We start from the raw sequence: 230,686 nt of genomic DNA on the forward strand, positions 1-230,686 counted from the left end.
GATGCTGATGGATGTTTTGTTGCCTACTGCTCTGCAGAGCCAGTTAATGCAAATCAAAAGCCATTATTGTTTGATTGGACAGTTTTACGAGCTATCAATCGCCTTATTCCAGATGAAAGTACAAAGGTACGTTTAAAAATTATTGCATCACGTGAACGGGTGCAAAATAGAATGAGCAAAGAGCAACGCCAGATTTTTAATGGATTGATAGCTCGCGGTATTGCAGAGCATATAACGCTAGAGGAAGATATTCTGACAGGGAGCAATGTTGGAACTGAGCAAATTGAGCATGCAACTGCAATGATAACTTTGGGTGGAGGTAAGGGTGTACTAGATCGTGCACACAAGATGACTAAGCAATCGTTACCCGTATTACCACTTGACTTACAGCTGGGAGCAAATAAAGAGGATGGGGATGGTGCGCTAAAAGTTCTTGAAAAGTTTCATAGTGATCCTTTGAAGTATATGCCGAATACTGGTGGTGAAGTAGTCAAGATACTCCCTTCACTTTCTTTAGAAGATTCGGTATTAGATTTTACAAAAATTGCTAAGCGAATAGTAAATACTTTTTACGAAGAGGAGTTAGCTAGGGTCGCTGCCTTACCTCCAGACATCCTCATTCTAACAGCTTTACCAGTTGAACTGGCAGCAGCGAAACAGGCTTTTGGGATTGCTGAAGATATACAACATACAACTACAGATATAGGTGTACATTTTTGGAAGGCACCAGTGATTCGCTCTAACGGTGAAACAGCGCATTGTGCAATCGCATGTTTTGGAGGCCCAGGAAATGTTGATGCCTCGTCAATTACATCAGCTTTACTTAGTGAGTTGAAACCTAGTAATGTAATTATGTTAGGTATCGGGGCAGGGATGCGGGATAAATGTGCATTAGGAGAGGTCATTATAGCTGAACGAGTTGTTGCATACGAAGGTGCAGCTTTTATTGAAGGGGGAAAAGTTGAGGCTCGTCCTGAAAGTACTAGATTAGGCTTAAGGTCTAGGCAGGATATTAGTTCATATTTATCCAATGAAGAGCTATTGAGAAATAGACTTTCTGACATCTATAAGATTTTAAATATTACTTTCCCAGAGCAGGTAGGAACTAATCCAGTAGCTAAAGATTTCTTACCAAAAACATCTACTGTCGGAAGCGGTGAGAAGCTTATGCGTGATCCTGAGAAGTTTAAGAGCTTACGAGAGCTCAATGGAAAAACAGAAGTAGTAGATATGGAAGGTGCTGGTGTATTTGCAGCATGCGCTAATCATGAGAAACCTATAATGATGTTTCGCGGTATTAGTGACTTCGGTGACTCTACTAAGAATAACAAATTTCATATGCTAGCAGCAAAAGCAGCAGCAGCGGTTACTGTTGATTACATTGCAAATGGTCTAACTTTATACAGCTGAAAACAACAAATCGTTCCATTCATAAAAAGAGGAAGAGTAATGCCGTTGACAAATGCAAGTTTACAATATTACGACAGTAACGTTCTGCGTCTGTCCACTGCTAAGAGAACCGAATATCATTCCCAAGTTGACAACCTAATATCTGAATTGCGTAAGCATATTATAGATCAATCTGATTTAAAAATTACTAAAGTAGTAAAAGCAGGCTCGTTTGCGAAATATACGATTTTGAATAAGACTAGTGAGGATTCAATCGACGTCGACGTGGTGTTCTATATTAGTAACCAGAATATAGATAGTGAAACGCTTGAAAGTTTGAATGATCTTATTTATGAACTTTTAACAAAAATTTATCCATCTAAAGCGATTGATGACTTCAAAATCCAGAGGCGTGCAGCAACAGTAAGTTTTATCAAAAGTGGTCTTGATGTTGATGTAGTGCCAGTTATTCAAGATAAAGACAATTTAGATTATGGTTGGCAACATGATATCAGGACAGGAGAGAGAAATCTTACCTGTGCTCCCTGCCATATTAACTTTGTACAAGACCAAAAAAATAAAGATAAACATTATCGTACTCTTGTGAGAATGGCTAAGCGTTGGAAAAATCGTGCGCAACCTAAAGGTTTAAAATCTTTCCATATTGAGCTTATTCTAGCATTTTTGCAGAATCGTGATGGTCCGACACAGAGTATTGAAAAGCGTTTCTGTGATTTCCTACTGTATATTGCTCAAACCAAATTAAATGATCGTATCGATTTCCCAGAAAACGACTCTAAAATTCAGAAGTACTTTTCAGGCCCAGTGGTGATTGTTGACCCAGCTAATCACGAAAATAATGTTGCATCACGTATAACTGAGGATGAAAAAGAAAAAATTGCAGAATTAGCTTTAAAAGCTTGGGAAACTGCCACTTACGCATCTGTTGAGAATGATGAAGACGTTTGGAAAGAAATTTTTGGTAATAAATTTAAGATCAAGGATCAATAAATGAGTTCATCTTATTCGAGTACAACTACCAGCACATATACTGTCGCCGATGTCGAAAAAGTTGTGCGAAGTATCAAAGCTGATTTGATAATGATTGCAGGAAGCACGAGAGCCCTGACCGTAGACAAGGCTGAAGAATATGCTCATGATATCGAATTATTAGCAAAAAATAACTATCTAGCTAAGGTTGATGTAACACTCGTATCCGCTTTAGGGTCAGAGATAAACGCTGCAATATATGAGTTCCAGAATGAAGATGCATTTGGTACAGGAAGACCTGGTGGTGTAATGTGGCCATCTACGCCTGGTGGTAGTATCCGAGTTATCTTATCTTACACAGACAAATATCGAATGGAAAAAGAGAAGGCCAGTAAACTTTTCTTAAAAATGAATTGGCAACCATCGTATGTGGATACTAGCCATAGTCATCTAACTTCATCGGGAAGTCGTGGTTATAGCAGTAATGGGTTTGGAGCAGATAGGAGTGATTTTTCATGAGTAGTTCAACAGTTTTTGAAGTTAAGACAGATTTACCTACTAAAAACTTGGATTTGCAAGCTGAAAAGCTCCTAGGGTTCGAGGGTAGATATCAGCGTATTAAAAAGCAATTACAGATGCTACTTCAACCAGAAAATTTAGAGTCATGGAGTAATGTTCATCATAAGAAAAAACTAGCTATTCTCGGATTATTATCTGATCAATATCCTTTAGCCATTTTTCATGGTGACGTAGGTACTGGTAAAACAGCGAATGCTGAGGCCATAGCAAATCGTCTTGCTCGTGACGCTAGAATCGAAGACGCTATACTCTTTAAATTGAGTAATAAAGTGCGAGGAACAGGTAGAGTAGGAGAAATGGGTACACTTATTTCGCAAGCATTTGATGAAATTACTAGGTCAATTGGTACTGGTAATGGACGAGCTTTTCTGATAATAGATGAAGGCGACTCTCTAGGTGCATCAAGAAGTCAGGATCAAAGCCATCATGAAGATAAAGTTGGTGTAAATACAATGATTCAAGCTATCGATGAGCTGCGTAAACACGGTGGAAGAATATTAGTGATTTTATGTACAAATCGCTTAAACGCATTAGATGCTGCTTTACGTCGCCGTGCTTTAATAGTTGAAGAGTTTACTCGTCCTTCTGAACAGGAGCTTTATGAGTTATTCTCCAAAGACTTATCCGATTTAAATATCTCAGAGAGTGAGATAACTAAACTAGTTGAAGCAACTATGGCAAAAGACAACAAGCTAGGATGGACATATTCTGATGTTCGCACTCGTCTCTACCCAGCTGCCATTGCTTTAGCTTTTCCTGATTCGCCGCTAACAGTAGAACATTTATATGAGTCAGCTATTAATATGCAGCCCTCACCAGTGATGCATGGATGACACTTAAGTTGCTAACCGGAGTACCGCCATGAGTAAAAAAAAGGAAGTCTTCATTTCTGTCGATATAGAAACAGCAGGTCCTATTGTTAGTGAGCATAGTATGATGACGATAGGAGCTTGCTTAGTATATAACCCTGAAATTGAGTTCTCAGTAATGCTTAAGCCAATTAGTAATAAATCAGTTGCAGAGGCATTGGAAGTTACTGGCTTAACCTTGGAACAGACATCTAAAGATGGCATAACACCCGCTAAAGCAATGTTGCAATTTAATGAGTGGATTTCGAAAAATGTGCAAGAAGACTATAGGCCTGTCTTTATAGGTCTTAATGCAGCATTTGACTGGTCTTTCGTAAACTATTATTTTTTAAAGTATCTCAATAAGAATCCATTCGGTATCAGCGCATTGGATATTAAGGCTCTTTTTATGGGTGCAACTGGGAGTAGCTGGTACGATACGAAATCAAGCTCAATGGACAAGTATTTATATCCTACACTACAAGGAGATCATGATGCTTTGCATGATGCCAAATACCAAGCTGAATTGTTTCGACTGATTTATGACTTAAGTTTAAATAAGTAGTTTTTTTCTTGAATTTTGAAATACTTAAGGCAGAATAGTTTACATGGCTAACAATTTTAATTCTGAACAACTAGTTGAGCATGCTTGGAAATACTTTATATTGCATTCGACTCAAAGAATGACTTTGTTCAATTATTTCCTTTTTATTATGGCTGCATTAGGAGCTGGATTAGGGGCAATATTACAGGCCTCAAACAAACTTGAATATATGGGAGTTTATTTGAGCTTTTTTGTGGTGATTGTATCGATTATTTTTTGGAAGCTAGATCAAAGAACATCATTTTTAATTAAACAATCAGAAAATGTTCTTGTAGACCTAGAGGTACGTTTAGGAAATGGTATAGGAATTTTCTGTAATGAAGAAAACAATCTATCAGAGCAAAATTCAAATAGGTTTTCACTCAATAAGATAATCACATACGGAAAAATATTTCGTTTTACATTTTTCATTACAGGAACGGTTGGTGTAATGGGAATAATTATGTTTGTATTAAAAATACTTGAGTGTACGCCTGCATCTTGATGTTGGCTCTGGTAATACGAGAGTATTCTAGATTCTTATACTAAAGTTAGACTGTGTTCAATAGATGCTTCACATGAAAAAGCCAGACAACTTAAGCTGTCTGGCTTTTTTGACGATTAATACTCATTTATTTTCTTTATCTATCCGCCATAAAGCATGCTCACATATTGCGCATAACCAACCGTCTTTTGCGCGCATATAAGGAATATCAGCAGGTACTTCAATTGGACAAGCATAACCGCAGTACTCACATACCACATCGTCCAAGTATGCATAACACTGAGCGACTGTCTCAAAGAATACTTGAGGGCTGACCTCATACTTCTCACAAAGCATCTTCACATGTTTAATAAAGCCGCTTTTATTATCGTATGCCCAGTAATCCTCACATATTTCGATATCATATGGACTCTGCATCATATTCGGCTGAAGTTTTACGCTCATTATACTCTCCTCAGTAGCTGCCATAGTCAGAGTGCGGTAGTAGCTCATAAAGCTCGCTTTGAAGCTGACTGCGCATATCTTCTATAAAGTACCCATCCTGAGCATCCAAGCGCTTCTGCACCCACACACGCATCGCCATATCGTTATTAAAACACTGCTTCACTCCTAAGAAGCGTGCTAAATTATGACCAAAGGAGATAGACAGATCACGTATCAATGCATTAGCGATAAGGTTTGCATCTGCGCTGATCGTACCGTCAGGTCTAAACTCACCAAATAGCTGCTCATAATTGATGATTTTCATTGTGACTTCTCCTTGTCAGTTTGTGCATTTGTGATTAGTCCTTTAGTGTCAGAGCTATTCGATGCGCTGGTTAGCTTCTCCTTGCTCGCCAGTAGCAAATTATCCATTGCTGAACCATCTTGACGGGTAATATCAGGTACATAACGGCTGTATACCCGAAACAGCATCTCCGTACTGCTATGACCCATCTGACGAGCTATCCACTCGGGATTCTCACCAGCAGCGAGCCAAAGCGTCGCTGCGGTATGCCGAGTCTGATAAGCACGCCTGTGCTTAAGTCCGAGTAGGGCAAGTGTGGGTTTCCATACCCGTCTATTCACATTACGATACTCCATTGGATTGCCTTGTGAATTGCAAAACACAAACTCTGACTTGCCAAAGGTGCGAGCCTTCTGGTCTTGCAGTGCGTCATACACTAACTGTGACATCGCAATATCACGTTGTGAGCCTAATGTCTTAGTCGGACCCATCTCCCCGTTTACCAATGCCCCTCTGATACTGATTTCACGCCGATCAAAGTTAATACAGTCCCACTTAAGCCCATCAATCTCACTGGTACGCATCCCTGTAAAAAAGCGGATAGTGTAGTAGGGTCTATAATCAGCACGTACATGCTTTAAAATCAGCCATACCTCACTCAATGTAAACGGGTTTACATCCGGACGAGCTTGTTTGAGATTCTTAATATTTTTATAAGGCATCTCAAACTCATGGCGATCTGATGCTTCTTCTAGTATCATACGAAGAAGTATCATGATCTGGTTGATCCGTGCTACTGACAGACTTGACTGACCATCTTTACCGTAACAAACTTTGGCGAGGGAGCTACGGAAGGTCAGCAAGTCTGATTTTTTTATGGCATGTACCGCTTTACCACCAAACTCAGGTAATAAATACTTATTCAAAATAATCTTTATTTTTTGCCGATAGCTCGGTCGCCATTCAATCTTCCTCTCCTCAAAAAATGTTTCCGAAAACTCCTTAAAGGTCGGATTACGACTGATACAAGCTTCGGCTCTATCAGCCAATGCCGTCATCTCCTGGGCTCGTTCACTCTTTGGGAAGTAAGCAGCATAGTCAAAGATGCCTAAAGTTATTTCTGCTTCCATTTTTTTCATGACTTGCGCTAATTTTTTACGATTAGCTGGGTTGTCTTCTAAACTGGTCTTTTCTCGACAGCGCTTACCTAAGTAGCGGAAGTCAACGACCAGCTTACCAAACCGTCCTCGCATAGTAGCCATAGTAAATCTCCTTATTTTTTTATTGAAGTGCCATACCGTTGATAGCGCTCATAACCGGCTTGCACATGTCTTCCTCGATACGCTCCCATACGTACAAAATCTTACGACCACCAAAAGGGCGTATGTAGTGAATGTTTTCAATCAAAACGGTATCTTTCATTTGATTGCGGATAGTACGTGCGTCGTACTTGATACGTTCGGCTAACTCATCGGTTGTTAAATAAGTATTACTCATGGTGTTTACCTCTTTTCAGTTATTAAGTCATTGCATTAAGTGATAGAATAAAAATTATTTTATCAACCTGTAAAAATGCATCTTGAAGGAATCAGTTATAATTTACCCGCTTAAAGGTAATTAGTAACCGATTTGTGTAATATATTACCTTTTTACTGCAATGTAAAGCATTTTTACCCGAAAAGAGGTAATTTTATGATCGTGTCTAAACTTCCTGTTATTTTGGCAGAGAAAAAATTGCGTGTAGCAGATGTTGTAAGAGCAACAGGCATGAGTAAATCAACACTTCATAAACTATATAATGAAGAGTCATCAAGAATTGATTTCAATACTATTGATCAGCTATGTGAGTTCTTAGACGTGCAGGTGGGTGACTTGTTTATCTATAAGCCAAATACTAAAAATGTTAGTGACGAGTTTTGAAGACCTACAAAAATGGAGGTAGATGCATAGAGAAGCAGCAATACAGCCTTATATACAAGGCGCTTCAAAGTATAAAATTAAGGTTGGGGTTATTTTTTATATTTACTTTTTCATGATTTGGTCACGTTTTGGTCACGCTATGAGCTAATTGTAAAAAAGCAGTGGAAAAGGAAAAGCGATACTAAGAAAATATTCTTTAGCATCGCTTCTTATAAAGGTAGGAATAGTAAGTTGGGGTCAATTACAAAATCAGTATCTATAGCGTGGGCACGAAATGGTCACGTTTTGGTCACGGTGCTGATTTTTGAGCTTTTAATATGTTAGATGAACTTAGCAATTAGACTGAATAGCTAATACTGAAAAACGCTACAGACCTTGAAAAATGGACAAAAAAAAGCCTCACTGTTAAGTGAGGCTTTTTAAGTATTTGGAGCGGGAAAAGAGATTCGAACTCTCGACCCCAACCTTGGCAAGGTTATGCTCTACCACTGAGCTATTCCCGCTAATTATCAATTAACTATCGTCAGTTGATGAAGGCGTATTATACGCAGTTTTTTTTAGGTGTCAACACCTATGACGAAAAAAATTAAAGTTATTAAAATAGGCGTGTCTTCTGGCCATAGATATATGTTATAACGGTTTATTATAATATGTATTCCAAAAGCTTTGTAGTACATAAATAAGCTGGGACGCACTTTATAATTTAATCGTAATCACATTCACAATTATCAATACTTACAAAGATAAGTCATAAGGATAAAAAATGAGTCAACAATATACCATCGCTGATTATTTGTTTGATCGTGTCGCAGAAGCGGGTGCATCTGAGATATTTGGCGTACCTGGTGATTTTAACTTAACTTTTTTGGATAACGTTCTCGCCTCTGATAAATTGCGCTGGGTAGGTAATACTAATGAGCTAAATGCTGGCTATGCGGCCGATGGCTATGCACGTGAGCGTGGGTTCGCCGCTATGGTGACGACTTTTGGCGTAGGTGAGCTGTCAGCGATCAACGCGACCGCAGGTTCTTTTGCTGAGTACGCACCGGTATTGCATATCGTCGGTGCACCAAGCACAGCGCTACAAGACTCAAAGCGCCGTATTCATCATTCGCTTGGTGATGGTGTATTCAATCATTTTATTAAGATGGTCGAGCCTGTAACGGTAGCCCGTGCGCAGCTCACCCCTGAGAACGCTGCCTCAGAAATTGATAGAGTGATTCGCTTAATACTTAAAAAGCATCGCCCAGGTTACTTACTATTATCACCAGACGTCGCGCGTCAGCCTATCTACCCACCAACGACCAAGTTGATCGATAGCCAAGAAGACATTACTAGCCAAGCGGCATTATCAGATTTTAAGCAAGCACTAACCGAGTTTTTGCCAAACAAGACCACGACACTAATGGCAGATTTGATGGTGCATCGTTTGGGGTTACAGCCACAGCTCAAAGCATTGATCGCTGATACAGATATTCCTTATACCACGCTATCTTGGGGCAAGACGCTGCTTGATGAAAATAGTGATCGTTGGGCAGGCACTTATGCGGGTGTTGCTTCGCGTCCAATTGTCAAAGATGCGGTAGAAAACTGCGAATGCCTTATCAAAGTAGGGGTGCAATATACTGACACTACTACCGCAGGGTTTAGCCAAGATATCAATGAAGATGTGGTCGTAGACTTGCACTATGAGCGTGCCTCTATCAGTGGTAAGAACTTTGCACCGATTGCGTTAAAAGATGCGTTGCAAGCCCTGCATGAAGTGATGACCTCTGGCATTAACATCGTGCCAAAACCTTTCTGTGAAGAAGTTAAGCCGCACGAACAAAAAGGTAAAGACAGTGAGGCTATCCGCCAAGATGACCTATGGCATATTATCGCTGACCGCTTAGACCACAATAACTTGGTGTTTTCTGAACAAGGGACGGCCTATTTTGGTATCAGTGATGTGCGCCTGCCAGAAGGGGTAACGTCATATGGGCAGCCGATGTGGGGGTCAATTGGCTACACGTTGCCTGCCAGCTTGGGCGCGGCAATCGCATCGCCAGATAAGCGCAGTGTGTTATTGATTGGGGATGGTTCAGCATTGCTAACGATCCAAGAGCTAGCGGTCATGATTCAAGAGCGCATCAATCCTGTAATTGTCTTAATCAATAACGACGGCTATACGGTAGAGCGCGCGATTCATGGCGAAAACCAATACTATAATGATATTCCTAAATGCAATTGGCAAATCATGCCGCGAGCGTTTGGCGCGACAGAAGAAAATAGCGTATTACTCAAAGCAGAGACAGCAGGCGAGCTAAAATCTGCTTTCGAAAAAGCTGCTGCGACTACCGATAAGCTTATAATGATTGAGGTGATCGCAGACAAGCATGATATTCCGCCATTGCTGGCAGACATCAGCGCGGCACTAAAGCCAAAAAAGGATTAAGCAATTCGTAGAAACTTACTGAATAAAAGTAACAGCCCCATTTAGCAACTTAGCTGAGTGGGGTTTTTTGCATTTTTTATCATACGGATTAATTAATCAGCGATTGCTCTTATGTCAGTTTGCAGACTTTAGTATCATGGCGGATTGGGCTACGTTCAGCCTTTATAGTCAACAGGAGACAGACCCGTCGTGATTTGGTTAAAAATGCTCATCGGCACCTTGATGGTACTGGCGATTCAAATGTTCGCCCAAACCCGATTTTTCTATTTGGCGGCACTTGCGCCGCTATTCCCCACTTTTACGTTAATCAGTCACTTTATCGTTGGTACTGAGCGCAGTCCCGCTGATTTAAAGGTCGCGTTGATATTCAGTATGCTTGGCGTCATACCGCATTTGATTTATACCTTCGTGGTGTTTTTTAGCATCAGTTATATGAGCTTATACAAAGCACTAATGCTAGGTGTGGTCGCTTGGACGATTGCGGCTGCGATTCTGGTACTGACATGGCAATACATTCAAGGTTAATTAATATTAAGACGTAAACTCTTTTAGCACAGCAATGGCATTTTATAGGCTTCACCTTAATATCTGAGCGTTTTTTATTGAAGTCTTTTTATTGATTTAGTGTTGGCTGCTAGTTCTGATGGTGATGCTAATATCATCATAAATAATTGTCATTCATATTTTGAATAATGGCCGCTTATGATAGGCTCACTGGTGTAATATCTACTAACAGCAAGATAACGAAAACCCAATCGCAATCAATTACTATTCTTAATAATAAAAAATAGGGCTCAAAAAAAATGGATACCTTAAATATCCTGTATCTCGTAGGCGCAGTATTAATTTTCGCCAGTATCATGGCGAGTACATTATCGGCGCGCTTAGGCGTACCATTGTTGTTGCTGTTTTTGATAGTGGGTATGTTGGCAGGCGAGCAGGGTATCTTGGGTATTGAGTTCTCTCAGTATGCGCTAGCCAATTTCGTAGGGCAGGCAGCCTTAGCCTGTATCTTGCTAGATGGTGGTTTACGTACGTCTTTTAAATCGTTTCGAGTAGGGCTAAAACCTGCGATTACGTTGGCCACGTGGGGCGTGTTGGTCACGGTCATGGTACTAGGTGTATTTGTCACTTGGCTACTTGATGTCGATTGGCGCTTTGGCTTACTGATGGCAGCGATTGTCGGCTCGACCGATGCAGCAGCGGTATTTTCTCTATTACGTAATGGCGGCGTCAAGCTTAACGACCGTGTACAAGCCACGCTTGAACTTGAGTCTGGTGCCAACGATCCCTTGGCTATTTTATTAGTTACTGGTTTGATTGCCTTAAATGTAGATCCTGATGGTCAGACAGTATTTGGCTTTTTAGTTTTATTACTACAGCAGCTGAGCTTTGGGCTAGGCATGGGCTTACTGTTCGGTTATTTTCTATCCCGATTATTGCCCAAGGTGCATTTGGCAGAAGGCATGTACGCCATTTTGATTCTCTCTGCTGGCTTGGCTGTGTTCGCCGCGACCAATCTCATTGGTGGCAGTGGATTTTTGGCGGTATACCTCACTGGTGTGCTAATCGGCAACCACAAGGTGCGCTCGACAGAGCATGTCATGCGAGTGATGGACAGCTTTGCTTGGCTGTCTCAGGCCGTGCTATTTGTGGTATTAGGGCTATTGGTCACTCCATCAAACGTCCTCAATGTCTGGCATTATTCGGTGGCGATCGCGCTCTTTATGATCTTTGTGGCGCGTCCTATAGCCGTCTATACCAGCGTCAAACCATTCAAATTTAAAGACAGAGAGATTGGGTTTATCTCTTGGGTTGGCTTGCGCGGTGCAGTGCCTATTACCTTGGCAATTTTACCCGTCATGGCTGGTATAGATAACGCCTTTATGCTGTTTGATATTGCCTTTGGTGTCGTGGTTCTATCGTTGATTCTGCAAGGCACAACCATCCCTACAATGGCAAATCTATTTAAGGTACGTATTCCAACCAATAAAGATCCGAAAGAAGAGCATGAGGTTTGGGTATCCGATAAGGCCAGTATCACGCTGTATGAGTTTGAGGCAAAATCAGGTGCATTTGCCATTGGGCGTCATCCTATGGGTATCTCCAAAGGCATCAACCCAGATGAAATCAGTGTCTTTGCGCTAGTTCGTAACCAACAGATCGTAGTAGTCGATGACAACACGAAGCTAAAATTCGGCGACAGTGTCTGGTATGCCATGAGAGGCAATCACGCGAGTAAAATTGCCAAGATTTTTAATGACACGACATTAGATCGCAAAGCTATCGATGATTTCTATGGCGATTGGTTGCTATCACCGAGTGTTAAACTTGGAGACTTGCCATTTTTTACAGGAATTATGGCGTCTGAGACATTGGTAAAAACACTCAAAACGTCTGATGAAGACAGCGCAAAAAACATGTGGGAGCAGACGGTGGCCGAGTACGTGAAATCACATTTAGGTACTGCGCCAGTGTCGGGTGATACCGTCGTGATAAGTGATGAATGGTCATTGGTCATTAAGGAAGTCGATGACAAGGGAAAGCTAAGAACCATTGGTCTAAAGTATCAAGACCAAGTAGCAACCGCCTAAAATTTTGTCAAAATTTTTTAATAGCTAATAATCAGAATAGTAAGATAAGGCATTGTCTTTAAAGGCATTGCTTTCAAGACAATGCACCAGCTACTAGGACACTGTGATTAAGAAACACTGAGAGTCCGAGTAGCAAAATCTGCTGATAAATTAGGCTTTAGAATAATTCTCTGACAACAAATTTATCATTTTATTTAAAAAATCTGCCACATGTTTGTGTAGGTTTTCTCGGTATGCCCAGTGATGCTTCACTTCATAGCTTGCCTCATCAGGCAGTAGTATTTTCATCAGCCCCATCTCTTCATAGCGCACTGCTAGATCACGTGGCAAATAACCCACATGATGACCTGCTAGGATAAGCTGTGCGGTGGCTTCCATCTGATAAGTAGTCGCGCTCAGTATCTTTGGGCGAATATGATTGATACTGACATCAGTAATATAGCCTCGTTTCACCCAATGATGGTCTTGCTCTAATTCCTCAAATGTTAGCTTGTCAGGCTCATGAAACGAACGATGCTCACGCCCGCAGCAGACGACTTGTGTTTCAATAAAAGCAGGTTGAAAGGTCAATAGCGGCGGAAAACTACCAAAGTATCCCACACCAATATCACTTTCGTTGCCGAGGAGCTTTTCTATCATGCTCTCAGGACTTTGCACGTCAATAGAAAAGTGTATCAATGGATTGTCACGGTAGCTAGCAGCCAAGCACTGACGCAGCGCATCATAAAAAAGCGTCGGCATCTGATCGATTAAACACAGTCTGATATGACCACCACGCACAGAGTCTAACTGACGGATATAGTGCAACTGATGTTGAAAGCTGGCAACGGCTTCTGTAAAGCTCAAACAAGCCTCATACACTGCCGCACCGTCCTCTGTCAGCTTAAACCCTGCTCGACCACGATGACACAGCGTCATTCCTAATCGGTCTTCTAAATGGGTCAAATGTCCACTGATCACAGAAGTAGTGACATTTAAGCGTGACTGAGCAGCTGTCACGCCTTGGCACTCTACGATGGCCATAAAACTACGCAGCGTTTTTATATCTATTTTTATCAGCTCATCTAGCATCGATCGCCACCCTATATCAAATTAATTAAATAGTAATGGATAAGAATTGAGTAATTTTCATCAACCTTACTTTTCTATATGTATTCGTACTATCCACTAAGGAATAAAAAGTAAAAGCTAATTTTATCAAGGTTTTAAGATTACCTAACAAAATATTCTGCTTGTCAAAACTTCTGATAATAATATGTAAATTTCGTTTACTACGAAAAAATAGAAGTTTGCTTCTGAATTTTACCATGGTTCCTTCTCTTATATTTATGTATTGTCAATGGCATGTAGCAAATTGTGTACTTAAACCAAATAGAACAAGGAAGTAACTTATGACATTCAATCAACCATTAAGCGGCAACGATATGCCAAGATTTGGCGGTTTCGCTTCTATGATGCGTCTGCCAACTCAGGCTGATGCTGAAGGGTTAGATGTGGCGTTTGTTGGCGTACCTTTAGATATTGGTGCATCCAACCGTAGCGGTGCAAGATTGGGTCCTAGACAGATTCGTGATGAGTCAAGAATGATTCGTCCCTACAATGTGGCCACTCGTGCTGCGCCTTTTGAGTCATTACAAGTCGCTGACATCGGCGATGTGCCTATCAATACATTCAACCTGCTAAAAAGCGTTGATATCATCGAAAAATTCTATACCGATAAAATCGTCAAACACGGCGCGATTCCTCTAACACTAGGCGGCGATCATACTATCGCGTTACCTATCCTGCGCGCACTTGCCAAAAAACATGGCCCTGTCGGTATGGTGCATATCGATGCTCATGCGGATATCAATGATGATATGTTTGGCGAAAAAATCGCGCATGGCACGCCGTTCCGCCGCGCTGTCGAAGAAAACCTAATTGATGGCAATCGTGTGGTACAGATTGGTCTACGTGGTACAGGCTATAGCGCTGAAGAGTTTGACTGGTCAACTGAGCAAGGATTCCGCGTGGTACCTGCTGAGGAGTGCTGGTATAAGTCGCTAACACCGCTCATGGCTGAAGTACGTGAAAAGCTAGGTGATGGTCCTGTCTATTTGAGCTTTGATATCGACGGTATTGATCCTGCATTTGCCCCAGGTACGGGTACTGCTGAAATCGGCGGCTTGACCTCTACTCAAGGTATCGAAATCATTCGCGGTATGCGTGGTCTAGATGTGGTGGGTGGAGATTTAGTCGAAGTATCACCACCTTATGATCCATTCGGTAACACCTCGGTATTGGCGGCGAATTTATTGTTTGAGATGCTATGTATCCTGCCAGGCGTACGCTATGACGACAAGGTTAAGGCGGTTTACTAGTCGTTATGTATCAACATGATAACCATAAAAGGAATGGGTTATTAACAGTCTCTTATTGGTTAGATGTGGAGCATAGAGTAGCTTTATCGGCACCAGTGCAATAACTGGTATTAATATAACTCGGTTAAGGAAGACACTAATGAGTAAACCTTCTTCATTTTTTGGTCAAGATACCCTTTCTCCAAATGAAGCTGGACACAGTTTGGGTTCAATTGGTACGTTTGCGCTGTGGTTTGGTGCCAATATCGTAGTCACGACCATCTTAACCGGGATGTTGTTGGTACCAGATCTACGTTTTACCACTGCTATCACGACCGTACTCATTGGTTCTTTAATCGGTGCAATTCCACTGCTTTTGGTTGGTCTGATGGGTCAGCGTACTGGCCTACCATCGATGGCGCTAACACGTAGAGCTTATGGACCACTTGGTAGCCAGTTGATTTCGCTGGTAAACATGGGTGTGCTCATTGCATGGAGCTGTATTCAGGCGCTGCTCGCTGGCATGAGTCTGAACTACGCGATTGAGGCGACCACAGGTTATAGCAACCTACCACTATTTGTGATCTTGTGTGAGACAGTCGTGGTGCTAATTGTGCTCCGTGGTCACCTCGGTATTGAGCTGGTCGAACGTTGGGCAGCGCTAGCTATGGCAGGTCTTACGGTTGTCGTACTCTATCAACTAAACCAACATTATGATGTATCGACCCTGTTTGAGATGCCAGTTGAATCACGTAATGGTATTACGTTAGGTATTGCATTTGATATCGTCATTGCTACTGCATTCTCTTGGATGTCTTCAGCAGCTGATTACAACCGTAACTGTAAGACTTCAAAGATTGCCGTATGGGGTACTTACTTTGGCTACATTATGGCGGCTATCGTTGCTATGGGTTTGGGTGCGACGATATCAGGGCTTTCTATCCTAAACGGTATGGAACAGACTTACGACCCGACTCGTCTGCTTGCTGACTTTGGTTTTGGTCTGCCAGCTGCGCTAGTTATTTTCTTTTCAGTCATGACAACCAATGTAATGGCAGTCTATAGCGCAACGCTATCCTGCATGAACGTTGCTCCTAACATGAGCTTTTGGAAACCTGCACTTATCATTGGTTTGGTCACTATCTTTGGTGCGCTGATACCAGGTATTTTAGATCAATTCCAAAACTTCTTATTGATCGTAGGTGCACTATTTATCCCAGCATTTTCAGTCATGATTGTTGATTATTACCTTGTTGGTCAAGAAGGCTATACCGCAAAGCTGCTTGATTCTACCAAACAGTTAGGTCGTCCTACTGCAAAGATTGCTATCGCAGCATATCTAATCGGTGCAGCGCTTGCCGCATACTGGACTTTGATAGCGCCTCCATCTTTCGGTGCTTCATTACCTGTCTTTATTATTACTGGTGGACTGTACTGGTTAGGTGCGACTCTGTTTACTCGTCCTAATAGCGCTGTTACTTCAGCTCAGAAGGAGCCGTCATTGTGAAATTGATGATTGCTCAAACCAGTCCTTTACTGGCTGAAGCGACGGCCAATCTAGAAGCTTTAGAGTCTCTTTGCCGCCTAGCAGTAGAGGCAAAAGTAGATCTGCTCGCGTTGCCAGAGCTTGCATTCACAGGCTACAACATATTTGAGCGTCTTGATCGCTTAGCGCAAACTATCGATGGTCCAATTGTCACTGAGGCAGCGAGACTTGCTGATAAATACAACTTGCATCTACTATTTGGTCTCGCTGAGCGCCAGTCTAATGGTGAGTTAAGCAACTCTGCCATACTGCTAGATGATAATGGGCAACACCTTGCGACTTATACTAAGCGTCATTTATGGGATCGTGAAAACGAGTTCTTTATAGCAGGTAAAAAGTCCTGCGTGGTTGACACTCGATTCGGCAAATTGGGTTTAATGATTTGCTACGATAATGAATTCCCAGAGGTGGCAAGAGAGCTAGCTCAAGCAGGGGCGGAGGTCATCCTGTCACCTACAGCAAATATGTTGCCAAATGCAGAACGTCAGGTACTGCAAATTCGCGCTCGTGCCATGGACAATCAATGCTTTGTTGCTTGTATCAACCGCTCAGGCGTAGAAGACACCCTTCATTACTGTGGCAATAGCATCGTCGCTGGTCCCGATGGTGAGGTAATCGGAAGGCTTGGTTTGACCGCTGGCACGATGATAGTAGATATCGATCTCGCCCTTATTGATGAGAGTCGCACGCACCAAAATTATCTTAAGGATCTGCGTGCTCTTAAAGATACTCATGTCGTTAATGGAGCTGACTTATGAGTGAGCAGTCATTACCTCGAATCAAGTCAGAAAACTGGTATCGAACCACCACGCTCAGTGACGGAATCACACTTATCGATGAGCCATGGATTAAGCCGTTTTTTCGCTGTAATTTGTGGCACGTACGGGGTAGCGAACGTGATTTATTAGTAGATTTTGGGTTAGGTGCTGTACCATTGCGCCGCCATGTCGCTTTGCTCGCTGATCGCGATATCGTTGGTGTAGCCAGTCACACCCATTTTGACCACATTGGCGCAGCAAATGAGTTTGACTGCTGTCATGTCCATTCTGCTGAAGCACACATCCTAGCTGAACCAGACAATGCTCGTACTTTGGCAGATATGTTTGTCAACGATGAGATGTTTGACGCGCTACCGCCTGAACCTTATGCCCATTGCGGCTATAAAATTGCGGCACCAGCGAAAATTATGCAGCTTGAAGATGGTGACGTGATTGATTTGGGCAATCGTCAGTTTGAAGTAATTCATACGCCTGGCCATTCTCCAGGTGGTATCGCCTTGTGGGAAGCTGCTAGCGAAACGCTGATTTCTGGTGACCTTATCTATGATGGCCCATTAATTGAAGATACGTGGCACAGCAATATATCTGACTACGCTAAGAGCATGCGCCGCTTAAATGCACTACCAGTGCGAGTCGTTCATGGTGGGCATTTCCCTAGCTTTTCAGGTAAACGCTTAAACATCATGATTGATGATTGGTTACGGCACCATGACTTGTAATGAATAGCATTTAATAACGATTAAAAATAAACCATTAGCCAATATAAAAATTTTAACTTAATACTAATTATATTTTGTAGGATGACTGACCCATGACCCAATTGACGCAAACGCCTTCTCCTGTGACTGATACATCATCATTGACCTGCGGTGAGCTGTTGGTGCAGTGGCTAGAGTATTATGGTGTAGAGACCGTTTTTGGTATCCCTGGTGTACACACAGTAGAGCTGTATCGCGGTCTACCTAATACCAATATTCGTCATGTGACGCCACGTCATGAACAAGGCGCTGGGTTTATGGCGGATGGCTACTACCGTGCCTCTGGGAAGATTGGCGTGTGTTTTATCATCACTGGCCCTGGCATGACCAACATTATGACGGCGATGGCGCAGGCATTGGCTGATTCGATACCGATGTTGGTCATCTCTAGTGTCAATAAAGTCAAAGACACGGGTAGTGGCGAAGGGCATTTGCATGAGCTGCATGATCAGCAAGGCATGATTAGCAAAGTAGCATTGACGAGTAAGACCATTTGGCAACCTGAATCGCTACCGAAAGTCATTGCAGAAGCTTTTGCCTTATTTAACGGTGCACGTCCTGGCCCTGTACATATTCAGCTGCCTATCGATGTCATCACTGCTGATGCCAGCCACGTTGCTAAGCCGCCTAAGTTAAATGCTGTAGCAAATAGCGAAGCTAGTACAAATAATTTGAGCCTACCACAGGTCACAAGACCATTGCCGAATCCTACGCAATTAGACCTAATCGTGCAGTCATTACAAACCGCGAAAAACCCTGTAATACTTTATGGAGGCGGCTGTGTTGATATCGATCAAGATGCACAACGATTGGCAGAGCTGATAGATGCGCCAACGTTTTTGACGATTAATGCAAAAGGCTTGCTGCCACCTGGTCATCCATTAAGTTTAGGTAGCAACCAGTCATTAGAAGCAGGCCGAGCCGTGATTACCGAGGCGGATTGGGTGTTAGCGATTGGTACTGAGCTTGGCGAGACTGACTATGATGTGTTCTTTAATGGTGAGTTCAAAATCAACGGCACGCTGGTACGTATCGACTGTGATGCCCAGCAATTGCAGCGTCCGTTTAGAGCAGATATTGCGGTACTGTCTGACGCGCAAATGGCGATTAGTGGTTTATGTAGTCGCTTAGAAGGTCAGACATTTGACCATCAAGCACTGTCACGTGTCAATGAGGCAAAACAAGCTATCTTGAAGGATGTAACGACAGACTTTGCGGGTCAAAATGCATTACTAAAGCTGATTAGAGATGAAGTAGAAGACGTCATTTTCGTTGGTGATTCAACGCAGCCTGTCTACAGTGGCAACCTTGGCCTAGAAGCCTTGGCGACGCGTAAATGGTTTAATTCATCGACGGGTTTTGGCACATTAGGCTATGGTTTGCCTGCTGCTATTGGCGCCATGGTTGGCTCAAACCTACCTGTCGTCAGTCTAATGGGTGATGGTGGTATTCAATTTACAATTGCTGAGCTTATCTGCGCAGCCGAGCTTGAGCTACCATTGATCGTTTTGCTATGGAACAACCAAGGCTACGGTGAGATTCGTCGTTACATGGAAGAGGGCGGCCTACCATTGATTGGCGTCAATATCAAAACGCCAAATTTTGAGCCATTAGCAGCAGGGTTTGGCGCTGGCTATCGTAGAATCACCGATAAGCAGCAATTGCTAGACGCATTAAAAGTAGACACGAAGGGTAAACAACCAATTATTTATGAGATTGATGAGGCGGACGATTTTCTAAAAGAAATGGCTAAGACAGCGACTTATTTTAGTTAATATTAATATTGGCGCTAATACTACGGATAATCACGAGACTGATAGTCACAGTTCTAAAAAACGACAAAAGAATGACAAACGCTGGTTACGCAAGGAAGCACGTTCATGACGCTCAATGCTAGAGAAATGTCAAAAAGTAGACATGAGCAAATACCGCGTTTGTTGACGGCGCTTGCTGCTGTCATTGGTACGACCAATATATTGACAAAACCTAGCCAACAGCAGCCTTATGTGCAAGGTGCGATTGAGGCTGTCACGGACGCGACCGTAGCAGTTGTGATACCGCACTCTCTTGTGGCACTATGGCGCGTCATTAATATCTGTGCCGCTGCCGATGTGATTATCATTGCTCAAGCGGCCAATACAGGCCTAACAGGTGGCTCAATACCGAATGGAGATTATGATAGGCCACTAGTCGTAATCTCTATGCAGTTATTGGGCGGCGTGCATTTACTCAACGATGCAGCAGAACTGGTTGCTTTGCCAGCAGCTACTTTGCAGCAATTAGAGTCTACCCTTGGGCCATTAGGGCGTGAGCCGCATTCAGTACTGGGCTCTAGTTGTGTGGGCGCATCGGTGATAGGCGGTATCTGCAATAGCTCAGGTGGAATGTTGGTACAGCGTGGACCTGCCTATACTGAGATGTCTCTATTTGCCAGACGCAATGCATCAGGAACGTTTGAGTTAATCAATCATCTGGGACTAGATCTGGGTACGCATCCAGAGGAAATGCTAGAGAACCTGCAAGCTGGCACGTTTAGTAAGGTCTCGAATAGGACGAGCAACAGTAAAGTCTGTACCAACCATCATTATCAATACAAAGTCCGTGATTGTGAGGCAGAGACACCTGCTAGATTTAACAATGATCCTGACGGCCTGTATGAAGCGTCTGGCTCAGCTGGCAAGGTCATTGTATTTGCGGTGAGGGTAGCGACCTTTGCTAAGCCCAAACACGAGCAAACATTTTATATCTCGACCAACGACGCTGATACCTTGACCACACTCAGAAAACAATGGTTAAAAAGCGAGTTGAAATTGCCTATCTTGGCTGAGTATATGCACAAAGATTATAACGACATCACGATGCACTATGGTCGAGACACTTGCTTGAGCATGCGTAAGCTTCCTGCTAGTCAGATAGGGACGTTATATCAAATGCAAGCAAAGATTGGCTACTATTTGGATAAGTGGCATCTTCCAAAAACGCTGCCAGATCGGATATTGCAGATGACATCTAGGTTTATGCCGCCGTCATTACCAGCTACTTTGACTACACAAGCACTCTTATATAAATACCATTTGATTATAAAAGTCGCAAATAATTTTGATAACGACTTTGATAATGGCATTAATAAAAATTCAGATAAAGATACTAATAAAAATGATGGCAACAATATCGCCGCTGCGCAGAATTTTTTGCAGAATCATATGCAGCAGTATCAAGGTGCACTGCATGTATGCACAGAGCTTGAATCGCAATCGTTATTAATATTTCGCAGTGCCGCCACCGCCGCTATGTTTCGCTACCATAATCTCAACCACACCCAATTTGGTGAGCTGTTAGCGACTGATATTGCCTTACCAAGAAACGCGACAGATTGGGACGAGATTCTACCTGCATACTTAAAAGAACAAGTCAGTAAAACCTTTTATTTGGGGCATTTTTTTTGCCATGTCATGCACCAAGACTATTTATTGAAACCGATGACCAATGCCAAGCAATTCAAGGATGAGCTGCTGGCATTTTATGATAAGCGTCATATTGAGTATCCTGCCGAACACAATGTGGGGCATGTGTATCCTGCTAAAACTGAGCTACATTATTTTTATAAAAAACTGGATCCAACCAATTCTCTCAACCCAGGTATTGGTCAGACAGAGAAATGGAAAAACTGGCAATCATCGCCCATCAAGGAGAAGTTAAATGACGAGTTATATGGATAAGTCGCAGCAGCCGATTTTAGGAAACAATACTGTCGATCCAGAGACCCCAAAAGCCGCTCAATGGCGTGCAGCTATGTGGAAGTTTTTGTTGTTTTCAGCACTGGGTATCGCGCTGTTTATCATACCGTTCGAGTGGGATGGTAAAGTCACGATTTTATTGGGTGTGTTGACCGATACGCTACAAACCGCCCTAGGTGGTTTGGTGACCTATATCACGATGGCACTCGTGACGATATCCTTTTTTGGTGCGCTAGCCGTCAAAGTATTGAAGCCAAATCTAAATGAAGGTTCGCTTGCCAAAAAACTCTTTGATATTGAGTGGTTTTGGCTTGCTATCCGGTTTTTAGGAATGGTATTTGTTTGGATGATTTTTCTACAAGTCGGCCCTGAGTTTATTATCAATCGGAATACGGGCGGTGTCATTTTTGAAGATTTGATTCCTGTATTGATTCCATTATTCTTCTTTGCCATTTTATCGCTGCCATTTTTGACTGATTTCGGTTTGATGGAGTTTTTGGGCACGTTAGCCAGTAAAGTATTTATCAAGCTCTTTAAACTACCTGGTCGTTCTGCTGTCGACGCAATGTCTTCTTGGTTTGGTGCAGCGTCTATCGGCTTGCTGGTCACTATGCAAGAATATGATAAGAGTTTCTATAGCCAACGTGAAGCCGCCATTATCGCGACCACATTTTCAGTCACTTCTATCGCCTTTACCTATGTGGTTGCCAAAACCATCGGCGTGGACAATAACTTCGTCTTCTTTTATCTGACCATTGCGCTAACTGGTTTTATCGCTGCGATTATCATGCCGCGTATACCGCCATTGTCTCTCAAGCCTGATACGTATCACTCGGGAAAAAGCATGCTTGATGAAGGCATTCCTGCTGAATATACAACGTACCAATGGGCTGTCAATCGTGCCGTCACTCGTGCGCACTCTATGCCTAGCTTAGGTAAAGTGTTCAAACGCAGCGTACACAATCTGTTTGATATCTATTTGGGACTAATTCCAGTTACGTTCGCTATCGGTACGATTGGCCTTGGTTTAGCAGAGTACACGCCTGTCTTTAATTGGATTGCGACACCGCTTGTACCAGTACTTGAATGGTTACAGATTCCAGAAGCGGCAAAAGCGGCACCTGCCATGATTATGGGCTTTGCAGATATGTACTTGCCAGCATTGGTGGGTAAAAGTATCGAGAGTGAGATGACACGATTCATCGTTGGTGCTGCTTCAATCACTCAGATTATCTATATGTCTGAAGTAGGTGCACTGATTTTGAAGTCAAATATCAAGCTAAATGTGTTAGAGCTATTTTTGATCTTTATCCTTCGCACGCTTATCAGCTTAGTAGTCATCACATCAGTGGCGCATCTACTGTATTAGTGGCGTGTCTAGTATTCACAAGGCATATAGCCTAACGATAATATACAAATGGTCGGTTTTTCTGTAGTCAGTTAAACCGACCATTTAGCCAATGACATTATGTACCTAAAGATTATTTCAAAAAATATAAGGCGATTGACCATTATGGAAATGCTGAATTCTACAGACTTAACCAAAGAAACTGCTATACAAGCGGCTCAAAATGAAGTTGTATTAAATGCCGCTTATATCAATGGTGACTGGGTTACGATTGAAGCGCTCGCGACCGATTCTGGTGATGCAAGCTTTGATAATACGAATAACCATGCGTTGTATGATCCAAATTCAGGCGAGGTGATCGCAACGACGCATCTATGTACCAGTGCCCATGTAGAGCAGGCAGTTGAAGCGGCTGATGAAGCGTTTGCTGGATGGTCACAGACTAGTGTAAGTGAGCGCGCCCGCTATCTAAATGCGATTGCAGAGTCTATGGAGCAGCAATTCGATAAGTTGGTTGGGCTGTCTGTATTAAACAACGGTAAGCCAATTGAAGAAGCAAAGATAGACGTAGGGGACGCCATTGCTTGCTATCGCTACTATGCCAACCTCATCACAGATCAGGCAACGTGGTCTAAGGTCTCAACGCTTGAGTCGGGTATTCGTTTGTTAAAGACATACTCGCCAGTGGGTATTTGTGCGCTGATTACCCCTTGGAATTTCCCAATGGTAACGACCTCTTGGAAGCTGGCACCTGCGCTAGCGGCAGGTTGTACTGTGCTATTAAAACCGTCTGAGGTGACATTATTACCAGAGCTTATGCTAGGTAATATCTTATCTGAGATTGGCTTGCCAAAAGGGGTGGTTAATATTTTACCGGGTGCTGCCGAAGTGGGCACTGCTATGACCAGTCATCCGCTGATTGACAAAGTATCGTTTACTGGCAGCAATGTAGTCGGCGAAAAGGTGATGGTTCAAGCAGCAAAAGGCATCAAAGACATTAGTCTAGAGTTGGGTGGCAAGTCTGCTATTGTGGTCTGCGCAGATGCTGATATTAATTACGCTTGTGATTTAATCATTGGCGGCATATTTACCAATGCAGGTCAGATATGCTCGGCCACTTCGCGATTGGTTGTCCATCAAGACATCGCTGAACAGCTTTTTGAGACGTTAAAAGTAAAAACGGAAAGTCTGCAAATTGGTGATGGTTTTGCGACAGATACGCAAATGGGCCCATTGGTGAGCAAACAGCAATTGAACCAAGTTCAGAAATTCTTTGATGTTGCGACAGCTGAAAATCTGGACTGCTTAACCGGCGGTGAGTTATTAGAAGCATCTGGCTATTTTGTAAAGCCAACTGTCTATACGAATGTGCCAACGACCAGTCAGTTATGGATGGAGGAAGTGTTTGGGCCTGTATTAGTCTGTGCAACCTTTACTGACGGCGCAGAGGCTATCCGTCTAGCTAATGATAGTAAGTTTGCTCTAGCAGCAACCATCGTGAGCCCCGATGAGACTGCCGCACTCGAGATGGCGCTACAAATCAAAGCCGGGCATATCTGGATTAACGAGCAACAAATCGTATTGCCAGAAGCAGGGTGGGGCGGGTTCAAACACAGTGGTATCGGCCGTGAGTTGGGCGGTGATGGTTTGTCCGCTTATCAGAAGAGCAAACATGTATTGTTGACCGATTAATTGGATTTTTAACTAGATTGTCACTAGCCACTATAGAGTGGCTATTTCCTAGCTATCAGCATGGCTATTGAATTATTGTTGATAGCTAGGTCGCGTTCTAACATTACGTTTGTTTACCAGACCGTTTCTTATATTAACTTTACTGTCGCACCCATTCAGGATAAAATTGAGCAATCATTCAAGTTTTATAGCCGTGCCCATTTTTATATGAGGTCACGGCTTTTTAAATGGGGCACATTATGTCACGCACCGCACTTTACAACCGTCATGACGCCTTGGAGCGTGCGCTACAGCTTTTTTGGCAAAAGGGCTTTCATGCCACGTCTCTAAAAGACATAGAGCAAGCGCTCGATATGCGCCCAGGCAGTATCTATGCCGCTTTCAGTAATAAAGAAGGCCTGTTTCAAGAAGCACTAGAATATTATGCGCGTCTAGGACTGACCGAGCTTGAGCGAGTGTTGAGCCATCATGAAACGCCTTTATTAGGATTGGCCGCTTATATACGTCAGCTTGGCGGGATTCGTGATAAGGCGTTACCGAGCCGAGCCTGTATGTTGGTCAAAAGCTTACTAGAGCTAGGTGCGCGTGAGCAGACAGCGTTAACCAAGGTGGAGATGCTGCTGGCAGGTATGGAGACGCGTTTTATAGAATGCTTTAGAGAAGCGCAGAATGTCGGTGAGATGGATAGTGAGCTTGATCCGGTTAGACTCGGTCGCCGCTTACAGGCAGAAGTCATGGGACTGCGTGCCTTTGCACAGCGTGACATAGAGAGCTCGACGGTACACGCCCTTGCTGAAGATATGGCCTTATCTATAGAAGCACTGCGACTAGATGATTCAGTAAATGCTTAGAGGTTCATTGCTAGGTTTCAATATGACGTATATCTCAGGCGCTTACTTGGTAGATTCGAGCTGCTTGAGGGTATGATACCCACCATGTATACGAGTGAAAATAGTAATAGCGCAGGCGGTAGCAAAGATACCAGCAAGTAGCACAAAATGCTGAGGCCAAATACAGAGAGCGATAAAAAGAGCAATGGTCTCGGTACCTTCAGTAAGACCATTAAGATAATAAAAGCTTTTATACTTAAACTGAGGCTTGTCTAATTGAAACTTTTCTGCAGAAATCGCAAAGGCCAAAAAGCTCGAACCTGTACCGATAAATGCCGCCAGTAGTAATGCACCTGCAATAGCGTTTTGCGCAGGATTGGCCAAGATAAACCCGAGTGGTACAGCTGCATAAAACAGAAAGTCGAGGGTAATATCGAGATAACCGCCTGCACTTGAGCTTTGCTGTGCATAGCGTGCCATCGCACCATCTAGCCCATCAAAAATACGATTCAATATAATCACTGCCAGTGCGCCATACCATAGCTCAAACGCGAGTAGTGGTAATGCCAACATACCAACCAAGAATCCAGCTACCGTAAGCTGATCAGCCGTAATGCCGAGCTTATGCAATGTCGCTACTATTGGAGTTAGCAGTGGCTTGATCACGGGCGTAATAAACTTGTCTAACATGCGAGCTGCCTTCTATATTTTGCTTTCTTTGTCATTTTGGTTGAGTGTTTGACTCTGATGTCCAAAATTATCGTCCTACATAAATAACTTTACCATTGGCTGCTTCGGCATCGCTTTGGTCGTGCGTGACCATAATAGCAGGCAACTTATGAGTACGAATCTGATCGAATACCAATTGCCGTGTATCCATTCTTAATTGAGTATCAAGTTTGCTAAATGGCTCATCAAGTAGTATCGCTTTGGGCTCACTCAGCAGCGTGCGTAGTAGGGCAACACGTGCTTGTTGACCACCTGATAGGTTATCAGGATGACGATCTCCCATTCCTTCTAAGCCCACTTGCGCTAAAGACTGGGTTATTTTTTCAACTCGCTGTTTTTTGTTTCCTTTTGGCATGGCAAAAGCAATATTACCCGCGACTGATAGGTGCGAAAACAGCAGTGCATCTTGATACAGCACACCAATACGGCGTAAATGCGCAGGCAGGTGAGTCACATTTTTATCGTTTAACCAGACAGTACCCGTCGCGGTAAAATCGCTCGCCAAAGTGCCTGTTAGCCAGTTCAGTAAGCTGGACTTGCCACTACCAGAAGGGCCCATCACGGTTAGGATATCGCCACCAGCGATGTGCTCATTGATACTCAATAACTGCTCGTTTTGACGAAACAGTTGTAAGTCTTTTATCTGTAGAGATGATGGCATCAGGAACCCTTTATTTACGTTTTTCATGACTAATGATTTTAGTGTTTTTAGTGGATAGTTTTTTCATAAGGGCTGTTTTCGATAGCTGATGCCTTTCACAACTGTTCTTATTCATGTCATGGTAAACCTGCTACCGTGCGCCACTTCTAAAAAAGTATTTGGGTAACATCCAAGCCAATATAAAACCGATGAGCGGTAGCGCCATTTGCATGATGGCATAGACGGCACTGGTACGCCTACTGGCACCATTTGCCAATGTCACCGCTTCTGTCGTAATAGTAGCAATACGTCCACCGCCCGCCAATAGAGTTGGCAAATACTGACCAAAGCTAATCGCTAGACCAAGAGCAATGGCAATCAAAATAGGGGCAAATAGCTGCGGCAGTTTTATCTGAAAAAACACTTTAATTGGGGCAGCACCAAGGCTTGCGGCCACATGAGCAAAACGTGAGTCTAAGCGTCGATAGCTACTGGCCAATGATAAAAATACATACGGTAGCACGAATAAAAGATGGGCGAATGCCACGTTAAAAAATTCTGATTGATGATTGGCCAACTGCTGTAACCATACTAAGCCGAATAGAAACGCAATACTTGGCACCAGTAGCGGTAAGTAAATAATAAAACTGGTGAAGTGTGACAATGGCTTAGCACTCAGTTGCTCAGCTTCCAAGCATAGCAAAGTCAGAAAAACAGCAAAGGCAGTACTGACGGCCCCAATGCTAAGCGTATTGACCAATGGTGTGCTCATTTGGGTAAAGGCACTTTGAAAGTGTAGTAGCACGAATTGCTCTGGTAGCATCGCTGGAAACCGCCAAAATCCTGCAAATGCCCATAAAACGAGGCCAGATAGTGACAGTAGCATAAAACCAATCACGCCTACAGTAAGAATGGCAGTGACTTTTTGCCAAATAGCATCTGCATAATGACGTTTGCCATTGATTGACGAAACATTGAATATTGCTTTGATCGTTTTTTCGCCACCCAGCCAAAAGACGACTAAACCTGCTGTCAGTACGAGCTGTAATAATGCGCCTGCTGATGCCTTAATACGTAGAGTAAGATCAACATCATTGAACCACTGTATGATAGAGACAGCAAGTGTTGGCGGTGTGTTAGGACCCAATATCAATGGCATCTCGACACTCGCACTGGCATAGGCCAACACGGCCAAAATCGGTAAACGTAGAAAAGGGTATAGCAGAGGCAAGACCGCCTTAAAAAAGGCAGTAATTGGGTAGTAACCCAAATTGAGAGCAACGGTATACTGTTGACGCAGTTTTTTACCAAGCTCAGGCTGAGCCAGCGCGCCCAAAGCCATTAATAGCAAAAACGGCAGCTCTTTTAGAGTTAAACCCAAGATAATGCTGATACCGTATGGATCATGCGGAAACATACCATCGGGTGCCATCTCCCAACCAGTTGGCCACGGGGAGATGAGCCGTGCAAACATACCTGATGGTGCAATCAAAAACCCAACGGCAATGGCTGCAGCTGCATGAGGAATGACCAAGATAGGACTTAATAAATGCTCAATACGCTGCAACCAAACACTGTTAAAAAATGCGGCCAATATCATCAGGGCAATAACAAAAGCAAGTAGGGTGCTGATAAGTCCTGTAGCCAGACTTAATGCAGCCATTTGCGTGATGCCAGGTGTTTGCCATAGGTCTATAAACCCTTGCAGATTCAGAGTCGTTTTTTCTAGAGCAGGAAGCCAGCTCAGGGCAGGCAACAGTACACAGATAAGGCCACAGAGTACCGGTAATATTAATATGAGAATTAAGAGTTTGGGACTAAAAGACACGATACGCGTAAACAGGTCTTTTTTCTCAAGCGTAATAGGTCTAGGGCTATCACCTTTTTCCGTTATTTTATCAAAACCTTGGCTCATGGACTCACCCCATAACGTGCTTGCCAGCCTTGCTGGATAGCCTCTACCCAACTTGGATGCGGCTCGCTTACCGTGCGTTTGACACTATCAAAGGGCAGGGCGCTTGGATGGGGCTGCTTGGTTTTGAATAATGCTTGTTGTGCAGGGCTAAGTGTAGATTGAACCAGTACGCTTTTGTCACCCCATACCGAAGGGGTTTGTTTTTTTGCTTGGGCTTCTGGACTCATCAAAAAGTTGGCTACTAATTGTGCCGCCTGAGGATGGCTAGCGTTATAAGGGATAGCAACAAAATGAGTATTGCTTAAGCTGCCGTCACTCATGGCATAGCTGCGAATGCTTTTGGGTAAGTCATAACGCTGTACAGCCGCAGGAACTTCTGGTGCTGAAAAGGTAAACGCGAGACTCAGCTCCGTATCATCGACCAAGCGCCGCATCTGCGCACCTGTCTGTACAAACTGCTCGCCATTACGCCATAAGGTTGGATGAAAGTCATCTAAAAACGCCCATAGCGGATTTAATACGAGCGCGGTGTTTTCTTTGGTGGCAGGCAAGTTGAGCTGTGCGCTAATGTCTTTACCCGTTTGAGCGTCTTGTTGTTCATGCAGCATGACTAAGACGTATTTTAAGAAACTCATACCCAAAAAATCAGGCGGCTTTGGGTAGCTAAATCGGCCAGGGTTTTGTGCTGTCCAAGTAGTCAGTTCAGTTAGCGTTGTTGGCGGTTTACTGGTCGACAGGCTGTCGTAATAGAACGTCAGAGAGGCTTGTCCCCAAGGTGCTTCCATACCGTTAGTCGGCACACCAAAGTCGAAATTTACGGTTGGATTATTGTCCGGATCAGTCAACGCAAAATTGGGCAGTTTGTTTGCCCATTGTTTAAGTAATAACGAGTTTTCACTCATGGTGGCAAAGTTAGCACCATTAATCCAGACCAAATCAACACTGCCTTGATCGACATTGTGAGCGGATTTTTCTGCGAGTACCCGACTGACTGCTTCACTGGTGTCGCTCAATTTGACATGGACTAAGTTGATATTATATTTGTCATCGACTTGATCGGCGACCCATTGTAGATAGGCGTTAATCTGTGGGTCACCGCCCCATGCATAGAAGTAAACGTCTTGATTGCTGCCTTGGGCTTCTATCTGCTGCCAAGGTGATAGGTCTTGATTAATATTGGCAGTAGTTGGCGATGCTGTGCTTGCTGATATACCAATACAAATGCTCATCACCATAGCGTAGGTGCTATGTCGCGTAAGACGTTTGAGCATCGGTAAAGTGGTAATAACGCGCATTCAAGTTTCCGTTATGATTTAAATGTTAGTAAAGCTGGTAAAGATTTCCTAGTCTGCCATGTCAAACCAAACAGATATCACAAAATCTAAACCAGCTTTATTGGAGTCTTTTAACACTTTGCTACCAATCGCGTCATTTAATGACGTTGACCAGCAAACTGTCCTTAATTAACTGATATTAACTAACCGCGACGCCAAGTATGGTATTTTTCTAACCAACTTAATACGGTCTCAGGCGCATGAGCACGTTTCCACTCACCAGCGGCGTATTTGTTGCCTTCAGCCCAAGTAGGGTAGCTATGAATGGTGCCCAATATTTTATTAAGACCCAGACCATGTTTCATGGCCAGTACAAACTCAGCGATTAGGTCGCCTGCATGTTCAGACACTACTGTAACACCCAGTATTTTGTCTTTACCTTTTGACGTGATGACTTTGATAAAACCTTTAGCAGCGCCATCTGTAATAGCACGATCCAGCTCTTCAAACTCAAAACGAGTAATCTCGTAATCGATACCTTTATCAATGGCTTCTTGCTCGTTGATACCGACTCGAGCGACTTCTGGGTCGATAAACGTAACCCAAGGAATGACACGATAATCTACTTTAAACTTCTTCAGATTGCCAAACAGCCCATTCACTGCGGCATACCAACCCTGATGGGCGGCGACATGAGTAAACTGATAAGGACCGACGATATCACCCGCGGCAAAAATATTGGGATATAACGTCTCTAAGTATTCGTTGGTCACGATGGTACGATTGGTTTCGATACCTAGCGCCTCTAAACCATAACCTTCAAGGCGTGCGCTACGACCAACGGCACAAAGTAGCTCATCATACTCGATATCAATTTCTGTTTCATTGTGTTTGACGATAATGTATTTTTTGCCATCACGTATCTCGCAGCGCATCGCTTGATGTGAGGTCAAAATATTAACACCGCTATCAGTGAGCGACTGGTGAGCAAAGGTAGACACTTCGAGGTCTTCTTTACCCATAATGCGATCGCTCATCTCAATTTGCGTCACATTAGAACCCAGTCGAGCAAAGCTTTGCGCAAGCTCGCTACCGATTGGACCACCGCCCAGTACTACTAGCTTCTTAGGGGCTTCTTCTAGCTCAGCAAACTTCGTCCATAGCGTGTCACTGGTTACGTAGCCAGTTTCTTCTATACCTGGCAGAGGCGGTACAAATGGGCGAGCGCCAGTGGCGATAACGATGGTACGTGCTGTTAGGGTTTGCATACCGCCGTCATTTAGTTGAATCTCTACTGTCCACGGGTCAACTAATTTAGCATAGCCTTTGACCACATCGACGCCCAAATTAGTATAACGTTCAACGCTATCGTGCGGAGCGATATCAGCCACTACTTGCTGTACACGTGCCATCACTTTTTTGAATGAAAACTGCGGTACAGTGTTCTCTAGACCGTAGTTTTCCCCATGACGAATTTGATCAGCGATTTTTGCGCTCTTAATGATAGCCTTACTAGGTACACAACCATAATTAAGACAATCCCCGCCCATCTCACCTACTTCAATCAGTGTAACTTTTGCTTTGACGGCAGCAGCGATGTAGCTTGTAACCAATCCACCAGCGCCTGCGCCAATCACAATCATATTGCGATCGAACTTTTTAGGTTTGGTATGGTTTTTATAAACACGGCGTTTTTTAAACATGTTCAACACTCCTTTTGCTATTAATGGGAAGAAACCTAATAAAGCAAACGAGACAATTAAGTTGAAAGATAAAATACCCGATAAGCTGTCTATCTGTGCCAGCTGTGTCCCTGCATTGACAAAGACAAAGGTCCCAGCCAGCATACCGATTTGACTGACCCAGTAATAAGTCCATGTTTTAATAGACGTCACACCCATCAATAGGTTAATCAAAAAGAATGGAAATATGGGTACCAGACGTAAGGTAAATAAATAAAACCCACCTTCTTTTTCGACGCCTGCATCAATAGCTGCCAACCGCTCAGGAAAGCGCTGTTTGATGGTGTCACGCAGTAGATATCGCGATGCCAAGAAGGCAATGGTAGCACCAATACTCGATGCAAATGAGGCAACGAGTAAGCCCTGAACCAAACCAAATAGCGCACCAGCGGCTAGCGTCAAAATCGCAGCGCCTGGTAAGGAGAGGGCAGTAACGATGACATATAGTAAGAAAAACCCACCGATAATCAATAGCGGTGACTGCGCTTTGTATTCATTAAATTGCGCCATCGACCCTTTTAAGCCATCAAGCGTCAATAATTGATTTAGGTCAAAATAAAAAAAGCTTGCCGCTAATATCAATATTAATAGTATTAAAAATATTCTTTTAATCATGGAAAATCCGGCCAAATAAGGGAGCGAAGGCTAAAATCGTAGTTATTACTCAAACAGTAGAATACTCATCATCTGAATAACTAAACTTAAGTAACAATACCTAAGTAATTATAGTTGAGTAACGTGGCGATCAAATCGAATCATCTAAATCGCCTAACTACGATAAAAAATTTAAGTCGGCAGTCTTAATAGTATATAAATTATGTCTTGCTGTCTGATATTTATACTACTTAAGCAATAAGCACTGCCACCGACATTTATACTGGAGACGTATTTTTACCCAATGTTAGGGTGTCATAGTCTCTCATTAAGAACAGCGCCAAACAGGCTGCCAGCATTGGCCATGCAGCAAAGAACAATAAGTTATCAAAAGGCGTTAGATAAAGACCAAAGGAGGCAAAAGTAGACGCGGCGTGTAGTAATAAGATAATGCCGTATGTCCATTTTTTGAATAGACCCATGACAAACGAGAAGATCAGTATGATTTGTAAGCTACCAATCAGATAAACAATAGTGATACCCAAGTTTTCTAGTGCATAGAATTTAGCAAATACATTGGCGGCATGCTCAGGATTTACGAATTTATCGAGTGTCCAGAAGAAGAATACGATGAAAACACCAAGGCGAAGAAACAATAGTGAGAGTGGTAAATGTTTTGGCATGAATTATCTCTTTTTGAGAAAAAGTAAAAGTGAATTAGAACAAATTAAGCAAATAAAACGGGCACGAGAGCACCGAACTATCAGGTAACAAACACAGGTAAAATATGAACAATGTTGAGTGATTACTCAAAAATAAACAAAGTATTATCACAAAATGTACTAAAAACGCATTGTAGTAGTTATTGAATAACTGTTCAAGTTGATTATATCCATATTCTAGCAATTATAGGGTTGGGTTACTTTCTTTAACCAAACCAGCAATGTTAGGTTAAAGAAGCCCGATTTGTGTACGTTTGATTGAGTCTATCGACACATTTAACGTTTATCTTGCGCTATAAAGATTTGCATAACCCGTATAAACGCAAAAAGCCCTTTATAGAACGTAAATCCTATAAAGGGCTTTTGAGGGGATGCTTATAACACTATAGTAAATTTGACAGCATTAGAATAATGCCTTACCACATCAAGTCATCTGGAATCACATAAGCGGCATACGGATCGTCTTCTGCCAATGTTTCCTCAGCAGTGTCGTTGGACACAACCATAAAGCCTTCCATTTTTGAATCGATACGGTCAGCTAATGGACGAGGCAGTAGCGCGTAGCTCTCTTCCAAACGTGCGATAACCACGTGACCGGCCACGATTTGATCGTAGAGTTTCTGAGTGATAGCGATTTTCTTTACTTTGGACTCATCGACAAACTGATAGCTGACCTCACCTTCTGTCTCAGTAATCTGATGCTGCTTAATCATTTGGACGATATTGGCCTTTAATGCTTTCTCTTCCAATACGCGTTGTTTTTCTTGATTAAGCTTTTGATCCTTTTCTAGCTTTTGGGCTTGCGCCTCTGCCAACGCTTTTTTTGCTTCGACGCTTTCTGAGTCACCAGTACGCTTGGCATGTTGCGTTTGCTTGCTGATTTTTTTGGCCTTTTTGCTATCAACCAATCCAGCCTTTAATAATTGAGCCTGTAGGGCATTTTTTGCCATAATCCAATCACCTAAATAACGATACCGAAATCATAAATGCTAAAAAATACATTGTAGCAAACTTTACTAGCGCATGTGGTCAGACGATGATAAGACTTTCTATATAGCTAGATATCAGCCTGCGGTAAGCCCTATACAAGGCTGACGGTAAAAAATTGCAATTATTGCAAAAGGGTCGCACACATCGCTGGATGAAGCCGTATAAATTGGTTATTATCAAATGAAGAGGTAAATTTACTTGATAAGATAATTTTTGAAAGGGTAACTATTATAAGGTAAATGAAACATACCTTAGTCGAAGAGCATAAGCCAGAGAGCATAAGCTAGAGACTATAAGTTAAAGGACATAAGCCAAAGAGCATAGCTTGTTCAGAACTAACAAGCTGTATAGGATTAAATAATTAAATTTAAGGACAGATTATGACAACATCACAGCACATTTTGGCCTGTATTGACGGCTCAGCAGTGACTGAATCAGTTTGTGACTATGCAGCGTGGTATGCCAATAAATTAAACGTACCTGTTGGATTGTTGCACGTCAGTGACATACCTGCATCGACCAGACGAGACTTATCAGGTGCTATAGGCATAAATAGCCGTCAGTTTTTATTAGAAGAGTTGTCCCAGTTGGATGAGCAAAGAGCAAAAGTCGTCAACAGCTATAGCAATGCGTTGGTACAAGATGCAAAAAGCCACCTTCAAAGCAGTTTCACTGATGTCAATGTTCGCGTTTATCAACGCCACGGCAAGTTGCTTCCTAGTATTGAGCATTTTAAAGAAGAAAATCGTGCGATTGTGATGGGACGACGCGGAGAAGATCATAAGAACAGTCGGATCAATATTGGTAGTCAGATCGAGACGGTCGCTCGTGGCTCAGATATTCCCATATTGATTTGCTCAGAGAAATTTGAAGAGCCAAGCTCTTATATGATTGCCTTTGATGGTAGTAAGACCTCTATTAAAGCGGCACGAATGGTGTCAAAAAGTCCACTATTAAAAGGTCTAAAAGGCCATATCGTGATGGTAGGCAATCATAACGACGCCGCCAAGCAAAGTATGAGCGCCGCCGCTGCACAGTTAGAAGATGCTGGGTTTGTCGTTGAAGCACATCACTTATCTGCTTCTGATGCGGTGGACGGATTGTTAAAGTTTCAGGTAGAGAACAATGTCGATATTATGGTCGTGGGTGCGTACGGACATTCGAAATGGCAACAACTGTTTCTCGGTAGTACAACGACAGAAATTATCGCTAGCACGTTATCGCCGGTCATTCTAGTGCGGTAATAACGTCATATATTTATGTTTATCGTCTAGGGCGTGTCCTCAGTTTTATATTGTGGGTACGCCCTAATCATTTAATACCTTTGGAATACTCTATGCTAATTAATGCAGATTTTTCACAACGCGCTTCATTAATCCCTGAAGCACATCAATGGATTAAGTCACCACAAAATGGTGTGGAGCGTGTCATGCTTGATCGTGTGGGTGCGGAGAAAGCTCGTGCTACCAGTCTTGTGCGTTACGCGCCAAACTCTTACTTCCCGCATCATATGCATCCAGGCGGCGAAGAGATTTTAGTATTGTCAGGCACTTTTTCTGCAGATGACACTCATTATCCAGCAGGTTGGTATCTACGTAACCCGCCGTCTTCAGGTCATCGGCCTTATAGTGAAGAAGGTGCTGTTATTTTCGTCAAGTTACGGCAAATGTCGTCTGACGAAACGCAGCACGTGGCTATCGACACTTATAATGATGCTAATTGGCAGCAACAAGGTAATCGTACTGTCTGCCCGCTTTTTTCTGATGGGGTAGAGCACGTTAGTCTACAGCGTATCGATGCAGGCGAGTTGCTATTCACCGAGACAGTCCATGGCGGTGCAGAAATATTAGTTGTAGCAGGTGAGCTAATAGAGGGTGGACAGGTATATCAGCAGGATAGTTGGATACGCCTACCGATAGATGCAAATGTACAAATAAAAGCAGGAATAGAGGGCGCAACCATATACTTAAAAACCGGCCATCTTAATCATGTGATTGGTTTAGACATTGAAGAAACTTAAATAGTACTTATTAATTGTATAGACAAAATATAAAAATAATTTGGTACTTTTAATTCTTAATTATGACGTACCAAATTATCACTTCATAAAATTAATATATTATAAGTAATACTCGTTTTTGTGTGAACTTCATCAAAAAAGATACCAAGTATCATCTTTTCCTATCTGTCTTCGAAAAATTCTAACCTTCCAAATAGCTTCTTCTAGAAAATTAGCCTAAGCGATTAAATAAAGTGATTTTAAACAGCGCTTTTGGCTAATCTTGTCTTTTTACCATCAAAAATTCTATTTATTTTTATAAGAAATGAGAATAAATATTATTTATTTCCTTGCTATCTATTTATTAAAAAATCTTAGTTTACAAAAAATATTTATTATAATTTTATTCCTTTATCAGTTTCAATCTTTATCTATGACCTTAACTACTGAAACGTACCTATACAAGTTGATTCAAGAATTATGTACTCTGTAAAAATAAGATTATATTTGTATAATAGAGTATTGTTTACAATTTAATAAAGAAACTATGTTGACCTATAAACCTAGCGTATTATTATAAAAGTAATAGCACAAAACATATCAGAATCTTAATATGAAAGGTGTTCAAGTAATTTCTGACTAAAAATGAATATTTACAGAGTCTAACGATAATTAACAAAAGTTCTATAAACTGTTTGTTAATTAGATTTTTGTTGATAGAATGCGTTATTAAGGAAGGTTGGTACTTCTTTTATAGTACAGTCATAACTTAGAGAATATTTTGTTTCTATATTCGTTTTTTTTTGAATCTAAATGATTTGTTAAATTATTTTAAACAATAAGATATATAGTAAAGTTTTTTTAATGAGAGGTTTGTAGAAGATTGTGAGAGAGCTGGCTATTTAGTCAGGATTTCAGTTAAGTTTTAGTAAAAGATAGAGAATAGTTAGCTTTATATATAAATAAATTTTTACAAGTGCAGTTAACCAAAGTTCTTTGAAAAAAATGATTTAGAAGTGTTTTTTATTATCGCCTTATGAAATATTAATATTTTATCGAACAGCTGTGTTTATATTTGGTCAAAATTAGTCAATCAAGGATGGTTTTATGAATACTATAATTGTGAAAGTTAATAATAAAGTTGAGACAGTTGCTGAGCATGCAGTGGTCTTAAAAAATGAAACGCCTACAGTGATTAAAGCTGTTAATAGAACTAATTACGAGCTGCTTGATACAACCGTTAATCGTGCACCAAATAGTGTTGTTACTAAAAGAGTAGATAAAAACCTTCATATTTCTTTTGAAAATGATGGACAGGGCCCAGACCTCATTATTGAAGGGTTTTATGATAATGCAGATAGTGCATTAATAGGTATTGCTGAAGATGGTGGCTATTACTACTATCTTCCTGATACAGGTGACGTGACAGACTATGTCACTGAACTACAAATGGGTGAAGCTTAAAGTCAATCATTAGCTGGAGATACACAAATAAATCCTTGGTGGGTTGGGGCCACAGAAGCTGAAGGTTTTGCGGCTTTACCATGGTTGTTGGGTCTAGCAGGTGTTGGTGTGGCGGCAGCGGCTTTAGGGGGCGGTGATGATAACGATAGCGCACCAGTAGACACCACCGCGCCTGATGCACCAACTGATATTTATGTTGGTAATGACGATGCCTTTATTAATGCTGCTGAGATCGATGACAATGGCAAAGTAGATGTAATTATCGGTTTACCTGATAATGCATCTGTTGGAGACATTATTACTGTTAATGGTATCAAGCAAAAATTGACTAATGATGACATCGAGAATAAAAACGTAACTGTTAAAATCAACGCACCAGCAGAAGGTGAAACGCTTGACGTAACGGCAAGTATTACAGATGTAGCTGGTAATAAGTCAGATGAGCTGTCGGAAACAGTTGGCACTGTTGATACCATTGCCCCTGGAGAACAAGAAGATGCTGATCCAGTGGCGCCTATTGTAGCCCTTTCTGATGACGAAGCTGGTGGAGTAAGTGCGTCAGAATTTGAAAATGGTGTTCAAGTTAATGTCACCTTACCAACGGGTACAGTTGCAGGCGACACTGTGACGCTGACCGTCACTCCTGATGGCGGAGTTCCGATCACTATCGACTATGAAGTGACTGAAGATGATCTTGATGCAAGTATTGGTAACGGTGTGGCCATTGTCACCATTCAAAATAATGTAGAAGATGGCATAACTGCCGATGGTGATTATAGTGTGACAGCCGTCGTGACCGATGTGGCGGGTAATAGCAGTGTGACAAGTGCGGCTGTTGACTTTACCGTTGACACTAACGAAATCATTGCAGCGGCTGATAATTTCGTTGACTTTCAACTAACAGCTACACCTTTAGAAACTGAGAATCTGACACCAAGTGATCTGAATAAAACTGGTTTTACCGTGGTTAATGTAGGTTTAGGCCCAGTATTAAATGCAGGTGTGCTTGATGATGTTATTGCCAACTCAGTGGTACTTGAAGTAGGTGAAGATCAAGTACGAGAAGTTAGAGTTCAAGGTGCAGCACTTGGAGTTCAAGTTCTGAGTACCATAGATTTGAGCTTGTACAAATTGAATGAGTCTACAAATGAATGGGAGTTACAGGAAGTAAAAGAAGACTGGGTAGTATCTTACTTATTAGGCGGCGCATTTCAAGAGACCGATTTTAGCTTGGATGAAGGAGAGTGGCTGTTTGTTATGTCTAGTGGTGAAGGTGTCTCTGCGCTCACTAATTACACCTTAAACTTTCTCTCTGATACTGTTTTGGACTATTCTCAAGCAACAGCGGTCAGCGGCTCTATTACAGGGAATGTGCTAGACGATGTCGATGCAAGCTTTGGTTATGATGAACTACCGACGAATGCGACGGTTACCTCAATTACGTCGGTCAATGGTGAAAAACCGCTCGTAGAAGGTGAGGAGACTATTCAAGGAGAATACGGTACGCTGACAATATTCTCTGATGGCAGTTATGAGTATGAAGTGGATAGCAGTTTCCGTGGTCCGTATGGCAGCGAGGATAGCTTTACCTATACTGTGACATCACCTGATGGTAATAGCTCTTCTGCAGATCTTACTATTCAATTGAATATCTTACCGGTTGATAATCAAGTTAAAATAGATGAGAGCCTTGTAGTAGATATTGTGCCAAGCGTTGTCTTTGATACGACAGATTCTACGATCGTCGATGCATCAGGGTTTAGTATTGCTAATATAGGAATACTAGGGCCAATTCTTGATGCAGCTGCTTTAAGTGGTTCGGGCGTCATGCAATTCACTGTCGGTGATAACCAAGTACGTGAATTGACCTTTGAAGGTACAGGTTTTGGATTGCTTTCATTAGCTGTTGATTACGATCTGATTGTTTATAGACAGGACGAGTCAACAGGCAATTTCGTTCAAGTGCATCTAGAAGACGACTGGTTTAGAGCACCTGTAGCTGGTGGCAGGACCTCTGACCCATTAGAGTTACAGTTTGGCGAAGGCAATTATAGAGCCATATTGATTGCTGGTGACGGTATAGGTGTAGCTGGTGGCACTGTACTGAAGGTTACTGCGGATAAACTCCTTGACTACAATGATCCCTCTACTTTTACTGGTTCGATCGCTGGCAAAGATGCAACTGACGATGCAGGCATTGTATTACTTAAAGTGGACGATCAGATAATGGAGTCAAACGAACCTACGGTCGTGCAAGGTGAGGATGGCAGCTTAACAATTAATATTGATGGCACCTACGATTATACTGTCGCAAAACCTACTGATGCAGGTCCTGACTGGGTGCCGCCTTATGGAGAAGTAGAATCTTTCAATCTAGTGACTAAAGATGCAAATGGTGTGGTCGCTGTTGCCACATTGAATATCAAAATCAGCACTCATACTGCGGTTGATGATTTCAATAACGTCACAGTGCAGGAAAGTAATGTCATCTCGACAATTAAGTATGAAGAAGAGGATGGTTTATTTACTAGTATTAATAACCCTTATTCTAAAACATTCACAGTTGCTGAACATGATGCCGCTGCTCCTGTTGAGGTGGAGGCGACCGCAAGTTCCCTTAATGCTCTTGGTTCTAAGATAACTATTAAATATACTTTATTGAATACTACAACTAACGAGCTCTTTACTGAGTCAGTAGAAGGTGGAACGACAAATGCATCATTGAGTTCTTCATTACCTGATTTGCCAGCAGGTGATTATGTGCTTACGATCACTACTAGCAGAGGTAGCCTGCAGAGTATAGATTTTAATGCCACAGTTATTCATTCAGAAGATTATACATCTACAGTGGTCTCTGCTGTTACTGGTTCCTTGATTGATGGTAATGACAATGATCAAGGGCGGGACAATATTAGTACGCTAAAAGTGGGTGGTAAGTCTGTATTCGTTAGTGATCCAAATCAAGGTGCAGAATCGATTGATATCGAAGGCTTGTATGGCACCTTGACAGTTAATAAAAATGGTAGCTATAGCTACTTACCAAACGGCGAAAGTTTTGGAGTTGAACGCTTTACCTACGAGACGACTTCTGTGACTGGCGGTAAAGAAACCGCTACCCTAGAGCTCAATGTTGGTAAAGGCATCACCGCCACTGAGTTTGATGATATTGCGGTTAGTTCTGCTGCAGATGACAGTTTTGTCATGGGCATAGGAGCCGACACTTTAGTCTTTGATAAATTAAATGGTATAAATGGCGGTAATGGTAATAACGGTGTTGATACTTGGAGCGACTTCAACGCTCAACAAGGCGATCAGATTGATATTACTGGCTTGCTTGACGGTAACCAAACGCTAGGTAATATCGGTAACTACCTGAAATATGAGAATGGTATTCTCATGGTAGATCGTAATGGTAACTCTGAGTTTGAAGAGATGTTGGAAGTAGATGCAACCGATCTTGATGATTTGTTGGGTAGCATTAACTGGGGAGCAGAAGCTGGTGGTAGAGTCAATTTGATTGGAACGAGCGGTGATGACGTCGTTGATATTGCCTATAATATCTCTGATGTGTCATTGATCAATCTAGGAGATGGCTTCGATACTATCAACCTAACCGGATCAGGCCAGACGCTAAGTCTATCTGATATCTTCCAAACGGAGGCGCTCGATATTGGCGGTACAGGTGCCAATACACTGCTAGTTCAAGCAGCAGATGTTATCAACGCAGGAACCACGAATCCTATCTATGTAAGAGGGGGCAGTGATGATACAGTAGATTTGGGTAGTAATGGCAATGATCTTAGTGATGTAGGTGGTACTTGGTCAAACGTCGGAGCTGCCCCTGATACTGGATACGATGTATGGCAATTAGGGAATGATACCTCTAAGCAAATTTATATTGATACGGATATCACTGTTATTTAATACTGGCTGATCAAAGTTTGACATAAGAAACGCTTCCAAAATGGAGGCGTTTTTTGCACTATCTATTTAATGAATTATACATATGAAATATAGATAATTAACCTAAAAAATTCTAGAGCATACAACTAAAAGAGAGATTCTGTCACAGCAGAATTTGGACGATACGCTATGCATTTTATTCAACTAATTGCTATTTCATATTGTTTATCTTGAAGTTGCAAAATGCATTTTATGAGCAGTTTTACTATCATTTATCTTATATTTTAAGGTTATGATTTACTCAAGACATTTTATGTTGAGTATTACACTATTTACGATGACTAAATAAACTTCCGTTATGCACAGTTCTACTCCGTAGAGTACATTAGACTTTATTTAAATTATTATCTTATTGCCTTATAAGGTAAGTTTTAGTAAGGTTTAGTGCATAAAAGATCAACATTTATTCAAAAAACATTCATAGAGCTGATCGCTGAAAACTAATATGAAAAATTCGTCAAATCGTAAGCAGTTACTTCGTAGTATTTCAGTGCGCCATTTTATGACCGCTTTGGCGACTGGTATATGTTTTACAGTGACTTCACACGCAGCAGTAGCAGATTTCCAAATCAATAGCCTAGTGGCGCAAGCAATTCAAACGCACCCTTTAGTAGGGTCGGCTCGAGCGAGTCAACAAGCAACTACCGAGGGAATTAATGCGGCCAAATTAAATCTTTTACCAACACCAAGCGTAAGCTCAGGTTACGATAGAGACAATGACTTTGTCTCAGAGGTGACTATTCGCCAGCCCTTATGGACAGGGGGTAAGCTCACCGCAGATGTCAATCAAGCCATATTCGATGATAAAGCTGCTGTAGAGTATATCTATGAGCAGCAAAACCTAGTGGCCAAAACAACAATTGATGCTTGGCAAAGCTATATCCAAGCCGTCGCTACGCAAAGTGTCCATGTAGAGAATTTAAAAGAGCTGAATGATTTTGAAGCCATGATGCAGCGTCGCGTTGGTCAAGGTGTATCGGCTCGTATTGAGCTTGATCTGGTGACTAACCGTATCCTACAAGAGCAAACATCTTATCAAGCGGCAGTTGAGCAGCAACGTATCGCCGCTGCTAGGCTAGAACAAATCATTGGTCAACCACTGTCTCAGATGAGTGTCACGAGCATACCAAACCTTAAGGTATTGGTAAATCAAGCCAAGCAGCAATCCGTTGACTTTGAAAGAATGGCATTCGATAGAGCTGGCTTTTACAATCCTACCGTCGTCAAAGAACACTTCCAGATTGAGTCCGCTAAGCAAGGTGTCGAAGCACAGCAAGCGGCTCGTTACCCAACCATTTATGCCCAATATGAGCATGCTTACTATCATGAAGATAACGAAAACGATGGTAAGTTCTCAGTGGGATTGAGCTATGCACCAGGCGCTGGATTTTCCAATTTTGCGCTAGCACGAGCCTCACAGGCAGAGGTCAATAGCCTAGTACAAAACCAAGAAGCCGCACGCCGTAATGTCATCGAGAACATTCAAGTACAATACCAGCAGTTTGTCAGTGCCAAAGACAGGGAAACCTCGTTGGTTGCTGCTGTAGCAGGGGCGCAGATTGTGGTCAGCTCTTATCGTCGGCAATTCATCGCAGGACGCAAGTCATGGCTTGAAGTACTAAACGCTGTCCGTGAGCATAACGATTATCAAGTCCAGCTGGTACAAACTCGCGCAGAAATGTTGGGTGCATTTTACAGTCTACAAGTAGATTTTGGCATCATGCAGTGGCAGCAGTTTTCTCATAATCGCGACCCAGTGACTTTGTTTAGCCCAGCAAATTCTGTCAAGCAATGGCTCAATAAACAAGACAAAAACAACACTAGTAGTCATTTCGGTTATGGAAACAATTCAGCAGAAGAATATATCGATATTAAGCTGCCCGCGACGGCAGAGCAAAGTTTGAACAATGGTGAGTATCTCATGTTAAATGATGATTACAGTATTACGCCGATAACTGATCAAGAGAATATGACAAATAAGTAAATCAGAAAGTCATATAAATAGGCGTAAATTATCCTACATACGCAACCATCTAAAATATTAAATAAGCGATTAATATGAGTGCACAATTACAAAAGACATCGTCTCAGTCTGTTGACCACCATGAGCTGCAACACTCAGAGCAGGTTGATCTGACCGAAACGCTGACTGATGCGATTAAGCATTTACTCGGACAGCAAGGCTATCCAGTAGACAATATACGGCTCCATGATGTCGTCAAACGTCATAGTGAGCAGTCGGACAGACAAGGTCAAAGTATTCATGAGTTAGGCGGTGTCATTGCAGTATTACAAGGCATTGGCATAACCGATACACCAGAAATACTAGAGCAACCTGATGCCGCTTTTTTGCCCTTACTAGCGTATCGAACGGATTTAGGTTGGGGTGTGATTGATAGCCAAACGCCGCAAAAAAGCTGGAACTTTAGACAAGCAAACCAGCAGGTACATACGCGTGCCGAAGAGTTGACCTTGGTCATGCGTATTCGTCTAAAAGAAGATCATATTAAACAGCGGAAAGCCTCATTTTCTGATCTGTTAAAGTCTGATTTGGGTAATTATAAAGGTATTTTAGCTGAAGCCGTTATCGCCACTTTCCTGATTAACATGTTGGCATTAGCCGTTTCTCTATTTTCTATGCAGGTTTATGACCGTGTCATACCAACGCGTAGTGAATACACGCTAATCATTTTAGCCAGTGGCGTCTTCTTAGTGATCATGTTTGAAGCATTCATGAAGTTTTCGCGCTCAAGAATCATGGATAAGGTCGTCGTCGGTCTAGACCAGTATCTATCTCGAGAAGTATTCCAACGTCTACTCAAAGTACGTATCGACCAAATGCCGGGGTCAGTTGGCTCTATGGCAGCACAATTACGTGGTTATGAGCAGGTACGTAGCTTTTTTACGGCGAGCACGCTTTTTGGTTTAGTCGATTTGCCAATGACCATTATTTTTATCAGCTTAGTGGCTTTTATTGGCTCACCATTAGTCGCTGTTGTGCCAGTAATAGCGGCAGTAATTGCAATTACGATGGGGCTAATTGCACGCAAACGCATCGATGCCATTGCATCAGAGGGCGCGACTGCTTCTTATTATAAGACAGGTCTGTTAGTAGAAGCTGTGGAAGGCGTCGAGACAATAAAAGCTGGGGCAGGCAGCTGGAAGTTTCTCTCGCGTTGGTTGGACGTGATGGATGTCACCATCAAAAACGACTTGGATATGAAGCATGCCAATGACAACTTAACGTATTTTACGCAGATGCTACAGCAAGTAAGCTACGTTGGTATCGTGATAGTCGGGTCATTTGTCGTTATGCAAGGTGATATGACAATGGGCGGACTGATTGCCTGCTCGATACTTGGTGGTAGAGTGTTGGCGCCTGTTATGGCGATACCCAATCTGCTAGTACAGTATGCTCATGCCAAAGCCGCCAAAATGAATATCGAGAGTCTGTTTGCACTAGAGCAAGACAACCAAGGCGTTGCATATCCATTATCGCCTACGCATATAAAAGGCGCGTATCAGTGCGATGGATTGTCGTTCAATTACCAAGGCAACGATCGACCAGCCATTACGGTTCCGCAACTATCGATTAAACCAGGAGAGCGTATAGCGATACTTGGGCCTATTGGCTCAGGTAAATCTACCTTGCTTAAGGTGCTAGCAGGACTGTATGCACCAACGGAAGGACGCGTGTTGTTAGACGGACTTGATATACATCAGATCAGCCGTGAGACACTTAGTGAGCGCTTGGGTTATCTGCAACAAGATCATCGATTGTTCCAAGGAACCCTGCGTGAGAACCTATTAATCGGTATGGCAGCGCCCAATGATGATGTCCTTCAAGAGACTTTAAACAGGACAGGGTTAATCAACTTAGTATCCAGTCATTCAAGTGGTCTTGACCTACCGATCAGTGAAGGCGGTAAAGGCCTATCAGGTGGACAAAAGCAACTGGTGGCATTTACCCGTTTGCTGCTGACTAAGCCAGATGTGTTTTTGCTAGACGAGCCAACGGCTTCCATGGATAATCGACAAGAGCAGCGCTGTCTACAAGTGCTACGTCAGGAGTTGACGAAAGGGCAAACATTTATTGTTTCGACCCACAAGACAGCATTGCTAGACTTGGTAGATCGGCTGATCATTATGGATAACCAGCGTATTATTATCGATGGTCCAAAACAAGCTGTACTTGATGAGCTCAGAAAAAACGATCAAGCAAAAAATAAAACCACCGTGCAGCAAAAAGGTAAAATAGTTAACAAAGCCAATCAACCGTCAAAAGAAGGTGCCGACGAAAATAAGCCTGCTACCTCTAGAGTTAGAAATATCAGTGTAAAACCCATCAGTGCTCAACATTCAACAGACGATCAAGGGAAGTAGGCATGTCAGAGTATAAGTACACATCCACTAAACCACAGGTTAATCGTTCAAGGTTGAGTATTTGGATAGCATTAATCGGGATCGTCACTTTAATTGTCTGGGCCTCATTTGCCAAGATTGACCAAGTGACCCGTGCGCAAGCAACGGTAATCGCCAGTGCTCGAACGCAAGAAATCCAAGCGTCAGAAGGCGGCGTATTGACTCAGCTGGCTGTCACAGAAGGTGAAGAGGTTAAGGCAGGTCAATTATTGGTAGTGTTGGAGGAAGAGCGTGCTAAAGCAGCTGTTGATAATTCCGCTTCTAAAACAGCTGCATTGACTGCTAAGTTAGCAAGACTAAATGCTGAGATTTTTGAAAAACCGTTGGTATTTCCTAAAGGGGTACAGGACTATCCTGAGTACGTGCAAAACCAAAGGGCGCTATACAACAGACGTCGTCAAGCTATCAACGAGGAAGTCTCTTCTCTTGAGAAAATGCTAGTGCTGGCACGTCAAGAATTGCGTATGAATGAGCCTTTATTAAAATATGGCGATGTCAGTCAAGCTGATGTCATCAAACTCAGTCGCCAAGTTGCTGATATCGAAGCGCAGATTAATAACAAGCGCAATAAGTACTTTGAAGAAGCACAGGCTGAAATGACAAAGGCTCAAGAAGAGTTAGATACAGAGCTTGAGCAATTGCGAGATCGGGCACAAGTACTTGAAGAGAAACGCTTAATGGCGCCCACAGAAGGTAAAATTAAGAACATCAACGTGACCACTATTGGCGGTGTTGTTAAGCCAGGCGAGGTCATTATGCAGATTTTACCGACCAGTAGTGACTTGGTTATAGATGCCAAGGTCAGTCCTGCTGATATTGCTTATGTCAAAGAAGGTCAAGAAGCGACGGTTAAGCTCGATGCTTATGATTACTCTATCTTTGGAGCCATGAAAGGGACGGTCAATTATATCAGTCCAGACACGCTAATGGAGCAAACACCTAAAGGCGAAGAGCCTTACTACCGTGTATTAATTGTGATTAATGGTGCTGAATTTAAAGGGCGCGGTGATGAGATTGTCATCAAACCTGGTATGACAGCTTCTGTCGATATTAAAGCGATGGAACGTACGGTATTGTCTTATTTAACTAAGCCAATTACCAAAACCTTATCAGAAGGTTTGGGTGAGCGCTAATAGTTTAATATTGAGTGTTTATTGATAAGATAATAAAAACCCCAGTTAATCGCTGGGGTTTTTTTATGTAGAGGTATTGAGTCTAATTGTGCTACTACTCATAACTCTTATAGTCTTAGTTAGAGTTTTCAGGAAGTCTTTGGCTATTCGCCTCATTTCTTAACTGTTGTTGCTCATCAATTTTCTGCTGGTTACGCTTTTTGACTTCGTTGATAGCGGCACTCAATTGATCGTTTATCGCTTCCACTTCAGATTTTGCTGAAAGATAGTCTTTATCTATTTTGACGTTACTTTTTTGAGCAGGAACGTCTATATCCAATAAGCTTGCATTGTTTCTAATCTCTTCCAATTTATCATCAGTGTTCGCAACTATAGACTGGGTATTGCTATCGGTTTGGGCATTTGGCGTCTCTTCCTTTTGCAAAGGAGTTTTGTTTGCTTGCACTGATTCTATCGATATAGAAGCTGGTTTTTTGGGTTTATCATCGACGTTGTTGGTCGCTGGAGAAGAGGGTGCTTTTCTGCTTTCTACGTTGGTTATTTGCTCATCATTACTTGCTAGCTGAGATGCTTCAGACTTATCACCAATCTCAGATTTTTTATTGACCGTGTCTTCTACATTGTCGTTAGTGTCATTAGATGTCTTAGTGCTGGTGACAGTAGTGGTATAGACCTTTTCAGGTAGATCTACATTGTTGATAGCAATAGGTTCAGTCGAGTTCGTTTGGCTATCCGCTACTTCTACTGAATCCGTCTGATGAGTGTTGAGATAGAAAACAAAGAAAACCCCAACGTGTACTAATACTGCAAGACACAATGCCCAAAACCATTTTTCACGGAACTTCATCATTATATGGCTTTACCTTTATCATATTAGTACACGTGCGATACACCTTGAGGTTATCAAATAATTGGGATTGTTGGTAGAGAGAAGAGGCTAAGCCTGTTCAATATTATCTTTAATTTCAGAGTCTCTATTTCCAGAGTCGTTGTTCTCAAGGTCATTGGTCTCAAATTCATTGCTCTCAAAGTCAGCCAGCATCTCTGTGATTAGCTGATCTTTTTGATGCCATATTTGCTCTACCCAATCAAACATCTGCGCTTTTATCGCTTCATCTGTTTCATAACCGCCGTTTTTGATCGCAGTAAACAGGTCTTTGGGTATCTCAATATGTCGCACATCGACGCCTAAACGTTTGATATTGCCTTTCCATAGATCGCTATAAGTGGGTACACCATCAGGGTAGATAATCGTCATGTCCAAAATCCCATCAATCTCTTCCCCTAAGGCACTCATAGCCAGTGATAACCCGCCAGCGCGTGGTTTAAGTAAATGCGTATAAGGGGATTCTTGTTTATCATGTTTGCTAGGGGTGAAGCGAGTCCCTTCTAGATAGTTCAATAGCGTAAAAGGCTTGTCCTTGAGCAACGCACACGCTCGTTTCGCTTCTTCGATATCCTTACCCTTTAGTGCAGGGTTTTTAGCGATGGCTTCTTTTGAATGTCGACGCATCATAGGAAAGTCGAGAAAGTAGAAAGCCTGACCAATGACAGGGATGTATATGAGCTCAAACTTGGTAAAAAAGCGCGTCAGTGGCAAACGTTTTTCGCTGATATATTGCACGATACTGGTATCAACCCATGACTGATGATTGCTCACCAGTAGATACTTACCGTTGGTATGCACATCATCAGGTAAGTTAATGCGCCAGTCTTTGCTTGGTAATACGTTATCGATCAATGCATTGTTGCTATTGATCCAATAGTTCGTCACGTCGATAACGGCTTTGTCAGCGATGGCAGCACCGGTGATGGCCTTGGTAGCACCCATTACCCAGACAGGCAGGCCAGCTAACATGCTATTAAAAGTGATAACGCTGGTTGCCGTCGTTAGTGAAGCAGCTTTGCCTAATTTTGGAGCGCGTTCATGTAGTTTTTGAACGATTGATTTCAATCGCATATCGAATCCTTTTACTCATACCTATGATGAGATATTGATAATGTTGCTGCATGATTTTAGCAGAAATCAATCTCAGTGTACGAGTGTTAACAACAAATAATAAACAGCATTGATAAATCAGAACGTACAATTGTATTAAGATTTGCCCGAAGCAAGATGTAACCCAAACTATAAAAACAGTCTTTTTTATTTATAAAAATAAACCGATGAAAAAGAAAATATAGATTACTTAAAAGGCAAGTGTCTATGATAATATTTCGAGCTCAAATATAGCCCTTATATGCTGGCTAGTCTATGAGTTTCGTCTAGAACCTCTTTTTATAGATTCACAGTGCTACTCACACATTAGTACTGAGCAAAGATTAATGAAATTAGATATGAAGCGACTACGTTTGATAGCAGATAGGTTATCAATAAATAAAAAAAGGGCGTATCAAGAATTATCTCGATACGCCCTTTGCAATTTAACTGGTTAGATAGTAATCAGCTAAATAATCGAGTGAATCAACACTCTATATTTACTATATTAATTAGCCGTGCATACCACGGATAGGGTAGTTGTTTTCTGGGTTTCTAACAAAAGCCAGACCGTTTGCCAAGGTTTCAAGATCTGGTCTAGAGAACGGTGCGTTCGAGATATCAACGATATGTACTTTTCCTTCAGCATTGATAACGAATACAGCAGGTTCAGCGAAAGGATGATCAGTTTCTTTTTCTGAACGTGGGTCAGAGATGTATAAACCTAGCGTATTCATCTGTTCGATAGTCAGACCATAAGCCATAGGGAAGCTAACATCTATTTGATCTAGATGACCTTCTAACTGCTCTTTGCTGTCTGCAGATACTGCGATGATATCGACACCAACGTCATAGAAAGACTGTTTTACTGTCTCTAAGGTATTTAGATATTTTGTGCAGATTGGGCAGTGCTTACCACGGTATACAACGACCAGTTTCCAGTCATGACCGTTTTCGGGTTTGCCTAATGAAGTCATTTCACCGTTTAATACTTGTACTTCCGTTTCAGGAAACGTAGTACCGGCTTGAATTTTTTGAGCATAATCTGTTGACATAGTTCTTATCCTTTTTAATAGTATTTTTATGGTTGGTTGTTATTTAACAGCCTTACATTAGCAGTCTTAAGTGCAAAAGTATGGGATGTTTACAGTAGTCCCAAGTAGTAACAGGAAAAGTTAACATTACCTTTAAAATTGCTCAATAATACTACTTAAGTAAGCTAGGGCGTGTCCTCAATTCAAACGAGTGTTCTCTAAATGGGCTAAAAACAGCTAAATTTTGCCAAACATCGTCAAATAGTTGGTTAATATCTCGATATTATCTGCACTATTTTCCTCGTTTGACGGCAATTTATTTCATTTTTATCACCATTTTTAAAATGAGGACACGCCCCAGTAAGTCATAGACAAAGCGTCTATTTTTTTGCTTCTTCAGTTGTCTGAGCGTCTAATTTATCTTGAGTTTTTAGCTCAAAATCTGAGGCGTCATGACGTTCGTGTAATTGCTCAGCAGGTTCACTCCAAGTGCGGTTTACCTTGCGACCACGTTGCACAGCAGGACGCTCTAAAATCTCAGTTGCCCAGCGACGTACATTTGGGTAGCTCTCAACTTGTAGGAACTCTCCTGCATTGTATGCTTCACCTAGTATTAGATTGCCATACCAAGGCCAAGTGGCGATATCTGCAATCGTATACTCATCGCCACCTAGATAGCGATTTTCTGCAAGCTCACGTTCTAGTACATCTAACTGGCGTTTTACTTCCATCGTGAATCGATTGATAGGGTACTCAAATTTTTCTGGCGCATAAAAGTAGAAATGTCCAAAACCGCCGCCCAAGTAAGGAGCAGAACCTTGTAACCAGAAGAGCCAATTCATGACTTCAGTGCGTGCTGCTGCATCTTTAGGCAGTAGTTTTCCGAATTTTTCGGCAAGATAAAACAAAATAGCGCCACTCTCAAACACACGGCTACCAGTCTCTGTATCCAAAAGCACAGGAATTTTTGAGTTTGGATTTAGCTCAACGAAACCTGATGAGAACTGTCCACCTTCACCAATTTGAATCAGGTGCGCGTCGTACTCAGCTTCTGTCACCCCTAACGCCAGTAACTCTTCGACCATAATGGTGACTTTTTGGCCGTTAGGGGTGCCCATTGAGTAGATCTGCAAAGGGTGTTTGCCGCGAGGTAGTTCTGCTTCATGCGTTGGACCAGCGATAGGGCGGTTGACACTTGCCCACTTGCCGCCGCTTTCTGCATCCCATGTCCAGACGCTGGGTGGCTCGTAATGATTAGAGTTTGACATAATGATGATACCTTTTTATATACTGTGCTCAGTAGGGGGTAATTGGTAAATCAGATCCAGTTTATTGTTTTTATTCTGGCATGTCTGCTAGTTGCTTTAAGATGTTTTTGTAGTTTTCTACACCTTGTGCGCCGCTCACTAGATGCTGACCGTTAAAGATAACGGATGGTACGCTTTGAACACCTTGCTGCTTTGAGTGCTGTACGGCTTCACGTATCACATTGGCAAAGCGTTGATCTGCGATAACGGCAAGCGCCTCAACACGATCGAGCCCAATATCTGCTGCGACGTCTGCCAGTACGGTACTATCAGCCACGTTTTTATTATCAACGAAATGCGCAACGAACAATGCTTGTTTTAGGTCGTGCATACGTCCTTTCTGATCAGCCCAATGCAGTAACTGATGCGCATTAAAAGTATTGTAGGTACGAAAATCATCGGTAAACTGAAAATTAAATCCAGCTTCTGCACCTGCTGCTGTCATTCTAGCTCGGTTCTCTTTAACGTCCTCAGCAGTTGTACCGTACTTCTCCATAATATGCTCACGATAGTTTCGTCCTTCATGCGGCGTATTAGGATTTAACTCAAATGGGTGCCAATGAATCTCATGCGACGTGTTGGTTTGTTTTAGTGCCTCAGCTAGTTGACTATAACCGATAGCGCACCAAGGGCATACAACGTCTGACACGATGTCTATTTGTAAGGGTTTTTTTGCCTGTTCCATAGGATCTCTCATTAGCGATAAATTAAAATGAAAAACTGCTGCCCGAAGATGTTTCGAACAACAGTATGAAAACATCAAATGGACTGTGTCAGCATTAGCTGAAAAACATATTAGTCAGCTTTGTGCCATTCAAATTTCTGGAATGGTTTGTCAATTGGTGTGTTAGCTAGGTGGTTCGTGTAGTTGCTCATTACTTTTTGAGCAGCACCAAGGATAACTTCAAGAATTTGGCGCTTAGTGTAGCCTGCATCTAAAAACGCTTGAACCGCGCTGTCATCAACGTTACCACGATTACGGACTACAGATAGTGTGAAGGTACGCAATGCTTCCAATTTTTCAGTTGGTAGTGGCGTTTCATCACGTAATGCATCCGTGATAGCGTCATCTACTTTCATGCTCTTAGCAATACCAGTATGCGCAGGCACACAGTAATGACAAGCATGTTCAACGTTGATAGTTTGCCATACAACCGTGGTTTCTTCGTCATCAAAACTGCTGTCTAAAAACAGTTGATGTAGCTTTTGATAGCCTTCTAGCAAGCCAGGCGCTTCAGCCATCACGGCGTGTAGGTTAGGTACCATGCCAAATGCTTTGATAGAAGAATCAAGTAAGTCTTTGCTTTCTGCTGGGGCTGTGTCTTTATCGTGTAGAGTAAATTCGGTCATAATATACTTCCTAATAATAGGTTTGAGATTTAGTGTGTTTTAGAGTTTTCATGCTCGCTTCAAAGCAATCGCTGATTTACATTTAATTATTGGCTTGAGTAGTTACTCAAAATTAGCAACTTTGCTTAGTCAACGAGTCAATAGAGACTACTATAAATGATATTGAGCAATCGCTCAATAATTATTTGAGTAATCGTTCAAGTAAATTGTAATGGCTTAATTACATTCCTCTGCGTAATACATATTATTCTATTAATATCAGTACCTTAATAAGGTAACACTGTGTAAGTAATAAGAGAAAATAACGGTAAAAAAGTGATTGTTAGCGTTAATAACGTTATTTTCTCTAGTATTACGGACAAAGCTTATTGAAATGACTGAGTGAATCGAGATTACTTAACTTCAGTCATCTCATGTAGAACGAATGATTCAACCGCGCTTTCTGTTGCGGTGGAAAAATCTTTTAGATGTTCGTTTTCCATATGGATTTGCCATAGCTCGCGGGTGGCCCAGCTTTCATGAAACATAAAGTGAGTGGGTTTCTCATTATCTTGGAACAAATCATAACGAATACAGCCTTCTTCGCTGCGAGTAGCTGGTATGAGTTTTTCGAGCTCAGCTTTTACGAGAGCGATGCTATCGTCCTTTGCTGTTATATGGGCGATGACGGTTAATGTAGTCATTTCTAATCCTTGGAATTGGTGGGATGGTTAGATGAGTTTTGAGTGTGACTGTTGGTAAAAGAGTCTATATGCGAACAGAGTTATATCGACACTGTGTTTATTATATCAATATATAACACTACTTGAACGACCGTTCATTTGTGGTTATAGTGTATATCAGACAATAAAAATGTGCTTCAAATTTCGACGTCTATTTTTGTTATCTCATTACAGCTTTTATAGTCATTAGTATATAGTCGATTCAATTTAAAAGTAGTACAAGGCAACCGAACGTAGATGTATATTTAATACTTCAAGCGAGGTTAACGCAGTAATATTTTTATAGTGGAATGACTATAGTCACCAGATTTGATAGTCATTAGACGACTGTCTTCTAATAGGATAAAGTTATGCTTAAATTTTATTTTCATCAAACGCCAAACCCAATGAAAGTAGCATTGTTTCTTGAAGAAACTGGGCTGCCTTATGAACTTGTGGCAGTAGATACGTTAAAAGGTGAGCAGCATACACCTGAGTACCGCGCTATTAACCCAAACGGCAAAACGCCTGCGCTAGAAGATGATGGCAAACGCGTGTTTGATTCTACGGCTATCTTGATGTATCTTTCTGAAAAAACAGGAAAGCTGGCAGGACAACCAGAAGATCGTAGCGAGATGCTGTCGTGGCTAATGTTTGTAGCATCTGGATTAGGCCCTTTTTCTGGTCAATCTGTTCACTTTAGACATAAAGCGCCAGAAAAAATCCCGTATGCGATTAATCGCTACCTTCGTGAGGCCGAGCGTCATTATGAAGTGCTAGATACGCATCTAGAAGGCCGTGAATATATGGTTGGTGAGAGCTACTCAATCGCTGATATTTCTACTTGGGGCTGGATTGATAAGGCGACTGTCGTGCTAGGCGAAGGCGGCTTGGATAACTATCCAAATCTAAAGCGTTGGTTTGATAGCATTAATGCTCGTCCAGCGGTACAAAAAGCCCGTGACATTCCTAAAGGTATTGATTTCAAAACTGAGTTTGATGATGTTGCTGCACGCGCACTTTATCCGCAAAACTTTGATAAAAATAGTTAATCGAAGCAAAGAGACTTAATAAGTTTTATAATATAAAAAGTGATTAAAACCAGTAACTAAGGTTGATTCTACAAACTTTGCCTTAAAATAGATTTTAAGGCAAAGATATTAAGGTGAAAATTATGAGTGCTCCGATAAAGTTCAATCGTGAGGATGTGATCGAAAAAGCAAAAAATCTCTATTGGGAGAAAGGCTATCATGCGACATCAATGCGAAACTTGCAAGATGTGGTGAATATGCACCCAGGTAGTATTTATGCAGCTTTTGGTAGTAAAGATAAACTATTTACAGAGTCACTGAATCGCTATGCTGCAGATGGTGCCAAGAGATTGGCCGACTGTATTGAGCAAAAAGACACAGTGTTAGATGGCTTAAAACATTTTATCCATACGGTGATTGTCTGTAATAGTGCTACTGCGCCTAGTGGTATGTGCATGATCGTCAAGACAGTCGCTGAGCTTACTCAAAACGATAGTCCAGATCTACTCGCACATGCGACAAATATATTAGAAGGTATAGAGGCATCGTTTGCCGTGCTCTTTGGACAAGCCATTGATAGCGGTGAGATTAGCGCAGAAAAAGACCCAGTTGAGCTGGCGCGTTATTTCCAAATTCAAATTATAGGTCTCAGGACGTATGCGCAGGTCACTAATGACAATGATGCGGTAGAGAAATATATCGATGATATTTTTAAAAATATCGTATAGCAAGGTTGTATAAAAAGCAGATTTTTTAGTTATGACAGCTCGCGCCTTTTGTCGTTAACCAATCATCATAGTATTACTAAAAACCCTGATTTCTAGTACATTAGCAATCAGGGTTTTTGTTATCTATTACTGTGCTTTCGGATTGTCATTGATGAACTTCAGCAGAAGCTCAGCCAACGTTTCGCCTTGGTCTTCTTGCAGGAAATGACCGCCGTTAGTGATAGTCGTATGATTTTGTCCTTTGGTACCCGGAATCAGCTTTTGCATGATGCGATCGCCGCCACCAGTTACGGGGTCAGAATCACTAAACAATGTGATAAATGGCTTGCTCCATTTGCTCAGCACGACCCAAGCTGCACGATTGTCTTCTGAAGCAGGATCATCTGGTGTCGTGGGCACTAGGATAGGAAACTGTCTGGCGCCTTCTTTATAAGACTCATCAGGGAAGGGTGCATCGTAAGCATCCAGTACGGCTTGAGACAATGTCGTTGTGGTACCGCTTTTGATGGTGCCTGCTACATTGAACTGCGGCGTCTCCTGAGAGAAATTCTGCCACTTGCGAAAGCCTTCGCCCGGATCGTGATCCCCAGTCGGTAGCATGGTGTTGCCTGCTGCAACGCGATCGAATTTATCAGGATGCGCTGCTACTAAACGTAGACCGATTAAGCCGCCCCAATCTTGACAAAACAGTGTGATATTTTTTAAATCTAATTGATCAAGCACCGATTGCATCCAATCGACATGGCGCTGATAAGTGTAGTCAGTACGTGATGCAGGTTTGTCTGAACGTCCAAAACCAGGAAGGTCTGGCGCGATAACGCGGTGTCCTGCTGCTGTTAGTATTGGAATGACTTTACGATACAGATAAGACCAAGAAGGCTCACCATGTAATAACAAGATAGGGTCGCCGTCGCTTGGACCTTCATCAAGGTAGTGTACGCGCAGCTCACCACCTTCTGTATCATCGACCATCAAATAGTTCGGTTCAAAATCGTAATCTTGCAAGTTAGTAAAATACGAATCAGGTGTCCTAAGTTTTTTCATATATCATCCTTGGGTTAGAAAAATAACAGTGCATTCTGGCACAGGTGTTAGACAGTCTACTAGGGGTGAGTCTCTGAGTGCTACTCGACTATCACTGGTAATCCTAGCGATAAGGCTATCTGCCGATAATCTATATTGATTAAACGTTCAAAATGAAAACTATACCCTACATGCATTCGTTGCTGCAAACATTAATAGTGGATGCGTCAGTAGTATCCACTATATATAGGATAATTTTTGAGTTTCGTTTTATAAGGCTAAACTAATCTTGACGCCAGTAGACTTTTACCACAACATCGGTACGACTTAGCTCAAGTCGGTCTTTCAGCAATGGGCGCAATGCTTTGGCAGTATTTGCTTCTAGTGCTCCCCAAACTTTATTAATCTGTAGAGGGTTATTAGTCAAATAGTCGCCTAACTCTCTGTCGATTAGCGTGGCTAATTCTGCTCCTGAATTTGGTTGATTGGTTACTATAGGCAGTACGGTAAAGTAGTTATTACCATTGTTTTCAGTATCGCAATCAAGGCCACTGCGCATTTTTACCGTATCAAAATAACTTTGATCGCCAGCATCTTGCGTCATACAAATGACTAATGGTGGCGTAGGGTTGTTCCATAGCTCCAGCAATCGTGCTGCTGTTGGCATTGATGTCTCGTCGACAATCAGTACTGCTTGACCGTCTCGTAAGTGCTCTACCTTTTCTGGAAACTCTCGTTTTGTGACGACGGTCTCGCCTGCTTGGAGTGCTGCTGCCCAGTTGCCGCCTGGCGTATCCCCATGCAAAAAAACATCGACCCATGCTCGTATTCCATCATCAGCTTGCCATGCTTTTCTCAAAGTGTAATAGCAGTGAGGACGAGCAGGGCGTACGTTCTCCTTATCGCTACCATTAGTTTTATAGTCACTAGCTTTATTGCCATTAGCTTTATTGTCATCAGTGCTGTCAGTAATCAATGCATTAGTCATTGCATTGTGTTCTAAATCAAACAAGTACGCGTAACCCGCTTCGTTGGTAGGTACTGACGTCGAGCTTTTTGCGCCTTTGACATCGCTTAATGAAGGCATGCTCAATTCAAGGCGCAGCATATTTTTGCTGATTCTATAGCTATTTTGTACCTCAAATACTTGCTTGGTCAGTTTGATTGTTTTTTTGCCTAGCTTTTTATCTGCTCTTTGTTTTAGCAAGATATATTGGGCTTGCAAGTCATCAAGCTGGGAGATAGGTGCAGCAAAAGCAATAAAGAAAGTCTGGTTATAGAGTGAACTATTTTGAGCGGCAGTTGATTGATTCTCTACGCCTTTTGGACAAGTCTGTATAGCAATACCTTCAGCATAAATATCAGTTATTTGGGCATCGACCAGATCCAATTCGGCGGTAGATAATGAGGTAAATGCGCTCAAGAATCCAAGCAGTTCGTCGAGGTGCTCCTCATTAATATGAGCGACCACACCTGCTATTTCGGGGTCGTTTAGGGGAGTGTATTGGCTGTTTTGGTTATCGGTGTTTTCTGTAGTAGCTAAAAGAAGATTAGTCATATAAATACTCGCAATCAACAGAGCGTTGAAATTAAAGTGAATGAGTTTATAGTTAATGATAATTGTTTTTGTTATCATTTACGAGTAAAATCAATTTTTATTGTGGTTTGATCGTCAAAAATTGGTCTATAGCCGATGACCGATGAACCATCATTTTTATGACATATTATTTTTATCAACAATGAGTGCTTATATGCTACGTGCAAACCAGCTGACTATCAGCCGTCAAGGAAATACTCTATTAGACAACGTGACTTGTGAAATTGATACCAATCAACTGGTGGCTTTGGTTGGGCATAATGGGTCTGGCAAGTCGACCTTGATCAAAGCGCTAGCGGGTGAGATGGCAAGTAGTAGCGGCAATGTCACATTAGATGAGCACAGTATCAATGACTACGGCAGTAAGGAGTTAGCGCGGCAAATGGCATATCTGCCGCAGCAATTGCCAGAAGCTGCTGGATTCACGGTGCGTGAGCTGGTCATGCTAGGGCGCTATCCTCATCAAAAATGGCTGCAAAAGCCAACTCAAATAGATAAAGACAAAGTCGCGCAAGCATTAAAAGTGACTAAAACCGAAGCGTTTGCTGATCGAATTACTGCCACGCTATCTGGTGGTGAGCGCGCTCGTGCGTGGCTCGCGATGTGTTTGGCACAGGATACCCGTTACTTATTGCTCGATGAGCCACTTGCTGCGCTTGATATGCACTATCAAATCGAAGTCATTCAGCTCATTCGTCGTTTGGTGGATGAGCAAGGATTAAGCGTGGTAATTATTATCCATGATATTAATTTGGCAGCACAATATGCCGATCGAGTCATCGCGCTGAAAAATGGCAAAATGTGTCACAACGGCGATATCGCCAGTACCATGCAATCTACCGTGCTACACGATATCTTTAATGTCGATATGCAGCTACTCAGTCATCCTATTACTGGGCAGCCTGTCGCAGTCGCTTAACGTCTGGTTTCTGCTCCTTCTTTTTAATTTGCCTACAAAGATACGCTTTTATGCCTCCCGTTTTTTATACAGATAAATTATCGAAACATCCACTAGTTACACCAGTATCAGTAATGACAATATTGAAATGGTTCGCCCTCGCATTGTGCTTGGTATTGACCGCCTGTCATAGTCAGACATCCACGCAAACAACGGCTACCTCAGAAGCAGAAAACAGTCATAGCGATAGGATGAATATTGTGTCTCCTGACTGGGGTAATGCAGCGACTTTGACGGCGATGGGGCATGCACCAATTGCGACAGGTGATGTCAGGGTTTGGGATAGATGGGTGGGTAGTCCCAAACTGCCAACATCGATCACAGACTTAGGCATCCGTTATCAGCCCAATGCTGAGCTAATCGCCCAACTGCCTGTCGATATGGTCATAGATAATTATTTTTATGAGCATGCACGCAACTTATACGGCGATGTCCCTGCGGAATCTGTGATGTTTGCCGCCAAAGGAGAGAAGGCAACCTGGGCTGACTATACCGAACCGACGCGGGAGCTTGGCATGCTGATCGATAACCCGAAGATGGCTGAAGACTATATTGTACAAAGTCAGAAAGAAGTACAGCTGGCCAGTCAGCAATTCCAGCAGCGCTATCCAAAAGCCAAGAAATTCGCAGTGGTACAGTTTGCGGATGCCAATAACATGCGTATGTATGTGGCAAATAGTTTATTTCAGCCTGCGCTAGAGCAGATGGGTAGAGAGCTTGTGGTATTGGGCAAGGGCAATCAGTGGGGGTTTGTGCCAATACGAATGGGAGATTTGGCGCAATTAGATGATGAGACTTGTTTATTAATTATCGATCCACTAAGCCCAATTACTAGAGCTGAAATTGATGACAGCTTAATTTGGCAGCGCCTGGGTTATGGCAATACCCGTTGTGTGGGTGAGCTACCTCCAGTATGGATTTATGGCGGTATGTCGTCATTGGTCAGCCTAGCAAATAACTTGTCAGAAGTTTCATTAAAAGGCGGGGACGTAGTACTATGAGCGCCAATGTAGACACTCACAACAACCAAAACAATCATATCAATAACCACACCGACAGTTCTCATAACGACAGTGCTCATACGATGACATTAGCCTCTCAAGCAGCAACGGTTTCAAAACCCTCATCAACGTCATCGAAACATTCATCATCACTGAATCAGTCACCGAATCAACCCAATCCCCAGACTTCTTTATTTGCCAGTATGTCTTGGCGACTATGGGTCATGCTCATCGGATTAGCGGCTTTGTCATTATGGAGTAGCTGGGCGTTGCTAGATCAGCAATGGACGCGTCCACTTCGTGACTTGCTTATACCAAGCTCGCAATTGGATATTGCCAGTATGGCGATACAGCTACATATCGTGGCGACCAGCGTAGTAGCGTTACTGGCTGGCGGGCTATTAGGCGTGGTCAGTATTTTACTACAGCAATTGGTAAAAAACCCACTAGCATCAGATACGACGCTAGGGGTGGGCGTGGGTGCACAGTTGGCCATGCTCATCGTCACGTTGTTTTTGCCAAGCCTGGCTATTTATGGCGGACTTTATGTAGCCTTTGTAGGTGCTATCATTAGTATGGGTCTGGTGTTTGCCTTATCAGCACCCAGTCGATTTAATCCATTGATTTTGATATTGGCCGGTTTGGTGGTCAATATTTTGCTGGCCGCAGTGGCCAATGTACTAGTACTATTTTTTGCTGAGCGTAGTAATGGAATGCTGTCGTGGGCGGCTGGGTTTTTGGCACAAAACAGCTGGCATACCAGTATCGCGCTAGTCATCACTGCCATTTTGATGGCGGTCGTATGTCTGCCATTACTGAAACCATTAACGCTGATGAGTCTAGATGACACGCAGGCCAGACGTTTGGGTGTGCCTATTAATGGGATTCGGGCACTTGTCGTATTGGTTGTTGCCGTTGTGACTGCTCTAGTGATTAGTGAAGTTGGCTTGATTGGTTTCATTGGTCTTGGTGCAGCAAGCTTGGTCAATGCACTGGGCATTTCTTCTATTGGTAAGCGTTTGGCCGCAGCCTTTGGGTTAGGGGCGCTGCTTTTACTATTGACCAGTAATGTCGCATTATTGCTTGAGCCAATACTTGATATGCAAATTCCAGCTGGTGCCATGACAGGTATCTTGGGTGCACCGTTGATTATTTGGTTGATTTTGCGTCAGCGTCGCGAGCGGATAGAGACAGTGACGCCCATGCTTGCGGGTAAGCATACATCCATTGCATTTTGGCGATGGGGTGTTGGGGTGCTCGCCCTTATCCTGCTGGCTTGTCTTTTGGTACAAGACATCAATGGTTGGGGGCTCAGTACGGACTGGGCGCTCACGCAGCAGTACCGCTTGCCTCGCAGTTTGAGTGCTGCAGCAACAGGCTTGATGTTGGCAGTCGCCGGTGTGCTACTGCAAACCTTAACGCGTAACCCCATGGCCAGTCCTGAGGTATTGGGGGTCAGTTCAGGTGCCGCACTGGGGGTGATTTTAGGGTTTTTATTATTACCAAGTTTAGGGCTATCTGCTGGAGCAGGGACGTTGCTGGTTTCAGGACTCTCAGGTGCGATGGCTGTGCTGCTATTGATTATTTGGCTGGCACGCAGGGTCAGCTCAGGTTATTTATTGTTAGTAGGTATAGGCATTGCCGCCATGATGGACGGGGTGATGCATATGGTCAAGCTTTCAGGAGATCCGCGTCTAGAAGCGATGCTCAGTTGGCTGTCAGGGACAACTTATAGCGCCCAGCCCAGTACGGTATGGTATCTCATTGGTATTGCCGCTATCTTATTTGTACTCAGTCTACTGCTGATAAAACCCTTGCGTGTCCTTGGTTTAGGCACAGGTGTGGCACGTAATCTAGGTGTGGCAGTTACGCCCGTTACCTTTTCACTACTGGCACTAGTAGCAGCGCTTAGCACGGCCAGTACGCTTGCCGTTGGCCCGTTGAGCTTTATTGGTTTGATGGTGCCACATTTGGCTACTTCGCTAGGCGCCGTAAAGCTTGAACGGCAATTGCCATTAGCTGCACTTTTAGGGGCAGGGGTGATGGTGATAGCAGATTGGATTGGCCGTTATGTTATTTTTCCTTATGAGCTGCCTGCGGGCACGATTGCGGCGATTATAGGTGGTGGCTACTTCTTATGGCTCATTCGTAAGGTACCAGCCTCGGCAAATAGATAGCCGCTGTTTTTAGATAGTTCTTAACTAACGATAAAAGTGAACACAAATAGTTTAGAACTATCTGTATGGGGTAGCTGTGTGTCATTAATTAGTCGACAGTTTGTAGTAGTCTGCATTGTTCCTAATTACTCGCTCTTGATTCGTCGTTCTTAGATTCACGCTAGCTGCTATCTTTGTCATTTTTATCAACAGAAAATTCGCAAACTGGGTTGACAGTCAGTTATTGGTAGTAGATACTACGCCTCATTAATAATAATGATTATCATTTACATTATCATTCAATATAAATGAGCGTTATTTTAAGAAGTAAGCGTCAACACTTACTTTTGAATGTTTATCCAAGACGACTGACAATAACAAGGCTGAAGCTATGGACACGATCTTATTAGACGAATCACGTGATAACGAATGCTACTTACACCGTCAAGAACAATTTGAATCGAAGGTCCGTAGTTATCCACGTAAGCTGCCCTTTGCGATTCAATCTGCTAAAGGGGCGTGGATTACCGATGTGGAAGGTAATGAGTATATCGATTGCCTATCAGGTGCTGGCACGCTGGCACTTGGACACAATCATCCTGTAGTCATAGAAAGCATCAAAGCGCTATTGGATAGCAATCTACCGATGCATACATTGGACATTACCACTCCGTTAAAAGATAAATTCAGCGAGTTCATGTATAAGTTGCTTGCTACCAATAGCGATGAGTATTGCTTGCAGTTTTGCGGGCCGACAGGCGCTGATGCGGTAGAGGCGGCGATTAAATTGGCCAAACAAGTCACGGGTCGTTCAAGTGTGGTTAGCTTCAGCGGTGGCTATCATGGCATGACGCATGGTGCTCTGGCTGTGACAGGGAACTTGGCCCCTAAACAAGGTATCGAAGGTCTGATGAGCTCGGTACAGTTCTTACCTTATCCTAATATGTATCGCTGCGCGTTTGGCTTGCCTTTTGAGCAAAGCATTCATGCCCATATGAGCTACTTTGAAAACTTCTTAAAAGATGTAGAGAGTGGCGTGGTGAAACCAGCAGCGGTCATTTTGGAAGTCATACAAGGGGAAGGCGGCGTCAACCCTGCACCAATAGAGTGGCTGAAGCATGTGCGCCGAGTGACAAAAGAGCTAGGAATCATGCTGATTATCGATGAAGTACAAACGGGGTTTTGCCGTACAGGACGTTGGTTCGCTTATCAATATGCCGATATTGACCCCGATATGATTGTGATGTCAAAAGCAATCGGTGGTGGTCTGCCACTTGCGGTACTGGGTATCAAAAAACAATACGATGTATGGCAGGCGGGCAATCATTCTGGCACGTTTAGAGGCAATCAATTAGCCATGGCGACTGGCCTTGCTACCCTCAATTACTTAAAAGACAACAACGTTGCTGACTATGTTTTAGAAATAGGTGCATGGTTCATGGCGCAGTTAAAAATACGCCAACAGCGCTATCCAAAAATGGGTCAAGTCAGAGGGCGTGGTCTCATGATTGGTATAGAAATCGTCAATCCCAGCCTATCTAGACAAAATGATGGTAGCTATCCAGCAGACAGCGATGTGGCTGCCAAAATCCAGCAAGCGTGTTTTAAGCATGGATTGGTGATTGAAAAAGGTGGACGCGGTGGCACAGTACTGCGATTATTACCGCCACTCAATATAACCAAAGATGAGCTGCAACAAGTCCTCCAAAGGCTTGATATGGCGCTAGAAGACAATCAATAGTATTGCCAGCGCCTTAGCATGATTCACACATTTATAAAAAAACTCTGATAACAACTCTAATAACGACTCTAATAATAAGTCACTTATTTGCGATTTATACATTCGTAGAATAAACAAGTGAGGACATTTTGCATTTATTAAATCAGCAAACCAGTGAGCAATATGTCACGCATATGCAAAAAACCAGCGCTGTTATCAAACAGTGGCTAGACGACAATAATGTGTATTTGGGCGGCACACCGCAACAAGTGCAAGCAACCAATGCCTTTAGCATCCGTGAGAAAGGCCGAGACATCGACACGATACTCGCTGATATTCAAAGTAAGTTTTTACCCAGTTGTGTGTCGACGGCCAATGCGAATTGCTTAGCTCATTTGCATCCGCCGACGTTAGTCATCGGACAGGTTGCCGAGATGATTATAGCGGCCACTAACCAAAGTATGGACTCGTGGAACCAAAGCCCAGCCGCGACCTATATCGAAAAAGACTTAATCAATTGGTTATGTCAACGTTGCCAGCTTGATAGCGCTAACAATAACAATCAAACAGGCCATAACGCTGGTGGTGTCTTTACCAGTGGCGGTACGCAAAGTAACCTTATGGGATTACTGCTGGCACGCAATCAATTCTACAAGGCTAAGGGCGTTGATGTGCAAAAGGACGGCCTGGTGGGTCAGCCTGTTGGCAACATCCTGTGCTCAGACCAAGCACATTTTTCTATCGAAAAAAATGCGGCGCTACTAGGTCTAGGTCAAAAATCCGTCATTAAAGTAGCGACCGATGCATCAGGTGCCATGCTGATGTCTGACTTACAACATCAGATAGATCAGCTAGGTACTGACAATGTGATGGCCATCATCGCAACCGCTGGCACAACGGACTTAGGTGCTATTGATCCTCTAATATCTATTGGCAAAATTTGCCGTGATGAAAATATATGGCTACATGTCGATGCAGCATGGGGTGGGGCATTGTTATTATCACAGCGCTATCGACACTTGATTGACGGGCTGAATCAGGCTGATTCTATTACCCTAGATTTTCACAAGCATTTCTTCTTACCGATCAGCTGCGGTGCTTTTCTCTTACGAGACAATCGAAATTTCGAGAGCATTCGCCATCATAGTGAGTATCTAAACTCGGCTGATGACGAACAGGAAAACATTCCAAACTTGGTGACCTATTCTTTACAGACCACACGCCGATTCGATGCATTAAAACTGTGGATGGCGCTGGACTTGCTAGGGACGGATGATTATGCAACCTTGATTGATAACTGTCTGGATACTGCCAAGCAGGCGGCACAGCTGATTGATGCAAATGAAAATTTTGTACTGGTACATGAGCCTATTATTAGCAGTGTTTTGTTTTACTTTACACCCAAAGATACCACGCTATCTGATGAGCAACTCGCACAGCTCAATCGCCACATTGCACAAGCATTATTGGTCAACAATATCGCCAATGTGGCTACCACCCAGTTTGAGCAGCGCCTTTGCCTTAAATTCACCATTCTAAATCCCAGTACCCAAATCAATGATATTGCAGACATCATTGAGCAGATGGCTATTGCTGGTTTTAACCAACTTAATTCTGACAACCTGAACGTTGATGGGAAGAAATAACATGATGCAGCATAAAACGCTTGATCGTCTCACACTACAAAATCTAATCAATGCTTATTGTTTTGAAACTGGGCGCGGCGATATTATTGCCGTAGAGCAGCAAGATGATATACAGAAGCAGGCCTCACAAAATAAGCCTTTATTAGTGCTAATGCTATTGCCTTCGAACACGGTAATGGTCGTACCTGTCGATAGAGTGAGCCAATTGGGTCAGCACCGTTTGGCAGGCACGCCGCTTATATTGAATAAGCAGGTCAGCATACGATCAGACTCAACATTAGACACGCAACTGGACGACCCTTTGCAAAACAGCCGATGGATAAAATCCTCTGCTATGAGCCTAGCGTCTTTGATTATTGAAGACATCGTACATCGTTATAAAGACAAAGCGACGCTAGATGCCAATGGTGTATTAAAGCGCTGGATTGAGAGTTATGAGGGGCTACAGATTATTTTAGAGCATCGCAATGATGAGATTGATGACATCATTGACTATCAGCAAGATTTTATTCAGACCGAACAAAACCTTATTTACGGTCACGCTATGCATCCTACACCCAAAGGCCGTGCTGGTTTTTATGGTGCCGAATGGGCAAAGTATGCGCCTGAGACCAGTAGCAAAACCCAGCTGCATTATTGGCTAGTGCATCCTGGCTGCATTACAGAAGAATTCGTAGATGGCGAGAGTATTACCACAGCGCTCAAATCAAAGCTACAAGCTGATATGAGTGGCTATCAGCAGCAACTTGTGGATGAGCATCCTGACTATAAGCTGTTGCCATTGCACCCTTGGCAAGCAAGGTTTTTGCAGCAGCAGCCGTGGTATCAAAAGCTACTAGAACAAGGCCAATTGTTTGACTTGGGTGAACTCGGTTGGTACCTGCATCCAACGACATCAGTACGCACGCTAGCGGCCTTTGATGCGCCTTGGATGTTTAAACTGTCGTTGTCTGTAGCGATTACCAATTCGGTGCGGATTAACTTGCCCAAAGAATGTAAACGCGGTATGCATGCCTGCCGAATCTGGCGTAGCGACTATGGTACTCAGCTCAAGACCCAGTACCCTACGATTGCGGTATTGAATGATCCTGCTTGGATTGCCTTACGTGTCGACGGCAAAATCATTGATGAGACTATTTGCATCTTACGTGACAACCCTTTTACAGAGGATACGCAAGTCACCAATCTTGCCAGCTTAAGCCAAGACCATCCAACCCGTCTCACCAATCGCTTAGAGACACTGTTTAAGTCCATCCATAAACAGACAGATGAACCTCTAGAACAGGTGGCTGTCCAGTGGTTTGACACTTATTTGCAAGTTGGTTTTATACCGCTTATTCATATGTATTATCAGCATGGTATTGGGTTTGAGGTACATCAGCAGAACAGTCTGATTGAGCTAACAGACGGCTATCCTACTAAATTTTGGGCCAGAGACAATCAAGGGTTTGGCTATATTGCAGAGTACGCCACGCCGCTCATTGATGCTTATCCCGAGCTGATTAGCGAAGGAGAGTGCGTCATTCCAGAAGACTTTGCCGACTCACGCTTTGCCTATTATTTAGTTGGCAACAGTATATTTGGTCTTATCACTGCCATTGCTCGTACTCAGCTTGTGACTGAGGAAGCATTAATTACGACGTTTAAAGCATGTCTAATGGCGTTAGAGCAACAATACCCACATCGCTCGTTATTTGACTTGTTATTGCGTAGCCCTACATTGCCGTTCAAGGGCAATCTACTCACCAGACTCTATGCACTCGATGAGCTGACCGCACCTGTTGAAACCCAGTCTATTTATGTCGATATCCCAAATCCTATGGTGACGTAGCACGTCATATTGTGACGGCAAAGATAACGCACGATATAAGTTAGGGTTCAACAAGAATTAGGGCGTGTCCTCAATTCAATCGATAGTTATCTAAATGGGTTAAAAATGGCTAAATCTTGTCAAACAGCGTCAAATAGCTGACTAATATCTCGATATTATCTGCGCTATTTTCCTTGTTTGACTGCGATTTATCTCATTTTTATCACCATTTTTAAAATGAGGACACGCCCTAGCATCAGAATTAACGTGACCACCAAATCACTAAGGGGCGACAGTGTTAGATATTATTGGTATTGGCGTAGGGCCATTTAACTTAAGTTTAGCGGCATTACTGACAAAGACTGACGTAACTGCCAAGTTTTTTGAGCAAAAGGCTGAGTTTAATTGGCATAAAGGCATGATATTGCCAAACACCACACTACAAGTGCCTTTTATGGCAGACTTGGTGACGATGATAGACCCAACCAGTCCGTATTCTTTTTTGAATTATTTGCATACTCAGCACCGATTGCTCAAGTTTTATTTTTTAGAAGAATTTAAAATTTATCGTAAAGAGTATAACCACTATTGCCAATGGGTAGCAGAGCAGCTGGATAGTTTGAATTTTGATGCGGCAGTGATAGACGTGGCATTTGACGACACCAATGATGGATTTGTAGTGACAGTCTTTGAGCAAGGCACACAAAACACCTATCATGCTAAAAATTTAGTCATAGGGACTGGCACACAGGCCACGCTACCATCATCGTTGCAAGACATTGCCAAACAAGCGCCTAAACGCTGCATGCATACCGCCCATTTTGCAGACAATTTTGACTTGGAGAGCCTCAGTGCTAGTAGCCTTGATCTGAATAGCACAAGGGCAGACAACAAGCTGACTAAAGTATTGGTGTTGGGATCTGGGCAGTCCTCAGCAGAGGTGTATCGAACGCTGTTTGATCAGCAGTTTGATGGCGATGATAGTACCAATGACGACCCTAAGTTTCAGTTAGATTGGATGACTCGCTCGGCAGGGTTCTTTCCCATGGAGTACTCGCCATTAGGTTTAGAGCATTTTAGCCCTGCATATACAGACTACTTTTATGATTTAGACTCAGCAACCAAGCCACAAGTCACTGCCAAGCAAGACCTGCTATATAAAGGCATGGGCTTTGAGACCATACGCGATATTTATCACCGTCTCTATGAGCGTAGTATTACCAATCAAGATTTGTATTCGACGTTGCTGTCTAACTGTGAAGTGGTTGAGGCAACGCTGACAACAATGCTAGAAGTGCCAGAACCGACAGACACCATAAAACTGGTGGGTAGACAGCGTGAGCAGAATCAAGATTTTACTACTGAGTATGATTGTGTGATTGCTGGTACAGGCTATCGTTACGGTCTGCCTGAGTGTTTAAACACGATACTGCCTAGCATCGCGCACGATGAGTTTGATCAGCCAGTTATTGATAGAGACTATGCATTGAAATATGTGATGACGTATCAAAAAGATATCGCGACTAATGGCAAAATTTTTGTACAAAACCAGGAAGTGCATACCCATGGCGTTGGCGCACCAGACTTGGGGTTGGGGGCTTATCGAGCAGGGTGTATCGTCAATCAATTAACGGGTGAACAGACTTACGATACCGATGCCTTAAAAGTATTTCAAAAGTTTGGCGCGTAGTGTTTTATAAAACTTATATTTAACAGAAACGACATTAAAAAACACTAACCACATAGCAAAATAATAACTAGGAGCAAGTCATGCCGACCATCACCCAAAACCTACCCGATACGTTTAGCATTGAAGCTTATCAAAAGACGTTTGCGTTGAGACCTGTCAAATACCCAGATGATATGCCATTGCTGTATAAATGGATGCATGCTGAGCATGTGGTCGATCAGTGGCAGCTACATCTCCCGATGCCGCAGCTAAAAACACATTTTGAAAAAATGCTGGCCGACGATCATCAGCGTCTCTACCTTATACTTTGTGATGATAAGCCGATTGGCTATACAGAGATTTATGAAACGGCTCGTGACCGGTTGTCTCAGTATTACAAAGCCAAAGAGACGGACATGGGGTGGCATATTTTGCTTGGCGATCCAGCGGTGGTTGGCAAAGGCTATCTCAAGCCAACTGGCATGATGATTAGCAAGTTTATATTTGAGCATACTGAGGCCAAAAAAATCGTGGTCGAGCCGGATAGTAAGGTTGAGGTGTATCAATGGGTTGCTGATAGCTTCGCTTATAGAGTACAACGTCTGATTGAGATGCCAGAAAAAACCGCCTCATTATATTTCTGCAATCGCGATGAGTTTCTAGAATCTAGAGGTTATCTGAATTTCTATGGTGCCATTGCTTAATGAGCAACGCCCCTATAAATAAAGCTCCTATAGATAAGGTATCTACAATTGAGTCGCCTATAAACGAAGCCTCTCAGAGTAGTAGTAATGGCTTGAGCAACAAACAAGTACAGCAGGTGTTACTGACACTACTGCTCGGCGGTACGGTTGTCAGCTTTAGTAATAGTGCGCTTAACCCAGCCATTCCTGTTTTTATGTCGGTGTTTGATGTCGACATCGTGATGGGCGGCTGGGTACTAAATGCTTATGTCTTGGCCATGAGTGTGGGGCTGATGCTAAGCGGCTACTTAAACAAAAAGTTTCCGTTTAAGCATGTTTATTTGGCGGCAATTTTTGGATTTATGCTGGGCTCAGTCATTGGCATGCTGGCGTCTAGCATGAGCTTTGTTATCATTGCCAGAGCCATACAAGGACTGAGTGGCGGTCTGATTATCCCGCTGTCTATTGGTATGCTATATCAGATTTATCCGCAGAAACAGCACGGCAGAGTAATGGCGCTATGGGGCATTGTCATTATGATGTCGTTGGCGTTTGGTCCTTTGGTCGGTGCTTACTTGGTTGAGCAGTTTGCGTGGTGGACACTGTTTGCCATTACCTTGCCACTCAGTGCGGCGGTCATGGCGATGGTGTGGTGGTTAATACCTGATATGCGCTCACATGATAAAAAAAGCCCTTTCGATACCATTGGGTTTATCAGCTTACTCATTTGGCTATTGACCATGATGGTGTGGCTGAGTACGCTGAAGGTAGACTTCACTGGCGGGCTACTCAGCAGTGATGGCTTATTAAAGATAGCCACGTTGGGTTTATTGTCTGTCGGATTTTTACTGTCCGCGATGGTTTGGTGGGCATATGAGCGGCGGCAGAAATATCCATTATTAAACGTGCGCTTGTTCAATAATAAAACCTATTTGCACAGTAATATCATCAGCATTAGCCAAACAGTCGGTTTGATGCTGTGTCTCTTGTTATTGCCCGTGGTGATACAAGATGTGATGGGCGAAAGTGCTTTATGGACAGGTATTGTCCTGATGGTCGCGACGCTCGTGGCCAGTATCACCACGCATTACGCTGGCAAGATGGTAGATAAGCAAGGTGCCCGAGGGATTGGCATCGTAGGAATTGCGATTAGTGCGCTGTCTACTTTGATGCTGGCATGGTGCTTGTATCAGCCCACGCTTTGGCTATTAATGCTAATTATGAGTATGCGAGGTATTGGGGTAGGTTTGGCGTATCTGCCGACCACTACCGTTGGTTTTAGCAGCTTACCCAAAGACGCGGTCACTGAGGGAGCCGCCCTTAATAACATCAGTCGCCGTATCATCTCTACTATATTTATCACGCTGTCCACCCTTTATATAGGCAGTCGAAGTGCGCAGTTATTAGCAGCAGGTAGTAGTGACGGCATGGCAAGCGCGATCCAAGAAATACTGGTGGTCATCGCGGTGATTTTATTATTCACAATCCCTTCAGCGTGCAAATTACCACGATCCCCATAAACAAATACCCCGTATCGGGGTTTACTTTAACTTATTAACGTAAATAATTATCATTCGCTTTAAATGTATTTAAATTCATACTTTTATTTGATCCAATTTTCAGACAGGAAGCTTATATCTATGTCCAATAATCTAGCAAACTCTACCAAAAATAATAATAGTGCAAATGTCACTTATACGACTAAACCGTGGCAAGCACCTATTGATTCTAAAATCATGGCACGCGCTGAGCAACGGGTGATTAAGCAATTGCTACAAGCATTACTATATGAAAATATTATTGATTTTGAATCTGAAAGTGCGAACACCGCTCACGACAGTGCTGATAATGAGACGCTGCTGAATTTTGTCATACAAGCAAGTGATGATGTCCGTTATACCGCGCAAGGCCATATTCATTATAGTTTTGACATCATCCGTTTGAATGAGCTAAATGTGCAGCGAGTGGTTAACGGTGTTGCTCAAGATGCCACTCTTGAGCATGTAATCAGTGATATCTTGCTCAATATTGAAGGTGCAGAACTCAAAGACAGCTTTATCAAAGAGCTGCGCCATACCTTAGTGAACGAAACACAGTCTCAGATACTGGCTTCTAATATACCTGTACCTATTGATACGCTCACTTATGAGCAACTCGAAGGCTATTTGACGGCAGGGCATCCTTATCATCCGTGTTTTAAGTCTCGTATTGGTTTTGATTTGCAAGATAACTATGACTATGGCCCAGAGTTTGATCAAAACATCGGCGTGGTGTGGTTAGCAGTCAAAAAAGAGCTACTGGTGAGTAATACCACTACCGGCATCGATATAAATGAATGGGTGAAAGATTATGTGGGTGCTGATGAATTTGATGCACTTAATGCCAAACTCACAGAAGTAATTACAATCACAAATAAGCAAGACGAAGGTACAGCTAGTCATGAAGTAGACGAGACGGCTAATAATTATTGCCTGATACCTGCGCATCCTTGGCAATGGCAAAGCACCTTAATTCAAGCATTACAGCCACTGCTTGTCACGCAAGAGGTTATATACTTAGGTAGTGCAGGTCATCAGTACCGCGCTCAGCAGTCTATTCGCTCATTGACGATGCTTGGTAATGCTGATGACAATGGTAATAATGACGTCAGTAATAATAAAGCCTACTTAAAGCTGAGTATGCACCTGATTAACACCTCAAGTACGCGAATACTAGCAAAGCATACCGTGATGAATGCGGCTGTTGTCACCACTTGGTTAAATCAACTGATTGCAGATGACAAGACTGCCCAAGCATTACCCATTGCGTTTTTAGGTGAGACCGTTGGCGTTAGTCTAGACCATGAGGCGCTACGCACACGTGGCTACCAGCATCCAAATATGTATGGCGGGCTAGCTGCTATTTGGCGAGAAAACGTGAACCAGTATCTATCAGAGGGTCAAACCGCATTTCCGCTCAATGGTGTCAGTTATATCAATGCTGATGGCTCGCATTTAATAGCACCTTGGCTTGATAAATATGGCGTAGAAACATGGATTGCGCAGTTAATTAAGGTCACTGTCACCCCTTTATTACATATCCTGTTTGGTTATGGTGTGGCATTAGAGTGCCATGCGCAAAACATCGTCTTGGTACATGAAAACGGCTATCCCATAAAAGTCTTGTTAAAAGACTTGCATGACGGGGTTCGCTATTCACCTGAGCACTTAACCCAACAACACTTGCGTCCAAATTTTTATAGCTTGCCACCTGCACATGCAGCCTTAAATAGAGGCTCATTCATCGAGACCGAAGATACCGATGGCATTCGGGATATGACGGTTGCTTGCTTGTTTTTTGTGGCGTTGTCAGATATTGCGATTTTTATGCAGACGCATCATAACTATGCTGAAGTGGCGTTTTGGCAACAGGTTGCTGACTGCGTGACTGACTACCAAACCTCTCATCCAGAGCATCAAACACGGTTTGACTTGTTTGATGTATTCGCTGAACAAACGCGCATTGAGTCATTGGCTAAGCGCCGATTATTCGGAGATAAAGCATTCCCAATTAAATATATCAACAACCCATTGTTTAAAAGTCAGGGGTAAGACGATGCATACATTATTTCCTGTGCAAAATTCTGCGCAAAACAGCCGCCTTGATGCAACCCCTGAGCCAGATATCGAGGCCATTCAATGGTCGCTGATTAGTCATTTGGTAGAGTGCTTTCTATTAGAGCAGTGGGTGGATGAGCACCTTATTCAAGTGACAACTACCACTGAGTACTTGGCAAATCATCAGACGTCACAACCTCAAGACGCGCATCAATTTTTAGCGTCGCTGCCACAGCAGTATCAAGACTTCTTTGACCAAGATAACCCGTTAATGGTAATGAAGATTGACCAAGAGAGACAGTTATTACTATTGGTCGAGCCTGCTTACGCGTCACCGTGGCGACTATCTAAATTCTGTCTGCCTGTCATATATAACGTTAATCTCAGTCTTAACAGCAATCTTAATAGCATCCTTAATAATAGCCATCATGTAGATAGCGCTTTGCTAGAGCCAGTAAGCTTAGCACAGCAGTTGTTAGATATATTTTTATCAATGATGGATAGTACAGCGTTGTCTGACGTTGGTGTCTTAAAGCTAAAAGAAAGCTTAGAAGCCTCCTTTATAGCTCAGCAACAGTCGGCAACGGCAAACATCACGACGACAGTTTGTCAGTATCCGCATTGGCATCAAACCTTGATTGCAGCGGAGCAGTGGGCATCACTGATGGATCGTCCGTTTCATCCACTGGCAAAAGGCAAGTTGGGCTTTACGGTAACAGACTATGAACGTTATATGGCAGAGTTTAACCAGCCTATCAAGCTGGTATGGGTCGCCATTGCCAAAAGCCATGTCATGGTGGCAGACCATGTTAAAGATGCAACAACGCAAAATCCAGCGACTTATCTTTTGGACACAACGCAGCAGCAGAGTTTGATGCGAGAGCTAGATGACAAAGGTATTGCAGACACGCACATTGCGATGCCCGTACATCCTTGGCAAATGACTCATGTGATTGATGACATGTATGCCGACGATCTTGCCAATGGCACAGTTGTTGCGCTCAAATTTGATGCGCTGATCACTTATGCTAGCTCATCCATGCGCAGTATGCTGATTGATACGGATACGCCAAATAGCATTAAGCTACCTATAGGTGTGTACGCACTGAACTCAAAGCGCTACTTGCCAGCCCTCAAGCTGATCAATGGTGAAAAAAACCAAGCCATATTGATGCAGGCAAGAACGTTAGACTCCGATCTATCCTCGCAGCTACGGTTATGGGATGAACGTCTGTGGTGGGGTTACATGTCGCCCTCTCACTTGCATGATAAAAGCGCTATCAATCCTTACTTTTATCAAGAAAAGCCCACGCATCTAGGCGCGATGCTACGCCAACTGCCAGCAGACCTGTGTGACGATTCGATTCGACTGTTTCCTATGGCAAGCTTGGGTATGTTGGTCTACAAACAAGGTGTCAGCTATCACGTTTTTGACGACATTGTTCAGGAGGGTATTCATAGTACTACCCAGAATAGTAGCCAAAACAGTGCTCAAGACAGCTTTCAAGAAGGCTCGCCACAGAATAAAAAACCCGCTGTCATAGCGTGTTTTAAAAATCTTTGTGATGTGTTTTTGGATACGATGCTACACTGCTTACGCCTAGGATTTGCTCCTGAGATGCACGGGCAAAATATTGTTATCGTATTAAAAGACAATCATTTTACCAGTCTGTTATTGCGTGACCATGATTCCGTACGCATCCATCTACCATGGCTGGCACGTCATCACATATTAGATCCTGAGTATTTAAGCCCGCCAGATTTTAAAAACCGTCTATATCGCGAGACGCCGAAAGCGCTGATATTTTATCTACAGTCGTTAGGACTGCTAGTCAATATTCGAGCGATTATCGAGTCATTGGTTGAGCACTATCATATTAATGAAGATGCGCTGTGGCACGAGGCAATGATAAGTATCGAGGAATCCTTAGTAACTATCAATTTTGATGATGATCAACGTCAGGTACTTCGTGATGAGCTATTGAACGCTTCACATTATCCGCATAAAACATTGCTATTGCCTGTGATTGCCCGTGGCTCCGATCCTCATGGCAGTATGCCCGCTGGAGAAAGTAAAACGATCAACCCATTCAAGCGTGTCAAGAACAGTGGTTAAAATTATGAAATACCATAATGAGAACATAATGAATGATATTGATATTCGCGAACTTATAGATAGTTATAAAGAGATAGGTACCTCTACCATTGGTCATCTGACGGAAGAGGGGTATTTACCAGATATTAAATCGCTGTATCCATGCACGGCTACTATAGTCGGCCGAGTGTTGACGGTGCAACTAACCTCGGACAACACGGAGATGATTAATCAGGCATTGATTCAAGCAGCGCCCAATGATGTGTTATGTATTGATGCTCGGGTATTAGGCGTCAAAGCCTGTTGGGGAGCACTGCGAACTTGCGCGGCTATCTATGAGAAGCTATCGGCGGTCATTATCATTGGGCAAGCGACTGATTCGCTACAGACTCAGCAGTTAGGTTTCCCTGTGTTTGCGCAGGGTATCAGCGCTGTGACCACATTCAAGAGCAACCAAGCACAAGGCACGCTGGAGTCCGATATTGCCTATCGCTTCGGTGAGCAGGCAACAACGATTCGTTCAGGCGACATTGCCATTATGGATAATGACGGCGTATTTATATTATCTGTTGATGTAGCACAGCAGCTATTATCAGGCTGTCAAAAGAAACATGAAGAAGATGAGATGAAATTTCAGCGGTTTCTTGAGGTCTATCGTAACAATGAGCTAGATAAACTGTTCAATAACTAATGAAAATATCAGAGGTTAAATAGTCAACGATATCTGAAAACAGTATAAATAAGCGTTTACTAACAAGGTGCAAATACATATAGAAATAAAAACGATTATCATTTACAATACGATTCACAAAGTTAGTACACACAGTATTATTAGCTAAATATTACTCATATCACTGTTTATTTATTCAACTAAGTGAAAAAATTATGAAAAGCCATCATCAAGTTGCTCTATCTGTTCTTACCCTTTGTATTAGTCAGCAATTATATGCACAAACCGACAATGCAGTAGACTTTGCATTAAATGCGCAGGATTCAGCGGAACTGGCTTCAAGTACAGTGTCTAACGAGACGCCTAATGTGACTTTAGACACTATCAATGTCATGGCCAAAGCAAGAACGGGCACGGCGCTGGCACAGAAAATTAGTGAGATGCCAGCAGTCACCCAAGTAATTACTGAAAATGAGATTCAGATGCAGGCAACGGGTAACCGTACCACTGGTGATATCTTGGCACAATTGATACCGAGTTTGGGTGCCAGCAGTGGTTCTACCAGTAACTATGGTACGACCATGCACGGTCGCCCTGTACAGTTCTTGTTGAATGGTGTGCCTTTAAGCAGCTCACGTAGTCTTTCACGCGAGCTCAACAGTATCGATCCTGCGCAGCTTGAGCGGGTAGAGGTACTCTCAGGTGCTACCAGTATCTACGGTGCTGGTGCAGCAGGTGGCCTGATTAACCTTGTGACCAAATCTTTGGTAGGGTATGGCTCTATCAGACAGACTAGAGTCGGTGTCAGTAGCAGTCGTAATTTTGAGTCAGACTCATTGGGTTATCATGTAGGGCAAACCTTAGGATATGGCGGCGAGCGAGTGTATGGTCGCTTAGATGTTGATTACGATAATAAAGGCGGCAAGTTTGATAGCAAAGGCAACCGAATCAGCCCAGATGTGAACCAAACGGATCAGCAAGATACCGAATCGCTAAGTGTAAATGGTAGCTTGGGTGTAGAGCTCACCGATAGCCAACGTCTTGATCTTGCAGTGACTTACTATAAAGATGAGCAAAACACCGACTATGGCCCAGATTATGGTGATGGTTTGGCAGTGTTATTTGGTGCAAAACCTTCCTTAAAGGCTATCGATGGTGCCAACGTAGAGAACGAGCCTTATACCACTAAGACCTCAATGAACTTGAACTATAATAATGACGATATTGCAGGGTCAAGCCTAAGTGTGACGGGCTACTATCGAGATGAAAAAGGCCGTTTTTATCCTTCTGCCAAGAGTGCAGCAACCCAAGCAGCTGAAGTATGGCAGGCCAACGGTTTGACTGATGAAACAACCGTGAACAAGCTTACCAGTGCTGCAGTATTTGTAACCCAGTCAGAAGCTGACATTGAAGTAATGGGTTTGCGGGCAGCCATGCAAACCGAAACCGAAATCGCAGGCAAAAAGACACTGTTTAGCTACGGCGCCGATTTCGAGCGCGAAAACAGTGAGCAAACTTACTACGGTCAAGACCTAAATACGTTTCTTGCTAGTAATGGCTTGACCGCCCAAACCAATGGGCTTACTTATAACGGTGGACCAGATACTACCATCGATAAGTGGGGCGCTTTTGTCAATGCAGACGTAGATATAACCGACAAGTGGCATACCAGTGCTGGCGTACGTTACCAAAAATTGAAGTCAGAGACTGATACCTTTACGCCCATCTATGAGCAACTGCTTGAAGAGTACTTCAATAGTTCTGCTATCAGTGCGACAAGCGCAGCTTATGGCATTGACTATCAGGCAGGCGATGTAGAAAAAGGCAGCACAGACCACGACAAAACCTTGTTTAATCTCGGCACGAGTTATCAATTAACCCCAAATGATCAAATATTCGCTAATTTTTCACAAGGGTTCACCACAGCGGATATCCAGCGTGCGCTGCGTGACGTACGTGCCGGTTTCGTGGTTAATTCAGACAACGTACAACCGATCGCGATCAACAATTACGAGTTTGGCTGGCAGGGCAAACATGGCGATACAGCAGCACGTTTGAGCGGTTTTTATAACGAATCAGACAAAGTAGTACGTTTTACTGATAGCTATACCGTAGAAGTTGTCGATACCGATGAGCGTGTCTATGGCGTGGAAGGGTCACTCAGTCATGATATCAGTGATAAATGGCAAGTAGGCGGTAGTGTGGCGTACACTCGTGGTCAGTATGACAAAGATGGTGATTGGCTGGAGCTCGATGCAGTACGTCTAACACCGCTAAAAGGTACGGCATTTGCTCAGTATAACTTTGATGAAGGCAGCAACATACGCCTACAAGTATTGGCAATCGGCGGTGATGACAAGGCTTTTAAAGACCAACAACAAGACCCTGACTCTAGTGCCTTGCCTGTCACTGGTTATATGACCCTTGATGTATTGGGGCAAGTAAAGATGCCAGTCGGCCGAGTAGACTATGGCGTTTATAACTTGCTTAATAAAGACTATCTAACGGTCTATCATCAAACCACATTTGGTGATTTGAACCGCTTACCTGCATCAGGTACGACTTATGGCTTAAGCTATACCGTCGATTACTAAAAAGCGCCACGCATTAAAAAACCCCTTCAGGCTATGAAAAGTTAGCGTGAAGGGTTTTTTTTATGTTCATAACTCTCTAAAGCATTCATCTGTTCCAAGAGTATTTGCTAGTGTTTCCAACTTTACGCTTTATCAGGTGCAAAAGTTATTTTTTGGCATTTTATGATTGACTTACAGCCTATCAATGCTAATCTAATCTCTCTTTGGGGAGTAGCCTGCTTTCGTACTGCGAAAGCGTTCGTATCAACATACTTGGCCACATGCCATGGTGCGAACACCTCTCGGTTGGCGAGACCATCGATATATCTACACTGCAGGTCGGGGGTGTGGCTATGTCGTGGACTCTATACTCGACCAGAGAAAATCACATGAATCCTATCGCACTTCTATTACTTGCGCTTTCTATGTCTACTGATGCCTTTTCTGTGGCAATCAGTAAAGGCGTAAGTCTTAAAAACCCTCGTTTTACCGAAGCTTTCAGAATGGGTGTTATTTTTGGCACCATTGAAGCGATCACGCCTATTATTGGTTGGTTAATTGGTCACTCTGCCACATCCTTTATAGATGCATCTTTTATTGAGGCATGGGATCATTGGGTCGCGTTTGTCATACTTTTTGCGCTCGGTCTGCACATGCTATATGAGGGAATGAAGCCAAGTGATGAAACGGAAGCAGCACCGTCGAGACATTCTTTTTTCAAACTTGCTTTGACTGCATTTGGTACCAGCATCGATGCCATGGCTGTCGGTGTGAGCCTAGCATTTGTAAAGGTCAATATTTTACTGGCGGCAGGTCTTATTGGCTTGGCCACTACAGTAATGGTCACGCTAGGGGTGATGTTAGGAAAAGTATTGGGCTCCCTAATCGGTCATAGAGCTGAAATATTTGGTGGTGTGATGCTCATTGCCATCGGTGCATGGATTTTATTAAGCCATCTTCAATGATTATATACAAACTGTCTACTACGAACAGATAGTCATTACGTGTATAGATCTGTTACTCACTTTTGGATGTAGAAAACCTGTTTACCTAAGAAAAGCCTATCTATATTAATAGTTAGGCTTTTCGGGTCTAAAACTAGTACATTACGCTGTAGCAGTTCGTAAAAGGTCTGAAAAACACAGCACTACAAAACTATCAATAATTATCCGTTGTCAGCGAAGAGGCTTGAATAAAATGCCTATATCTATGCTTATACACATGGTTGTTATTTACTAAAAAAACAGCAGACAATAAAAAAGACCTCCAATCTCTTGAAGGTCTTTTTTATTGAAACTTAAATATGGTGGGCCCAGTAGGACTTGAACCTACGACCAAAGGATTATGAGTCCTCTGCTCTAACCAACTGAGCTATGGGCCCTAACGTTAGACGCACAATGATACCTGATTTTTTTAATTTTTCAAGTAAAAGATAGGCAGTAATCAAGATATTTTTTATTGAGCAGTATTTTCGTATTACAGGTGACCACCAGCTATGGTTAGACTACGGCCTCCATCCACGGTGATAATCTCTCCTGTGACATAATTTGCCTGCACAAGGTACAGCACGCTATGAGCAATCTCATCAGGTTGGCCTATTCGCCGCATAGGGATAGCATCGATGATACTTTTCTGTTGCTCGTTATCAATAGCTTGGTCGCTAGTAGGGTCAGGTAAAATATTGACCCCAGGAGCAACCCCGTTGACCCGTACTGCTGGCGCCATCTCTAGCGCTAGCGACTGTACCATCATTCGATGCGCAGCCTTTGCCATGTTGTAGACAGTATAGTTGTTAAACGGTCTATCATGCGCGTGTATGTCCAATAAACTGACAATACAGCCTTGTTGTTGCTTAAGATAAGGTAGTAGGGATTGGCTGAGTAATAAAGGGGCCTTGGCATTGGTTAAAAGCAACTCATCCCACTGTGCATGATTGATACTACCGAGTGGGCTAGGATAAAACCGTGAGGCATTATGCACCAGTGCATCAAGCTGTCCAAATGCCTCTACGATATTTTTAACAAAGCTGTCTAAAGCCATACCATCATTAACTATCGTTAAATCAGCAACGATAACTTTTGCACTATTAGCACGGATGTCGTTCAGATGGTCAGCCAAGTCATTAGCGTCTTGTTCACTACGGTGACAATGAATGATGACGCGGTAACCTTGCCTATGAGCTGCTTTAACAATAGCCGCCCCAATACGCCTAGCACTACCTGTGACCAGCATCACTGGCGCTTGGTTATTCATATTTTCTGCTTGGTAGGCATTAGCTTCTTGATTCATAGCAATACTACTTTTTTCTCTAAGGTGCTTGTCTATATCATTCTTGCGCTTGCAAGTGTTCAATCCTGCTTTGGCGTAAGGCCGCACCAATAGCGGGGCCTTTAAGGTCTGGCGCAATGTCGGTCATACCGATGGTGTGAAAGCTATTTAGTGCTAGCATCATTTGGCGATGCTGTGTTGCTAGCTGTAATACATGACTGCACACTAGCAGTTGAGAGAGCTTGTCAGGCTCCTTATGCGCACCGCAGGCTTGAATGAGGTCGATTTTTTCAGCCGCATTTAGACTGTTTATTGTGCTTAGTTTTTCAGCTTGCTGAGCGAATAAAGTCGCGAACTGAGTATGTGCTTTTGGGACTTTGGCTTTATTACCGATAGCGTTAATATTTTTTATAGCGGTTGATACATTAGACGTAGACTCAGAGTTTTCGCTATTAAATAGTGATGAGGTCAAGCTAGTCATTAGTAGCGCCCAGCGCTGTGATAAATTTAAATGCATCTGTCCTGCAAAGTATAACGCTGTCTGCACTGTTTCTCTTATTTGGACATTGTCCCAAGCTTGATGCAAAGGCGCGAAATACTCTGTGAGTGCACCAATTTCAAACAGTTTTTGCCAGTAGACTTGCGGTGATAGTTGCATAGTCGCACGGCTCGACTCTTGCCAGATACGCTCGGCACTTAAATGAGCAAGCTCTCCTGTATCGACCAATTGACGCATCAGCGTTAGAGTGTCATCCGCGATGGTGAACCCCAAATCGTAGTAACGGCTATAGAAACGCACTGTTCGAAGTACACGTAATGGGTCTTCATTAAAAGCATTAGACACATGACGCAATGTCTTGCTTTTTAAGTCTTGTAGGCCGCCATAGTAGTCGATGACTTGTCCGTCAATAGGGGTGTCGTCAGTTAAGCTGGTAACTTCGATTGCCATCGCGTTGATAGTTAAATCACGACGGCGCAAATCATCCTCTAGACTAACATCAGGACTGGCATGTACGCTAAAGCCTTTGTAGCCTGAGCCTTGCTTGCGCTCTGTACGTGCCAATGCATACTCTTCATGACTGGTCGGATGCAAAAACACAGGAAAGTCAGCGCCCACTTGTTGAAACCCAGCATCAATCATCTCTGTAACAGTAGCGCCAACGACGACAAAGTCCTTGTCCTTGATAGGACGCTTGAGCAGTCGATCGCGTACAGCACCGCCTACGAGGTAAATTTGCATAGAAGCCTCTTGTTATTATTGAGCTTTATATCACTAGCTCAATTTTTATGAATCAAAAAAACAGCCAATGCTCTATAAGTTGCATTGACTGGTTTTAGTATAGCAGAAGGGCTCTGTCAATGGATGACAGAGCCCTTCTTAATATAGTCAATCCTCTATAAATCGAGTACGGTGTCAGCCTCGCTCAGTCTACTACTCGTAGTACTTTCACTCGGCTTCCTGGTATCCAAATTATATTGAAACGACTATAGTGCATTCATACTGGGTATGGTGTATGACTATTTTTCGTTTTCTAGGTCTTGCGCTTCAGTAACGGTCAATGCAGTCATGTTGACGATACCACGTGCTGTCGCTGATGGTGTCAAAATGTGTACCGGCTTATTAGTACCTAATAGGATAGGGCCAATAGAAGCACTGCCAGTCGCTGTTTTAAGTAGGTTGAAAGCGATGTTTGAGGCATCAAGGGTTGGCAAGATAAGCAGGTTCGCTGCACCTTTCAATGGGCTTGATGGCATATCGTTTAGACGAATATTTTCGTTAAGCGCGGCATCACCTTGCATTTCGCCTTCAAACTCAAAGTCGACATTCATATTGGTCAATAGCTCATGAACCTTACGCATTTTGACAGCGCTGGCACGATCTGAAGCACCAAAGTTAGAATGAGATACTAGCGCAACGCGTGGCGTGATACCAAAGCGACGTAATTGATCTGTTGCCAAGACAGTCATTTCAGCCAGTTGTTCAGCCGTTGGGTCTTCATGGACATAGGTATCAGCGATAAAGATATTACGATCTTGCATGAGTACCGCATTCATCGCATAGAAGTCGTTCATACCTTGTTTTTTGCCAATGACGCTTTCAACGTATTTTAGATGCAACTGATAATGGCCAAACGTACCACATACCATACCATCTGCCGCACCATTTTCGACCAATAATGAGCCAATCAAAGTCGTCTTACGGCGAACATCACGACGCGCAAGCTCAATGCTTACACCGCGGCGTTTGTTCTTCTCGTAGTAGCCCTGCCAGTAGTCTTTGTAGCGAGGATCGTCATCAACGTTGACGATGGTAATATTCTCGCCAGCTTTTAGACGTAAGCCCAGTTTTTTGATGTTGGCTTCGATAACTGACGGGCGACCAACCAAGATAGGTTGTGCTAGCTTCTCATCAACGACCACTTGTACAGCAAGTAAGATATTGTTGTCTTCACCTTCACAATACACGATACGTTTTGGATCGGCTTTAGCACGAGCAAAGATTGGTTTCATCACAAACGCTGAGTTATAAACAAACTCAGACAGACGCTGACGATAGGCTTGCATGTCATCGATCGGTAGCGTGGCAACGCCTGAATCCATCGCTGCTTTGGCAACAGCAGACGCGATCTCAATGATTAGATTTGGCTCTAGAGGGCCTGGGATTAAGTAGTCACGACCAAAGCTCTGCATCTTTTCGATGTTTCTAGCACTGGTAGTTGGAGTGGCTTCAACATGTGCCATCGCAGCGATTGCTTTTACGCAAGCCACTTTCATCTCTTCGTTAACAGTGGTTGCACCAACATCCAATGCACCGCGGAAGATATACGGGAAGCATAGCGCGTTGTTTACTTGGTTTGGATAGTCTGAACGACCCGTTGCCATGATGACGTCTGGACGTACCGCATGGGCCAATTCTGGCATGATTTCAGGTGTAGGGTTGGCAAGTGCAAAGACGATAGGGTCTTTTGCCATACGGCGAACCATATCTTCTGATAATGTACCTGGCATTGATAAGCCTAGGAACATATCGACATCGTCCATGACTTCTTCGATAGAAGTAGCCGTGATATCACGAGCATAACGCTGTTTAGTTTCATCAAGGTTTTCACGGCTAGTATTGATGATACCGCGTGAGTCTGAAACAATAATGTTGTTCTTATTAACGCCAAGTGCGCAAATAATATCTAGGCAAGAAATGGCTGCTGCGCCTGCGCCTGAACAAACAATTTTAATCTCTTCGATTTTTTTGCCAGTAATCAACAAAGCATTTAGCATGGCTGCGGCAACGATGATTGACGTACCATGTTGGTCATCATGGAACACAGGAATGTTCATGCGCTCACGTAGTACGCGCTCAATTTTGAAACATTCTGGTGCTTTGATGTCTTCTAGGTTGATACCACCAAAAGTAGGCTCAAGCGAGGCAACCGCTTCGATGAATTTGTCTGGATCATTTTGAGCAATTTCAATATCAAAAACGTCGATACCTGCGAACTTCTTAAATAGAACGCCTTTACCTTCCATAACTGGCTTCGACGCCAATGGACCGATATTACCCAGACCCAATACAGCAGTACCGTTAGTGATAACACCAACTAGGTTGTTACGTGCCGTGTATTTAGAAGCAAGTTTTGGATCTCTTTGGATCTCAAGACAAGGTACAGCAACGCCTGGAGAGTAGGCGAGTGCTAAATCACGTTGGTTGGCTAGCTGCTTAGTAGGGGTTACCGAAATTTTACCTGGGCGTGGAAACTCATGGTAATGTAAGGCAGCTTGTTCAAACTGCTCTTTTTCTGTACTGAGGTTATCCGTATTCGAAGTGGTATCGTCATTCATAATAGTTGCCATGGTTGGAATAAATTGGAATAAATTAAATGGTGATAAAAAACAACGTCCAACCCTCCAAAAATCATTGAATGATAATAATTGAAAAGTATAAAGACGTTAAACGACTCACGACCATTAGAATCATGGTCGACGATCAAAGATCAGGTCAAAAAAGCAAACTAGCTAAAATATTCATTCTAGCATTATTGCCAATTCACTGCCTAGTAACAACGATGAATTGTGCGAATAATATAATAAAATGATATTCGTTATTTATCTCGTTGATAATGCCAAAAAATGCGTCTAGATATCAACCTTAATTTCATAATGTTTCAAAATATTACAGAATTGAAAGATGCTAAGACGGGCAACTACTAAGATGAGCAGCTAATGGGCATCTGCGGTGTATCAGGCGCAGGTGCACTGCTATCTAAATCATTAGCGATATCTTGCACGCTATAAGGGTTGGCTAGTAAACGGAATACCCGGTCAACTTCTTCAAACTGGCCTTGCTCTGCGGCAGTAATCGCACGCTGCGCCATGCTATTACGAAGGACATAGACAGGATTGTTGGTTGTCATGTCATCAACTACCTGCTCAAGTGGCAGCTGCTCGATCTGTGCCAGATAACGTGCTGACCAGTCTTGCCATACTTGCTGCGCATCACTGCTTAATTCGGTGGTCATGGTAGCCAGTAGCTTTTGCTCATAAGGATGATCTTTTGGTGCGACCAAACCGAGTAGGGCGCGGAAGCTATTGGTATAGTCGAGCAAGTTGTCTTCTAATAGCGTCAACCATTCAAAGGCCAAGCTGAGGCTTTCTCTTTGATGCGGTAGGCCAAGCTTACGGCACAGACCTTGCTGATAGTGCTGCATGAAGGTTGCTTCGTAAGGCGTTAAGCAGTCAGAAAGCGTCTCACGGGTGACGCCTTCTAGGCGCATAAAGTGTGGCAGCCAAACGTTTAGGTTCCAATGTCCGATAGCAGGCTGATTCTGATAAGCATAGCGACCAGTGTGGTCTGAGTGATTATTAATCCATGCAGGATTGAAGCGTTCCATAAAGCCGAACGGCCCGAAGTCCAAAGTACTGCCTGTGATAGATAAGTTATCTGTGTTCATGACACCGTGAGCAAAGCCAATCAATTGCCAATCAGCAATCATACGCGCCGTACGCTCGACCACTGCGGTCAAGAAAGCTAAGACAGGCGTTTCGCTATCGCGGCACTCTGGATAGTAAGTGTCAATCATATAGTCAGTGAACTCACCCAGTACATCAGGGGCAAAGCTGGCAATCCATTCGACATGACCTAAACGAATATGACTGTCAGCCACACGCATCAACGCTGCACCTGCTTCAATACGCTCACGGCGCACTCTCGTATCCGATACCACAAACCCCAAAGCGTTAGATGAGGGGATGCCAAGCTTCGTCAATGCATGACCGCACAGGTATTCGCGAATAGTACTACGTAAGACTGCTCGTCCATCACCCATGCGTGAATAGGGCGTCAAGCCAGCACCTTTAAGATGCAAGTCTTGTGGCTGTCCATCAATATCGAGTACCTGCGCCATGAGCAAACCGCGTCCGTCGCCCAATTGCCCAGCCCATTGTCCAAACTGGTGACCAGCGTAGGCCATCGATAATGGTTTGAAATCAGCTGGCACGTATTGACCGCCCAATATCTCAACCCAATTGGTCATCAGATCCTCATCGTCGGCCCAGCCTAACTGCTGAGCAACTTGAGTGTTGAAGTGACCGGCACGAGGATTGTCTAGTGGCGTCGGTGGCTGCTCGTGATAAAGGCGCGTGTCTAGGTTGACGTAAGTGTTTTGATAACGCATACAGGCCGTTTCCATTAAAATATAAAAGTGAGAATGTCACTATAGCATAGCTCTCATATGGCATCGTTGCACTCTGTCCGTCTCTTGTAATATCTGGACAAAAAATAAATTTTTCGGTCTTTAATTAACTGAATGTGATGAACGAGATTGTTATTGTTTTTAGGTTGGATCTGGCAATGGCTCAGTCAATGTATTTGACCATTTATTATGATAATAAGGTCATTAGAAGTAGCTGTAGTGACATAATCGATAAAGTATAAGCAAAAAAATCCCCCTATCTAGGACGGATAGGGGGATGGAGAAGCTTCAAAATTATAACGAAATCAGAGATTAATTAAGCAGCTTTTTCATTCGCGCCAATAGAGCGGAAGGCGGTTTTTAGATTACTGTTATGCTCAAGAATTTTCTGTTCAATTTTGGCATAATCATGCTTTAACTTATCATCAACTTCATGCAAACGATCAGCAAATTCTGTCTTTTTAAGCTCGATAGTTTTTGCTTTTAGCGCTTGCCATTCTTCAACAGTCTGCGTAAAGGCATCATATTCAAACTTAATACGGTCTTGGAAGCTCTTCATCGCATGAGGAAGATCAATGCCGCTTACTGCTGCTGTATCGATTTGCTGCTGAGCTTTCTTAAACTGCATTTGTACTTCTGCATGCTTGATAGTCGTATCATCAACAGTACGCAATTCAGAAGTCAAACCAAGTTTTGATAAACCCGCGATTAACCATTTGGTTGGGTCATATTGCCACCATTTCACGCCATTACGATAGTCGTATTGGAAGAAGTGATGATAGTTATGATAACCCTCACCCCACGTAAAGATAGCCAAGAAGAAGTTATCACGAGCACTGTTGGTATCTGTATAAGGACGTGTACCAAACATATGGCAGAACGAGTTAATAAAGAACGTAAAGTGATGCGTCAATACCAAACGTAGTAGGCCTGCGATAACCAACGTACCCCAAACATCACCAAGCAACCAACCGATAGCGGCAACCATACCGACGTTCATGGCAACTACCCATAGACCGTAGTATTTATGCTGAATCTGTAAGACTCTATCTTTAGTCAAATCAGGAATGTTTTTGTAGTCGAACTTGCCGCTAGGGTAGTTACGTAGCATCCAGCCAATATGACTGAACCAAAATCCACGCTGTGCTGAATACGGATCATCCAAACGGTCATCTACATGACGATGGTGAGTACGGTGACCAGAAACCCAATCAAACGCAGAACCCTGTACCGCTAGGGTAGAACCAAGCAATAAAAAGTTTCTAACAATTGGATGCGCTTTATAAGCACGATGTGCCATTAGACGATGGTAACCTGCGGTAATACTGATACCAGTCCATACCATAAAGGCACCAAACACACCCCAAACAGGTGCGCTCACTTGATGAGTGAACAAGTACCATGGCGTAATGATAGCAGCAGCAATCGGCGTCGCTACCAAAATAGTCGCCGGAATCCAGTTGATCGGTGCTTTGGTAAATTCAAACTCGCGCATATCAATGCTTTGCTCTTGCGCAGAAAGATCCGCTTGCTCAGAAGCTTTAGCATAATTGCGTTTGGCAACAGGCTGATCATCAAGCGCCATTTGCGCTTTTTTCTCATCAAAACGAGTTTTAAAACGCGTTACTTGAGTGCTGGCGGTCTTTACAAGCGTATCACCAGATTTGATAGCGAAACGTAAGCCTTTAAGCGGTAAGCCAAGTGCTTTTTTTGCAATCATATAATATCCCTAACGGTATTAATTTAAGCCACCATAGTACCTTAAAAAGCATGTAAAGTGAACACTTATACACTATAAAAATATTGCTAAATAACAATAACTTGTATGGATTATAGAATGTATTGGTCAAAAATACGAGTGACTTATCAGACATGAAGGAGAAGTGTAACAAGGAGGGTAGATATGTAGGAAAGAATGCGTTTATCAAAAAAATGATTAAATATCAAAAAAGTACGGATAAATCATTTAAGGCAACAGTAAATGACTTGGAAAATCCGTAATGATGACATCGGTTTCCCATTTTATGAGCTGCTCAATGGTGGGAATATCATTAACCGTCCAAGCACTTACGGGCAATCCATAACGGTGGCTATGCTTGATGACAGCTTGGGTCAAAAGCGGATAATGAATGCCCAGTTGAATACAGCCGAGTTGCAATGCGGTATTGGTCGCGCTTGCCAACGCTTCTGGCGTACGAATGAGCAAGCCGCGAGGCATATGAGATAATAGTTTGTGACGTTGTAAACGGTTATGTAGCTCGACATCGAAGCTCGTCAATACAACTGGTAAGCTGGCAAGAGGTGTATCAATAAATGCCTGCCGAAGCGCTGCAATCAACACCGCATAATTGGTACGGCTATGCGTTTTAATCTCCAGCTCTATAACATTAAATCCACTAAGCGCAGGTGTCATGCTCGCCAATGTCATAATAGGTTGACCAAACTGTAACTGGCATTGAATCTCTGTGAGCTTTAACTGATCAATGCGTGATTGTCGCCCGCACATACGCTCTAGATCGTCATCATGGAATACGATTAAGTGACCGTCAGCGTTTAGCTGTATATCAAACTCTACGCCTGCTAAGCCTCTTGACTTGAGGTCTTGAGAGTATTGAAAGCCTGAAAAGGTATTTTCTAACGCCTCACCGCGTGCGCCTCGATGACCTAATAACAACGTATCTCTAAAATTTATCATATGCACCAATTATCGATGGTTTTTATGCCCAATCATATAGCGTCATATCAATGACGTCTAACAAAAACTGCGATGCAATCCGTACTTTTTTAAATATGACTTCTTAGGGACCAAATCTGCGAATGTTTGTTATGTTTTTGCAACCAAACGCAGGTTTTTTCCACAATGAGGGGCACTATTTGTATATCCATGGGCTACACTAATGACCATTTGATTTAAACACCGTATAATGATGTGGTTTTCATATCTGTAGCAGCTAGCGTTGCATTTGAATGTTGAACACTGTCAGTCAGTGGCGGTATGAACCTGTAAATTGGGAGTAGAGTTAGTATGAGCGTAGCAAATATAAGTTTGAGCAAGTGGCATAAAGTTGCTGGGATTGGATTGGTATGTGGTTTAGCGCTTGCAGGCTGTGATCGCTCAGATAAAGAAGACACTACTGAGCAGGCAGAGCTAACAGAACAAGAGACGGTCGATGCTGAAAATAGCGTTGCGCCTGCGATCAGTTGTGATGATCCTATGGTGCAAGATCGCCTTAAGTCAGCTCTAAAAAATACGCTCAATCAACAAGCACAGTCATTGGCTGCCAATTATGCAAATGATGCTGAAATCAGTTTAGCAAATGGTGTGGTTAGCGAAAAAACCAATGGCGTTGTCATTGATGTCCAAAACGCTGCCATCTTGCAACAAGCCAATGAGAACGGCATGACCACTTGCCAAGCAAGTGTCAGTATGACGCTACCAAGTGAAGACTTGTATCAAGCCAGTCAGGTACAAGCGGCCAATAATCAGCCAAGCTTACAATCACGTTTAGCGCAAGACAATATCCGTATCAATAACAATATGCTCGTTGATGACGCTTTCACTTACATCGTCGGTACTCAAGGCGGTCAAGTGCGTACGCGTATTGCAGGTCAGCCTGCTTTGATTACTGTTGTTGCAGATGTGATGGCAGGTTCTGTCTTTAAAACTGCAATGGATGAGCAACGTGCCCAACGTGCTGCTGAACGCCGTGCAACACAGAACAACGATACGACTCAAACAGCGCCAATCCGTCAGCCACGAACTGTAACGCCAGTTGAGCCAATTCGCCCAACTGAACCAACGCCGCCGCCAACCATCAATAAGCCTGCTGAAAGTCAGAGCAGTTCGACTGCAAACACTCAAGCTGCTGCTGCCGAGCCTAGTAAGCCCGCCACGCCAAAAGCCGTACCTAAAGATGAAACCATTGATATGGTCATCATTGAAGACAACAGTGCGACTTATTAATTGGTCATTGTAATAAGAGGTAGCGATATCCAGTAGAGCCAATTGCTATTGCTGAATAATAAAAAACCCCGCAACAATCATGTCGCGGGGTTTTTGCGTTTAAGCTATTTATTGTCAAATACTTAGTTTTTATCATTGACTGTCAGTGAACGTTTTCAATGCTTGACTGTCCCACAACACCTCAGAGACTTTTTCTGGATCTGTACAAAAGCGTGCAGCGACAAATAACCAATCAGATAAGCGATTAATAAAGCTGACGGCAGTACTACGAATCGCTTGTGGACGCTGCTGCTGCAATATCACAGCTTGACGTTCAGCACGGCGACATACACTACGCGCCACGTGTAATTGACTCACCAATATAGAACCCGTCGGCAAAATAAAGTCTTTTAGCGGTGGCAATGTGGTATTCATCATATCTATTTGCTGCTCTAACCATTCAATATGAGTGGCATTAACTCCTTCATACTCTGGCATAGCAAGCTCGCCGCCTATATTGAATAACAGGTGCTGAATGATGACCAAGGCTTCAGAGAACTCTTTTTCTATAGATTGCCCTTTATTGTGCTTTAGTTGCGCACGTACCAAGCCAATATGTGAGTTGAGCTCGTCGATATCACCCATGACGCTAAATAGATCGTCCGCTTTACTAAGGCGGCTGCCATCAGCCATACCAGTGCTGCCGTCATCTCCAGTACGTGTGTATATTTTGCTTAAGCGATTGCCCATCTTTACATCCTTAACGGTTTTTATGATTGAATAGCGTTAGTTGCACGCTCATTGTAGTATTTTATGCCTGTTTTCGCTAAGATAATGGGTTACGTTTTATATCACGACGTCTTTTGGTCTGAATTTTTTTATTTGCTTAATCTATAGTCACAGTCGTTGGTATGGCTTATTCATACACCGCGGCTGAAATTCCACATTTCTCTATTTTATTTACGTTATAAGGCTTTTTTACTATGACCACACCACTTGCAGATGCGATGTCCCAACTTGCCATTTACGATTCATTGACTGGCAGCAAGCGTCAGTTTGTACCACTCAAAGCAGGGCAGGTTGGTATGTATGTGTGCGGCATGACCGTTTATGACTATTGTCACATTGGTCATGCGCGAGTGATGGTCGGTTTTGATATGGCCGTTCGTTGGTTAGCACGTTTGGGTTACGACGTGAATTACGTACGTAATATCACTGATATCGATGATAAAATCATTGCCCGTGCTGCTGAAAACGGTGAAGAGATTGGTACATTGACGCAGCGTTTCATTGAAGCGATGCATGAAGACGCGACTGCCCTTGGTTGTGAGATGCCAAATGCTGAGCCTCGTGCGACTAATCATATCGACGATATGCAGGATATGATTGAGACGTTAGTCACTGGCAACTACGCGTATGCAGGCGACAATGGTGATGTCTACTATGCTGTGGATAGCTTTGACGGTTATGGTAAATTATCTAAGCGCAATCTGGACGATATGCAGGCAGGTTCGCGAGTTGAAGTTGAGAATGATAAACGCAATCCATTTGACTTTGTACTATGGAAAGCGGCAAAACCTGACGAGCCGCAGTGGGCATCACCATGGGGTCAAGGGCGTCCAGGCTGGCATATTGAATGTTCAGCGATGTCGACTAAGTGCTTAGGTAGCACCTTTGATATTCATGGCGGTGGTCATGACTTACAGTTCCCGCATCACGAGAACGAAATCGCGCAGTCTGAGGCAGCGACTGGTTGTGAGTATGCTCGTAACTGGATGCATGTTGGTTTTATCAATGTCGATGGCGAAAAAATGTCTAAATCATTGGGCAACTTTTTTACCATTCGCGATGTTATGGCAAAGTACTTACCTGAGACGGTGCGTTTTTTCTTATTATCAAGCCATTATCGCAGCCAAGTTAACTTCTCTGATAGCGCCTTAGATGAAGCGCATAATAGCCTAAGCAGACTGTATAATGCGCTAAAGTTGGCTGAACAACAAAAAGGACAGTCAATCGTAATCAATGAAGACTTAGTAGCTGAAGCTTACAATAGCACGGTTGGTCAAGACTTCATCAAGGCGATGAACGACGACTTTAATAGCTCGACCGCCATCAGCGTTTTATTCGGATTGGCTCGCGATATCAACAAAGCTATCAAGGCGGAAGACGTCGATACCGCATGGCAATTAGCCCAGCAACTAAAAGCATTGGCGCAAGTATTAAATATTTTACAGCAGCCAGTGCAGCAGTTTTTGCAAGCAGTGACTGGTGATCAGGCAGAAGATGGTCTAACGGATGCGGTTATTGATAATTTAATCATCGAACGTGCAGAGTCTAAAGCCAACAAAAACTTTGCCCGTGCTGATGAGATACGTGAGCAACTAAAAGAAGCGGGTATTGAGCTCGAAGATAGCCGTGCTGGCACGACATGGCGCCGCGCTTAAAACAACTCTTACCGTTTATATGGTAAATAGCTACAAATCTTGTAATAAATTAAGTCAGCTTTAGGCTGGCTTTTTTTTGCTTACTGAATTAGGTTAAAGCAGCACCGATATATTTTTTATACTTTCCTTTTGTAGACTGATGGCTTTGAAAACATGAATACTCTTAAACACAATCCTATGGACCATCATTGTGCCGTTTTGCGCTCAGATGATAATCATCAAGTAGATGTAGAGAAAAGTCATTTTAAAGGCCATGTGCTGCAAGTATTGCTGGGCTTTTTTATTGTCGCTATAAGTGTGATCTATACCCCTGTTTACGCAGCAAATAATGAAAATGCACAGAGTGCGAGCGAGCCGGAAAAACAAACGCCTAGTAAGCCTGATAGTTTTTCTGAATATGCAGCTCAGCAAGTCAATGCGCTTAAAGATGAGAGTGTCAGTATTTCTGGTATCACTGAAGAGATATTTGATCCTACTGAGCGTAACGCAGTGGAGCAGGCAGGCAGGCTACAAGGTGATACGGCACTGACCGGAGAATATAGTGAGAGCTACTATATACTCGATAAGCTAAATGCTGGGTTGCCGCCGTTATCTGAGCCACCTAACTTAGAAACACCGCTTGCAGCCTTAGAGTTTTTTCAATCAGCGTTAATGAAGCAGCAGTATGATTTGGCCGCTTACGCGCTAAATATGAACTTGATTGATGAGAAAAGCCAACGTAGCCGTGCGCTTGATCTCACAAAGCGACTGGATTTCTTATTATCTGAAAAAGAGCTCTATGTATTCGATGATATGCCAGATCGTCCCGATGGCTTAATTGAACCACCGCTTGGCAATAATAGCAGTGTCATGGGTATTGCCAGACGTTCTATTCAGCTTGGCTATGTTGATTATCGCGAGCGCCGTGTTCCTATTTATTTACAGCGAGTACGAGTAGGGGATGAAGCACCTGTCTGGGTGTTTTCGGCACAGACAGTAGGTAATATTGATAATCTTTATGAGCAGTATCATCCAGCTGAGTTCGAACGTTATTTGCCCACTTGGTTAAAGCTAAAGTTTTTTGGAATTGCGCTATGGGAGTTTTCAGCGCTCATATTGTTCTTTTTATTAACCATGGGTATGGGTTGGCTACTGAGTAAAGGTACTGCAAAAATCATCAATCATTATATCGATGAAGAAAAATACAGCATGTATGTTGGCAGTACCAACGGCGTCGCAGATTTGGTTAGCAAGCTGACAGTACCATTAACCTTTACCATCAGTTTTTCACTGGTTTTTACCTTGGTTTCTGGTGGTTTTCCTTATTTAGATGCAGTCGCCTCATCTACTCGTCCATTAATTTGGATTGGACTGGTATTTAGTACCATGTGGTTAGGCATTCGTATCATTAACTTTTTTGCCAATCGCTATCAAGACATGCAGATTGAGAATCTAGCTGCAGAGCATTTCGATAAAGAACGTCGCCGCCGTACTTATGTATCAATATTTCGCCGTGTGTTTATTTTCGCGATGATTTTGGGAAGTTTCTGGATAGGTCTTAGTGAATTTGCCAATATGGAAGGCCTTGGCAAAACTTTATTGACTTCAGCGGGTATTGCAGGTGTGGTTATCGGTATTGCGGCACAGCCAATATTAGGGAATATCATCGCTGGTGTACAGGTAGCAGTGACGCAGCCAGTGCGAATCGGCGATAGTGTGATAATGGACGGTAATTTTAGTACGGTTGAAGACCTGCGTTACACGTATGCCGTGTTAAAAACATGGGATGAGCGACGATTGATCGTGCCAATGCGTGAGCTAATCACTGAACGAGTGGAAAACTGGTCACATACGGAAGTTCATCAGACCTGTCCTGTGTTTTTGTATATCGATTATGGCGCAGATATCGACGCTATCCGAGAGGCGTTTATATCGATGGTCAAGGACAATAAGCTTTGGGATAATAAAACAGAACCTGAAATGTACGTGGTAGATGTGACCGAAAATACCATTCAACTGCGCGGCGCTGTTTCATCAGTAGGTCCTATAGAAGCATGGACGCTGGCCTGTGAGATACGGGAGCAAATGCTTGGTTATTTGCATGCGCAGCAAAACAAGTATCTACCTACAGAGCGCTTTACGTTAACAAAAAGCGACTAGAGATTGGGAATAGCGAGGGGCCTTGCGAGCCGGATTGTCTTCAAAAGCGAGTTATGAATGGTTTCAGACATGACCGCCATCGATATAGACGCACTTGTGTAAAATAATCTGACAAATATAGTGTGTCAGTGAGGCGCTTATTTGTTATAATGTGGCGTTATTTTTATAGGATAACTGAGTGGTTAGCGATGAGTCGGCACTGTATATGCAGCTGCAATGATTGATACGCTTAACCCTGAGCTCCTACCCATCAAAATAACCACCACTAGGGGTCTGTATGTTGCGAATTGTCGATGAAGCCTTAACCTTTGATGACGTTTTATTATTACCAGCCTATTCTGAAGTTCTGCCAAAAACTGCTGATCTGTCTACTCGTTTGACCAAAAACATCACACTTAATCTTCCGCTAATCTCTGCGGCGATGGATACGGTGACTGAGTCTGAAATGGCTATTACTATGGCACAGCTTGGTGGCATGGGTATTTTGCATAAAAGCATGGACATCGAGAAGCAAGCCACCCAAGTACGCCGTGTCAAAAAATTTGAAGCGGGTACCGTTGTTGATCCTATCACTGTCCATCCAGAGATGACGATTGGTGAATTGCTGCGTTTGACCCAAGATAACAATATCTCAGGTGTACCTGTGGTCGAAAAAGGCACAGATAACGTTGTGGGTATTGTTACCCATAGAGATTGGCGTTTTGAGACCAATTTATCGTTGCCAGTTAGCCAGATCATGACGCCTAAAGAGCAGCTAGTAACTGTGCATGAAGGTGAAAGCAACGAGAATATCAAAAGATTGTTGCATGAGCATCGTATCGAAAAAGTCATCGTTATTGACGATAACTTCCGCCTGCGTGGTTTGATTACTGTTAATGATTTTGCCAAAGCTGAAAACAATCCGAATGCGTGTAAAGACGAACAAGGTCGCTTACGTGTTGGCGCAGCTGTTGGTACAGGTGCAGACACGCAAGCACGCGTTGAAGCACTAATCGCTGCTGATGTCGACGTTATCGTCGTTGATACTGCGCACGGTCACTCAAAAGGCGTGATTGATAAAGTCTCTTGGATCAAGAAAAACTACCCGCATGTACAAGTAATCGGTGGCAACATCGCAACAGGCGAAGCTGCAATCGCTTTACGTGACGCAGGTGCTGATGCAGTAAAAGTAGGTATCGGCCCTGGTTCTATCTGTACCACGCGTATTATCGCAGGTATTGGTGTGCCACAAATTTCAGCCATTGATAATGTTGCTAGTGCTTTAAAAGACAGCATTCCATTGATTGCTGACGGTGGTATCCGTTACTCAGGTGATATGGCAAAAGCAATCGCTGCTGGTGCATCATGCATCATGGTTGGTTCGCTAATGGCTGGTACTGAAGAAGCGCCAGGTGAAGTTGAGCTGTTCCAAGGTCGCTACTATAAAGCGTATCGCGGCATGGGTAGTTTAGGTGCGATGTCAGGATCAAATGGTTCTTCAGATCGCTACTTCCAAGATGCAAAAGACGGTGTAGAGAAGCTAGTGCCAGAAGGTATCGAAGGCCGTGTTCCTTATAAAGGACCAGTTGCGGGTATCGTTAATCAGTTGGTTGGTGGCTTACGTTCATCAATGGGTTATACTGGTTCTGCCACGATTGAAGATATGCGTACCAATCCGCAGTTTATCAAAGTAACCTCAGCGGGTATGAAAGAGTCGCATGTCCATGATGTGCAAATCACTAAAGAAGCACCGAACTACCGAGTAAACTAAATCGTTCCGTGAAATGCTTCTCTTTTGTAGATTTACATCGTATTGATGTTAGCTGAGACGTAAGGCTGCAGCGAGCTTAAGATACAAACAGCCAACAATGCTCTGTTATTGTTGGCTGTTTTTTTTGTAAAATACAGAAACAGATTATTACAACAATAGTATTGCCTGCGTATACGTTTGGCCTTTTATTTTTTTGACTTGAGGAACACATAATGAGCTATTTTGGCACTGATGGAATTCGCGGAAAATTTGGCGAATTACCAATTACACCTGACTTTATCTTAAAACTAGGCTATGTCACTGGGCTTGTTCTCATAGAAAAAAATGAAAATCCTACGCGTAAGCCAAGTGTGGTGATTGGTAAAGATACGCGTCTGTCAGGCTATGTGATAGAGGGAGCATTACAAGCAGGTTTTAATGCGGCTGGTGTTGATGTTTATATGCTTGGTCCATTGCCAACCCCAGCGATTGCGCATTTAACCCGTAGCTTTAATGCAGATGCTGGTGTGGTTATTTCAGCCTCGCACAACCCGTATTATGATAATGGCATTAAGTTTTTCTCAGGCGACGGCAAAAAGATAAGTGATGAGATGCAAACTGCAATCAATGATAAATTAACGGCAATTATGAACGACGTTGGTAGTGATGTTGCCATAATGCCTATTCTTGATCCTGCAAATTTAGGTAAGAACAATCGTATTGATGATGCTAAAGGTCGCTATATTGAGTTTTGCAAAGGCAGTTTTCCTTATCAATATGACCTCAGTCATCTGACGGTAGTAGTGGATTGTGCCAATGGCGCAGGCTATAGCGTAGCACCTAGAGTGATGCGCGAGTTGGGGGCAAACGTGATTGCCATCAATAATACGCCAGACGGTATCAATATCAATGCTGAGTGTGGTTCTACCCATCCTGAAAGCTTACAAAAGGCTGTGCTTGAGCATGAAGCAGATGTCGGTATTGCACTAGATGGTGATGGCGACCGTATCGTAATGGTTGATGAGACGGGTAAGCTGATCGATGGCGATGGTATCTTATACGTACTTGCTACCCAAGGTAAAACCAAAGCTGAAGGTGTTGTCGGCACACTCATGAGCAATATGGGGTTAGAGCTGGCGCTAAAAGATGCAGACATCCACTTTACCCGTGCAAAGGTGGGTGATCGCTATGTGATGCAGGACTTAGAAGCTAATGGTTGGATATTGGGCGGTGAGCCATCTGGCCATATTCTCTGCTTAGATAAAAGTCGCACAGGGGATGCTATCATTGCTGGTTTGCAAGTACTGGCAGTGATGCAAGCCAGAGAGCGTGCGCTAAGTGAGCTTGTTGAAGGTTTTGAAGTGTTGCCGCAAAAGCTAGTCAATGTACGCTTATCTCAAATGCAAGACCCATTCAAACATGAGGAGTTGGTTGCTGCTTTTGATAAAGCACAGGCAACGCTAGAGGGTCGTGGTCGTCTGTTGATACGTCAGTCAGGCACAGAGCCTATGATTCGCGTGATGGTTGAGTCAGATGATGAGATAGAATGCGATGTAATGGCTAATGACTTAGCTGATCTTATAAAATCGGTACTAGGCTAATAGCATTTAAGGTAATAAGTGGTATTCAAGATAATAACTGGTATTTAAGATAACAATATTATAGTTTTCAAATAAGGAACTGCCATGAGCATGGACTTTACCGACCAACGCCTCTCATATGAGAAAGGTGAGCTTGACCAACAGTCAGTACCAACGTCACCATTCGAGCTTTTTAAAGCTTGGATGAGTGAAGCGTTAGCGCAACAGGTGCAAGAGCCTTATGCAATGAGTTTGGCAACATGTGGCGCAGACAATAAACCTAGTGTCCGTATTGTGTTATTACGCGAGATTACTGAGACAGGTATCGTTTTTTATACCAATTATGAAAGCGCAAAAGGGCAAGATATTGTAGAAAACCCTAATGCCGAAGCATTATTCTTTTGGCATGAGCTGGAGCGTCAAGTCCGTATCAGCGGTAGTATCGCTAAAATTGATGCTGATAAATCGGCGGCTTACTTCCAAAAGCGTCCCCATGATAGTCAAGTAGGGGCTTGGGTCAGTCAACCGCAAAGTGGTGAAGTGGCCAATCGCGAAGTCATGGAGCAAACGTTTGAACAGCTTCAAGCAGCACACCCTGACAATACTACTGTACCAACGCCAGAGTTTTGGGGTGGGTATGAAATTACGGTTGAAAGTATTGAATTTTGGCAAGGTCGCGCCAATCGAATGCATGACCGAATTGTGTATACGCAGAGTAGTGGCGACAACAGTGAAGTCAGTGAAGGCAAGACAGGCTGGATAACCAAGCGTTTATTACCATAGTTGTTATAGCCTCAAGCTATAGATTATAGAAAACTAAAAACGCCACTCTAAATCCAGTTTTTCTGGTTTCTAGAGTGGCGTTTTTACGTTAGCTATTGACCTTAGTTGGCATTATTTTTTATTTAACTTTTTATTCAACCTTTCATTTAATATTGGTATCGACATCTACTGAGACTGACATGCCAGGACGTAAGCGTGCCAGTTCAGGCTGGTTTTGGTCTAGGTCGATGCGTACAGGAATACGCTGAGCAATTTTTATGTAGTTGCCCGTCGCAGGGTTGGCAGCAGCAGCACTAAACTCGCTACCAGTCGCTGGCGAGATATTACTCACGTGCCCCGTAAATTTGGCGCCGCCAAGCGCATCGACGTGAATGGTCGCAGGCTCGCCGATTGCCATATTGGCTATTTGAGTTTCCTTAAAGTTTGCAATGATCCAAATGCCTTTTGGCACGATATACATAAGCTGCGTACCAGCGCTGACGTATTGACCTTCTTTGACACTGACTTGGCTTAGCTGGCCAGATTCAGGCGCAGTGATGATAGTATTGTCTAGATTGATTTGCGCTTGCTTGACGCCTGCTTCAGCATTTTTGATATTTGCGTCCAGCGATGAGCGACTGCCGCTAGTCTTTTCACGGTTTTCTTGAGCGGCTTGCAAGTTGGCTTCTGCTTGCTGTACACCTGCCTGTGCTTGGGCGAGTTGAGCCTTGATATGAGCCACCTCCGCCTTTGATACCGCACCAATAGCATCCAAACCTTGGTAGCGGTTTACATCTTCACGTGCGCTCTGTACGTTGATTTTGGCACTATATAAGTCAGCTTTGCGTGCTTCGATTTGTGCTTGGCTGGTTTGTGTGTCTTGATCGTTGGTAGAGCGGTTAGTAAGAGCTACCTCTGTATTTGCTTGGGCTTGTTCGAGCTGCTGCTGAAAGGTTCGATCGTCAATCTTTATGAGTAAGTCGCCCGCTTTTACATTGGCGAAGTCTTGCACAGCTACTTTGGTGACATAGCCAGAAACCTGCGGGCTAATAATAGTCGTCTGACCTTTGACAAAAGCATTATTGGTTTGCTGTACCGTTGGGGTAAACGGCGGGAGCTTCCATGCATACAAAATCAATGCCACGCCAATGACAATCAATAAAATTAATAAGCCTAAGTTTAGATAGGACTTTTTCTTAGGCGACCAGCCAGTAGTATCGAGTATTGGCTCTTTTGGCGGCATCGGCGGTTCATTGCTGTCTGAACTGTTTTCTACATCACCTTTTGCTGTCTTAGTTGCTGATGGCGAAGAGGTTGCAGCAGCCTCTTCTTTACTTATATCGGACGCTATAGGTGTGTCTGTTGCTGGAGCGCCAGTGGACGTCTGAGGTATTTGATTAAGCTCATTTGGTTTTTCTTGGCTCATGACGTGCTCCTAAATTTTCAATAAATATTAAAATAGACTGGCTATAAACGAACAGGGTGAAACATGATTAATAGAATAAACTGAGTTATTTTGACTCACGCATTTTTGCAATAACCGCAAGCTCTTTAGCAAGTGGATTGCGCTTGTGGTAACGGTTATAAAAATAATTGATCAATAAAATGGCTGTAACGAAAGTAGCAAAACTGGCCATCAAAAAGAACAGGTCGCTATAAGCGGAGACAGTTGCTTGGCGTTGAATCCCTTGCAAAACTTGGCTCATCGCGGCCACATTCGCTTGCGCTGTATCCGTCGTTTGATTTGATAATACACTGCGAGTACCAGCAATTTGAGCGCTGAACGTAGGATCACCCAAGTTCAGTGAGCTGACCATATCTGCATAATGGACCTGTGTACGAATGGTCGTAAATGCCTGAATAGCCGCTGCACCTGCCAATCCGCCAACCGTTTGGGAGATACCAAAGATAACCGAAAAACTAATGATATAAGCAGGGCCACTAGCAATAGCACGCAAAAATCCTTCGAAAACCAAAGGTCCCATGAAATATACCGCGGCAAATGCAATCAAAAACTGGCTAATATAAAACATATAGGGAGCGGAATTAATAGACACCCCAACGTCCATCCAGGAACCTAAGGCAATCAATGCCACTGCAAAAATAACGGGACGGCGCAAGTCCATCGGATTGGTACTAAAAATACTAATCACCAAAGCCAACACACTGGCAGCCATTATGACAGCATAAAAAGTAACCAGCTGATCATTGCCATAGCCCAAATTGGCCAGTAGGCCTGCAGCACCGACATTTTGTTCAGATAGCAAAATTCGCATGACTGCGCCAGTAATCATAAAGGCAATAATATTGCGGCTACGCATCCAGCGGACTTGTAACATTGGGTTTTTGCGATGTGTTTCAATCCATAAAGCGATGCCAATCCCAACAATGGCAATCATCAGTGGATAGACAAGCCAAGGCGTCGTCCACCATAAAATCCTACCTTGCACTAAAATAACAGCCAGTGCAGCTAGACCGCTCGCAAAAAAAGCAAAGCTTAAAAAGTCGAGTTTTTCAAATACTTTTTCCGTATTGCCTGGTGGTAGTTCCAATATGTTAATCAGTCCAAAACAAATCAGTGCCAAACCAAATTGAAATAGAAATAAGTTTTCAAGCTGACCATCGATGGCGAGATAGGGCGAGATGATTCGTGATAGTGGAATACCAAACTGCACCAAGCCAAAACCCAATATTAAGCCACTAGTACGCTTGACGGTTGGCATACCTTGCAAACAATAGAATAACCCTAAGATGGTCATGCCACTTGCGACCATACCGCTAAGTCCTCTGGCGACAATCTCTAGGTAATAAGGTTCAATTCCTATATTAGGCGTATCTAGCAGATGACTACTGATTAGCCACTGTAAACTCGTGGCAGCCAACAAAAAGAATAGAGTGATTTTACTAAAGAGTGACATGCCAAATTGTTGGCGAATTTTGTACAGCAGAACGGTGATACAGGCATTGGTCATATTATAGCTGACAGATATCCAACCACCTTCGGCTGGTGTCAAGCCCAGCTGACCTTGAATTTGAGTAAGATTTGCGACGAGTAGACCGTTTTGGAAGCTAGCAGTGAGACCAACGAAAATTCCGATCAGTAAGTAAAATAATTTGCGGCGTGCAGGATGATCAGGATTGGCAGGAGAGCCCACCATTATCGGTTGTTCGTGGGGCTTAAACTGATATTCGTTACTCATGGACGTACCATAATCTGTATAAGGAAATAGAATGGCATAGAACAGATTCCAGACGCAAAATCAGGTCAGTACGATGAATGTTTATAGCTTAAAAACAGCGGAGTTACTGATATAAATGCTGGTCAAACTGGAAAGATAACCCAAGAAATGCAGGGCATATTTTATCATAATCTTTATAGCGCTTTTGTCATTGGCGCGTAACTCATTGGCTCTAAATAATAAAGATATAGCAGTGTCTCATGCAATGTGACGAACATTAAAAAAGGCGATGCAATAAGCAAAAAATGCTATACGCATAAAAAACAGCTCTATACAGAGCTGTTTTTGTGTATCGAAAAATTGGTCAGTCAATATATAGTATTGTGGCTAATACCGAGGTATCAATGAATACCAAATACTAAGTTGATTCATCATATTTTGCTTCTAGCTGCATTGCACGCTGATAGCTATCAAGACTGGCCAGCTTTTCAGCATACTGTTTGATATGCGGATAGGCGTCAAGTTTCTGACGCTTAGCAAGAATAATCAAATCGAATGACAGCATAAAGTCAGCACCGCTTAGCTTATCACCCACAATAAACGACTTACCTTCAACCGAAGTATTCAGATACTTAAATAATCTGGTTTTTTCTGTCTCGATATAGCCGTTTAAAAACTCATTGTCATCGATGCCTGCTTTGTTAGTAAATAACTCAAGCATTAACGGTAACATGAGCGAGCTTTCTGCAAAATCAATCCACTGTAGATAGTAACCGTAGTCTGAGCTTCCTGTAGCAGGGCGCAGACGCTCTGGCGCAAACCGTTCGATCAATAACTCAGTGATAGCACCTGACTCAGCATAAATTTGTCCATCCATTTCGATAACCGGAGACTTACCGAGTGGATGTACAGCCTTTAAAGAGTCTGGTGCTAAATGAGTCTTGGCATCGCGCTGATGACTAACGACTTCATAAGGAACGCCTAGCTCTTCTAAGAGCCATAGCGTCCGTAATGAACGTGATTGATTGAGATGATGTAAGCGAATCATGGTATCGACCTTATTGCGTAGTGGGTTTGACTAACCTTTCAGCTTCGCCATTAGACGCTTAGCAGCTTCTTCTGATGATGCAGGGTTTTGACCTGTGATTAGTAAACCGTCTTCAACGACAAACGATTCCCAATCAGCCGCTTTTTCATAGTTACCGCCATTAGCTTTCAATGCGTCTTCTACTAGGAACGGTACTACGTCTGTTAGGCCAACTGCGTCTTCTTCAGAGTTAGTAAAACCAGTCACTGTTTTGCCTTTTACCAAATACTCGCCATCGACTTTAACGTTTTTAAGCGCTGCAGGAGAATGACAAACAAAAGCAACAGGCTTGTCTTGCTTAACAAAAGTCTCAATCAGATTGATAGAGTTTTTATCTACTGCCAAATCCCACAATGGGCCATGGCCACCTGGGTAGAATACTGAATCGAAATCTTCAGCGTTCATATCAGCAAGTTTTTTGGTATTAGCCAAATGCTCTTGCGCGTCTTTATCGTCTTTAAAACGAGTGGTATCTTTGGTTTGCGTGTCTTCTGTGTCACTACTAGGATCTAGTGGTGGCTGACCGCCAGCTGGAGAAGCTAGAGTTACATTTACGCCAGCGTCAAGAAATGCGTAGTAAGGAGCAGCAAATTCTTCTAGCCAAAAACCAGTTTTCTTACCAGTATCGCCTAAACGGTCATGAGAAGTTAGTACCATTAAAATGTTCATAATTATCCTTGTTTATTATTTATATGTTAGTAACTATATAGCCAACAGTCATAAGTTTTACGTTGCATCATTAGCCGTTTTTACTTAATTAACCTAAATGCAAATAATGACTGTTAGCATTATTCCTGCTTTGTAAGCAACTTTCAGTAGTGATATTAGCAATTTATGTTGTTAAGTAGTTATTCACAACGATTGCTAACTGTCAGTAGCTACTTAACTAGTCAATGTTTAACCAGTAACTACTTAACGTCAGATACTTTGATTACGGTTTTACCAAAGTTATCACCGTTTAACATACTGACAAATGCATTTGGCGCATTATCTAAACCGTCAGTAATGTGCTCTTTGGTTTTCACTTCGCCTGACTCTACCCATTTGCTCATGGTTTCTAAGAACTCTGGGAAGTGGTCGCCGTACTCTTCAAAGATAATGAAACCTCTGACAGTTAGGCGTTGGCTTAAGATAAGACCCATCAACATACCTAAGCGATCTTTGCCATCCGGTAAATCAGTTGCGTTGTACTGCGATACCAGACCACATACTGGAATACGTGCATGGTCGTTAAGTAATGGCATTACCGCATCAAATACTTTACCGCCAACGTTTTCATAGTAGATGTCGATACCATCTGGACATGCTGCTTTTAATTGCTCAGCGAAGTCATCGGCTTTATGATCGATACAGACATCAAAGCCAAGCTCATTGACCGCAAAGTCGCATTTCTCTTCACCGCCTGCCACACCGACAGTGCGCAGACCATATTGATTACCCACTTGACCGACAGTGGCACCGACAGGTCCAGTGGCTGCTGCCACGACTAAAGTTTCACCTTTTTGTGGTTTACCGATATCAGTCAGACCCATGTAACCGGTGAACCCTGGCATACCTAACACGCCTAAACCATAAGAAGGGTTAGACATATTTTTGTCCAGTTTGAGGACGCCTTCGCCATCACTGACACTGTAGTCCTGCCAGCCTGAGTTTGATACGACTAGGTCGCCTACCGCGAAGCTATCGATATTTGACTCGACCACTTGCGCTACGGTACCACCCATGATGACGTCACCGACTTCTAACGGGTCTGCATAGCTTTTTGCATCACTCATACGTCCACGCATATATGGATCTAGTGATAGATATACAGTGCGTAGTAGCATCTCGTTATCTTTTGGCATAGGAATGTCGCTAGTCGCCATGTCAAAGTTGTCAGCAGTAGGTACGCCATTAGGACGGCTAGCCAATTTGATTTGACGGTTTGTTTGTTGATTCTGTTGTTTGTCGAAGCTCATTGTAAGACTCCTTTATATTTATTAATTGTCATTATTATAGTGGTGGTAAATGTAGTAGCTACTCAGCATGGAATAGCTACTCTATAAATAGCATAACGATATGTACTTATTGTTACTGTCGCGATTCTTCTTATAATTCTTTAAACAGTTCTTGCTAAAGCGCTTATTAAGACGCTTTGCTAGTGACAGCGCGCTGCAAGATACGACGTGATACTTCTAAGTCGTTGGTACCATGTTCACCAAGCTTAACCATGTTATGCACTTCAAGTTGCTTGATAATTGGATCAATCGCTGATTCCGTCAAGTCAACGTCTTCTAGGCTAACTGGCAAACCAAGCTCGCGGAAGAAGTTTTCAGTGTAAACAATAGCAGTTTCGATGATAGCATCGTCGTCTAGGTCAGTATCGGTAATGTTCCATACGTTACGCGCATACTGAAGCAGTTTTTCTTTTTTGCTTTCTTTTAGTTCACGCATAACTGATGGCAATACGATGGTTAGCGTACGTGCATGATCGATAGCGTGTAGTGATGTTAGCTCATGACCAACCATATGAGTTGTCCAGTCTTGTGGTACACCAGTACCGATCAGACCATTCAATGCCATGGTCGCTGTCCACATAATGTTCTTACGTGTTTCTAGGTTTTTTGGATCTTGCTTAACAACTAGACCTTCATCGATAAGAATTTTAAGCAAGCTTTCAGCAAAGGCGTCTTGTACTTTCGCGTTTACTGGGTAAGTCAGATACTGTTCCATTACATGAACAAATGCATCAGCCACACCATTCATAACCTGACGCTCAGGCAAGGTAAGTGTTTTGATTGGATCTAGAATTGAGAATTTAGGGAAGGCAAGTGGGTTACCAAATGGTAGTTTTGCTTGACGTTCACTATAGTTAATCACGCCGCCTGAGTTCATCTCAGAACCTGTTGCTGGGATGGTCAATACAGCACCCAAGTCGACAGCAGAATCGATGTTTTTGCAATAACCAGTTAAGGCATCCCAAGCTTGGTCACGTGAGACAGTGCCGTCTTCTTCAGTCAATGAAGATACTAGTGCGACGAATTTGCTACCGTCAATCACAGAACCACCGCCAACTGCTAATAAGAAGTCAATGTTGTGCTCATTAACCATATCAGCGGCTTTTAATAGCGTAGTGAATTCTGGGTTGGCTTCGATGCCGCCGAATTCAAATACAGTACGGTTACCGCTTGCCGCTAAGGCAGTTTTTACTTCGTCTAAAGTACCAGTACGCTGTGCTGAACCACCACCATAAGTAATGAGTACACGCGCATCAGTAGGGACTAGATCTGATAGTTGCTCGATTTGACCTTCACCAAAAACGATACGGACTGGGTTGTAGTATTGGAAGTTATTCATAAGATTCCTAATTAGTAATAAAAAGTTTTTAATAAAAACGGTTTAATTAAATGGTTTTGACATAAGATATTGTCTGATATCAATCAATGAATGATAAGCAATGCTCGTATAGACATTCATTCTTAATATTTGTGCGCATTGTACACCAATTAGACCAGTCGTCTAGTGATATTTACAAAACTCTCGTATAACTGTTTAAGTCATATGCAGATGTCTTTAAGAAATTCGTTCAGAAAATAGAAGGCAATGAAGCACACTGAATACTCAAGCATAGTACTGACAGCTACTATCTATGAGCGTTATAAATATTCAATGTGCCTTAATGGTTACGTTAGAGGTGCAGTCGCTAGAAATCCGAACAGTTAACGATTAGCGTCCCATTTGGGTCGTTGTCATTTGCCAAATTTCTGCTAAGGGGGTATTGGTTTGGCTAATCTTTGCAATCAAGCTTGCGCCAAGCCATGCAAAATACCAGCGCTTGGCCATACTCTCAGCTGAGATATTATCGTGACGAGGTACGGACTCATCAAGCCAGCCAGCTTTGATCTGCTTGGCGAGCCACATGGTTGTCTGCTGATAGCCAGTATCGAGTGCCTTACGCATGGTTTCTGACATATCGGCCACCTCTGCGCTGAGCTTCACTACCAAGCATTTCTCGTGGTCACAGCCGTTCTGCTGGGTGTCATACCAGTTTTGAAAATAATCATATAGCTTTTGCTGTGCACTGACATCTTGTGCATCGATGACATCTAACCGAGTCTTATATAAGCTAAAGTAATGATTAATAATGGCTTCACCAAAGGCCTCTTTAGAAGCAAAGTAGTGGTAGAAGGAGCCCTTTGGCACGCCTGCTGTATCTAAAATTTGCTTTAGACCAACAGCGGTAAAACCTTTTTTGGCGATTAATTGGTAGCCAGTAGCAAGTAAATGAGCTTTGGTATCTGGGGTAGTTGCGTCTGTATTAGACATAAACAGGATTGTCTCCCTTAGTAGTCGCTTATATTAGCGTATGTATTAGATAGTCAGTTAAAACAGTTAGCGTTCATTTGAACGTCACGTTGATGGCGTATTGTAATAGGATATAGTTATATGTGTTACGTTTTATCAACAATATTCACTGACAAAGTAGTCTTGTTTTATTAGTAGCTATGGTAGCATTAGACCAGTCGTCTAGCAAGGTAGGTTTTGTTGTTATCCGTTACCGTTAGTATTTATTGCTAAAGATCATTTTTCATTAGAGCTCTTTTTAACTGATGACTATTGATTGATAGCTCGGTAACGATTTCAGACTTACTACTTGCCAGGTATTTTCTCATTAAGATATCGCCGACTTAATAATTTTATTTTAATAATCGAAAACCAATACTCAACACAACAAATTAAAAATAAGGATGATTATGTCAACCAATACTACGAGTGCATACAGTGATTTCCATTTACAGTTCATCGCTGGTGAATGGCAAACCGGTAAGGACGATAGCACCAACACCAATACCAACCCATATAACGGTGATACGCTGGTAGAGATCCAGCAAGCGACCAAGGATCAGTTGAACGAAGCCTATGATGCGGCGACCCAAGCTCAAGAAGCGTGGGCCAAGCAGACGCCAGCAGAGCGTTCTGCAGTGTTGTATAAAGTCGTAAACATACTTGATCAGCGACAAGAAGAAATCGTCGATTGGCTAATCAAAGAGTCGGGCAGTACCCGTATCAAAGCCATGGTCGAGTTCGGTGCGACGCGCGCGATTACCCTTGAAGCAGCGACATTCCCTAATCGTGTCCATGGTGAGATTCGTCCATCGAACACCCCTGGTAAAGAAAACTTCATTTATCGTGAGCCTATCGGTGTGGTAGCAGTCATTAGCCCATGGAACTTCCCACTACATTTAACGCAGCGCTCTATCGCGCCAGCCTTAGCACTTGGTAATGCCGTGGTGCTCAAGCCTGCTAGCGATACGCCAGTGACAGGTGGTTTGCTATTGGCCAAAGTGTTTGAAGAAGCGGGTCTGCCAAAAGGTCTATTAAACGTTGTAGTCGGCTCAGGCAGTGAGATAGGCGATGCAATCGTTGAGCACAAAGCGCCAAGTCTAGTGTCGTTCACAGGTTCGACCTCAGTGGGCAAACATATCGGTGAGCTGGCCAATGGTGGTGAATACATCAAACAAGTGGCGCTTGAGCTAGGTGGTAACAGTCCATTTGTGGTACTAAAAGATGCTGACATTGAGCAAGCGGTAAAAGCAGCTGCCTTTGGTAAATTCTTGCATCAAGGCCAAATCTGTATCGCGATTAACAGAGTCATTGTAGAAGACGAGATATATGATGACTTTGTAGAGCGTTTCTTAGCACATGTCAAAACATTGAACGTCGGTGATCCTAATAAGCAAGATACCGCTGTTGGCCCAATCATCAACGAAAAACAAGTCAAATCGCTCAAAGAAAAAATCGCTAAAGCGCAGGAAGAAGGCGCAAAAATGATACTCAGTGGCGAGATCGAAGGCCAAGTCGTACCGCCGCACATCTTTACCGAAGTGACTCGCGAAATGGATCTATCACGCAATGAAGTGTTTGGACCATTGGTTGGTATCATCCGTGCTAAAGACGAAGACGATGCGCTATCGATTGCCAATGATTCTATGTATGGTCTGTCTAGTGCGGTGTTCACTGCTGATATGCAAAAAGGTCTACGTTTCGCTCGCGGTATCAGAGCTGGCATGACCCACATCAATGACATCTCGGTCAATGATGAAAGCAATACGCCATTCGGTGGTGAGAAAAACTCAGGTATAGGCCGCTTTAACGGTGAGTGGGTACTAGAAGAGTTCACTAGAACGCATTGGATCTCAATGCAAAATGAACCACGTGAATATCCATTCTAATTGTCCTAAAATAGATTGCTAATAGCTAATAAAAAAGACCGCTTTGATAGCGGTCTTTTTTTGTGTGTCATTTGGCAACTTACTGATAATGACGTATCTGAAGTTGGTCAATCTCTTATCTGGCATGAAATCCAAGCAACCCTTCAATCTCTTCCATCGTCATCCGTCTTACCAGTGCTTGTTCTTCTACCGACAGGCGATTGGTGTGCTCTTTTATCATCGTATGAATACTTCGCGATATCTCAGAGGTGGTTGCGTAATACATTTGAGGCTGTTCTTTTGTCAATCTCATCAAAAATCGATTGATAAGTTTACGCTTTTCATCTGATTTATTTTCTTCAGTCGTAGTATTATTTTGAGTCATGGTGTTCTCCTAGAGGTAAGCCATTTAAGCAGTCAGACACATGAGAGTCAATGCTTATAAGTAGTTTCTGGGGCTGAGCGCATTGCCTTACAAGTATTAGGCTCGCATCATAGTTGAATGTTCAATACGCCCTAAGTATGTTTTACATCGTATATGACATTTCAAGATTAAAGACTAAATATTAAAAATAATAGATAAGCTCTAAACAGCCAGAAGGATAGGGTATGCTAAATCAAGCAGCGAACAACTCAGAGAATAACTCAGCGAACAGAAATGTCACATTGGTGCTATTTCATAATGACTTGCGGCTAGCGGACAATGCCACTCTATTAAAAGCATCTGAAATCTCCATTGATGGAAAGCTGCTATTGGTTTATGCGTCATCGTTGACAGATATATTAGACGATAAAGACCATTACGACGCCTATCGTTATGAGGCTATAGGTCAAGCTCGCCAGCAGTTTTTACATGAGAGCTTGGCTGATTTAAATACGTCATTAATGCAACGAGGTAATAGGTTGCTGTATTTACAGAAAGGCGATGAAGCATTGGACGTCTTTACTCAATTGAGTGATCTAATAGCGCAGCAACAAGTGACAGATATCTGCATCAGTCAAACGGCAGATTATAATCAAAACAAAGTATATGACCTTCTACAGGCAAAATATCCAGAGATACAGTGGCACATTCAAACAACGGCGACTTTGTTTGACGAGTTACCGCTAGAGAGCTTACCCAAAAGCTTTACGCAATTTCGTAAACAAATCGAAACCGATTATGATTTGCTGCATGCAGAAAAAGATATAGCCATTTCTCCAACGCCAGAAACACTTGCTCCATTACCTGACAATATGCAGAGTAGGAACGAGTGCTTTTTTGAATCGCAGTTGTCTAATCAGGCAGGGCTTGATAAGCCATCACAGCAGCCATCCAGTTTTATAGGTGGAGAGTCAAATGGTCTTAAGCACTTAGATGCCTATTTCGATTCCGATGCGCCCAGCACTTATAAAACTACCCGAAACGCGCTAGATGAGTGGGCGCATTCCACAAAGTTTTCCGCTTGGCTTGCAAACGGCTCACTATCTGTAAACACGATATTGAATCGTCTACGTCGCTATGAGCGCGATATGATCGCAAATGACTCTACCTACTGGATATGGTTTGAGCTGCTGTGGCGTGAGTATTTCTACTGGTATGCTGTCACCCATCAGCAAAAGTTGTTTTGGTTTAAGGGCATCGCTCAGCACGCGCCTTCAACTCAATTGGACGAAAATCTGTTAGCGCAATGGAAGAGTGGTACAACACAATATCCTATCGTCAACGCATGCATGAACCAATTGCGCACGACAGGTTATATGTCGAATCGCGGACGACAACTGGTTGCCAGTTGCTTTATCCATGAGCTAGGCCTTGATTGGCGCTATGGGGCAGCTTACTTTGAGCAACATCTTGTTGATTATGATGTCGGCAGTAATTGGGGCAATTGGCAATATCTGGCAGGCGTGGGTGCTGACCCAAGAGGATGCAGACAGTTTAATCTCGACAAGCAAACCCAGCAATACGATCCAAATGGTGAGTTTATCCGTCAGTGGCAAGGCAACACTCAAAAGAGTGACTAATGTATGTTGAAAACTCCCACTCAACAAGTGACAACTATTATTAGATTAATTATAAGATAGGTTTAAACAATGAAAAAGCCCAGTCCTTATCTCACTTTTGCAGGTGCTATTCCGTTTGTCGCCTGTGCATTTTTGCTGATGATAGACGTTGTTACCGTGCCTGTACTTGGTTCAGTAGTCGATATATTAAGTGCTTATGGGCTAGTGATTGCATCATTTATGGCAGGCGCGCATTGGGGTAATCATTTAGATTTAGCTGACGACAATAAGTGGGCTATTAGACTTCCACTGTATAGTAATGTCATTGCGCTTGGCCTTTGGCTTGGGTTTTTAATCTTGTCAGCCAGTAGTTTTATTTGGCTATTAGTGATTGGTTTTATAAGTCTGTTGATTATTGATTATAGCCTTCATCGAGCGCAGATTATCAATCACACATATTTTAAAGTTAGGCAGTATGTCACGGCGATAGTGGTCATATCGTTAGTCATCGCGGCATTACAGTTGTAAGTGGTATTGACTAAGTCATGGCCAAATAACAGCTAAAGAACAACCAGCCTGATTCCTCTATTTTTATAATTAGGACATTTATTTTAGAGATTTCCGTAGGCGCTACACTTTAATGGATAGAATATTTCAATAATCAGACTAAAGATTTATAAAGTTTATTTAAAATGAATGTTATAATTAAAGCCATCTATACTCCTCTAAGAAGATGGCTATGCAATCTATCAAGTTACCTAGCAAGCCACCAAGTTCCCCGCATTCCATCCTTAATTTAAGCTTTCGCATATTTTTTAGTGCTGCTGCGCTATTTGCCGTAGTAACGATGCTGCTATGGGCTTTTGTGTTCACTGGTCACACCGATATCGATGCGCAAGTATTGAACCCGTTGTATTGGCACGGTCATGAGATGATTTATGGTTATGCGTTGGCAGTGGTCGCAGGGTTTTTGCTGACAGCGGTCAAGACTTGGACAGGGGTGATGATGCCGCATGGTTATAAGCTGCTAGGTATCTTTGTCTGTTGGTTGTTAGCGCGGCTTAGTTGGATCGCTTTTGGCATGGGCATAGTGGTGGCAGGTAATAGCTCATTGTTGTTGTACGTCGCCGCCGTTTTTGATGTGGTATTTGTCGCTTCGATGGCATATGTGATATTCCGCGCGGTATTACAAGTCAAGCAATACAAGCAAATGGGTATCTTAGCAAAGCTGGCCCTGCTGACCCTTGGTAATGGGTTGTGCTATTGGGGCATTATCAATGCTGATATGAACACAACCAAGATAGGTATTTATAGTGGGTTCTATTTGATTATCGGGCTGGTTCTGACAATTGGCCGCCGCGTAGTGCCATTTTTTATCGAACGTGGTCTCAGTATAGATATGGAAACGTCAGAACCCATTAAACTACATAGTAGTAAGACACAAGATATCGCAAGCTTAGTATTTTTCTGCGCCTTTTTTATTAGTGATATGTTTTATCCAAATAAATATTTGCTGACGGTTACCGCGCTTGGCGTGGCAGTGATTAAGATCGTTCGTATGATAGGGTGGTATCATCATGGTATTTGGCAAAAGCCATTACTTTGGTCGTTTTACATCGCATTTTTAGGCATGTGTTTGAGTTTTTTACTATACGCATTACAGCCTTGGCTCGGTTATCCGCACAGCATCGCTATGCATGGACTGGCGATTGCTGGTGTTGGTATGATGACGTTAGCCATGATGACTAGAGTATCTCTGGGACATACAGGTCGCAGTATTCATCAACCGCCGAAAACGGTAAGCGTTATGTACGGTTTGATGGTCTCAGTATTTATCAGCCGCGTACTATTACCGCTAGTAGATATGAGTCATTACCTAATGTGGATTATGGTGGCGCAAAGTGCTTGGATTGCGTGTTTTGTGCTATTTTGCATCAGTTATCTGCCCATGTTGGCACGTCCTCGGCCCGATGGCTTATTTGGTTAAAGCGGGCTAACGATACTGTTTACAAATGCTATGTCCAAATGTTATTACCAAAAATGCGACTTACTTTGTCTAGGGCGTGTCATCAATTAGCACATTGATGCAATTTATGGCCTTAAAAGGGCTAAATTTTCGCTAAACTTTGTCAAAGTTCTTGTCAATATGTTCATATTCACTGCGAACTTTTCCTTATTTAGCATGAATTTATCTTATTTTAATGCTCATAATCTAATTGATGACACACCCTAGCTTAATATATAAAATTTATAAAAATAGGAGTGCAAGTACATGCGATTGACCAACTATAGTGACTACGCGCTACGCTCATTGATTTATTTAGCCGTGAGACCAGATCCATCATTATTGGCTAATATTAGCGATATCGCTGACAGCTATGGTATTTCCAAAAGTCATTTGACCAAGATTATTCATCAGCTAGGTCAGCTTGGTTATATAGAAAGTGTGCGCGGCAAAAACGGTGGTATACGCTTGGCGCGTGCGCCTAAAGATATTAATTTGGGTGTATTGATCAAACAGATAGAGCCTGATTTTAATCTGGTAGAGTGCTTTGCCGTACCAGCGTCTCATAATGACAGTGAGCAGGGCGCTCATCAGACGGATTTGCCAGTGACATTTATTGAGGAAAAAAAGAATAAATCACTAGGCTGTGTAATTAGTCCAGCCTGTCAGCTTAAAAGCGTGTTTTTTGAAGCACTCACCGCATTTGTCAATGTGCTTGAGCGTTATACATTGGCAGATATTCTGAACAATGAAGATGAGCTGGCTACTTTGCTATTTCGATAATAAGTTTCAATAATCGTATATTTTATAAAGTTATTGGCTCAAAAAATGGGTCGCTACATTAGTAAATACAGTAATAGCGACCCGTTTCTATATCTATAAAAAATATATGTCTAAGGTGTGAGAAATTAGGCGTTTTCTAGTTTTGGACGTGCTTTCTTGATGGCTTTCACCAGTGCTTTCTCAAACCCACCTTCTTTGAACTGAACAAGATAAGAATGCGCAGCACATAAATTGCGAACGTCACGCCATTCATGAGCCAAATTGGTCGCCCAGTCGCAATATTGTGCGCCAGCGTTGGGCTCGTTTTTCAGAGCTTTTTTGGTCGTAGGATGCAGTATTAGCTCAGGCAATACAGCTTCTAATAACTTCGTTGGTGGACTCATAAAAGTATCATCTACGTGCAAGCTTTGACTGGCAGGGTGATAAGCCAATAAAGAACCTGCATGAATCATCTCATTAGGTGATATATAGTAAATGCCCTCTGACATTGAAAACTTAAGTTCAGGATAGCGTGCAGCGACTGCGTCACTTTCTACCAAGTCATCTGCCCAATCGATTTCTGGTACTTTTTTATGGTGACGGCTACTGCCATAAAAGGTGGCTTGCGGGAAGTCTTTGGCCATTTGAGCACAGCTGACTGTATGAAAAGGATGTACGTTCAGCACCGCTTCGACATCTTGACCATTGTTAGTGAGTGCCATAACCTCATCTCGAGCATCACCCGTTAGGGCGTAACTGTCCAAAAAGATAAATTTCCCTGATGATAGCTTGACTAGCGAGCATTGAGTGCCGATATTTAGCACGCCACCGAGACGGAATGTTCCGCGTATGTTCCAAAATCCTGCGCCTAAATCATGAATGTGATCAGTCATTTATAATTTTCCTCATCTAGTAAATGAAATAAAATATGTAAACAAAACAAAGCTAATTTTTCACTGTAAACTTTGTTTTTCGAGTTGTTTTAATAGTATGTGTTCTAACTCTTTACGCCTTTATGTTTGTTTTTATGCTTTCTCAAGCTCAGGGCGAGCCAAATCAATCGCTGAGATAAGTGCTGTCTCAAACTGACCATCTTCAAATACCACTAAGCCTGAATGTGCGCCGCAAAAATGACGGACATTATGCCACTCACTTGCCAGCTCTACTGCCCAATCACAATAATGCTTAGCTGCGTTTGGCTCATCTTTGAGCGCTTTTTTGGTAGTAGGGTGTAAGCCTAGGTTAGGCTGCACGGCATTTAGTAACTTGGAAGGAGGTATCTCAAAGGTATCATCGACATAAATGCTTTGGCTGGCAGGATGATAAACCAATAATGAGCTGGCATGAACTGTCTCGTCAGGTGAGATGTAATGAATGCCTTGAGGTATAGAGAATTTGAGTTCAGGGTAGCGTGCAGCAACGGCATCGCTTTCGACCAAGTCGTCTGCCCAATTAACTTCAGATACTTGCTTTGGATGTCGGCTACTGCCATAAAACGTCGCTTGCGGAAAGTCTTTTGCCATTTGAGCACAGTGTACTGTATGAAACGGATGAACATTGAGGACAGCTTCGACATTTTGACCGTTATTGGTCAATGCCATGACTTGCTGACGCACATCACCAGTTAATGTATAGCTATCTAAAAAGATAAATCGCTCTGATGATAGTCTTATGAGCGCACATTGAACACCAATATCAAGTATGCCATTTTTAATAAATGAGCCTCGAATACTCCAGAAACCTGCACCCAAATCATACGTCTCATCAGTCATCAACATTGCTCCTTAATCGTTCATTTATTCAATCGTTTTACTTGTTTGTAGCACCCTATAGCCGGTTCAATATAATTTGGATACAAGGAAGGCGAGTGAAAGTACTACAAGTTGTAGACTAAGCGAGCCTGACACCGTATCCAATTTATAGAGGATTAACTATATGATTATTAATTTTTATGGCAGTAATGTCTGTAAGAAAAAAGATAGAAGCAATGTAAATGTGTAAAAATAAAAAAGTGTTGTTATTCAAATGTCATCATCAGCAGTGAAAGCTGTTCTTCCTTTCATAAGTAGGTTAAAAACAGCTTATAAACAGTCTTCGTAATCATAGGCTGATATACGAGGATCGTCTTTGTAGCTTTCATTGCCACATAAGAATTTATTGAAACGGGTATCACCGTTAATATAACGCTGCATCCATGCGATAGCAGGCTTACTTAATAGTTTCTCGTTAAAACGATGACTGGCACAGAAATGACTGCCGTTGTTAATCTCGACCTTCATTTTTGGACCGTCAGCTTTTTGATAAAAAGTATTGGTATATTTTTTATTCGGTGCGATACGGTCATTTTCACAAGCGATGAATAGAGCAGGCGTATCCAACGCACCATAGCTTGTATCGTGATAGGGTGTTTGTGCAATGATGGCTTGCACTGTACTGCGCTCAGTTGCCAATCGTAGCGCACCGCCGCCGCCCATTGACCAACCAATCGCGCCCAAACGATTTGGATCGATCATATGACCCACTGTTTCATCAGCGATAAGATGATCGAGAGCCGCGCTCAATTGCTCAGCACGGCTATCTGGGTTATCGTAAATGGAGCTAGTATTAATAGTAATAACGACAAATCCCCAAGAGGCCAAACGCGGTCCCCACCATTTGATAGAAGACTCATAAGACACGTAACCTGGCACCACCGCAATACCACTTAGCAGACCACAGCTAGCAGCATCCGTTGGATAGTGTATGGTACCGCCACCAAAGCCATTGGCAGATTGGCGATTCACACGCTTGGTACTGACAGAAAAGGGACCGTTATCACGTGTTTTTGTGAGCTCAGTAGTAGTGATAGCGTCATCCTTTATACAGTCTACTGCCGCTAGTGATTTTGTAGAGTCGAGTGTTGATCCAACTGGACTGAGACCTTTAACCCTAGTCTCGGACACAGTTATTTCTGCTACAGCCATTGTAGAGAAAACCAATGTACCCATCGCGATAATAAGTTTTGAAAGCACCATATTTTTCGTCATAGTAAATTGTATTCTAAAAGGTTGTGTGGTCGTGCACGTCTCTAGGCTAAAAAAGATAGACGTAGGTAGTGATTTTAACTCTTATAGCTGTTAATCGTTAAAGTAGTTAAATAATTAGCAAGTGCACAAATAGCATCTAACCATACTATCCTGTATATGCGATAAACGTAACGTTGATCTTGACCTCGTGAGTCGAAAACTGTCTTCACCGTCTAAAGTCGAAACAAGACTTCTAGTCAAGTTTTTCTACGATAATCTCGAACCCAAATAAAGAATTTATCAAGTGGCAATAACACTTTTAAACCTGAGTATATTAGTGAATGTGCTACCATAATTTGCTTGTCATTATGATGAGCATTTATCGTTTAATAACGGTGATTTTGCTTATACATTGAGCATAAATCACCGTTATTCCTCTCTACCATCCACGCCAGTGACGGTTGTTATTTACAGTCATGGTATAACCAATATAGTCAGATCCCCTGTGAATAATTCTAAAGATCAGATCCAAGATATAACAGCTGTGCCACCAGCTCCCTCCAATCATTCAACGTCGTGGATATTGAAGCTCACAATTGGTCTAATAGGTATGTTTGCTTTTTTGCAAGTGTATTCTATTCAGGCAGTACTACCGGTCATGATGGTGGACTTTGCTGCGACCGAAGTACAAGCTGGCATGATCGTTGGTGCCACTGTATTGGCTATTGCGATTATGTCACCATTTTTAGGTATGCTCTCAGATGCAGTCGGGCGCAAGTCGTTTATCGTTGGCGCTTTATTGTTTTTAGCGATACCAACAGCACTCATTGCCCAGAGCTCGAGCATTGAATGGGTCGGCATTTGGCGCTTCATGCAAGGATTGTCCGTACCGGGTATTACAGTGGTGACGATTGCCTATATCGGTGAGGAGTTTGAAGGCCGGGCGATGACTGAGCTGATGTCCTTTTATGTGTCAGGATGCGTGCTTGGCGGCTTTATGGGTCGGTTCTTGCTGGGGCATTTGCATGAGCTGATTGGCTGGCGGCATGGTTACTACGTCATGACCGCAATGACCTTGCTAGGCGCGATATGGGTCGGCAAGATGCTACCATCGTCTCGTCACTTTGTGGCCAATCCTAATTTTCGCTCAGCGATACAGACGTTGGGCGAGCATGTCACCAATCGCTATGTGGTAACAGCATGTCTGCTTGGCGCTTGCGTGCTGTTCTCCCTTGTAGGCTGCTTCACTTTTATCAATTTACATTTGGCAGATAAGCCTTATGAGCTTGGCACTGGTGCGCTCGCCAATATTTTTGCAGTATATTTGCTTGGTGTTATTATCACGCCATTATCTACGACATTGCTACGTCGATTTGGATCGGCGCGTACAGTACGGGTGGCTATCGTCGTGTCTATGGTTGGATTGTTATTGACTCTGGTCACGCCATTATGGGAGGTGATTATAGGACTGGCTATTATGTCGTCAGGTGTATTTATTACGCAGTCAGCGACCATCAGCTACATCGCGGTCAATGTGAAAAAAGGCAGATCATTAGCTTCGGGTCTATATTATATGGGCTATTACACAGGCGGTACGCTAGGGGCATGGCTGGGTGGCATAGCTTATGCGCGAGGGCAGTGGTCTCTTACCGTATGGTTGTTATTGTTTGTGCAGGTACTGGCGCTATTAATAGCCAGTTTTGGAATGATTAAAACCACAGTACGGGCAAAGTGATTTAATGTAGGCTCGCTCGGCCATCTTATGATACTTAATGTAAGACCGCTTTACACAGCGCCGCTTTTTTCTTACTATCAATAACGATGTTATTATAAAAATTAAAATGGTTAGCGCAGGAAATTTTATGCTGCTATTAACTTGATTATTGTTATTTATCCCTTATAAGTACGACAAACAAGGAAGTCAAATCTATGTCAAACATTTACCACAGTGCACCATCTGCCTACGATTATCCATTACTGGTCAAGCAATTATTAAGCCGTGCAAAAACGGTATCGCAAGATCAAGAGATTGTGTATGCGGACAAAAAGCGCCTGACTTATAAAGAGTTGTTTGAGCGTATCAATCGCTTGGCCAATGTATTGGCAGACTTGAAGCTTGATGCAGGTGATGTGGTTGCCGTGATGGATTGGGACAGTCATCGCTATCTTGAGTCTTATTTTGCCGTGCCAATGTCAGAGTACGTTTTACAGACTGTCAATATCCGTCTATCGCCTGAGAAAATCCTTTATACCATCAACCATGCCAAGCCTAAAGTGCTGATGCTCAATTCTGAGTTTGCGCCATTGGTGAAAGACTATCAGTTTGAGAACTCAAGTATCGAGCATATTATCTGGCTAGATGACAATGGTGTCACTGCTGAAGGCATCTTTGGTAGCAATCAAAGCCGTGTCACAGGCGAATATGAAGCCTTGCTAGAGTCAGCTGATAGTGATTTTGATTTCCCAGATTTTGATGAAAATACCATTGCGACGACCTTTTATACGTCAGGCACGACAGGTGATCCAAAAGGGGTTTTCTTTAGCCATCGTCAGCTAGTGCTACATACACTAGCAGAAGCGGCAACTTTGGGGATGTTGCCTGATAAGCAAGGCGTAAGCTATGGTGATGTCTATATGCCGATGACGCCAATGTTCCATGTGCATGCATGGGGTTTTCCGTTTACAGCAACCATGGTAGGTCTAAAGCAAGTCTATCCAGGTCGCTATGCGCCTGATACGTTGATGGATTTAATTGTTAATGAAAAGGTCAGTATCACCCATTGTGTACCAACGATTTTGCAAATGGTACTCAAAGAAGCACAAGATCGCGATGCTAGCTTTAATGGTCTAAAAATGATTATTGGTGGTTCAAGATTGACGGAAGGTTTAGCAAAAACGGCGATGGCCCAAGGCATTGAAGTTTACACAGGCTATGGTATGTCGGAGACCGCGCCGCTTATTAGCTTAACGGGATTTAGTCTCGATGAGCCTGAAATGACAGAGGAAGAAGACATTGCCCGTCGTTGTATGACAGGTAAACCCGTACTCATGGTTGATGCTCAAGTATGGGGTGAAGGCAACAAGTCAGTGGGAACTGGACCAGAAAATACAGGCGAGCTTGTATTGCGTGCGCCTTGGTTAACTCAAAGCTATCTTAAAAACGACGACGCTGGCAAAGAGCTGTGGGAAAATGGCTATATGCATACCCAAGATATCGCTTACATACGTCCTGATGGCTATATCAAAATCACCGATCGTCTAAAAGACGTGATCAAATCAGGTGGTGAGTGGATTTCATCACTAGAGATTGAGACCATTTTATCATTACATCCGTCAGTGGCTGATGTGTCAGTGATTGGCGTTCGTGATAAGCAATGGGGTGAGCGTCCATTGGCTTTGGTGGTATTAAAGCCTGATGCTAAGGATACCAGTGCTGATGATATCAAAGCGATTGCAGAAAAAGCGGTAGAGCGCGGTATCATTCCTAAATATGGCGTGCCAAGCCAGTTTAAATTCGTTGATGAGCTACCAAAAACTTCCGTTGGTAAACATGACAAAAAAGTCATGCGTGAGATGTATGCCAATCAAACTGAGATTTAATTAGTATTGATTAAATGTTCAAATATTTGTATTCGTCAAAATGTAGCGCGTATTACACGCTTAATAGTTGACCTTTCCGATAGGCTCTGCTACATTTTAAACCGATACAATATGTATCGGTTTTTTAATTCTGGCAAGGATGACCAGTATTTACTAAGACATGGTTTTTTATAGTTGAAGCATTTTAGAGTTGGTATCAGCCAGTTGCACGCAGACAGAGCGTCGCGCGAGGTGAATACCGTTACAACTTATTGAGTGCCTTAACTATAAAATACTATTGCCTCATTTCTCGTTTATGCTAAGGACAGCTACTATGAGCGACCATTCCCAATCCCCAGTTTCTACCCAAACGACTGACACGCCAAACTTCGCTGATATTTATCATGAGTCTGTTACGGATCGAGAGCAGTTTTGGGCTGATCAGGCGAAGCGTATCTATTGGCATAAAGAGCCTGAGCAAATTCTAGATGACAGTAATCTGCCATTTGCCAAATGGTTTGTCGGCGGTGAGACCAATCTTTGTTATAACTGTGTCGATCGTCATCTGGCAGACCGTGCAGAGCAAGATGCTTTTGTGTGGGTGTCATCGGAGATTAATCAAGAATTGATAGAAACCTTTCCAGCGGTCGTTGATTCGTTTAAAGATTTGGGCAATAACGTCGAGTTTTATACAGACTATACCAAGCGCCGCCTGACTTATAATGACTTGCATAAAGAAGTGAATTATTTCGCTGATGTGCTACAGCGTCACGGTATTGGCAAAGGTGACCGTGTCATTATCTATATGCCAATGATATTAGAAGCCGCTTATGCCATGCTGGCATGTGCTCGTATTGGTGCCGTCCATTCAGTCGTGTTTGGTGGGTTCGCCGCCCATAACTTGGCTATCCGTATGGACGATGCCGAAGCCAAAATGGTCATTACGGTAGATGCAGGGCTACGAGGCGGTAAGGTCGTCAATTATAAAAATCTAGTCAATCAAGGCGTCGAGCAAGCGACTGTCAAACCAGAGCATGTGCTGGTGGTCAATCGTGGTATATTGCCATTTGAAACAAAAGACATCGATGTCGATTATGCAACCGAGCGTCGTCATAGCTGTGAGGCAAATGCAGTCGTAGATCCAGTTTGGCTTGAGTCAAATACCCCGTCCTATCTGCTTTATACTTCTGGTACGACCGGTACACCAAAAGGGGTGCAGCGCGATACGGGTGGTCATGCAGTCGCGCTGACGACATCGATAGACTATGTCTATGACAGCAAGGCAGGCGAGACGTTCTGGGCAATATCTGATATTGGTTGGGCCGTCGGGCACTCTTATACGATCTATGCGCCGTTACTGGCGGGTATGACTAGTATTATGTATGAGGGCTTGCCGCATATGCCAAACCCTGGTATCTGGTGGCGTATTGTTGAAGCTAACAAAGTTAATATTTTATTCACCGCACCCACAGGTGTGCGTATGCTCAAAAAACAAGACGAAAGCTGGATGACGCGTTACGATGTCTCCAGTGTGAAGTCGTTCTTTTTAGCAGGTGAACCGCTTGATGAATCAACGGCTAGTTGGTTGACTCAGCATCTAGGCGTACCAATTTTAGATCACTATTGGCAAACAGAGTCTGGTTGGCCAATCTTGAGCCATACGCCAAAGTTCAATCATAAGCCGCACAAGCAAGGGTCACCTGGTTACCCGATGTATGGTTATGAAGCGCACGTCATCAATGAGGAGACTGGCGATCCTTGTCAGGCTGGCGAAAAAGGATTGCTTGCAATTAAAGCACCATTACCGCCTGGCTGTCTTACCACGGTATGGCGTAACGACGAGCGTTTTATTAGCAGCTACTTTGGTCTGTTTGATGGTCAGCAGTACTCAACCTCGGACTATGCAGTGACTGACGAAGAGGGTTATTTCTACATCTTAGGGCGTACCGATGATGTGATTAACGTCGCAGGACATCGCATAGGCACGCAAGAGATTGAGGAGGCAATCAGTACGCATCCAGAGATGGCAGAGTGTGCCGTAGTGGGTATTCAAGACGAGCTAAAAGGCGAGCTACCTATTGCATTCTGTGTCCTAAAAGATCAAACGCAAATTGAAACCACTGAAAACCGCTTCCGTATCGAGCAGCAAGTGATAGGCGCTGTGGTAAAATCTTTGGGTGGTATCGCGCGACCAGCCGCTATCTATTTTCCGCAGGCACTGCCAAAAACCCGCTCTGGAAAAATCTTACGTCGCTCAATTCGTGCTCTGGCAGAAAACCAACCGACAGGAGATATGTCAACGCTTGATAACCCAACCGCTATCGATGCGATCAAGCAAGCGATGAAAGATTATTGATTGGTATAAATTAACCTCATACAAAAATAGTAATGTTGTTCATCGCGTATCAAAGTTAGGTTAACTTTAAAAAGCTCATGAGTCATCATGGGCTTTTTTGTTTTTGTTATTTAAATAATTTTTATAGGAATACGTGCCATCAAAATAAACTTAGATAAAATTTCGATAAAGCGCTTGACCATAAAAATGGTTTATTGTTATAGTCAATAACGATACAAAATAAATCATTTTAAAATTCAGTTTTTAATAATGTTTTATAGACAAACACTCATCGCTTTTATTTTTCTAATAAATATTTAGGTGCCGTCACACGGTAGTCTCGCAAAAAAGATAAGGATATCTTATGCACCACGTTCAACAGCTCATCAATGGTCAGTTCGTACAATCAAACACCGACGAATGGATTGATATCACCGATCCTGCGACTCAAGAAGTCATCGCCAAAGTGCCACAAACCACCAATGATGAGATTAATCAAGCAGTCGCAGCTGCACAGACAGCGTTTGAAACATGGCGCAAAACGCCAATTACCACGCGTGCGCGTATCTTTTTAAAGTATCAGTCTCTGATTCGTGATCATATGGATGAGCTGGCAGAAATCTTGACCACAGAGCAAGGAAAGACGATTGCTGATGCACGCGGTGATGTGTTCCGCGGTTTAGAAGTAGTAGAGCATGCCGCTGGTATTGCCAATCTGCAAATCGGCGATTTTGTAGAAAACGTTGCCTCAGGTGTTGATACTTATAGCATTTGGCAGCCACTCGGCGTTTGCGCTGGTATCACACCATTTAACTTCCCAGCGATGATTCCGCTATGGATGTTCCCAATGGCGATCGCTACGGGCAACACATTTATCCTAAAACCGTCTGAACAGGATCCGATGGTGACTATGCGCTTGGTAGAGCTAGCGATTGAAGCGGGCGTACCAGAAGGCGTTCTAAACGTCGTACATGGTGGCAAAGCAACCGTCGATGCTATCTGTGACCATCCAGATATCAGAGCGGTTTCTTTCGTCGGTTCTACTCATGTAGGCAAACACGTCTATGAGCGTGCAAGCCAGTCAGGTAAACGTGCCCAGTGCATGATGGGTGCCAAAAATCATGGTGTTATCCTGCCAGATGCTAATAAAGAGCAAACGCTCAATCAGCTAGCAGGCGCAGCATTTGGTGCAGCTGGTCAACGCTGTATGGCGCTGTCGGTCGTCGTGCTAGTAGGCGCAGCTGGTGAATGGATTGATGAGATTAAAGCCAAAGCAGAAAGTTTGGTCGTCTCAGCTGGCAAAAATGACAAGGATTTGGGACCACTGATTTCGCCTGCGGCAAAAGCCCGTGTTGAGCATTTGATTGGAACTGGAGTAGAAGAGGGTGCAAGTTTGATACTTGACGGTCGTGGAATTACCGTTGAAGGGTTCGAAAAAGGTAACTTCGTTGGCCCAACTATCTTTGATAATGTCACAAGTGATATGCAAATTTATAAAGAAGAAATCTTTGGTCCAGTACTGTGTATCATGCGTGCTAACAGCTTGGACGAAGCGATTGAACTACTGAACGCCAATCCACATGGCAATGGTACGGCGATATTTACTCAGTCAGGGGCAGCTGCACATAAGTTCCAGCAAGACATTCAAGTTGGTCAAATCGGTATTAACTTGCCAATCCCTGTGCCACTACCTATGTTCTCATTTTCAGGTTCACGTGGCAGCAAGCTTGGTGACCTAGGTCCTTATGGTAAGCAGGCAGTACAGTTCTATACTCAGACCAAGACTGTGACGGCACGTTGGTTTGATGATGAAGCGAGCCGCGGTGTTAATACAACGATTTCAATTTAATCGTCAGCTCATTGTTTTTTCAGTATGACGATAATGCGACTTGCGGTACTATTGCACGCAATTTTATTATCGTTATGCCGCTATCATGTCGCGCTAATGTCTTATAAAATTGCTTACCAATACGCTTATGAGCGTTTGTATTTAAGCTTCTTTGAAAGACAAGACCCTCTATTTGATCTATAAGAACAAGGATGACCCTATGGATTTTTCATTGACCGATGACCAAGTCGCCTTTCGCCAAACTGCCCGTCAGTTTGCGCAAAAAGAGCTAAAGCCAAATGCTGCTGAATGGGATCGCAACTCGCATTTCCCAATAGATGTAATCAAAAAATCTGGTGAGCTTGGCTTTTTGGGACTGTATGCCAATCCAGAATATGACGGCTTAGGCCTACCAAGACTGGACTCAGCGATGGTATTCGAAGAGCTTGCATGGGGCGACACGGCTGTAGCAGCGTATATGAGTATTCATAACATGGCCGCATGGATGATTGGTGAATATGGCAGCGATACGCTATGCAAAAAATATCTACCCAATATGGTCAGTGGTGAATGGCTTGGCAGCTATTGCCTAACAGAACCGAATGCAGGATCAGATGCCGCATCATTACGCACCAAGGCGGATAAGCAAGGCGATTATTATGTGCTGAATGGTGAAAAAACCTTTATCTCTGGCGCAGGCTCAACCGATATATTGGTGGTAATGGCGCGTACTGGCGCGGCAGGGCCAAAAGGCGTATCCGCGTTCGTCGTAGATGCCAATAGTGCCGGTATCGAATATGGTAAAAATGAGCACAAAATGGGCTGGAAAGCACAGCCAACACGAACCATTAGTTTTAAAGATGTCAAAGTACCAGTAGAAAACCTGATAGGTGAGGAAGGTCAAGGCTTTCGTATCGCTATGAAGGGGTTAGATGGTGGCCGTATTAATATCGGTATTTGTGCGGTAGGAACGGCACAATCTGCATTAGAGACGGCAACCAGTTACGTACAAGAGCGTAGTCAGTTTGGTAGCCCAATTGCTAGCTTGCAGTCGGTACAGTTTAAACTTGCTGATATGTTGACTCAGACCATCGCCGCACGGCAAATGCTGTATCTAGCAGCTGATAAAGTCGACAACAATGATGGGCAAGCGCCTACTTACTGCGCAATGGCAAAACGTCTATCTACGGATCTTTGTTTCGATGTTGCCAATGAAGCTCTGCAATTACACGGCGGCTATGGTTATCTAAACGAGTATCCACTTGAGCGCCATGTGCGAGACTTACGTGTGCATCAAATCTTGGAAGGCACTAATGAGATCATGCGAGTGATTATTTCACGTCAGGTTTTACAGGATGAAGGGTTAAGCCAGCTGCGCTAATTTATCTTGATTTACTGAAACAAGGATGTTTTATGACAGATTATACAAATCTACAGCTATCCATTGAGGGTCATACCGCAACATTGACGTTGAATAATCCACCTGCACATACGTGGACGATGGACAGTCTATATGCACTTAAGCAGCTCATTACCGACCTTAATGCCAACGACGATGTCTATGCACTGATCGTGCATGGAGATGGCGAAAAATTCTTCTCAGCGGGTGCAGATTTAAACAACTTCTCAGATAGCGATAAAAGCCGAGCAATAAGCATGGCGATTGCATTTGGTGAGGCATTCGAAGCGCTATCTGCCTACCGCGGTGTCAGTATTGCAGTTATCAATGGTTATGCGATGGGCGGCGGACTAGAATGTGCGCTCGCATGTGATATTCGGATTGCAGAAGCGCATGCGCAGATGGCACTGCCAGAGACAGGCGTAGGATTATTACCATGTGCTGGCGGCACGCAAAACCTACCTATGTTAGTAGGGGAAGGTTGGGCCAAACGCATCATACTGTGTGGTGAGCGGGTCGATGCAGATACGGCATTGCGTATCGGTCTGGTTGAAGAGGTCGCTGCAAAAGGTGAGGGATTGCAAATCGCTCAGGCCTTGGCAAAAAAAGTCGCTAAGCAATCACCCGTTGCCGTCAGTTATTCTAAATCGCTTATCCAAGCGGCGAGAAATACCCCACCTGCACAAAACCTTATCCATGAGCGCGAAGCGTTTGTGAAATTGTTTGATACCAAAGATCAGCGCGAAGGGGTGCAAGCCTTTTTAGAAAAGCGTAAACCCAATTGGCAAAACAAATAAACAGCGGTCAAAACGCTTGAGCCATAACACTTATTCTTTAATCTTTGTAGGTCACTTTTATGACAGCAGCGACGAATGATATTAACTCCCAAACGTCAGTAAGTAATGCAGCACAAGAAGCGCCTGTATTGTTCAATACTGAGTCGACAGATTGCGGGCACTTGATTGGAGTCATGACACTTAACACCCCAAAATCACTTAATGCACTCAGCGTTGATATGTGTCAATTGCTCTCAGCGCAGTTAGAGCAATGGCAAGCGGACGAGCAAGTGGTAGCACTTGTGTTAAAAGGTGCAGGGGATAAAGCGTTCTGTGCGGGCGGCGATATTCGTAAGCTCTATGACAGCATGTCTACCAGTGCACCAATGCCAAACCCGTATGCCACTGAATTTTTTAGTCACGAGTATCGTCTCTATCGTCAAATGCATTTTTATCCGAAACCATTAATACTTTGGGGCGATGGCATCATCATGGGCGGCGGTATGGGGCTGATGGCAGGATGTAGCCATCGTCTGGTCACTGAGCGCACACGTTTTGCCATGCCTGAGGTCACCATTGGACTGTTCCCTGATGCATCTGGCAGTTGGTTTTTGCAGCGTATGCCTGCTAAGACGGGTTTGTTTTTAGGTCTAACTGGCGCGATGTGCAATGGCAACGATGCGCTATTAGCTAATTTGGCAGAGTATGCCGTTGCCAGTCATGATTATGATGCCGTCATACAGCGCCTCAAACAGAGCAACTGGCAGGCAGTCGATAACACTAGCAGTTCAAATAAGTGCCATGACAATAGTGCTCATAGTATTGTTAGCCGTGCGCTTGCTGAGCTGCCAGTAGCCGAACTGCCTGATAGTAAGCTTGCAACATATTGGCAGCCTATTCAGCAACTAATGAATAGTGGTAGTTTGGATGATATCAATGCACTGCTACAAAGCGATACTGCGCTCGCACAGTTAAACCAAGACTTTGCAGCAGACAGCTGGACACAGCGAGCAGTCGCAACCTATCGCCATGGCTGCCCGGTAACGGCTGCATTAACCTATGCGCTCTATCACAAAGTCGCTGACTTATCGATCGAACAAGTACTGTATTTAGAGACCAATGTCGCAGTACATTGCGCGGCCAATCCTGATTTTAAAGAAGGCGTGCGGGCATTATTAATTGATAAAGATAGAAATCCTAAATGGTCGCGCTCATTAGCCGATTGTCTCAGTATAGAAGGACAAGCGTATATCGATAAGCACTTTGTCAATCCTTATTCTAAAAACGAGCACCCTTTAGAAGGTTGGTTGGGTGATAACGCACTAGCTAGTCAAAGTGTCCGCTAACTGCCTAAAAGACATTTATAACGTAAGACTGTCAATGATTTCATAAAGTTTTAAAGAATGATGCTAAGACATAAGATGGCAGCATTCATTAATAATCAAGATTCACTGATAAACACTGTTAAATAGTATGTAGCAATAGTTACATCATAAATCATCAAGGAGTGATGAGATGGGTACAAAGGATATAAGTACAATAAACAATGACACCACTAAACCAAATATTGCCTTTATTGGGCTTGGGAATATGGGGGCGCCAATGGCAGAGAACTTATTAAAGGCAGGTTACGCGCTATCTGTTTTTGATTTGTCTGAGGTTGCAACCCAGCGCCTAGCACAAGCAGGGGCTAGTGTCGCAAAAAGTCCTAAAGATGCTGCAAGTAATGCTCAAGTTGTGATTAGTATGTTGCCTGCAGGTCAGCATGTACATTCGGTGTACTTGGGTGATAGTAGCTCTGATGGTCTGCTAGTAGAGTTGCCAGAAGGTACGCTTGTGATTGACAGTAGTACGATTGCGGCAGCTGATGCAAGGAAAGTAGCAGAGGCGGCAAGTAAGCTTGGCATCGACTTTTTAGATGCGCCAGTCTCTGGTGGCACAGGCGGGGCAGTTGCTGGTAGTTTGACCTTTATCGTCGGTGGCGACGATAATGCTTTTGCAAAGGCTGAGCCGATACTTGCCGTAATGGGCAAAAATATCTTTCATGCGGGCGAGCACGGCGCAGGACAAGTGGCAAAAATCTGCAACAATATGCTGTTAGGTATTCTGATGGCAGGCACGGCAGAAGCGATTAATCTAGGCGTCAAGAACGGCTTAGACCCCAAGGTGCTATCAGACATTATGCTACAAAGCTCAGGGCGTAACTGGACATTAGAAGTTTATAATCCTTATCCAAAAGTCATGGAAAATGTGCCCTCTAGCAATGGCTATCAAGGGGGCTTTATGAGCAAATTGATGCAAAAAGATCTAAACCTCGCGATGCAGACAGCTCAAGACATTGAAGTAGAAACGCCAATGGGTGCCAAAGCAACAGAGTTATACGCATCACATACTGTAGAGAATGGTGATAAAGACTTTTCTAGTATTATCGGACGTCATGACGTCTCACTACTGTCTTAAGCATGACTATCTTAACTGCTTTTCTTTTGAATGTAACCTTCTTAGACATACCCGCTCTTAAACATACTAATATTAAGAATTTTTCGTATCATTAGTAGGTGGCATTAATTAAGAGAATGCATTTGCTAAAAAGAAAAAGGTCTACGCTAAAATCATAGCGTAGACCTTTTTTTATGGCTAATAGATAGTATTAGCTTTGTAGATCATAGACAAGCGTCTGAACGTCTTGCGCGGCTTTTTGTAGACGTGGTACATGAGTCAGCAAATCATCTAATGAGACGCGTATGGTGGGCGCATGCAGATAGAGAGAAGCCAGATAGCGCGACTTTTTGTCCAGTATAGGTACAGCCACTGCGACCATCTCAGAGATAAACTCCTCATTATCGATGCCGATACCAGTATCAGCGATACGATCAAGCTCGGCATTTAATGCATTAATATCGGTAATCGTATTCTTAGTGAACTTATCTAATGGTAACCCTTGTAGTATTTTCATACGGCTAGTTGTAGATAGTTGGCTTAGATAGAGCTTGCCAGTCGCTGTACACCACATAGGTGACTTTGCTCCGACAGGAAGATAAATCTGTAGTGGCAAGGTCGTCTGAGCTCGGTTGGTATAGATCATATCCATATGATAGGGGATGCCAATACCGCAAGTTTCTTTTAGCTCATCAACCAGTTTTTGCAAAATCATCTGTCGCTCGTTAAAGAACAGTCGTTGTTGCCATAGCTCAACGCTCAAGTTGCGCACGCGCTTACCAGGAATAATACCGCCACCAATATCAACAGTCAAAAAACCATCATCAACCAAATTTTGAATCAATCTATGAATGGTCGGTTTAGGGATATCTAGCTCTTGTGAGAGCTCTAGTGGAGAAAGCGGTTTTGAAGCATAGGACACTGCTTCGATGATTTCTAGGACACGGGTAATCGACGATACTTTAGGCATATATATGACTCAGTAGGAGTAAAGAAATAGAGCAGACAGCATCACAAAATTTTCATAAATAAGACAAATGGTGACAATACTGACGTTCTATAACAAATCTATTATAACAACTAATTTAGCATAATATTCGCTTGAGGCAAGCGTTAGTCGCGTTATATGAGATCATTTATATCGTTTTATTTGTTGGTGTAGATTCTCTTATATAAGTAACAATAGATACGTCAACTCACAAGCCACACTATTCTGTAAGGTTAAGCCATATAACTGTCATTGATTCAAAGTGCGTTCTAGATAATTATGTGGACATATTTTGCAATACCCTTACATAAACATTAAGCAAGCGAAGTCTCATGTTTACGCTGTTTGGTTACTTTAAGGACGTTATGTAACATAAAGGCGAATTTTTGCAGATTGGTGTAGCAATTATTACAGTACCTATGCAATCTTTACATAATGGCAAATAAAAACAGCATCAGTAGGGGTGACTTTTTAAGTCAGAATTGTTTTAATCACCTCAACAAAATGATGGTTTAACAAAAGCACAATCATCGTTTTTTATGGGCGGGTTTATTTCACACTTTAGGAGAATAATTATGAAATTTATTAAATTGACGGCAATCTCTGCTGCTGTTCTAGCATCAACTGCTGCATTAGCTGCTGAACCAGTTATCGTTGTTGATGACAACGCTGCAGTTGCATATGAAGCTGAGCCAGTTGCTGTAGCCTATGAAGCAGAACCTGCTGCTTATGCATACAATGCTGACGCTGGTGTAGTACGCAACACTACTGGTGCGGTACTTGGTGGTACTAAAACTTTGTTCCAAACAGCTATCAACCCAGCATCTGTTAGTGCTGAAGTTGGTACTCTAGGTTATGGTGCGAACATTGGTTGGTCAGTCAATGAGAAAACTGAACTGCAAGCTGGTTGGGCAGGTGGCGATGCTGCTGACCTTTTCGGCGGTGACTTTGATGCAGACGACGTAAACTATGATGTTGATACTGATTTTAGCAACCCATACCTAGGCGTACAATTACGTCCTACTGGTAACTGGTTCACAATGGGTGCTGGTATCATCGTTCCTGATAATGATATCGATGTACGTGCGAACTCTGAGGATAATAACTACAGAATTAATGACGTTGATTACAGTGCAGACGATGTAGGTACTCTACAAGGTACTATTGAGCATCGTAACAAGCTAGCTCCTTATGCTACTGTTGGCTTCCGTCCAAACATCACAAATAACTTCGGTGTATTTGGTGAAGTTGGTGCAGCTTATATGGGTAAAACAGATGCTAACGTAACTGCTTCAGGTAATACTCCTGAAGCAACTGCTGCTGCACAAGCTGCTGAGCAAGAGCTAGAAGATAAAGATTGGTTAGAGTGGTTCCCAATTGTTAAAGTTGGTGCAACTTACCGTTTCTAATCTAATCACAGTTTAAAGACTGTCATTAGTAGAAAATAAAAAAACGATCCTTTCTGGGGTCGTTTTTTTATGCCTAAAATAAAGTATTAAAAGGTATTCTAAAAATCAGGTTTGAACTTTGCTCAGAAGACCTTGATCAGAAAACGATGACAGTTTGCTGAGATTGTAACGCGGCAATGCGGTAAACAGATTGGCAGTTAGCATCCTCACTATCATTGGGTACAGAGGTAGAGTTAATCTCTTTATCATTCTCGATTAAGCTAGAAATAAGGTGAGAGTAATCCATACCCAAGCCTTGAGCTAATGTATATTGGTTCACTTTGATAAAACTTTCTTTTATTTGCCATAACAGTTTGGCAGTGCGTTCACGCTGATCTGTAGATAGCTCCTGCAAAATAGCCAACTCACTCTCTGAGTAGAAACGCTTGACTACATGCCACGCAATGTTATTAATTTCTATATCGATACCAGCAGGGCGCTGACGACTGATAACAACCGCTATTTTACTGTGTAAACGCGTCAAATTTGTCTGATTCGATTCTGTAGTTTGCTTTGAACTACTAGCTCCTGTATGGCTAAAGCATACGTAATGCTGACTGTTGACGAGCCGATAGGGAAAGCTTGACTCATCCAAAGTGTCATCTATTTCTAACTTCTTAAGCAGCTCTTGCAATAGTTGTCTGACGCCTTGTCGCTGTTGCTTACGCTGTTTACGCGCTAGAGTAGGTACTGAGTGTCTAGGCACTGCCGTCGCCATCTGATAGTGCCAGTTTAGGCTACTGAACTTGATGATGTCTTTACACGATGTATTACATGATGATAACCATAATGACTTGTTCCACAAGCTTTCAGTGACTAAATGACTGATTGACTCGCTCACTTGAGCTGTCACACACCATGTCGTGGTGTCGAGTTGAGTGTACTGTATCTGAGTAAGGTTGGAAGTCGGCATATATTACTAGTCGTCAAAAACGATTATTATAGAATCGAGTGCATAAAAATGTGTAAATTTGAACGCTATGTGCTGTCTAAATAATTAATATCTAATTAACCTACTAAAAATATCAAAAGCCCAGCAATATACTCTTGCTGGGCTTTTATTTAATCATCGAACGCTATAAATAACGCTAAATCACAATTTAGTAAGACAGCTCAGCACGACGGTTTTGTGCATACGCGTCTTCTGTGTTACCAGCTGCTGCAGGGCGTTCTTCACCATAGCTAATAACTCGGATGTTGTTTGCAGTGACACCTTGAGCAGCGAGGTAGTTACGTGCAGCTTGTGCACGTCGCTCACCTAGTGCCATATTATATTCACGGCTACCGCGCTCATCAGTGTGACCTGCGATAACGACAGTCGCTGCTGGGTTTGAATTTAGCAGGCTTACGTGTTGGTTAAGGACGCTCGCTGATTGAGCAGTAATTTCGCTGCTATCAAAGGCAAAGTAGACCACTGCTTGAATATTCTCAGCGCCAGTAATGACAGCGTTTGAGTTATCAACGATAACCGCACCATTGTAGCCAACTTGTCCACCTGGAATACCTAGCGGGGCAACGACAACTTCTGAGGTAGAACGCTTGGTAGCACAACCAGTGGTTAGTGCAACGGCGCTTGATAGCACAGCAAGAACAGCGATCTTAGAAAAACTGATTGACATGACGAGCTCCTAAAATTTTAATTAAATTTGTTTTTTTAAACTGCTTCCGATAAAACTTAGGCAATCTCTATCTATAATATACTAAATGTTAATTTATGTAAGTATTTTTACTGTAAATTACGATAGATAAAATTAAGTGTATTACCAGCGGTGCTTGCCCCAGTTTTCAGGGTTAGCCCAGTAATCAGCATTGAGCCAATTCGGTAGTTGTTTATAGTCATATAGATTAAATTGCCAAAGCGTCGCAGTAACGGTTGACGAGGTAATAGATTGAATATCGTCAATATTTAGAGAGGGCTCACTTAATATATCAAATGGCGTAAAGCCGTAAGGTTTTAAGTCTACAGAGCTATCTAATGCAATAAGTAAATGCGCGGCATACAGGTCACGGTAACGCATGAGTAGCGGCACATAGTGTTGAGTCAGCTCTTCTGACAAGGTGGGCAGCCAAAAGCAAGCAAGCTCATAACGATCAGGTACATGCTGTTTAGCAAGATCTGATAACGTTGATAAGTGTTGTGCGTTCAGCCTTGATTCAGTGTTCTCATTAGTAGATGTAGTATCGTCAAGTTGTGCTTGTAGTGCTAATAAATCCGCATGGTTATGTGTTACCCATAATGCCTCATTATTATCTTTGTTATGCTCAGGTGACTGTTCTGTCTGAGTCGTCAATGAGGGTAGTAGCGCGTCAACATACTCTATAAGCAAAGGTAGGGTAATGTCTGCACGTTTCACCGTATTTTTTGTCATATAATAAGCCGTTAGTTAAATGATTGGTCATCAGTATGACTATTAAATCATTTTCAACGACATTATCCAATTGATAACGTATGTTTCATATTTAAATCATATTGAACCGAGGATATCTTATTCTACATACTTGAAATTTGGCGATTTAGGTCAATCTAGCTATAAGCTTGATGAGAAAACCAAATTAGTAATAAAAATTAGTTTATTAAGCGCTTAGCTGATTGTTTAGCCTAAAGACTAAGTCTTTATTTGCACTAGAGCCTTCTGCAAATAGCGAAATGATATTACTCATTATTATATTGCTCATCCCTAGTAAAACTACCTTATAACCAAATCACTGATAATAATAGGACACCATATGCCTACTGCTGAAACTGATGCACAAATCATCAATTCTGAAATGCCAGATGTGCCGCCTCATGCGCCAAGTAAGATTAACTTAAAAGACTATACCAAACCAAGTTTTGATGTCGAGACAGTACATTTAGATATTAAGCTGTTTGAAGACTATGCGCAGGTAGACAGTAAGCTTGAGATGGTACGCCAAACGGCAGGGGATATTGTTTTATTTGGTGAGTCATTAGAGCTGCTAACGATTACGATGAATGGTAAGACGCTGAGCACTGAGGATTATCAGCAGGAAGCGGGTAAGCTGACGATTTATAATGCCCCTGAGCGAGCTACTTTAGATATTCAAGTGCGTATCTGTCCACAGACCAACACCGCGCTTGAAGGCTTATATATGGCCGGTAGCGGTGACGACACGATGTTTGTGACGCAGTGCGAGCCAGAGGGTTTCCGTAAGATTACTTTTTATCCCGATCGCCCTGATGTGTTGGCGATATTTACCACGCGACTCGAAGCAGATAAGCGCTATCCGACGTTATTGGCCAATGGTAACTTAGTCGAAGCAGGCGAAGTGGCCGATGCGCCAGACCGTCATTATGCCATCTGGCACGATCCAACCAATAAGCCAAGCTATCTATTTGCCTGTGTGGTTGCTGATTTAGATGTATTGACAGATTCTTATACGACCAGCGAAGGTCGAGAAGTGTTGCTTGAGTTGTACGCCAAGTCTGCTGATATAGATAAATGCGATGTCGGTATGCAAGCTTTGAAAGATGCGATGAAGTGGGATGAAGTCAATTATGGACGAGCCTACGATCTAGATCGTTACATGATTGTGGCGGTCAGCCAATTCAATATGGGCGCAATGGAAAATAAGGGTTTGAATATTTTTAACACCGCTTGTGTGTTATCTAGCCCTGAAACAACCACCGATGCACGCAGTTTTAGCGTAAAAGCTATTATTGCTCATGAGTATTTTCATAACTGGACTGGCAACCGTATTACTTGCCGTGATTGGTTTCAGCTTTGTTTGAAAGAAGGCTTTACCGTTTACCGTGATCAGTCATTCTCAGCAGACCAACAGTCAAGTGCGGTGCAGCGTATTGATGATGTGGCGACCTTGCGTGCACATCAATTCAGCGAAGATGCAGGTCCATTAGCGCATCCAGTACGTCCAGAGAGTTTTGTTGAGATTAATAATTTTTATACGACGACTGTCTATGAGAAAGGCGCTGAAATTGTGCGTATGATTGCCAATACGTTAGGGCCAAATGATTTCCGCAAAGGAACAGACGAATATTTCCGTCGTTATGATGGACAAGCGGTAACGGTTGAGGACTTTTTATCAGCACTGAGTATCACTGATGACAAAATCGAGAATTTTATTGATTGGTATCGTCAACCTGGTACGCCAGTGGTATCGGGTTCTCAAACCTATGATAGCGCAGCACAGACGCTGACCATCACTTTGAATCAGCAAACACGCCATGTCAAAGGCTTTGATGCGCCAAAACCATTGCCGATACCTGTAGCAACCGCCTTATTTGACAAAGACTCAGGCGCTATCGTTGCTGAGCGTATGTTATTGCTTGACGAGGCGACGCAGACGTTTGTCTTTGAGAGTGTTGCGAGCGAGCCTGTTGTGTCATTACTACGTGACTTTAGCGCGCCAGTACAGCTTAATTATGACTATCAAGATGTAGACTTAGCATTTTTGCTTAAGCATGAAACCAATGGATTTAACCGCTGGCAAGTTACTCAAATGCTGGTAAATCGTATTTTGCTGCAAGGACAAGGTGGGAAGAGCAGCCCTGATGTATACCTAGAAGCATTGGCGCAGACGTTGCCTGTCTTAGCGGCTGATGATGCGATGCTAGCGGCACGGTTGCTTGATATTCCGTCAGCGCAAGAGCTAGCTTCTGCTATTTCTAAAGACTACGATCCAGTGTTGGTTAAAGAGCAGCGCGATGGGCTGTATAAGCAAGTGGCTGATAAGTTAAAAGGCCAATGGGCTGAGCTGTACAACAACCTGCCAATGCAGTCTTATGAAGATAGCGCTGAAGCTCGAGGTATTCGTGCGCTGCGTAATGTCGTGCTCGATATGGCGTTGACTGCCAATGTAGATGCAGCAGCAGAATGGGCACAGCAGCAGTATGATAATGCGAGCTGTATGACTGAGCGCTTTGGTGCATTGAAGGCCATGGTCAATCATCAATTGGCAGGTGCAGATAAGTACTTGGCTGATTTCTACGAGCGTTTCCAAGCAAACGATCTGGTCATCGATTTGTGGTTCAGTGTCCAAGCTGCCGCTGACGATGTGACGCCTGATATGGTCAAGTCGCTACTGACGCACACAGACTTTGATTGGAATACGCCTAACCGTGTCCGTTCGGTCATCAGCGCTTTTAGCTCGCAACCGACGGTACTCTGGACGGCGGAAGGTCTAGAGATGTATACAGGCGTGATTCAGAAATTAGATGATGCTAACCCTGTATTAGCATCGCGCTTACTGCAAGTACTAGCTCGCTGGAGTACGTTGGCTGAGCCTCGCCGTCAAATGGCGCATGAGCAGCTAGTAGATTTACAAAAGAATGTCTCATCTAAGCATGTGCTCGAAAGCTTAGAGAGCGTGCTAGGTGCCGCAAATAGCTAATTGAGAACAGTGCAGTATGCATTGAAATGCAATATTAATGTTATGAAAATACCATCTTCAGAACAAGGTTAGCTCTGACCAATTAAAGAAACAGGTATCGTTGATGGTCATTGCTAACCAAGTTTTAAAATACAGTATTTCTTATAAAACGTTCAGAAATAAAAAGCCCCTTTCGCACTGATGCAAAAGGAGCTTTTTATTGCTTGCTCGACGATAAATTATCGCGAATAGCTATTAGCGATTTGGTAGCACATCTTTTACCATATCACGTAAGTCACGTAATGCTGTGACAGTGCTATCCCAATCTAGGCAACCATCGGTGATCGATTTGCCATACTCAAGCTGGCTTAAATCAGCAGTTAGTTTTTGATTGCCGCCTTTTAAGTGGCTCTCAATCATCATACCGATAATTGATTTATTGCCGTTTTGGATTTGTTCGGCGACGTTTTTGATAACCATCGGTTGTAGGTAAGGGTCTTTACCTGAGTTAGCATGACTTGAATCAATCATAATCTTGCTATTGGTCTTGCCTTTTGCCAGCTCGTTTTCAACTTGGGCTACCGCAGTTTCATCATAGTTAGGCTTGCCGTTACCACCGCGAAGTACCACGTGCGCGTAAGGATTACCTTTAGATTTGATGATAGAGACTTTACCATCTGATGATAGACCTAAGAAGCTATGACCTTCTTTAACCGCTTGCATGGCGTTTACAGCAACCGTCATACCACCATCAGTACCGTTCTTAAAGCCAACTGGGCATGATAAGCCAGAGCTCATTTCGCGATGCGTTTGGCTCTCAGTAGTACGTGCACCAATAGCTGACCAGCTGATTAGATCCTGGATGTACTGCGGTGTATTTGGATCAAGTGCTTCAGTTGCGCAAGGTAGACCTTTTTCATTCAAATCAAGTAGCAATTTACGAGCCGTGCGCAAGCCTTTTTCTATATCAAAGCTGTCATTCATGTCAGGGTCGTTGATCATGCCTTTCCAGCCAACCGTCGTACGAGGTTTTTCGAAATAAACACGCATGACCACAAATACACTGTCTTCGATTTCTTTTGCTAATACGGCTAAACGATCGGCGTATTCGTGAGCGGCTTTGATATCGTGAATAGAGCAAGGGCCAATGACCACAAACAAACGCTTGTCTTTACCATCCAAGATATCTTGAATAGTATTACGACCTTTTAGTACGGTGTTATACGCGTCGTCTGACAGAGGCAGCTCGGCTTTTAGCTCGGCGGGGGTAATCAAAGGAATAAATTTTTCAATATTCACGTCGTCAATATCTGCATTATGGGTAACTGATGTTGTCATGGTTATATATCGTCTAGCTGATTTATAGGAACATTCATTATGCGGACAAAAGTGTTGGTTGACAAGGGTAGTCGAGCAGTTAATTGACTGATAACTGGAATGAGAAAACTAAAACTTAGTTATACTTATAGAGACTTAGCATGATATTTGACGTTCTAAATGCACGTTTAGCATTTGGTTTTTCTATCTATTAATAAGAGTTGGTTGAGTTTTTGGTGCATAACGCTCAGATTTTATGCGTGAATTTCGCTATTTGTATCATCGTCAAGTATGATAGCAACATTAGCGATGGGTGGCCCAAACTGTGGCATTAAAACAGTACGGATGAGTGCGCACATTATCCATGAGGCCGTATCGCTGATTTATTACGTTATATTTTATAATAACGGTTTATTTTATTTTGTGTATTTTTAATATCGAGAGCTTGTCATGACAGATTCTGCTACGTCTCATCACCATACTGACCTCATTCATCAAGCTGAGACGGATTCTCAAGTACCAAATATAAATGCTACGCCGCTAGTGATAGGCATCGTCGCAGGTGAGGTATCTGGTGACAGCTTAGGCGCAGATTTTATGCGGCAAATGAATAATCTACGTGATGATATTGTCTGGGTAGGCGTAGGCGGTACGAAAATGCAAGCGCAAGGGCTACAGAGTATTTTTCCGTTAGAACGCTTGGCGGTAATGGGTCTGGTTGAAGTCATGTCGCAGCTACCAGATTTGCTCAAAGCACGCCGCGAGCTATTGAGCGCATTTAAAGCCGCCAATATTGATTGGTTTGTCGGTATTGATGCGCCTGATTTTAATTTGCGAGTATCCAAAAAACTAAAGCCCCAAGGCGTGTTCTGTGTGCAGTATGTCAGTCCTTCTATCTGGGCGTGGCGCGAGTCGCGTATCCATAATATTAAAGCGGCAACCAATTTGGTGCTATGTCTATTCCCGTTTGAGTTGCCAGTTTATGAGCGACATAACCATCCAGCGATCTGTGTGGGTCATCCCTTACTACGAACCATTGATCAGAACCTGATCGATACGCCAATCAATCAACGTCGCAGTGAGCTCGTTTGGGACAATGATGGGTTGCAGCAGTTCTTCATCGAACGCTTCGATGATGTGAGTCAGCTTATTTGTGTGATGCCAGGCTCTAGGCGTGGTGAAATTACAGCTATTCTGCCATTGATGCTTGATGGCATCCAAAAGTTAATCCTGTTAGATCCTAAGCTGTGCTTCATCATTCCAACGGTCGATCAAAACCATCAATATATCGTACAAGAAGTGATCGACCAACGCTCAGAACAGCTACGTGAAGCAATTGTGGTGGTCTATGATGATACCCAGCCGGAATTTAGCCAACATGCCATGGCGGCATCAGATATCGTGATGCTAGCATCTGGTACAGCAACGCTGGAGGCAATGCTGCTTGAACGGCCGATGGTAGTGGTCTATCAATTAAATCAGCTCACTTACCAAATTGCCAAGCGTCTGGTAAAAGTGCCATATGTGGCATTGCCTAATATATTGGCTAATGCGCCGATTGTGCCTGAGCTTATTCAAGAGCAGGCGAGTGGTGACAATATTTGCCGTACCGTGATGCGATTGCTGCAACCACGCGCTTATGCCGAGCAATTACACGACTTACTAGTCACAAAGCAGTCGCTACAACAGCAAAGTAACCATGAGCCTGCAAACAGCGTGATTGAACAGTGGTTTATCCAAAATACCGATACTGTCAATCCTAATTAAACGAGAAAGACCTCCTAATATTATGCATATCAACCAACATACAGAAAGCCCAGTTCAAGTAATTGATATTAACATTGAGCACATCGATGTCAAAGGACAATATATTCAGTTAGCAGCGCCCATACGTTTATATGGGCAAATAAATACCGCTGAGTTGCTCACTCAATATCTGACTAATGATAACCAAGATACGGAGCAGTCAATACTACGAATCGGCGTTGATGAAGCAGGACGCGGACCATTACTAGGTAGTGTCAATGTGGCAGCGGCAATGTTACCTGCAACTTGGTCAGGACTCATTGAAGAACAACCGCTCAAAGACACGCCGTTGTCGATACTGACAGACTCCAAACAACTCAGTGAAAAAAAGCGCGATATCCTTTATCCATTGGTTCAGCAGCATGCTATCGGTTATATCATCGCTGATATACCAGCAGCAGTGATTGATCAGGTGAATATCCTACAAGCAACGATGCTTGGTATGCGCTTATGTACTGAAACATTGTTAGAAGTAATTTTTGGAACATTCTCAACTACTAGAAATGATAAAAGCACGTTGCTCAATCAATTAAAGATCGAAGCACTGTTTGATGGAAATCGTTGCCCTGAATTGAACTATGATAGCTTTAAAAAGTTAGAGGTAGCGCCATTTGCAATTGACTGTCAAGCATGGGTAAAAGGAGATGCGCGTCATACTAGTATTGCGGCGGCCAGTATATTGGCAAAAGTAAGTCGGGATGAATCAATGTATACACTGGATACTCAATATCCAGAATATGGTATTGCCAAACACAAAGGCTATCCGACGCGCGCGCACATCGAAGCAATCGAAAAACATGGTGTCTTGCCAACGCATAGACGTAGTTTTGCACCAGTAAGAAAAGCGCTAGAAATACAGTAGCTATAAACAAGTGATTATAGAAAAGTGACTATAGAAACGTGATCATGAAAAAGTGACTGTATAGCGGAGACAAAAGAATCGTACTTTATAGATGATATCTTTGCCTTAAAAATAGCTTAAGCATATTGTTAATCTATAGACCTAAAAAGAAACCTGTTACTTGCAATCAGCGAGTAGCAGGTTTTTTTACAAAATAATAAGCAAAAGTTCATAACTTGTAATACAATAGACATTATATTGAAATAAAACACTGTTAAATCAATCACTAACTATCCTGTAACTGATTTTGACTCTCATTGCTTTTCACAAACAGGTTATTATTTTATAGGATGAGCGATGACTTCTTATACTTCTCAGAAAAATCTTGCGGCAGTGCTATTTTTAACCATATTTCTCAGCGCTTGTGGCGGAGGCGGAGATTCTGATAGTAGTTCTACATCTGCTAATACACCAGACAGTTCACAAAATGATGAAACAGCCCAGCCAACCACGTCGGAACCTATTATTTCTGCTCCGATTATAGCGACACCAACTGAACAAGGTGGTGGTACTCCTAACGTTGATGGCAATGGGTCAGCTGATAATAATGTACAAGCAGCACTAAGTGCGAACAATCAGTTTAGTCTAGCAAGAACCAGTTGTGGTCTAAATGGTCTATCTGTTGTTACAGAATTAGACGATATTGCTATTCAACATGCAAATTATATTAAATATGTGTTTGCTAATAGCTCACCAACCAGCTTTAACGCGCATTTTGAAAATGAAATAAGCGATATTGCTAGTGTGACAGGTTCTAACAACCCTTTTTTCAGTGGATTAGATCTGGCAGATCGATTGATCAATGCAGACTATGGCAACTCTCAATATGGTGTCACTGAAAACATTGCCCAGTCTGTCTATTACAGTTCGGCAGGCAATTTTTTGAGTACAGAAGCCGTGGCAAGCTCTATGGCAAAGTCGTTGTTGTCAGCGCCTTATCATCTACGCTCTTTAATGTTGCCAACTTCAGGCGTGGTAGGAACAGGAGTGGTTACCTATACGCCTAGTAGTAAAAATACTGCTAACAATAAAGGCTATGTTTTGGTAAGCAATGCTGCAGGGACAAAAACCACGGCAAATAAAACGCTTGAAGGTGTTTTTACGTACCCATGTCAAGATGTAACGGGGACAGTCACTGCACTTTATAACGAAACCCCAAATCCTGTCAGAGGCTCTGGGCGAAATCTACGTACTGATCCTATCGGACAGCCGGTTTATATCAACATGCCATCCGCTGATAAAGTTAAAGTGAGTAACGTTAAATTCCGAGATGTGCAGCGTAATATAGATGTGCCGATTCAATTGCTTGATTCTGACAATGATCCGTACAAAGGTACGAATTATGCGCTACCAACGAATGAAGCATTTATTTTGCCATTAACGGATGCGCTGAAAAGCTGTGAATCAGGTAGTAATAAAGGTGGCAATTGTGGACTTTATGGCAATAGCGAATATAAGGTCAGCTTTGATATTTTGGTTAACGATAAAGCATTAGAGCAGCAGTTATTTACGTTTACTACTGGTAAGGTAAATTACTGATAAGTATCTAATACTCTCTAAATATTGATCGTAAAAAAGAAGGTCTGAACCAGTGATATGATTCAGACCTTCTTTTTATGTGATAATTTTTTGTGTAATAACTTTGAGTATCTTTAAGCAGTACTAGGAATCTCGCCTAAAAGGATGAGTTAGGCTGTTTTAAAAAGTTTTTTTCATCTTCGGTTGAGTCGCGATTTAGTACCTCGTTGCGATGTGGGTATCGCCCGAATTGATCAATGATTTGTTTGTGACGATGTTCAAAGTCCAATGTGTTTGCATCATCTAATTGTTCAAATAGCGGTAGATAACGCTTATGAATCATGGCCGACTCAGAGTGCATAAACGGTATGATAATAAATCTACGCCATTGCATCGGTAGAGTATCAAAATAAGGCTGTTGAATGGCTTCTTGGGCGAGTGCTAATGCCATACCATCTTGCGCAAATGAACTTGCTTGTCCGCGACATAAATTGCGTGAAAACTGATCCAGCACAATAATTTCTGCCAAGCGTCCTGCCAACGCCGTTATCGAGCTATTACCATCCAATGAAGACTCTGCGATACGCCAACTGACACATTCGCCTTGTTTCGCTGCTTCCCAAATGCCGCCAAACTTATCTTGTATTTGCTTATCAAAACGATCGTTTTGTTCAAACCAGTACGCTTCATTGTTTTTATCAAACCAAAAATCCAACACGGCACGCGCATCAGGATCTAGATAAGTCAAATCTATGTTTTTCGGATCCAATTGTGATGAATGGGATCGACTGGCTGAGGTAGAATAATCGGTTGAGAGTGCCATAAGATATTCTAATTATGATGAATTTAGTCTACTATAGCGCAAATATTTATATCTGTCTGTCAAGATACCAACAGCAGAGTGTCTATTAGGTAATCTATTATGAATGCAAAAAATCTAGAGAATTCTATCAACGTGTCATTGCCACCAACGCCTTACTATGTGCTTGATGAAGCGGCCATCGTCGCCAACATGAAAATCATCGCTAGGCTATGTGAGCTGTCTGGTGCAAAAGCATTATTGGCACTAAAATGCTTTGCCACATGGGGTGTTTTTGATGTGATGCAGCCTTATCTGCATGGCACGACTTCGTCTTCACTTAACGAAGTCAGATTAGGCTATGAGACCTTTGGTAATAACGATGATGCCAGTAGCAGCGATAAAAAAGAAACGCATGCTTATAGCGTCGCCTATAGTGCAGACGAAATCCCTGAAGTGTTGAACTATGCGGATAAAATAATCTTTAACTCAATCTCACAGCTCAACGCTTTTAAAGCGCAAGCCGCCGTGCAAAATATCCCCGTAGGTCTACGACTCAATCCAAAGACCAGCAACTCATCGTTTTTGATTGCTGATCCTGCACGTCCATTTAGTCGTCTTGGTGAGCACGATAAAGATAAAATCGCAGCGGTACTTGGTGATATCACTGGCGTTATGATTCATAACAATTGTGAAAATGACAGTTTTGAAGCCTTTAGTGAAAGCTTGGCGGATATTGAAGAAAGGTTTGGTGATATCTTAGCGCAGCTTGAGTGGGTTAGTTTAGGCGGTGGTATCCACTTTATCGCGCCTGACTATCCATTAGAAAAGTTAGCTGCACGTTTGAAAGCGTTTAGCGTAACCTATGGTGTGCAAGTGTATCTTGAGCCGGGTGAAGCCAGTATTCACGGTGCGGGCACGTTGGTAACTACTGTATTGGATACCATGCATAATGAAAAAAACCTAGCAGTCGTCGATGCTTCTATTGAAGCGCATATGCTTGATCTATTGATTTATCGTGAGTCAGCACCGATTGCTGCGATTAACTATACAGTTGCCAATATTGCGCCTATCGGTAATCCTGCAGAAGCTGCACCGTCTGAAGCGAATGCTGAGTCAGCAGACCATACCATTATTTATGGTCGTTCTTGCTTGGCAGGTGATATTTTCGGCGAGTATGCATTACCGAGTAATCTTCAGATAGGCGATAAGATTGCCTTTGGCAATGCTGCTGGTTATACAATGGTTAAGAAAAACTGGTTCAATGGTGTCAACATGCCAGCGATAGTCATCCGCCGATTGGATGGCAGTATCGATATCCAGCGTGAGTTTAATTATCAAGATTATAAAGCCAGCTTGTCTTAACGCGATATTTCTAAGACTTTTCTACATTAGAAAACAAAGGCTTAGTCTTAATAATGGGTAATTTTAAGGTATCTGCTATTGATACATTATTTTTTACCGATAAGGGAATAAAAATTGTTATAATCGCGTCGGGCAAATAATGGAGTATTATTTGCCCGACGGGTGCGTGGGTTTTCCTCGGTCTTCCTTTTTAATTCACGCATATCATTCACTCGTTTCTGTTTTGCATAGCCGCTATCAATGGTATCGACAGGGACACAAAGGAGGATTGTTCATTGAACACAAACCAACAAGCTAAGCCCAACAAAAAAGACGTACTGATCATCGGAGCAGGCGGTGTCGCTCAAGTGGTCGCGCATAAATGTGCGATGCACAATGATGTACTTGGCGAGATTCATATCGCCTCACGTACAAAAGACAAATGCGATGCCATCGCCCAAAGTGTAAAAGAAAAAGACAGCTTTAAGCAGGCTGCGGTCTTGCATACGCATCAAGTCGATGCGATGGACAGCCAAGCACTCGTGCAGCTGATACAAGACACTGGAATACAAATAGTCATCAATGTTGGTTCGGCATTTATCAATATGACCGTACTAGAAGCCTGCATTGAGACAGGTACTGCCTACATAGATACGGCTATTCATGAAGACCCGCGCAAGATTTGTGAGACACCGCCGTGGTACAACAACTATGAGTGGCAACGTAAAGAGCGCTGTGCAGACAACAATGTAACTGCTATCTTAGGTGCAGGGTTTGATCCTGGTATGGTCAACGCCTACGCGCGTCTTGGCTATGACATGATGGATGCAGGATCTGTGACGGATATCGATATTATTGATATCAATGCGGGTAGCCATGGTAAATACTTTGCGACCAACTTTGACCCAGAGATCAACTTCCGTGAGTTTACCGGTACGGTTTACTCGTGGCAAGACAGCAAGTGGCAGTCTAACAAAATGTTTGAAGTCAAACGTACTGACGACTTGCCAGTTGTGGGTGTGCAAAACAGCTATCTGAGTGGTCATGATGAAGTACATTCATTGTCAGCCAATCTAGATGTACCAAATATTCGCTTTTGGATGGGTTTTGGTGAGCACTACATCAATGTCTTCACTGTCCTACAGAGCTTAGGATTGTTGTCTGAGCAGCCAGTGATGACTGCTGAAGGTCAAGAAGTGGTACCACTAAAAGTCGTTAAAGCAGTACTACCAGATCCAAGCTCACTTGCACCGAACTATACAGGCAAGACCTGTATCGGTGACAAAGTTAAAGGCAAGATCAATGGTGTTGAGACTGAAGTGTTTATCTATAACGTTTCAGATCATAAAGATGCTTACAACGAAGTTGGTAGCCAAGGTATCTCTTATACCGCAGGCGTGCCTCCCGTTGCCGCTGCGATACTAGTCGCGACTGGCGAATGGGATGCAGGCAAGATGGTCAACGTCGAAGAGTTAGATGCCAAGCCATTTATCAATCTATTAAATAAGATTGGTTTGCCAACGCGTATCAAAGATAGCGAAGGTGATAGAGCGCTTGAGTTTGATATTTAATTAGCAAATGTTATTTAGAAAAGCCTGTCTTATATAGATAGGCTTTTTTTATGTTGATTTTTTATTATTTAATAAAAATATAATTTTGCCGTATATCTTAGTTGAGGTAGTAGGGGCTACTTCCAAGGATAGTAGTAATATCGTAATTTGAACTGTAAAGTACAAATGTGAGTTACTATGTCGTTGCTAATATATTAATGCTACTCTCTCTGATTTATCAAATAGGATTTATTTTGAATTATATTTCAATTGATGGTGACGATATAGGTAGAAAAATCACCTCTTGCTATCTGAGTAACAATCGTCAAGAGTTGATGTACATTAGTCAATCACTGTATGAGTTTACGAAGGAAATAGCCGCAAAACTCCAAGATTACGGTTTTGATATTATATTTTGTGCTGCCGATGGAGTCGTAGCATCCACAGAGTCAGATATTAGCTTGGAAGCTATATTTCAAGAAATACAAATACTAGCACCTAATAACATGACTTTTTCTGCTGGGATAGGTACAAGTCTTAGCGAAGCCTATATAGCATTGATGTCAGCTAAATCTAACGGAAAAAATTGCTTACACAACTATGCAAAACTAGGCTTATAAGGAGCAAAAAAATTGTTCAGAATTATAAGGTTTGATCTTATTCTTAAATATGTAGTTTTGGCTACTACTGTAATGAGTATAGGAGTTTACTTCTTAATAAGAACCTATTTACTTTCAGATGTTCAATTGACGTTAGTAATTACTATATCCACTATTGTCAGCACTCTTATAATGATGATTTTATTAAAATCATTTTTTGCTAGAAAACTGTGGGCTTTTCTTACTTATTTTAATAAATCTATGTTTCCTGATTTGAATGGAACATGGGAAGGTGAAGTGACCCTTGAGGATAACAGAACTCTTGTAGTGAAAGCTGTGATTCGTCAATCACTATTGGCAACTCAGATTGATATGCATGGTGAAACAACAAAATCAATTACTATAGAAACAACACCAACAATAGAACAAGGTCAAAAAAAACTATACTACGTATATCGTTCAACTCCTAAAAATCCGAGTTGGTCTTCGTATAATGGTTCAACATTATTTGATATAAGAATTATAGAAACAGAAGAAGATAAAATTTACGAGCTTTCAGGTAGTTACTACACAGACAGGAAAACAGTAGGAAGAATAAAGCTACAAAAAATATGTGATGACCCAGATAAAGATGTATCTTTTTACTAATACATTTCAGAGTAGCTATCTATAAATTGTATTTAACAGGCTATGTATTGGCCAAACCAGTATGTTCAACTGATTAATATGGTTTTAGCCAATCACTATTATACTGCTATCAAATCCATCTATAGATTATATTTAGAGTAAATCATAGAGTGATAACCTTAATTACCCCTCACTAGGATTATAATTCCTTAACGCCGCAATACGGTAATCAAGCGTTGGGTGTGAGCGGAATAGGTTTGCAATACTAAAGCCTTGAGTTTGCCCAGACGAGATTGCAAACGCTTTCATACTCTCAGGCATTTGATCCGGTCGCTGTGCAGAGGGGCGCAACGCATCAAGCGCACTGATCATTTTTTCGCGGCTGGCAAGTTTTGCGCCCATTTGATCCGCACGGAATTCACGTAAGCGTGAGAACCACATCACGATAGCAGACGCCAAAAACCCAAGTAAGATATCCATTACAATACTGGTAATAAAGTAACCAATACCGGGGTGGTCACTAGTGTTTTTAAACACAGTACGGTCAACGAAACTACCGACAATACGTGCAAAGAACATTACAAACGCATTGACCACGCCTTGAATAAGGGCAAGGGTTACCATATCACCGTTGGCCACATGGCCAATCTCATGAGCTAGTACCGCTTCGACTTCATCTTGATTCATATTCTGTAGTAGACCAGATGAAACTGCCACTAGCGCTTTATTTTTATCCCAACCAGTCGCAAAGGCATTTGGCTGCGAATTATTAAAAATACCAACCTCAGGCATACCGATATTTACGGCTCGTGCTTGTTTGGCGACTGTATCAACTAACCATTGCTCAGTAGCGGTGCGTGGCAATTCTATGACTACCGTACCAGTGGATCTTTTGGCCATCCACTTCGATATAAATAGCGAGATCATCGAGCCAACCATACCGTAGATACCACACATAATGGCAAGACTAATGTAGTTAAGACCACCTGCGCTGTGCACGCCGCCAATCCCAAAAAATCTCGACAATATACCAAACACAATGCTAAATACCATAATCACTGCTAAGTTGGTTAATAAAAATAATCCAATGCGCATCGTGACGCTAACTTCCTATGTAAAGTATCGGTATGGCCTCGATAGATGGTTCTCTAAGAGGTTTGTTTGTTATGATAGATTTTACTGTGATTTTGACTGTAATGTTAGAAAAAATAGCTTTTTATAAGTGGTGACAGAGATAGGGTGATTATTTTGGGGAATGCCGTACAATACCTGGCTGGTTTTAGTAGATTAGAAAAGTAGAAGATGAGGAGTAGTAATTTTTGACAGAATTAAAGACGGTTGGGCTATTTGCGCTTACTGCATTGGCTGAAATTGCAGGATGTTATCTGCCTTATCTATGGCTGCGTGAAGGCAAGTCAATCTGGCTACTGATACCTGGTGCGCTGAGTTTGGTCGCGTTTGTTTGGCTGCTGTCATTACATCCGACTGCTGCGGGCAGGGTCTATGCAGCATATGGTGGTGTTTATATATGTATGGCGATTTTATGGTTGTGGACGGTCAATGGTATACGACCAACCATGTGGGACATAGTGGGTTCAGTAGTTGCACTATCAGGAATGGCGATTATTATGTTTGCACCGCGCGGGGCCTAATTAAAGACATTACTTAAGAAAAAACAGTGCCTAATTAAAAGAGTAGTACTTATAAAAGCCAATGACGAACCAAAAAAATACCAATCAAACGGTTAGGTCAGATTGGCATATTGATGTATTGATTATTAATGTTTGCCTAAAATACTACCATTGTCGTCTTTCTTGGCTTGTTTGGCAGCTTTCTTCTCTTTAGCAGTCAAAAGGGGTTTTTTCTTAACGTTCTTCTTACTATCTTGACCTTTGCTCATCATCGTTTCCTTTTTTACAGCACACTACTCATTACGCAAAGTTCAGCGAATTCAAGACAGTGTGAATACAGCTAACATAGCTGTTTACTGAATAGAGTATAGGCTTAAGCTTTAGTAATAGATAGCGCTCGCACAATTCGTCTACGATTCAATTATCGTTCAAATCGTTTATGGTTTTCGCTAAGTGTTCTTTGTGCAGAATGACGAGCAACTCTTATAAGGTTAGTCCTAGTCTATCAATTGATTCGTTCAATCAATCATTGTATTAATAAGTGCTTACTTACGGATACATGGCGATTTGCTATAATGAGTTATAAACCGATTTATAAACGCGGCAAACTCTTATTTATTAACATTTAGCACCATAGTGCTTACTGTTTTGGTCAAATTATTATGCGTATTCGTAAACTGTTCAAATTTGAAAATGCTCACATCGTTCGTAACTGTAGTTCTGAACGCTGTAAGCATTCGATTCATGGCCACAGCTATCAGATTGAGCTGATCCTTGAGGCCACTCGTTTAGACCATGGGCAAATGGTTTATGACTTTGGTCTGCTAAAATCTTCTATAAAAGACATTATTGATAGCTTTGATCATGCTATTTGTTTTTGGAACAAAGATGATCCTGAGTATGTCGCAGCGTGTAAGAAATTCAGCGCACGTTGGATCAGCTTGCCAGTTTCACCATCGGCAGAGCAGTTTTCGCGAGTGATATTCTTTTGGGCACAAGAAATACTACGTCAGACACAAATGCAAAATGGTGAAGCAGATGTCAGCGTGTACTCAGTAATTGCTCACGAGACGGCGACAGGGTATGCGCAGTGTTTTGCTGATGATGTTGCAAACGATCAAATGGGTAAGCTAGTTTTAGAGGACTTTGAATTCAGTGAGCAGGTTAGTGCTGAGTGGACTGACTCTGAGCTATATGCCAAGCTGATTCGTGGTGAAAGCTTTACCAATCCAACCGTGACCATGCAGGTTCAGACAGAGCAAGTACAAGCAGGTTCAGTCTGATGTGTGATACTCAATCTATAGAAAATGGCAAATACCTAAAGACTCTCATACTCAATGCTGAGCAAGATACTCAAGCATTGGCTGAGCAATTAGCGACATTACCACTGACAGGTAGCGTGTGGCTGGCAGGGGACTTGGGCGCTGGTAAAACGACATTGACGCGTTATTGGTTACAAGCGCTTGGTCATACAGGTGCGGTAAAAAGCCCAACCTATACCTTGGTTGAGCCTTATAGTATTCAGCGAAAAGATGGTTCGATCAAGCCAGTTTATCATGCAGATTTATATCGTCTCCAAGATCCAGAAGAGCTGTCTTTTATTGGGTTTGATGAGTATCTCGATGAGCTTGAAGCGCTAGTCATCATCGAATGGGCTAGCCGCGCTGATAGCTATCTTCCGCCGCCCACGTTGTTCATCGATATGACTCAAAGTGTCAGCGATGATAATGACACTGAAGCTCGCCAAGTGCAGTTGAGATTGTCAAAGGTAGGTCAAGCGCAGGGCTTGGATCTATCGCAACTTGACATCTAAATGAATATCTAAATTATACCAAACGCTACTTTCCAAAAATACGACATCTATCCATGCCAGATAATCATCCTAATACCCGCATTAAAAAACTATCGCCGTTGCTGATCAATCAATTAGCAGCAGGTGAAGTGGTGACACGTCCAGCAGCAGTGGTCAAAGAGTTGCTGGAAAATGCCATCGATGCTGGTGCGACCAATATTGAGGTGCGCATCACTCAAGGCGGTATGGGCCTAATTGAAGTGGTGGATAATGGGGTCGGTATTCATCCTGATGACATGGTTATGGCCATCACTCGTCATGCGACCAGTAAGGTTGCTGACGTTGCTAATTTGCATGGTATTACGACACTGGGTTTTCGCGGTGAAGCGTTAGCGGCGATGGCTGCTGTCTCGCGTTTGACCTTAACCAGTAGTCATGATGAGAGCGGTATCGGTCGCCAATTACAGGTCGCTGGCGTATTGGATGACACACCGAAACTGTTACCAGTTGTCCATAACCGCGGTACTACGATTGTCGTAAAAGACTTGTATTTTAACGTGCCTGCCCGCCGTGGCAATTTGAAATCTATTGCTACTGAGTTCGGTCATATCGAAACCATTGTTCGAGAAGTCGCACTGGCGCGTGCCGATGTTGCTTTGACACTTTTTCATGACAATAAACAGCGGCTATCATTATCTGCAAGTGCTACGAGTATTAGTGGTAACAATGACAGTCGTTTGCCACTACCGCGGTTGGAACAAGCGACTGGTATGGCATTGACAGATAATGCATTAGCAATATCGATAGATTTGTCGAGTCTGGTGCAGTCGTCTGTAGCGTACGATGATAGCAATGTTAATCAAGCAGCGATTAGTGGCTGGTTATGGCTATTGCATCATGAAAAAACTGATTTACCAAAGCTGATTTATGTAAATGGTAGGCTAGTAAAAGAAGCGTTGATTAGCAATCAAATACGTCAACTGGCACAAGGTGCGCAGCTAGCAGGTATGGGGTATGCACTGTATTTTGATTTACCAACCCAATGGTTAAATATCAATGTACATCCATCTAAACAACGTATCAAAATCAGTCCATTGAATAATATCATGGCGCACTTAGGCCATACAATTCGTGCGCAGTTGAAAACGATCGATGTAGCTAAATTTGGGCTTGGAATTGATTCTGCATCTAAATCTGTACCGAAGCCAGAAACTGACAGCCAATACATATCTGCAAAATTATCAAACGAAAATGCTTCTGAAAGTCGTTTGTCTGAAATGCCTATCTTTAGTAGTCAGTCTAGCAATAACCAAAGTCAGAATAATCAAGTAGAATCTAATAAGCGGTCTTATCAGACTACTGCAAACCAATCACTTTCAAATAATCCTTTATTGCAAGAGTCATTGCGATCTCATATCAATGAACGATCAGACCAAAGTAACAACAGCACGTCACATTATTCCGTTGTAGCAGCTACTTCTGTCTCTTTACCAATTTGCTTAGATATGATCAACGATGTAGAAGCTGTCGGTATTGATTCAAGCATAGAGGATAGAAGTCTACCTTGGTTGTTATTTTATCACCAAGGGCAGTGCGTACTGATAAGTGCTAAAGATTGGCAGTCTAAAATAAACCAGTTATTTGAGTCACTTACCTCTAGTCAGCAAGTATTCAAAAAAGATAGATTGCTAATCAGTGCTACTGAGGTTAATCAGCAACTTATGACGGTCAATACGCAAATGTCTGCGCAAGATTCAATAGTTTTTGTGAATGATCTTACTGAAATAATCATGAACAATGCTATTAAAGCGATAGACAGTCACAGCTTAGTAAAGCTAATGCTATCCTAAATATCTGAAAATAATTACAATATCTTAAAGCAATTAAACCAATCGATATCCGAGTTATCCATATATTATGAAAGGCCACTTTATGCAACATTCGTCTGATAGCATCTCTCACAAGCTGGCGGATAATAGCGTGGTTTGTCTTATGGCACCAACTGCTAGCGGCAAGACATCACTGGCGTACGAGCTATACGATACAGGTCGTTTTGAATTAATTTCTGTGGACTCAGCACTGATATATCGTGATATGAATATTGGCACAGCCAAACCAACAGCTGCTGAGCTGGCGCGTTATCCACATCATTTGGTCGATATCATTGATCCTATGCAAAGCTATAGTGTGGCGGAGTTTGTCAGTGACGTTGCTCGTATTATTGACGAGTGTCACAGAAATGGAAAAATACCATTATTAGTAGGTGGCACCATGATGTATTACATGGCGCTACTCGATGGATTGTCTCCTGTGCCTGATAGCGATGACAGCGTACGGGCGCGCGTAGAGCAGTGGCGTCAAGAGGAAGGTATTAGCGCTTTATATGATTATTTGGGGAGTATAGACCCTATAAGTCATGAGCGCTTGAATGCTACTGATACTCAGCGTATCACGCGAGCAATTGAAGTCTATCTACAAACACATATTCCAATAAGTGACTGGCAGCGCAAGCCAAAGCAAGCATTGGCAAATAATCCGAATCAACAATGGCATGCGCTATCGGTAATGCCAGATCGTCCATGGCTACATGATCGTATCGAACAACGTCTAGATATCATGTGGAATGAAGGGCTAGTGGCTGAAGTCATAGACTTACTAAAAAAGTTTCCGCTCACGCCTAATATGCCTTCGATGCGCTGTGTGGGCTACAGGCAAGTACTAGAATACTTGGTGCATATTGATCATCCAATATTTGATGAGACTCATCTGGATAAAGCTCAATTTTATGAAGCTTTTGGAAGGCATATAGCTGCCAACGAAGAAAAAGAAATCTCAGATAATGTTGCTCAGTCAGCTGCTCAACCAAACATGGCTAGCCAAGAGACCGAGGAGCTTGCTTGTCAGGAAATGCAAAATAAGGCATTATATGCTACAAGACAGCTAGCAAAACGTCAGTACACATGGCTAAGAAAGGTAATGCAGTTGCCCAGTGCGTCATCAAATGGGATAGCAGAATCTGAGAACAAGGCTGATGCTAGCAGTCATATGACATTACAAACGTTTGAAACCATGGCCGAAACACGAGAGTACTTGTCTTAAGGTGCAATGATAGCTAACACAATTAGTTTCAAAGATTGACATAGATAGCTGTTATAATTCGGCTCAGTGCATTGAGCGTTGTTATGATGTCTGGCTTATGAACTTTTGTAGACAAAAATTATTAATGAAACAACTAGTTACTTAATTATTTACAATAATAACGTATTCGCGATAAAGTGGAATCACTTAAGAGCAACGAATATTTATTTAGATACGTTTTATAAAGAAAACACCTTATTGTATCTACCTTTTAGCCATTATAATTAAATTAACACTTAAAATAATTGGCACCCAAAACATAACTATATAATACTTAGGAGAGATTTCATGTCAAAAGGACAAACTTTACAAGATCCGTTCTTGAACTCGCTGCGCAAAGATCGCATTCCTGTCTCTATTTTCTTGGTAAATGGCATTAAATTACAAGGCCAAATTGAATCATTTGATCAATATGTCGTTCTTTTGAAAAACACAGTGAGCCAAATGGTATACAAACACGCCATTTCAACAGTCGTGCCAGCGCGTAACCCGCGTAGTAGTACGACGACAGGTACAAGTGCTCAGCCTCAGAGCGCAGTACCGACTGGTTATCAAGGCGGTGGCTTTGAACGTGGTAGCAACCCTGCTGCTGGCGGCTTTGAAGAGCGCGGATTTGCATCGAGTCGTAGTGGATTTAATCGTGGTGGTTTTAGCCAAGGTCAGGATCGCGGCTTTGAACGTGGTAGTTTCGGTCAAGGTCAAGAGCGCGGATTTGAGCGTGGTGGCTTCGGTCAAGATCGTGGGTTCGATGTCACAGCAGATACTACAGGCTTTGAAGATAAGCCAAACGACGGTTCTAATGATAGCAACAGCTAACTTATTGCATTAATTGAGCATGTTGTCTAGAAAAATATTAAGACATGATTTATTCGTTTAAAACCTGCTGATATAGTGGGTTTTTTTTGTATAGATAGCAGCAAGCTCTTTATTCAGTGTAAAGCACTATATTAGTGTAGATTTTGTAGACCATTACTAATATGAAAGATAGTGTAGTAAAATGAAGTATTGATTCATTATAAAAATAGAGCGGATTCATGAGTGATACCAAAAACAACTTAACCCATGAGCAATTTATTACCACTGCTATTGAGGCCATTAACACAGAGATATCTGCATTAGCATTACTAACAGAGCAGATTGACGACAGATTTGCACAAGCATGTGACATTATTTTGACTTGTAAAGGTCGAGTGGTAGTCACGGGCATGGGTAAGTCGGGGCTAATTGGACGCAAGATTGCAGCGACCTTCGCCTCAACTGGCACGCCTGCTTTTTTTATGCATCCTGGTGAAGCAGGGCATGGTGATTTGGGTATGCTTGTAAAAGGTGATGTGCTGCTTGCTATTTCAAACTCAGGTGAGTCAGATGAAATCAAAATGTTATTGCCAGTTGTTAAGCATCTAAATATCCCTCTCATCAGTATCAGTCGTGATAAGCGCGGTATGCTACCACGAGCAGCTGACATTGTATTGACGCTCGGTCAGTCGCAAGAGGCTTGTCCACTTAATCTAGCGCCTACCTCCAGTACGACAGCTACTTTAGCGCTCGGGGATGCGTTAGCGGTGGCTTTAGTACACGCACGTAATTTTACTTCTGAAGATTTTGCATTATCACATCCTGCTGGTGCCCTGGGTCGTCAGCTATTGACGCGTGTCGAAGATTTGATGCATACCAAGTCAGAAGACTTGCCTTTGATTCATCAGCAAGCCCCATTGCAACAAGCTTTGTTTACCATGTCTGCTGGGCGATTGGGCATGACAGTAGTGACTGATGATAACAATAAGGTCGTCGGTGTGTTCACAGATGGTGACTTGCGCCGAGGGTTAGAAAAAGGCATCGACCTACAAACGCCAATGCATGAAGTAATGGTTAGCAATCCACGCCATATCAGTAAAACGATGCGTGCGTCAGATGCGCTAAGTGTCATGAATGAGAGTAGTATTAGCCAGTTATTGATTATTGATGATGAAGATCGTTTAGAAGCTATTATTACCGTGCATGATTTGCTGCAAGCTGGTGTCAAATAAGGTTTGTGAGTTGCCGTTGAAATAGTTAAGCTATATAGAATAACGCTTCGAAAATAAATATTAAAAAGAGACAAATAATGCAGGACTTGATACAGAAAGCTGGACAAGTAAAACTATTGGTCATGGATGTCGATGGAATTTTATCCAATGGTCAAATTATCTATGATGCCAATGGTGTCGAGACCAAAGCGTTCTCAGTACAGGATGGTGTGGGTGTTAAGTCTCTAGCCCGTTACGGTATTTTAACAGCCATTATTACCGGCCGTAGTAGTGCCATGGTGAATAAGCGCGCAGCAGAAATGGGCGTCAACCATGTGGTGCAAGGCCGTGATGATAAGCTTGTTGCGCTAAACGAGCTGCTGTCTTCTCTAGATCCTGCCATGAATATCACTGCGGCCGACTGTGCCTATATGGGTGATGATTTACCAGACATTAAAGCGATGCAAACAGTAGGGTTTGCGGCAACCGTACCTAACGCGCATGCTGAAGTCATCAAGCGCAGTGACATGGTAACGACTCGTGCTGGCGGTACTGGAGCGGTGCGCGAGATATGTGACCTTATTTTAAAAGGTCATGGACATTATCAAGACTTTATCGCGCATTACACGCTTGATAAGGCACTAACTCAGGATAACCAGTCGTGAATACACGTGTCTTAATTGTATTAGCCTTAATTATTGCTGGTATCGCGGGTTGGTTTTTTCAGCAGCAAGGCGACGTAACGCCGCCAGTCAACATCGAAACGACAGATGTCGATTATGAAGCCACGGATATCAAAGCTGTACAGACGAATGAGCAAGGCGAAACCGAATACGAGCTTACTGCTGAATCTTTGACACATAATCCTGAGACCAATCAGGATGAAATGTCAGGCATTACCATGAATTGGGAACCATCTGCAGAGCAACGCTATCGTATTCAAGCGGGCAGTGCAGCTATTAGTCAACAGACAGGGGAGCTTAGTTTATCAGGTGGATTTACACTGGTGAGCGAAGGCAATAAGAGTACCCCTGATATCGAACCAATAAAAGTAACTGGTAGTACGCTAAAAGGTAATACTAAATCAGGCAAAGTATACAGTGACGCGCCTGTGAAAATCGAACAAGGCATGAATCGATTTGAAGCCTCTAGTATGACTGCCAATCTCGAGACGGGAGAATATGAATTTGGCCAAGTGGCTGTTGCCTTTTCTCCATCTGAACGCCAAGATAAAGCATTATTTTAATCAAAGTCTTTCTTATTTACCGTATCAAAAAATAGCAGCTAGCATAAAGTTTGCAAATCCTACCACCTATTATGAAATGAGTTATTTATATGAAACTTAAATTTTTGCCTACTTTACGCGCATCATCACTCTGCTTGCACAAATTGCGCGCAATGCCAATGGTGATGTTATTGGCGCTACCGCTATATAGTCATGCATTGCCATCAGATTCTAATCAGCAGATCAAATTGCTAGCGGATAAAGCCACTTATAGTGAGCGTACCGGCGTGACCAGTTATGCAGGTAATGTCATTATTACTCAAGGTACGTTTAAGATGACGGCCGACAACATCACGGTCAATCTATCTCAGCAGCGTAGCATTAACTCAGCGGTAGCAACTGGCCGTCCAGCGACTATGCAGCAAGTAGTCACGCAAGAGAAAGGCTTGGCAAAAGGGCAGGCTAATAAGATTGACTACAACGCAGTGTCTGGAATTATTACACTAACTGGTAATGCAAAACTGGTTCAAAATGGTGCAAGCTTCGCTGGTAATGTTATCCGTTATAGCCTAAAAGCAGGTGATGTTGAAGCAACCGCTGGTGGTAATCAGCGCGTTGAATTGGTATTCCCGCCTAACAATGGTACAAACCAAAGTGGCGTACGTTAATCCAAACAAACAGGCTATGAGTAAATAAGTCTGCCTTTAGCAATGCTTAAATTTTGTGAAAGTAAGAGTAAGTTATGAGCGATGATAAAAATCTAGACCTATCGGCATCAAATACCAATACGGCGCCCGTCGCTCGATTGACTATGCAAAATTTAGGCAAACGCTATGGTAAACGTTGGGTAGTCAAAGACGTTTCATTTTCTGTCGAACAGGGTCAAGTCGTCGGATTGTTGGGACCTAACGGTGCGGGTAAAACAACTAGCTTCTATATGGTGGTGGGACTGGTCAATATGGATAAGGGCCGTGTTACGCTAGGTAAAATGGACTTATCTAAATACGCAATGCATGAGCGTGCGCGTGCGGGTATCGGCTATCTACCGCAAGAGGCATCAATCTTTCGTAAATTATCTATCGAAGACAATATCTTAGCTATCCTACAGACTCGCACAGAATTAAGTAAAGCTGAACAGCAGCAAGAACTTGAAAAGTTGATTGGCGAGTTCCATTTAGAACATGTGCGCAAGTCTCAGGGTATGAGCGTGTCAGGCGGTGAGCGTCGTCGCTGTGAGATTGCGCGAGCATTGGCCGCTGATCCTAAGTTTATCTTATTGGATGAGCCTTTTGCAGGGGTAGATCCTATCTCTGTCGGTGATATTAAAGACGTTATTTTGACGTTAAAAAATCGTGGCATTGGCGTTTTAATCACGGATCACAATGTTCGAGATACACTGGCTATTTGTGAGAAGGCTTATATTGTATCAGAAGGCGCTATCATTGCAGAAGGTACTTCGGCTGAAGTGTTAGAAAATGATTTAGTAAAATCTGTTTATCTAGGTAAAGACTTTCAAGTATAAGTAAGAGCGTTAAATTTTTTATCTCATACTCTATTTTATATAGTGCGCTCAAAACACAAAGGAGCCGTTGAAGTAGAGTTATGCTGGTATGGATTTTCCTTACTTCCTATGCATTTTGCTTTCCAAACGCTGCGTAAAATTTATACCAACAGTTTTGTATTTTCTGATTAACTAATAGAGCTGGCTAAAACTATTTTATATAGAGCTTATAAGCCAGTTACTACTTATATCTACAATTAATATCTCTACAATTAACATCATCCTCTTTCAAGTACAGCTTGCAAAACCAATGGCTGACTTATCATGACAAATATTTTTGAATCAGCGCTTATAAAGCGTGACAATACTTTCTTCATTATTCTCGATTGATCCTCTGAATAAGGCTTATAAGCTATGGCAAAAAATAAAAGCAGCTATGTCTGTCAGCATTGTGGCGCGCATTTTGGTAAATGGGCCGGGCAGTGTACGGATTGCGGGGAATGGAATAGCTTGGTCGAAGCTCCAAATGTCAGCATGCCCCATCATAACAAGAGCACCGCGAAGCCCAATAACGCACGAGCTGCTACTCGTGGTACCAGTGCGCCAGCTGGTAACTACTCTGGTACTCACAGTGCTGTTATGCCGCTTAATGCAGTAAGTGTGACGCTCGACACGCGCCTACCAACCGGTATCAGTGAGTTTGATCGCGTACTCGGCGGTGGACTAGTGGCAGGTTCTGTGGTGTTAATTGGTGGTGATCCAGGTATTGGTAAATCAACGATTCTACTGCAAACGGCAACCAATATGGCACGGGCGGATTCACTAGCAGGTAGTGCGTTATACGTGACGGGTGAAGAGTCACTTGCACAGGTGGCCATGCGAGCCAAGCGATTAGACTTGCCTGCTGATAGACTGCGTGTACTGGCCGAAACTAACGTAGAAACCATTTGTGCTGCATTAACGCAAGAGCAGCCAGCCATTGCTATTATTGATTCTATTCAGACGATTTATACGGACGCTATCAACTCTGCGCCAGGTGGTGTCAGTCAGATTAGAGAGTCTGCGGCGATTTTGACGCGCTATGCTAAGCAAACAGGGACAGCGCTATTTTTAGTCGGACATGTAACTAAGGAAGGTACGCTAGCAGGTCCGCGAGTATTAGAGCATATGGTTGATACCGTACTTTATTTTGAAGGCCAGTCTGACTCGCGTTTTCGTATGATTCGTGCGGTCAAGAATCGCTTTGGTGCGGTTAATGAACTGGGTATCTTTGGTATGACCGATATGGGGCTCAAAGAAGTCGCCAATCCATCAGCGATATTTTTAAGTCGTTATGACAAACCTGTTGCAGGTTCTGTGGTGATGGTCAGTCGTGAAGGTACAAGGCCGTTGCTAGTAGAGGTGCAGGCCTTGGTTGATGATTCACAAGGTTCGCCTAGAAGGATGGCATTGGGTCTAGATTTCCAACGTTTATCCATGCTATTAGCAGTGATGCATCGTCACGGTGGAATACATACCAGTGGACAAGATGTCTATGTCAACGTCGTTGGTGGCGTCAAAGTCATAGAGACAGGATCTGATTTGGCTGTACTGTTGGCCTGTGCTTCAAGTATTAAAGAGAGAGCGCTACCATCTTCATTAGCAGTATTCGGCGAAGTTGGTCTATCGGGCGAAATCCGCCCAGTACCTAATGGACAAGAGCGCCTGAAGGAAGCGATGAAACATGGATTTAAGCATGCCATCATTCCAAAGGCCAATGCACCTGCTAAAGATGCGCCTCAGTTTAAGGGTATCAATGTGATTGCTGTTGAGCGACTCGATGATGCTATCGAAAGCGCATTTGAGTTATAAGGTACATAGGACTAATAGTACTTCGTTTTGACTAGCTTAGTCGCTACTATTAGCATAGAGCGATAAATATAAACCATAAAAAAAGCCCAACTAATGATTAGTTAGGCTTTTTTGCTATATGGGCTAGCAATATTATTGGTCTTTAAAACTGATATCTAAAATTAAGGTCCTGCAACACGCTCAATAGCAACGTTACCCACGCCTTTACTCGTAATACCGAGTTTTTTGGCAGCACCATAAGATAAGTCTAATACACGGTTACCATGGAATGGGCCGCGATCGTTCACTTTTACCACGACACTTTTGCCATTAGTCTTGTTAGTAACTTTGACATAGCAGTTCAATGGCAATGAGCGATGCGCTGCAGTTAAACCGTTCATATCGAAAGTTTCGCCACTGGCAGTCTTGCGACCATGAAACTTACGACCATACCAAGACGCAAGACCAGTCTGCTTAAATTTGCTGACAGAGTTAGAGGCAACAGCTGTTAGGCGCTCTAATACATCTTCATCATTGGTAACTTGTGTCGTATCATTGGCTAACAATGAGCTGCTAAGCGCCAATGAAGTTGGCTGACGGGCTGACTTTACCAAACTTGATGCACCATCATGTTGACGGCTTAATTCACCAAGTACACGGTCAATGTGGGAGGCGTTATCTTGCGAAATCATAGCAAGTGTGGTCTTTGCTTCTACAGCATTTGCATTGGTAGCGACTGCAGAGCCAGCAAATAACATTGCTGACATTGTAAGTAAACCAGATAAACGCTTGTTCATAAATACCTCTATAACTTATACATCAAAACCTAACTCTAAATATTTTAGATTGAGCATGGCATTAATCTATTGTTTTCATATTGATTAATGAATGGCTCTTATAGATATTAATATATGGTAATTTTTCATTTCATTATCATCAGTATTCAGCAGAAATAGAACTAAAGTGACTGACGATACGCTTAAATGATAGTTAGCGATAAGCATTGAATACAAAGTCCAAAATCAGGACTAAGTGACAATGTCACTATATGTCGTATTTACATGATGTGCGATATACAAACTTCTTTAGAATGCTACGTTAATAAAAGGTTCAGAGGACATCGCGTATCGCTTTGTTATCAAACCGTTAATTAAGTAGTGTATTTGAAAGTCTGGAATCTACAAGATGCTAACTATACGGCTACGCTACAACCTAAATATATTTAAATGCAAAGTTTATTAGTAGCTATGTACGGGTTATGTATCAGAGTACAGTAAAACGAGGTTAACGCAATTTTTTGTAAAAAACAAGGAATAAAATCTTTCTAGACTTATAGGTGGTTAACTTATATTGGAAATTATGCCTACTTACTACTAAAAATAAGAGGCGCTAAAACGAACAATTATTTCAGATTTGTAACTAGTATAGTGATTAATACAAACATACATTATATGAAAACCATTAAAATAAAAAAGCCATAGCGCTCAGAATAAAACTCCTCTTCGCGCTATGGCTGATCGTCTTTTATCAAATCATTAGTAGTATAAAACAATTTATCTTAATGGTACTACCATAATTATTACAACGACTTACTCGAAAGTCGATCTATACAGAAAGTATCTTATCCCAGTTAGCCAGATTTATGTGTATGGATAGACATGAGCAAGCCAAATCCTGCCATCAAAGTCACGATAGCCGTACCACCATAACTAATGAATGGTAGTGGAACACCTACGACAGGTAAAATGCCGCCAACCATACCAACATTGACGAATATATAAACAAAGAAAGACATGGCGATAGCACCAGCCAACAATCTGCTGTAAACATCAGGATGAGTGAAAGCGATATATAAGGCGCGTGATAAAAGGCAGAAATAAATGAACATCAGTAGCATCACACCGAGTAAACCAAACTCTTCGGAGAAGGCGGCAATAATAAAGTCAGTATGGCCCTCTGGTAGGAAATGTAGGTGTGATTGCGTGCCTTCCAGATAGCCTTTTCCAGTGAGACCACCAGAACCAATGGCTGTCTTCGATTGAATGATGTTCCACCCAGCGCCTTGTACATCTGCTTCAGGATTAAGGAGTGTCAATACCCGTGTACGCTGATAGTCGTGGAGCAAAAAGTTCCAAGCAAAAGCAATAAATGGCACAGCCAAAATTACAGCAGCAGAAATCAATCGCCACGAAAGGCCTGCTAAGAAAAGCACAAATATGCCACTAGCAGCGACCAGTAGTGACGTACCAAGATCAGGCTCTTTGGCAATTAATAGCACTGGTACAATGATTAATGCCAAGGTAATAGCAATGCTAGACGCTGACGGTGGCAAATCACGCTTAGATAAAAACCAAGCACACATCATTGGCATGCCCAGCTTCATGAACTCTGAAGGCTGCACACTACCGAACCCAGGCAAGTTGATCCAGCGCTGAGCACCCATACGTACTTCACCGATAATATCTACCAGCACTAATAATATAAGCCCTAAGACATAAAATATGGGCGTGAAAGTACGATAGAGACTGGGCGGTATCTGCGCCATGGTAAACATCACAGCGAATGCCACACCATAACTGACCATTTGGCGAATGACCATACCAATATCTTGGCTGGCGGCGCTGTATAGAATCGTCAGACCAATGCAACAAACCGTCAATAACAGTAAGGTTAACCATGGGTCGATATGAATGCGTTGCCATAGTGTCGGTGCGTGACCTTGACCCAAATGATGGCTTTGACGTGAAAAACGATATTGCGGGTTAGAAGACATAGGCAGAATTTGGCTAACAATTGGTGTAGGAGGGAAGTACTAACTAAATTAGCTCATTATAAATAATGATGAGAAGCGTACTTAAAAGTACCGACTTTAATAAAAATATGCGAGCAAGCAATGGCTATATAATTCACAAATAATAATAAAGTCACTCAATTATAAAAGTTGTAAGGATAAGTGTTAATTATCAATATTGGACTTCAAATTAGAAGCGATAGTTTAGCCTGCTTGTTGAAAATTTGATAGTATCGATAAAACGTTTTTAGCGGTAGTTTCTTGCAATGATAAAATCAAAAATCCATGCGTATAGGCAAATTTGCCAACCTATTATTACTCTTATCTTATGTGCTGGCAGTGTCAGTGCCCATGCCGTTATTATCAGTGACGATAGTGAACGCCGTATTCAAATACGTCACAGTAGCAGTACAAGCAATAACAGTAATGCGTATATAACGCCCTCTACCAACAGCTCATATCAGCGTCCTGGTGTCACCATGTTGAGTGGTGCGAATGCATCAAATGGCGACAGTATGCAAAACTTGATTGTACAAAAGCAGCGTGATTTCGAAATTGATGCTAGATTGTCCATTGAAGAAAACAAACGTGTGAATGTAGTGAGACGCGGTACTACTTATAGTACAGCAAACAACACCTACAATGGTGCTTATAACGATTCTATGAATATGGACTTTAACGCGTGGTTAAATAGCAATAGCTATCGTGCCAGACAGGTAGCAGAGTATGAACGCTATCTTAGCGCACGAGTCGGGTCACAGAATGTACCGCCACTGTCGCAACTGCTGACGACTGCTCGTAGCTGGAGTAAATGCGGGTATGAGCCGTATCAATTGCCACCTCAAGAGCTATGGTCTAACATTGTACCAACATTGCGCCTTTATAGTGAGTTGAAAAACCAAGGTATTTTACCACTCAGCAGTGAGATACGTTCGGTATATCGTAACCCAGGTTTGAATGACTGTGCAGGCGGGGCAGACAGTAGTAAGCATATGAATGCAAGTGCTATGGATATCTGGGTGCCTGAGTACGAAGACAATCTATGGCGTTTGAGTACCATGCATGATGGCTTATGTCAGTTTTGGCAGTATCAAGGGCAGCCTTATAACTTTGGCTTAGGATTATATGCGACGGGAGCTATTCATTTAGATACTGATGGTTATCGTAAGTGGGGGTTCAATCACGCTAGTAGTTCTTCTTCTTGCCGCTATTAATTGACTTGTCAAGAATCGAAAGTTTGAATAAATATAAAGTTAGCCGAGATAACACTAGATATATATTCATTTTTATATATACTATTCCGGTGTTTACTAAAAATAATAATTTTGTAATTATTTGGTAGGATTTATAGGCTAGACGCATGAGTTCATTAAAAATTTGTTTGGTCTTTAAAAACTATGCTTTAATAATATGTGTTATCAATCGCCTTTATATTTTCATGGCTTATAAAGAAAACCACCAAATTTACTTTAAGCGAAAACTATGAAAAATCAGCGCTCGACAATGAAAAGCTATCATAAATTAAATAACGAGAAACAAAGTTTTTTGCACTCTAACTATATGTATGGTGCTTTGTTTACTTCTGCACTTATGTCGGTATTGCTGATTAGTGCGTGTAGTACAGAGATGTCCTCTGAAAACAATATGATAGTGACGGATAAGGCTGATAGACATATACAAAGCTCTAAAGAGATAGAAGATAGTATCAAGAACTCTTACGCTCGTTTAGCCTCTAAGCGCTCTGATGTCTGTCCAAAATTAATTCAAGAAGAAACAGGTAATCAGGTTATCGAACGTATATCAGAAGTCATGGTAAATGACTACTGTGATTATTTCTTATATCCGCGAGAGGGTCAGCGCCTCAATGTTAAAGTAGATAACCGTCAAATAGAAGCATTATTAATTGTGCCGACGCTACATAACTTTGCCAATGGTAATTATAAAGTGACGTCTTATGATAAGCATGTTATCCGTTTGAGCTATAACGGGGCTACCCATAAGCCTGAGCATTTTGTCTATGATGTTGCGCTAAAAATTTCTGATGCCAAGTATTCTTAATACTAAGCATTCCTAATATTTCACTTTTTATTTAAAGATTATACTAATTCAAATATTTAAATGGACATATTATAAGCAGTATTCTTTACCATTTATAATACGTCCGTTTGATTGATAACGCTTATTTCTAATATTGCTTCCTAGCGATTTATTTCTTACTGGTTTTTTTTGCCGCTTTCTTTTCTTTCCACGGATCTTCTTGTCCAACCGTAACTATCAAAAAGTTATCAGGTTTTAGCGTATCTCGCATGGTTTGATTGACCTCTGAAAGTGTGACTTGATCAATGCGATTGGTATAGTCAGCTAAGTAGTTATTCGGTAATTGGTAAAAGTTCATCATTCCGAGTAAGCCATTAATACCAGCATTGCTTGCAAATCCCATCGGAAAGCTATTTTTCAAATTATCTGTAGTTAAGCGCATCTCCTCATTGGTGATACCCTTGTCCAGCGTTTCGTTGATAACCGCTAGGCTTGCATCAATAGCCGCACGCGCCTTGTCATTACGTGTTGAAAAACCAACCTGATAGGGACCTCGAGAGAGCATTGGGTTCATCGATCCTGAGATTCCATAAGTATAGCCAAGGTTTTGTCTCACCTCAGTCATTAGTCGCGCATTAAAATCACTGCCAGCCATGACTTCGTTTCCAACAGCAAAGTTGGTCTGCTGCTGCTGTGCTATTGGGTCGGTAGCTCGTTTACTACCCAGCTGTCCCATGAGTACAGTGGTTTGAGTGCTTGGAAATGGAATATGAACGTGCTGCGCTTTGGTAAGCGGTTTCGGCTCAGGTAAATCAGTGGCAGCTTGGCCAGCGGGCAATTTAGCAGTGATGTCTTCTGCCAGTTTTTTGGCTTGTTCTAATGTCAGGTTGCCAGTCATAGCAACAGATGCGTTTGCTGCTACCAGATATTTGTTTTTAAAGTCTATCAGTTGCTGTTTCTCAATCGTAGGAACGCTTTCTAGCGTGCCGACTGATGGATGCGCGTAAGGGTGAGTACCGTACAAAGCATCATTGAAAGCGATACTTGCTAGGCTATTGGGATCTTGTTTCTGTTGCTGTAGGCCGACCAACAGTCTTGCTTTATTGCGTGCTAGAACTTGCTCGTCAAACGTAGGCTCACTTACCATCTGTGTCATTAAATCAATGGCTGGCAGGAGATGCTTGTCATCGGATAAGCTACGTAGTGAAACGATGAACATATCCTTATAGGCGCTACTGCTTAGATTGATGCCCAACGTTTCCACTGCACGTGTAAATGCGTTTTCATCTAGACTTTTTGAGCCCTGTTCGAGCATCGTCGCTGTCATATTAGCAATACCAAAACCTTCTTTTTTGATACTACCATCACGCGCGCTACCAGCATTAAAACGCAAATCAACATCGACGATTGGTAAGGTGGTCGTTTGTACAAACATAACAGGTACGCCTGACTTGGTCTCAAACTGCTGAATGGTCGGTACGGTGACTTTTAAAGGTTTGTCATCATCTAAGCTGGTTAGCTTAGATAGAGCAGCAATTGGCGCACTTGCATCGACTGCAGTAGGTGCGCGGTAATCTTCAGCAGCTGTTGTATCTGCCTGCGCGGTAGTAGCTAAGACGTTAAAAGCAAAAACTACGCTAGCACTGAGGTAGGCTCGCTTTGTAGATGCTATAGTGCCTTTTATAGAGGATGAAGCAGTCTTAAAAGATTTTTGTCTTGCTTTGGAGTCGTATTTATTCTGAATCATGAGTTTCTTCTTATTAAGAATACGGTGTTATGGTCATTTCTATGAGACGTTTGATAATAGGCAGCGACTATTTCGCTGAGGTTTTATTGTCTTTAGGTGGCACGACATGCATCACCGTTAAGTTGTCCTTGACCAAATATTTTTTACTGGCAGCCTGAATGTCAGCCACACTGATACCGTCGAGCTTAGCTGGCAGTTTAGCAAGCAGTCTGTCATCTAGATCGATAGACTGTAACGAGCCAATCATACGCGCTTGTCCTTCCATGCTGTCTTGTGCATAGATCAAACCAGTAACCGTATTGGTCTTGGCGCGACTGATTTCATCATCGGCAATAGGATCGGTTTTTAACTTTTCTATTTCCGAAGTTATAGCTTGTTGTGCTTGCTCTAAGCTGACGCCTTCACGAGGTGTGGCTTGAATCAAAAACAGCCCATCTCCGCGATCTAACAAGTCGTAAGAAGTACCAACCGTGGTAAGCAGACCTTGCTCACGTATCAGTCGACTCTCTAAGCGTGCAGATAAGCCGCCATCGAGTACATCTTGAGCGAGTGACAGGGAATAAGCTTGTTTTTCATTGTTGGTGCCTGCCGTGGCAAGGCTTGGCACGTTGTAACCCATCAGTAGAACGGGTACTTGTACGGCTTGCTCAGAGTTTACCTTTTGATAACCACGGAAGCCTTTTTGAGTCACAGAAGTACGTTTGGGTAGGTTGCTTTTTTCTAAATCACCGAAGTAACGTTTGACTTGAGTAAGTACTTCTTGTGGTTGCACGTCGCCGACGATGACTAACGTTGCATTATTTGGTGCATACCATATCTTATACCAGTCTTTTAAATCTGAAAGTTTGATCGATTCTAGCTCGTTCATAGGCCCAATAACAGACTCACCCTTTGGGCTGTCAGGTAAGGCCAGCAGACGAAATGACTCATACGCTTTGGCAAGGGGATTGTCATCAGTACGTTGGCGACGCTCTTCCATGACCACTTGATGCTCTTTGGCAAATTCTTTTTCATCGAATATAAGGTTTTTCATGCGATCTGCTTCAAGCTCTAACGCTAATGGCATACGATTGGCAGGGAACAGCTCGTAGTATCCGGTATAGTCATAGCTGGTAAAGGCATTGTTGACGCCGCCAAACTTAGCAATTAGCCGCTCATAATCATCACTAGAAACATTGGTCGTGCCCTTAAACATCATGTGCTCGAGTAAGTGAGAGATACCACCTTTATCAAGAGGCTCATCTGCCGAGCCCACTCTGTACCAGATTTGTGTCATAGCTACTGGGGCACGGTGGTCTTCTTTTATAACGACTTTTAGACCGTTTTCTAACTGATATTCATGTCGACCTGACATGTCCATTGTCAACTCGGACGGCTGTGTGTCTTTGCTCGTTTTATTTTCATTTGATATATTTTGAGCCGAGCTATCGGTTGCGATTGAGCTTGTCACGGTTGTAGAATCAGTAGGCATTGTGTTGGTTTGACAGGCAGCAAGTGACGCTGCTACTGCTAAGGCACAAGCCATGCGTAATGGCGCAGCTGCTAGAGGTAAAGGCAATGGCATGGTATGGTCTACTTATATAAAATAATAATAGAAGAATTAGATGCTAATCATAGTAATAAATGGCATTACAAAGAGGTCTGAGCACCAACCATAACACTAGCAGTTGGTCTAAACTCTTGCGTCGTGGTGCAACCTGTCACCAATATAGTCGTCGTTAATAAAACAGCCACACTGATGCTGCTGATTTTTTTATAGTGCTTAGAGAATAATGACATAACGGATTCCTAATAAGTATTTATCGAATAAGTCTTGGTAGAGTAGGCGAAGTCTGACAAGTAACAGGTCAGAATTTTGTGTCCAAACCTTAAGCAAAACTTTCTCAAACCATTGAGTTATTTTTTAAATAGATAAATTTTGACGATAGTCCAATAGGGTAAGGGCTGAGCATGACTTGAATTATGCTAAAATAGGTCAAAATTAGATGTCATGTCGTTCGTATCCAGATGACAATATGCAAATCCATTAACAATAAACAAATAATTAATCGTGATAACTTTTAGGGCAAACTTATGAACAACCCAAACAATAGCAACCGCGTAGTCATCAACCTTGATGCTGGTCTTGACGACTTAGATGACGATGATATTACCTTACCCAGTCTACCGGTGCAATCTGTGCCCATTATTGATGAAACAGAGAGTGTTGCTCCACAAAAGGACAGTACGGTAAACCAAGACGTCTCTAGCAATGACGCTGCAGAAAATATTGCTTTGGCCACGCCAATTGTCATGACAGAAGAGCATAATGTCCCTAAAGGTGACTCTGAAAGTTTTTCGAACGCTACAGAGACAGCCGCTACAAGTCAAACTAATACTGCGTCGACTATTCCTGCTATGCCGTTGCAAGAGCAATTGGGTGATACGCCAAGTGTAAACCCAGTGGCTGACAATGACGCACAGGCAGCTACTAGCAAAGAGTCTGCTACAGAGTCACAAGAGACTAAAGAAAATAAGAAAAAGGGCAGCTGGTTCAACCGTATGAAAACGGGCCTCAGCAAGTCACGCAAAAACTTAGCCGAAGGTATGGTCAGTATCTTAATCGGTGGTAAAGAGATTGATGATGAGCTATTAGAAGAAGTCGAAGATCAGCTACTGGTAGCGGATATCGGCGTCAACGCGACGAACCGTATCATCAAGAGCCTTACCGAGCAGACAGATCGTGGTGACTTGATTTACGCACACTCTCTATATAAAGCATTACAAAGTGAGTTGGTTGATATCCTCACACCAAAAGTTGAGCCATTGGTGATTGATACTAGCAAAAAGCCGTTTGTTATATTGGTAGTAGGTGTCAATGGTGTAGGGAAAACTACAACGATTGGTAAGCTTGCCAAGCGTCTGCAGGGCGAGGGTAAATCAGTCATGCTGGCAGCGGGTGATACGTTCCGTGCGGCAGCTACTGAGCAGTTACAGATTTGGGGCGAGCGCAATCATATTCCAGTGGTAGCGCAAGGTCATGGTTCTGACAGCGCTTCTGTCATTTTTGATGCGATGCAGTCAGCCAAGGCAAAAAATATCGATGTGCTCATTGCCGATACTGCGGGACGTCTGCAAAACAAGACACATTTGATGGCAGAGTTGGAGAAGGTCGTACGTGTCATGCGTAAAGCGGATCCAAGCGCCCCGCATGAAGGTATGATTGTGCTAGATGCTGGCACGGGTCAAAATGCTATCAACCAAGTCGAGCTGTTTAATAAAGTTGTGCCGCTAACGGGCATCACTATTACTAAGTTAGATGGTACTGCTAAAGGTGGCGTGGTATTTAATATTGCCGAAACGACAGATGTGCCTATCCGCTATATTGGTGTGGGTGAGTCGATTGATGACTTGCGTTCTTTTAGTCCGAAACAATTTGTCGCCGCTTTGTTCGAGACCGATGATAAAGAATAAGAGAGCCAGTTTTATCTGGTAAATCATTTTTAAAAGAATAGGGAAGTAGACGCTATGATAGTTACCACAGCAGCCTTTGGGTCACATCGATTAACACTGATTGCTCGTGTCAACGAGCATGGTCAGCCTATGCTCGTTGAAGCCAACTGGCTGCTGGCAGGTAACTCATGGCATAGCTCAAAATCTGTACCTAAACTTAAAAAGCACTATGATCTGACAGATGAAGACTTTACTTTTATAGATAGAAATAGCCTAAGCATGAATGAACCTGCTCAAGCATTATTAATAGAAACGATTTCCCAACTCAAAGACTATGCTGATGGTAAACGTAAGACATTGGATTTGCCTTTAGACTTCTCTATGGGTACTGAGTTTCAGCAAAGAGTATGGCAGGCACTGCAAGGTATTGAGTATGGCGAAACGATTAGCTATGCCACATTAGCAAAGCGTGTGGATAGTCCAAAAGGATTTCGCGCGGTTGCGCAGGCCAATGGCAAAAACCCTTTTAGCATTATCGTGCCTTGTCATCGAGTGATTGCAAGCGATGGCAAGCTTGGTGGTTATACAGGCGGGCTAGATAAAAAAGAGTATTTACTAGCACTAGAAGGAAGTTGGACGTAAAAATGAGTCCAAACCTGTCTTAATAAAAAAGGGCCAAATACTTTTAGTATCTGGCCCTTTTTACTGAACAATTAATACGCTTATGCTTCAAGCTGAGCCATGACTTCAGCAGAGAAGTTCACGTTAGTATAAACTTCTTGCACATCATCAGCATCTTCTAGCATATCAATCATCTTTATGATTTTTTCAGCATCATCGACATTGTCGATCTCAGCCGTGGTAGATGGTGACATAGTGACCTCGGCGTTGTCAGAAACAAGACCAGCCGCATTAAGGGCATCTTGGACTTGACCGAAACTTTCCCATTCTGTGATAACGAGTAAGCTTTCGCCATCATTTTCAATATCAACGGCGCCCGCATCTAGTGCAACGAGCATGACTTCATCTTCTAAGCTGACATCGTTAAAAGTGATCTCGCCACGTTTAGTGAATAAATACGCCACTGAGCCTGATGTGCCAAGATTACCATCATTCTTGGTAAAAGCATGACGTACTTCGCTGACCGTACGGTTAAGGTTATCCGTCATGGTTTCGACCAATACAGCCACACCACCAACACCATAACCCTCGTAACTGACTTCTTCCATATTCTCATTATCACCGCCGCCTGTACCACGGTCGACAGCACGATTAATCGTGTCGCGCGTCATATTGACGGATAGGGCTTTTTCGATAACGGCACGTAAGCGTGGGTTTTTGTCAGGATCGGGATCGCCTTGTTTGGCAGCTGAAACGATTTCGCGAATAATCTTGGTAAATATCTTACCCCTTACTGCATCCTGACGGGCTTTACGGTGTTTAATATTTGCCCATTTTGAATGGCCTGCCATATAACATCCTTAAGTTCTACGTACTATTTTTATGGGTAAAAAAAGTGATCAACAACAACCTTCGATATCTGATTGCCTGATTTTATACTATCATTACTTTGTCTATTTGAGGTAGTAGCGCTACTGGCACGTTAATGATTTGTATGTTGTTGAGAGTGCTTTTTTGCTACACTGTGGCAACTTATAGATTGTATTCACTGTGATAGGTGAGCGATATTATAAACCAGTTTTAGCTATTTTGACCAACTTGCCCTTATCCATCACATTTTAAGTCATTGCGTGATATCAAGCCATTGATTTTATAAAGTACTGATTCTATGAAGCAACCAACCGCCGAAGCTCTTACACACTTGCGTAACCGTACGCATATCATTATTGAAGGCACAGATACTCGTCTGGGTAAGCTCTTTGATATTGTATTGCTGATTGCAATTTTAGCCAGTGTGGCCGTCGTCATGCTTGATAGTGTGCTATATATGCGTTTGCAGTATGGCACGTTGTTCTTTTATGCAGAGTGGTTTTTTACCATTTTGTTTACTATTGAGTATGCGTTAAGGCTGTTTTCAGCACCCAACCGCTTACGCTATGCTTTTAGTTTCTTTGGGATAGTAGACTTACTGTCTGTATTGCCAAGTTATTTGAGCCTAATGTTTGTGGGCGTGCAGTATCTACTCGTGATACGGGTATTACGTATTTTACGTGTGTTCCGCGTTCTTAAGCTCAAAGCTTATATGCAACAGGCTGGGTTCTTGGCGTCTGCATTAAAAACCAGTCAACAGAAAATTACGGTCTTTTTCTTATCGCTTGTATTATTGGTAACCATCTTTGGTTCAATTATTTATGTCGTAGAAGGGCCGGAAAATGGATTTACCAGTATTCCATTGTCTATCTACTGGGCCGTTGTTACGATGACGACGGTTGGCTATGGTGATATGTCACCCAAGACACCGCTCGGCCAAGCAATTGCAACCATGGTCATGATCACGGGTTATTCGATTATTGCTGTACCAACAGGTATTTTTACGTCAGAGCTAGCACGTAACATGCGTCCACAGTTGAACCCAGTGACTTGTCCAAACTGTGGTAAATTCGGCCATGCAGTAGGGGCAGACTTTTGCGATCGTTGCGGACACGCGCTACATATCTAGAGATAGATTTAATCGTGACAGTCAGTATACTTACTACGCATCGATATATTCATCAACCAGTGGTGACAGGTCGATCTCGACGCCTAGATTGACCAGATTCCAATATTGTCCTGATACAGTACGGTCTAGCATCATAGTGGTAGCTGAGGGTTGAAACTGACCAAAGTACTTCAAAGACGTACGCATCTGTGCAATGGCCTCGTGATGTACTTGGCTACTCCCAAAATCAAATGCGCCTTCTTGATAGGGGCTAATGGATAAAGGTTTGAGTCCGATTGATAGCCACTTTTCATAAAACTCACCAGGGATGTTCTTGTCATCTTCGCGGCGAATATCTAGCGCAATCAAATCTTGCTCAAGTGCAGTGACATCACCTCTTAGTGCATGTTTGACAAAGCGTTTAAATAGCTGTACTTCGCTATCACTATAACTGCGGATACCCCCAAAATCATAAGCCACGACACTGCCGTCATGACGGAACGCGAAGTTACCTGGATGAGGATCGCAGTGCATACGGTATAAGCCAAATAGCTGCCCTGCGGTAAAATGAAATAGGCGCTCTGCTATTTTTTGTTTGACGTCATTGTCCCATGTCGCAGCGACAGTCAATGTCTCTCCCATCTCTTCGGTCAGCGTTAAAATCCGTCTAGAAGAATGGCTGCTAATCACTTTGGGAATAATAAGGCCTTCATCTTCTGCATGAAAAGCGCCGAATACTCGTAAGTTATGAGCTTCTTTGACATAGTCCAATTCATCATGCAAGCTCTGGCGAATCTCATTAAAAAGCTGCTCTTGTAGTTGCTTACTCATATTGAGCACGCCAGCGATTTTTAATGCCATACGTACTTGTTTGAGGTCGCTATCACAGTTTTCATCAACATCAGGATACTGGACTTTGACCACCACTTTTTGACCAGATGGTAACGTCGCTTTGTGCACTTGTCCAATGGATGCTGCGGCAAAAGGTGTCTCTTCAAACTCGCTAAACAATTCTAAGATCGGCGCTTTTAGTTCGCGTTCAACTTGGGCTCTTATCTGCGCATACGGCATTGGCGGCGCATCTTTCTGTAGCTTTTCGAGCGCTGACGCAACCTCAGGCGGGAACACATCCTTATATTGTGAAGCAATCTGTCCGACCTTCATCACTGCGCCTTTCATCTCACCCAACGTTTCGGCAATTTGAACACCCACATCTTGCATCAGATCTGAGCGAGCTTGCAGACGTTTCTCTTCGTCACTTGAGAGATGCTTAAATGAGTTTTTGGCGGCTTTGCCAGCAATACTCGCTGTCATGCCAGCGAGTTTCATAAAGCGTTTTCCGGACGATTTTGCCATTCATGTCACCGTATAATGGGTTGTTTACTCAGTCGTAATTCTATTATTTTAGTTGCAAGATTACTGTTTGACTAATGTGTGAAGACGCGAGTAATTATTTATAAAAAAGTAAGCGCCGTCATATCATTTGTTCGTGTCAACTGCATACATATTGCTCAACCAGTAATCAAGCGCCATTTGATAGCCTAATTGTCCCAAGCCGCAAACAACCCCGACCGCAACGTCACTTAGATATGAATGATGACGGAAAGGCTCACGGGCATGAACATTGGATAAATGTACTTCTATAAATGGCTTTTGGGTAGCCAATAGCGCATCGCGCAGAGCCACTGAAGTATGCGTAAATGCAGCCGGATTGATAATAATAGCATCGACTTGGGCAGATTTATCCGCCAATAATCCATAATGCTGAATGTCATCTACTAACTTACCTTCATGGTTGGACTGTATGCATATTAACTCTACATCGTGACGAGCGGCGTGCTCAACTAATTGCTTTTCTATATCGGCAAGTGTCGTATGACCATAAATGTGCGGTTCTCGCTTGCCTAGTAAATTTAGATTTACGCCATTTACCAGTAGTAATTTATGAGTCAGTATTTGATTTGAATTTACGTTAGTCGATTGTTCGGCTGTTTTTGAGGGAGTGGAGGCGGTCATAATGGTCTCGGTAACTATTGGGCGGTGTTAATAATTTATTATAATATAAGAATAATCTAAGGTGCGCGGCGTTAAGCTAAAATGGCTTCAACGCATTTTGCTCTTTATCATAACAGCTTGCCAGCTAGGTTATAAAAATTTGTCTAAAAAGATTATTTAGATATCAAAAAGCATATTAAAAGTCTTTATGTTGCTAAAAACCCGTGCTATGATATTTTTTATGCAATAAATATTGCAAGTTTGTTGCTATCATCAAGTTTCGTGACGATAAGGGCGTTTAGCAAATTCGTTATAGAAGTATTATGTAGGTAATTAAAGTACTGCATAGACGATGATAAGTAGAGTAGTAATACTCTTAATTTTTGATTTCATAATCTTAGACCCTGTTTATATGCAATGTCGCAAAGGAAGCTAGGGCTAAGCGGACTTTTTTAGGAAGTAATATTATGTCAGCTCGTGAGCAAGGTATCGTTAAGTGGTTTAATGACTCAAAAGGCTTTGGTTTCATTCAACGTGACAGCGGAGAAGATATTTTTGTCCATTTCCGCGCGATTCAGGGTGATGGCTATCGTTCTCTAAAAGATGGCGAAAAAGTTGAGTTCAGCGTAGTAGAAGGTGATAAAGGTCTTCAAGCTGAAGAAGTCAGAAAGATAGAAGAGTAATTTACTCAGACATTAAAGCGGTTTAGTTATAATGTCTGTACAAACTACTGATATACTACTGAGTCAAGCCCATCTTATCTTACCTATGTTGAGTGAACTGCAGCATATTTGGTAGGATTGGATTTGGGCTTGGCTTTTTTTATGCCTATATGTCTGATGGCTTTCCCCAGACTTGATAAAGCTACTCTTACTGATTACGGTTTAAACGCTACATTTGACACTATAAAGGTTCATTGTGAGCCTATTTATAACTAATAAAATACAAGCAATTCATTTAAAAGGATATTTTTTTGAGCAATTTTACAACGTTTACTGATTTGCCACTTTCAACAGCGACCCTGCGTGCAGTAAGTGATCTAGGCTTTACTGAATTGACACCCATTCAAGCAAAGATACTACCGCATACATTGGCACATCAAGATGCTATCGGACAAGCACAAACGGGCACAGGGAAAACAGCGACTTTTCTACTGACTATTATGGAAGCCTTGCTTAAGCGTCCATTTACCAACGACGAAGAGCGTTATCTTGGTGAGCCGCGCGCTGTGATCATGGCGCCAACTCGCGAACTGGCTCAGCAAATATTTGATGACTGTATTGCATTAACCAAATATACCTCGCTACATAGCGTCTGTATTATGGGCGGTACTAACTATGAAACTCAGCAGCATGAGCTTGAACGTCAATACGTTGATATCTTGGTAGCGACGCCTGGCCGTCTAATTGACCTTGCTAATAAAGGCATGGTGTATCTAGATAGAGTAGAGGTACTGGTACTTGATGAAGCCGATCGCATGTTAGATATGGGGTTCATTCCTGATATCAAGCGCCTAGTTGGACGAATGCCTGCCAATACCGATCGTCAAAGCTTGTTGTTTTCTGCAACCTTTAACCAAGATGTTATGAATTTGGCCTATCGTTGGTTACATGAGCCTCAGTTTGTTGAAATTGAGCCTGAACACAAGACCAGCGAGTTAGTAGATCAGCATTTTTATTTACTGACAGAAGACCAAAAGCTAGACGCCTTGCAGCGTATTATCAGTGATGAAGCAGTAGAGAAGGTCATCGTCTTTGCCAATCGTAAAGACCAAGTAAAGCGTCTGTATCACAAACTGCGTCAAGCGCATAATATTGTAATGCTCTCGGGCGATGTCATCCAGCAAAAACGTGAGAAGTACTTACAGCGTTTCAAAGATGGTCACGCGTCTATCTTGGTGGCGACAGATGTAGCAGGGCGCGGTATCCATGTCGATGATATCAGCCATGTGGTTAACTTTACTTTGCCTGACCAACCAGATGATTATGTACACCGCATTGGTCGTACGGGCCGTGCAGGCCAGACAGGTATTAGTATCAGTTTTGTGAGTGAGGATGATGCCTTTAATATACCGGCATTAGAGAAGCATTTAGAAACCAAGTTTACGCTTGAACAATGGCAGGAATAATTGCTATAAACTGAGCACTATTTAACAAGCAAAAGCCCTCAATATCAAAAATGGTATTGAGGGCTTTTTTATATGCTAAGTGTTAATAGTATCTGTTTAAATAAATTTATTGAGCATGTTCCATCATTTCAGTATGCTCATGGTGATTCATGTCCATTGATTCATCACTCATGTCATGCATACTATGATCCATATGGTTGTCCATATCCTGCATGTTATGATCCATGTCTTCTGCCATAGCCATATCGTGATTCATTTGGTTCATATCATGAGAGTCCATATCAGACATCATAGCAGCGTGGCTACCATGATTCATCTCACCATGGCCGCCATGCATATTTGCCATGACCATCGGCACGACCGCTACTGCCAAACCTGAAATTACCATAATCGCACCGTTTAGCTGTCTTAAGCGAAAACGTCCGATCTTATCACGTAGCCAACCGACCGTTTCATGCGTCGCAACCAACATCGGTATGGTTCCTAGACCAAAGACAAACATCAACGCAGCACCGCTTAATGGATTGTGAGCAACGACCGCAATTAGTAGGGCGCCATATACCAAACCACAAGGCAAAAAGCCCCAAAGCAAACCTGCTGTCAGTGCGCGCGGAAAAGTATTGAGTGGAAATACCTTTTGACGCAATGGGCTAAGATACTGCCAAAAGCGCATACCAAAACGTTCGAGCTTAGTCAAAAATGGTGCACCAAGCATCGTCACACCGACAAATACCAGTACCAATCCTAATAAAATACGCGGTGTACTATTACCCATCATCAATGGCTTTAATACGGTAATACCGATAAGCCCTGCAATTAAACCCAATAATGCGTAACTCGTTAAACGCCCAAGATGATAAGTGGCCACCAAAGCGCGACGTTTGGCGGGGCTGACATCTTTCATAGATAGGCCAAACGCGGTCACAAGACCTCCACACATGCCTAAACAATGCGGTGAACCAAAGAATCCCATTAGTAATGCCGCCACAAGTAAAGCGATGGTCATGAATGCGTCTCCTAAGAATGGTAAAGGGCGAACTTGCTAGTGCTGAATTATTTAATAAAACGGCACCAATAAATTACGCATTTATAAGGTAGGTAAGATTAGATTTCTGAGTTTTTATTTATCTCAGAGTTATCGTTATTTCCATCAGTTGCGGCTGTTTTATCTTGCTGCTGGGCAGGCGCTGAGCGTTCGTGAGCCTGCATGGTTTGGCGGCGTTCTTGACGGTCATCCAATATAATACGCTGTGATGCATTGTCCAGATCTTCGAATTGATTTGACTTGACCGCATAACGCACTGCCCAAATAGCAACCACAAACAGCATGAGACTTAATGGAATTAATAAAAATATACTGAGCATGGCAAATCTCTTAAATAGCAGTGTCTCTTATTATTATACACCCATCACAAATGTAGTGAATGATCGGTAGCATTTACAGTGAGTCTCTTAATAGTATCGTATACATCTTTAACGTTTATTCGTCAGAGTCTTTTGCGGCATTGCCTCTTGGGGTCAATAGCTGCTGTGAAGTCACATCATTGGCATGGCGACAGTCCATCTGTGGACGTATCACATCTCGCAGGTAGGCTGCTACCTCATAGACAGCGCGCCTTGAGTGACTTAAATTGTACGCAGGCTTCATCCAGTCGCGTCTTACTGGCAGTGGCGCAGGAAGTGGTGTGCTATTGATACCGTTTAAGGCAAACTGTCTGCGTGCACGTGCCATATGATAGCTGTCAGTAATCAGGTATACATGGCGTAGCGGAATGCGTTTGGCTGTAAAACGGGCGTTTTCACATGTATTCATGCTAGCATTTTCACTTATCAGTCCATCGATACCGTGTTCCATCAACCATTGACCGAGCCATGGAGCTTCAGCGCCACTCAGTACGATTGGTAGGGGTAAGTCATGGTAAGCGCCTGCAGCGGTACGGGCGCGATTGAGGCTATAGCGATTGAGGATAATTTGGTTGTTATGGTCATTGGTCAGACCGCCGCCTAAGACTACATAGGCGGTAGGCGGGGAGCTCATGGCAGCAGAAGGCATGTCAGGTAGCGGCAGTAGAGAAAAGATATAAACGATTGCTTGCGAAAACAGCGGGGTAAATAGGCTAATAATCACTAAAATGACAGACGTTGAGCCTAGTATAAAAGTAATATTGATAATGCGGAATAGTATCACCATGCGTTCAGAAAACCGCAAGTAATATCGCCATAATCGTTTAGATAATAGCCGCTTAGACCATGATTTTTTAGGCCACATGCTCAGCATATCCAATTGAGCCATCAGCATTTACCCAGACTGGCTCACGTGACAATTGAATGGCAAATTTTTCATAGACAGTAGCAGCGATATGTTTCTGCGCTATGGCTACATCTTTTTGCGTGGCTTGCTGAGGCGTATGGTTAGTCAATACTAGTGCTTGCTGCTTATGCGTAAAAATAGGCGCAATGCCGTCCCCTTTTAACCCTGCTTGCTCAATAAGCCAGCCTGCAGCAACCTTTACCATTGCATCAGGCATCGCATAACCAACGATAGCTGGATAAGTTGCTTGCAGCGCTGTAAACCGCTCCTGAGCGATAATAGGGTTTTGAAAAAAACTGCCACAATTAGGTAGCTGTTTTGGGTCAGGCAGTTTTTGTTGTCTAATATCTATAATGGCTTGCATAACATCACGAGGCATCGCTTGCTCGCGCCCTCGTTGCTCCGCATAGCGCTGCGCCACAGTCTGTACATCACCGTAACTGGCTAGAATATTGGTGGGATCAGTATGTAATCTGAAACCTACACGGCTAATAAACCATGTGTTTGGTGTGCGCTTAAAAATACTGTCACGATAGCCAAATTGGCAATCAACAGCTGACAAATGGTGCCAAGTTTGTGTCGGCAAATGATAGGCGCGTACATACTGTAAGCGATCTTCTAATTGTACGCCGTATGCACCGATATTTTGTATGGGTGCCGCGCCCGTCAGACCTGGTATTAGTGCAAGGTTTTCTAACCCATACCAACCTTGATTGACCGTATGTACAACCAAATCATGCCAGTTCTCACCAGCCATTACCTCGATATCAACATAATCGTCGGCTTGATTGGTCAGATGTATACCACGCATCTTTGGCTGCAATACTATGGCTTTTAACGCGGCAGGCAATAAAACATTGCTACCGCCAGACAGTACAAACAGTGGTAGCTTGTCTGCTGTATCCTCTATATAAGCTGCCATAAAACCGTCAAGCTGCGCCTCATTTTCTAACGTCACGACAGAGTCAGCAACACAGGCCAATGCCATAGTATTGTCATATGACAAGTCGATTGAATCATTGACTACGGCAGTCGATGAAACATTCGAAACATCAGAGCTGATGGTAGACTGAGTACTGTGGTCAAGGCGTGAAGCTTGGGTCATAACATAGCCTATGTGGCAAAAGGATAATAAATGATAAGGTAGCTATAGTTGATTCAATTTAAAAGAGATACAAGGCAACTGAATGCAGACGTAACTGTGATACTTCAAGCGAGGTTAACACTGTAGCTCTTTTATAGAAGATTAACCATATTATAAAGGATACCGGATGCAAGAGTAGCAGAAATATAGACGGTATGGCTAGCAGGCTTTCCAGCTTTCTATCCAAGCTTGGGCGCTTGATTCGATACGCTCGATCACTTCTTCGAAATCATCGTTATCGCCTTTATATGGATCTGGCACATCGCTGCCGCAATAGGTAGGGTCTTCTTCACTGAACAGCGCTAATGTTGCCAAATTATCTTCTATATCTGCAATGCTGTCTTTGATAGCTTGTAGATCAGCTAAATTCTGTGAATCCATGGCTAAGATTAAATCAAAATCACGAAAGTCATTGGCACTGACTTGACGAGCGACCAGCTTATTGATTTTGTAGCCGTGTGACTTAGCATGACGTTGCGAGCGAGCATCAGGCGCACTGCCAACGTGCCAATCACTAGTGCCTGCTGAGTCTACTTTTATAGATAGTCCAGCAATCGCTGCTTGCTGACGAAAAACTTCTTCAGCAGTAGGGGAGCGGCAGATATTTCCCAAACATACCAATAATACAGACGAGGGAGTACAGGCTTTCATCAGCATAATATGACCTTCTATAACAAAAAAACATGCTATAAGAGACCGGCATTGTTAATGCGGCTTTTATTAGCATGCAATCGATTGAATCAGCTGCTAGCGTAACGCTTAATGCTTGGAATGGCAAGGATAGAGACTAAACAATAGCGTCATTTAACAACGAAAATCTGGCCATATGATGCAAAGCCGAAAGGTGAAACAGTTTTAATCTTGATTGCTTTTAAAACGTTGTAGATCGCGTCGCTCTTTTTTGTTGGGCTTGTTATCAGGACGAGCAAGGTTGGCCAGTTTGCGCTGTTCGGCATAGTAAGCACGCCGTGTCTCGCTCTCTTTAGTCTCTGAATATAGAACCTCAGCGGCAGTCGCATTGCCACGCTGGGCAGATAGCGCCTCAACAACGACCGTCTTTTCGGTCATCGCGGTCGCTGAGCCTTGGCGAATGGTTAGCTCATCTCCGACTGAAATCTCTTTACTGGTTTTTACCCGGCTACCAGCATAGTGCACGCGTCCACTTTCAATCGCTTGTTTGGCTAGGGTGCGTGTACGATAAAACCTAGCTGCCCAAAGCCATTTATCAAGACGGATTTTCACCAAACCTTGGTTATCATCAGCATTAGCATTTTTCTTCATAAGAATCACTCTGCATTCGTTTTTATATTAAATCATAGTTTTATATAAACAATATTAGGGCAACTTTGATATTTGCAAATAGATTTGATGACTGTAGTACTTAGTATTGAATTATATGATGCAAAAAGCGGCTAATCGTAAGAGAAGCCGCTTTTGTTATTCATCTTAGGAACATACTCTTAGGAGGTTATCTTAAAAACAACTGATAGCCAATGTTGTCATTGACCGTGGCACAGTCATAACCAATATCTAAAAGCGCATCTTGCAGCTGACGAGAATTGCCTTCAGAGGCTTGCAGGCCAACCAGTACACGACCTTCAGCAGCACCATGGTTGCGGTAATGGAATAGGGTAATATTGAAGTCATCACCCAATTTCTCTAAGAACGTTAGCAATGCGCCTGGACGTTCTGGGAATACCACTTGTAGCAATTGCTCGTTTTCGACATGAGCATGACCACCAATCAAGTGACGGATATGCGATTTGGCGATATCATCATCAGTCAGGTCATGAGCGGTATAGCCATCGTCTGATAATTGGTTACTGATGGTTTGACGCTCTTTTTCACCTTCTTTTAAAGCGATACCTACGAAGATTGAGGCAGGTTCCATTGAGTCTGGTGATTTTTTGCTATCAGCACGGTAGTTAAACTCAGTAATATTACGACCGTGTAGACTGCGACAGAAGTTCAAGAAAGCGCCTGTTTGCTCGGGGATAGTAACCCCAAAGATAGCTTCTTTTTTCTCACCAATTTCAGTACGCTCAGCGATATAACGCAGGCGGTCAAAATTCATATTGGCACCGCAGATGATGCCGACGCAGTTTTTATCTTGAATATTATTAGCTTCGATATATTTTTTCATACCAGCGACTGACAACGCGCCAGCAGGCTCAACAATGCTGCGATTTTCTTCAAAGATATCTTTGACAGCGGCACACACTTCATCATTGGTACAAGTGATCACTTCAGGCTCAACGATAGGGCCTGAGTTATCGCTTTTTTGCGTACGGACGACGTCAAAAGGCAATTCGCCAATCTGTGCGACTGCCACGCCATCGACGAACAATCCTACTTGCTCAAGTTTGACACGTTCACCTGTTTCAAGCGCTGCTTTTAGACAAGCTGACTGCTCAGCCTCTACCGCGATCACTTTTACATGCGGTGCAACTTCGCCTAAGAATGCGGCCACACCAGATATTAGGCCACCACCACCAACGGCAACAAACACATAATCCATGTTGCGCCACTGCTGGGTAAGCTCAAGACCGATGGTGCCTTGTCCTGCGATAACCAGTTCATCGTCATAAGGTGGAATAAAGGTAAGTCCTTCGCGTTCAGCGCGGTCAATCGCATAACGGTTCGCTTGATCAAAACTATCACCGTGCAGATCTACATTGCCACCAAGTGCTCTTACCGCATCCACTTTGATATCAGGAGTCGTGGTTGGCATGACGATAATGTTATTTAATGATAATTTGCGCGCAGAGTAAGCCACGCCTTGCGCATGATTACCTGCTGAAGCACAAATGACGCCGCGCGCTTTTTGCTCATCGCTCAACTGACTGATGCGGTTATAGGCACCGCGCAATTTAAATGATTTGACCGGTTGTAAGTCTTCACGCTTAAATCTAATATCATTGGCAAAACGTTGGGTCAGCTTGGGCGCCGTTTCAAGTGGTGTTTGAATAGCAACGTCATAGACGGTGGCTTGTAAGATGGCTCGTACCCAGTGTGACAGCATAGTAATCCCTAAACAGAGTGAATATAAAAAGTGTAGATGAATATAAAAACGAAATAGATTAGCCTATGCCGATTTTTAGTATCTTGCAAGACTCAATTGCAGTTTTCTTGAGATTTCGTGCTTGAATTTACATGAAGTGCAGGTATTTGCCTAAGTTAAGTCTTAGGTAGGCACGATAGGACTCACAAATTAGCGCCATGATGCGCTAACATCCGTTAATATCATCGGTTATAATAGCCGCGCATTTTATCTGTTTTAGCCTTTTACTTTTTTTAAGACCATACGTTTATTTTCCAAGGATTTATGATGAGTGATCAGCAAGCACAAAAGCAAGCCGCGGCCAAAGCTGCTCTAAGCTATATCGAAGACGATATGATACTTGGGGTAGGGACAGGTAGTACGGTCAACTGTTTGATTGAGTTGTTGCCACAACTGAAGCTTGCTGGCGCTGTCGCTAGCTCACAGGTGACAGAAGACAAACTTCGTGCGCTTGGTATCGAAATAGTCGATTTAAACTTTGCTGGTACATTGGATGTTTATATCGATGGTGCGGATGAAGTCAATGAGCACTTGCAACTTATCAAAGGCGGCGGCGGTGCATTGACTCGCGAAAAGATTGTGGCAGCAGCTTCAAACAAGTTCGTCTGTATGGTCGATAACAGTAAAAGCGTTGATATATTGGGTCGCGCGTTTCCAGTACCGATTGAAGTATTACCACAAGCCCGCTCGTATGTGGCTCGTCAATTGGCCAAATTGGGCGGCGAGCCAGTATATCGTGAAGACTTTGTCACTGATTACGGCAATGTCATTTTAGACACCTATGACTTGGATGTGAGCAATCCAATCGCGCTTGAAAAAGAGCTGAATAATATCGTGGGTGTGGTCTGTAATGGTATCTTTGCAGCAAACCAAGCAGACGTTCTGTTAAAAGCAGGTGCTAATGGTGTGACAACGCTCACGCGTTAATTTATGATCAAATCATTTGTATAAAAAAAAGCCGTCCAGATCTGGGCGGCTTTTTTATTTGGGAACTTATTTAGGAGTTTGTTAGCAAGTTATTTTACTATTGAATTCACTAGCTTTTTATAGAATAACCTAAGTTATGCAGGTAACTTGATTTTATCTTTGAGTAAAAACTCCATCAATGCTTTTTGTGCGTGTAAGCGGTTTTCCGCTTCATCCCAAACGACAGAGCGTGGGTCATTAAGCATGTCATGAGAGATTTCTTCGCCACGATGGGCTGGCAAGCAATGCATAAACACCACTTCAGGATCAGCCTTGTCTAATAGAGACGGCGTCACTTGATAAGGCGCAAAACGACGTGCACGTGTGTTTTGCTCTGATTCTTGACCCATACTTGCCCACACATCGGTGACAATTAGATTAGAATCTTTTGCCGCATCTTGTACGTTTTCTACCAGACTTACGCAGTGTGAGAAGCGTTCCATAAGTTTCGGATCAGGCTCAAAGCCATAAGGTGCTGCCACGCGTAATTCAAAACCAAACTGATTAGCAGCTTGCATAAATGATGAACACATATTGTTGCCATCACCGACCCAAGTCACAATCTTATTTTCGATACTACCGCGATGCTCGTAGTAAGTTTGCATATCAGCAAGCAACTGGCAAGGATGATAGTCATCGGTCAACGCATTGATAATCGGTACACTGGAATATTCAGCAAAGGTTTCAACTTTTTCATGACCAAAGGTACGAATCATAATGATATCAACCATGCTGGAAATCACGCGTGCTGAATCTTCTAGTGGCTCGCCGCGACCGAGCTGCGTATCGTTTGGTGATAAAAATATGGCGTTACCACCAAATTGCCCCATGCCTGTCTCAAATGAGATACGGGTACGCGTTGAAGATTTTTCAAATATCATGCCAAGCGTACGACCAACAAAAGGCTGGTATATCTCGCCTGCGTGTTGCATCTTCCGCAATTCGCTTGCGCGTTTGATTAAGTTTTCTAGTTCTTGTTTGGTTAAATCAGATAAGGTTAAAAAATGGCGCAAACTCATAGTAATCCTAGCAGTCGATCGCAGTCAGTGAAACGTCATCAGTCTTCAATAGCATCGCGTCAGTGCGTATACTGGGTTGACAACAAACTTTTAGTATAGCGTATTTACTTTCAATGTAAACGTTCATTTTTATCAAGATCAAATGGCTTGCCAAATAGACCGAAATCACCTTAGCAAGCCACGATATCTTGTATGCTAATGACTATGCCGCAATGATTATGCCTGTGTACGATTTGGACGTATGCTAAGGCGACATAACAGCTCGTAGCTAATCGTCCCAGCATGACTTGCAACTTCGTCGACACGCGGCGCATCGCCCCAGAGCATGACCTTGCTATCTATAGCAAGACTCTCAGGTGCGCTACTGACATCAATAACAATCATATCCATAGCCACGCGCCCAATCACAGGACAACGGTAGCTTTGATTGTCGTTAGCATCCATAACAGTGACATACGCATCGTCAGTGACCACACGTGGGTAGCCATCGCCATATCCAACGCTGACCAACGCCGTTCTGGTGTCTTGCTGCGCACGCCAGCGGCTACCATAGCCGATCGCATCATTTGCGCTAACGGTTTGTAGAGCAATGATTTGAGCACTAAACTCCATCGCGGGCTGCAAGTTTAGTTCTTGTGCGCTTTTATCAACCACAGGCGAGCTACCGTATAAGATAATGCCTGGACGTACCCAGTCATAATGGTACTCTGGGAAGTTGACGATACCAGCAGAGTTGCATAACGAACCTTGGATATCTGGACTAATGGTGTCTTTCAAAGTCGCCAGTACGCTTGAGAAACGCTCAATCTGCATCGCATTTAATGGATGATCGTAGTCATCAGCATTGGCAAAATGCGTGGCTAGGATCAGCTGATAACCCGCTTCATGTAGGCGTTTTGCTGCTGATAGCACACCCTCAGCATTGAATCCTAAACGGTTCATACCTGTATTGTATTTGAGCCAAGCTACTCTAGTTGCACTGCCAGCTAGCGGGACATTTTGCAGGGCCCATTCTAGCTGTGGTCCGTGGTGAATCACGCAGCTAATCTCATGATCAATCGCTTGCTGCCACTCATCAGCGGTAAACGCACCTTCTACTAGACCGATGATTTTTTCCCAACCCAACTGTCTGGCTTCTAACGCTTCAGTCAACGTAGCGACACCGATACCATCTGCTTGCTGCAGGGCTGGCAAGACTGCCGCCACGCCGTGTCCATAAGCATTGGATTTGACCATAGCCAATACCTTAGACTGAGGTGCTCGTTGTTTGACTTGATTTAGGTTATGAGTAAGGGCTTTTGGTTTTATCGTGATTGTGCGCATAATCGCCTTCTGTATGAGTAGAATTATGAAGTTATAAAGCCAGTACCGCATCGATTGAGTTGATGCGGTACTGGCTATTGTATTAAAATTGATTGTATAAAATGATTTATTAACCTATGACTAAACCTGAGTTTATATAAAGCCTAGTCTTTGTTAGAGTTAAATTTTATAAAATAGATTACTCATCATTCTCAAAACTCACGCCTTGGTAGTACTCTGGCGTTAGATTGATAAAGCGGGTAAATTGACCTTCGAAGCCTAAACGAATAGTACCGATAGGACCGTTACGCTGTTTACCAATAATGATTTCCGCCACGCCTTTATGGTCTGAGTTTTCATTATAAACCTCATCACGATAGATGAACATAATCAAATCGGCATCCTGCTCAATCGCACCAGATTCACGTAGATCTGACATGATAGGGCGTTTATTTGGACGGTTTTCTAGACTACGGTTAAGCTGTGATAACGCAATCACTGGACATTCAAGCTCACGTGCGAGCGCCTTTAGACTACGAGAAATCTCGGAAATCTCGCCAACACGGTTACCATCTAGACTTGGCACTTTCATCAGCTGAAGATAATCGACTACGATAGCACCCAAGCGACCGTCATGATTTTTGGCGATACGGCGGCAGCGAGAACGCATCTCAGACGGCGGTAGGGCAGTACTATCATCAATATACAAATGCTTTGATTGCAAATGTTGAATGGCGTTCATCATCTTTGCCCATTCATCTTCATTCATTTGCCCAGAACGTAGGTGCGTCTGGTTAATCGCGCCCCATGAGGACAGCAGACGCATGACGATAGATTCCGCAGGCATCTCCATCGAAAATACGACGACTGGCAAATCTTCATTAAACAAAATCCCTTCTGCCAAGTTCATCGCAAAAGTGGTTTTACCCATCGAAGGACGCGCAGCGACAATAATCAAGTCACCCGCTTGTAGGCCTTGGGTTTTGTTATTCAGCTCGGCAAATGGTGTCTGCAAACCAATCATGCCATCGGGATTAGATTTTAGTTCTTGAATCTTATCGATAACATTGGTCAAGACAGAGGTAATACCAACAGGTCCGCGCTGTTCCGCGCGTTTGTTATGCTGCTCATTGATACTAAATATCTTACCTTCGACATTATCGAGAATGTCGCTAACGCTTTGGTCTTTTGGATTATAAGCAAGCGTCAGCATGTCATTACCAGTGGTAATCAGCTGGCGTAGGGTTGATAGTTCACGCACACGCTGAGCGTAGGCAGTCAGGTTAAATAAGGTCGCAGGACTTTGGCTCAAAATATCAGCCAAATAACTGTCACCACCTGCGCCTTTGAGTAGCTTTTGCGCTTCTAACCAGTCGTGTACCATGACGGTATCATAAGGCTCATTCACTGCCGCCAAATGGGCAATGGCATCAAAAATATATTGATGTCGCCCAGCATAAAAGTCATCTTTGGTGACAATATCGGCAATCTTGTCGTACGCCTCTTCGATACTCATCAAAGACGCGAGCAATGCCTTTTCAATATCAATATTGTGCGGCGGTGTCTGATTGAGTAAGTCGTCGGTTTTGTCGTTTTCTGCCATGAGTGCCTAATGAGTTAAAATGGGTATGAAAAAGGATGTCGATGATAGAGCAATACAAACGTAGCGCGCCTCTACGATAGAAGTACCAAAACGCGGTCTCAGGTTTGTCTGTAAATGCTACAATCAGATGCGAAAGTTTAACACATAATATGGTTTTTTAGACTTGATAAAGAACTAAATCTGAAGTGATTGTTTTTTATGAACTAAGAAATACCATAAGGTATCTAAGTGTAAAAACTTAAAGAATCAATTATAAATATAATAAAATCAATAATTTGAATAACATAAGGCTATTGTTATGACAAAAGGAAAACGACCGCTATTAATCACTACAGGTGAGCCTGCGGGTATTGGCATGGACGTAGTACTAGGACTAGCAGCAGAGGGGAAGTTGCAAGATTTTGCTCGGCCAATTTGGGTGACTGCTGATGCTAAAGCGATGCAAACTCGCGCGGAGGAGTTGGTCGCGGCGGGCGTGCTCAAAAGCACACCTAGCTGGCATACTATCAATACAGATATAAATGTCGATAATTTCGATGTTAACTTGGTAGAGCAGATCTCAAAGCAGAGTATAGAAGCTGATAGTGCTTTTATCCTACTGAATATTCCTTGTGCCGCACCCGTTGTCTGCGGGCAAATCAATATCGCTAACTCAGCGATGGTGGCTCAGCAGTTAGCTATTGCTCATAAACTGGCCATAAATAATACAGTCGCTGCCATCGTCACTGGGCCATTGCAAAAGTCAGCGCTGATAGATGCAGATATTAAGCTATTAGATGGCACCATGTTTAGTGGTCATACTGAGTTTTTTATGCAGCAAAGCGGCTGTGAGAAAGTCGTCATGATGCTGGCCAATCAAGCGATGAAAGTAGCACTTGTCACTACGCATTTGCCGTTGAAGGACATCCCTGCTGCCATCACCGCGGAGAACGTGCGCCAAACGGTAAAAATTGTCATCGATGACATGAGAGAGAAGTTTGGTCTCACGCAGCCTCGCATCTTGGTTTGCGGCCTCAATCCACATGCAGGCGAGGGCGGGCACTTGGGAAGTGAGGAGATTGAGATTATCAATCCCGTGTTGCAAGAATTCATCGATGCAGGTGTCAATATATCAGAGGCGATGCCAGCGGATACGTTATTTACCACCAGACATTTAGCAAACTGTGATGCGGTCATTGCCATGTATCACGACCAAGGACTGCCAGTATTAAAGTCGCACGGTTTTGGCGATACGGTCAATCTAACCTTGGGTCTGCCTTATATTCGTACTTCTGTTGATCATGGTACGGCGTTAGACTTGGCAGGAAGCGGCGGTGCGAGTGCGACCAGTTTATATCAAGCACTAAATATGGCTAATGAGATGGCTGATAAATCACTTATCGATGTACCTGCTGTATAAGTCAGTGCTTATAGATATTTTTCACGTAGTACTTAATAATTTTATTATCAGTAATGCCTATCTAAAAAGGCAGCCACTTAAGACGATTTAGTAAAGTTTATATCGTGCATGAGGAACAGCATCTGTCTTAAACATAGGCTCGAAAGCCTAGGATCAGGACCCTAAACTTATCTAGTGACGGATACTGATTGATTGACCAGCTCCATGGATCCGAACGAGGTTAAGAACGCGACGCTGGACGCATCGGATCCAACACCGATGCGGGCCATTGTGTCGGCACCTGCCATGCCAGTCGGATCAATGAGGTGCCAGCTCCCTTCAAGATAGACCTCGGCCACGGCATGAAAGTCTTGTGGTGTCACATCGGGCGCATAAACGCTCACAAACCTAGCTGGTATCGACGACGCGCGGGCTAGTGTTACGAGAACATGCGCAAAGTCGCGGCATACGCCCTGACGTTGAGCAAAGCTGTCGAGCGCGGTGGTTTGTGCATGGCTTGATCCGGGTACATAGCTAAATGCCGACTCGATCCAGTCGCGCATTGCGGCAATCCGTGCGCCGCCAGTGAGATTTCCAAACTCGGCGTCTACGAAGGCATGGAACTGTTCTGACGGGCAATAGTGAGACGGCATTAAATGCCTGATCGTCTCTCCGGGCAAAAGATGCAGGGGCGTTTGGGACAGTGCCGATATGTCCAAGGCAGGACGGTCAACGGCGATTTCTGCGAGATAAGTGCAGCTAAAATCCCCTTCAGCGTGAATCCAAATCCGCTCTCCTATGCCATCATCGGCGGTAACCCGTGAAAAATGCGCAACGTCTGATGTCCAAATCTCGGCTGACCGTACCCGTTGATCCGCAAGATCGGCAGCTTCAATCTGAAGTAAAAGATCCATTGGCTCTGAGAGTCGATAATGGAGTGTGACGTTAAGTTTCAAGATCATATTTGAACTCCCTAAGGGTGTTTATCTGGCGGGCTGACGATCGCGTGAGGCTGAACCGCCCCGACTATATCAGAGACTGGCTTACTGGAGTCAGACAGCAATACCTGACAGGGTTAAATTATCATAATACCGCTTTTCAGAATCAAAAGGTGAGACATAACCAATTGCGTTATGCAGTCGGGCTTTATTAAACATAAAAATCTTTAAAAATCAATTATCGGTTTATTTTTACGCCGCAATCGTTATGATGACGCCACCTTTGGACTGGTTTCTGTCTGCTGGCGCTTGGTTTGACGCTGCCATTTAGCATAATCAGAGTTTATATTAAATAGATTTGGTGGTAAAAAGTTACTGGGTCAGTGGACTTGAAAGCATGGCTCGTCTATCGATAATAATTATTCAAAAACACAGCCTAATTATGAGCTGTGGTATAATTTGTCATTATAAAGTCAGCGTATCGCTGCCATTACATTATCATCGCCCATTTATCTTTTATACATTAAGACTCTTTTATGTCCAAAACTTCATTTGATGCTCAAACTATTTCTAACAGCTTACGTGCTGCCAAACATCAGCCGCGTAAGCGCTTTGGCCAAAACTTTTTGCATGATACTAGCGTCATTCGCGAAATCGTCGAAAGTATTCGTCTAGAGCGCGATGACAATTTGATCGAGATTGGGCCTGGTATGGGCGCATTGACCGAGCCGTTATTAGCAGAAGTGGATGCGATGACAGTCGTGGAGCTGGATCGTGATTTGGCAGATAGCTTGCGTATTCGTATCGGTGCCAATAGCCATCCAAACTTTGATATTATCAAAGACAACGCGATGCATGTGGACTACCGTGAGCTATATAGTGAAGAGCGCGGTAAGCTGCGCGTGGTGGGTAACCTGCCGTATAACATCTCAACGCCTATTTTATTTCATCTGCTTAGCTATGCCGATGTGATTCAAGACATGCATTTTATGTTGCAAAAAGAAGTGGTTGAGCGTATCACAGCCGATGTGGGTAGCAAGACTTATGGCCGCTTATCGGTCATCATGCAGTACCACTGTGATACAGATTATTTGCTGACCGTTCCTCGCGGTGCGTTTAATCCACCACCAAAGGTGACTAGTGCTGTCTTCCGCTTGACGCCGCACATCAACAAACCAGTAGTCGCAAATGATGAAGAGCACTTTGCTATTGTCGTACGTGAGACTTTTAACCATCGTCGCAAAACACTACGGGCTATCTTCAAAAAATCAACGTTGCTGCCGACATTGAGCGAAGACGATTTTGAGGCTTGTGGTATCGATCCGCAAGCACGACCTGAGACATTAAGCGTCACAGATTTTGTGAACCTAAGCAATCATTCACAACAACTAGACGTATAATGTATTTTTGATAAATAAAAGCATGCTACTAACCGTCAATTATAATGGCGGTTTTTTATGCTTTATTTTTGTGATTAGCGCTTAAGTATTTATTTCTTATCGAACTGTCTTTAATTATCGTGTTTAAATCATTGAGGTGTTATGAGTTTTCGCCATCAGTATGTTATCGGTGACTTGCAGGGTTGCTATGCTGCGTATCTAGAATTGCTAAAAACACTGGATTTCGATCCTGCCCAAGACAAATTATGGTTTGCTGGTGATTTGGTAGCACGCGGCGAGGACTCATTGAACACGCTGCGTCATGTCAAAGCGTTGTGTGAGCAGGGCGCTGCGGCAACGGTATTGGGCAATCATGATCTTAATTTGATAGCAGTCTGGCGCGGGGTAGCCAAGCTTAAAAATAAAGACAAAACCGCACCTATCTTTGCTGCGGATGACTGTGATGAGTTGCTCGAATGGTTACGCAGGCAGCCGATATTGGCTTATCCTGATGAGCATACGGTGTTAGTGCATGCCGGTATTCCACCACATTGGAGTATTGAAGCAGCTGCAGGATACGCACAGCAATTAGAAGCTCAGCTGCAAAGTAATTTGGCGCAGCTCGATCAATTGCTACCGAATCTATATAGCAAAGAAGCGGATGAATGGCATGCAGGTATCGAAGGATTTACCAAAATGCGGGCGATTGCTAATTACTTTACGCGTATGCGCTTGTGTAAGCAGGATGGGGCGCTCGAGTTTAGCTTTTCAGCAGGTTTAGAGGAAGCTATGCCAACCGATTTTTTGCCTTGGTTTGAGTGGCAAGTACCGCGCACTCGTAAGATACTATTCGGTCATTGGGCTGCGCTAAAAGGAGAGATTGATTTGCCACATGCGCGCGCACTCGACGGTGGCTGCGTGTGGGGTAACTATCTATTGGCTTATAGATTAGGTGATGGCAAGGTAATAACCTCAAGCGCACAGTGCCCGAGTCCATAAAGAGGGTTATAGGTGTCTTAATATACAAGGCTAAATAAATAGTCTGTTATAAGTAGTTCCATTATATCAGTCTGTTTTAAGTAGTCTGTTAATAGACTTAAAGGGTGAAATAGCTGGTTCCCTTGGGGGTATACCTATGGCAAACCAATCAAAGAAAAATAACTCGACAGTTTGCCCAGCTTTAATAAGCTTTGGCTAAATATTCAAAGCAAAACTCAATAACACGCGTTTACCAGATTGAATTCGTGAAACACTGTGCTCATATTTATCGGGACGAAATAAATAAACTCTGTCGAACAGGTTTATAATGCAGTTTGAACACTCGAACACACCACCAACTTTAGGCTGAATTAAAACAAAGTTTAATTTGTAATAACAGCCTTTTTGCACGGAGTCACAGTGTCTCATAACGCTGTGGTTAGTAGGGTAGGTAACATAATTAATTGAAAAAATTCTACTACTGAAAATTGCTTTGTTGGTTACTCTTTCGGTCATATCTAATCCATTATTTTACATGTATTCAATGACTTTAATATCAACAGTTGATCGAGCAAAAACCCACCGCAACTACCTATTTAACTAGGTAGCTTTGGTGGTTTTTTAGGTTTTGGTAAAGGTGTTTTTGCGTCACCAGTCTGCTTGTCATTAGAGTCAGTATGGTGTGGCTCATCACTAACGACATCGCTATCAACCGCACTTATCGTTTTGGTGACCTTATCGTATTGGATGTCATCGGTATAAGGAACGCTGTTTAGTTCGTCATCGACTAAACCATCGTCCAGATCCATTACCTTTTCAGGAGAGCTATACGGCTGCGTATGCTCATCTATTGGCTGCTTTTCATAGTTGATGTCGGTGTTTGTCTGGGAATGTTGAGCATCAGCATGTTTAGATTCAGGCAGGATTCTGACATCAGACAAACGCCTTACCACATAATTACTCGGTATGGATTTGCCATTTTTTTGTGCGGAGGTATCATCAAATATCATATGGCCCTGACTATCGATACGCGCATATTTCATTGGCTTATCACGTGGCCAGAAAAAGTCAGACGGATGACTAATAATATGGCCAAATACGAGCTTTGTGAGACGACTCCATTCAAAAAATCGAACTTCTTTAGAACGTAGGGCAACAAACAGTGCCAGTGAAAAGCTAACGATTAAGTTGACCAGACCAATAAGTGCCACACCAAGTATAGAAATTAGGATGAGATTCCAGCTGATGTCATCAGCAGATATATTGAATAGCCCATGTGCCAAGTTTGCTGAAGCAAAGGCAATGTGACGGATATCAATTGGTAAGCCAAAGATATAGCCGATAGTCGCGGTACTACCTAAGAACACCCCGAATAAGAAGTTACCCATGATAGCGCCCAAGTTGGCTTCTATAAAGCCGCCTAAACGCTGAAGCCATGAGCTAGGCAATAGGTATTTCAACAATCTGTGACGTTGTATACGTGCGCCTACGTTGTTATAAACTGCCAAGTTGTCATAGTAACCGGCAATCAAACCAGATAAGAACAGGTAAACCCCAGCAATGGCAGCATGGGGCAGTGCTAATGAGTGAAATGGGTCAAGATCATGTAGCAAATGTCCTGCTTTTTCGGTGTCAATCATTGGCGCGCCAGTATATTGCAACCAAGCAAAAGAGATAATCAAAGCGACGGGTACGGCTAACATGACGTTACCCATGATAGCGATAAACTGGGTACGCAAGATATCGACGACCAATTCTGATAGCTTAGTCAACTGATGCGATTTTTTACCAGAGCCTTCAGAAATGGTAGAAGCGATTGCAGCCGCGGTCATGGCTGGCTGCTTGGTCGCGACTGTGCCGCGAATAACATGAATAAATACGAAACCCAAACCATAGATCATACTGTTGATGAACGCACGACCCATGGGTGCGAGCGCTAAGTGATACGCCAGTATTTTTATGGTTGCCATAAATGCAATGACAAAGCCACCAATAGAGGCTTTTTTGAGCATCTTTTGATAGCCAGCTTTGTCGGTACTAATATAATGCTCACCGACGCGGCTGGCATTTTCTGTGACTTTACGAGAGAGTAATTTGGTATTGTTATCAATCAAATAACCAATACTATAGCGCTGATTAGCCGTAGTGATAAGCGCCTGTATCAGTTCAATAACAGCGCGATCTCGCTTTTGATTATCGTCTGTGACCAACTCAGTCAAAATCCGCATACGCTGCAAACTTTGATCTAGACGCAGCATCATATTAGTCAAACGGATGGAGATACCGGTCTTATAAATCCGCTTGCGTACAGTAGCAACAATATCTTCGCACTGTTCAAGCATGACCAATAGAGGTGCGGGGTCGACTGCTTGCTCGGGTGTGATATCTGTCAAGGTATCAAGCTCATGTGCTTGACGATATTGATTGACAAAGAGTACGGCTTCTTGGTTTTGTGCAACAAAAGATGCTGAGTAGTTCAGTATCTGCGGATAGGACTCCATCAAATCAGGATGCAAGCCGATACCACTGATGCGATAAGACAAAATGATAATGGCGTTTAAAATACTGTTTTTTGCGGTAGCGACTAGATTTAAATGTTTCTCTTCTACACGAACCAGCTCAACCAGTTTGTCCCATTTTTCCTTTTCGATATTGGCAAGCCAGCGTTCATCAGAGCGTTTATTAAATAAGTAGCCCACCAGTTCAACGACAGAGTCATCTTGTGGTAATAATGGTAAAAACCGATGGCCAATCAACCGGCGTAAACTGTTAAAGAATCCTTGGTCGGACATAATACCAGTATCGGTATACAGCGCAATTTGTCGATATTGGATAATCAGTTTTAGCACAAAACTAGACAGCCCATCTCCATATTCTGGATGCTGATGTATGATATCAATAAGGGATTGAATTTTTTCGTTGGCCAATGCAGGTTCTTTATCACTGACTCGTAGCTCATCAATCAAGCGTTTGAGTACCGCAGGATCTGGCACGTCGCTCAAAGCGGTAATCTGTTGTAAAATGCGTTTTAATTCTGACACGTCGCACCCTTTATCATGGTTGTTTCAATCGTTTTTATTATTTAAGTCGGTATAAGTGGTTGAGTAATGTTTGCCAATCGTTCAATTGTAGTCGAGCGACATCTTGTCTTGCGTTATTTTAATCGGAACTGCCAATTGATATTGAATTATTTTGTTAGCAGTTATTTTGACAAAAAAAAGGACAGTAACACGACTGTCCTTTTAATCAAGGTATTTTAGGTTAGTTTTAAAGCTAGCTTAGCTTGCAGGAACGTCGAAATAAGCAAGATCAAAGTTCATCATCGGGTCACTACCAGCTTTGACCATTTGTGCATGAGCATCGATACGTGGTAAGACACGGCCAACGAAATAGTCAGCAAGCTTGGCTTTATTGGTATAAAACTCGCCTTCTTTGCCATTAGCGGCTTCTACCATCAACGCAAACATGTACGAGTAAGCAAGGTAGCCAAACGCATGCATGTAGTCGACCGCACAGCCATTGATTTCGTTTTTGCGTTCACCGATGTTGTTAAGCACAGTGGTGGTTAGCTCTTCGATGGTATCTGCTGCATTCAATGTAGCTTGTTTGATAGCGTGGTCTGCTTGCATATTGTTAACAAAGTCACGAATTTCACCCAAGAAATGAGTGACGTACTTGCCGTTGTTACGAGCAACTTTACGACCTAACAAATCAAGCGCTTGAATACCGTTGGTACCTTCATAAATCTGTGCAATACGTGTATCACGAACGATCTGCTCCATACCCCATTCGCGAATATAGCCATGACCACCAAATACTTGCTGACAATCAACAGTGGCTTCTAGTGCTTTATCAGTCAGGAACGCTTTAGCAACTGGTGTTAACAGAGCAACACGAGCTGCAGCCGCTTTGGCTGACTCAGGATCGGTACTAAATTTCTCTTCATCAAGGTTTTTGGCAACGTACATCGCAAAACAGCGCGATGCTTCAGTGTTTACTTTAGCATTCAATAGCATACGACGGACGTCAGCATGATGAATAATAGCATCAGCAGGTTTTTCTGGGCTTTGTAGCTGGGTATCGCTACGGCCTTGACCGCGGTCATTGGCATATAACGCTGCATTTTGATAGGCAAGCTCAGAACCACCAAGGCCTTGCAAGCCCATAGTGACACGCTCGTAGTTCATCATGATAAACATTGATGATAGACCAGTGTTTTCCGCGCCAACCATCCAGCCTTTAGCATTATCAAAGTTCATGACACAAGTCGCAGAAGCTTTGATACCCATTTTGTGTTCGATAGAGCCTACCGCTAATGTGTTGCGCTCGCCTAAGCTGCCATCTGCATTGACCAAGAATTTTGGTACGACAAATAGTGAGATGCCTTTTGAGCCTTCTGGTGCATTTGGTGTTTTTGCCAATACCAAATGAATGATGTTGTCAGTAAGGTCATGCTCACCACCAGTGATAAAGATTTTGGTACCAGAGATATCATAGCTACCATCATCATTAGGCACAGCTTTGGTTTTGATAATACCCAAATCAGTACCAGCATGCGGCTCCGTCAAGCACATGGTGCCCGCCCATTCGCCGTTGTACATTTTTTCTAGATAAGTTTGCTTTTGCTCTTCAGAGCCAGCCGCATTTAAACAAAGTGTCGCACCGACTGTTAGGTTTGGATATAGGGCAAATGATTGGTTAGCAGTAAAAACCATCTCTTCAGTGAGCATGGTAACCATTTTAGGGAAGCCCTGACCGCCGTATTCAGCATTACCGCTTAAGCCAACCCAGCCAGACTCAGCATATTGCTTATAGGCTTCTTTGAAGCCTGTCGGCGTAGTGACGACGCCATCACCTTCGAAAGTTGCGCCTTCTTCATCACCGCTACGGTTAATAGGAAGTAGAATGTTTTTTGACAGTTTTCCCATTTCTTCTAAAATCATATCGACAGTTTCCATGTCGACATGAGCCAAGTTTTCGTTGTTTTGCCAAAACTCTGGCGCCTTGAATACGTCATTTAAGATAAAGCGCATGTCATTAAGAGGGGCATTGTAAACAGCCATAAACATTCCTTTGGTTCAAATAATTAAAATTGAAGTTGTTAAGATTATCAACTGTTCTCTTGGTATAACCTTAGCGATTAATAATCAAAGTTTAACAAATAAGCTTGTGAGCGAGTGTATTTCTTCGTGAATTGTGCGTACACCAAAAGTTAGCAGCAGCTATTGAAGTGCTTATAGACACCTCACTGACAACTAGAATGTGAGAAGGTAGACAGGTCGGTACTTATAGACAGTTGCTACTGTTAAAACTATGTTGATAGTTATCATAAGCACGCGCAAAACAAAGCGGCAACATACCGAAGTATATTGCCGCTCAAGATTATACGATTGCGAAGTTTAGCGCTTTAATTAAAAGGCAAACTGATCAACGTCCATGCTCATGTATGGCTCTACGCCAGTGCTGATACGCTGTACGTGCGTAGTAGTACGTGGCAATAGCTTAGCAAAGTAGAACTGAGCTGTTTTAACTTTAGCGTCATAGAATGCTTTTTCGCCAGTACCGTTTGCGATAGCAGTCTGAGCAACCAGTGCCATACGCGCCCATAAGTAGGCTAGGGTCACATAACCGCTGAAATACATATAGTCTACCGCAGCGCCGCCGACAGCATCTGGAGTTTCAGTTGCTTGCATACCGATGCGTGCAGTCAAATCGCCCCATTCTTTAAGATGCTTGGCAAGTGGGCGGATGAACTGACCCATTTCGTCGTTTTCTTTGTTTTCTTCACAGAATTCTTGGATAACGTTTACAAAGTTCGCAAGTAGCTTACCTTGTGAACCCAAGACTTTACGACCTAATAAGTCAAGCGCTTGAATCTCTGTGGTACCTTCGTATAAGCAAGAAATGCGTGTATCACGTACGTTCTGCTCCATACCCCATTCGCTAACGAAACCATGACCACCATAAACCTGGATGCCGTGGTTAGCAGCTTCTAGACCTGTTTCAGTCAAGAACGCTTTAGCAATTGGCGTCAGTAGTGACAACATTTGATCAGCAAACTTCAACTCTTCGCCTTCGCCTTTTGCGACGGTATCTGCAAAGTGGGAGAGGTAATAAACTAGCGCACGACCACCTTCAGCAAAGGCTTTTTCAGTCAATAGCATGTTACGAACCGCTGGATGTACGATGATAGGATCAGCCGCTTTTTCTGGTGCTTTCGTACCTGATAGTGAGCGCATCGCTAAGCGGTCTTTTGCGTAAGTCAATGAGCCTTGGAATGCATACTCTGCTGCAGTCAAACCTTGCACAGCTGTACCGATACGTGCCACGTTCATAAAGGTGAACATGCACTGTAGGCCGCGGTTTTCAGGTCCAATCAAGTAACCTGTTGCGCCATCAAAGTTCATGACACAAGTTGCAGAGGCTTTGATACCCATTTTGTGTTCGATAGAACCACAAACGACATTGTTGCTTTCGCCAACGCTACCATCTGCGTTGACCGTCATTTTAGGAACGATAAATAGCGAGATACCTTTAGTACCAGCAGGCGCGCCTGGTAGACGAGCCAATACAATATGGATGATGTTGCTGGTTAGGTCATGCTCACCGGCAGAGATAAAAATCTTTTGCCCCGTGATGCTATATCTACCATCTTCTTTAGGCTCAGCTTTGGTACGGATAATACCCAAGTCAGAACCCGCATGCGCTTCAGTAAGACACATGGTGCCTGACCATTCGCCAGTAACCATTTTTTCTAAATAGGTTTGTTTTTGCTCGTCAGTACCATGATGCTCGATGGTTTGAATAGCACCATGTGAGAGGCCAGGGTACATAGAGAATGACCAGTTAGCCGTACCAACCATTTCATTGATGACAGTAGATAATGAGAACGGCATGTTTTGACCGCCGAAATTTTCTTCAGCAGATAAAGCAGGGAAGCCAAGCTCACAATACGCATCATAAGCTTCTTTAAAGCCTTTTGGCGTGGTGACCTTACCATTGTCAAACTTACAGCCTTCAGCATCACCGCTTTGGTTTAATGGCGACAGTTCGTTTTCAGCAAAGCTTGCAGCCATTTCAAATAGGCTGTCCATTAGCTCGCGGTCAGCTTCTTGGAACGCAGGCAAAGTTTTGTAGTGGCTTTCACTATCGAGTAGTTCATGCATAACGAATTGGATATCACGTAAGGGCGCTTTGTATTGCATAACTTCCTGTCCTTTTTGGAATGTAACCGATCATAGCCAATAATGAGCATATGGTCGCACTATCCTCTAGTGCGTTATTCTTACCTAGCCAATCTGAAAATCTAAATAAAGGATAAACAGTAAAGCAGGTCAACCATGCTATCGATTACATAAAATAGTGTTGAAAAGAGTGGTGATTGTCAGAGTCAATGAGAGATTAAATGTGCTCTAACAAATTCACTATAAAAGATAGGCTTTCATAGGTGATTATACAAGTTTGGTGACAGGACTGATAAGTCATGAACCTATCTTGCATCGGTTATGCAATCGACGTTAGGCGCTAGTAAACAGCAGCATTAAGCATATGAAAACTCTAACGTTACTAAGACAGATAATCCTTTATACGACCAGTATTAACATGAAAAAACGACAGGCAAAAAAATAGCGTTCGCCAGAAAGACAAACGCATCAGTATAAATTACAACACTATTTGGTAGAACCGAGCATGTAAGTTATTTCACAGATATAAACGTGATAAACATCAAACATGCTCGTATGCTAGGAGTCTTAACATAGTAGTTTATGATTAATAAGTTATAACTTATAACGAATGGCTTAGCGTTTACTCAGAAGCATTTTGTTTAAGCAGCATCGCAGTGGCGACATCAGCAGCCACGGGTTTGCTAAACCAATAGCCCTGACCAATTTTGCAACCCATATCTAACAACACATCACGCTGCTGCTTAGTTTCGATACCTTCAGCAACGACTTGCATATCTAAAGCGACTGCTAAGTCTAAAATGGCTTTTACAATCGCGTGCTGGGTACGATCGGTTTCAATATTGGAGATAAAGCTCTTATCGATCTTGATAAAATCAAATGGGTATTCTTGCAAGTAGCTCAATGATGCATAACCAGTACCGAAATCATCGAGCGCTAGCCGTACGCCAAGCTCTCTAAGCGAGTTAAGCTGTTTTTTTACATTGTCATGACGCTGAATCAAAGACGACTCGGTCACTTCAATATGCAATTGATGGGCAGCAATGTCATTTTCTGTCAGTAGTGTGCTTACCATATCAAAGAAGTCAGGGTGGCTGAACTCAGCGGCATCAGCGTTGATACAGACGTGTTGATGAAACCCTTGCTGTTGCCAAACGGATAATTGTTTGACGATTTTGATGGCCAGTTGCGAAAATAAATCAAAGGAGAGCTTGTGCGCGATAATGGCATTGATAAAATGAACGGGCTTGAGTAATCCGCGAGTAGGGTGTTGCCAACGTACCAATGCTTCAAAACCTGTGATAGCCCCAGTCTCTAATGAGAACTTTGGCTGATAATAAGGAACGAATTGACCTTCAAGGGTAGCAGTCCTAAGCTCAGACTCTAACTCTAAGCTACCAGCGGTGGCGCTTTCAATGGCCTCATCGTACCAGCGAATATCATCACCACCGTGCTGCTTGACATAGTCCAGCGCTTTTTCTGCTTTGGTCAATAAACCGGTTACTTCGTTATCATCTTTTGGAAAACAGCTGACACCCACAGAGATATGGTAATAGATATTTGCATCTGTCGCATGGCTCTTATCAGTAGAGAAGGGGCGTTCACACATTTGCATGAGTGTGTCTAGTTGATGACGTACCATATTGGCATCTTTAACTTCAAACAGTAGCGCAAAATCATCACCACCGAAGTGAGAAAAGGAGCGTAAATTACGTAGTTTGAGCTTCTCGACTTCTTCTACAAAGTTTTTTATTAAATCATTGGCACCATCAGGCCCTAGTAGGCTGGCAAGATTGCGATAGCGGTCAATGTTTAAGCGTACAAGGACAACCTCTTGGTAACTATCCAATAGCATGTCACTTGTCTGGCTCAAAAATACTTTGCGGTTAGGGAGGCCTGTGAGCTGATCATAGTTGAGTAAATGCGCGACCTGTTTTTGATCTTTGATAACGGATGACATGTCACGTAGCATACCGACATGGTAGGCTGTCTGCTCGACATAAATCTTGCGATAAGTGACATGACAATCGATAGGTTCGCCATAACGATTGATCATCGAAAAATCAAGTTCGTAAAATCCATGACTGTCTAGGTTTTTACTGATGTCTTTCAAGATCAGCTGCTCTGCTTCTGATAAAAACTTAGCAGCATAAATACCAAGTGGCCGACCAACCAAGAACTCTTCTTTGTAGCCAATCATAAGCTCATAACTGGCATTGACCGCTAAATAACGTAAATTATCATCTAATACAAATATGGCGTCTTCAAGCTGTTCACATAGCGTACTCATCAACTGCTGCTTGATTGATACTGGAATAGTGTCAAAATTGCTCATAATAGTGGCTCACAAAAGATAAGGGCTTATAAAAATAAGAACTGCATTATCAATTTATTAACATTGAGTTGGCATCGCACTTTACTATGTACGATACAGAACAGACGTTATTTTGGACTATAAGCATAAAAGATAAAAACTACGATAGTCATACTAGTACTTATCAGTTTTTACTAGGTGCTTAAAGCATGTAAAGTAGCTAACGCTACCACTGGTGCAGTCTCGGTACGCAAGACTCTTGTCCCGATCTGCCAAGGCTTAAAGCCAACACTCTCCGCTTTCTGACATTCATCTTGACTCAGGCCACCCTCAGGCCCGATCAACAGTTTGATATAAGGGGTCTGTTGTTTGAGAATATCAGATAGAGCGCTAGGCATGGCAGGTTGTCCTGCTGCTGGTACGCTCATTTGCATACATAGATCTGCAGCGTTTGCTAATACTTGGTAGTAAGGATCATGACTAAGCACAGAAACGATAGAACTGACGGCCATTTGCGCCTTCGTAACGTCAGTAGTCTTAGCATCAGAATTGGTATTGCTTAGCCATTCGTTGATAGATTGTGGCGCAAGAATAAGAGGTGGACGATTAAGACCGCATTGTTCACAAGCTGCAATCGCTACTTGTTGCCAGTGCGCCAGTTTCTTTTCAACTTGAGCAGGTTTTAATGTGACTTCGCCATGGTGGCTGCTGAGCAACTGAATGGCAGTCACCCCAAGCTCAGTTGCTTTTTGAATAGCGTAATCCATACGCTCACCGCGGCTCATTACCAAACCAATCTGAGTGATAGTAAGCGGCGTACGATCGTCGTCTATATGTGTAAGCAAAGTAGCCGTGGCATTTTTTTTACTGATTGCCTGTAGCTCTACTGTATATTCGCCGCCAAATCCATCGAACAAAATCCCTTGATCCCCAATATTGGCTCGTAGTACACGGCACCAGTGATGGACAACACTATCAGGTAATTCGACATTGCTACCTAGCGGTAACTCACCCAATTTAGGTAGTGGTGAGGCATCAGCGTTGTCGTTGTTAATGGCATAAAAAAAACGTCGCACGTGGTCTTATTCCTATTATTTGATTGAGTGTAATTATTATTAGATCTATAGAATATCACTTGAGCCAATTAATGACATTTGTTTTATGAGAATTTTTCTTAATAAAGAAAATTATTCTTAGAGCAGCATTATTACACAGTGAAGAAATTTTTAAAAATTAAATAAGATAAAGTGTATGAATAAGACTGTAAAGGGCTATTGGTCAGAATTTTGACAATAAAAAACTGGCGCTCCTAGAAGCGCCAGTCATTGATAATGTGTTCAGGAATGATTAAAGGATATTCTAGAATGCTTACAAGTTTAAGCGGTCAATCCCAAAGCTTCTACTAAGCGTTTGTTTGGCTCAACTTTGTTCATGCTATAAAAATGCATGGCAGGTACGCCCTCGGCAATCAAACGTTCACACAAGCGATAAACCACATCAAAGCCAAACTCACGAATAGCCTTACTATCATCGCCAAAATCCGTCAACTGTTTACGTACATAGCGCGGAATATCAGCACCACAACTATCAGCAAAACGCAAGAGATTGCTTGAATTGGTAATTGGCATGATACCAGCAACCAAAGGCTGAGATACTGTGTCAATACCGCGTTTCTCTAGCTTATCACGCAAGTACAGATAGCTGTCAGCGTTGTAGAAAAACTGGGTAATCGACGCATTGGCACCAGCTTGGTACTTATTTACCAAGTTATCGATATCAAACTCAAAGCTACGCGCTTGTGGGTGCATTTCAGGGTAGGAGGCCACTTCGATATGGAAGTGATCACCCGAATGCTCACGAATGTACTTTACCAAATCTACCGCAAATGGTAGTTCACCCATGCCCACCTGACCTGATGGCAAGTCGCCGCGTAGCGCTACTAAGCGTCTAATACCTAAAGTCTTATAATACTCGAGCAATTCAGCGATTTCAGCTTTGTCATCGCCAATACAAGACATATGCGGTGCGATTTCAGTGGTACCACGCGCACTTAGTGCCTGTACGATATCTAAGGTGCGGCTACGGGTTGAACCGCCCGCACCATAAGTTACCGAAAAATAAGCTGGTGACAACTTATTAAGCTCATCATACGTGCTGAGAAGCTTTTCGTGACCTTGCTCGGTCTTCGCAGGAAAGAACTCAAAGGAGAAAGCAGGCTTACTCACAGTCAGGCTCCTTTTAGTATTTATAAGCATCAGGCTTGAATGGACCTTCAACTGGCACACCCAAATACTCAGCTTGCTTTTGGGTCAGCTTAGTTAGCGTACCGTTAAAGCCTGCAACCATCGCAGCGGCCACTTCTTCGTCTAACTTTTTAGGCAATACTTTTACGTATAGGTTGTCAGTACGTTGGTCAGCTGGCAAGTCAGCGAATTTTTCTTCGAACAGATACATTTGAGCCAATACTTGGTTGGCAAATGAGCCGTCCATCACGCGTGATGGGTGACCAGTGGCGTTACCTAGATTCACTAGGCGACCTTCAGCAAGCAAGATCAAATAGTCGTTCTCATCGTCTGAACGGAAGATTTGATGAACTTGTGGCTTAATTTCAACCCAGCGCCAGTTGTCACGCATGAATTGTGTGTCGATTTCGGTGTCAAAGTGACCGATGTTACATACAACAGCACCAGGCTTAAGGGCTGCTAGCATATGACGGTCACAAACGTGATAGTTACCAGTAGTCGTGACGATCATGTCAGTGTCTTCAAGCAAGCGCTTGTTGATGCTGGCTGCGCCGCCCGTGTTATCACCGTCGATGTATGGTGATAATACTTCAAAACCGTCCATACATGCCTGCATAGCACAGATAGGATCAACTTCTGAAACACGTACGATCATGCCTTCTTGACGTAAGCTTTGCGTAGAGCCTTTACCTACATCGCCGTAACCGATAACCAAAGCGCGGCGACCAGCAAGGAACATATCGGTAGCACGTTTGATAGCATCGTTTAAGCTATGACGGCAGCCATATTTGTTGTCGTTTTTAGACTTGGTAACCGCATCGTTGACATTGATAGCTGGTACTTTAAGCGTACCTTTACCAAGCATCTCAACCAAGCGATGAACGCCAGTAGTGGTTTCTTCTGAGATACCATGGATGTTATCAAGCAGCTCTGCATAATCGCTGTGAATCAAAGCAGTCAAATCACCGCCATCATCTAAAATTAAGTTAGCATCCCAAAGTTGGCCTGACGCTTCGCCGCCAACATGTACTTGCTGACGTAGGCACCACTCGTACTCTTCTTCTGTTTCGCCTTTCCAAGCATAGACAGAGATGCCAGCAGCAGCAATTGCAGCAGCAGCATGGTCTTGAGTTGAGAAGATGTTACATGATGTCCAGCGTACTTCAGCACCTAGCGCGACTAGTGTCTCGATAAGTACGGCAGTCTGAATAGTCATGTGGATACAGCCAGCGATTTTCGCGCCTTTAAGCGGCTGGTCTGCTTCGTAGCGGCGACGCAAGCCCATTAGGGCAGGCATTTCGGCTTCAGCAAGGGTGATTTCACGACGGCCGTAATCAGCAAGGCTGATGTCAGCGACTTTATAGTCAGTGAAAGAGGGATCGATCGTATGGGCAGATGGTGTAGTAGACACTGCGTCCATAATATGCTCCTATCAGTGGTTAACGAATGATAAAAAGAATAAAAACGCAGGTGCCGTTGTTTGCGCTGTGAGCGACCAAAAATATGGTCTCTCGACAGTTAACCGAGCCTAACATAACCTGTGATTGCATAACTATAGAATGTTAATGCAGTAAATCACTGTTATGGCGCAACACCTCTCGGAGGTCGTTATTGTAATAGATGAGTGGTTAATTGTCACCTATTGACTTAGATAAATGATAGGCAGTCATGGCATAAGTACCTGTATATTTTCCATAGGTAAAAAAAAGGCCACCTGTAGATGACCTTTTATATTTAGTTAAGCGCTAGTGTTTTATAGTACTAAGTCAGCTTAGTACCAGTTGTAAGTTAGAGAGGTAAAGTAGTTGATACCGTCAGTATCATAACCAGGTAGCGTGATGTATTTCTCATTGGTGATGTTATCCAAACGAGCAGTCATAGTAAGATTATCAGTTAACTGATAGTTACCGCTAATATTGAACAATCCATAATGATCGACAAACTGCGACTCTGCATTAGCAGTATTACTATAATAATCGCCTACGTATTCATACTCGGCACGAATATCAAAGCTTGATAGGCGATAGCCTGCATAAATCAGACCTTTGTGCTCAGGACGAACGGCAAGGAAATTACCATCATTACTACCGCCACTGCTGTCTTTTGCTTGCTGGTAGTCATAACTCGCACCAAATAAGTAGTCATCGATTATCCAGTCTGATGTTAGCGTGATCCCTTTTATTTTAGCTTCATTGACGTTTTCGCTAGCACCTGCATATGGGTTGCTAGGAGTGGGGTTTGATACATAGCTGATTAGGTCGTCAACTTTATTATGGTAGCCAGTCAAGCGTGTAGATTGAATAGTTGTGTCATATTCAATAAAGGCTTCATAGTTATCGCTGGCTTCTGGTGTTAGTTCGGCATTGCCGCCGAAAGGTGAGTATAAGTCATTGAAGCTAGGTGCTCGGAAACCTTTAGCATAACTGGCACCGATACGTAGGTTAGGATTGATGTGTAGCGCACCACCTAGGTTGTAAGTGGTCTCATCACCATACTGCGAATTATCATCATAACGTAGGTTTGCTTGTGCATCGAACTTATCGTTGGCTAGCACATAACCCAAAAAAGCACTGGTGACATCGCGATCATCAACATCATAGTCAGTGGTATCGATACTTTGGTTTAAATATTCTGCTCCGTAGACACCTGTACCGATAGGTAGTGAGTGCTGACCTACTAAGCTAACTTGATCTTGTTCGGTATCATAATTGCTGGCATAGGTTTCAGTATCTATATTATCAATAGAATGACCATATTGCAGCTTCACCGAAGCACCTGGCTGATAACGCCAATCGATAAAGGCTTGAGCTGCGCCCGTTTCTTGATCAGAATAGACATTTTGCGCCGCACCATTATCAAAATAAGTCGTTGATTCACTGTACAGTGCACTAGCACCTGCCGACCATTGATCATTAATACGCTGATTCAAAGCAATGCTCACATTATCACTTTCAAAACCGTCGTCATCTTTGTTGTAAGGAGCATATTGGTTACTAGGATCGGGTAGCGTGGCATTGATACCGTCTGTTTCATTGTGGCTAGCTGATAGGCTAAGGGCTGTGCCAGTATTATTGGCAAACTGTGCACTCGCGCCATATAGGTACTGATCATTCGAGCCGACACCCGCAGTTACAGAGTAGTTAGTCTTTTCAACATTGCTGCCTTTGGTAAATACTTGAATGACACCGCCCATTGCATCTGCACCATATATACTAGAGCCTGACGCGCCGTATAATATTTCGATACGATCGATCTGGTCTGCTGGTAGTAAGTTTAGGGCACTAGTACCTGTACTTAATGAGCTATAGCGTATGCCATCAATCAGTACTAAGATCTGCTTGCCATCGTAGCCACGCATATAAAGGTTTGAAACCGTCCCCATGCCGCCGTTTGTATAATGGCTGATACCAGGCTGGCGTTTTAGTACTTCTAATACTGTTTGACCTTGATAACGTTTAAGCTCTTTACTATTTACAACCCGTGTCTGAGCAATCACATTACTGACTTTAGTAGGTGTGCGAGTCGCTGTTACTACGATTTCGTCAAGCTCAACTTGTGGTAAGTTACTATCGTCAATGGAAGTGTTTTCAGAAGTGGCTGCCATTGCAGTATTTACTGCTAGTAAGCCAAGCGCGCTCAAAATACTTAAACGAAGATAGGTACGTGAAGATGCACGTGATACAGACATAGTCGATTCCAAAGTAATCAAGTTAAAAATGCAGAAATGAGAGGTAACTATTATGACGTAAAAGGGGTCAAAAGTTACAAAAAACAGTATATAAGCAAAACTGTGCTCATTATCTACAAATTGTCCTGCTTTATAAACTACTTTAACCTAATGTTTACTCAGGTTAGGCTGAATGTTATTCAGGTTGGCTTGCTAAATAGTCAGTTAAAAATTACTTTACTTAGAAATTCTAGGAGAAATAATTCAACTTTATAAGAGAAGCCTATCCTTAAAAACACCTATTATTAGAAGCACACCTAGAGTAAGAAACCAAATACCAATACAGTTAGCTACAAAATTGCGTAATCAAAAGCACTGCTGTTATAAATAATTGTTACTATAGTATGGACGCCACCTGTCATTTATCATGCCATTTAAACTAAGAGGTTTGTTTTGTCTATCAAGCACAATCTGACTCCCAGTCCTTCGCCTAATTTATTCCCTGTTATTACTAAGATGCCATTTATAGTCGCAATGCTATTACTGACTATGCTGTTGAGTATTGCCTTGCCAAATAATGCCTATGCTGTCGAGGCTGGTGCGCTTGGAGTGGGTAATGACAGTAGTGGAGAGACAGTAAGTACGCCATTGCCTGATTCATTCGGACGAGATACGCCGCGTCATACGGTACAAGGGTTTATCAGTGCGTTGGGCGAAAATGATTATTTGCTGGCAAGTAATTATCTCAACTTATCAAAGTCCGATAACCCAACGACCGTTGTGCGACAGTTCAAACAGGCACTGGATGCAGGAGGGCGTTTTCAGCCGGATCTACAGATTAGCAATTCACCTGAGGGTAATCTAACTGACCAACTGCCACCTAGCCAAGAAAATGTCGGTGTGATTAATATCGGGGAGCGAAGTGTTCCGCTATTGCTAGAAAGGGTGGTCTCAAAACAAAACGAACAATATTGGCAATTCTCTAGCGATACACTGACCTCAGTACCAGAAGTGATAGAAAATACTGAGCCGACTTTGGTCTCTCGCTATACGGTTGATTCTTTAGATGGTAAAAAGCTTTTTGGCTATCAACTAGCTGATTTGGTCGCCGCGCTCACCATGATTGTGACTAGCTTTGTACTTACTTATGTCGCGGTATGGTTGCTATACCACTTATTAAGGATTGTATATCCGCGTGTGCGCGGGACGCCGTTGCCATTGCCCGACAAAGTTATTTTGCCATTATCTGTTGTGATCATGGCCCTGATACTATCTGAAGTTATGGTTTATGCAGGGGTTTCGGTGACCCTGCGTGAGCCGGTCAATCGCTTTACGGATATTGCTTCTTGGTTGGCGCTGACTTGGCTACTATTACGAGTGATCGATGCGATATTTACTCGAGCGGTAAATCTAAGCTACAAGAAAAACTATACTGAGCGTGTCTCAATTTTGGGACTGATGCGCAAGGTTGTCAAAGCGCTATTACTGATATTTGCAGTGATTGTTATTTTTGGCAATTTGGGTTTTGATTTGACCACTGGTATTGCCGCACTGGGTGTGGGTGGTTTGGCGTTGGCCCTTGGTGCGCAAAAGACGATTGAAAACTTAGTTGGTAGTGTCGTCGTCGTCGCAGATTCACCTGTGCGTATCGGTGACTATTGTAAGTTTGGTACTTACGAAGGCACAGTTATTGATATTGGTATTCGCTCATCGCGCGTACGAACCTTGTCGCGGACGATTGTTACGGTACCAAATGGTGATTTTTCATCGATGCAGATCGAAAACTTTACCTCTCGCGATATGTTTCGTTTTTTCCATTACTTATATATTAAGCGTACCGCTGATCTTGACGTAATATTCAAAATGGTTAATGACTTGGATGAATTTATAAAAGAGCATGATTTGACCAATCAAGAATGGAATCAGGTCAATATTTTGGAGTTGCGCCAAGATTGCTATGTTATTCAGTTGCAAGCTTATGTGAATGCTATTGGTATCATTGAGTTCTATGACAAACAAAACGCTTTGTTTGTCGATATATTAAAGAAAGTCGCGAAATATAAAGTAGAACATGCATTGCCGACTCAGCAGTTGATTGTTAATCAAGCTGAACTTGAACATCATGTGGGAAGTAGTACTGATGAATCAGATAACAGTAGTAACTCTGCTAGTAATGAAGTGTCTGATAACAAGGAAGTAAACACAAGCGTATACAGGAAAGATTACAACGACGATGGCGTTAATCTTCGTAAAGATAGCGACAAGGCTAAAAATGATGTTGCAAGTCACCACAAATTCTCTATGGCGACCGTCAGCAGAAGTGGTGCGCTTAAGGCACTAAAGCATAAAAGTCATATGCTAAGAAAAAGTAAGTTTAAGCATACCAAAAGAAAAATTGGCTTTTCTATATGGAACCAGCCTTAAAAGAGACTCTTTGCTCACGAATGGTAGTGAATAACACTGGCTATGTTTTTTGCTCAATTAGTTATAAAGGTACTGCGGTTTTATCACGTAATAAACCGTAGTACGACCAAAGCAGTAGACTGGCAGCGCTACGATAAGGTGACCAATGCTGAGTTAAGTCTTTTAGCTGCTTGGGTGTTGGGCGCTCTGCTAAGCCTAACAACTCCATGGCTGCAACTTTAATGGCCAAATCATCGACTGCAAGTATGTCTGCACGTTTTAATGAAAATAATAAATACATCTCAGCTGTCCAACGTCCAATCCCTGTCACGGCTGTCAAGGTTGTTATGACTTCTTCATTTGGCAAAGTTTCTAAGGCTGCAAAGTCTATATCATGATCTACTAATGAACGCACATAACGAGTTTTTTGCTTAGACAATCCTTGTGTCTTCAAAGTATCATCTGTCGCCTCGCGTATAGCTTGCGGGGTGAACAATTCTGCATCAACCAACCGTTTCCAAATGCTGGCAGCGGCGGCAACTGATAACTGCTGACCGACCATCGCTCTCATCAACTGCTCAAACCCACCTGCGTTGTGCCTAAGATTAGGTGTGCCGACCTGCTTATGGACAGGGGCGAACCTTGGTTCAATGGTAATCAGTGCAGCAATTTGCTGTTCTAGTTCGTTAATGTTTTCAATAGTCTGTATGTTCATAGTGATTTCGCTTTGCTAATTAGAAGGTGCTCAAGTCTATATATTAATAAAAGGTGAGAAGCTCACATTAAATGGAATGTACATTAAAGAGAGCGTTCATTGAAGGAAACATCGTTGCAGTCTACCTCTAGACCATAAGTGATTGATAAAAAAAGGACTGCAAATAAGCAGTCCTTTTGATGTAGTACCGTATCACTAACAATAGACCTATTCGCCATCTGCTTTAGGTTTTTTAAGTAGTACTAGTACAGCACCGTTACCACCATCTTTTGGTGGCGCAGAGCAAAAAGCTAATACTTCTGGCAATTGACGCAACCAGCCATTGATACAGGTTTTTAGAATCGCTTCGCTACCTTTACCATGGACGATTTTTACCATAGTTTCGTTTTTCTGCTTGGCTTGGCTCAATAGTTGAGTCATCGCTTCGCGAGCTTCTTCTATCGTACAGCCATGGATATCTACCGCATCATACCAACGTAGCTTGCCTTTTTTGAGCTGATCAAAGATTTTATTTTGCAGTGTTGGTTGCTTATAAGACAAATAAGCTTCAGCAGCAACAGGGTTCAGTAGTGCTTGCATATCTGACAAACCTGCGCCTAGATCACTGGCTTCACTACCTTGAGCCGCAGCACGTTTTGATAGTGTCGCTGCATCAGGCTTACCTGCTTTAGTTGCGCTGGCAGGTGAGCGGACATTTTTGTCTTCTAGCTGATTGACACCGTGCATGGCTTGCATAAATAGAACTTTATCGTCATCGATATGCTCACTATCTAGCTGCTTAACTGTCTTTTTTACTTGCTTTTGAGTCGGTAGCGACACCGGCTCAGTTGGCTTTTGATTCTCACCTTCAGGTGAATTGGTATCACGGCCTTTGCTCAGCTGGCCTTTGAGTTCTTTGAGCTGGTCTTGCATTTCTTTTGAAAACAGAGAGTTTGACATAAAAGTTAACGTATCGTTGATTGATGAATGGTTGATTGAACTATGTCTATAGCGCACATATTGTTCAAGCTATTAGCATATATTTAATCATAAATTATTGAGTTACTTTACCCGTCTGCTGCGACGCCCGCAAGTAGGGATTGTAACGCTTGCCCTGGATGATCAGTTTTCATAAATTGTTCACCGATTAGAAAGTGCTGAATATCATTACTTAGCATAAGACGAATATCATCACTGCTATGAATGCCGCTCTCGGTCACGATAAGTGGTTTTTGCTCAGTGCTATTAGCATCAGCAGCGAGTGCATCGTTTAAAATATTTTTCAGATCAAGCGTGGTTTGCAGGTCCACATCAAAGGTATTTAAATCACGGTTATTGATACCATAAATATTGTGCGCTGAGCGTGGCAACTGTAGCGCACGCTCAAGCTCAGATTGGGTATGTACTTCTATCAATACGTCCATACCAAGCTCAATACTGAGTGCATGTAGCTCTTGCACTTGCGCATCATCTAGGCAAGCCATAATGAGTAGAATGCAGTCAGCGCCCATTAGGTAAGATTGATAGATTTGATAGACATCAATCATAAAGTCTTTACGTAATATCGGTAGACTTGAGGTATTAGCTGCTTGAATAAGGTAGCTGTCATCACCCTGAAAGTAATCACGGTCGGTCAATACAGACAGACAACTAGCACCCGCTTGCTCATACTGCTGCGCAAATAGAGCAGGGGTAAAGTTATGATTGATAATGCCTTTAGACGGCGAGGCTTTTTTAATCTCAGCAATGATACCGATACCATTTTCTTTAGTGCCAGCAGCACGTAATGCCGCGGCAAAACCTCGACGCGGTTTATCATCAGCTGCGACCTGTGCTTTCAAGTCCTCTAGAGACAATGCTTCGCGAGCGGCTTTTACTTCTTCTACTTTGGTGGCGACAATGCGCTGTAGCACTGATGGTATGTCTGAATGGGTTGTGGTCATACGGGTATCCGAATATCGTTAAATGTAAATATAGTCAGAGAGCTATTAATAACTACTAAGCGGCTACGGCATTACCCTTCTTAGATGTACAATCTATGGTTGGCGGCCTTGCATCCGTTTTAGGTTTTCTTGACTATAGACAGTAGATTAGTGCTTATAAGTTAACCTTGAGCGACTAACTGTTGGGTATAGTTGGCCAAAGACTCAAGTTTTAGTAAAGCATCGCCATTTTGAATAATTTTTTGTGCTCGGCTAACACCGTTAGGGTAGTTGCTGGCAAGTCCTGCGGTGTATATCGCGGCACCTGCATTTAGCGCAATCATATCACGTGCTTTAAGTACGGCACGGTCATGAGTGTCGGCTCCAGATAGCGCAGCACGAATCAACTCAAGACTTTGTGCTGGAGAGTCGACATCGAGGCCAATAAGAGTTTGTGACTCGATACCCGCATCTTCTGGCATCATGTCATAGACTGATATCTCGCCATCTTTTAGCTCAGCGACTGTGGTCGAAGTCGCAAGACTGATTTCATCAAGACCATCTTTCGCGCCTACTACCATGACATGACGTGCGCCTAAGTTTTTCATTACTTTGGCAATCGGCTCACATAGCTGCGCAGTAAATACACCAATGACTAAGTTTGGCGTGCCAGCAGGGTTGGTCAATGGGCCTAAAATATTAAAGATGGTACGTGCCTTTAGCTCACGGCGTACAGGGTTGGCATAACGCATGGCACTATGATGATTGGGTGCAAATAAAAATCCAATACCTTGGTTTTCGATACAGTCTTTCGCCTGCTCTGGCGTGAGCGCTAGACTGATGCCTGCTTGCTCAAGTAAGTCTGAGCTACCAGATTTGGTTGAGACGCCGCGATTGCCGTGCTTAGCAACTTGTGCACCAGCTGCCGCAACAACCAATGCCGACGCAGTCGAGACATTGAACAGATTAGCACCATCGCCGCCAGTACCAACGATATCTACCAAGTAGTCGCAGTTCTTTGGTTTAATGTTGGCGGCTAGTGCACGCATGGCGCTGGCTGATGCAGTAATCTCGTCGATGGATTCGCCTTTCATGCGTAGGCCTGTCAAGATAGCGCCCATCATAGCGTCGCTACATCTACCTTGCATGATGATGAGCATCACTTGATACATCTCATCAAAGGTTAAGTCAATGTGTTGAAATATTCTACCCAAAGCTGTGGTTAGCAATTGATGCGTTTGCTCATCAGACAATTCTGCAATACTCTCTGGTGTGTGCGTTTCTTCTATTGTTGTCGTACTCATTGTAGTCTCACTTACTATTATTTTTTATATGAATCTGTGTGGAATTTGGCATGGGCTTATGAAAGCAGTATTTTTTACCGACGTGCTTTTAGTCAAATCTAGCCAACTTGTGGTAGCTCATCGGATGTCAGAGTAGCCAATCCATGAGTCTGTAAAAAGTTATTGAGCAATTGATAACCTGCTTCGCTCAATATCGACTCAGGATGGAACTGAACACCTTCTACAGCAAACGCCTTATGACGAATACCCATGATTTCCTCAATACTACCATCAGTATTCTGTGTCCATGCGGTGAGCTCAAGGCAGTCTGGTAGGCTTGTCTTGTCAATGACGAGCGAATGATAACGCGTAACCTGTGACGGGTTAGGTAATCCAGCAAACACACCTTGCTCGTTGTGATAGATAGCTGATAAGCGGCCATGCATGACTTCGCCAGCTTTGACCACTTGACCGCCAAAGGCTTGACCGATAGCTTGATGACCCAAGCAAATACCCAGTATAGGAATAATTCCTTTAAATGTCTCAATGGCTTGCAGCGAAATACCCGCATGGTCAGGATCGCACGGACCTGGGCCAATCACAATGACATCAGGTGCAAGGGTTTTAATCTGCTCAATGCTGACCTGATCATTACGCCAGACAGTGATGTCCTGCTTTAGCTCACCGAAGTACTGTACGATATTGTACGTAAAGCTATCGTAATTATCGATCATCAAAATCATTAAGGCTTCAACTTATCAGTTTTATTATATTTTTAACATGAAATTGGTTTTCACTGTTATCGAGTCACTTGATTGTCAAAGACAAGCAGCTATGACTATAACAGAGGGGGTTATTGCGCGCGGTTATCTTACCACTATTTTGTTTTCTATCAAATGTAGGGTATAGGCTATCTAAGTAAGCACCAAGTAAAAACATATTTTTTATTATTATGTCGATAACTAGGATAGTTTGCCCAGAGACAATGTTATAAATTCAGATATTAACATTGCACCAGAAAGTAGCATTTCAAGAATTAACATACTTGTATTTGCACCAATTAAGTGCCTTTGGTTCTCAACTGGTGCTCTAATTGAGTGCTGCCCTAACAATTAATTTGATGGGAATTAATTAATATCCAATGATATTAAATATATAAATCACTGTAATTATTGGTAATTATATCTGCCTACAACTATATCTGGAGTTGGAGTGTCAATACATTGGCATAGCCTTTGCATTATTGCTGTTATGATTATTTTTAAAGCCAAAAAACTGGTCTAAGAATAATTATTAACAAGAGCTCGAAGAGTTCAGCATTATGAGTTGTATATTGCTAGAATGTCGTTAGGATTGAATTGGCGTATGTTAGACCATGTGCACAAATATTGGTCTGATTGAGTAAACGCTTTAGATGAGCATCTTGACTAATACACAAAATAGTGCTGATAATAAGCATAATATCGAATGCGCTATTTTAGTATTGAGAGCACATCTGACATTCTTGGACAAGAACATCATATTAATAATTTTAAATCGCAATTACGTGATCAACACAACGGAGACTATTCATGTCGAATAAACTATTAGATCTTATCCAATCCTCTAATGCTAAATGGGTTGATTTTCGCTTTACTGATACACGCGGCAAAGAGCAGCACATCAGCTTCCCAGCGCATACCGTTGATGAAGATGTCATGGAAGATGGCAAAATGTTTGATGGCTCATCAATCGCTGGTTGGAAAGGTATCGAAGCGTCAGATATGATCTTGCGTCCTGATCCAGAAACTGCTTTTGTTGACCCGTTCTTTGACGCGGTGACTGTGGTAGTGACTTGCGATATCATCGAGCCATCAACGCTACAAGGTTATGACCGTGACCCACGTTCTATCGCACGTCGCGCTGAAGAGTATTTAAAGTCTACTGGTATCGGTGATACTGCTTACTTCGGTCCAGAGCCTGAGTTCTTTGTATTTGACGATGTTAAATGGTCAGTCGATATGTCTGGCGTTAGTCATAAAATCACGGCTGAAGAAGCAGCATGGTCGACTAACGAGACTTACGAGTGGGGCAACATGGCGCATCGCCCACGTGTGAAAGGCGGTTATTTCCCAGTACCACCGATCGATAGCTCACATGATATGCGTGCTGTTATGTGTGAACGCATCGAAGAAATCGTTGGTGAAGGTTCGGTTGAAGTTCATCACCATGAAGTTGCTTCTTGCCAGTCTGAAATCGGTGTTGCATTCAACACGATGGTACGTAAAGCGGATGAAGTTCAGCAATTGAAATATGTTGTTCATAACGTTGCGCATCAGTTTGGCAAAACAGCGACCTTTATGCCTAAGCCAATCGTTGGTGATAACGGTTCAGGTATGCACGTACATATGTCAATCTCAAAAGACGGTGTAAACACATTCTCTGGCGATGAGTATGCTGGCCTGTCTGAAACAGCGTTGTATTTCATTGGCGGTATTATCAAGCATGCTCGTGCGTTGAATGCGATTACTAACCCATCAACGAACAGCTATAAGCGCCTAGTTCCTCATTATGAAGCGCCTATCAAACTTGCTTATTCAGCATCTAACCGTTCAGCATCTATCCGTATTCCACACGTGAGCAGCCCGAAAGCGGTACGTGTAGAAGCACGTTTCCCTGATCCAACGGCTAACCCATACTTAGCGTTTGCTGCACTATTGATGGCTGGCCTTGACGGTATCCAAAACAAAATGCATCCAGGTGAAGCTGCTGACAAAAACTTGTATGACTTGCCACCAGAAGAAGAAGCACAAATCCCAACGGTTGCAGAGAGCTTAGATGTTGCATTGCAAGCACTGCGTGACGATCATGATTTCTTATTAAAAGGCGATGTATTCACTGAAGACATGCTAGAAGCGTTTATCGCTTTGAAAGAAGAAGAAGTACAACGTCTGAACGTAACTGTACACCCTGTTGAATTTGACATGTACTACAGCTGCTAATTAGTCGCTAAAGCACTCAGTTATTTTGAGTCAAAAAGACCAGCTAAGTTATTCTTAGCTGGTTTTTTTATGCGTATTAATAAAGTGTATCAGTCCAATTGCTGAATTTTCTTTGAAATCGCTACTGATTTCATGTCAAAACTCACGCATAATAGTTTTATAAAATTATATTAATAGTAGACACTATCTAGGTTAATGGATTATGACTTTATTAGCAAAACCGAGTTTCTTGAAGGATAAGATTAGAGTTGGGTTATGGACTACGGTTGCTCTAGCTAGTCTTTGTACACCTCTCACAAATGCTGCACCCATTTATAAGGTGGTCGACGAGCAAACCGGTCAAGTCACCTTTACTGACCGTCCACAGGATTATGAGCAGCAAGCTGGCAAACAAGTCAGTCAAATGGCTATTACGACAGGTAATGAGACGAGCAGGTCAACTAGTCTGAATACGACAACCAATTCTAATACAAGTCGCCAATCATCAAATGCGTCGCAGACAGCGACTGCTACTGAGTCGCCTGCGATAAATACTAAGGTGACCACGCCAGTAAACTATCAGTTAGCCATTACTGAACCTAGCGAAGAGAGAGCCTATCGTCGTCCCGTACAGAATATCGATGTCAATGTACAGATTAAGCCTGCGTTACAGGCAGGTGATAGTGCCCGTATTTATTTTGATGATAAAGAGGTTGCACAAGGTTTGAGCGCATCTATTGCTACTGTTGATGTTTTGCCAGGTGCTCATACAATCAAGGCGGTTGTACAAAGCGAAACTGGCCAAACACTTGAGCAAATCACACGTACTGTATACGTGATTCAAAATACAACCACATTGCAAGACAACAAAAGAAAGGCAGCGCAGCTGTTGGCTTATCAAAAGTTAGCTTGGTATCAAAAATTGATGCTAAAACTGCGTCAACAGGAAGTTGCTCAGTCTCAATAATGATTGAATATAAAGGCAAGCACCGTTAACGATGCTTGCCTTTTTTGATGTAAATCACTTATTTTAACTATAAGCTGTCTTATTTAGTTAACTCGATGGTACCGTTAGCAGTCACCGAAATAGTGCTATTACCAGACTCAAAACTTTGGCTTGGTACAGAAGATTCAAGCGAATCTGCTTTCATGCTCATAGCGCTATACATCGGACGTGGATAGTTGCTACCTGTATTTAGGTTAACATTGACGACGCGGTAGCCACGAGCATCCCAAGCACGGGTAAGGCTCTTAGCTTGCTGCTGAAAAGCACGAGAGGCTTCGGTCATTAATTTTTGCTCTAGAGCATCCTTTTTGGTGTCTGATACACCAAAATTAAGATTGTCCATCACCAAGGTTTCTTGTAAGTCAGCAATGAGTTGGCTAGTCGCTGAAAAGTCTGTACTTTTTAAGTCTATGTTTGCTTGACCTGTCCAGCCAATAATTTTATCGTTTTTGTCGTAGCGTGGATAGGTGCGCTGTTGCCCTGTGCTCACGGTCACGCTAGGGTAGCGCTTGGCGATTTTCATGGCATTGTTGATTGAGGTGTTAAGCATTGTGGCTAAAGTCTTAGAGTCAGTGGCCTGTGCTTTTTTGTACAAGCTGGCGCGTACTTCGTCGTTCTGAATTTCTTCTTTTATTTCTGTCTGAAACGTCAGTTGATCATAGCCAGTGGGTTCTGCATGGGCGCTACCCATCATCGCTGTCATAAGACAGACCGTACCAGAAGCTAGTGCTGCTTTATTCAATAAAGTATTTTTCATTATTATCTCTTAAGTTGATTCTAATAATATATAAATGACAATTATCAACACTCATTTATACATGAAAAGTTGTCCCTATTGTTTTTTAAACATCGACATGGGTGCAACTTCATTCACTAAAATAGCAAAATTCATATAAGTTGCTGTGAGAATTTTGTGACCTAAGTTACTGATATAATTTGTGCTCATACATTGCGGACATGAGTTAATGAACTAAATGACAGTGCTATTTAGGGTCTAAAGCAAACAGTTTTAAGATAGGGGTTGTAAAATTAAAAAATTCTTGTATAATTTGCGACTGGTGGCTCCATTGGTAGCCTCGCAACATTGTTCTATGAATCCCGCCAGGACCGGAAGGTAGCAACGGTAATAGTTATAGTGTGTGCCGAGGATGTGCTGATGGAGTCGCTTTTTTTTGCCTAAAATTTGATATAAATATCAATAAAGTACAAAAGACATATTTGTGATGTATGAAGCCCTTTATTGTAAAGGGCTTTTTTTTGGTCAAAATTTTGTCTGATGGTTATCTATTTGCTTATGTAGTTTTCAATTTAACTTCCTGTTCGATTTCCTTTGTAGTTCCGATCTAGTTCTAAGGTTTTATTGATTAATATGAGCTAAAATACAATGTATTAACTTTTTATTAACATTCTAGACACCTTGGAGTTTGATTATGAAGATGTTTGTTTGGCTATTCATTGCGTTTGTGGTGTTGGTAGTTGTGTTTGGAGTATCCATTTTTAATAGATTGGTACGCGCACGTAACCAAGCAAAGAACGGCTTTGCTCAAATAGATGTGCAATTAAAGCGTCGTCATGATCTGATTCCAAACTTGGTCGAAACCGCTAAGCGTTATTTGAGTCATGAAGAAGAAACACTCACTCGCGTCATTAGCGCGCGCAATCACGCCCAAGATCTACAAGACTCTAATAAACATCAGCCAGACTCGCTAGAACACATGGCACTATTTGCAAAAGCAGAAGGTATGTTGTCCAAAGCGTTGAGTCAATTTTCCGCTGTCGTCGAAGCCTACCCAGAGCTAAAAGCTGATAGTATGATTAAGGAGCTCATGGACGAACTAACCAATACGGAAAATCGCATTGGATTTGCGCGTCAGCATTATAATGACAGCGTGATGTTTTATAATAACGATCGCGAAGTATTCCCAAATAACCTCGTTAGTACGACTTTTGGCTTTCGTCCACTCAGTCCGTTGGTATTTGAAGATAGAGAAGCGATTGCTCAGGCACCGATTGTCAATATGGGCTAAGGTTTAGATAATTTTGGCGAACTCTAGGCAGCCTAATCTGATGGATTTTTTTGGTGAACAGCGGATACGTACACGTCGCAGTCTATTACTTTATGGACTGTTTTTCTTGATTGTACTTGCTCATATGGCTGTAGGACTGGCTGTCATGTCTATACTGCTGACAGTATTTACAGGCGGTATATATCATTGGGTATTGGTTCTGGTCATTGTCTTGACGTTAGGTAGTTTCATTGGTGGTAGTTTTTTAGAGTATCGACGTCTGCGAGCAGGTGGCCGCGCTATTGCTCAGCGAGTAGGAGCAGTTAGGCTATTCATTGATAATAGTCAAGAAGCATGGGAGCACAGTCAAGGAGTCGCTAATCAACACGAAGCTGAAGAAAAGGTTCGCTATCGTTCGCGTCATATAGCAGTACGTGACGAGCGCGATTTTCCACCCGTTTATCGTCGCTACTATGAAATTGCACAGCAACTGGCCATTGCTTCAGGTTTGCAAACCCCTATTTTGTACGTGCTACCTGACGAGCAGGGTATCAATGGTTTTGTCGCTGGTCGCCATAATCAAGATATGGTACTTGTCGTTACCCAAGGTGCGTTAGATAAACTGTCTGATGAGGCGCTATATGGACTCATCGGTCATGAATATGGTCATATATTGCACGGCGATGCCAATTTTAATTTACAGCTGATGGTGGTATTGGCAGGCTTGCAGATACTGTATGACTGGAGTGACCCAATATCCAATCATAGCTCTAATCGTCTCTCTAATTATAGTCACTTTGATAGCGATAGTATTTCCCAAAAGTCTCTATCACAGAGACAGGTTGATATGTTGGCACGCAATACAGAAGCGCAAACTGCCAATTTCACCACGCATAGTGAATGGGTCGCTTACTGGCAGCAGCAATCACAACAACAGCAGTCCTCAGCCAAGCGTCAGTCTAAATGGGTGCAAACGCCACCTATAATAGATCGTCAAGCCTCGCGTAGTGTTTGGACATTGCTACTGCATGGTTTAAGCTTCTCTAGTATGGCAAGCGCGCAGTTGATTAAGCACAGTTTTAATCGTGAGCGTGAGCTACTTGCTGATGCCACTAGTGTTCAATTGACACGTACACCTGCGATTATCGAAACCTTAAAAGCCATTCATCAAGACTCGCTCGGCTCGCGTTTGTCTGGCATCGCCGATATCAATGGACTCAGTCATTTTTTCTTTGCTAGTAGTGGGGCAGACTTGGGTGATGTATCATGGTTTGCCACCCATCCAAGCTTGACTGAGCGTATGAGCGCTATTAATGCGGATGCTTATCATCAATTCGCAGTACAAGTCGCCAAAGAAAAGCGAATAAATCAGCAAAAAGTTAAAGAGATATATAGGCAACGCCGCTTAGGTGATTGGGGAGCAACAAAAGAAAATAGCCTAAGTGAAGATTTCCCAGAAAAAAACTTGCAGCAGTCGTCGTTACTTGGATCTCAAACAGCTGCAACGATTAATACAGGTGACAATAAACAGACAAGTGACGAAGAAGTTCTTGCTGAGTCTATAAGCGACGGTCGTAATACGGATAGTAGCGAATCAGGGATTGATGACGGTTTAGAGTTTGCCGTAGAAGCTGATGTGGTAATTGATGGGCGACTTCAAGTACAGGCCGAAGACGTTGGCGCTCATCAGCTGTTAAAACCGTGGCAGTCCAAACCTGACGCTGATCTACCAGAAAACACGCTAATTGAAGTTAGCGATATTCAAAAGGTATCACTACCGCAGTACATACTCAATCATAGTCATCATCCTTTAGGTGCGCTAGCATTAGTCGAAGCTGTCTTGCTTTGCCATCAGCATCAACCCTTATCAACGACTGTCACTTATAGTTTGAATGATATTTGGAGTGATGGCTTCTCTGTTGCGACTGACTCGACTTCCCATGAGCAAGTATTGCTACATAAGATAGATACTAAGCTGATGACAGTAGTAGCCAGTTTGGACAGGCGTTTAGACAGCGCTTTGATTGAGCTTGCTTTAAACCAGTTACGTCAACAGAATTTATCTGAACTATGTATCGAAGATCTGAAGCTCAAAAGTAAAGACGGTCATAGTCACGACAGTCATCAGTACTATAAAAAACAAGAAAAATGCCGTACGATGTTGTGGCGTTATCAGCAGGGCATATTTGAGTTATTTAGCCAACAGCTGTCATCTGACTTAACCAAAAGCTTAGCTTATGATTTGTCAGATCAAAATATACCTAGTGATAACGCTCATGCTATGGCTCTGAATAATTCGTTAGCTTTAGCACATCAAAAATCGCCAATATTATCATTATGGCAAGCGTTACATTTGCAGCAGTTGCTACCAATATTATCTGAAGTTTTACAAGATACAGACGCGCAGTCTCTATGGCCGCAAATACTGAATACTGGTATGGAAGACGTAAGATCGCAACTAGATCCTTCGGGTCAAGTATTTACAGGTCTTAATAAATCAGAAGTATCAGTTGTTGTCTTATTGGCTTATCGACTATCAAAAGATGCAAAAGGTCAGATGATCTCAATGCATGACCGATCGTTATTGAGTGAAGGTAACGACAGTGTAGCGCATTATATTGTAGATTTGAGACGACATGCGCGCTTGATTGATATTGATCTTGTGACAGTAAGCGATGTTAATTTGCAGTGGCTATTATTGACAGCACAGCATTTGAATGGCATTCAGTTATTGGCGATTATTTCTGCGGTTCCTGTCTCTGCCAATCACTCTCTCAAGCGCGTGGTAGGTGCTCAGAATGCTGATAATTATCGAGAGAAGCAACAGGATGGTAGCCAAATAGATTATAATGAAAGTGAGATGAGCCAGCCGACGCATAATGAGTATCGCCAATGGCTAAGTACGTTGCATACGGTGATGTTACACGATACGATAATCAGCCAAGATGAATACGATTGTTTGTTGGTAATATCAGAGCGTTGGCTCGGTATTCGACAGTTGTTTTGATTGGTATGTATTTAGTATTTGATTAATAGTGTGATGCATACTCAGTGAGAGCTGCCAAAATAATAAAAACATTTATAAATGATATAAACAAAATGAGTAGGGATAGTAGAGTCAAATGAGTGATACCCAAGACCCGCTAACTGTATTACAGCGCCGTGTGCAGCAACGACAAATTCTAGCGATGATGGGTATCAATCAGTGGGTACAGCCTGAGTCAGAAACCATCAATATGGCTGACATTGCGACAGCTTCGGTTGAGCAATCACATATTGATTCCATTGATATTGAGTCTAACAACAATGAGGTAGCGAGCGCTAAAGCTGTAGGCACAGTTGATCAACCGACTGATGGCTATGATATCAGTGATTATAACGCTAGCGACTATGTTGCCGATGAGTATGGTACTGATTTGCAAGCTACCACTGAACAGACGGCTAGTGAGCAAAGCCCTGTTACCTATAGTTTTGATTCCGTTGATTCAAATACGGTCAGTTCAGATGCTGTTAGTTCAAGTGCTGGGTCTATCTATCATGACATCCCAAGTACTGCATCGAACCAAACTGCTGTAACCTCTACGAATGCACATATTGAGCAACCTCAATTTGCGCAGAGTAATTTTCCGAAAAGTAGTTTTCCACAGAGTACTAGTGATGACAGCATAAATGATGATAGCTTAAAAAAAGTAGCACCATTTGACCTGCAAGGTGGCCGCTATGGTGACTGGGTAATATTGGTTGATATCAAAGCGCTAAATAGTGACAGTCAAAAACTATGGCAAAACATCACTCAAGCGCTATCAATCACTTGTGAGACAACATCATTCCCGATTTGCGACGGTATGGATACTGCTGAGCTTGCCAATGCCAGTCTTGCAGGATATATTTTTCGAATTGGCCGAAGCGAAGAGATACAAGTTGTTGCACTGACCGCGCTGCCTGACGGCCTCCAACATCCCAATCTGACCACTGTGCCGACATTAGAAGAAATGCTCGCAGACAGTGATGCTAAACGTCAGCTGTGGGAGCAGATATCTCATTGAGTTGTATGAAAACTAACGTCGATACCAATGCCTTTATCAACAAACTGAAATAAAAAACATCCTTTTATTTCATCATACCTAGGACTGTGATTATGCCTACAACCCCAACGTCTACAGCAACTGCCACACCGCATCGTCTGCCAAATTTTTGTGCTGGACCTGCTACCATGCCAACAGCCGTATTAGAACGCGCGCAGAGCGAACTGCTTGATTGGCAAGGTCGCGGCCTGTCGGTCATGGAAGTCAGCCATCGTAGTAAAGAGTATATGGCCATTACTGACAAAGCGGAAGCTAAGCTACGCACGCTTATGGAAATACCAGATAATTATAAAGTGCTGTTTTTGCAAGGTGGCGCTAGCTTACAGTTTTCTGCGATTCCATTGAACCTGTTAAATGGTGGACGCGGTGACTATTTGACGACAGGCGCATGGTCAAGTAAAGCGATCAAAGAAGCCAAGCGCTATGAAGCGTTGGGTCTGGGCGAAATTAACCTAGTTGCAACTGGCAAAGAGAATAACTTTACTGACGTACCAGCGCAAAGCGATTGGAGCATCAGTGAAGACGCGGCTTATTTTCATTACTGTGCCAATGAAACGATTCATGGCCTACAGATATTTGAGCCACCACAAGTAGATGCGCCAATCATTGCTGATATGTCATCTTGTATCTTGTCACAGCCGATAGATGTGTCTAAATTTGGCATGATCTACGCGGGTGCGCAGAAAAACATCGGTCCTGCAGGCCTAGTCATTGTCATTATCCGTGATGATTTGATGGGGCAGGCCAGCGAATGGTGTCCTATGCTGCTGAACTATGAGCATCAAGCTGACAAAGAGTCTATGTCTAACACGCCAGCGACGTATTCTTGGTACTTGGCTGGGTTAGTGTTTGATTGGTTGGAAGAGCAGGGCGGTGTGGCTGCTATCGGTAAAATCAATCAGCAAAAAGCCGATTTACTTTATAAGACAATCGATGAGAGCAGTTTTTATAATAATCCAGTAGATTCTAAGTATCGTTCTATCATGAACGTGCCGTTTACTTTAGCAGACAGCAGCCTTGATAAAGTATTCTTAGAAGAGTCAGAAAAAGCTGGCTTGTTAAATCTAAAAGGTCATCGTGATGTAGGCGGTATGCGAGCCAGTATCTACAATGCCGTACCACTTGAGTGGGTACAGCAGCTGGTTGACTTTATGATTGCTTTTGAAAAAAAGCATGCATAAGTCATAATAGCCTTTAAAATAAAAGACGCTGCTTTTACAAGTTGCGTCTTTTTTTATGAGTATATTTGTCGATGCGCAGTTTTAGGAAGAAGCGTTTAATATCTGCTGCCATTATATCTAATATCAATGATGTAGTACTGATAGATGTCGCACTGATGCCGCGTAACACGGCAAACCATTAGGATGAACTACCCACTACCTTAGAGGTAGGGGTTTCTTAGGTAACGCTCATACTTGACACGATATTCTGTATCAGCGGTTAAGCGAATTGACTAAGCTAACCCTGTCGCACCGACAGTTTTTGAGTGTTTAGCCAGTAGCAATCCTTGATTTAAGATGTTAATACTGGCGTTGAGGTCTCGGTCATTTTCTTGCAGGCAACTTGGACAATTCCAAGATCTTAACGACAGCGGTAATTCAGCTTTCGTTAGCAAGTGACTGCATCCTGAGCACGTTTTAGAGGATGGATACCACTGGTCTATTTTAACAAGCGTTTTACCGTACCATTCCGCTTTATATGCCAGCATGGTGGTAAAGACCGACCAAGCGCTGTCCGATATGGCTTTGGCAAGTTTCCTGTTCTTAACCATACCCTTTACATTCAAATCCTCAATAGCAATAACATCGTGGTTTTTGATGATATTGAATGAGAGCTTATGTAGAAAGTCTTTGCGGCTATTAGTTATTTTCTCGTAGACTTTAGCAACTTTAAGTTTTTGCTTCTTGTAGTTACCGCTCTCTGATAGTTTACGTTGATCCGCTTTGGCCACAGCTCTACGTTTGGCTAAAATCTTTTGTTCTCGCGCCAGTTTATCTTGCAACTTTGCCAGAAACTTAGGATTGGCAACTCTGCATCCATTTGATAAGACGATGAAGTGGGTCAGTCCTAAATCAATGCCGATATTAGAGTGAGTCTTTGGTAGTGGCTCAACGACCGTTTCAACCAATAGGCTGACGTAATACTTGCCTGATGGGGTTTTGCTTATGGTGGCACTTTTTATTAAGCCGTTTATTTTACTGGGGAATTTGGCGTTGATGTAGCCTATTTTAGGCAGTTTAACGGTGTTTTTTGTGACGGCTACCGTTCCCTTTTGATTGTTGGTGGTGTAGCTGTCTTTAATGCCTTTTTTCTTGAATTTAGGAAAACCTGAGCCTTGTTTGAAAAACTTGCTATAGGCAGCTCTTAGCTGTTGCTGTACGTTAGCCAATGCCAGGCTATCCACTTCTTTGAGCCATTCAAACTCTTTTTTGTACTGAGCTGGGGTGTTGTTTAGGGTGGTTTTAGTAGCTTTGTAATGATCAATCTTATCACCAAGCATTTTATTCCAAATAAAGCGCGTACAACCGAATGATTTAGCAAAGAATACTTGCTGATCGGCATTAGGATATATCCTAACTTTATGGGCGTTTAGAATTTGAGTGGGCATACAGACGGTGCTTATATTTCGTGCTATATTTATTATTAATAATACCACATGTAGAAATAGTTACTACCAACAATGCATTCATCCCACTACTTTAGAAGTAGGGAGCTTCTGCGCTAAAGTGTTAAAAAACCTAAGTTTGCTATGATAAAATTTTGCTATAACGCTGTTTTGCTGTCAGGCTTTACGTTTTGATATTTATATTGGTTAGCATAGAGGTTTGTTATAACGTCATGATAATAAAAAATGCCCTGTTAAAAGCTGTATTGCTAACCATCACCGTCAGTTGGATACCGAGCAGTATCGCTGCACCTATCACGAGGACCGCGCTTGGTCACAATAGTCCTACTGAGTACATCAATGCACCTTACTTACCTTATGCCAATCCAAAAGCGCCATCGGGGGGTACGCTGTCTCTAGATGCTCGCGGTACGTTTAATAGCGCCAATAAATGGATGACCACGGGTGTGGCGATGATTGGCACAGACTATCTGTATGATACTTTGATGACTGGCTCATTAAATGAAGCATTTACCATGTATCCACAGCTGGCAAGTAAAGTGTCATATGATCCAGACGATACGAGCTGGATTATCTATCATCTCAATCCTAATGCTCGTTTTTGGGATGGGTCGGGTGTGACCAGTCGCGATGTAAAAGCAACTTTTGAGGTGATATTGAACAAAGGCCCCATGTATATTCGCAGTTACCTAAGTGATATCAAAGACATTCAAATCATTAATGATCAACAAGTAAAGTTTGTCTTTGCATCTGCTGAAAACAAAGAAATCTTGCTAACCGTTGGGCAATTTCCTATTTTTGCCAAATCTTCCATTGATACCGATTTTGAGAAAATCAGTCTGTCACCATTGATGGGTAGTGGTCCTTATAAATTAGGACGCGTCGATGCAGGACGGTCGGTAAGTTATATACGTGATCCCAATTATTGGGGCCGTGATTTGATGGTCAATCGTAGCCGCTACAATTTTGATATGATCAAGTTTGTTTATTATCAAAGTGATGAAATTGCCTTTGAAGGTTTTAAATCCGGTCAATACCGTTTTCGCCCCGAAAATAAAGCATCTAACTGGGTAACTGGGTATAATTTCCCCGCAGTGAAAGCAGGGCTTATCCAAAAAGAGACGATAACCAGCCAAAATCCAGTACCGATGCAAGCGTTGGTGATGAATTTGCGCCGTCCCATCTTTCAAGATATCAAAGTTCGTCAAGCACTGACGGCTGCTTATGATTTTGAATGGATGAATAAAACCTTATTCCATGGGCAATATGAGCGCTTGCAAAGCTTTTTTCATGGCTCAGAACTTGCCGCAACGGGTATGCCATCTGATGCAGAGATGCAGGTATTGACGCCGTTATTGCCTGAGCTTGAACCGATTCAGAGCCAAGCAACATTAGCAGAATGGCAGCTACCCACCAGTGATGGGAACGGCTTTAATCGTCAAGGGTTATTAGAGGCGCGTAAGCTATTGTTAGAGGCTGGGTTTTATTATGAGGATATGAAACTATATCAGCCTGATGGATCGCTTGCCCGGATTGAGATTTTGATGACAGGCGAGACCATGGGCCGTGTATTATTGCCTTATATTCGCAATCTAAAACGCTTGGGGTTTGATGCAACATTGCGCCAAGTCGATGGGCCGCAATATTATGAGCGTATGCGACGTTTTGACTATGATATGGTCGTGGACGTATTTGCCCAAAGTCTATCTCCTGGTGCTGAGCAAGCGGCATTTTGGGGTAGCGCTGCTGCTGATGAGCCGGGTAATCATAATAGTGCTGGTATCAAGAATGCAGCTGTCGATAAGGTCGTTGCTGCCCTTGGTAATGCTAAAAATCGTGACGAAATTGTACTGTATACGCAGGTGCTAGACCGGTTGTTACGCGCAGGTCATTATGTTGTACCGCTATACGGCAAATCTGGCACCAATGTCGCCTATTGGGATCAGTATCGCCATACCGAAAAGCTACCGACCAATGCTGTTGGTATCGATTACTGGTGGGTGGATAAAGAGGCAGAAGGGCGCATCAATAAATATTTAAAGCAGTAAACTATATTTACTATAAGGTCTGACCTTGTCACAACGGACAGCTGAGCATATATGCTGTTGCTATCAAACAACAGTTAGATTAGGGCGTGTCCTCATTTTAAAAATGGTGATAAAAAAGAGATAAATTGCCGTCAAACGAGGAAAATAGTGCAGATAATATCGAGATACTGACCAACTATTTGACGATGTTTGGCAAAATTTAGCTGTTTTTAGCCCATTTAGAGGACACTCGTTTGAATTGAGGACACGCCCTAGATAACTCAAAATAACACGTAACAAAAATAACTACCGGTAAGGATTTAACATGAGTATCCGTATTCACCCAATCAAAGCATTTAGCGATAACTATATCTGGACATTGATTAATGAAAATAATAAGCAAGCGATTGTCATTGATCCAGGTCAAGCCCAGCCAGTTATTGATTATCTAGAGACGC

General features: G+C 42.8%; 182 protein-coding genes, 2 tRNA genes, 1 other RNA gene, 1 pseudogene and 1 riboswitch (2 of these 187 only partly in view). Of the genes and pseudogenes, 103 read left to right on the forward strand and 83 right to left on the reverse strand.

All coding sequences use genetic code 11. The annotated features are described in order from the left end of the window. The 6 genes in view from ACI2IW_RS04665 to ACI2IW_RS04690 are tightly spaced (at most 43 nt apart) and all read left to right on the forward strand, a layout consistent with a single transcriptional unit that may run on beyond the window. On the forward strand, nt 1-1,410 hold the 3' portion of the coding sequence (locus tag ACI2IW_RS04665; RefSeq protein ID WP_404692815.1) for a hypothetical protein. 111 nt of this gene lie to the left of the window's left edge; the window shows 1,410 of its 1,521 coding nt (coding positions 112-1,521); the start codon falls outside the window, past its left edge; it ends in the stop codon at nt 1,408-1,410. A gap of 39 nt (nt 1,411-1,449) precedes the next feature. Continuing rightward, entirely contained in the window at nt 1,450-2,400 is a 951-nt protein-coding gene (locus ACI2IW_RS04670; RefSeq protein ID WP_404692816.1) for a CBASS oligonucleotide cyclase, read from the forward strand. Next, nucleotides 2,401-2,898, forward strand: coding sequence for a hypothetical protein (locus ACI2IW_RS04675; RefSeq protein WP_404692817.1), 498 nt, complete (start codon nt 2,401-2,403; stop codon nt 2,896-2,898). Then, the gene (locus ACI2IW_RS04680; RefSeq protein ID WP_404692818.1) at nt 2,895-3,791 is read left to right on the forward strand and encodes an AAA family ATPase; all 897 of its coding nucleotides are present in this window, start codon (nt 2,895-2,897) and stop codon (nt 3,789-3,791) included. Before ACI2IW_RS04675 ends, ACI2IW_RS04680 begins: the two co-directional genes overlap by 4 nt. 28 nt (nt 3,792-3,819) lie before the next feature. Next, complete coding sequence (locus ACI2IW_RS04685; RefSeq protein WP_404692819.1) at nt 3,820-4,371, forward strand: exonuclease domain-containing protein; 552 nt, start codon at nt 3,820-3,822, stop codon at nt 4,369-4,371. Between the two features lie 43 nt (nt 4,372-4,414). Beyond that, nucleotides 4,415-4,894 (forward strand): hypothetical protein, encoded by a 480-nt coding sequence (locus ACI2IW_RS04690; RefSeq protein WP_404692820.1) that lies wholly within the window; start codon nt 4,415-4,417, stop codon nt 4,892-4,894. Between the two features lie 123 nt (nt 4,895-5,017). On the opposite strand, the gene ACI2IW_RS04695 is transcribed toward ACI2IW_RS04690, so the two are convergent. From ACI2IW_RS04695 to ACI2IW_RS04710, 4 genes are read right to left on the reverse strand one after another with little or no spacing between them, the layout of a single operon-like run. Further along, on the reverse strand, nt 5,018-5,338 hold the full coding sequence (locus ACI2IW_RS04695) for a hypothetical protein (RefSeq protein ID WP_404692821.1): 321 nt from the start codon (nt 5,336-5,338) through the stop codon (nt 5,018-5,020). A gap of 10 nt (nt 5,339-5,348) precedes the next feature. Then, nucleotides 5,349-5,642, reverse strand: a complete 294-nt coding sequence (locus ACI2IW_RS04700) for a hypothetical protein (RefSeq protein ID WP_404692822.1) — start codon at nt 5,640-5,642, stop codon at nt 5,349-5,351. Continuing rightward, nucleotides 5,639-6,883: a tyrosine-type recombinase/integrase gene (locus ACI2IW_RS04705; RefSeq protein ID WP_404692823.1), complete on the reverse strand. Its 1,245-nt coding sequence runs from the start codon at nt 6,881-6,883 to the stop codon at nt 5,639-5,641. Before ACI2IW_RS04705 ends, ACI2IW_RS04700 begins: the two co-directional genes overlap by 4 nt. A gap of 19 nt (nt 6,884-6,902) precedes the next feature. Continuing rightward, the gene (locus ACI2IW_RS04710; protein WP_011513303.1) at nt 6,903-7,118 is read right to left on the reverse strand and encodes a hypothetical protein; all 216 of its coding nucleotides are present in this window, start codon (nt 7,116-7,118) and stop codon (nt 6,903-6,905) included. Nucleotides 7,119-7,313: 195 nt separating this feature from the next. On the opposite strand from ACI2IW_RS04710, the gene ACI2IW_RS04715 reads away from it, so the two are divergent. Then, nucleotides 7,314-7,541: a helix-turn-helix domain-containing protein gene (locus ACI2IW_RS04715; RefSeq protein WP_404692824.1), complete on the forward strand. Its 228-nt coding sequence runs from the start codon at nt 7,314-7,316 to the stop codon at nt 7,539-7,541. A 428-nt stretch (nt 7,542-7,969) separates the two neighbouring features. On the opposite strand, the gene ACI2IW_RS04720 is transcribed toward ACI2IW_RS04715, so the two are convergent. Further along, nucleotides 7,970-8,044, reverse strand: a tRNA-Gly gene (locus ACI2IW_RS04720). A gap of 260 nt (nt 8,045-8,304) precedes the next feature. Between ACI2IW_RS04720 and ACI2IW_RS04725 the strand changes: the two genes are divergently transcribed. The 3 genes from ACI2IW_RS04725 (at nt 8,305) to ACI2IW_RS04735 (ending at nt 12,569) form a co-directional block, all read left to right on the forward strand. Then, nucleotides 8,305-9,975, forward strand: a complete 1,671-nt coding sequence (locus ACI2IW_RS04725) for an alpha-keto acid decarboxylase family protein (protein WP_404692825.1) — start codon at nt 8,305-8,307, stop codon at nt 9,973-9,975. A gap of 189 nt (nt 9,976-10,164) precedes the next feature. Further along, on the forward strand, nt 10,165-10,500 hold the full coding sequence (locus ACI2IW_RS04730; RefSeq protein ID WP_404692826.1) for a GlpM family protein: 336 nt from the start codon (nt 10,165-10,167) through the stop codon (nt 10,498-10,500). A 278-nt stretch (nt 10,501-10,778) separates the two neighbouring features. After that, a complete protein-coding gene (locus tag ACI2IW_RS04735) occupies nt 10,779-12,569 on the forward strand; it encodes a potassium/proton antiporter (protein WP_201567601.1) in 1,791 nt (596 codons plus the stop codon). Nucleotides 12,570-12,719: 150 nt separating this feature from the next. Here the strand turns inward: ACI2IW_RS04735 and ACI2IW_RS04740 are convergent, their stop codons facing one another. Next, the gene (locus ACI2IW_RS04740; protein ID WP_404692827.1) at nt 12,720-13,640 is read right to left on the reverse strand and encodes a LysR family transcriptional regulator; all 921 of its coding nucleotides are present in this window, start codon (nt 13,638-13,640) and stop codon (nt 12,720-12,722) included. Nucleotides 13,641-13,960: 320 nt separating this feature from the next. Here ACI2IW_RS04740 and speB point away from each other — a divergent pair, with 320 nt between their 5' ends. The 9 genes from speB (at nt 13,961) to ACI2IW_RS04785 (ending at nt 25,619) form a co-directional block, all read left to right on the forward strand. After that, nucleotides 13,961-14,929, forward strand: a complete 969-nt coding sequence (gene speB, locus ACI2IW_RS04745; protein ID WP_057760617.1) for an agmatinase — start codon at nt 13,961-13,963, stop codon at nt 14,927-14,929. A gap of 139 nt (nt 14,930-15,068) precedes the next feature. After that, nucleotides 15,069-16,415, forward strand: coding sequence for a purine-cytosine permease family protein (locus tag ACI2IW_RS04750; RefSeq protein WP_404692828.1), 1,347 nt, complete (start codon nt 15,069-15,071; stop codon nt 16,413-16,415). 5 nt (nt 16,416-16,420) lie between these two features. Then, nucleotides 16,421-17,212 carry a carbon-nitrogen hydrolase family protein gene (locus tag ACI2IW_RS04755; protein WP_404692989.1) on the forward strand — a complete coding sequence of 264 codons (792 nt, stop codon included), beginning with the start codon at nt 16,421-16,423 and terminating at the stop codon, nt 17,210-17,212. Then, nucleotides 17,209-17,952, forward strand: coding sequence for an MBL fold metallo-hydrolase (locus ACI2IW_RS04760; protein WP_404692829.1), 744 nt, complete (start codon nt 17,209-17,211; stop codon nt 17,950-17,952). Before ACI2IW_RS04755 ends, ACI2IW_RS04760 begins: the two co-directional genes overlap by 4 nt. A gap of 92 nt (nt 17,953-18,044) precedes the next feature. Next, a complete protein-coding gene (locus ACI2IW_RS04765; RefSeq protein ID WP_404692830.1) occupies nt 18,045-19,766 on the forward strand; it encodes a 5-guanidino-2-oxopentanoate decarboxylase in 1,722 nt (573 codons plus the stop codon). Nucleotides 19,767-19,871: 105 nt separating this feature from the next. Further along, complete coding sequence (gene dld, locus ACI2IW_RS04770) at nt 19,872-21,710, forward strand: D-lactate dehydrogenase (RefSeq protein WP_404692831.1); 1,839 nt, start codon at nt 19,872-19,874, stop codon at nt 21,708-21,710. Further along, complete coding sequence (locus tag ACI2IW_RS04775; protein ID WP_404692832.1) at nt 21,691-23,097, forward strand: YjiH family protein; 1,407 nt, start codon at nt 21,691-21,693, stop codon at nt 23,095-23,097. Before dld ends, ACI2IW_RS04775 begins: the two co-directional genes overlap by 20 nt. Before the next feature lie 144 nt (nt 23,098-23,241). Continuing rightward, a complete protein-coding gene (locus tag ACI2IW_RS04780; RefSeq protein ID WP_404692833.1) occupies nt 23,242-24,768 on the forward strand; it encodes an aldehyde dehydrogenase family protein in 1,527 nt (508 codons plus the stop codon). Nucleotides 24,769-25,007: 239 nt separating this feature from the next. Continuing rightward, nucleotides 25,008-25,619: a TetR/AcrR family transcriptional regulator gene (locus ACI2IW_RS04785; protein WP_404692834.1), complete on the forward strand. Its 612-nt coding sequence runs from the start codon at nt 25,008-25,010 to the stop codon at nt 25,617-25,619. Nucleotides 25,620-25,661: 42 nt separating this feature from the next. Here ACI2IW_RS04785 and ACI2IW_RS04790 read toward each other — a convergent pair whose 3' ends face one another. The 7 genes from ACI2IW_RS04790 to ACI2IW_RS04820 form a co-directional block, all read right to left on the reverse strand. After that, entirely contained in the window at nt 25,662-26,288 is a 627-nt protein-coding gene (locus tag ACI2IW_RS04790; protein ID WP_296211799.1) for a CDP-alcohol phosphatidyltransferase family protein, read from the reverse strand. A gap of 67 nt (nt 26,289-26,355) precedes the next feature. After that, nucleotides 26,356-26,988: an ATP-binding cassette domain-containing protein gene (locus ACI2IW_RS04795; RefSeq protein ID WP_404692835.1), complete on the reverse strand. Its 633-nt coding sequence runs from the start codon at nt 26,986-26,988 to the stop codon at nt 26,356-26,358. Between the two features lie 130 nt (nt 26,989-27,118). Then, nucleotides 27,119-28,882 (reverse strand): ABC transporter permease, encoded by a 1,764-nt coding sequence (locus ACI2IW_RS04800; RefSeq protein WP_404692836.1) that lies wholly within the window; start codon nt 28,880-28,882, stop codon nt 27,119-27,121. Beyond that, the gene (locus ACI2IW_RS04805; RefSeq protein ID WP_404692837.1) at nt 28,879-30,177 is read right to left on the reverse strand and encodes an ABC transporter substrate-binding protein; all 1,299 of its coding nucleotides are present in this window, start codon (nt 30,175-30,177) and stop codon (nt 28,879-28,881) included. Before ACI2IW_RS04805 ends, ACI2IW_RS04800 begins: the two co-directional genes overlap by 4 nt. Before the next feature lie 182 nt (nt 30,178-30,359). Continuing rightward, complete coding sequence (locus ACI2IW_RS04810) at nt 30,360-32,513, reverse strand: FAD-dependent oxidoreductase (RefSeq protein ID WP_404692838.1); 2,154 nt, start codon at nt 32,511-32,513, stop codon at nt 30,360-30,362. A 257-nt stretch (nt 32,514-32,770) separates the two neighbouring features. Further along, nucleotides 32,771-33,175: a hypothetical protein gene (locus tag ACI2IW_RS04815; RefSeq protein ID WP_102078490.1), complete on the reverse strand. Its 405-nt coding sequence runs from the start codon at nt 33,173-33,175 to the stop codon at nt 32,771-32,773. Between the two features lie 455 nt (nt 33,176-33,630). Beyond that, a complete protein-coding gene (locus tag ACI2IW_RS04820; protein ID WP_341609443.1) occupies nt 33,631-34,164 on the reverse strand; it encodes a DUF2058 domain-containing protein in 534 nt (177 codons plus the stop codon). Nucleotides 34,165-34,584: 420 nt separating this feature from the next. Here ACI2IW_RS04820 and ACI2IW_RS04825 point away from each other — a divergent pair, with 420 nt between their 5' ends. From ACI2IW_RS04825 to ACI2IW_RS04855, 7 genes are all read left to right on the forward strand, one after another. Beyond that, complete coding sequence (locus ACI2IW_RS04825; RefSeq protein WP_404692839.1) at nt 34,585-35,448, forward strand: universal stress protein; 864 nt, start codon at nt 34,585-34,587, stop codon at nt 35,446-35,448. 92 nt (nt 35,449-35,540) lie between these two features. Beyond that, nucleotides 35,541-36,224 carry a cupin domain-containing protein gene (locus tag ACI2IW_RS04830; RefSeq protein WP_404692840.1) on the forward strand — a complete coding sequence of 228 codons (684 nt, stop codon included), beginning with the start codon at nt 35,541-35,543 and terminating at the stop codon, nt 36,222-36,224. 1,086 nt (nt 36,225-37,310) lie between these two features. Beyond that, a complete protein-coding gene (locus ACI2IW_RS04835; protein ID WP_404692841.1) occupies nt 37,311-37,667 on the forward strand; it encodes a hypothetical protein in 357 nt (118 codons plus the stop codon). Nucleotides 37,668-37,751: 84 nt separating this feature from the next. After that, the gene (locus ACI2IW_RS04840; RefSeq protein WP_404692842.1) at nt 37,752-41,591 is read left to right on the forward strand and encodes a BapA/Bap/LapF family large adhesin; all 3,840 of its coding nucleotides are present in this window, start codon (nt 37,752-37,754) and stop codon (nt 41,589-41,591) included. A 484-nt stretch (nt 41,592-42,075) separates the two neighbouring features. Continuing rightward, entirely contained in the window at nt 42,076-43,614 is a 1,539-nt protein-coding gene (locus tag ACI2IW_RS04845; protein ID WP_404692843.1) for a TolC family protein, read from the forward strand. 74 nt (nt 43,615-43,688) lie between these two features. Then, nucleotides 43,689-46,013: a type I secretion system permease/ATPase gene (locus ACI2IW_RS04850; RefSeq protein ID WP_404692844.1), complete on the forward strand. Its 2,325-nt coding sequence runs from the start codon at nt 43,689-43,691 to the stop codon at nt 46,011-46,013. A 2-nt stretch (nt 46,014-46,015) separates the two neighbouring features. Further along, nucleotides 46,016-47,185 (forward strand): HlyD family efflux transporter periplasmic adaptor subunit, encoded by a 1,170-nt coding sequence (locus ACI2IW_RS04855; RefSeq protein ID WP_404692845.1) that lies wholly within the window; start codon nt 46,016-46,018, stop codon nt 47,183-47,185. A 115-nt stretch (nt 47,186-47,300) separates the two neighbouring features. Here the strand turns inward: ACI2IW_RS04855 and ACI2IW_RS04860 are convergent, their stop codons facing one another. From ACI2IW_RS04860 to ACI2IW_RS04890, 7 genes are all read right to left on the reverse strand, one after another. Continuing rightward, the gene (locus ACI2IW_RS04860; protein WP_404692846.1) at nt 47,301-48,035 is read right to left on the reverse strand and encodes a hypothetical protein; all 735 of its coding nucleotides are present in this window, start codon (nt 48,033-48,035) and stop codon (nt 47,301-47,303) included. A gap of 87 nt (nt 48,036-48,122) precedes the next feature. Beyond that, a complete protein-coding gene (locus ACI2IW_RS04865) occupies nt 48,123-49,145 on the reverse strand; it encodes an acyltransferase (protein WP_404692847.1) in 1,023 nt (340 codons plus the stop codon). Nucleotides 49,146-49,675: 530 nt separating this feature from the next. Further along, nucleotides 49,676-50,218: a peroxiredoxin-like family protein gene (locus ACI2IW_RS04870; RefSeq protein WP_404692848.1), complete on the reverse strand. Its 543-nt coding sequence runs from the start codon at nt 50,216-50,218 to the stop codon at nt 49,676-49,678. Nucleotides 50,219-50,577: 359 nt separating this feature from the next. Then, entirely contained in the window at nt 50,578-51,465 is an 888-nt protein-coding gene (yghU, locus tag ACI2IW_RS04875) for a glutathione-dependent disulfide-bond oxidoreductase (RefSeq protein ID WP_404692849.1), read from the reverse strand. A 70-nt stretch (nt 51,466-51,535) separates the two neighbouring features. Then, on the reverse strand, nt 51,536-52,189 hold the full coding sequence (locus ACI2IW_RS04880; protein WP_404692850.1) for a DsbA family protein: 654 nt from the start codon (nt 52,187-52,189) through the stop codon (nt 51,536-51,538). Nucleotides 52,190-52,299: 110 nt separating this feature from the next. Then, entirely contained in the window at nt 52,300-52,854 is a 555-nt protein-coding gene (locus tag ACI2IW_RS04885) for a carboxymuconolactone decarboxylase family protein (RefSeq protein WP_404692851.1), read from the reverse strand. Between the two features lie 392 nt (nt 52,855-53,246). After that, nucleotides 53,247-53,537 (reverse strand): putative quinol monooxygenase, encoded by a 291-nt coding sequence (locus ACI2IW_RS04890; protein ID WP_404692852.1) that lies wholly within the window; start codon nt 53,535-53,537, stop codon nt 53,247-53,249. 389 nt (nt 53,538-53,926) lie between these two features. On the opposite strand from ACI2IW_RS04890, the gene ACI2IW_RS04895 reads away from it, so the two are divergent. Together ACI2IW_RS04895 and ACI2IW_RS04900 are read left to right on the forward strand one after the other, a co-directional pair. Next, nucleotides 53,927-54,607, forward strand: a complete 681-nt coding sequence (locus tag ACI2IW_RS04895; protein WP_102083151.1) for a glutathione S-transferase family protein — start codon at nt 53,927-53,929, stop codon at nt 54,605-54,607. Nucleotides 54,608-54,729: 122 nt separating this feature from the next. Then, a complete protein-coding gene (locus tag ACI2IW_RS04900; protein WP_101205246.1) occupies nt 54,730-55,314 on the forward strand; it encodes a TetR/AcrR family transcriptional regulator in 585 nt (194 codons plus the stop codon). 126 nt (nt 55,315-55,440) lie between these two features. Here ACI2IW_RS04900 and ACI2IW_RS04905 read toward each other — a convergent pair whose 3' ends face one another. Together ACI2IW_RS04905 and ACI2IW_RS04910 are read right to left on the reverse strand one after the other, a co-directional pair. Continuing rightward, the gene (locus ACI2IW_RS04905; RefSeq protein ID WP_404692853.1) at nt 55,441-56,358 is read right to left on the reverse strand and encodes a haloalkane dehalogenase; all 918 of its coding nucleotides are present in this window, start codon (nt 56,356-56,358) and stop codon (nt 55,441-55,443) included. 262 nt (nt 56,359-56,620) lie between these two features. Beyond that, nucleotides 56,621-57,895, reverse strand: a complete 1,275-nt coding sequence (locus tag ACI2IW_RS04910; RefSeq protein ID WP_404692854.1) for an SIP domain-containing protein — start codon at nt 57,893-57,895, stop codon at nt 56,621-56,623. A gap of 193 nt (nt 57,896-58,088) precedes the next feature. On the opposite strand from ACI2IW_RS04910, the gene ACI2IW_RS04915 reads away from it, so the two are divergent. From ACI2IW_RS04915 to ACI2IW_RS04980, 14 genes are all read left to right on the forward strand, one after another. After that, nucleotides 58,089-58,853, forward strand: a complete 765-nt coding sequence (locus ACI2IW_RS04915; protein WP_404692855.1) for an ABC transporter ATP-binding protein — start codon at nt 58,089-58,091, stop codon at nt 58,851-58,853. A 113-nt stretch (nt 58,854-58,966) separates the two neighbouring features. Then, nucleotides 58,967-59,893, forward strand: a complete 927-nt coding sequence (locus ACI2IW_RS04920) for an ABC transporter substrate-binding protein (protein ID WP_404692856.1) — start codon at nt 58,967-58,969, stop codon at nt 59,891-59,893. Beyond that, a complete protein-coding gene (gene fhuB / locus ACI2IW_RS04925; RefSeq protein ID WP_404692857.1) occupies nt 59,890-62,070 on the forward strand; it encodes a Fe(3+)-hydroxamate ABC transporter permease FhuB in 2,181 nt (726 codons plus the stop codon). Before ACI2IW_RS04920 ends, fhuB begins: the two co-directional genes overlap by 4 nt. A gap of 370 nt (nt 62,071-62,440) precedes the next feature. Continuing rightward, nucleotides 62,441-63,790: a diaminobutyrate--2-oxoglutarate transaminase family protein gene (locus ACI2IW_RS04930; protein WP_404692858.1), complete on the forward strand. Its 1,350-nt coding sequence runs from the start codon at nt 62,441-62,443 to the stop codon at nt 63,788-63,790. 128 nt (nt 63,791-63,918) lie between these two features. Then, nucleotides 63,919-65,415: a pyridoxal phosphate-dependent decarboxylase family protein gene (locus tag ACI2IW_RS04935; RefSeq protein ID WP_404692859.1), complete on the forward strand. Its 1,497-nt coding sequence runs from the start codon at nt 63,919-63,921 to the stop codon at nt 65,413-65,415. Nucleotide 65,416: 1 nt separating this feature from the next. Then, nucleotides 65,417-67,246: an IucA/IucC family protein gene (locus ACI2IW_RS04940; protein ID WP_404692860.1), complete on the forward strand. Its 1,830-nt coding sequence runs from the start codon at nt 65,417-65,419 to the stop codon at nt 67,244-67,246. A 274-nt stretch (nt 67,247-67,520) separates the two neighbouring features. Then, nucleotides 67,521-68,915 carry a lysine N(6)-hydroxylase/L-ornithine N(5)-oxygenase family protein gene (locus ACI2IW_RS04945; protein WP_404692861.1) on the forward strand — a complete coding sequence of 465 codons (1,395 nt, stop codon included), beginning with the start codon at nt 67,521-67,523 and terminating at the stop codon, nt 68,913-68,915. A gap of 80 nt (nt 68,916-68,995) precedes the next feature. Beyond that, nucleotides 68,996-69,598 carry a GNAT family N-acetyltransferase gene (locus tag ACI2IW_RS04950; protein ID WP_404692862.1) on the forward strand — a complete coding sequence of 201 codons (603 nt, stop codon included), beginning with the start codon at nt 68,996-68,998 and terminating at the stop codon, nt 69,596-69,598. After that, on the forward strand, nt 69,598-71,097 hold the full coding sequence (locus ACI2IW_RS04955; RefSeq protein ID WP_404692863.1) for an MFS transporter: 1,500 nt from the start codon (nt 69,598-69,600) through the stop codon (nt 71,095-71,097). The genes ACI2IW_RS04950 and ACI2IW_RS04955 overlap by 1 nt, the downstream gene beginning before the upstream one ends. 120 nt (nt 71,098-71,217) lie before the next feature. After that, the gene (locus tag ACI2IW_RS04960) at nt 71,218-73,167 is read left to right on the forward strand and encodes an IucA/IucC family protein (RefSeq protein WP_404692864.1); all 1,950 of its coding nucleotides are present in this window, start codon (nt 71,218-71,220) and stop codon (nt 73,165-73,167) included. 4 nt (nt 73,168-73,171) lie between these two features. Beyond that, nucleotides 73,172-75,289: an IucA/IucC family protein gene (locus ACI2IW_RS04965; protein WP_404692865.1), complete on the forward strand. Its 2,118-nt coding sequence runs from the start codon at nt 73,172-73,174 to the stop codon at nt 75,287-75,289. A 28-nt stretch (nt 75,290-75,317) separates the two neighbouring features. Then, on the forward strand, nt 75,318-75,959 hold the full coding sequence (locus ACI2IW_RS04970) for an RraA family protein (RefSeq protein WP_404692866.1): 642 nt from the start codon (nt 75,318-75,320) through the stop codon (nt 75,957-75,959). A 194-nt stretch (nt 75,960-76,153) separates the two neighbouring features. After that, on the forward strand, nt 76,154-78,532 hold the full coding sequence (locus ACI2IW_RS04975) for a TonB-dependent receptor (RefSeq protein ID WP_404692867.1): 2,379 nt from the start codon (nt 76,154-76,156) through the stop codon (nt 78,530-78,532). 193 nt (nt 78,533-78,725) lie between these two features. Beyond that, nucleotides 78,726-78,893, forward strand: a riboswitch (yybP-ykoY riboswitch). Between the two features lie 7 nt (nt 78,894-78,900). After that, the gene (locus tag ACI2IW_RS04980) at nt 78,901-79,476 is read left to right on the forward strand and encodes a manganese efflux pump MntP family protein (RefSeq protein WP_404692868.1); all 576 of its coding nucleotides are present in this window, start codon (nt 78,901-78,903) and stop codon (nt 79,474-79,476) included. Nucleotides 79,477-79,815: 339 nt separating this feature from the next. Here the strand turns inward: ACI2IW_RS04980 and ACI2IW_RS04985 are convergent. The 7 genes from ACI2IW_RS04985 to ACI2IW_RS05015 all read right to left on the reverse strand — a co-directional run bounded on the left by ACI2IW_RS04985 (nt 79,816) and on the right by ACI2IW_RS05015 (nt 89,161). Continuing rightward, a tRNA-Ile gene (locus ACI2IW_RS04985) sits at nt 79,816-79,892 on the reverse strand. 95 nt (nt 79,893-79,987) lie between these two features. After that, nucleotides 79,988-80,800, reverse strand: coding sequence for a pteridine reductase (locus tag ACI2IW_RS04990; protein ID WP_404692869.1), 813 nt, complete (start codon nt 80,798-80,800; stop codon nt 79,988-79,990). 37 nt (nt 80,801-80,837) lie between these two features. Further along, nucleotides 80,838-82,019 carry a tRNA nucleotidyltransferase gene (locus ACI2IW_RS04995; protein WP_404692870.1) on the reverse strand — a complete coding sequence of 394 codons (1,182 nt, stop codon included), beginning with the start codon at nt 82,017-82,019 and terminating at the stop codon, nt 80,838-80,840. Nucleotides 82,020-82,297: 278 nt separating this feature from the next. Continuing rightward, on the reverse strand, nt 82,298-84,616 hold the full coding sequence (locus ACI2IW_RS05000) for an NADP-dependent malic enzyme (protein ID WP_057760550.1): 2,319 nt from the start codon (nt 84,614-84,616) through the stop codon (nt 82,298-82,300). Between the two features lie 365 nt (nt 84,617-84,981). Beyond that, nucleotides 84,982-86,448 carry a YdiU family protein gene (locus ACI2IW_RS05005; RefSeq protein ID WP_404692871.1) on the reverse strand — a complete coding sequence of 489 codons (1,467 nt, stop codon included), beginning with the start codon at nt 86,446-86,448 and terminating at the stop codon, nt 84,982-84,984. Nucleotides 86,449-86,782: 334 nt separating this feature from the next. Next, the gene (locus ACI2IW_RS05010; RefSeq protein WP_191115423.1) at nt 86,783-87,961 is read right to left on the reverse strand and encodes a fatty acid desaturase; all 1,179 of its coding nucleotides are present in this window, start codon (nt 87,959-87,961) and stop codon (nt 86,783-86,785) included. Nucleotides 87,962-88,432: 471 nt separating this feature from the next. Continuing rightward, nucleotides 88,433-89,161: a glycerophosphodiester phosphodiesterase gene (locus ACI2IW_RS05015; RefSeq protein WP_404692872.1), complete on the reverse strand. Its 729-nt coding sequence runs from the start codon at nt 89,159-89,161 to the stop codon at nt 88,433-88,435. A gap of 330 nt (nt 89,162-89,491) precedes the next feature. On the opposite strand from ACI2IW_RS05015, the gene ACI2IW_RS05020 reads away from it, so the two are divergent. After that, complete coding sequence (locus ACI2IW_RS05020) at nt 89,492-90,430, forward strand: hypothetical protein (protein ID WP_394123596.1); 939 nt, start codon at nt 89,492-89,494, stop codon at nt 90,428-90,430. A 132-nt stretch (nt 90,431-90,562) separates the two neighbouring features. On the opposite strand, the gene ACI2IW_RS05025 is transcribed toward ACI2IW_RS05020, so the two are convergent. Continuing rightward, nucleotides 90,563-91,159: a cob(I)yrinic acid a,c-diamide adenosyltransferase gene (locus ACI2IW_RS05025; protein ID WP_404692873.1), complete on the reverse strand. Its 597-nt coding sequence runs from the start codon at nt 91,157-91,159 to the stop codon at nt 90,563-90,565. A gap of 233 nt (nt 91,160-91,392) precedes the next feature. Here ACI2IW_RS05025 and cysS point away from each other — a divergent pair, with 233 nt between their 5' ends. The 5 genes from cysS (at nt 91,393) to pdxH (ending at nt 99,084) form a co-directional block, all read left to right on the forward strand. Beyond that, complete coding sequence (gene cysS, locus ACI2IW_RS05030) at nt 91,393-92,853, forward strand: cysteine--tRNA ligase (RefSeq protein WP_404692874.1); 1,461 nt, start codon at nt 91,393-91,395, stop codon at nt 92,851-92,853. Between the two features lie 153 nt (nt 92,854-93,006). Then, nucleotides 93,007-94,992: a mechanosensitive ion channel family protein gene (locus ACI2IW_RS05035; RefSeq protein WP_404692875.1), complete on the forward strand. Its 1,986-nt coding sequence runs from the start codon at nt 93,007-93,009 to the stop codon at nt 94,990-94,992. Nucleotides 94,993-95,269: 277 nt separating this feature from the next. Beyond that, nucleotides 95,270-96,742 (forward strand): IMP dehydrogenase, encoded by a 1,473-nt coding sequence (guaB, locus tag ACI2IW_RS05040; protein WP_057760534.1) that lies wholly within the window; start codon nt 95,270-95,272, stop codon nt 96,740-96,742. 212 nt (nt 96,743-96,954) lie between these two features. Beyond that, nucleotides 96,955-98,322 (forward strand): phosphoglucosamine mutase, encoded by a 1,368-nt coding sequence (glmM, locus tag ACI2IW_RS05045; RefSeq protein ID WP_404692876.1) that lies wholly within the window; start codon nt 96,955-96,957, stop codon nt 98,320-98,322. Between the two features lie 90 nt (nt 98,323-98,412). Beyond that, nucleotides 98,413-99,084: a pyridoxamine 5'-phosphate oxidase gene (gene pdxH, locus ACI2IW_RS05050; protein WP_404692990.1), complete on the forward strand. Its 672-nt coding sequence runs from the start codon at nt 98,413-98,415 to the stop codon at nt 99,082-99,084. Nucleotides 99,085-99,226: 142 nt separating this feature from the next. On the opposite strand, the gene ACI2IW_RS05055 is transcribed toward pdxH, so the two are convergent. The 7 genes from ACI2IW_RS05055 to ACI2IW_RS05085 form a co-directional block, all read right to left on the reverse strand. Beyond that, entirely contained in the window at nt 99,227-100,489 is a 1,263-nt protein-coding gene (locus tag ACI2IW_RS05055) for an HlyD family secretion protein (RefSeq protein ID WP_404692877.1), read from the reverse strand. A gap of 85 nt (nt 100,490-100,574) precedes the next feature. Beyond that, on the reverse strand, nt 100,575-102,263 hold the full coding sequence (locus ACI2IW_RS05060) for an MFS transporter (protein WP_296206747.1): 1,689 nt from the start codon (nt 102,261-102,263) through the stop codon (nt 100,575-100,577). A gap of 397 nt (nt 102,264-102,660) precedes the next feature. Then, nucleotides 102,661-103,290 carry a glutathione S-transferase family protein gene (locus ACI2IW_RS05065; RefSeq protein ID WP_404692878.1) on the reverse strand — a complete coding sequence of 210 codons (630 nt, stop codon included), beginning with the start codon at nt 103,288-103,290 and terminating at the stop codon, nt 102,661-102,663. A 30-nt stretch (nt 103,291-103,320) separates the two neighbouring features. Beyond that, nucleotides 103,321-103,998, reverse strand: coding sequence for a type 1 glutamine amidotransferase domain-containing protein (locus tag ACI2IW_RS05070; protein ID WP_057760524.1), 678 nt, complete (start codon nt 103,996-103,998; stop codon nt 103,321-103,323). A 239-nt stretch (nt 103,999-104,237) separates the two neighbouring features. Next, nucleotides 104,238-105,287: an NADP-dependent oxidoreductase gene (locus ACI2IW_RS05075; RefSeq protein WP_404692879.1), complete on the reverse strand. Its 1,050-nt coding sequence runs from the start codon at nt 105,285-105,287 to the stop codon at nt 104,238-104,240. A 166-nt stretch (nt 105,288-105,453) separates the two neighbouring features. Further along, nucleotides 105,454-106,665 carry an iron-containing alcohol dehydrogenase gene (locus tag ACI2IW_RS05080; RefSeq protein WP_404692880.1) on the reverse strand — a complete coding sequence of 404 codons (1,212 nt, stop codon included), beginning with the start codon at nt 106,663-106,665 and terminating at the stop codon, nt 105,454-105,456. Nucleotides 106,666-107,034: 369 nt separating this feature from the next. Next, entirely contained in the window at nt 107,035-107,634 is a 600-nt protein-coding gene (locus tag ACI2IW_RS05085; protein WP_057760518.1) for a TetR/AcrR family transcriptional regulator, read from the reverse strand. A 428-nt stretch (nt 107,635-108,062) separates the two neighbouring features. Here ACI2IW_RS05085 and ACI2IW_RS05090 point away from each other — a divergent pair, with 428 nt between their 5' ends. Continuing rightward, complete coding sequence (locus ACI2IW_RS05090; RefSeq protein WP_404692881.1) at nt 108,063-109,541, forward strand: aldehyde dehydrogenase family protein; 1,479 nt, start codon at nt 108,063-108,065, stop codon at nt 109,539-109,541. A gap of 115 nt (nt 109,542-109,656) precedes the next feature. Here ACI2IW_RS05090 and ACI2IW_RS05095 read toward each other — a convergent pair whose 3' ends face one another. After that, complete coding sequence (locus ACI2IW_RS05095) at nt 109,657-109,905, reverse strand: hypothetical protein (RefSeq protein WP_057760515.1); 249 nt, start codon at nt 109,903-109,905, stop codon at nt 109,657-109,659. 224 nt (nt 109,906-110,129) lie between these two features. Here ACI2IW_RS05095 and ACI2IW_RS05100 point away from each other — a divergent pair, with 224 nt between their 5' ends. The 4 genes from ACI2IW_RS05100 (at nt 110,130) to ACI2IW_RS05115 (ending at nt 114,291) form a co-directional block, all read left to right on the forward strand. Further along, nucleotides 110,130-111,524, forward strand: coding sequence for a DASH family cryptochrome (locus ACI2IW_RS05100; RefSeq protein WP_404692882.1), 1,395 nt, complete (start codon nt 110,130-110,132; stop codon nt 111,522-111,524). 69 nt (nt 111,525-111,593) lie between these two features. Further along, the gene (locus ACI2IW_RS05105) at nt 111,594-112,031 is read left to right on the forward strand and encodes a DUF3429 domain-containing protein (protein ID WP_404692883.1); all 438 of its coding nucleotides are present in this window, start codon (nt 111,594-111,596) and stop codon (nt 112,029-112,031) included. Nucleotides 112,032-112,242: 211 nt separating this feature from the next. Then, complete coding sequence (locus tag ACI2IW_RS05110; RefSeq protein WP_404692884.1) at nt 112,243-113,490, forward strand: NnrS family protein; 1,248 nt, start codon at nt 112,243-112,245, stop codon at nt 113,488-113,490. Between the two features lie 285 nt (nt 113,491-113,775). Continuing rightward, nucleotides 113,776-114,291, forward strand: a complete 516-nt coding sequence (locus ACI2IW_RS05115; RefSeq protein WP_397477393.1) for an Rrf2 family transcriptional regulator — start codon at nt 113,776-113,778, stop codon at nt 114,289-114,291. 125 nt (nt 114,292-114,416) lie between these two features. On the opposite strand, the gene ACI2IW_RS05120 is transcribed toward ACI2IW_RS05115, so the two are convergent. The 3 genes from ACI2IW_RS05120 to ACI2IW_RS05130 all read right to left on the reverse strand — a co-directional run bounded on the left by ACI2IW_RS05120 (nt 114,417) and on the right by ACI2IW_RS05130 (nt 117,284). After that, nucleotides 114,417-115,163 (reverse strand): hypothetical protein, encoded by a 747-nt coding sequence (locus ACI2IW_RS05120; protein WP_404692885.1) that lies wholly within the window; start codon nt 115,161-115,163, stop codon nt 114,417-114,419. Between the two features lie 132 nt (nt 115,164-115,295). Then, nucleotides 115,296-116,042: a hypothetical protein gene (locus ACI2IW_RS05125; RefSeq protein ID WP_404692886.1), complete on the reverse strand. Its 747-nt coding sequence runs from the start codon at nt 116,040-116,042 to the stop codon at nt 115,296-115,298. 309 nt (nt 116,043-116,351) lie between these two features. Continuing rightward, complete coding sequence (locus ACI2IW_RS05130) at nt 116,352-117,284, reverse strand: dienelactone hydrolase family protein (RefSeq protein WP_404692887.1); 933 nt, start codon at nt 117,282-117,284, stop codon at nt 116,352-116,354. A gap of 535 nt (nt 117,285-117,819) precedes the next feature. On the opposite strand from ACI2IW_RS05130, the gene ACI2IW_RS05135 reads away from it, so the two are divergent. The 8 genes from ACI2IW_RS05135 to mmsB all read left to right on the forward strand — a co-directional run bounded on the left by ACI2IW_RS05135 (nt 117,820) and on the right by mmsB (nt 129,652). After that, entirely contained in the window at nt 117,820-119,010 is a 1,191-nt protein-coding gene (locus tag ACI2IW_RS05135; protein WP_404692991.1) for an MFS transporter, read from the forward strand. Between the two features lie 194 nt (nt 119,011-119,204). Further along, nucleotides 119,205-120,875: a fatty acid--CoA ligase gene (locus tag ACI2IW_RS05140; RefSeq protein WP_404692888.1), complete on the forward strand. Its 1,671-nt coding sequence runs from the start codon at nt 119,205-119,207 to the stop codon at nt 120,873-120,875. A 313-nt stretch (nt 120,876-121,188) separates the two neighbouring features. Next, nucleotides 121,189-123,210: a propionate--CoA ligase gene (locus ACI2IW_RS05145; RefSeq protein ID WP_404692889.1), complete on the forward strand. Its 2,022-nt coding sequence runs from the start codon at nt 121,189-121,191 to the stop codon at nt 123,208-123,210. A 343-nt stretch (nt 123,211-123,553) separates the two neighbouring features. Further along, the gene (locus ACI2IW_RS05150; RefSeq protein ID WP_404692890.1) at nt 123,554-125,038 is read left to right on the forward strand and encodes a CoA-acylating methylmalonate-semialdehyde dehydrogenase; all 1,485 of its coding nucleotides are present in this window, start codon (nt 123,554-123,556) and stop codon (nt 125,036-125,038) included. Between the two features lie 199 nt (nt 125,039-125,237). Further along, nucleotides 125,238-126,398, forward strand: a complete 1,161-nt coding sequence (locus ACI2IW_RS05155; RefSeq protein WP_404692891.1) for an acyl-CoA dehydrogenase family protein — start codon at nt 125,238-125,240, stop codon at nt 126,396-126,398. A gap of 32 nt (nt 126,399-126,430) precedes the next feature. After that, complete coding sequence (locus ACI2IW_RS05160; RefSeq protein WP_404692892.1) at nt 126,431-127,213, forward strand: enoyl-CoA hydratase; 783 nt, start codon at nt 126,431-126,433, stop codon at nt 127,211-127,213. Nucleotides 127,214-127,272: 59 nt separating this feature from the next. Then, nucleotides 127,273-128,538 (forward strand): enoyl-CoA hydratase/isomerase family protein, encoded by a 1,266-nt coding sequence (locus tag ACI2IW_RS05165; RefSeq protein WP_404692893.1) that lies wholly within the window; start codon nt 127,273-127,275, stop codon nt 128,536-128,538. 169 nt (nt 128,539-128,707) lie between these two features. Further along, nucleotides 128,708-129,652, forward strand: coding sequence for a 3-hydroxyisobutyrate dehydrogenase (gene mmsB / locus ACI2IW_RS05170; RefSeq protein WP_404692894.1), 945 nt, complete (start codon nt 128,708-128,710; stop codon nt 129,650-129,652). 190 nt (nt 129,653-129,842) lie between these two features. On the opposite strand, the gene ACI2IW_RS05175 is transcribed toward mmsB, so the two are convergent. Beyond that, on the reverse strand, nt 129,843-130,601 hold the full coding sequence (locus ACI2IW_RS05175) for an IclR family transcriptional regulator (RefSeq protein WP_404692895.1): 759 nt from the start codon (nt 130,599-130,601) through the stop codon (nt 129,843-129,845). 593 nt (nt 130,602-131,194) lie between these two features. Between ACI2IW_RS05175 and ACI2IW_RS05180 the strand changes: the two genes are divergently transcribed. Beyond that, nucleotides 131,195-132,028 carry a hypothetical protein gene (locus ACI2IW_RS05180; protein WP_397477404.1) on the forward strand — a complete coding sequence of 278 codons (834 nt, stop codon included), beginning with the start codon at nt 131,195-131,197 and terminating at the stop codon, nt 132,026-132,028. Between the two features lie 136 nt (nt 132,029-132,164). Here ACI2IW_RS05180 and ACI2IW_RS05185 read toward each other — a convergent pair whose 3' ends face one another. The 3 genes from ACI2IW_RS05185 to ACI2IW_RS05195 form a co-directional block, all read right to left on the reverse strand. Next, nucleotides 132,165-132,980 (reverse strand): 4'-phosphopantetheinyl transferase family protein, encoded by an 816-nt coding sequence (locus tag ACI2IW_RS05185; protein WP_404692896.1) that lies wholly within the window; start codon nt 132,978-132,980, stop codon nt 132,165-132,167. A 187-nt stretch (nt 132,981-133,167) separates the two neighbouring features. Continuing rightward, a complete protein-coding gene (pal, locus tag ACI2IW_RS05190; protein ID WP_057760480.1) occupies nt 133,168-133,686 on the reverse strand; it encodes a peptidoglycan-associated lipoprotein Pal in 519 nt (172 codons plus the stop codon). 141 nt (nt 133,687-133,827) lie between these two features. After that, nucleotides 133,828-134,436: a DUF6231 family protein gene (locus ACI2IW_RS05195; protein WP_404692897.1), complete on the reverse strand. Its 609-nt coding sequence runs from the start codon at nt 134,434-134,436 to the stop codon at nt 133,828-133,830. 400 nt (nt 134,437-134,836) lie between these two features. Between ACI2IW_RS05195 and pepN the strand changes: the two genes are divergently transcribed. After that, entirely contained in the window at nt 134,837-137,437 is a 2,601-nt protein-coding gene (pepN, locus tag ACI2IW_RS05200; RefSeq protein ID WP_404692992.1) for an aminopeptidase N, read from the forward strand. A gap of 234 nt (nt 137,438-137,671) precedes the next feature. Here the strand turns inward: pepN and ACI2IW_RS05205 are convergent, their stop codons facing one another. Beyond that, nucleotides 137,672-138,754 carry a 3-deoxy-7-phosphoheptulonate synthase gene (locus ACI2IW_RS05205; RefSeq protein WP_102078467.1) on the reverse strand — a complete coding sequence of 361 codons (1,083 nt, stop codon included), beginning with the start codon at nt 138,752-138,754 and terminating at the stop codon, nt 137,672-137,674. Nucleotides 138,755-139,183: 429 nt separating this feature from the next. Between ACI2IW_RS05205 and lpxB the strand changes: the two genes are divergently transcribed. From lpxB to ACI2IW_RS05220, 3 genes are all read left to right on the forward strand, one after another. Beyond that, a complete protein-coding gene (gene lpxB / locus ACI2IW_RS05210) occupies nt 139,184-140,500 on the forward strand; it encodes a lipid-A-disaccharide synthase (protein WP_404692898.1) in 1,317 nt (438 codons plus the stop codon). Between the two features lie 22 nt (nt 140,501-140,522). Beyond that, the gene (locus ACI2IW_RS05215) at nt 140,523-141,401 is read left to right on the forward strand and encodes a ribonuclease HII (RefSeq protein ID WP_404692899.1); all 879 of its coding nucleotides are present in this window, start codon (nt 140,523-140,525) and stop codon (nt 141,399-141,401) included. 336 nt (nt 141,402-141,737) lie between these two features. Continuing rightward, complete coding sequence (locus ACI2IW_RS05220) at nt 141,738-142,979, forward strand: CAP domain-containing protein (RefSeq protein ID WP_404692900.1); 1,242 nt, start codon at nt 141,738-141,740, stop codon at nt 142,977-142,979. Between the two features lie 136 nt (nt 142,980-143,115). Here ACI2IW_RS05220 and ACI2IW_RS05225 read toward each other — a convergent pair whose 3' ends face one another. Beyond that, entirely contained in the window at nt 143,116-143,781 is a 666-nt protein-coding gene (locus ACI2IW_RS05225) for a DUF924 family protein (protein ID WP_404692901.1), read from the reverse strand. Between the two features lie 99 nt (nt 143,782-143,880). On the opposite strand from ACI2IW_RS05225, the gene ACI2IW_RS05230 reads away from it, so the two are divergent. The 4 genes from ACI2IW_RS05230 to ACI2IW_RS05245 all read left to right on the forward strand — a co-directional run bounded on the left by ACI2IW_RS05230 (nt 143,881) and on the right by ACI2IW_RS05245 (nt 147,898). After that, nucleotides 143,881-145,122, forward strand: a complete 1,242-nt coding sequence (locus ACI2IW_RS05230) for a carboxynorspermidine decarboxylase (RefSeq protein ID WP_404692902.1) — start codon at nt 143,881-143,883, stop codon at nt 145,120-145,122. A gap of 275 nt (nt 145,123-145,397) precedes the next feature. Further along, the gene (locus tag ACI2IW_RS05235; RefSeq protein ID WP_102091503.1) at nt 145,398-146,672 is read left to right on the forward strand and encodes a saccharopine dehydrogenase family protein; all 1,275 of its coding nucleotides are present in this window, start codon (nt 145,398-145,400) and stop codon (nt 146,670-146,672) included. A 167-nt stretch (nt 146,673-146,839) separates the two neighbouring features. Continuing rightward, the gene (locus ACI2IW_RS05240; RefSeq protein ID WP_404692903.1) at nt 146,840-147,271 is read left to right on the forward strand and encodes a mCpol domain-containing protein; all 432 of its coding nucleotides are present in this window, start codon (nt 146,840-146,842) and stop codon (nt 147,269-147,271) included. A gap of 72 nt (nt 147,272-147,343) precedes the next feature. Further along, complete coding sequence (locus tag ACI2IW_RS05245; protein WP_404692904.1) at nt 147,344-147,898, forward strand: hypothetical protein; 555 nt, start codon at nt 147,344-147,346, stop codon at nt 147,896-147,898. Between the two features lie 162 nt (nt 147,899-148,060). Here the strand turns inward: ACI2IW_RS05245 and htpX are convergent, their stop codons facing one another. After that, entirely contained in the window at nt 148,061-148,972 is a 912-nt protein-coding gene (gene htpX, locus ACI2IW_RS05250; RefSeq protein ID WP_404692905.1) for a protease HtpX, read from the reverse strand. A 224-nt stretch (nt 148,973-149,196) separates the two neighbouring features. Here htpX and ACI2IW_RS05255 point away from each other — a divergent pair, with 224 nt between their 5' ends. Further along, entirely contained in the window at nt 149,197-149,529 is a 333-nt protein-coding gene (locus ACI2IW_RS05255; protein ID WP_404692906.1) for a YnfA family protein, read from the forward strand. A gap of 125 nt (nt 149,530-149,654) precedes the next feature. On the opposite strand, the gene ACI2IW_RS05260 is transcribed toward ACI2IW_RS05255, so the two are convergent. Continuing rightward, nucleotides 149,655-149,780: a hypothetical protein gene (locus tag ACI2IW_RS05260; RefSeq protein WP_256958865.1), complete on the reverse strand. Its 126-nt coding sequence runs from the start codon at nt 149,778-149,780 to the stop codon at nt 149,655-149,657. 390 nt (nt 149,781-150,170) lie between these two features. On the opposite strand from ACI2IW_RS05260, the gene ACI2IW_RS05265 reads away from it, so the two are divergent. From ACI2IW_RS05265 to radA, 11 genes are all read left to right on the forward strand, one after another. Continuing rightward, nucleotides 150,171-150,791 (forward strand): 6-pyruvoyl trahydropterin synthase family protein, encoded by a 621-nt coding sequence (locus tag ACI2IW_RS05265; RefSeq protein WP_404692907.1) that lies wholly within the window; start codon nt 150,171-150,173, stop codon nt 150,789-150,791. Next, nucleotides 150,791-151,321 (forward strand): tRNA (adenosine(37)-N6)-threonylcarbamoyltransferase complex ATPase subunit type 1 TsaE, encoded by a 531-nt coding sequence (tsaE, locus tag ACI2IW_RS05270; protein ID WP_404692908.1) that lies wholly within the window; start codon nt 150,791-150,793, stop codon nt 151,319-151,321. The genes ACI2IW_RS05265 and tsaE overlap by 1 nt, the downstream gene beginning before the upstream one ends. A gap of 53 nt (nt 151,322-151,374) precedes the next feature. Then, on the forward strand, nt 151,375-153,150 hold the full coding sequence (mutL, locus tag ACI2IW_RS05275; protein WP_404692909.1) for a DNA mismatch repair endonuclease MutL: 1,776 nt from the start codon (nt 151,375-151,377) through the stop codon (nt 153,148-153,150). Nucleotides 153,151-153,232: 82 nt separating this feature from the next. After that, nucleotides 153,233-154,399 carry a tRNA (adenosine(37)-N6)-dimethylallyltransferase MiaA gene (gene miaA / locus ACI2IW_RS05280; RefSeq protein ID WP_404692910.1) on the forward strand — a complete coding sequence of 389 codons (1,167 nt, stop codon included), beginning with the start codon at nt 153,233-153,235 and terminating at the stop codon, nt 154,397-154,399. A 327-nt stretch (nt 154,400-154,726) separates the two neighbouring features. Then, nucleotides 154,727-155,254 (forward strand): RNA chaperone Hfq, encoded by a 528-nt coding sequence (hfq, locus tag ACI2IW_RS05285; RefSeq protein WP_290176850.1) that lies wholly within the window; start codon nt 154,727-154,729, stop codon nt 155,252-155,254. Nucleotides 155,255-155,472: 218 nt separating this feature from the next. Then, a complete protein-coding gene (locus ACI2IW_RS05290) occupies nt 155,473-156,465 on the forward strand; it encodes a KpsF/GutQ family sugar-phosphate isomerase (protein WP_341609220.1) in 993 nt (330 codons plus the stop codon). Between the two features lie 77 nt (nt 156,466-156,542). Further along, complete coding sequence (locus ACI2IW_RS05295) at nt 156,543-157,109, forward strand: KdsC family phosphatase (protein WP_404692911.1); 567 nt, start codon at nt 156,543-156,545, stop codon at nt 157,107-157,109. Then, nucleotides 157,106-157,690, forward strand: a complete 585-nt coding sequence (lptC, locus tag ACI2IW_RS05300; protein WP_057760443.1) for an LPS export ABC transporter periplasmic protein LptC — start codon at nt 157,106-157,108, stop codon at nt 157,688-157,690. Before ACI2IW_RS05295 ends, lptC begins: the two co-directional genes overlap by 4 nt. A gap of 152 nt (nt 157,691-157,842) precedes the next feature. Next, nucleotides 157,843-158,337, forward strand: coding sequence for a lipopolysaccharide transport periplasmic protein LptA (gene lptA / locus ACI2IW_RS05305; RefSeq protein WP_404692993.1), 495 nt, complete (start codon nt 157,843-157,845; stop codon nt 158,335-158,337). 143 nt (nt 158,338-158,480) lie between these two features. After that, nucleotides 158,481-159,191 (forward strand): LPS export ABC transporter ATP-binding protein, encoded by a 711-nt coding sequence (lptB, locus tag ACI2IW_RS05310; protein ID WP_379544987.1) that lies wholly within the window; start codon nt 158,481-158,483, stop codon nt 159,189-159,191. A gap of 393 nt (nt 159,192-159,584) precedes the next feature. Further along, nucleotides 159,585-161,021 (forward strand): DNA repair protein RadA, encoded by a 1,437-nt coding sequence (radA, locus tag ACI2IW_RS05315; RefSeq protein WP_102094543.1) that lies wholly within the window; start codon nt 159,585-159,587, stop codon nt 161,019-161,021. A 161-nt stretch (nt 161,022-161,182) separates the two neighbouring features. On the opposite strand, the pseudogene ACI2IW_RS05320 reads toward radA, so the two are convergent. Beyond that, a pseudogene (locus ACI2IW_RS05320) lies at nt 161,183-161,524 on the reverse strand (septal ring lytic transglycosylase RlpA family protein); the annotation flags it as partial. Nucleotides 161,525-162,630: 1,106 nt separating this feature from the next. Continuing rightward, nucleotides 162,631-163,773, reverse strand: coding sequence for a rod shape-determining protein RodA (gene rodA / locus ACI2IW_RS05325; protein WP_057760433.1), 1,143 nt, complete (start codon nt 163,771-163,773; stop codon nt 162,631-162,633). 284 nt (nt 163,774-164,057) lie between these two features. Here rodA and ACI2IW_RS05330 point away from each other — a divergent pair, with 284 nt between their 5' ends. Both ACI2IW_RS05330 and ACI2IW_RS05335 read left to right on the forward strand, forming a co-directional pair. Beyond that, nucleotides 164,058-165,005 (forward strand): D-Ala-D-Ala carboxypeptidase family metallohydrolase, encoded by a 948-nt coding sequence (locus tag ACI2IW_RS05330; RefSeq protein WP_404692912.1) that lies wholly within the window; start codon nt 164,058-164,060, stop codon nt 165,003-165,005. Between the two features lie 268 nt (nt 165,006-165,273). Then, nucleotides 165,274-165,849: a hypothetical protein gene (locus ACI2IW_RS05335; protein WP_404692913.1), complete on the forward strand. Its 576-nt coding sequence runs from the start codon at nt 165,274-165,276 to the stop codon at nt 165,847-165,849. Nucleotides 165,850-165,997: 148 nt separating this feature from the next. Here the strand turns inward: ACI2IW_RS05335 and ACI2IW_RS05340 are convergent, their stop codons facing one another. The 3 genes from ACI2IW_RS05340 to ACI2IW_RS05350 all read right to left on the reverse strand — a co-directional run bounded on the left by ACI2IW_RS05340 (nt 165,998) and on the right by ACI2IW_RS05350 (nt 169,354). Continuing rightward, nucleotides 165,998-167,575 carry a M16 family metallopeptidase gene (locus tag ACI2IW_RS05340; protein WP_404692914.1) on the reverse strand — a complete coding sequence of 526 codons (1,578 nt, stop codon included), beginning with the start codon at nt 167,573-167,575 and terminating at the stop codon, nt 165,998-166,000. A gap of 67 nt (nt 167,576-167,642) precedes the next feature. After that, the gene (locus ACI2IW_RS05345; protein ID WP_404692915.1) at nt 167,643-169,139 is read right to left on the reverse strand and encodes a M16 family metallopeptidase; all 1,497 of its coding nucleotides are present in this window, start codon (nt 169,137-169,139) and stop codon (nt 167,643-167,645) included. Between the two features lie 65 nt (nt 169,140-169,204). Then, complete coding sequence (locus ACI2IW_RS05350) at nt 169,205-169,354, reverse strand: hypothetical protein (protein WP_156410696.1); 150 nt, start codon at nt 169,352-169,354, stop codon at nt 169,205-169,207. 762 nt (nt 169,355-170,116) lie between these two features. On the opposite strand from ACI2IW_RS05350, the gene ftsY reads away from it, so the two are divergent. Beyond that, the gene (ftsY, locus tag ACI2IW_RS05355; RefSeq protein WP_227526712.1) at nt 170,117-171,028 is read left to right on the forward strand and encodes a signal recognition particle-docking protein FtsY; all 912 of its coding nucleotides are present in this window, start codon (nt 170,117-170,119) and stop codon (nt 171,026-171,028) included. A gap of 54 nt (nt 171,029-171,082) precedes the next feature. Continuing rightward, the gene (locus ACI2IW_RS05360; RefSeq protein WP_404692916.1) at nt 171,083-171,649 is read left to right on the forward strand and encodes a methylated-DNA--[protein]-cysteine S-methyltransferase; all 567 of its coding nucleotides are present in this window, start codon (nt 171,083-171,085) and stop codon (nt 171,647-171,649) included. Between the two features lie 80 nt (nt 171,650-171,729). On the opposite strand, the gene ACI2IW_RS05365 is transcribed toward ACI2IW_RS05360, so the two are convergent. Continuing rightward, nucleotides 171,730-172,479, reverse strand: a complete 750-nt coding sequence (locus tag ACI2IW_RS05365; RefSeq protein ID WP_057760423.1) for a YebC/PmpR family DNA-binding transcriptional regulator — start codon at nt 172,477-172,479, stop codon at nt 171,730-171,732. A 317-nt stretch (nt 172,480-172,796) separates the two neighbouring features. Between ACI2IW_RS05365 and ACI2IW_RS05370 the strand changes: the two genes are divergently transcribed. Then, nucleotides 172,797-173,627: an ion transporter gene (locus tag ACI2IW_RS05370; RefSeq protein WP_057760421.1), complete on the forward strand. Its 831-nt coding sequence runs from the start codon at nt 172,797-172,799 to the stop codon at nt 173,625-173,627. Nucleotides 173,628-173,660: 33 nt separating this feature from the next. On the opposite strand, the gene ACI2IW_RS05375 is transcribed toward ACI2IW_RS05370, so the two are convergent. Both ACI2IW_RS05375 and aroQ read right to left on the reverse strand, forming a co-directional pair. Continuing rightward, nucleotides 173,661-174,962 (reverse strand): ABC1 kinase family protein, encoded by a 1,302-nt coding sequence (locus tag ACI2IW_RS05375; RefSeq protein WP_404692917.1) that lies wholly within the window; start codon nt 174,960-174,962, stop codon nt 173,661-173,663. Between the two features lie 123 nt (nt 174,963-175,085). After that, nucleotides 175,086-175,622 (reverse strand): type II 3-dehydroquinate dehydratase, encoded by a 537-nt coding sequence (gene aroQ, locus ACI2IW_RS05380; protein ID WP_404692918.1) that lies wholly within the window; start codon nt 175,620-175,622, stop codon nt 175,086-175,088. 446 nt (nt 175,623-176,068) lie between these two features. Between aroQ and ACI2IW_RS05385 the strand changes: the two genes are divergently transcribed. Both ACI2IW_RS05385 and ACI2IW_RS05390 read left to right on the forward strand, forming a co-directional pair. Then, nucleotides 176,069-176,284 carry a cold-shock protein gene (locus tag ACI2IW_RS05385; RefSeq protein WP_057760416.1) on the forward strand — a complete coding sequence of 72 codons (216 nt, stop codon included), beginning with the start codon at nt 176,069-176,071 and terminating at the stop codon, nt 176,282-176,284. A gap of 290 nt (nt 176,285-176,574) precedes the next feature. Further along, nucleotides 176,575-177,729 (forward strand): DEAD/DEAH box helicase, encoded by a 1,155-nt coding sequence (locus ACI2IW_RS05390; RefSeq protein ID WP_379544462.1) that lies wholly within the window; start codon nt 176,575-176,577, stop codon nt 177,727-177,729. A 106-nt stretch (nt 177,730-177,835) separates the two neighbouring features. Here ACI2IW_RS05390 and ACI2IW_RS05395 read toward each other — a convergent pair whose 3' ends face one another. From ACI2IW_RS05395 to ilvA, 7 genes are all read right to left on the reverse strand, one after another. Beyond that, nucleotides 177,836-178,735: a sulfite exporter TauE/SafE family protein gene (locus tag ACI2IW_RS05395; protein WP_404692919.1), complete on the reverse strand. Its 900-nt coding sequence runs from the start codon at nt 178,733-178,735 to the stop codon at nt 177,836-177,838. Between the two features lie 98 nt (nt 178,736-178,833). Then, nucleotides 178,834-179,094: a cbb3-type cytochrome oxidase assembly protein CcoS gene (gene ccoS / locus ACI2IW_RS05400; protein ID WP_404692920.1), complete on the reverse strand. Its 261-nt coding sequence runs from the start codon at nt 179,092-179,094 to the stop codon at nt 178,834-178,836. Nucleotides 179,095-179,209: 115 nt separating this feature from the next. Next, the gene (locus tag ACI2IW_RS05405; RefSeq protein ID WP_404692921.1) at nt 179,210-179,938 is read right to left on the reverse strand and encodes a YdcF family protein; all 729 of its coding nucleotides are present in this window, start codon (nt 179,936-179,938) and stop codon (nt 179,210-179,212) included. 49 nt (nt 179,939-179,987) lie between these two features. After that, nucleotides 179,988-181,028: a UDP-N-acetylmuramate dehydrogenase gene (gene murB / locus ACI2IW_RS05410; protein ID WP_404692994.1), complete on the reverse strand. Its 1,041-nt coding sequence runs from the start codon at nt 181,026-181,028 to the stop codon at nt 179,988-179,990. Between the two features lie 315 nt (nt 181,029-181,343). After that, nucleotides 181,344-181,841: a low molecular weight protein-tyrosine-phosphatase gene (locus ACI2IW_RS05415; protein WP_404692922.1), complete on the reverse strand. Its 498-nt coding sequence runs from the start codon at nt 181,839-181,841 to the stop codon at nt 181,344-181,346. A 198-nt stretch (nt 181,842-182,039) separates the two neighbouring features. After that, a complete protein-coding gene (locus tag ACI2IW_RS05420; RefSeq protein ID WP_404692923.1) occupies nt 182,040-182,465 on the reverse strand; it encodes an RNA-binding S4 domain-containing protein in 426 nt (141 codons plus the stop codon). Between the two features lie 187 nt (nt 182,466-182,652). Further along, nucleotides 182,653-184,206 (reverse strand): threonine ammonia-lyase, biosynthetic, encoded by a 1,554-nt coding sequence (ilvA, locus tag ACI2IW_RS05425; protein WP_101205019.1) that lies wholly within the window; start codon nt 184,204-184,206, stop codon nt 182,653-182,655. 306 nt (nt 184,207-184,512) lie between these two features. Here ilvA and rpiA point away from each other — a divergent pair, with 306 nt between their 5' ends. Beyond that, nucleotides 184,513-185,172 (forward strand): ribose-5-phosphate isomerase RpiA, encoded by a 660-nt coding sequence (gene rpiA / locus ACI2IW_RS05430; RefSeq protein ID WP_404692924.1) that lies wholly within the window; start codon nt 184,513-184,515, stop codon nt 185,170-185,172. Nucleotides 185,173-185,306: 134 nt separating this feature from the next. Here rpiA and argF read toward each other — a convergent pair whose 3' ends face one another. The 3 genes from argF to dnaB all read right to left on the reverse strand — a co-directional run bounded on the left by argF (nt 185,307) and on the right by dnaB (nt 189,135). Beyond that, on the reverse strand, nt 185,307-186,230 hold the full coding sequence (argF, locus tag ACI2IW_RS05435; protein WP_057760398.1) for an ornithine carbamoyltransferase: 924 nt from the start codon (nt 186,228-186,230) through the stop codon (nt 185,307-185,309). 216 nt (nt 186,231-186,446) lie between these two features. Next, on the reverse strand, nt 186,447-187,553 hold the full coding sequence (gene alr / locus ACI2IW_RS05440; protein ID WP_404692925.1) for an alanine racemase: 1,107 nt from the start codon (nt 187,551-187,553) through the stop codon (nt 186,447-186,449). A gap of 178 nt (nt 187,554-187,731) precedes the next feature. Further along, entirely contained in the window at nt 187,732-189,135 is a 1,404-nt protein-coding gene (gene dnaB / locus ACI2IW_RS05445; protein WP_057760393.1) for a replicative DNA helicase, read from the reverse strand. Between the two features lie 298 nt (nt 189,136-189,433). Between dnaB and pdxA the strand changes: the two genes are divergently transcribed. Then, entirely contained in the window at nt 189,434-190,534 is a 1,101-nt protein-coding gene (gene pdxA, locus ACI2IW_RS05450; RefSeq protein WP_404692926.1) for a 4-hydroxythreonine-4-phosphate dehydrogenase PdxA, read from the forward strand. Between the two features lie 167 nt (nt 190,535-190,701). On the opposite strand, the gene ACI2IW_RS05455 is transcribed toward pdxA, so the two are convergent. Next, a complete protein-coding gene (locus ACI2IW_RS05455) occupies nt 190,702-191,475 on the reverse strand; it encodes a transglutaminase family protein (protein WP_404692927.1) in 774 nt (257 codons plus the stop codon). A gap of 512 nt (nt 191,476-191,987) precedes the next feature. Between ACI2IW_RS05455 and rsmA the strand changes: the two genes are divergently transcribed. Together rsmA and ACI2IW_RS05465 are read left to right on the forward strand one after the other, a co-directional pair. Beyond that, complete coding sequence (rsmA, locus tag ACI2IW_RS05460) at nt 191,988-192,851, forward strand: 16S rRNA (adenine(1518)-N(6)/adenine(1519)-N(6))-dimethyltransferase RsmA (protein ID WP_404692928.1); 864 nt, start codon at nt 191,988-191,990, stop codon at nt 192,849-192,851. Between the two features lie 141 nt (nt 192,852-192,992). Continuing rightward, the gene (locus tag ACI2IW_RS05465; protein ID WP_404692929.1) at nt 192,993-193,829 is read left to right on the forward strand and encodes a symmetrical bis(5'-nucleosyl)-tetraphosphatase; all 837 of its coding nucleotides are present in this window, start codon (nt 192,993-192,995) and stop codon (nt 193,827-193,829) included. 575 nt (nt 193,830-194,404) lie between these two features. Here the strand turns inward: ACI2IW_RS05465 and ACI2IW_RS05470 are convergent. The 8 genes from ACI2IW_RS05470 to ACI2IW_RS05505 all read right to left on the reverse strand — a co-directional run bounded on the left by ACI2IW_RS05470 (nt 194,405) and on the right by ACI2IW_RS05505 (nt 209,237). After that, a complete protein-coding gene (locus tag ACI2IW_RS05470) occupies nt 194,405-196,849 on the reverse strand; it encodes a site-specific recombinase (RefSeq protein ID WP_404692930.1) in 2,445 nt (814 codons plus the stop codon). Between the two features lie 237 nt (nt 196,850-197,086). Further along, complete coding sequence (locus ACI2IW_RS05475) at nt 197,087-198,871, reverse strand: acyl-CoA dehydrogenase C-terminal domain-containing protein (RefSeq protein ID WP_102092994.1); 1,785 nt, start codon at nt 198,869-198,871, stop codon at nt 197,087-197,089. Between the two features lie 348 nt (nt 198,872-199,219). Continuing rightward, the gene (locus tag ACI2IW_RS05480; RefSeq protein ID WP_404692931.1) at nt 199,220-201,013 is read right to left on the reverse strand and encodes an acyl-CoA dehydrogenase C-terminal domain-containing protein; all 1,794 of its coding nucleotides are present in this window, start codon (nt 201,011-201,013) and stop codon (nt 199,220-199,222) included. 601 nt (nt 201,014-201,614) lie between these two features. After that, the gene (locus ACI2IW_RS05485) at nt 201,615-203,327 is read right to left on the reverse strand and encodes a putative bifunctional diguanylate cyclase/phosphodiesterase (protein ID WP_404692932.1); all 1,713 of its coding nucleotides are present in this window, start codon (nt 203,325-203,327) and stop codon (nt 201,615-201,617) included. A gap of 173 nt (nt 203,328-203,500) precedes the next feature. Next, entirely contained in the window at nt 203,501-204,382 is an 882-nt protein-coding gene (locus ACI2IW_RS05490) for a 16S rRNA (uracil(1498)-N(3))-methyltransferase (protein ID WP_404692933.1), read from the reverse strand. 300 nt (nt 204,383-204,682) lie between these two features. Continuing rightward, nucleotides 204,683-205,561 (reverse strand): methylenetetrahydrofolate reductase [NAD(P)H], encoded by an 879-nt coding sequence (metF, locus tag ACI2IW_RS05495; RefSeq protein WP_404692934.1) that lies wholly within the window; start codon nt 205,559-205,561, stop codon nt 204,683-204,685. Next, a complete protein-coding gene (ahcY, locus tag ACI2IW_RS05500; protein ID WP_191113667.1) occupies nt 205,545-206,969 on the reverse strand; it encodes an adenosylhomocysteinase in 1,425 nt (474 codons plus the stop codon). Before ahcY ends, metF begins: the two co-directional genes overlap by 17 nt. A 351-nt stretch (nt 206,970-207,320) precedes the next feature. Then, nucleotides 207,321-209,237 carry a TonB-dependent receptor plug domain-containing protein gene (locus ACI2IW_RS05505; protein WP_404692935.1) on the reverse strand — a complete coding sequence of 639 codons (1,917 nt, stop codon included), beginning with the start codon at nt 209,235-209,237 and terminating at the stop codon, nt 207,321-207,323. A 495-nt stretch (nt 209,238-209,732) separates the two neighbouring features. Here ACI2IW_RS05505 and ACI2IW_RS05510 point away from each other — a divergent pair, with 495 nt between their 5' ends. Next, nucleotides 209,733-211,640 carry a mechanosensitive ion channel family protein gene (locus ACI2IW_RS05510; RefSeq protein ID WP_404692995.1) on the forward strand — a complete coding sequence of 636 codons (1,908 nt, stop codon included), beginning with the start codon at nt 209,733-209,735 and terminating at the stop codon, nt 211,638-211,640. A 61-nt stretch (nt 211,641-211,701) separates the two neighbouring features. Here the strand turns inward: ACI2IW_RS05510 and ACI2IW_RS05515 are convergent, their stop codons facing one another. The 5 genes from ACI2IW_RS05515 to ACI2IW_RS05535 all read right to left on the reverse strand — a co-directional run bounded on the left by ACI2IW_RS05515 (nt 211,702) and on the right by ACI2IW_RS05535 (nt 216,261). After that, nucleotides 211,702-212,334, reverse strand: a complete 633-nt coding sequence (locus tag ACI2IW_RS05515) for a DNA-3-methyladenine glycosylase family protein (RefSeq protein ID WP_404692936.1) — start codon at nt 212,332-212,334, stop codon at nt 211,702-211,704. A gap of 207 nt (nt 212,335-212,541) precedes the next feature. Further along, nucleotides 212,542-213,273 (reverse strand): Smr/MutS family protein, encoded by a 732-nt coding sequence (locus ACI2IW_RS05520; RefSeq protein WP_179798976.1) that lies wholly within the window; start codon nt 213,271-213,273, stop codon nt 212,542-212,544. Nucleotides 213,274-213,380: 107 nt separating this feature from the next. After that, entirely contained in the window at nt 213,381-214,256 is an 876-nt protein-coding gene (trpC, locus tag ACI2IW_RS05525) for an indole-3-glycerol phosphate synthase TrpC (RefSeq protein ID WP_404692937.1), read from the reverse strand. A gap of 161 nt (nt 214,257-214,417) precedes the next feature. Beyond that, nucleotides 214,418-215,539 (reverse strand): anthranilate phosphoribosyltransferase, encoded by a 1,122-nt coding sequence (gene trpD / locus ACI2IW_RS05530; RefSeq protein ID WP_341609253.1) that lies wholly within the window; start codon nt 215,537-215,539, stop codon nt 214,418-214,420. A gap of 98 nt (nt 215,540-215,637) precedes the next feature. Then, a complete protein-coding gene (locus ACI2IW_RS05535; protein ID WP_404692938.1) occupies nt 215,638-216,261 on the reverse strand; it encodes an anthranilate synthase component II in 624 nt (207 codons plus the stop codon). A gap of 828 nt (nt 216,262-217,089) precedes the next feature. Here ACI2IW_RS05535 and glnA point away from each other — a divergent pair. Continuing rightward, complete coding sequence (glnA, locus tag ACI2IW_RS05540; protein ID WP_057760355.1) at nt 217,090-218,499, forward strand: type I glutamate--ammonia ligase; 1,410 nt, start codon at nt 217,090-217,092, stop codon at nt 218,497-218,499. Nucleotides 218,500-218,701: 202 nt separating this feature from the next. Next, nucleotides 218,702-219,445, forward strand: a complete 744-nt coding sequence (locus tag ACI2IW_RS05545; RefSeq protein ID WP_404692939.1) for a DUF4124 domain-containing protein — start codon at nt 218,702-218,704, stop codon at nt 219,443-219,445. A gap of 79 nt (nt 219,446-219,524) precedes the next feature. Here the strand turns inward: ACI2IW_RS05545 and ACI2IW_RS05550 are convergent, their stop codons facing one another. After that, the gene (locus ACI2IW_RS05550) at nt 219,525-220,241 is read right to left on the reverse strand and encodes an SIMPL domain-containing protein (protein ID WP_371547160.1); all 717 of its coding nucleotides are present in this window, start codon (nt 220,239-220,241) and stop codon (nt 219,525-219,527) included. A gap of 308 nt (nt 220,242-220,549) precedes the next feature. Between ACI2IW_RS05550 and ffs the strand changes: the two genes are divergently transcribed. From ffs to serC, 5 genes are all read left to right on the forward strand, one after another. Continuing rightward, nucleotides 220,550-220,646, forward strand: an RNA gene (ffs, locus tag ACI2IW_RS05555) — signal recognition particle sRNA small type. A 268-nt stretch (nt 220,647-220,914) separates the two neighbouring features. Further along, nucleotides 220,915-221,511: a LemA family protein gene (locus ACI2IW_RS05560; protein WP_201548292.1), complete on the forward strand. Its 597-nt coding sequence runs from the start codon at nt 220,915-220,917 to the stop codon at nt 221,509-221,511. 13 nt (nt 221,512-221,524) lie between these two features. Then, entirely contained in the window at nt 221,525-224,497 is a 2,973-nt protein-coding gene (locus ACI2IW_RS05565) for a M48 family metalloprotease (protein ID WP_404692940.1), read from the forward strand. 115 nt (nt 224,498-224,612) lie between these two features. Continuing rightward, on the forward strand, nt 224,613-225,536 hold the full coding sequence (locus ACI2IW_RS05570) for a DNA polymerase III subunit psi (RefSeq protein ID WP_404692941.1): 924 nt from the start codon (nt 224,613-224,615) through the stop codon (nt 225,534-225,536). Between the two features lie 92 nt (nt 225,537-225,628). Further along, nucleotides 225,629-226,756: a 3-phosphoserine/phosphohydroxythreonine transaminase gene (gene serC, locus ACI2IW_RS05575; protein ID WP_341609259.1), complete on the forward strand. Its 1,128-nt coding sequence runs from the start codon at nt 225,629-225,631 to the stop codon at nt 226,754-226,756. A 272-nt stretch (nt 226,757-227,028) separates the two neighbouring features. On the opposite strand, the gene tnpB is transcribed toward serC, so the two are convergent. After that, nucleotides 227,029-228,183, reverse strand: coding sequence for an IS200/IS605 family element RNA-guided endonuclease TnpB (gene tnpB / locus ACI2IW_RS05580; RefSeq protein ID WP_404692942.1), 1,155 nt, complete (start codon nt 228,181-228,183; stop codon nt 227,029-227,031). A 233-nt stretch (nt 228,184-228,416) separates the two neighbouring features. Here tnpB and ACI2IW_RS05585 point away from each other — a divergent pair, with 233 nt between their 5' ends. Then, nucleotides 228,417-230,249 (forward strand): extracellular solute-binding protein, encoded by a 1,833-nt coding sequence (locus ACI2IW_RS05585; protein WP_404692996.1) that lies wholly within the window; start codon nt 228,417-228,419, stop codon nt 230,247-230,249. A 304-nt stretch (nt 230,250-230,553) separates the two neighbouring features. Beyond that, on the forward strand, nt 230,554-230,686 hold the 5' portion of the coding sequence (gene gloB, locus ACI2IW_RS05590) for a hydroxyacylglutathione hydrolase (protein WP_404692943.1). Its footprint extends 647 nt past the window's final position; the window shows 133 of its 780 coding nt (coding positions 1-133); its start codon is at nt 230,554-230,556; its stop codon lies off the right edge, out of view.

This window comes from Psychrobacter sp. NPDC078501 (assembly GCF_044900935.1).
GTDB lineage: Bacteria > Pseudomonadota > Gammaproteobacteria > Pseudomonadales > Moraxellaceae > Psychrobacter.

Excerpts from the sequence above, each read along its gene's own strand:
- ACI2IW_RS04670 (WP_404692816.1), top strand. The coding sequence starts at position 1,450 with ATGCCGTTGACAAATGCAAGTTTACAATATTACGACAGTAACGTTCTG.
- ACI2IW_RS04675 (WP_404692817.1), top strand. The coding sequence starts at position 2,401 with ATGAGTTCATCTTATTCGAGTACAACTACCAGCACATATACTGTCGCC.
- ACI2IW_RS04680 (WP_404692818.1), top strand. The coding sequence starts at position 2,895 with ATGAGTAGTTCAACAGTTTTTGAAGTTAAGACAGATTTACCTACTAAA.
- ACI2IW_RS04685 (WP_404692819.1), top strand. The coding sequence starts at position 3,820 with ATGAGTAAAAAAAAGGAAGTCTTCATTTCTGTCGATATAGAAACAGCA.
- ACI2IW_RS04690 (WP_404692820.1), top strand. The coding sequence starts at position 4,415 with ATGGCTAACAATTTTAATTCTGAACAACTAGTTGAGCATGCTTGGAAA.
- ACI2IW_RS04695 (WP_404692821.1), bottom strand. The coding sequence starts at position 5,338 with ATGAGCGTAAAACTTCAGCCGAATATGATGCAGAGTCCATATGATATC.
- ACI2IW_RS04700 (WP_404692822.1), bottom strand. The coding sequence starts at position 5,642 with ATGAAAATCATCAATTATGAGCAGCTATTTGGTGAGTTTAGACCTGAC.
- ACI2IW_RS04705 (WP_404692823.1), bottom strand. The coding sequence starts at position 6,883 with ATGGCTACTATGCGAGGACGGTTTGGTAAGCTGGTCGTTGACTTCCGC.
- ACI2IW_RS04710 (WP_011513303.1), bottom strand. The coding sequence starts at position 7,118 with ATGAGTAATACTTATTTAACAACCGATGAGTTAGCCGAACGTATCAAG.
- ACI2IW_RS04715 (WP_404692824.1), top strand. The coding sequence starts at position 7,314 with ATGATCGTGTCTAAACTTCCTGTTATTTTGGCAGAGAAAAAATTGCGT.
- ACI2IW_RS04725 (WP_404692825.1), top strand. The coding sequence starts at position 8,305 with ATGAGTCAACAATATACCATCGCTGATTATTTGTTTGATCGTGTCGCA.
- ACI2IW_RS04735 (WP_201567601.1), top strand. The coding sequence starts at position 10,779 with ATGGATACCTTAAATATCCTGTATCTCGTAGGCGCAGTATTAATTTTC.
- ACI2IW_RS04740 (WP_404692827.1), bottom strand. The coding sequence starts at position 13,640 with ATGCTAGATGAGCTGATAAAAATAGATATAAAAACGCTGCGTAGTTTT.
- speB (WP_057760617.1), top strand. The coding sequence starts at position 13,961 with ATGACATTCAATCAACCATTAAGCGGCAACGATATGCCAAGATTTGGC.
- ACI2IW_RS04750 (WP_404692828.1), top strand. The coding sequence starts at position 15,069 with ATGAGTAAACCTTCTTCATTTTTTGGTCAAGATACCCTTTCTCCAAAT.
- ACI2IW_RS04755 (WP_404692989.1), top strand. The coding sequence starts at position 16,421 with ATGATTGCTCAAACCAGTCCTTTACTGGCTGAAGCGACGGCCAATCTA.
- ACI2IW_RS04760 (WP_404692829.1), top strand. The coding sequence starts at position 17,209 with ATGAGTGAGCAGTCATTACCTCGAATCAAGTCAGAAAACTGGTATCGA.
- ACI2IW_RS04765 (WP_404692830.1), top strand. The coding sequence starts at position 18,045 with ATGACCCAATTGACGCAAACGCCTTCTCCTGTGACTGATACATCATCA.
- dld (WP_404692831.1), top strand. The coding sequence starts at position 19,872 with ATGACGCTCAATGCTAGAGAAATGTCAAAAAGTAGACATGAGCAAATA.
- ACI2IW_RS04775 (WP_404692832.1), top strand. The coding sequence starts at position 21,691 with ATGACGAGTTATATGGATAAGTCGCAGCAGCCGATTTTAGGAAACAAT.
- ACI2IW_RS04780 (WP_404692833.1), top strand. The coding sequence starts at position 23,242 with ATGGAAATGCTGAATTCTACAGACTTAACCAAAGAAACTGCTATACAA.
- ACI2IW_RS04785 (WP_404692834.1), top strand. The coding sequence starts at position 25,008 with ATGTCACGCACCGCACTTTACAACCGTCATGACGCCTTGGAGCGTGCG.
- ACI2IW_RS04790 (WP_296211799.1), bottom strand. The coding sequence starts at position 26,288 with ATGTTAGACAAGTTTATTACGCCCGTGATCAAGCCACTGCTAACTCCA.
- ACI2IW_RS04795 (WP_404692835.1), bottom strand. The coding sequence starts at position 26,988 with ATGCCATCATCTCTACAGATAAAAGACTTACAACTGTTTCGTCAAAAC.
- ACI2IW_RS04800 (WP_404692836.1), bottom strand. The coding sequence starts at position 28,882 with ATGAGCCAAGGTTTTGATAAAATAACGGAAAAAGGTGATAGCCCTAGA.
- ACI2IW_RS04805 (WP_404692837.1), bottom strand. The coding sequence starts at position 30,177 with ATGCGCGTTATTACCACTTTACCGATGCTCAAACGTCTTACGCGACAT.
- ACI2IW_RS04810 (WP_404692838.1), bottom strand. The coding sequence starts at position 32,513 with ATGATTAAAAGAATATTTTTAATACTATTAATATTGATATTAGCGGCA.
- ACI2IW_RS04815 (WP_102078490.1), bottom strand. The coding sequence starts at position 33,175 with ATGCCAAAACATTTACCACTCTCACTATTGTTTCTTCGCCTTGGTGTT.
- ACI2IW_RS04820 (WP_341609443.1), bottom strand. The coding sequence starts at position 34,164 with ATGGCAAAAAATGCCCTACAGGCTCAATTATTAAAGGCTGGATTGGTT.
- ACI2IW_RS04825 (WP_404692839.1), top strand. The coding sequence starts at position 34,585 with ATGACAACATCACAGCACATTTTGGCCTGTATTGACGGCTCAGCAGTG.
- ACI2IW_RS04830 (WP_404692840.1), top strand. The coding sequence starts at position 35,541 with ATGCTAATTAATGCAGATTTTTCACAACGCGCTTCATTAATCCCTGAA.
- ACI2IW_RS04835 (WP_404692841.1), top strand. The coding sequence starts at position 37,311 with ATGAATACTATAATTGTGAAAGTTAATAATAAAGTTGAGACAGTTGCT.
- ACI2IW_RS04845 (WP_404692843.1), top strand. The coding sequence starts at position 42,076 with ATGAAAAATTCGTCAAATCGTAAGCAGTTACTTCGTAGTATTTCAGTG.
- ACI2IW_RS04850 (WP_404692844.1), top strand. The coding sequence starts at position 43,689 with ATGAGTGCACAATTACAAAAGACATCGTCTCAGTCTGTTGACCACCAT.
- ACI2IW_RS04855 (WP_404692845.1), top strand. The coding sequence starts at position 46,016 with ATGTCAGAGTATAAGTACACATCCACTAAACCACAGGTTAATCGTTCA.
- ACI2IW_RS04860 (WP_404692846.1), bottom strand. The coding sequence starts at position 48,035 with ATGATGAAGTTCCGTGAAAAATGGTTTTGGGCATTGTGTCTTGCAGTA.
- ACI2IW_RS04865 (WP_404692847.1), bottom strand. The coding sequence starts at position 49,145 with ATGCGATTGAAATCAATCGTTCAAAAACTACATGAACGCGCTCCAAAA.
- ACI2IW_RS04870 (WP_404692848.1), bottom strand. The coding sequence starts at position 50,218 with ATGTCAACAGATTATGCTCAAAAAATTCAAGCCGGTACTACGTTTCCT.
- yghU (WP_404692849.1), bottom strand. The coding sequence starts at position 51,465 with ATGTCAAACTCTAATCATTACGAGCCACCCAGCGTCTGGACATGGGAT.
- ACI2IW_RS04880 (WP_404692850.1), bottom strand. The coding sequence starts at position 52,189 with ATGGAACAGGCAAAAAAACCCTTACAAATAGACATCGTGTCAGACGTT.
- ACI2IW_RS04885 (WP_404692851.1), bottom strand. The coding sequence starts at position 52,854 with ATGACCGAATTTACTCTACACGATAAAGACACAGCCCCAGCAGAAAGC.
- ACI2IW_RS04890 (WP_404692852.1), bottom strand. The coding sequence starts at position 53,537 with ATGACTACATTAACCGTCATCGCCCATATAACAGCAAAGGACGATAGC.
- ACI2IW_RS04895 (WP_102083151.1), top strand. The coding sequence starts at position 53,927 with ATGCTTAAATTTTATTTTCATCAAACGCCAAACCCAATGAAAGTAGCA.
- ACI2IW_RS04900 (WP_101205246.1), top strand. The coding sequence starts at position 54,730 with ATGAGTGCTCCGATAAAGTTCAATCGTGAGGATGTGATCGAAAAAGCA.
- ACI2IW_RS04905 (WP_404692853.1), bottom strand. The coding sequence starts at position 56,358 with ATGAAAAAACTTAGGACACCTGATTCGTATTTTACTAACTTGCAAGAT.
- ACI2IW_RS04910 (WP_404692854.1), bottom strand. The coding sequence starts at position 57,895 with ATGACTAATCTTCTTTTAGCTACTACAGAAAACACCGATAACCAAAAC.
- ACI2IW_RS04915 (WP_404692855.1), top strand. The coding sequence starts at position 58,089 with ATGCTACGTGCAAACCAGCTGACTATCAGCCGTCAAGGAAATACTCTA.
- ACI2IW_RS04920 (WP_404692856.1), top strand. The coding sequence starts at position 58,967 with ATGACAATATTGAAATGGTTCGCCCTCGCATTGTGCTTGGTATTGACC.
- fhuB (WP_404692857.1), top strand. The coding sequence starts at position 59,890 with ATGAGCGCCAATGTAGACACTCACAACAACCAAAACAATCATATCAAT.
- ACI2IW_RS04930 (WP_404692858.1), top strand. The coding sequence starts at position 62,441 with ATGGACACGATCTTATTAGACGAATCACGTGATAACGAATGCTACTTA.
- ACI2IW_RS04940 (WP_404692860.1), top strand. The coding sequence starts at position 65,417 with ATGATGCAGCATAAAACGCTTGATCGTCTCACACTACAAAATCTAATC.
- ACI2IW_RS04950 (WP_404692862.1), top strand. The coding sequence starts at position 68,996 with ATGCCGACCATCACCCAAAACCTACCCGATACGTTTAGCATTGAAGCT.
- ACI2IW_RS04955 (WP_404692863.1), top strand. The coding sequence starts at position 69,598 with ATGAGCAACGCCCCTATAAATAAAGCTCCTATAGATAAGGTATCTACA.
- ACI2IW_RS04960 (WP_404692864.1), top strand. The coding sequence starts at position 71,218 with ATGTCCAATAATCTAGCAAACTCTACCAAAAATAATAATAGTGCAAAT.
- ACI2IW_RS04965 (WP_404692865.1), top strand. The coding sequence starts at position 73,172 with ATGCATACATTATTTCCTGTGCAAAATTCTGCGCAAAACAGCCGCCTT.
- ACI2IW_RS04970 (WP_404692866.1), top strand. The coding sequence starts at position 75,318 with ATGAATGATATTGATATTCGCGAACTTATAGATAGTTATAAAGAGATA.
- ACI2IW_RS04975 (WP_404692867.1), top strand. The coding sequence starts at position 76,154 with ATGAAAAGCCATCATCAAGTTGCTCTATCTGTTCTTACCCTTTGTATT.
- ACI2IW_RS04980 (WP_404692868.1), top strand. The coding sequence starts at position 78,901 with ATGAATCCTATCGCACTTCTATTACTTGCGCTTTCTATGTCTACTGAT.
- ACI2IW_RS04990 (WP_404692869.1), bottom strand. The coding sequence starts at position 80,800 with ATGAATCAAGAAGCTAATGCCTACCAAGCAGAAAATATGAATAACCAA.
- ACI2IW_RS04995 (WP_404692870.1), bottom strand. The coding sequence starts at position 82,019 with ATGCAAATTTACCTCGTAGGCGGTGCTGTACGCGATCGACTGCTCAAG.
- ACI2IW_RS05000 (WP_057760550.1), bottom strand. The coding sequence starts at position 84,616 with ATGAATGACGATACCACTTCGAATACGGATAACCTCAGTACAGAAAAA.
- ACI2IW_RS05005 (WP_404692871.1), bottom strand. The coding sequence starts at position 86,448 with ATGCGTTATCAAAACACTTACGTCAACCTAGACACGCGCCTTTATCAC.
- ACI2IW_RS05010 (WP_191115423.1), bottom strand. The coding sequence starts at position 87,961 with ATGCGCGAGTTTGAATTTACCAAAGCACCGATCAACTGGATTCCGGCG.
- ACI2IW_RS05015 (WP_404692872.1), bottom strand. The coding sequence starts at position 89,161 with ATGATAAATTTTAGAGATACGTTGTTATTAGGTCATCGAGGCGCACGC.
- ACI2IW_RS05020 (WP_394123596.1), top strand. The coding sequence starts at position 89,492 with ATGAGCGTAGCAAATATAAGTTTGAGCAAGTGGCATAAAGTTGCTGGG.
- ACI2IW_RS05025 (WP_404692873.1), bottom strand. The coding sequence starts at position 91,159 with ATGGGCAATCGCTTAAGCAAAATATACACACGTACTGGAGATGACGGC.
- cysS (WP_404692874.1), top strand. The coding sequence starts at position 91,393 with ATGACCACACCACTTGCAGATGCGATGTCCCAACTTGCCATTTACGAT.
- ACI2IW_RS05035 (WP_404692875.1), top strand. The coding sequence starts at position 93,007 with ATGAATACTCTTAAACACAATCCTATGGACCATCATTGTGCCGTTTTG.
- guaB (WP_057760534.1), top strand. The coding sequence starts at position 95,270 with ATGTTGCGAATTGTCGATGAAGCCTTAACCTTTGATGACGTTTTATTA.
- glmM (WP_404692876.1), top strand. The coding sequence starts at position 96,955 with ATGAGCTATTTTGGCACTGATGGAATTCGCGGAAAATTTGGCGAATTA.
- pdxH (WP_404692990.1), top strand. The coding sequence starts at position 98,413 with ATGGACTTTACCGACCAACGCCTCTCATATGAGAAAGGTGAGCTTGAC.
- ACI2IW_RS05055 (WP_404692877.1), bottom strand. The coding sequence starts at position 100,489 with ATGAGCCAAGAAAAACCAAATGAGCTTAATCAAATACCTCAGACGTCC.
- ACI2IW_RS05060 (WP_296206747.1), bottom strand. The coding sequence starts at position 102,263 with ATGAGTAACGAATATCAGTTTAAGCCCCACGAACAACCGATAATGGTG.
- ACI2IW_RS05065 (WP_404692878.1), bottom strand. The coding sequence starts at position 103,290 with ATGATTCGCTTACATCATCTCAATCAATCACGTTCATTACGGACGCTA.
- ACI2IW_RS05070 (WP_057760524.1), bottom strand. The coding sequence starts at position 103,998 with ATGAACATTTTAATGGTACTAACTTCTCATGACCGTTTAGGCGATACT.
- ACI2IW_RS05075 (WP_404692879.1), bottom strand. The coding sequence starts at position 105,287 with ATGAGCTTCGACAAACAACAGAATCAACAAACAAACCGTCAAATCAAA.
- ACI2IW_RS05080 (WP_404692880.1), bottom strand. The coding sequence starts at position 106,665 with ATGAATAACTTCCAATACTACAACCCAGTCCGTATCGTTTTTGGTGAA.
- ACI2IW_RS05085 (WP_057760518.1), bottom strand. The coding sequence starts at position 107,634 with ATGTCTAATACAGACGCAACTACCCCAGATACCAAAGCTCATTTACTT.
- ACI2IW_RS05090 (WP_404692881.1), top strand. The coding sequence starts at position 108,063 with ATGTCAACCAATACTACGAGTGCATACAGTGATTTCCATTTACAGTTC.
- ACI2IW_RS05095 (WP_057760515.1), bottom strand. The coding sequence starts at position 109,905 with ATGACTCAAAATAATACTACGACTGAAGAAAATAAATCAGATGAAAAG.
- ACI2IW_RS05100 (WP_404692882.1), top strand. The coding sequence starts at position 110,130 with ATGCTAAATCAAGCAGCGAACAACTCAGAGAATAACTCAGCGAACAGA.
- ACI2IW_RS05105 (WP_404692883.1), top strand. The coding sequence starts at position 111,594 with ATGAAAAAGCCCAGTCCTTATCTCACTTTTGCAGGTGCTATTCCGTTT.
- ACI2IW_RS05110 (WP_404692884.1), top strand. The coding sequence starts at position 112,243 with ATGCAATCTATCAAGTTACCTAGCAAGCCACCAAGTTCCCCGCATTCC.
- ACI2IW_RS05115 (WP_397477393.1), top strand. The coding sequence starts at position 113,776 with ATGCGATTGACCAACTATAGTGACTACGCGCTACGCTCATTGATTTAT.
- ACI2IW_RS05120 (WP_404692885.1), bottom strand. The coding sequence starts at position 115,163 with ATGACTGATCACATTCATGATTTAGGCGCAGGATTTTGGAACATACGC.
- ACI2IW_RS05125 (WP_404692886.1), bottom strand. The coding sequence starts at position 116,042 with ATGACTGATGAGACGTATGATTTGGGTGCAGGTTTCTGGAGTATTCGA.
- ACI2IW_RS05130 (WP_404692887.1), bottom strand. The coding sequence starts at position 117,284 with ATGGTGCTTTCAAAACTTATTATCGCGATGGGTACATTGGTTTTCTCT.
- ACI2IW_RS05140 (WP_404692888.1), top strand. The coding sequence starts at position 119,205 with ATGTCAAACATTTACCACAGTGCACCATCTGCCTACGATTATCCATTA.
- ACI2IW_RS05145 (WP_404692889.1), top strand. The coding sequence starts at position 121,189 with ATGAGCGACCATTCCCAATCCCCAGTTTCTACCCAAACGACTGACACG.
- ACI2IW_RS05150 (WP_404692890.1), top strand. The coding sequence starts at position 123,554 with ATGCACCACGTTCAACAGCTCATCAATGGTCAGTTCGTACAATCAAAC.
- ACI2IW_RS05155 (WP_404692891.1), top strand. The coding sequence starts at position 125,238 with ATGGATTTTTCATTGACCGATGACCAAGTCGCCTTTCGCCAAACTGCC.
- ACI2IW_RS05160 (WP_404692892.1), top strand. The coding sequence starts at position 126,431 with ATGACAGATTATACAAATCTACAGCTATCCATTGAGGGTCATACCGCA.
- ACI2IW_RS05165 (WP_404692893.1), top strand. The coding sequence starts at position 127,273 with ATGACAGCAGCGACGAATGATATTAACTCCCAAACGTCAGTAAGTAAT.
- mmsB (WP_404692894.1), top strand. The coding sequence starts at position 128,708 with ATGGGTACAAAGGATATAAGTACAATAAACAATGACACCACTAAACCA.
- ACI2IW_RS05175 (WP_404692895.1), bottom strand. The coding sequence starts at position 130,601 with ATGCCTAAAGTATCGTCGATTACCCGTGTCCTAGAAATCATCGAAGCA.
- ACI2IW_RS05180 (WP_397477404.1), top strand. The coding sequence starts at position 131,195 with ATGAAATTTATTAAATTGACGGCAATCTCTGCTGCTGTTCTAGCATCA.
- ACI2IW_RS05185 (WP_404692896.1), bottom strand. The coding sequence starts at position 132,980 with ATGCCGACTTCCAACCTTACTCAGATACAGTACACTCAACTCGACACC.
- pal (WP_057760480.1), bottom strand. The coding sequence starts at position 133,686 with ATGTCAATCAGTTTTTCTAAGATCGCTGTTCTTGCTGTGCTATCAAGC.
- ACI2IW_RS05195 (WP_404692897.1), bottom strand. The coding sequence starts at position 134,436 with ATGACAAAAAATACGGTGAAACGTGCAGACATTACCCTACCTTTGCTT.
- pepN (WP_404692992.1), top strand. The coding sequence starts at position 134,837 with ATGCCAGATGTGCCGCCTCATGCGCCAAGTAAGATTAACTTAAAAGAC.
- ACI2IW_RS05205 (WP_102078467.1), bottom strand. The coding sequence starts at position 138,754 with ATGACAACATCAGTTACCCATAATGCAGATATTGACGACGTGAATATT.
- lpxB (WP_404692898.1), top strand. The coding sequence starts at position 139,184 with ATGACAGATTCTGCTACGTCTCATCACCATACTGACCTCATTCATCAA.
- ACI2IW_RS05215 (WP_404692899.1), top strand. The coding sequence starts at position 140,523 with ATGCATATCAACCAACATACAGAAAGCCCAGTTCAAGTAATTGATATT.
- ACI2IW_RS05220 (WP_404692900.1), top strand. The coding sequence starts at position 141,738 with ATGACTTCTTATACTTCTCAGAAAAATCTTGCGGCAGTGCTATTTTTA.
- ACI2IW_RS05225 (WP_404692901.1), bottom strand. The coding sequence starts at position 143,781 with ATGGCACTCTCAACCGATTATTCTACCTCAGCCAGTCGATCCCATTCA.
- ACI2IW_RS05230 (WP_404692902.1), top strand. The coding sequence starts at position 143,881 with ATGAATGCAAAAAATCTAGAGAATTCTATCAACGTGTCATTGCCACCA.
- ACI2IW_RS05245 (WP_404692904.1), top strand. The coding sequence starts at position 147,344 with ATGAGTATAGGAGTTTACTTCTTAATAAGAACCTATTTACTTTCAGAT.
- htpX (WP_404692905.1), bottom strand. The coding sequence starts at position 148,972 with ATGCGCATTGGATTATTTTTATTAACCAACTTAGCAGTGATTATGGTA.
- ACI2IW_RS05260 (WP_256958865.1), bottom strand. The coding sequence starts at position 149,780 with ATGATGAGCAAAGGTCAAGATAGTAAGAAGAACGTTAAGAAAAAACCC.
- ACI2IW_RS05265 (WP_404692907.1), top strand. The coding sequence starts at position 150,171 with ATGCGTATTCGTAAACTGTTCAAATTTGAAAATGCTCACATCGTTCGT.
- tsaE (WP_404692908.1), top strand. The coding sequence starts at position 150,791 with ATGTGTGATACTCAATCTATAGAAAATGGCAAATACCTAAAGACTCTC.
- mutL (WP_404692909.1), top strand. The coding sequence starts at position 151,375 with ATGCCAGATAATCATCCTAATACCCGCATTAAAAAACTATCGCCGTTG.
- miaA (WP_404692910.1), top strand. The coding sequence starts at position 153,233 with ATGCAACATTCGTCTGATAGCATCTCTCACAAGCTGGCGGATAATAGC.
- hfq (WP_290176850.1), top strand. The coding sequence starts at position 154,727 with ATGTCAAAAGGACAAACTTTACAAGATCCGTTCTTGAACTCGCTGCGC.
- ACI2IW_RS05290 (WP_341609220.1), top strand. The coding sequence starts at position 155,473 with ATGAGTGATACCAAAAACAACTTAACCCATGAGCAATTTATTACCACT.
- ACI2IW_RS05295 (WP_404692911.1), top strand. The coding sequence starts at position 156,543 with ATGCAGGACTTGATACAGAAAGCTGGACAAGTAAAACTATTGGTCATG.
- lptA (WP_404692993.1), top strand. The coding sequence starts at position 157,843 with ATGCCAATGGTGATGTTATTGGCGCTACCGCTATATAGTCATGCATTG.
- lptB (WP_379544987.1), top strand. The coding sequence starts at position 158,481 with ATGCAAAATTTAGGCAAACGCTATGGTAAACGTTGGGTAGTCAAAGAC.
- radA (WP_102094543.1), top strand. The coding sequence starts at position 159,585 with ATGGCAAAAAATAAAAGCAGCTATGTCTGTCAGCATTGTGGCGCGCAT.
- rodA (WP_057760433.1), bottom strand. The coding sequence starts at position 163,773 with ATGTCTTCTAACCCGCAATATCGTTTTTCACGTCAAAGCCATCATTTG.
- ACI2IW_RS05330 (WP_404692912.1), top strand. The coding sequence starts at position 164,058 with ATGATAAAATCAAAAATCCATGCGTATAGGCAAATTTGCCAACCTATT.
- ACI2IW_RS05335 (WP_404692913.1), top strand. The coding sequence starts at position 165,274 with ATGAAAAATCAGCGCTCGACAATGAAAAGCTATCATAAATTAAATAAC.
- ACI2IW_RS05340 (WP_404692914.1), bottom strand. The coding sequence starts at position 167,575 with ATGATTCAGAATAAATACGACTCCAAAGCAAGACAAAAATCTTTTAAG.
- ACI2IW_RS05345 (WP_404692915.1), bottom strand. The coding sequence starts at position 169,139 with ATGCCATTGCCTTTACCTCTAGCAGCTGCGCCATTACGCATGGCTTGT.
- ACI2IW_RS05350 (WP_156410696.1), bottom strand. The coding sequence starts at position 169,354 with ATGTCATTATTCTCTAAGCACTATAAAAAAATCAGCAGCATCAGTGTG.
- ftsY (WP_227526712.1), top strand. The coding sequence starts at position 170,117 with ATGAAAACGGGCCTCAGCAAGTCACGCAAAAACTTAGCCGAAGGTATG.
- ACI2IW_RS05360 (WP_404692916.1), top strand. The coding sequence starts at position 171,083 with ATGATAGTTACCACAGCAGCCTTTGGGTCACATCGATTAACACTGATT.
- ACI2IW_RS05365 (WP_057760423.1), bottom strand. The coding sequence starts at position 172,479 with ATGGCAGGCCATTCAAAATGGGCAAATATTAAACACCGTAAAGCCCGT.
- ACI2IW_RS05370 (WP_057760421.1), top strand. The coding sequence starts at position 172,797 with ATGAAGCAACCAACCGCCGAAGCTCTTACACACTTGCGTAACCGTACG.
- ACI2IW_RS05375 (WP_404692917.1), bottom strand. The coding sequence starts at position 174,962 with ATGGCAAAATCGTCCGGAAAACGCTTTATGAAACTCGCTGGCATGACA.
- aroQ (WP_404692918.1), bottom strand. The coding sequence starts at position 175,622 with ATGACCGCCTCCACTCCCTCAAAAACAGCCGAACAATCGACTAACGTA.
- ACI2IW_RS05385 (WP_057760416.1), top strand. The coding sequence starts at position 176,069 with ATGTCAGCTCGTGAGCAAGGTATCGTTAAGTGGTTTAATGACTCAAAA.
- ACI2IW_RS05395 (WP_404692919.1), bottom strand. The coding sequence starts at position 178,735 with ATGACCATCGCTTTACTTGTGGCGGCATTACTAATGGGATTCTTTGGT.
- ccoS (WP_404692920.1), bottom strand. The coding sequence starts at position 179,094 with ATGCTCAGTATATTTTTATTAATTCCATTAAGTCTCATGCTGTTTGTG.
- murB (WP_404692994.1), bottom strand. The coding sequence starts at position 181,028 with ATGGCATTGGCCTGTGTTGCTGACTCTGTCGTGACGTTAGAAAATGAG.
- ACI2IW_RS05415 (WP_404692922.1), bottom strand. The coding sequence starts at position 181,841 with ATGCTGATGAAAGCCTGTACTCCCTCGTCTGTATTATTGGTATGTTTG.
- ACI2IW_RS05420 (WP_404692923.1), bottom strand. The coding sequence starts at position 182,465 with ATGAAGAAAAATGCTAATGCTGATGATAACCAAGGTTTGGTGAAAATC.
- ilvA (WP_101205019.1), bottom strand. The coding sequence starts at position 184,206 with ATGCTGTCACACTGGGTACGAGCCATCTTACAAGCCACCGTCTATGAC.
- rpiA (WP_404692924.1), top strand. The coding sequence starts at position 184,513 with ATGAGTGATCAGCAAGCACAAAAGCAAGCCGCGGCCAAAGCTGCTCTA.
- argF (WP_057760398.1), bottom strand. The coding sequence starts at position 186,230 with ATGAGTTTGCGCCATTTTTTAACCTTATCTGATTTAACCAAACAAGAA.
- alr (WP_404692925.1), bottom strand. The coding sequence starts at position 187,553 with ATGCGCACAATCACGATAAAACCAAAAGCCCTTACTCATAACCTAAAT.
- dnaB (WP_057760393.1), bottom strand. The coding sequence starts at position 189,135 with ATGGCAGAAAACGACAAAACCGACGACTTACTCAATCAGACACCGCCG.
- pdxA (WP_404692926.1), top strand. The coding sequence starts at position 189,434 with ATGACAAAAGGAAAACGACCGCTATTAATCACTACAGGTGAGCCTGCG.
- ACI2IW_RS05455 (WP_404692927.1), bottom strand. The coding sequence starts at position 191,475 with ATGATCTTGAAACTTAACGTCACACTCCATTATCGACTCTCAGAGCCA.
- rsmA (WP_404692928.1), top strand. The coding sequence starts at position 191,988 with ATGTCCAAAACTTCATTTGATGCTCAAACTATTTCTAACAGCTTACGT.
- ACI2IW_RS05465 (WP_404692929.1), top strand. The coding sequence starts at position 192,993 with ATGAGTTTTCGCCATCAGTATGTTATCGGTGACTTGCAGGGTTGCTAT.
- ACI2IW_RS05475 (WP_102092994.1), bottom strand. The coding sequence starts at position 198,871 with ATGGCTGTTTACAATGCCCCTCTTAATGACATGCGCTTTATCTTAAAT.
- ACI2IW_RS05480 (WP_404692931.1), bottom strand. The coding sequence starts at position 201,013 with ATGCAATACAAAGCGCCCTTACGTGATATCCAATTCGTTATGCATGAA.
- ACI2IW_RS05485 (WP_404692932.1), bottom strand. The coding sequence starts at position 203,327 with ATGAGCAATTTTGACACTATTCCAGTATCAATCAAGCAGCAGTTGATG.
- metF (WP_404692934.1), bottom strand. The coding sequence starts at position 205,561 with ATGCTTATAAATACTAAAAGGAGCCTGACTGTGAGTAAGCCTGCTTTC.
- ahcY (WP_191113667.1), bottom strand. The coding sequence starts at position 206,969 with ATGGACGCAGTGTCTACTACACCATCTGCCCATACGATCGATCCCTCT.
- ACI2IW_RS05505 (WP_404692935.1), bottom strand. The coding sequence starts at position 209,237 with ATGTCTGTATCACGTGCATCTTCACGTACCTATCTTCGTTTAAGTATT.
- ACI2IW_RS05510 (WP_404692995.1), top strand. The coding sequence starts at position 209,733 with ATGCCATTTATAGTCGCAATGCTATTACTGACTATGCTGTTGAGTATT.
- ACI2IW_RS05515 (WP_404692936.1), bottom strand. The coding sequence starts at position 212,334 with ATGAACATACAGACTATTGAAAACATTAACGAACTAGAACAGCAAATT.
- ACI2IW_RS05520 (WP_179798976.1), bottom strand. The coding sequence starts at position 213,273 with ATGTCAAACTCTCTGTTTTCAAAAGAAATGCAAGACCAGCTCAAAGAA.
- trpC (WP_404692937.1), bottom strand. The coding sequence starts at position 214,256 with ATGACCACAACCCATTCAGACATACCATCAGTGCTACAGCGCATTGTC.
- trpD (WP_341609253.1), bottom strand. The coding sequence starts at position 215,539 with ATGAGTACGACAACAATAGAAGAAACGCACACACCAGAGAGTATTGCA.
- ACI2IW_RS05535 (WP_404692938.1), bottom strand. The coding sequence starts at position 216,261 with ATGATTTTGATGATCGATAATTACGATAGCTTTACGTACAATATCGTA.
- glnA (WP_057760355.1), top strand. The coding sequence starts at position 217,090 with ATGTCGAATAAACTATTAGATCTTATCCAATCCTCTAATGCTAAATGG.
- ACI2IW_RS05545 (WP_404692939.1), top strand. The coding sequence starts at position 218,702 with ATGACTTTATTAGCAAAACCGAGTTTCTTGAAGGATAAGATTAGAGTT.
- ACI2IW_RS05550 (WP_371547160.1), bottom strand. The coding sequence starts at position 220,241 with ATGAAAAATACTTTATTGAATAAAGCAGCACTAGCTTCTGGTACGGTC.
- ACI2IW_RS05560 (WP_201548292.1), top strand. The coding sequence starts at position 220,915 with ATGAAGATGTTTGTTTGGCTATTCATTGCGTTTGTGGTGTTGGTAGTT.
- ACI2IW_RS05570 (WP_404692941.1), top strand. The coding sequence starts at position 224,613 with ATGAGTGATACCCAAGACCCGCTAACTGTATTACAGCGCCGTGTGCAG.
- serC (WP_341609259.1), top strand. The coding sequence starts at position 225,629 with ATGCCTACAACCCCAACGTCTACAGCAACTGCCACACCGCATCGTCTG.
- tnpB (WP_404692942.1), bottom strand. The coding sequence starts at position 228,183 with ATGCCCACTCAAATTCTAAACGCCCATAAAGTTAGGATATATCCTAAT.